The sequence below is a fragment of the Terasakiella sp. SH-1 genome (genome assembly GCF_004564135.1).
GTDB lineage: Bacteria > Pseudomonadota > Alphaproteobacteria > Rhodospirillales > Terasakiellaceae > Terasakiella.
Window position 1 is genome coordinate 2,706,919 of sequence record NZ_CP038255.1, and the last position, 229,632, is coordinate 2,936,550.

At 48.9% G+C, this 229,632-nt stretch carries 233 protein-coding genes, 2 tRNA genes, 1 other RNA gene and 1 pseudogene (2 of these 237 cut by a window edge); 125 read left to right on the forward strand and 112 right to left on the reverse strand.

Going from position 1 to position 229,632, the window contains the following annotated elements; all coding sequences use genetic code 11:
- Positions 1–2,213: the 3' portion of a DUF6371 domain-containing protein gene (locus tag E4K71_RS12655; RefSeq protein ID WP_135080109.1), read on the forward strand. Its footprint begins 19 nt before the window's first position; 2,213 of the gene's 2,232 nt are visible here — the last part of the coding sequence; the start codon falls outside the window, past its left edge; it ends in the stop codon at positions 2,211–2,213.
- Between the two features lie 259 nt (positions 2,214–2,472).
- The gene (locus E4K71_RS12660) at positions 2,473–3,066 is read left to right on the forward strand and encodes a hypothetical protein (protein ID WP_135080111.1); all 594 of its coding nucleotides are present in this window, start codon (positions 2,473–2,475) and stop codon (positions 3,064–3,066) included.
- Positions 3,067–3,406: 340 nt separating this feature from the next.
- Here E4K71_RS12660 and E4K71_RS12665 read toward each other — a convergent pair.
- Positions 3,407–3,483 (reverse strand) — tRNA-Arg (locus E4K71_RS12665).
- Between the two features lie 315 nt (positions 3,484–3,798).
- Between E4K71_RS12665 and E4K71_RS12670 the strand changes: the two genes are divergently transcribed.
- The 3 genes from E4K71_RS12670 to E4K71_RS12680 all read left to right on the forward strand — a co-directional run bounded on the left by E4K71_RS12670 (position 3,799) and on the right by E4K71_RS12680 (position 6,699).
- On the forward strand, positions 3,799–4,965 hold the full coding sequence (locus E4K71_RS12670) for a hypothetical protein (protein ID WP_135080113.1): 1,167 nt from the start codon (positions 3,799–3,801) through the stop codon (positions 4,963–4,965).
- 123 nt (positions 4,966–5,088) lie between these two features.
- Positions 5,089–5,586 carry a xanthine phosphoribosyltransferase gene (gene gpt / locus E4K71_RS12675; protein ID WP_135080114.1) on the forward strand — a complete coding sequence of 166 codons (498 nt, stop codon included), beginning with the start codon at positions 5,089–5,091 and terminating at the stop codon, positions 5,584–5,586.
- A 48-nt stretch (positions 5,587–5,634) separates the two neighbouring features.
- Entirely contained in the window at positions 5,635–6,699 is a 1,065-nt protein-coding gene (locus E4K71_RS12680) for a PQQ-dependent sugar dehydrogenase (protein ID WP_167730522.1), read from the forward strand.
- Here E4K71_RS12680 and E4K71_RS12685 read toward each other — a convergent pair.
- Entirely contained in the window at positions 6,687–7,331 is a 645-nt protein-coding gene (locus E4K71_RS12685; protein ID WP_135080119.1) for an NnrU family protein, read from the reverse strand. The two genes, E4K71_RS12680 and E4K71_RS12685, sit on opposite strands and share 13 nt — an antisense overlap.
- Before the next feature lie 65 nt (positions 7,332–7,396).
- Here E4K71_RS12685 and E4K71_RS12690 point away from each other — a divergent pair, with 65 nt between their 5' ends.
- Positions 7,397–7,603 carry a hypothetical protein gene (locus E4K71_RS12690; RefSeq protein WP_135080121.1) on the forward strand — a complete coding sequence of 69 codons (207 nt, stop codon included), beginning with the start codon at positions 7,397–7,399 and terminating at the stop codon, positions 7,601–7,603.
- A gap of 3 nt (positions 7,604–7,606) precedes the next feature.
- Here the strand turns inward: E4K71_RS12690 and E4K71_RS12695 are convergent, their stop codons facing one another.
- From E4K71_RS12695 to E4K71_RS12740, 10 genes are all read right to left on the reverse strand, one after another.
- A complete protein-coding gene (locus E4K71_RS12695; RefSeq protein ID WP_135080123.1) occupies positions 7,607–8,083 on the reverse strand; it encodes an RNA pyrophosphohydrolase in 477 nt (158 codons plus the stop codon).
- Positions 8,084–8,089: 6 nt separating this feature from the next.
- The gene (locus E4K71_RS12700) at positions 8,090–9,535 is read right to left on the reverse strand and encodes a divergent polysaccharide deacetylase family protein (RefSeq protein ID WP_135080125.1); all 1,446 of its coding nucleotides are present in this window, start codon (positions 9,533–9,535) and stop codon (positions 8,090–8,092) included.
- A gap of 18 nt (positions 9,536–9,553) precedes the next feature.
- A complete protein-coding gene (locus E4K71_RS12705) occupies positions 9,554–10,870 on the reverse strand; it encodes a S41 family peptidase (RefSeq protein WP_135080127.1) in 1,317 nt (438 codons plus the stop codon).
- Positions 10,867–12,090, reverse strand: a complete 1,224-nt coding sequence (locus tag E4K71_RS12710; RefSeq protein WP_135080129.1) for a peptidoglycan DD-metalloendopeptidase family protein — start codon at positions 12,088–12,090, stop codon at positions 10,867–10,869. Before E4K71_RS12710 ends, E4K71_RS12705 begins: the two co-directional genes overlap by 4 nt.
- Positions 12,077–13,639: a 2,3-bisphosphoglycerate-independent phosphoglycerate mutase gene (gene gpmI / locus E4K71_RS12715; RefSeq protein ID WP_135080131.1), complete on the reverse strand. Its 1,563-nt coding sequence runs from the start codon at positions 13,637–13,639 to the stop codon at positions 12,077–12,079. The genes E4K71_RS12710 and gpmI overlap by 14 nt, the downstream gene beginning before the upstream one ends.
- A gap of 131 nt (positions 13,640–13,770) precedes the next feature.
- Positions 13,771–14,445, reverse strand: coding sequence for a chemotaxis protein (locus E4K71_RS12720; protein WP_135080133.1), 675 nt, complete (start codon positions 14,443–14,445; stop codon positions 13,771–13,773).
- A gap of 149 nt (positions 14,446–14,594) precedes the next feature.
- Positions 14,595–15,053 (reverse strand): 23S rRNA (pseudouridine(1915)-N(3))-methyltransferase RlmH, encoded by a 459-nt coding sequence (gene rlmH, locus E4K71_RS12725; protein WP_135082069.1) that lies wholly within the window; start codon positions 15,051–15,053, stop codon positions 14,595–14,597.
- Positions 15,054–15,064: 11 nt separating this feature from the next.
- A complete protein-coding gene (gene rsfS, locus E4K71_RS12730) occupies positions 15,065–15,415 on the reverse strand; it encodes a ribosome silencing factor (RefSeq protein WP_346504500.1) in 351 nt (116 codons plus the stop codon).
- Between the two features lie 46 nt (positions 15,416–15,461).
- Positions 15,462–16,061 carry a nicotinate-nucleotide adenylyltransferase gene (locus tag E4K71_RS12735; protein ID WP_135080137.1) on the reverse strand — a complete coding sequence of 200 codons (600 nt, stop codon included), beginning with the start codon at positions 16,059–16,061 and terminating at the stop codon, positions 15,462–15,464.
- 95 nt (positions 16,062–16,156) lie between these two features.
- Complete coding sequence (locus E4K71_RS12740; protein ID WP_135080139.1) at positions 16,157–17,437, reverse strand: glutamate-5-semialdehyde dehydrogenase; 1,281 nt, start codon at positions 17,435–17,437, stop codon at positions 16,157–16,159.
- 62 nt (positions 17,438–17,499) lie between these two features.
- On the opposite strand from E4K71_RS12740, the gene E4K71_RS12745 reads away from it, so the two are divergent.
- The gene (locus tag E4K71_RS12745; protein ID WP_135080141.1) at positions 17,500–18,711 is read left to right on the forward strand and encodes an MFS transporter; all 1,212 of its coding nucleotides are present in this window, start codon (positions 17,500–17,502) and stop codon (positions 18,709–18,711) included.
- A gap of 54 nt (positions 18,712–18,765) precedes the next feature.
- Positions 18,766–19,497 (forward strand): transporter substrate-binding domain-containing protein, encoded by a 732-nt coding sequence (locus E4K71_RS12750; protein WP_135080143.1) that lies wholly within the window; start codon positions 18,766–18,768, stop codon positions 19,495–19,497.
- A 3-nt stretch (positions 19,498–19,500) separates the two neighbouring features.
- Here E4K71_RS12750 and E4K71_RS12755 read toward each other — a convergent pair whose 3' ends face one another.
- The 5 genes from E4K71_RS12755 to rplU all read right to left on the reverse strand — a co-directional run bounded on the left by E4K71_RS12755 (position 19,501) and on the right by rplU (position 23,545).
- The gene (locus E4K71_RS12755; protein ID WP_135080145.1) at positions 19,501–20,424 is read right to left on the reverse strand and encodes a glycosyltransferase; all 924 of its coding nucleotides are present in this window, start codon (positions 20,422–20,424) and stop codon (positions 19,501–19,503) included.
- Positions 20,421–21,560 (reverse strand): glutamate 5-kinase, encoded by a 1,140-nt coding sequence (gene proB / locus E4K71_RS12760; protein WP_135080147.1) that lies wholly within the window; start codon positions 21,558–21,560, stop codon positions 20,421–20,423. The genes E4K71_RS12755 and proB overlap by 4 nt, the downstream gene beginning before the upstream one ends.
- A 119-nt stretch (positions 21,561–21,679) precedes the next feature.
- The gene (obgE, locus tag E4K71_RS12765; RefSeq protein ID WP_135080149.1) at positions 21,680–22,804 is read right to left on the reverse strand and encodes a GTPase ObgE; all 1,125 of its coding nucleotides are present in this window, start codon (positions 22,802–22,804) and stop codon (positions 21,680–21,682) included.
- A gap of 146 nt (positions 22,805–22,950) precedes the next feature.
- A complete protein-coding gene (gene rpmA / locus E4K71_RS12770; RefSeq protein WP_135080151.1) occupies positions 22,951–23,208 on the reverse strand; it encodes a 50S ribosomal protein L27 in 258 nt (85 codons plus the stop codon).
- A 25-nt stretch (positions 23,209–23,233) separates the two neighbouring features.
- Positions 23,234–23,545, reverse strand: coding sequence for a 50S ribosomal protein L21 (rplU, locus tag E4K71_RS12775; protein WP_135080153.1), 312 nt, complete (start codon positions 23,543–23,545; stop codon positions 23,234–23,236).
- A gap of 290 nt (positions 23,546–23,835) precedes the next feature.
- Between rplU and E4K71_RS12780 the strand changes: the two genes are divergently transcribed.
- Both E4K71_RS12780 and E4K71_RS12785 read left to right on the forward strand, forming a co-directional pair.
- Complete coding sequence (locus tag E4K71_RS12780; protein ID WP_135080155.1) at positions 23,836–24,363, forward strand: PAS domain-containing protein; 528 nt, start codon at positions 23,836–23,838, stop codon at positions 24,361–24,363.
- Positions 24,341–25,627: a methyl-accepting chemotaxis protein gene (locus E4K71_RS12785; protein WP_167730525.1), complete on the forward strand. Its 1,287-nt coding sequence runs from the start codon at positions 24,341–24,343 to the stop codon at positions 25,625–25,627. Before E4K71_RS12780 ends, E4K71_RS12785 begins: the two co-directional genes overlap by 23 nt.
- Positions 25,628–25,689: 62 nt before the next feature.
- On the opposite strand, the gene E4K71_RS12790 is transcribed toward E4K71_RS12785, so the two are convergent.
- On the reverse strand, positions 25,690–25,950 hold the full coding sequence (locus tag E4K71_RS12790) for a hypothetical protein (RefSeq protein ID WP_135080158.1): 261 nt from the start codon (positions 25,948–25,950) through the stop codon (positions 25,690–25,692).
- A 126-nt stretch (positions 25,951–26,076) separates the two neighbouring features.
- On the opposite strand from E4K71_RS12790, the gene E4K71_RS12795 reads away from it, so the two are divergent.
- On the forward strand, positions 26,077–26,640 hold the full coding sequence (locus E4K71_RS12795) for a TetR/AcrR family transcriptional regulator (RefSeq protein WP_135080160.1): 564 nt from the start codon (positions 26,077–26,079) through the stop codon (positions 26,638–26,640).
- Positions 26,637–27,878 carry a radical SAM protein gene (locus E4K71_RS12800; protein ID WP_135080162.1) on the forward strand — a complete coding sequence of 414 codons (1,242 nt, stop codon included), beginning with the start codon at positions 26,637–26,639 and terminating at the stop codon, positions 27,876–27,878. Before E4K71_RS12795 ends, E4K71_RS12800 begins: the two co-directional genes overlap by 4 nt.
- Here the strand turns inward: E4K71_RS12800 and greB are convergent.
- Positions 27,869–28,345, reverse strand: a complete 477-nt coding sequence (gene greB, locus E4K71_RS12805; protein WP_135080163.1) for a transcription elongation factor GreB — start codon at positions 28,343–28,345, stop codon at positions 27,869–27,871. The genes E4K71_RS12800 and greB overlap by 10 nt on opposite strands.
- A 77-nt stretch (positions 28,346–28,422) precedes the next feature.
- Here greB and E4K71_RS12810 point away from each other — a divergent pair, with 77 nt between their 5' ends.
- From E4K71_RS12810 to E4K71_RS12820, 3 genes are all read left to right on the forward strand, one after another.
- Positions 28,423–28,980, forward strand: a complete 558-nt coding sequence (locus tag E4K71_RS12810; protein WP_135080165.1) for a DUF1190 domain-containing protein — start codon at positions 28,423–28,425, stop codon at positions 28,978–28,980.
- Between the two features lie 81 nt (positions 28,981–29,061).
- A complete protein-coding gene (locus tag E4K71_RS12815; protein ID WP_135080167.1) occupies positions 29,062–30,222 on the forward strand; it encodes a glutathionylspermidine synthase family protein in 1,161 nt (386 codons plus the stop codon).
- A gap of 121 nt (positions 30,223–30,343) precedes the next feature.
- Entirely contained in the window at positions 30,344–31,420 is a 1,077-nt protein-coding gene (locus E4K71_RS12820; RefSeq protein ID WP_135080169.1) for a DUF2336 domain-containing protein, read from the forward strand.
- A 12-nt stretch (positions 31,421–31,432) separates the two neighbouring features.
- Here the strand turns inward: E4K71_RS12820 and E4K71_RS12825 are convergent, their stop codons facing one another.
- Complete coding sequence (locus E4K71_RS12825; RefSeq protein ID WP_135080171.1) at positions 31,433–32,227, reverse strand: protein phosphatase CheZ; 795 nt, start codon at positions 32,225–32,227, stop codon at positions 31,433–31,435.
- A 161-nt stretch (positions 32,228–32,388) separates the two neighbouring features.
- Between E4K71_RS12825 and E4K71_RS12830 the strand changes: the two genes are divergently transcribed.
- Positions 32,389–32,970: a hypothetical protein gene (locus tag E4K71_RS12830; RefSeq protein WP_135080173.1), complete on the forward strand. Its 582-nt coding sequence runs from the start codon at positions 32,389–32,391 to the stop codon at positions 32,968–32,970.
- A 12-nt stretch (positions 32,971–32,982) separates the two neighbouring features.
- Positions 32,983–33,946, forward strand: a pseudogene (locus E4K71_RS12835) (IS481 family transposase).
- A gap of 147 nt (positions 33,947–34,093) precedes the next feature.
- On the opposite strand, the gene E4K71_RS12840 reads toward E4K71_RS12835, so the two are convergent.
- The 3 genes from E4K71_RS12840 to E4K71_RS12850 all read right to left on the reverse strand — a co-directional run bounded on the left by E4K71_RS12840 (position 34,094) and on the right by E4K71_RS12850 (position 35,459).
- Positions 34,094–34,651 (reverse strand): site-specific integrase, encoded by a 558-nt coding sequence (locus E4K71_RS12840; protein ID WP_167730527.1) that lies wholly within the window; start codon positions 34,649–34,651, stop codon positions 34,094–34,096.
- Between the two features lie 22 nt (positions 34,652–34,673).
- Complete coding sequence (locus E4K71_RS12845) at positions 34,674–35,249, reverse strand: phage integrase SAM-like domain-containing protein (RefSeq protein WP_167730530.1); 576 nt, start codon at positions 35,247–35,249, stop codon at positions 34,674–34,676.
- A 123-nt stretch (positions 35,250–35,372) separates the two neighbouring features.
- Positions 35,373–35,459: transfer RNA gene (locus E4K71_RS12850), tRNA-Leu, on the reverse strand.
- Between the two features lie 362 nt (positions 35,460–35,821).
- Between E4K71_RS12850 and E4K71_RS12855 the strand changes: the two genes are divergently transcribed.
- From E4K71_RS12855 to E4K71_RS12870, 4 genes are all read left to right on the forward strand, one after another.
- Positions 35,822–36,403: a YqaA family protein gene (locus E4K71_RS12855; RefSeq protein ID WP_135080178.1), complete on the forward strand. Its 582-nt coding sequence runs from the start codon at positions 35,822–35,824 to the stop codon at positions 36,401–36,403.
- Between the two features lie 2 nt (positions 36,404–36,405).
- Positions 36,406–36,930: a disulfide bond formation protein B gene (locus E4K71_RS12860; RefSeq protein ID WP_167730532.1), complete on the forward strand. Its 525-nt coding sequence runs from the start codon at positions 36,406–36,408 to the stop codon at positions 36,928–36,930.
- 12 nt (positions 36,931–36,942) lie between these two features.
- The gene (locus E4K71_RS12865; protein WP_135080182.1) at positions 36,943–37,491 is read left to right on the forward strand and encodes a demethoxyubiquinone hydroxylase family protein; all 549 of its coding nucleotides are present in this window, start codon (positions 36,943–36,945) and stop codon (positions 37,489–37,491) included.
- Between the two features lie 103 nt (positions 37,492–37,594).
- Positions 37,595–40,474, forward strand: a complete 2,880-nt coding sequence (locus E4K71_RS12870; protein WP_135080184.1) for an MHYT domain-containing protein — start codon at positions 37,595–37,597, stop codon at positions 40,472–40,474.
- Between the two features lie 113 nt (positions 40,475–40,587).
- Here E4K71_RS12870 and E4K71_RS12875 read toward each other — a convergent pair whose 3' ends face one another.
- A complete protein-coding gene (locus tag E4K71_RS12875; protein WP_135080186.1) occupies positions 40,588–40,776 on the reverse strand; it encodes a hypothetical protein in 189 nt (62 codons plus the stop codon).
- 126 nt (positions 40,777–40,902) lie between these two features.
- On the opposite strand from E4K71_RS12875, the gene E4K71_RS12880 reads away from it, so the two are divergent.
- Entirely contained in the window at positions 40,903–41,817 is a 915-nt protein-coding gene (locus E4K71_RS12880) for a LysR family transcriptional regulator (protein WP_135080188.1), read from the forward strand.
- 7 nt (positions 41,818–41,824) lie between these two features.
- Here the strand turns inward: E4K71_RS12880 and E4K71_RS12885 are convergent, their stop codons facing one another.
- Genes E4K71_RS12885 through E4K71_RS12895 form a run of 3 tightly spaced genes read right to left on the reverse strand, consistent with a single transcriptional unit; the run spans position 41,825 to position 43,166 of the window.
- On the reverse strand, positions 41,825–42,145 hold the full coding sequence (locus E4K71_RS12885; RefSeq protein ID WP_135080190.1) for a hypothetical protein: 321 nt from the start codon (positions 42,143–42,145) through the stop codon (positions 41,825–41,827).
- 9 nt (positions 42,146–42,154) lie between these two features.
- Positions 42,155–42,895 carry a hypothetical protein gene (locus E4K71_RS12890; protein WP_135080192.1) on the reverse strand — a complete coding sequence of 247 codons (741 nt, stop codon included), beginning with the start codon at positions 42,893–42,895 and terminating at the stop codon, positions 42,155–42,157.
- Positions 42,896–42,911: 16 nt separating this feature from the next.
- Positions 42,912–43,166, reverse strand: coding sequence for a hypothetical protein (locus E4K71_RS12895; protein ID WP_135080194.1), 255 nt, complete (start codon positions 43,164–43,166; stop codon positions 42,912–42,914).
- 334 nt (positions 43,167–43,500) lie between these two features.
- Between E4K71_RS12895 and E4K71_RS12900 the strand changes: the two genes are divergently transcribed.
- The 3 genes from E4K71_RS12900 (at position 43,501) to E4K71_RS12910 (ending at position 45,637) form a co-directional block, all read left to right on the forward strand.
- Complete coding sequence (locus E4K71_RS12900; RefSeq protein WP_346504501.1) at positions 43,501–44,019, forward strand: N-acetylmuramoyl-L-alanine amidase; 519 nt, start codon at positions 43,501–43,503, stop codon at positions 44,017–44,019.
- A 33-nt stretch (positions 44,020–44,052) separates the two neighbouring features.
- Positions 44,053–44,441, forward strand: an RNA gene (gene rnpB, locus E4K71_RS12905) — RNase P RNA component class A.
- 371 nt (positions 44,442–44,812) lie between these two features.
- Entirely contained in the window at positions 44,813–45,637 is an 825-nt protein-coding gene (locus E4K71_RS12910; protein WP_135080196.1) for an alpha/beta hydrolase, read from the forward strand.
- 18 nt (positions 45,638–45,655) lie between these two features.
- Here E4K71_RS12910 and E4K71_RS12915 read toward each other — a convergent pair whose 3' ends face one another.
- The gene (locus tag E4K71_RS12915) at positions 45,656–46,438 is read right to left on the reverse strand and encodes a 3-hydroxybutyrate dehydrogenase (protein ID WP_135080198.1); all 783 of its coding nucleotides are present in this window, start codon (positions 46,436–46,438) and stop codon (positions 45,656–45,658) included.
- A 450-nt stretch (positions 46,439–46,888) separates the two neighbouring features.
- On the opposite strand from E4K71_RS12915, the gene E4K71_RS12920 reads away from it, so the two are divergent.
- From E4K71_RS12920 to E4K71_RS13020, 21 genes are all read left to right on the forward strand, one after another.
- A complete protein-coding gene (locus tag E4K71_RS12920) occupies positions 46,889–47,356 on the forward strand; it encodes a division/cell wall cluster transcriptional repressor MraZ (protein WP_135080200.1) in 468 nt (155 codons plus the stop codon).
- Complete coding sequence (gene rsmH / locus E4K71_RS12925) at positions 47,353–48,294, forward strand: 16S rRNA (cytosine(1402)-N(4))-methyltransferase RsmH (RefSeq protein WP_135080202.1); 942 nt, start codon at positions 47,353–47,355, stop codon at positions 48,292–48,294. Before E4K71_RS12920 ends, rsmH begins: the two co-directional genes overlap by 4 nt.
- Complete coding sequence (locus E4K71_RS12930) at positions 48,291–48,611, forward strand: cell division protein FtsL (protein WP_167730534.1); 321 nt, start codon at positions 48,291–48,293, stop codon at positions 48,609–48,611. The genes rsmH and E4K71_RS12930 overlap by 4 nt, the downstream gene beginning before the upstream one ends.
- Positions 48,612–48,615: 4 nt before the next feature.
- Positions 48,616–50,304 (forward strand): penicillin-binding protein 2, encoded by a 1,689-nt coding sequence (locus E4K71_RS12935; protein WP_135080206.1) that lies wholly within the window; start codon positions 48,616–48,618, stop codon positions 50,302–50,304.
- Positions 50,305–50,308: 4 nt separating this feature from the next.
- Positions 50,309–51,730 carry a UDP-N-acetylmuramoyl-L-alanyl-D-glutamate--2,6-diaminopimelate ligase gene (locus E4K71_RS12940; protein WP_135080208.1) on the forward strand — a complete coding sequence of 474 codons (1,422 nt, stop codon included), beginning with the start codon at positions 50,309–50,311 and terminating at the stop codon, positions 51,728–51,730.
- Positions 51,723–53,114: a UDP-N-acetylmuramoyl-tripeptide--D-alanyl-D-alanine ligase gene (gene murF, locus E4K71_RS12945; RefSeq protein WP_135080210.1), complete on the forward strand. Its 1,392-nt coding sequence runs from the start codon at positions 51,723–51,725 to the stop codon at positions 53,112–53,114. The genes E4K71_RS12940 and murF overlap by 8 nt, the downstream gene beginning before the upstream one ends.
- Before the next feature lie 18 nt (positions 53,115–53,132).
- Positions 53,133–54,218, forward strand: a complete 1,086-nt coding sequence (gene mraY, locus E4K71_RS12950) for a phospho-N-acetylmuramoyl-pentapeptide-transferase (RefSeq protein ID WP_135080212.1) — start codon at positions 53,133–53,135, stop codon at positions 54,216–54,218.
- 13 nt (positions 54,219–54,231) lie between these two features.
- Positions 54,232–55,590, forward strand: a complete 1,359-nt coding sequence (gene murD / locus E4K71_RS12955) for a UDP-N-acetylmuramoyl-L-alanine--D-glutamate ligase (protein ID WP_135080213.1) — start codon at positions 54,232–54,234, stop codon at positions 55,588–55,590.
- Positions 55,590–56,708 (forward strand): putative lipid II flippase FtsW, encoded by a 1,119-nt coding sequence (gene ftsW, locus E4K71_RS12960; protein ID WP_135080215.1) that lies wholly within the window; start codon positions 55,590–55,592, stop codon positions 56,706–56,708. The genes murD and ftsW overlap by 1 nt, the downstream gene beginning before the upstream one ends.
- On the forward strand, positions 56,705–57,808 hold the full coding sequence (gene murG, locus E4K71_RS12965) for an undecaprenyldiphospho-muramoylpentapeptide beta-N-acetylglucosaminyltransferase (RefSeq protein WP_135080217.1): 1,104 nt from the start codon (positions 56,705–56,707) through the stop codon (positions 57,806–57,808). The genes ftsW and murG overlap by 4 nt, the downstream gene beginning before the upstream one ends.
- A gap of 11 nt (positions 57,809–57,819) precedes the next feature.
- Positions 57,820–59,229, forward strand: a complete 1,410-nt coding sequence (gene murC / locus E4K71_RS12970; protein WP_135080219.1) for a UDP-N-acetylmuramate--L-alanine ligase — start codon at positions 57,820–57,822, stop codon at positions 59,227–59,229.
- Between the two features lie 5 nt (positions 59,230–59,234).
- Entirely contained in the window at positions 59,235–60,167 is a 933-nt protein-coding gene (gene murB / locus E4K71_RS12975; RefSeq protein WP_135080221.1) for a UDP-N-acetylmuramate dehydrogenase, read from the forward strand.
- The gene (locus E4K71_RS12980; protein ID WP_135080223.1) at positions 60,164–61,075 is read left to right on the forward strand and encodes a D-alanine--D-alanine ligase; all 912 of its coding nucleotides are present in this window, start codon (positions 60,164–60,166) and stop codon (positions 61,073–61,075) included. Before murB ends, E4K71_RS12980 begins: the two co-directional genes overlap by 4 nt.
- Positions 61,063–61,884, forward strand: coding sequence for a cell division protein FtsQ/DivIB (locus E4K71_RS12985; RefSeq protein ID WP_135080225.1), 822 nt, complete (start codon positions 61,063–61,065; stop codon positions 61,882–61,884). The genes E4K71_RS12980 and E4K71_RS12985 overlap by 13 nt, the downstream gene beginning before the upstream one ends.
- Positions 61,885–61,933: 49 nt before the next feature.
- Positions 61,934–63,184 (forward strand): cell division protein FtsA, encoded by a 1,251-nt coding sequence (gene ftsA / locus E4K71_RS12990; RefSeq protein WP_240796806.1) that lies wholly within the window; start codon positions 61,934–61,936, stop codon positions 63,182–63,184.
- Between the two features lie 129 nt (positions 63,185–63,313).
- Positions 63,314–64,945 carry a cell division protein FtsZ gene (ftsZ, locus tag E4K71_RS12995; protein WP_135080229.1) on the forward strand — a complete coding sequence of 544 codons (1,632 nt, stop codon included), beginning with the start codon at positions 63,314–63,316 and terminating at the stop codon, positions 64,943–64,945.
- A 255-nt stretch (positions 64,946–65,200) separates the two neighbouring features.
- Positions 65,201–66,151 carry a UDP-3-O-acyl-N-acetylglucosamine deacetylase gene (gene lpxC, locus E4K71_RS13000; RefSeq protein ID WP_135080231.1) on the forward strand — a complete coding sequence of 317 codons (951 nt, stop codon included), beginning with the start codon at positions 65,201–65,203 and terminating at the stop codon, positions 66,149–66,151.
- Positions 66,152–66,294: 143 nt separating this feature from the next.
- Positions 66,295–67,233 carry an outer membrane protein assembly factor BamD gene (locus E4K71_RS13005; protein ID WP_135080233.1) on the forward strand — a complete coding sequence of 313 codons (939 nt, stop codon included), beginning with the start codon at positions 66,295–66,297 and terminating at the stop codon, positions 67,231–67,233.
- A 12-nt stretch (positions 67,234–67,245) separates the two neighbouring features.
- Entirely contained in the window at positions 67,246–68,910 is a 1,665-nt protein-coding gene (recN, locus tag E4K71_RS13010) for a DNA repair protein RecN (RefSeq protein WP_135080235.1), read from the forward strand.
- An 89-nt stretch (positions 68,911–68,999) separates the two neighbouring features.
- Positions 69,000–71,090 carry an NAD-dependent DNA ligase LigA gene (ligA, locus tag E4K71_RS13015; RefSeq protein ID WP_206201908.1) on the forward strand — a complete coding sequence of 697 codons (2,091 nt, stop codon included), beginning with the start codon at positions 69,000–69,002 and terminating at the stop codon, positions 71,088–71,090.
- A gap of 90 nt (positions 71,091–71,180) precedes the next feature.
- Entirely contained in the window at positions 71,181–71,411 is a 231-nt protein-coding gene (locus E4K71_RS13020) for a hypothetical protein (RefSeq protein WP_135080239.1), read from the forward strand.
- Here E4K71_RS13020 and E4K71_RS13025 read toward each other — a convergent pair whose 3' ends face one another.
- The 14 genes from E4K71_RS13025 to E4K71_RS13090 form a co-directional block, all read right to left on the reverse strand.
- Positions 71,412–72,008 carry a DNA-3-methyladenine glycosylase I gene (locus E4K71_RS13025; RefSeq protein WP_135080241.1) on the reverse strand — a complete coding sequence of 199 codons (597 nt, stop codon included), beginning with the start codon at positions 72,006–72,008 and terminating at the stop codon, positions 71,412–71,414.
- A gap of 20 nt (positions 72,009–72,028) precedes the next feature.
- Entirely contained in the window at positions 72,029–72,991 is a 963-nt protein-coding gene (locus tag E4K71_RS13030) for an SLAC1 anion channel family protein (protein WP_240796807.1), read from the reverse strand.
- Between the two features lie 168 nt (positions 72,992–73,159).
- Positions 73,160–73,693, reverse strand: a complete 534-nt coding sequence (locus E4K71_RS13035; RefSeq protein ID WP_135080243.1) for a F0F1 ATP synthase subunit B — start codon at positions 73,691–73,693, stop codon at positions 73,160–73,162.
- Complete coding sequence (locus E4K71_RS13040; RefSeq protein WP_135080245.1) at positions 73,693–74,181, reverse strand: F0F1 ATP synthase subunit B'; 489 nt, start codon at positions 74,179–74,181, stop codon at positions 73,693–73,695. Before E4K71_RS13040 ends, E4K71_RS13035 begins: the two co-directional genes overlap by 1 nt.
- A gap of 73 nt (positions 74,182–74,254) precedes the next feature.
- Positions 74,255–74,479 carry an ATP synthase subunit C family protein gene (locus E4K71_RS13045; protein WP_069189405.1) on the reverse strand — a complete coding sequence of 75 codons (225 nt, stop codon included), beginning with the start codon at positions 74,477–74,479 and terminating at the stop codon, positions 74,255–74,257.
- Positions 74,480–74,597: 118 nt separating this feature from the next.
- Positions 74,598–75,326: a F0F1 ATP synthase subunit A gene (locus tag E4K71_RS13050; RefSeq protein ID WP_135080247.1), complete on the reverse strand. Its 729-nt coding sequence runs from the start codon at positions 75,324–75,326 to the stop codon at positions 74,598–74,600.
- Positions 75,327–75,354: 28 nt separating this feature from the next.
- Entirely contained in the window at positions 75,355–75,720 is a 366-nt protein-coding gene (locus E4K71_RS13055) for an AtpZ/AtpI family protein (RefSeq protein ID WP_135080249.1), read from the reverse strand.
- Between the two features lie 287 nt (positions 75,721–76,007).
- On the reverse strand, positions 76,008–76,367 hold the full coding sequence (locus E4K71_RS13060) for a DUF3887 domain-containing protein (protein ID WP_135080251.1): 360 nt from the start codon (positions 76,365–76,367) through the stop codon (positions 76,008–76,010).
- A gap of 64 nt (positions 76,368–76,431) precedes the next feature.
- Complete coding sequence (gene radC / locus E4K71_RS13065) at positions 76,432–77,112, reverse strand: DNA repair protein RadC (RefSeq protein WP_346504502.1); 681 nt, start codon at positions 77,110–77,112, stop codon at positions 76,432–76,434.
- 53 nt (positions 77,113–77,165) lie between these two features.
- Positions 77,166–77,864, reverse strand: coding sequence for a hypothetical protein (locus tag E4K71_RS13070; protein ID WP_135080255.1), 699 nt, complete (start codon positions 77,862–77,864; stop codon positions 77,166–77,168).
- Positions 77,865–77,967: 103 nt separating this feature from the next.
- The gene (locus tag E4K71_RS13075; protein WP_167730537.1) at positions 77,968–79,461 is read right to left on the reverse strand and encodes a methyl-accepting chemotaxis protein; all 1,494 of its coding nucleotides are present in this window, start codon (positions 79,459–79,461) and stop codon (positions 77,968–77,970) included.
- Positions 79,462–79,557: 96 nt separating this feature from the next.
- Positions 79,558–80,352, reverse strand: a complete 795-nt coding sequence (gene map, locus E4K71_RS13080; RefSeq protein WP_135080259.1) for a type I methionyl aminopeptidase — start codon at positions 80,350–80,352, stop codon at positions 79,558–79,560.
- Between the two features lie 84 nt (positions 80,353–80,436).
- The gene (gene sfsA / locus E4K71_RS13085; protein ID WP_135080261.1) at positions 80,437–81,138 is read right to left on the reverse strand and encodes a DNA/RNA nuclease SfsA; all 702 of its coding nucleotides are present in this window, start codon (positions 81,136–81,138) and stop codon (positions 80,437–80,439) included.
- Position 81,139: 1 nt separating this feature from the next.
- The gene (locus E4K71_RS13090; RefSeq protein ID WP_135080263.1) at positions 81,140–82,069 is read right to left on the reverse strand and encodes a methyltransferase domain-containing protein; all 930 of its coding nucleotides are present in this window, start codon (positions 82,067–82,069) and stop codon (positions 81,140–81,142) included.
- 132 nt (positions 82,070–82,201) lie between these two features.
- On the opposite strand from E4K71_RS13090, the gene E4K71_RS13095 reads away from it, so the two are divergent.
- From E4K71_RS13095 to E4K71_RS13105, 3 genes are all read left to right on the forward strand, one after another.
- Entirely contained in the window at positions 82,202–82,846 is a 645-nt protein-coding gene (locus tag E4K71_RS13095) for a ComF family protein (RefSeq protein ID WP_240796808.1), read from the forward strand.
- A 66-nt stretch (positions 82,847–82,912) separates the two neighbouring features.
- Entirely contained in the window at positions 82,913–83,167 is a 255-nt protein-coding gene (gene grxC / locus E4K71_RS13100) for a glutaredoxin 3 (protein ID WP_135080265.1), read from the forward strand.
- Positions 83,168–83,171: 4 nt separating this feature from the next.
- Complete coding sequence (locus E4K71_RS13105) at positions 83,172–83,984, forward strand: carbon-nitrogen hydrolase family protein (protein ID WP_135080268.1); 813 nt, start codon at positions 83,172–83,174, stop codon at positions 83,982–83,984.
- A gap of 78 nt (positions 83,985–84,062) precedes the next feature.
- On the opposite strand, the gene smc is transcribed toward E4K71_RS13105, so the two are convergent.
- The 3 genes from smc to E4K71_RS13120 form a co-directional block, all read right to left on the reverse strand.
- A complete protein-coding gene (smc, locus tag E4K71_RS13110) occupies positions 84,063–87,524 on the reverse strand; it encodes a chromosome segregation protein SMC (protein ID WP_135080270.1) in 3,462 nt (1,153 codons plus the stop codon).
- 82 nt (positions 87,525–87,606) lie between these two features.
- Positions 87,607–88,197, reverse strand: coding sequence for a DsbA family protein (locus E4K71_RS13115; protein ID WP_167730539.1), 591 nt, complete (start codon positions 88,195–88,197; stop codon positions 87,607–87,609).
- A 175-nt stretch (positions 88,198–88,372) separates the two neighbouring features.
- Complete coding sequence (locus E4K71_RS13120; RefSeq protein ID WP_135080274.1) at positions 88,373–89,302, reverse strand: DciA family protein; 930 nt, start codon at positions 89,300–89,302, stop codon at positions 88,373–88,375.
- A gap of 68 nt (positions 89,303–89,370) precedes the next feature.
- Between E4K71_RS13120 and mutY the strand changes: the two genes are divergently transcribed.
- From mutY to E4K71_RS13150, 6 genes are all read left to right on the forward strand, one after another.
- Complete coding sequence (gene mutY, locus E4K71_RS13125; RefSeq protein ID WP_135080276.1) at positions 89,371–90,414, forward strand: A/G-specific adenine glycosylase; 1,044 nt, start codon at positions 89,371–89,373, stop codon at positions 90,412–90,414.
- 74 nt (positions 90,415–90,488) lie between these two features.
- A complete protein-coding gene (locus E4K71_RS13130; protein WP_135080278.1) occupies positions 90,489–91,292 on the forward strand; it encodes a hypothetical protein in 804 nt (267 codons plus the stop codon).
- Complete coding sequence (locus E4K71_RS13135; protein WP_135080280.1) at positions 91,289–92,302, forward strand: caspase family protein; 1,014 nt, start codon at positions 91,289–91,291, stop codon at positions 92,300–92,302. The genes E4K71_RS13130 and E4K71_RS13135 overlap by 4 nt, the downstream gene beginning before the upstream one ends.
- Before the next feature lie 29 nt (positions 92,303–92,331).
- The gene (msrB, locus tag E4K71_RS13140) at positions 92,332–92,730 is read left to right on the forward strand and encodes a peptide-methionine (R)-S-oxide reductase MsrB (protein WP_135080282.1); all 399 of its coding nucleotides are present in this window, start codon (positions 92,332–92,334) and stop codon (positions 92,728–92,730) included.
- Between the two features lie 5 nt (positions 92,731–92,735).
- The gene (locus tag E4K71_RS13145) at positions 92,736–94,031 is read left to right on the forward strand and encodes an MATE family efflux transporter (RefSeq protein ID WP_135080284.1); all 1,296 of its coding nucleotides are present in this window, start codon (positions 92,736–92,738) and stop codon (positions 94,029–94,031) included.
- Entirely contained in the window at positions 94,028–95,188 is a 1,161-nt protein-coding gene (locus E4K71_RS13150) for a murein transglycosylase domain-containing protein (RefSeq protein ID WP_135080286.1), read from the forward strand. Before E4K71_RS13145 ends, E4K71_RS13150 begins: the two co-directional genes overlap by 4 nt.
- Here E4K71_RS13150 and E4K71_RS13155 read toward each other — a convergent pair.
- From E4K71_RS13155 to E4K71_RS13165, 3 genes are all read right to left on the reverse strand, one after another.
- Positions 95,185–96,858 carry a methyl-accepting chemotaxis protein gene (locus tag E4K71_RS13155; protein ID WP_135080288.1) on the reverse strand — a complete coding sequence of 558 codons (1,674 nt, stop codon included), beginning with the start codon at positions 96,856–96,858 and terminating at the stop codon, positions 95,185–95,187. The two genes, E4K71_RS13150 and E4K71_RS13155, sit on opposite strands and share 4 nt — an antisense overlap.
- A gap of 269 nt (positions 96,859–97,127) precedes the next feature.
- Positions 97,128–99,728, reverse strand: coding sequence for an aminopeptidase N (pepN, locus tag E4K71_RS13160; protein ID WP_135080290.1), 2,601 nt, complete (start codon positions 99,726–99,728; stop codon positions 97,128–97,130).
- 22 nt (positions 99,729–99,750) lie between these two features.
- A complete protein-coding gene (locus E4K71_RS13165; protein ID WP_135080292.1) occupies positions 99,751–100,515 on the reverse strand; it encodes an acyl-ACP thioesterase domain-containing protein in 765 nt (254 codons plus the stop codon).
- Positions 100,516–100,583: 68 nt separating this feature from the next.
- Here E4K71_RS13165 and E4K71_RS13170 point away from each other — a divergent pair, with 68 nt between their 5' ends.
- Complete coding sequence (locus E4K71_RS13170) at positions 100,584–101,000, forward strand: OsmC family protein (protein WP_135080294.1); 417 nt, start codon at positions 100,584–100,586, stop codon at positions 100,998–101,000.
- Here the strand turns inward: E4K71_RS13170 and cobM are convergent.
- From cobM to E4K71_RS13205, 7 genes are all read right to left on the reverse strand, one after another.
- Positions 100,997–101,758: a precorrin-4 C(11)-methyltransferase gene (gene cobM / locus E4K71_RS13175; protein ID WP_135080296.1), complete on the reverse strand. Its 762-nt coding sequence runs from the start codon at positions 101,756–101,758 to the stop codon at positions 100,997–100,999. The genes E4K71_RS13170 and cobM overlap by 4 nt on opposite strands.
- On the reverse strand, positions 101,755–103,569 hold the full coding sequence (gene cobJ, locus E4K71_RS13180; RefSeq protein WP_135080298.1) for a precorrin-3B C(17)-methyltransferase: 1,815 nt from the start codon (positions 103,567–103,569) through the stop codon (positions 101,755–101,757). The genes cobM and cobJ overlap by 4 nt, the downstream gene beginning before the upstream one ends.
- Positions 103,566–104,270, reverse strand: a complete 705-nt coding sequence (gene cobI / locus E4K71_RS13185; protein ID WP_135080300.1) for a precorrin-2 C(20)-methyltransferase — start codon at positions 104,268–104,270, stop codon at positions 103,566–103,568. Before cobI ends, cobJ begins: the two co-directional genes overlap by 4 nt.
- 6 nt (positions 104,271–104,276) lie before the next feature.
- Positions 104,277–105,467, reverse strand: coding sequence for a precorrin-6y C5,15-methyltransferase (decarboxylating) subunit CbiE (gene cbiE, locus E4K71_RS13190; RefSeq protein ID WP_135080302.1), 1,191 nt, complete (start codon positions 105,465–105,467; stop codon positions 104,277–104,279).
- Positions 105,464–107,014: a precorrin-8X methylmutase gene (locus E4K71_RS18465; RefSeq protein ID WP_240796809.1), complete on the reverse strand. Its 1,551-nt coding sequence runs from the start codon at positions 107,012–107,014 to the stop codon at positions 105,464–105,466. The genes cbiE and E4K71_RS18465 overlap by 4 nt, the downstream gene beginning before the upstream one ends.
- Before the next feature lie 89 nt (positions 107,015–107,103).
- Positions 107,104–108,060 (reverse strand): sirohydrochlorin chelatase, encoded by a 957-nt coding sequence (locus E4K71_RS13200; RefSeq protein ID WP_135080331.1) that lies wholly within the window; start codon positions 108,058–108,060, stop codon positions 107,104–107,106.
- Positions 108,061–108,286: 226 nt separating this feature from the next.
- Positions 108,287–110,692, reverse strand: coding sequence for an ATP-binding protein (locus E4K71_RS13205; RefSeq protein ID WP_135080333.1), 2,406 nt, complete (start codon positions 110,690–110,692; stop codon positions 108,287–108,289).
- A gap of 118 nt (positions 110,693–110,810) precedes the next feature.
- On the opposite strand from E4K71_RS13205, the gene E4K71_RS13210 reads away from it, so the two are divergent.
- Complete coding sequence (locus E4K71_RS13210; RefSeq protein ID WP_135080335.1) at positions 110,811–111,071, forward strand: 4a-hydroxytetrahydrobiopterin dehydratase; 261 nt, start codon at positions 110,811–110,813, stop codon at positions 111,069–111,071.
- Here the strand turns inward: E4K71_RS13210 and E4K71_RS13215 are convergent.
- The gene (locus E4K71_RS13215) at positions 111,068–111,361 is read right to left on the reverse strand and encodes a hypothetical protein (protein WP_135080337.1); all 294 of its coding nucleotides are present in this window, start codon (positions 111,359–111,361) and stop codon (positions 111,068–111,070) included. The genes E4K71_RS13210 and E4K71_RS13215 overlap by 4 nt on opposite strands.
- Positions 111,361–111,912 (reverse strand): EndoU domain-containing protein, encoded by a 552-nt coding sequence (locus E4K71_RS13220; protein ID WP_167730541.1) that lies wholly within the window; start codon positions 111,910–111,912, stop codon positions 111,361–111,363. Before E4K71_RS13220 ends, E4K71_RS13215 begins: the two co-directional genes overlap by 1 nt.
- On the opposite strand from E4K71_RS13220, the gene E4K71_RS13225 reads away from it, so the two are divergent.
- Positions 111,911–112,072, forward strand: a complete 162-nt coding sequence (locus E4K71_RS13225; RefSeq protein ID WP_135080341.1) for a YqaE/Pmp3 family membrane protein — start codon at positions 111,911–111,913, stop codon at positions 112,070–112,072. The two genes, E4K71_RS13220 and E4K71_RS13225, sit on opposite strands and share 2 nt — an antisense overlap.
- A gap of 119 nt (positions 112,073–112,191) precedes the next feature.
- On the opposite strand, the gene folD is transcribed toward E4K71_RS13225, so the two are convergent.
- The 4 genes from folD to E4K71_RS13245 form a co-directional block, all read right to left on the reverse strand.
- Positions 112,192–113,088: a bifunctional methylenetetrahydrofolate dehydrogenase/methenyltetrahydrofolate cyclohydrolase FolD gene (gene folD, locus E4K71_RS13230; protein WP_135080343.1), complete on the reverse strand. Its 897-nt coding sequence runs from the start codon at positions 113,086–113,088 to the stop codon at positions 112,192–112,194.
- A complete protein-coding gene (locus tag E4K71_RS13235; RefSeq protein WP_135080344.1) occupies positions 113,081–113,407 on the reverse strand; it encodes a DUF167 family protein in 327 nt (108 codons plus the stop codon). Before E4K71_RS13235 ends, folD begins: the two co-directional genes overlap by 8 nt.
- A complete protein-coding gene (locus E4K71_RS13240) occupies positions 113,404–113,706 on the reverse strand; it encodes a YggT family protein (RefSeq protein WP_167730543.1) in 303 nt (100 codons plus the stop codon). Before E4K71_RS13240 ends, E4K71_RS13235 begins: the two co-directional genes overlap by 4 nt.
- A gap of 101 nt (positions 113,707–113,807) precedes the next feature.
- The gene (locus E4K71_RS13245; protein ID WP_135080346.1) at positions 113,808–114,320 is read right to left on the reverse strand and encodes a hypothetical protein; all 513 of its coding nucleotides are present in this window, start codon (positions 114,318–114,320) and stop codon (positions 113,808–113,810) included.
- A gap of 369 nt (positions 114,321–114,689) precedes the next feature.
- Here E4K71_RS13245 and E4K71_RS13250 point away from each other — a divergent pair, with 369 nt between their 5' ends.
- The 4 genes from E4K71_RS13250 (at position 114,690) to meaB (ending at position 121,045) form a co-directional block, all read left to right on the forward strand.
- A complete protein-coding gene (locus E4K71_RS13250; RefSeq protein WP_135080348.1) occupies positions 114,690–115,457 on the forward strand; it encodes a PhoH family protein in 768 nt (255 codons plus the stop codon).
- A gap of 274 nt (positions 115,458–115,731) precedes the next feature.
- On the forward strand, positions 115,732–117,702 hold the full coding sequence (locus E4K71_RS13255; protein ID WP_135080350.1) for a methylmalonyl-CoA mutase family protein: 1,971 nt from the start codon (positions 115,732–115,734) through the stop codon (positions 117,700–117,702).
- 5 nt (positions 117,703–117,707) lie between these two features.
- A complete protein-coding gene (gene scpA, locus E4K71_RS13260) occupies positions 117,708–119,900 on the forward strand; it encodes a methylmalonyl-CoA mutase (protein WP_135080352.1) in 2,193 nt (730 codons plus the stop codon).
- Between the two features lie 104 nt (positions 119,901–120,004).
- Positions 120,005–121,045, forward strand: a complete 1,041-nt coding sequence (meaB, locus tag E4K71_RS13265) for a methylmalonyl Co-A mutase-associated GTPase MeaB (protein ID WP_135080354.1) — start codon at positions 120,005–120,007, stop codon at positions 121,043–121,045.
- Here meaB and E4K71_RS13270 read toward each other — a convergent pair whose 3' ends face one another.
- Positions 121,046–121,444 (reverse strand): helix-turn-helix domain-containing protein, encoded by a 399-nt coding sequence (locus E4K71_RS13270; RefSeq protein ID WP_135080356.1) that lies wholly within the window; start codon positions 121,442–121,444, stop codon positions 121,046–121,048.
- 96 nt (positions 121,445–121,540) lie between these two features.
- On the opposite strand from E4K71_RS13270, the gene tmpT reads away from it, so the two are divergent.
- Together tmpT and E4K71_RS13280 are read left to right on the forward strand one after the other, a co-directional pair.
- Positions 121,541–122,179, forward strand: a complete 639-nt coding sequence (gene tmpT / locus E4K71_RS13275; protein WP_135080358.1) for a thiopurine S-methyltransferase — start codon at positions 121,541–121,543, stop codon at positions 122,177–122,179.
- 76 nt (positions 122,180–122,255) lie between these two features.
- On the forward strand, positions 122,256–123,509 hold the full coding sequence (locus E4K71_RS13280) for a diguanylate cyclase (RefSeq protein ID WP_135080360.1): 1,254 nt from the start codon (positions 122,256–122,258) through the stop codon (positions 123,507–123,509).
- A gap of 57 nt (positions 123,510–123,566) precedes the next feature.
- On the opposite strand, the gene E4K71_RS13285 is transcribed toward E4K71_RS13280, so the two are convergent.
- On the reverse strand, positions 123,567–124,859 hold the full coding sequence (locus E4K71_RS13285) for a DUF3422 domain-containing protein (RefSeq protein ID WP_135080362.1): 1,293 nt from the start codon (positions 124,857–124,859) through the stop codon (positions 123,567–123,569).
- A gap of 236 nt (positions 124,860–125,095) precedes the next feature.
- Here E4K71_RS13285 and E4K71_RS13290 point away from each other — a divergent pair, with 236 nt between their 5' ends.
- The 6 genes from E4K71_RS13290 to E4K71_RS13315 all read left to right on the forward strand — a co-directional run bounded on the left by E4K71_RS13290 (position 125,096) and on the right by E4K71_RS13315 (position 133,323).
- Positions 125,096–126,442, forward strand: a complete 1,347-nt coding sequence (locus E4K71_RS13290) for an RsmB/NOP family class I SAM-dependent RNA methyltransferase (RefSeq protein ID WP_135080364.1) — start codon at positions 125,096–125,098, stop codon at positions 126,440–126,442.
- A 63-nt stretch (positions 126,443–126,505) separates the two neighbouring features.
- A complete protein-coding gene (locus E4K71_RS13295; RefSeq protein WP_135080365.1) occupies positions 126,506–127,279 on the forward strand; it encodes a hypothetical protein in 774 nt (257 codons plus the stop codon).
- Positions 127,276–129,786 carry an ATP-dependent helicase HrpB gene (gene hrpB / locus E4K71_RS13300; RefSeq protein WP_135080367.1) on the forward strand — a complete coding sequence of 837 codons (2,511 nt, stop codon included), beginning with the start codon at positions 127,276–127,278 and terminating at the stop codon, positions 129,784–129,786. The genes E4K71_RS13295 and hrpB overlap by 4 nt, the downstream gene beginning before the upstream one ends.
- 204 nt (positions 129,787–129,990) lie before the next feature.
- Positions 129,991–130,752, forward strand: a complete 762-nt coding sequence (locus E4K71_RS13305; RefSeq protein ID WP_135080369.1) for a MotA/TolQ/ExbB proton channel family protein — start codon at positions 129,991–129,993, stop codon at positions 130,750–130,752.
- 10 nt (positions 130,753–130,762) lie between these two features.
- Positions 130,763–131,647: an OmpA family protein gene (locus tag E4K71_RS13310; RefSeq protein ID WP_135080371.1), complete on the forward strand. Its 885-nt coding sequence runs from the start codon at positions 130,763–130,765 to the stop codon at positions 131,645–131,647.
- An 86-nt stretch (positions 131,648–131,733) separates the two neighbouring features.
- Positions 131,734–133,323: a pentapeptide repeat-containing protein gene (locus E4K71_RS13315; protein WP_135080373.1), complete on the forward strand. Its 1,590-nt coding sequence runs from the start codon at positions 131,734–131,736 to the stop codon at positions 133,321–133,323.
- On the opposite strand, the gene E4K71_RS13320 is transcribed toward E4K71_RS13315, so the two are convergent.
- The gene (locus E4K71_RS13320; protein ID WP_167730545.1) at positions 133,300–134,397 is read right to left on the reverse strand and encodes an iron-containing alcohol dehydrogenase; all 1,098 of its coding nucleotides are present in this window, start codon (positions 134,395–134,397) and stop codon (positions 133,300–133,302) included. The two genes, E4K71_RS13315 and E4K71_RS13320, sit on opposite strands and share 24 nt — an antisense overlap.
- Positions 134,398–134,488: 91 nt before the next feature.
- Here E4K71_RS13320 and E4K71_RS13325 point away from each other — a divergent pair, with 91 nt between their 5' ends.
- A complete protein-coding gene (locus E4K71_RS13325) occupies positions 134,489–135,673 on the forward strand; it encodes an NAD(P)/FAD-dependent oxidoreductase (protein WP_135080377.1) in 1,185 nt (394 codons plus the stop codon).
- 93 nt (positions 135,674–135,766) lie between these two features.
- Positions 135,767–136,969 carry an outer membrane beta-barrel protein gene (locus E4K71_RS13330; RefSeq protein ID WP_135080379.1) on the forward strand — a complete coding sequence of 401 codons (1,203 nt, stop codon included), beginning with the start codon at positions 135,767–135,769 and terminating at the stop codon, positions 136,967–136,969.
- A gap of 85 nt (positions 136,970–137,054) precedes the next feature.
- Here the strand turns inward: E4K71_RS13330 and ald are convergent, their stop codons facing one another.
- Complete coding sequence (gene ald, locus E4K71_RS13335) at positions 137,055–138,167, reverse strand: alanine dehydrogenase (RefSeq protein WP_135080381.1); 1,113 nt, start codon at positions 138,165–138,167, stop codon at positions 137,055–137,057.
- A gap of 159 nt (positions 138,168–138,326) precedes the next feature.
- Here ald and E4K71_RS13340 point away from each other — a divergent pair, with 159 nt between their 5' ends.
- Genes E4K71_RS13340 through fdhF form a run of 3 tightly spaced genes read left to right on the forward strand, consistent with a single transcriptional unit; the run spans position 138,327 to position 142,965 of the window.
- Positions 138,327–138,794 (forward strand): Lrp/AsnC family transcriptional regulator, encoded by a 468-nt coding sequence (locus E4K71_RS13340; RefSeq protein WP_135080383.1) that lies wholly within the window; start codon positions 138,327–138,329, stop codon positions 138,792–138,794.
- Between the two features lies 1 nt (position 138,795).
- The gene (locus tag E4K71_RS13345; protein ID WP_206201909.1) at positions 138,796–140,259 is read left to right on the forward strand and encodes an NADH-ubiquinone oxidoreductase-F iron-sulfur binding region domain-containing protein; all 1,464 of its coding nucleotides are present in this window, start codon (positions 138,796–138,798) and stop codon (positions 140,257–140,259) included.
- Positions 140,260–142,965 carry a formate dehydrogenase subunit alpha gene (gene fdhF, locus E4K71_RS13350; protein ID WP_135080385.1) on the forward strand — a complete coding sequence of 902 codons (2,706 nt, stop codon included), beginning with the start codon at positions 140,260–140,262 and terminating at the stop codon, positions 142,963–142,965.
- Here the strand turns inward: fdhF and E4K71_RS13355 are convergent.
- The 3 genes from E4K71_RS13355 to E4K71_RS13365 are packed head-to-tail and all read right to left on the reverse strand — an operon-like array spanning position 142,955 to position 145,813.
- On the reverse strand, positions 142,955–143,449 hold the full coding sequence (locus E4K71_RS13355) for an N-acetyltransferase (protein WP_135080387.1): 495 nt from the start codon (positions 143,447–143,449) through the stop codon (positions 142,955–142,957). The two genes, fdhF and E4K71_RS13355, sit on opposite strands and share 11 nt — an antisense overlap.
- Before the next feature lie 4 nt (positions 143,450–143,453).
- The gene (locus tag E4K71_RS13360) at positions 143,454–144,635 is read right to left on the reverse strand and encodes a CaiB/BaiF CoA-transferase family protein (RefSeq protein WP_135080389.1); all 1,182 of its coding nucleotides are present in this window, start codon (positions 144,633–144,635) and stop codon (positions 143,454–143,456) included.
- Positions 144,635–145,813 carry an acyl-CoA dehydrogenase gene (locus E4K71_RS13365; RefSeq protein WP_135080391.1) on the reverse strand — a complete coding sequence of 393 codons (1,179 nt, stop codon included), beginning with the start codon at positions 145,811–145,813 and terminating at the stop codon, positions 144,635–144,637. Before E4K71_RS13365 ends, E4K71_RS13360 begins: the two co-directional genes overlap by 1 nt.
- Before the next feature lie 110 nt (positions 145,814–145,923).
- Between E4K71_RS13365 and E4K71_RS13370 the strand changes: the two genes are divergently transcribed.
- Positions 145,924–146,811, forward strand: a complete 888-nt coding sequence (locus E4K71_RS13370; protein WP_135080393.1) for a LysR substrate-binding domain-containing protein — start codon at positions 145,924–145,926, stop codon at positions 146,809–146,811.
- Positions 146,812–146,926: 115 nt separating this feature from the next.
- Here E4K71_RS13370 and E4K71_RS13375 read toward each other — a convergent pair whose 3' ends face one another.
- Positions 146,927–147,829, reverse strand: coding sequence for a branched-chain amino acid aminotransferase (locus E4K71_RS13375; RefSeq protein ID WP_135080395.1), 903 nt, complete (start codon positions 147,827–147,829; stop codon positions 146,927–146,929).
- Positions 147,830–147,955: 126 nt separating this feature from the next.
- On the opposite strand from E4K71_RS13375, the gene E4K71_RS13380 reads away from it, so the two are divergent.
- Genes E4K71_RS13380 through E4K71_RS13390 form a run of 3 tightly spaced genes read left to right on the forward strand, consistent with a single transcriptional unit; the run spans position 147,956 to position 150,505 of the window.
- Positions 147,956–148,465: a MarR family transcriptional regulator gene (locus E4K71_RS13380; protein ID WP_135080397.1), complete on the forward strand. Its 510-nt coding sequence runs from the start codon at positions 147,956–147,958 to the stop codon at positions 148,463–148,465.
- Between the two features lie 30 nt (positions 148,466–148,495).
- Positions 148,496–149,185, forward strand: a complete 690-nt coding sequence (locus E4K71_RS13385) for a response regulator (protein ID WP_135080399.1) — start codon at positions 148,496–148,498, stop codon at positions 149,183–149,185.
- A 3-nt stretch (positions 149,186–149,188) separates the two neighbouring features.
- Positions 149,189–150,505 carry an ATP-binding protein gene (locus E4K71_RS13390; RefSeq protein ID WP_135080401.1) on the forward strand — a complete coding sequence of 439 codons (1,317 nt, stop codon included), beginning with the start codon at positions 149,189–149,191 and terminating at the stop codon, positions 150,503–150,505.
- A gap of 7 nt (positions 150,506–150,512) precedes the next feature.
- On the opposite strand, the gene E4K71_RS13395 is transcribed toward E4K71_RS13390, so the two are convergent.
- The 3 genes from E4K71_RS13395 to E4K71_RS13405 form a co-directional block, all read right to left on the reverse strand.
- Positions 150,513–150,755 carry a DUF1127 domain-containing protein gene (locus E4K71_RS13395; RefSeq protein WP_135080403.1) on the reverse strand — a complete coding sequence of 81 codons (243 nt, stop codon included), beginning with the start codon at positions 150,753–150,755 and terminating at the stop codon, positions 150,513–150,515.
- A 140-nt stretch (positions 150,756–150,895) separates the two neighbouring features.
- Positions 150,896–151,654 (reverse strand): cobalt-precorrin-6A reductase, encoded by a 759-nt coding sequence (locus E4K71_RS13400; protein ID WP_135080405.1) that lies wholly within the window; start codon positions 151,652–151,654, stop codon positions 150,896–150,898.
- Entirely contained in the window at positions 151,644–152,732 is a 1,089-nt protein-coding gene (locus tag E4K71_RS13405; protein WP_240796810.1) for a cobalt-precorrin-5B (C(1))-methyltransferase, read from the reverse strand. The genes E4K71_RS13400 and E4K71_RS13405 overlap by 11 nt, the downstream gene beginning before the upstream one ends.
- A 36-nt stretch (positions 152,733–152,768) precedes the next feature.
- Between E4K71_RS13405 and cobA the strand changes: the two genes are divergently transcribed.
- The 5 genes from cobA to E4K71_RS13430 all read left to right on the forward strand — a co-directional run bounded on the left by cobA (position 152,769) and on the right by E4K71_RS13430 (position 158,897).
- Positions 152,769–153,548, forward strand: a complete 780-nt coding sequence (cobA, locus tag E4K71_RS13410) for a uroporphyrinogen-III C-methyltransferase (protein WP_135080407.1) — start codon at positions 152,769–152,771, stop codon at positions 153,546–153,548.
- Complete coding sequence (locus E4K71_RS13415; protein ID WP_135080409.1) at positions 153,549–154,337, forward strand: sulfite exporter TauE/SafE family protein; 789 nt, start codon at positions 153,549–153,551, stop codon at positions 154,335–154,337.
- Positions 154,338–154,353: 16 nt separating this feature from the next.
- Complete coding sequence (locus E4K71_RS13420; RefSeq protein WP_135080411.1) at positions 154,354–154,965, forward strand: SCO family protein; 612 nt, start codon at positions 154,354–154,356, stop codon at positions 154,963–154,965.
- Positions 154,962–156,299: a cobyrinate a,c-diamide synthase gene (locus tag E4K71_RS13425; RefSeq protein WP_135080413.1), complete on the forward strand. Its 1,338-nt coding sequence runs from the start codon at positions 154,962–154,964 to the stop codon at positions 156,297–156,299. Before E4K71_RS13420 ends, E4K71_RS13425 begins: the two co-directional genes overlap by 4 nt.
- Before the next feature lie 99 nt (positions 156,300–156,398).
- Complete coding sequence (locus E4K71_RS13430) at positions 156,399–158,897, forward strand: nitrate- and nitrite sensing domain-containing protein (RefSeq protein ID WP_135080415.1); 2,499 nt, start codon at positions 156,399–156,401, stop codon at positions 158,895–158,897.
- A gap of 20 nt (positions 158,898–158,917) precedes the next feature.
- Here the strand turns inward: E4K71_RS13430 and E4K71_RS13435 are convergent, their stop codons facing one another.
- The 5 genes from E4K71_RS13435 to E4K71_RS18595 are packed head-to-tail and all read right to left on the reverse strand — an operon-like array spanning position 158,918 to position 161,574.
- Positions 158,918–160,183 carry a CCA tRNA nucleotidyltransferase gene (locus E4K71_RS13435; protein WP_167730547.1) on the reverse strand — a complete coding sequence of 422 codons (1,266 nt, stop codon included), beginning with the start codon at positions 160,181–160,183 and terminating at the stop codon, positions 158,918–158,920.
- Positions 160,164–160,439: a DUF6111 family protein gene (locus tag E4K71_RS13440; protein WP_135080419.1), complete on the reverse strand. Its 276-nt coding sequence runs from the start codon at positions 160,437–160,439 to the stop codon at positions 160,164–160,166. Before E4K71_RS13440 ends, E4K71_RS13435 begins: the two co-directional genes overlap by 20 nt.
- A gap of 3 nt (positions 160,440–160,442) precedes the next feature.
- On the reverse strand, positions 160,443–161,090 hold the full coding sequence (locus E4K71_RS13445) for a CoA pyrophosphatase (RefSeq protein WP_135080421.1): 648 nt from the start codon (positions 161,088–161,090) through the stop codon (positions 160,443–160,445).
- A complete protein-coding gene (locus E4K71_RS18590) occupies positions 161,042–161,293 on the reverse strand; it encodes a hypothetical protein (protein WP_346504503.1) in 252 nt (83 codons plus the stop codon). Before E4K71_RS18590 ends, E4K71_RS13445 begins: the two co-directional genes overlap by 49 nt.
- On the reverse strand, positions 161,248–161,574 hold the full coding sequence (locus tag E4K71_RS18595; RefSeq protein WP_346504504.1) for a DUF1285 domain-containing protein: 327 nt from the start codon (positions 161,572–161,574) through the stop codon (positions 161,248–161,250). The genes E4K71_RS18590 and E4K71_RS18595 overlap by 46 nt, the downstream gene beginning before the upstream one ends.
- Before the next feature lie 236 nt (positions 161,575–161,810).
- On the opposite strand from E4K71_RS18595, the gene E4K71_RS13455 reads away from it, so the two are divergent.
- Genes E4K71_RS13455 through E4K71_RS13470 form a run of 4 tightly spaced genes read left to right on the forward strand, consistent with a single transcriptional unit; the run spans position 161,811 to position 168,369 of the window.
- Positions 161,811–162,752, forward strand: coding sequence for a MoxR family ATPase (locus tag E4K71_RS13455; protein WP_135082077.1), 942 nt, complete (start codon positions 161,811–161,813; stop codon positions 162,750–162,752).
- Between the two features lie 9 nt (positions 162,753–162,761).
- Positions 162,762–163,661, forward strand: coding sequence for a DUF58 domain-containing protein (locus E4K71_RS13460; protein WP_135080423.1), 900 nt, complete (start codon positions 162,762–162,764; stop codon positions 163,659–163,661).
- The gene (locus E4K71_RS13465; protein ID WP_135080425.1) at positions 163,655–166,327 is read left to right on the forward strand and encodes a DUF4159 domain-containing protein; all 2,673 of its coding nucleotides are present in this window, start codon (positions 163,655–163,657) and stop codon (positions 166,325–166,327) included. Before E4K71_RS13460 ends, E4K71_RS13465 begins: the two co-directional genes overlap by 7 nt.
- The gene (locus E4K71_RS13470) at positions 166,324–168,369 is read left to right on the forward strand and encodes a hypothetical protein (RefSeq protein WP_135080427.1); all 2,046 of its coding nucleotides are present in this window, start codon (positions 166,324–166,326) and stop codon (positions 168,367–168,369) included. The genes E4K71_RS13465 and E4K71_RS13470 overlap by 4 nt, the downstream gene beginning before the upstream one ends.
- On the opposite strand, the gene E4K71_RS13475 is transcribed toward E4K71_RS13470, so the two are convergent.
- Positions 168,366–169,274, reverse strand: a complete 909-nt coding sequence (locus E4K71_RS13475) for a LysR family transcriptional regulator (RefSeq protein ID WP_135080429.1) — start codon at positions 169,272–169,274, stop codon at positions 168,366–168,368. The genes E4K71_RS13470 and E4K71_RS13475 overlap by 4 nt on opposite strands.
- 104 nt (positions 169,275–169,378) lie before the next feature.
- Here E4K71_RS13475 and E4K71_RS13480 point away from each other — a divergent pair, with 104 nt between their 5' ends.
- Positions 169,379–170,293, forward strand: coding sequence for a glutathione S-transferase family protein (locus E4K71_RS13480; RefSeq protein WP_135080432.1), 915 nt, complete (start codon positions 169,379–169,381; stop codon positions 170,291–170,293).
- Between the two features lie 3 nt (positions 170,294–170,296).
- Here E4K71_RS13480 and yaaA read toward each other — a convergent pair whose 3' ends face one another.
- From yaaA to ahcY, 3 genes are all read right to left on the reverse strand, one after another.
- Entirely contained in the window at positions 170,297–171,061 is a 765-nt protein-coding gene (yaaA, locus tag E4K71_RS13485) for a peroxide stress protein YaaA (RefSeq protein ID WP_135080434.1), read from the reverse strand.
- Between the two features lie 60 nt (positions 171,062–171,121).
- Positions 171,122–172,120: a nuclear transport factor 2 family protein gene (locus tag E4K71_RS13490; protein ID WP_135080436.1), complete on the reverse strand. Its 999-nt coding sequence runs from the start codon at positions 172,118–172,120 to the stop codon at positions 171,122–171,124.
- Between the two features lie 203 nt (positions 172,121–172,323).
- Positions 172,324–173,730 (reverse strand): adenosylhomocysteinase, encoded by a 1,407-nt coding sequence (gene ahcY / locus E4K71_RS13495; RefSeq protein WP_135080438.1) that lies wholly within the window; start codon positions 173,728–173,730, stop codon positions 172,324–172,326.
- 200 nt (positions 173,731–173,930) lie between these two features.
- On the opposite strand from ahcY, the gene E4K71_RS18275 reads away from it, so the two are divergent.
- Positions 173,931–174,104 (forward strand): hypothetical protein, encoded by a 174-nt coding sequence (locus tag E4K71_RS18275; RefSeq protein ID WP_167730549.1) that lies wholly within the window; start codon positions 173,931–173,933, stop codon positions 174,102–174,104.
- A gap of 35 nt (positions 174,105–174,139) precedes the next feature.
- On the opposite strand, the gene E4K71_RS13500 is transcribed toward E4K71_RS18275, so the two are convergent.
- Positions 174,140–174,796 carry an alpha/beta hydrolase gene (locus E4K71_RS13500; RefSeq protein WP_240796811.1) on the reverse strand — a complete coding sequence of 219 codons (657 nt, stop codon included), beginning with the start codon at positions 174,794–174,796 and terminating at the stop codon, positions 174,140–174,142.
- A 168-nt stretch (positions 174,797–174,964) separates the two neighbouring features.
- On the opposite strand from E4K71_RS13500, the gene E4K71_RS13505 reads away from it, so the two are divergent.
- Together E4K71_RS13505 and E4K71_RS13510 are read left to right on the forward strand one after the other, a co-directional pair.
- The gene (locus E4K71_RS13505; protein ID WP_135080442.1) at positions 174,965–176,152 is read left to right on the forward strand and encodes a glycosyltransferase family 4 protein; all 1,188 of its coding nucleotides are present in this window, start codon (positions 174,965–174,967) and stop codon (positions 176,150–176,152) included.
- Positions 176,152–177,090, forward strand: a complete 939-nt coding sequence (locus E4K71_RS13510; protein ID WP_135080444.1) for a glycosyltransferase family 9 protein — start codon at positions 176,152–176,154, stop codon at positions 177,088–177,090. The genes E4K71_RS13505 and E4K71_RS13510 overlap by 1 nt, the downstream gene beginning before the upstream one ends.
- Here E4K71_RS13510 and ptsP read toward each other — a convergent pair.
- From ptsP to E4K71_RS13545, 8 genes are all read right to left on the reverse strand, one after another.
- Positions 177,087–178,838 carry a phosphoenolpyruvate--protein phosphotransferase gene (ptsP, locus tag E4K71_RS13515; protein WP_135080446.1) on the reverse strand — a complete coding sequence of 584 codons (1,752 nt, stop codon included), beginning with the start codon at positions 178,836–178,838 and terminating at the stop codon, positions 177,087–177,089. The genes E4K71_RS13510 and ptsP overlap by 4 nt on opposite strands.
- 8 nt (positions 178,839–178,846) lie before the next feature.
- A complete protein-coding gene (locus E4K71_RS13520; RefSeq protein WP_135080448.1) occupies positions 178,847–179,119 on the reverse strand; it encodes an HPr family phosphocarrier protein in 273 nt (90 codons plus the stop codon).
- A gap of 15 nt (positions 179,120–179,134) precedes the next feature.
- A complete protein-coding gene (locus E4K71_RS13525; protein ID WP_135080450.1) occupies positions 179,135–179,536 on the reverse strand; it encodes a PTS sugar transporter subunit IIA in 402 nt (133 codons plus the stop codon).
- Between the two features lie 53 nt (positions 179,537–179,589).
- Entirely contained in the window at positions 179,590–179,901 is a 312-nt protein-coding gene (locus tag E4K71_RS18470; RefSeq protein WP_346504505.1) for an RNase adapter RapZ, read from the reverse strand.
- The gene (locus E4K71_RS18475; RefSeq protein ID WP_240796813.1) at positions 179,837–180,445 is read right to left on the reverse strand and encodes an RNase adapter RapZ; all 609 of its coding nucleotides are present in this window, start codon (positions 180,443–180,445) and stop codon (positions 179,837–179,839) included. The genes E4K71_RS18470 and E4K71_RS18475 overlap by 65 nt, the downstream gene beginning before the upstream one ends.
- Positions 180,446–180,880 (reverse strand): HPr kinase/phosphatase C-terminal domain-containing protein, encoded by a 435-nt coding sequence (locus E4K71_RS13535; protein ID WP_135080452.1) that lies wholly within the window; start codon positions 180,878–180,880, stop codon positions 180,446–180,448.
- Positions 180,877–182,475, reverse strand: coding sequence for a stimulus-sensing domain-containing protein (locus E4K71_RS13540; protein ID WP_135080454.1), 1,599 nt, complete (start codon positions 182,473–182,475; stop codon positions 180,877–180,879). Before E4K71_RS13540 ends, E4K71_RS13535 begins: the two co-directional genes overlap by 4 nt.
- Positions 182,476–182,570: 95 nt before the next feature.
- On the reverse strand, positions 182,571–183,287 hold the full coding sequence (locus E4K71_RS13545; RefSeq protein ID WP_135080456.1) for a response regulator transcription factor: 717 nt from the start codon (positions 183,285–183,287) through the stop codon (positions 182,571–182,573).
- Positions 183,288–183,342: 55 nt separating this feature from the next.
- Here E4K71_RS13545 and E4K71_RS13550 point away from each other — a divergent pair, with 55 nt between their 5' ends.
- Together E4K71_RS13550 and pckA are read left to right on the forward strand one after the other, a co-directional pair.
- On the forward strand, positions 183,343–184,071 hold the full coding sequence (locus tag E4K71_RS13550; RefSeq protein ID WP_135080458.1) for a pyridoxamine 5'-phosphate oxidase family protein: 729 nt from the start codon (positions 183,343–183,345) through the stop codon (positions 184,069–184,071).
- A gap of 184 nt (positions 184,072–184,255) precedes the next feature.
- Positions 184,256–185,866, forward strand: coding sequence for a phosphoenolpyruvate carboxykinase (ATP) (gene pckA, locus E4K71_RS13555; protein ID WP_135080460.1), 1,611 nt, complete (start codon positions 184,256–184,258; stop codon positions 185,864–185,866).
- A 32-nt stretch (positions 185,867–185,898) separates the two neighbouring features.
- Here the strand turns inward: pckA and E4K71_RS13560 are convergent, their stop codons facing one another.
- Positions 185,899–187,050: a GGDEF domain-containing protein gene (locus E4K71_RS13560; RefSeq protein ID WP_135080462.1), complete on the reverse strand. Its 1,152-nt coding sequence runs from the start codon at positions 187,048–187,050 to the stop codon at positions 185,899–185,901.
- Between the two features lie 154 nt (positions 187,051–187,204).
- On the opposite strand from E4K71_RS13560, the gene E4K71_RS13565 reads away from it, so the two are divergent.
- Genes E4K71_RS13565 through E4K71_RS13580 form a run of 4 tightly spaced genes read left to right on the forward strand, consistent with a single transcriptional unit; the run spans position 187,205 to position 190,723 of the window.
- Positions 187,205–189,490: an ATP-binding protein gene (locus E4K71_RS13565; RefSeq protein WP_135080464.1), complete on the forward strand. Its 2,286-nt coding sequence runs from the start codon at positions 187,205–187,207 to the stop codon at positions 189,488–189,490.
- A 13-nt stretch (positions 189,491–189,503) separates the two neighbouring features.
- Positions 189,504–189,905 (forward strand): hypothetical protein, encoded by a 402-nt coding sequence (locus tag E4K71_RS13570; protein WP_135080466.1) that lies wholly within the window; start codon positions 189,504–189,506, stop codon positions 189,903–189,905.
- Entirely contained in the window at positions 189,886–190,323 is a 438-nt protein-coding gene (locus tag E4K71_RS13575) for a hypothetical protein (RefSeq protein ID WP_135080468.1), read from the forward strand. Before E4K71_RS13570 ends, E4K71_RS13575 begins: the two co-directional genes overlap by 20 nt.
- Positions 190,324–190,372: 49 nt before the next feature.
- Complete coding sequence (locus tag E4K71_RS13580; protein WP_135080470.1) at positions 190,373–190,723, forward strand: Hpt domain-containing protein; 351 nt, start codon at positions 190,373–190,375, stop codon at positions 190,721–190,723.
- A gap of 117 nt (positions 190,724–190,840) precedes the next feature.
- Here E4K71_RS13580 and E4K71_RS13585 read toward each other — a convergent pair whose 3' ends face one another.
- The 3 genes from E4K71_RS13585 to E4K71_RS13595 are packed head-to-tail and all read right to left on the reverse strand — an operon-like array spanning position 190,841 to position 193,990.
- Positions 190,841–191,539 (reverse strand): aspartate/glutamate racemase family protein, encoded by a 699-nt coding sequence (locus tag E4K71_RS13585; RefSeq protein ID WP_135080472.1) that lies wholly within the window; start codon positions 191,537–191,539, stop codon positions 190,841–190,843.
- 3 nt (positions 191,540–191,542) lie between these two features.
- Entirely contained in the window at positions 191,543–192,901 is a 1,359-nt protein-coding gene (locus E4K71_RS13590; RefSeq protein WP_135080474.1) for an aspartate aminotransferase family protein, read from the reverse strand.
- 3 nt (positions 192,902–192,904) lie between these two features.
- Positions 192,905–193,990 carry a DUF2125 domain-containing protein gene (locus E4K71_RS13595; protein WP_167730551.1) on the reverse strand — a complete coding sequence of 362 codons (1,086 nt, stop codon included), beginning with the start codon at positions 193,988–193,990 and terminating at the stop codon, positions 192,905–192,907.
- Positions 193,991–194,098: 108 nt separating this feature from the next.
- On the opposite strand from E4K71_RS13595, the gene uvrC reads away from it, so the two are divergent.
- Positions 194,099–196,000: an excinuclease ABC subunit UvrC gene (gene uvrC / locus E4K71_RS13600; RefSeq protein ID WP_135080478.1), complete on the forward strand. Its 1,902-nt coding sequence runs from the start codon at positions 194,099–194,101 to the stop codon at positions 195,998–196,000.
- 12 nt (positions 196,001–196,012) lie between these two features.
- Here uvrC and E4K71_RS13605 read toward each other — a convergent pair whose 3' ends face one another.
- Complete coding sequence (locus E4K71_RS13605) at positions 196,013–196,765, reverse strand: transporter substrate-binding domain-containing protein (RefSeq protein WP_167730553.1); 753 nt, start codon at positions 196,763–196,765, stop codon at positions 196,013–196,015.
- A 203-nt stretch (positions 196,766–196,968) separates the two neighbouring features.
- On the opposite strand from E4K71_RS13605, the gene pgsA reads away from it, so the two are divergent.
- From pgsA to E4K71_RS13630, 5 genes are read left to right on the forward strand one after another with little or no spacing between them, the layout of a single operon-like run.
- Complete coding sequence (gene pgsA, locus E4K71_RS13610) at positions 196,969–197,529, forward strand: CDP-diacylglycerol--glycerol-3-phosphate 3-phosphatidyltransferase (protein WP_135080482.1); 561 nt, start codon at positions 196,969–196,971, stop codon at positions 197,527–197,529.
- Positions 197,530–198,036 carry a molybdopterin-guanine dinucleotide biosynthesis protein B gene (gene mobB / locus E4K71_RS13615; RefSeq protein WP_135080484.1) on the forward strand — a complete coding sequence of 169 codons (507 nt, stop codon included), beginning with the start codon at positions 197,530–197,532 and terminating at the stop codon, positions 198,034–198,036.
- Positions 198,036–199,295 carry a gephyrin-like molybdotransferase Glp gene (gene glp, locus E4K71_RS13620; RefSeq protein ID WP_135080486.1) on the forward strand — a complete coding sequence of 420 codons (1,260 nt, stop codon included), beginning with the start codon at positions 198,036–198,038 and terminating at the stop codon, positions 199,293–199,295. The genes mobB and glp overlap by 1 nt, the downstream gene beginning before the upstream one ends.
- On the forward strand, positions 199,295–199,546 hold the full coding sequence (gene moaD / locus E4K71_RS13625; protein ID WP_135080488.1) for a molybdopterin converting factor subunit 1: 252 nt from the start codon (positions 199,295–199,297) through the stop codon (positions 199,544–199,546). Before glp ends, moaD begins: the two co-directional genes overlap by 1 nt.
- A gap of 3 nt (positions 199,547–199,549) precedes the next feature.
- Positions 199,550–200,041 (forward strand): molybdenum cofactor biosynthesis protein MoaE, encoded by a 492-nt coding sequence (locus tag E4K71_RS13630; protein ID WP_135080490.1) that lies wholly within the window; start codon positions 199,550–199,552, stop codon positions 200,039–200,041.
- Here the strand turns inward: E4K71_RS13630 and E4K71_RS13635 are convergent.
- Positions 200,038–200,691, reverse strand: a complete 654-nt coding sequence (locus tag E4K71_RS13635) for an IS1595 family transposase (protein WP_135082029.1) — start codon at positions 200,689–200,691, stop codon at positions 200,038–200,040. The two genes, E4K71_RS13630 and E4K71_RS13635, sit on opposite strands and share 4 nt — an antisense overlap.
- A gap of 384 nt (positions 200,692–201,075) precedes the next feature.
- Between E4K71_RS13635 and E4K71_RS13640 the strand changes: the two genes are divergently transcribed.
- The gene (locus tag E4K71_RS13640; RefSeq protein ID WP_135080492.1) at positions 201,076–201,903 is read left to right on the forward strand and encodes a TIGR00730 family Rossman fold protein; all 828 of its coding nucleotides are present in this window, start codon (positions 201,076–201,078) and stop codon (positions 201,901–201,903) included.
- Between the two features lie 21 nt (positions 201,904–201,924).
- Here the strand turns inward: E4K71_RS13640 and E4K71_RS13645 are convergent, their stop codons facing one another.
- Both E4K71_RS13645 and E4K71_RS13650 read right to left on the reverse strand, forming a co-directional pair.
- Positions 201,925–202,506, reverse strand: a complete 582-nt coding sequence (locus E4K71_RS13645) for a TMEM165/GDT1 family protein (RefSeq protein ID WP_206201910.1) — start codon at positions 202,504–202,506, stop codon at positions 201,925–201,927.
- 104 nt (positions 202,507–202,610) lie between these two features.
- Entirely contained in the window at positions 202,611–203,129 is a 519-nt protein-coding gene (locus E4K71_RS13650) for a hemerythrin family protein (RefSeq protein ID WP_135080496.1), read from the reverse strand.
- A gap of 247 nt (positions 203,130–203,376) precedes the next feature.
- On the opposite strand from E4K71_RS13650, the gene E4K71_RS13655 reads away from it, so the two are divergent.
- Positions 203,377–203,703 (forward strand): hypothetical protein, encoded by a 327-nt coding sequence (locus E4K71_RS13655; RefSeq protein ID WP_135080498.1) that lies wholly within the window; start codon positions 203,377–203,379, stop codon positions 203,701–203,703.
- A 71-nt stretch (positions 203,704–203,774) separates the two neighbouring features.
- A complete protein-coding gene (locus tag E4K71_RS13660; protein WP_135080500.1) occupies positions 203,775–204,101 on the forward strand; it encodes a hypothetical protein in 327 nt (108 codons plus the stop codon).
- A 56-nt stretch (positions 204,102–204,157) separates the two neighbouring features.
- Here the strand turns inward: E4K71_RS13660 and E4K71_RS13665 are convergent, their stop codons facing one another.
- Entirely contained in the window at positions 204,158–205,384 is a 1,227-nt protein-coding gene (locus tag E4K71_RS13665) for an HD domain-containing phosphohydrolase (RefSeq protein ID WP_135080502.1), read from the reverse strand.
- A 141-nt stretch (positions 205,385–205,525) separates the two neighbouring features.
- On the opposite strand from E4K71_RS13665, the gene E4K71_RS13670 reads away from it, so the two are divergent.
- Complete coding sequence (locus tag E4K71_RS13670) at positions 205,526–207,598, forward strand: YgiQ family radical SAM protein (RefSeq protein WP_135080504.1); 2,073 nt, start codon at positions 205,526–205,528, stop codon at positions 207,596–207,598.
- A gap of 11 nt (positions 207,599–207,609) precedes the next feature.
- Here E4K71_RS13670 and E4K71_RS13675 read toward each other — a convergent pair whose 3' ends face one another.
- Positions 207,610–208,272, reverse strand: coding sequence for a phosphoglycolate phosphatase (locus E4K71_RS13675; protein WP_135080506.1), 663 nt, complete (start codon positions 208,270–208,272; stop codon positions 207,610–207,612).
- Positions 208,273–208,380: 108 nt separating this feature from the next.
- Here E4K71_RS13675 and ercA point away from each other — a divergent pair, with 108 nt between their 5' ends.
- The 6 genes from ercA (at position 208,381) to E4K71_RS13705 (ending at position 215,608) form a co-directional block, all read left to right on the forward strand.
- A complete protein-coding gene (ercA, locus tag E4K71_RS13680; protein WP_135080508.1) occupies positions 208,381–209,541 on the forward strand; it encodes an alcohol dehydrogenase-like regulatory protein ErcA in 1,161 nt (386 codons plus the stop codon).
- Positions 209,525–211,267 (forward strand): ATP-binding protein, encoded by a 1,743-nt coding sequence (locus E4K71_RS13685; protein ID WP_135080510.1) that lies wholly within the window; start codon positions 209,525–209,527, stop codon positions 211,265–211,267. Before ercA ends, E4K71_RS13685 begins: the two co-directional genes overlap by 17 nt.
- A gap of 102 nt (positions 211,268–211,369) precedes the next feature.
- Positions 211,370–212,716, forward strand: coding sequence for a bifunctional UDP-N-acetylglucosamine diphosphorylase/glucosamine-1-phosphate N-acetyltransferase GlmU (gene glmU, locus E4K71_RS13690; protein ID WP_135080516.1), 1,347 nt, complete (start codon positions 211,370–211,372; stop codon positions 212,714–212,716).
- Positions 212,717–212,728: 12 nt separating this feature from the next.
- Positions 212,729–214,552 carry a glutamine--fructose-6-phosphate transaminase (isomerizing) gene (gene glmS, locus E4K71_RS13695; RefSeq protein ID WP_135080518.1) on the forward strand — a complete coding sequence of 608 codons (1,824 nt, stop codon included), beginning with the start codon at positions 212,729–212,731 and terminating at the stop codon, positions 214,550–214,552.
- A 179-nt stretch (positions 214,553–214,731) separates the two neighbouring features.
- Positions 214,732–215,277 (forward strand): recombinase family protein, encoded by a 546-nt coding sequence (locus E4K71_RS13700; RefSeq protein WP_135080520.1) that lies wholly within the window; start codon positions 214,732–214,734, stop codon positions 215,275–215,277.
- 55 nt (positions 215,278–215,332) lie between these two features.
- A complete protein-coding gene (locus tag E4K71_RS13705) occupies positions 215,333–215,608 on the forward strand; it encodes an HU family DNA-binding protein (protein WP_135080522.1) in 276 nt (91 codons plus the stop codon).
- A gap of 30 nt (positions 215,609–215,638) precedes the next feature.
- On the opposite strand, the gene E4K71_RS13710 is transcribed toward E4K71_RS13705, so the two are convergent.
- From E4K71_RS13710 to E4K71_RS13720, 3 genes are all read right to left on the reverse strand, one after another.
- On the reverse strand, positions 215,639–216,067 hold the full coding sequence (locus tag E4K71_RS13710) for a DUF6641 family protein (protein ID WP_135080524.1): 429 nt from the start codon (positions 216,065–216,067) through the stop codon (positions 215,639–215,641).
- A gap of 73 nt (positions 216,068–216,140) precedes the next feature.
- On the reverse strand, positions 216,141–216,731 hold the full coding sequence (locus E4K71_RS13715) for a recombinase family protein (protein WP_135080526.1): 591 nt from the start codon (positions 216,729–216,731) through the stop codon (positions 216,141–216,143).
- A gap of 388 nt (positions 216,732–217,119) precedes the next feature.
- The gene (locus E4K71_RS13720) at positions 217,120–217,695 is read right to left on the reverse strand and encodes a hypothetical protein (protein WP_135080528.1); all 576 of its coding nucleotides are present in this window, start codon (positions 217,693–217,695) and stop codon (positions 217,120–217,122) included.
- A 319-nt stretch (positions 217,696–218,014) separates the two neighbouring features.
- Between E4K71_RS13720 and E4K71_RS13725 the strand changes: the two genes are divergently transcribed.
- Both E4K71_RS13725 and E4K71_RS13730 read left to right on the forward strand, forming a co-directional pair.
- Positions 218,015–218,821, forward strand: a complete 807-nt coding sequence (locus E4K71_RS13725) for a peptidoglycan-binding domain-containing protein (RefSeq protein ID WP_135080530.1) — start codon at positions 218,015–218,017, stop codon at positions 218,819–218,821.
- Positions 218,818–219,297 (forward strand): DUF4145 domain-containing protein, encoded by a 480-nt coding sequence (locus tag E4K71_RS13730; RefSeq protein WP_135080532.1) that lies wholly within the window; start codon positions 218,818–218,820, stop codon positions 219,295–219,297. The genes E4K71_RS13725 and E4K71_RS13730 overlap by 4 nt, the downstream gene beginning before the upstream one ends.
- 242 nt (positions 219,298–219,539) lie before the next feature.
- Here E4K71_RS13730 and E4K71_RS13735 read toward each other — a convergent pair whose 3' ends face one another.
- Positions 219,540–219,851, reverse strand: coding sequence for a hypothetical protein (locus E4K71_RS13735; protein ID WP_135080534.1), 312 nt, complete (start codon positions 219,849–219,851; stop codon positions 219,540–219,542).
- A 578-nt stretch (positions 219,852–220,429) separates the two neighbouring features.
- Positions 220,430–221,577 (reverse strand): IS3 family transposase gene (locus E4K71_RS13740; protein ID WP_135082078.1). Its coding sequence is split into 2 segments (ribosomal slippage): positions 220,430–221,268 and positions 221,268–221,577, totalling 1,149 coding nucleotides; the frame shifts between segments, so codons are not numbered across the junction.
- 210 nt (positions 221,578–221,787) lie between these two features.
- On the opposite strand from E4K71_RS13740, the gene E4K71_RS13745 reads away from it, so the two are divergent.
- Together E4K71_RS13745 and E4K71_RS13750 are read left to right on the forward strand one after the other, a co-directional pair.
- A complete protein-coding gene (locus E4K71_RS13745; RefSeq protein WP_135080536.1) occupies positions 221,788–221,982 on the forward strand; it encodes a hypothetical protein in 195 nt (64 codons plus the stop codon).
- Positions 221,975–222,367, forward strand: coding sequence for a hypothetical protein (locus E4K71_RS13750; protein WP_135080538.1), 393 nt, complete (start codon positions 221,975–221,977; stop codon positions 222,365–222,367). The genes E4K71_RS13745 and E4K71_RS13750 overlap by 8 nt, the downstream gene beginning before the upstream one ends.
- Here E4K71_RS13750 and E4K71_RS13755 read toward each other — a convergent pair whose 3' ends face one another.
- Both E4K71_RS13755 and E4K71_RS13760 read right to left on the reverse strand, forming a co-directional pair.
- Positions 222,368–222,676, reverse strand: a complete 309-nt coding sequence (locus E4K71_RS13755; protein WP_135080540.1) for a HigA family addiction module antitoxin — start codon at positions 222,674–222,676, stop codon at positions 222,368–222,370. It abuts the gene before it with no gap.
- Positions 222,677–222,684: 8 nt separating this feature from the next.
- On the reverse strand, positions 222,685–222,966 hold the full coding sequence (locus E4K71_RS13760) for a type II toxin-antitoxin system RelE/ParE family toxin (protein ID WP_135080542.1): 282 nt from the start codon (positions 222,964–222,966) through the stop codon (positions 222,685–222,687).
- A gap of 178 nt (positions 222,967–223,144) precedes the next feature.
- On the opposite strand from E4K71_RS13760, the gene E4K71_RS13765 reads away from it, so the two are divergent.
- Positions 223,145–224,293: an IS3 family transposase gene (locus tag E4K71_RS13765; RefSeq protein WP_135081968.1), complete on the forward strand. Its 1,149-nt coding sequence runs from the start codon at positions 223,145–223,147 to the stop codon at positions 224,291–224,293.
- 538 nt (positions 224,294–224,831) lie between these two features.
- Here E4K71_RS13765 and E4K71_RS13775 read toward each other — a convergent pair.
- Positions 224,832–225,095 (reverse strand): hypothetical protein, encoded by a 264-nt coding sequence (locus E4K71_RS13775; RefSeq protein WP_135080546.1) that lies wholly within the window; start codon positions 225,093–225,095, stop codon positions 224,832–224,834.
- Positions 225,096–225,189: 94 nt separating this feature from the next.
- Between E4K71_RS13775 and E4K71_RS13780 the strand changes: the two genes are divergently transcribed.
- The 3 genes from E4K71_RS13780 to E4K71_RS13790 are packed head-to-tail and all read left to right on the forward strand — an operon-like array spanning position 225,190 to position 226,278.
- Positions 225,190–225,468, forward strand: a complete 279-nt coding sequence (locus E4K71_RS13780; RefSeq protein WP_240796814.1) for a type II toxin-antitoxin system ParD family antitoxin — start codon at positions 225,190–225,192, stop codon at positions 225,466–225,468.
- Complete coding sequence (locus E4K71_RS13785; RefSeq protein ID WP_135080548.1) at positions 225,461–225,751, forward strand: type II toxin-antitoxin system RelE/ParE family toxin; 291 nt, start codon at positions 225,461–225,463, stop codon at positions 225,749–225,751. The genes E4K71_RS13780 and E4K71_RS13785 overlap by 8 nt, the downstream gene beginning before the upstream one ends.
- The gene (locus E4K71_RS13790; protein ID WP_135080549.1) at positions 225,751–226,278 is read left to right on the forward strand and encodes a hypothetical protein; all 528 of its coding nucleotides are present in this window, start codon (positions 225,751–225,753) and stop codon (positions 226,276–226,278) included. The genes E4K71_RS13785 and E4K71_RS13790 overlap by 1 nt, the downstream gene beginning before the upstream one ends.
- Before the next feature lie 5 nt (positions 226,279–226,283).
- Here the strand turns inward: E4K71_RS13790 and E4K71_RS13795 are convergent, their stop codons facing one another.
- Positions 226,284–226,985, reverse strand: a complete 702-nt coding sequence (locus tag E4K71_RS13795; protein WP_135080551.1) for a hypothetical protein — start codon at positions 226,983–226,985, stop codon at positions 226,284–226,286.
- Positions 226,986–227,115: 130 nt separating this feature from the next.
- On the opposite strand from E4K71_RS13795, the gene E4K71_RS13800 reads away from it, so the two are divergent.
- The 3 genes from E4K71_RS13800 (at position 227,116) to E4K71_RS13810 (ending at position 228,251) form a co-directional block, all read left to right on the forward strand.
- Positions 227,116–227,313 carry a hypothetical protein gene (locus tag E4K71_RS13800; RefSeq protein WP_135080553.1) on the forward strand — a complete coding sequence of 66 codons (198 nt, stop codon included), beginning with the start codon at positions 227,116–227,118 and terminating at the stop codon, positions 227,311–227,313.
- 41 nt (positions 227,314–227,354) lie between these two features.
- Positions 227,355–227,615 carry a hypothetical protein gene (locus E4K71_RS13805; RefSeq protein ID WP_135080555.1) on the forward strand — a complete coding sequence of 87 codons (261 nt, stop codon included), beginning with the start codon at positions 227,355–227,357 and terminating at the stop codon, positions 227,613–227,615.
- Positions 227,616–227,810: 195 nt separating this feature from the next.
- Positions 227,811–228,251 carry a hypothetical protein gene (locus tag E4K71_RS13810; protein ID WP_135080557.1) on the forward strand — a complete coding sequence of 147 codons (441 nt, stop codon included), beginning with the start codon at positions 227,811–227,813 and terminating at the stop codon, positions 228,249–228,251.
- A gap of 23 nt (positions 228,252–228,274) precedes the next feature.
- On the opposite strand, the gene E4K71_RS13815 is transcribed toward E4K71_RS13810, so the two are convergent.
- The 3 genes in view from E4K71_RS13815 to E4K71_RS13825 are tightly spaced (at most 32 nt apart) and all read right to left on the reverse strand, a layout consistent with a single transcriptional unit that may run on beyond the window.
- Positions 228,275–228,613 (reverse strand): hypothetical protein, encoded by a 339-nt coding sequence (locus tag E4K71_RS13815; protein WP_135080559.1) that lies wholly within the window; start codon positions 228,611–228,613, stop codon positions 228,275–228,277.
- The gene (locus tag E4K71_RS13820) at positions 228,606–228,893 is read right to left on the reverse strand and encodes a DUF6516 family protein (protein WP_135080561.1); all 288 of its coding nucleotides are present in this window, start codon (positions 228,891–228,893) and stop codon (positions 228,606–228,608) included. The genes E4K71_RS13815 and E4K71_RS13820 overlap by 8 nt, the downstream gene beginning before the upstream one ends.
- A 32-nt stretch (positions 228,894–228,925) precedes the next feature.
- Positions 228,926–229,632 carry the 3' portion of a hypothetical protein gene (locus E4K71_RS13825; RefSeq protein ID WP_135080563.1) on the reverse strand. 262 nt of this gene lie beyond the right edge of the window, so the window shows 707 of its 969 coding nt (coding positions 263–969); its start codon lies beyond the right edge, outside the window; its stop codon occupies positions 228,926–228,928.

Below are 229,632 nucleotides of genomic sequence, written 5' to 3' on the forward strand. Positions count from 1 at the left end.
AAATCTTCCGGCCACTTGGTGAAAATGAAAAGAAACCCGCCCAGCGCCCTCGTTCAAACAACAAGGGCGATTGGGAGCCCTTGCTTCTTGTGCCTGCTCATGCCGGTGAGCCGCGACCACATTATAAACATGGTGACGCGGATACTAAATATTACTATCGCAGCGTGACAGGGGAGCTGATCTGTATCGTCCATCGCTTCGATCTACCCGGTGGTGGCAAAGAAGTAATCCCGGCCAGCTATTGCACGAACTCAAAACTTGGCAAGACACAATGGCGCTGGATGGCTCCACTTGAGCCTCGTCCTATCTATAATGCTCACCTTTTGGCACAATTCCCCGATGCGCCGGTTATCTTATGTGAAGGCGAGAAAGCAGCCGATGCCTGTGCGCGGCTAATGCCAAAAGCTATTGCAGTGACCACATTGGGTGGATCGAACGCAGCCAAACATGCCAATTGGGGCACTCTCGCTAAGCGTCGCGTTGTCATCTGGCCTGACGCCGATGCTCCGGGCATGAAATATGCCGGATATGCTGCAAAGGCGCTGGCCGAGGTTTCTGCACAGGTTTCCATATGCCGACCACCTGACAATGTTTATGAAGGCTGGGATGCTGCGGACGCCGAGTTAGATGGCTGGGACGAGGATAAAACCCTTACTTTCTTGCGGGAAGCTAAACCGGCAGATGAGATATTAAACTCAAAAGAGGGGCACACAGAGACAGGCAAGGACAAGACGGGCCGAACAGGGAAGAAAAAGGGGGCGGCTTCATCTGATACAGAAGAAAGCAGCGGTCGTATTCCTCAGCGTGATTTACTTATTTCCATCATAGATGAGATTGAGCTTTGGCATGACGATGACCGTAATGCCTATGCGTCTATTCACATAAACGGACATTGGGAAAACTGGCCGATCCGCTCTAGGGATTTCAGGATATGGCTATCCGGTCGCTATTATAAAGAATTTGGAGGAGCGATAGGAAGTCAGGCGCTGGAAGATGGTCTTAAGGTTATGGAATCTGAGGCAATCCACGAAAGCCCTCAACGCCAAGTATGTCGCCGTATCGGTGGCCTAAATGGCAATGTCTATTTGGATTTATGTGACAAAGCTTGGAAGGCCGTAGAAGTAACGGCGCACGGTTGGTGTGTGATAGACCGTGCGCCAGTTAAGTTCTTACGCTCCAATTCCATGCAGCCTTTGCCGGAACCGGAAGAAGGCGTAACTATAGAACGAATGCGCGACTTCATCAATACAGGCACAGAAGATGATTTCAGGCTTATTGTCGCCTGGCTGGTCGGTGCTTTAAGGCCCGATGGCCCATACCCCATACTCTTAATCAATGGGCAACAGGGCTCATCTAAATCTACTGTATCACGTTTCTTGCGCGACTTGATCGACCCAAATCGGTCCTCTATCCGTTCTCAGCCCCGTGATGAACGCGACTTGATGGTCTCTGCCGTAAACAACAGGGTATTGGTTTATGACAATGTTTCAGGTGTTTCCCCATGGCTATCAGACGCGCTGTGTCGCTTAGCCACTGGTGGCGGCTATGCCACACGGGAATTACACAGTGATCAGGGTGAGACTGTTCTGGAAGCCCAGCGCCCCATGTTGATGAACGGTATCCCCGGCCTTGCTTCCCGGCCAGATTTAGGAGATCGATCAATTGTTATCGAACTCCCGACAATTCCAGAAAACCAGCGCCGCACTATGAAAGAAGTAAAGAAGACATTTGAAGAGGCCCGACCTGGTGTGCTTGGGGCCTTACTGGATGCTGTATCCGCTGCAATACGCAATATTGAAACCGTTCAAATGAAAGAAGCGCCCCGCATGGCTGACTTCGCTGAATGGATCACAGCCGCTGAACAGGGACTTGGCTGGATTGAAAATTCCTTTGTGCCGGTCTTTAAAGAAAACAGAGAGAATGCCATTCGCCTGAGTGTAGAAGATGATCCGCTGATACAGGCTATCATTCAGATCGTCGATGAAGGTACACGTTATAAAGGAACGGCCAGCGCCTTACTTGAACGCATTAACGGCTATGTACCTGATACAACCCGGCGTGCAGGTCATTGGCCCAAGACACCATCTGGCATGGGAACAGCGATGAAACGTATTGCGCCGAGCTTACGTACCATCGGCATTCATACCGAGCGTGCTAAAAGCGGGGATCGTTTCTGGCTTATTGAGAGAATCTCAGAACCATCCGATCCGTAAGTTATTCAATGACCTATTATCCCACCCCCTCTTTCTCTCTATAGCCGCAAGCCCTTAATACATGTCCGTTTAAACCACCCTGTGGCTCATCTGGATAATTTCATCCCCACCCTCAGCACATAGTCCCATGGGTCCCTCTGACCCTTTATTCCACGAGCGGGTCAGCGGAGGCGCGGCCTTTCTCTGGTTTTTAATTTTATTTTATCTATTGATTTTTGTTTTGGTTTTTATTTTAATTTCAATACTTTAGGAGAATACAATGAGTGATAAAAACTTATTTGGCGTTCAAGATGCAGCTAGTGCTGTGTCCGTTTCTGAAACAACCTTTCGCAGATGGCTAAAAGACATACGTCAAAAATGGCCTGAAGGTGGTAGCGACTGCCCTGTAAAAGAATGGGGTGGACATGGTAAGTCGTATCAGATTGACCTAGATCTACTAAATACCTGGCGACAATCCGTAGAAAAGGAAGCTATAGAAGAAGCTCGAAAAAAAGATGAAGAATTGATACGCCACCAATCCAGCCTCGATCTGGAAGGTGGTGAAGATAAAGGGGTCTCCCTATTACCACTGGAAGTTCGTAAGAAAGCAGCTGAAACGGTAATAGCTGAACATAAAGCTGGACTGCAACGCGGTGAACTCATCAAAAAAGATGATGTAGTTTCCACTATGGAAAAATTGCTCAGCTATCTGTCAACAAACCTTAGGGATTTGGGGAACCGTCTTGAACGAAAATGCAATCTGGATGCCGTTACCGTTACGATGATCGAAGATGAAACAATGAATTGGCAAGCAGAAATGGCGCGTGACCTTCAATCACATGGCTGGTTGGATAACAAAACTGAGGCACCATAGAAAAAATAAAAGATAATTTCCCTTTACCTAAACCGGCTGCAGCAACAGCCAGTTTTAATTTTGTCAAATCTGGACACCTTATGGACAGGTTAAAATGCAAGGTGTCCAAAATAAACATCTGTTTTCATTGCGGATTGGACACTTGGACAGGTTGGACAGGTGGATTCTTTTAGATTCTTAAAAAGAATATATAAGGAGGAGAGCAGAAGGCAGATATGCGCTGGGGGATGAAACAGCACGAAACCATACCGAGTGCGTCCAAATTGCGTCCAAATGATTTTTGAGAATATACCCTAAAAGGAAAACACCCAGCTAAGTGTTTGACTTAGCTGGGTGAAAGTGGCGCGCCCAGAAGGAGTCGAACCTCCAACCGCCTGATTCGTAGTCAGGTACTCTATCCAGTTGAGCTATGGGCGCTTACCCTTACCCTCGTTCCGATAAGTTCTGTGTGGAACCCCTCGGTGGGTGGCGCGGAAAGTAGCGACATGGCCTTCATTGGTCAAGAGGAAAAATGAACTTTTTTTCAAAAAAATGATATTCGCTAAAAAATATCCCCTTAAGAGTGGAAAAAACGTAAATACGCCCTTGTCCCAAGGACTTGCTTTAGGGTAAGATTTGCTCGCATTTATCTGGGGGAACCTAGGCTTATACCTCTGGGGAAATCACAAATCATAAAATTTGGCCCTTCGTATAGGCCAAGTTCGAGACTTAAAACAAAGGTAGCCGTACACTATGGTTCTTAAGTGGTCAAAGGCAGGGGTTGTACTTTCCGCACTCGCGTTATCTGCGTGCTCTTTTACAGAAGAAGCATTGTGGCCTTCCCTGACAGGGGAAGACCCGGCAGAAAACACTGCTACGTCAGAACAAACTGCAGCACAGCAAGCTGCGGTAAACTCAACAATCGCCAGTGCGGGTCAACCCGTTCTTGGTACAACGAATTTCGAACCTGCACCAATTACGCAAGGTGAAGCAACAGGAACGTTCGTTGGGAAAAAAGTGGTCACCATGCGTGGCGAACTGTCCCAATTGATCGAACAAATCCGTATCCATAATACGGAACTGCAGAACCTGCGCGCCAAAACAATTCAGGATTCGCAGCGTTACCACGGAACCGTCGCTGCCATTAATGCGCGTCTGCAAGTGGGCACCACACCGGGCAACCCGATTTTGGTACAACAGTTTAACAGCTCTCTTTCCGATCTGGATCGCATCAGCAGTGACATTGCGCAAATGAGTTCGCTGACACAAAAAGTCGCCGAAGTTTCTGCCATGTCCGCTTATATGCTGGAATCTGTTCAGTCCACATTCGGGCTGAGCGGTGCGGTTGATGAAGACCACCGTCAACTGGCCATCCTGCAAGATGAAGTCAACCAGACGGTTGTTTTGATTGAACGCCTGCTCAAAGAGGTCACAGAAGATGTTCGTCGCCAGACAAATTATGTTGCGGCTGAACGTGCAAACCTGAACGCTTTGGCTGCTGGTGTGAAGGCGGGTGAAATTTACGGGGCGTCGCTTTCCAACCGGATGGTTGTTGCCAACACAGGCATCACATCCAATGCGACACGCCCAAGCTTCCAACGCACGGCCTTGTCACCAAACCGCCGTCCATTGGTCGTCATTCGCTTTGATCGCAACAAAGTCAATTACCAACAGGCCCTGTACACAACAGTAAGCCAGGTTCTAGACCGCCGTCCGAATGCGATGTTTGATCTGGTCGCTGTGTCCCCGGAACGTGTATCCACAGGTCAACAGTCCCTTGGCAAAACCCAGTCTCGCCGTCAGGCCGAACAGGTTCTGCGCAACTTAACTGAAATGGGTCTGCCACCAAGTCGTGTTGCTTTGGGGGCAAGCACCAGTCCTACAGCGACAGCCAACGAAGTTCACCTCTATCTTCGTTAAGCAAAAAGCCATAGTTAAAAAAAACCGATTCATAGAAATATGGATCGGTTTTTTTATCCCCTTTGACTTGACCAGCTGTTCAAGTTATTAAAAAGGCCAATCGCACCAATGAAAGGGAAAGTCATGGCCTCTTTAGAAGATGATATTGTATCTGAAGTCGTATCCTGGGCTGAAATCCATAAAGATACCCGTGTTCTTGCACGTCAACTTTCCAAGCGCGCCCCTTTCAAAGGCATTATTGCGATCACCCGTGGTGGTTTAATCCCCGCAGCCATTATGGCCCGTGAACTGGGGATCAAGCTGATTGAGACCGTTTGTGTTGAAGCCTACCGTGACGATGCTGCAGAGCTAAGCGGTTCTGTTAACGTGATGAAAGAAGCAACACAAGCTCGCGACGGTGAAGGCTGGCTGATGATTGATGACCTTGTTGATACCGGGACCACAGCCAAGGCCGTTCGTGAAATGATGCCCAAGGCTTATTTCGTAACCCTTTATGCCAAACCCGAAGGCAAACCACTGGTCGACAGCTTCGTCAAAGAGGTCGAACAGGAAACATGGGTCTTCTTTCCATGGGATACCCAGCTGCAATATAGCAAGCCGATTGCCGCAAAATCTGACTGATCGGACTTCCTCAGAAAAATATGCTATGCTTTGGGAATGATGCGATATTTGCTCATTCTTTTCATTCTTCTGTCTAGCTCACCAAGCTGGGCGGATCTTCGCTTGCCTGTGGGGTTTAGCCTTAGCGAATTTGCCCATATTCCCGGTGCACGCAGCCTTGCACCCGCCCCGGAAATAGGCGCTGTTTTTGTGGGCTCGCGTGGTTCTGCGATCCATATGATTGTGGATCATAATCATGATGGCAAAGCCGACAATGTAATCCGTCTGATTAACAGCCTAAAAGTCCCCAATGGGATTGCCTGGAAAGACGGCTATCTTTATGTGGCTGAACAGCACCGTCTGATTCGTTTCCATATTGGTGATCAGCGCCCTAAAAAACTACGCTCTCCAGAAGTTCTCTTTGATAAGTTCCCTGATCGACGCTGGCATGGCTGGCGATATGCCAAATTCGGACCAGATGGGGGGCTATATATCAGTATTGGCGCCCCTTGCAATATCTGTAGTTTACGCGGGCAGGAAGGTACAATTCTCAGGTTTGATCCAACAAGTTGGGTCCCCTCAATTTTTGCTAAAGGGGTGCGCAATTCCGTCGGTTTTGATTTTGACCCGATAACACAGGATTTGATTTTTAGTGATAATGGCGCAGATCATATGGGGGACGACCTGCCCCCGGATGAATTAAACCGCGCCCCTCTTGGCGGATTGCATTTTGGCTACCCCTATTTTGGTGGTGGTGATACTCGCACCACAGAATTTCTGCGCCACCAGCTTCCAGAAAATCGTCTGCCCATTCACAAATTTCAGGCCCATGTCGCCCCCTTAGGGGTTCATTTTTATCAAGGGAAACGCTTTCCTGAATATTACCGTCAAGGCGTCTTTGTCGCCCAACATGGTTCCTGGAACCGCAGTATTCCTGTCGGCTATCAAATCTCTTTTCTAGCTTTTGACCATTATGGCAAAGTTTTAAAAGAAGAAGCCTTTATCTCCGGCTGGCTCAATGCTGAGCATGATGTGTCAGGGCGTCCGGTTGATCTGACCACATGGGCTGATGGGCGCTTACTGATTTCAGATGATAGCGAAGACAAAGTCTATATTGTTGATTACCATAAATAAGGCATCACCCCGATCACAGGTTCATGCGCAAAAAAGAGCAGGAGATATAAGAGAAAAGCAGCAAGAAACCGTTGTGCCCCAATATGTGGCCAGCCAGTCACCACGCGCGCCTTTAGCTCTTGCCAGTCCCTTTCTCCCATTTTTGCCTTGCGTTTATCATCCAGTGATTTTGGCCCATATAGACTTAAGGCCCCCATCAAAGCGAAAAATAAAAGAGAAGCCACATCCCCATTGGGCAGCATATGGACAAAAGACCAAAGGGCAAAAGCGATAAAGGCCGGATGACGCGTCAGCCCCACAATACCGGGATTGGCCGGATCAAATCCCTTTCCCCCTTTGCCCAATGAAAAAGGGTTGGGCTGACTGAAGGTACAAATCAGCAAAACACAAACGGTATACATCACGATAAGCACAACAAATCGCATCCAGTCCTGTGTTGCCCATAATCCCATATAAGGTGCTTTTAGGTAACTATGGAGCAACCATGCAAATAAAAACAAACTGATGATGCCATAAACAGACATAAATATTTTTTCACCCATACGCTCAACCAGACGTGCTCGTAATGGTCGATAGGATGGAATGATATGTGCGAGTAAAAAGACACTCATTGCGATGATCAAATCAGACATAAGCTGTTGCCTTTTCCATTAAGCTGTTTAGGTTAGAGGCAGAAACCAGATAAAAAGGAAAAATCATGGCTACCAATGCTGAACTGGCTGCAAAACTCCTGCGCGCGGCGTCTAATTTCTTTCGTGCCGTAGGTCAACAGAATCCAGAACTTCATGATCAAATGAACACCAATGCTGATGCCTGCGACATGATTGCCGATCGTGTTGAAGTCGATCCTCTTGGTAGCCCGGCAGAAGATGAAGCCGATGTCAGCCCGGAACTGTTAAATTAAGTTTCAAGCAAACCGTTTAAACTGATTGACAATTTCCACATAAATATCGCGTTTGAACGGCACAATTAAATCAACGGTTTCAGCCAGTTCCACCCATTGCCATTTTGAAAATTCCGGGTGCTTGGTATTAATGTCAATATTTTGATCACGACCTTTAAAGCGAAAGGCAAACCAGATTTGCTTCTGGCCGCGATATTTCCCTTTCCATACCTTGCCAATCAGGTGGTCTGGCAAATCATAATGGAGCCAGTCATCTGTTTTCGCCAAAAAATCAGCATTATCCGTACCGATTTCTTCCTTCAGCTCGCGAAAGGCAGCATCATAAGGGTCTTCGCCTTTATCAATCCCCCCTTGTGGAAATTGCCAAGCCCCCGGCGTATCCAGACGTTCGGCAACAAAGACTTTCCCATCCTGATGAAACAGACAAATCCCGACACAGGGCCGATAAGGTAAACTCTTTTTACTTTTTTCTTTTGCCATTGCCAATCAGGTCCCCTGACGCCCGGCCAAACTGGTCATCGGTGCAATTTTCACCCCTTGCAGGCCCGCAGCCCATTCCCGAATTGTTTTCAGGCTATTGGGGGTGATCCGAATCACCGCCGCACTTGCCCCCCGATTTTTCGCCACCGTTGCAGCAGTATCGAGTTGGGCGCGAATACGTTTCACACTGGCATTGCTGTTGATGTTGGTGTCAGAAATCGCCCGTGCCATTTGCATCTCATCGGCCATTTCCAAGGCAACACTGCCATCGGTGCTGCGTGGGTCCATGAAAAAGAGTCCACGGGTTTTCAACTCTCCCATAATCGGAGACATGGCCTTTTGGCTGCGCATGAATTTAGAACCATACTGCCCGATGAAACCAACATAGCCCTGTGCCGTTGCCATCATCAGGTTGAGAAGTTTCAAATTTTCTCCGGCTGTTTTGGATGTCATCATCGCAAGGGGGCCAGGGTCATCAGCCGGGAAACTACCGGATTCCATGGGAAGTTCCAACAAAACCTCATGCCCCATGGCACGAGCTTTTTCCACCCATTTTTTAATCCCACGCCCATAGGCACTAAAGGCCAGCGTCACATCATGGGGGAGATGGTCAATTGCAGCTTCAGTCAAAGAATCACTTAAGCCCAGTCCTGTAACAACAAGCCCGACCATAGGTTCACTTGCGTTGCCCTGAAACGGGCGGGCATAAGATTTCCAAGGTTCACGCCCGTCTTTCGCCACCGCAGGAACCAACCCGTCCTTGGTGACTTCCATCAGGTTTTTATCTACCGCCTGTGCAGGGGGCTGGGCCTGTTTCGGTGCCCCAAAACCAGAAACCGACGACGGTAACACCGCCGGAATATTAATCCCAACATCACCAACGGCGGCTGTGGACAGGGGATTGGCCGTATTTTTAGGGTCATAGCCCCCCATACCGCCGCCAACCTGACTGGCAACCATAGCTGCACCACCAGCGCTTAACCTGGTCCCGCCGCCTGCGGTTAACTTCGCACCACCGTCAGCGGTGAGTTTAGCACCGCCTGTTGCGCCACCTGCTGTTAATTTGGATTGCGGTGTCAAGCCGGACGTGGCTGTTGTTTGCAAAGCCAGACCAACTGCACCGCCAATCCCGCCAGATGTTTTTGCACCACCAGTTGCCTCTGCCGTTTCCTCAGCTCCCTCGTCACCTGACATCAACCAATAGGTTCCGCCACCGATGGCCGCCAATAACACCACTGCCGCCCCGCCAAAAATGGCAAGTTTCTTCTTATCAGCAAGCAATGCCTTGAAATCAAATTTCTTTTTGCCGCCTTCGTCATCATAGTCGAAGTCATCGTCAAAATCGAAATCGTCATCATCCGGAAAATCCGTTGGGGAAGGAACCCCGCTTGCCCCACTGGGCGTATCATCCAGATCTACATCATCAAGCGTATCGTCAAGATCGTCAGCCATCTCTTGTCTTACCTTTGATTATTCCTCGGTATTGCGGGGCATTTCAGAATAAAGGGAAATCCCTTCAATCAAGTCCAGTGCACGGCTGAGCTGATAATCCACCAGCTCTTCCTTCTCTTTTTTATCGCCATTGCGCTCTTTATCCGCCTTGTCCTGACGTTCTTCGGCATTGTCATCTGTGTTTCTCAATGAGCCGCGAAGATCTGCTTCCCGCGTTCCCCCGCCAGCATTGATTTTTTCGATTTTAGCGAGCTCAACCTTGATATCCGGCTCAATTCCTACAGCCTGAATGGAACGCCCACTTGGCGTATAATAACGCGCTGTGGTCAAACGCATCGCCCCATGAACACCCAAGGGCAAAATGGTTTGAACAGACCCTTTACCAAAGGAACGCGTTCCCAAAATCAAGGCACGAGCATGGTCTTGCAAGGCACCTGCTACAATCTCAGAAGCTGATGCAGACCCGCCATTGATCAGGACAACAATCGGCAACCCATCGGCAATATCGCCGGGGCGTGCGTTGAAACGCTGGATGTCTTCAGCACGGCGCGAACGGGTGGAGACAATTTCACCACGCCCCAGGAATGCATCAGAAACTGCAATGGCCTGATCCAGCAAACCACCGGGATTGTTACGAAGGTCAAGCACGATCCCTTTCAAGCGGTCGCCTTTTTCCTTATTAAACTTGTCAATGGCCCGCTTCAAACCGGCTTCGGTCTGTTCAGTAAAGCTGGTGATACGGATATATCCCACATCGCCTTCCAAACGATTGCGCACACTTGGCACCTTGATCACAGCACGTGTGATGGTCACATCAAAAGGCTTTTCCCCGTTGCGGCGCACCGTCATGGTAATGTCAGACCCCACCGGACCACGCATCTTATCGACAGCCTGATTTAGGGTCAGACCGGAAACGGCTTCACCATCCAGATGGCTGATCAAGTCCCCGGCCTTGATCCCTGCCTTATAGGCCGGTGTATCATCAATTGGAGAAATGACTTTAACCAAACCGCTGGGGTCCATAGAGACCTGAATGCCCAAACCACCAAACTGGCCCTTTGTCTGAACCTGCATATCCTTAAAATGATCGGCATTTAAGAAACTGGAATGAGGATCAAGCGAAGAGAGCATGCCTTGGATGGCCGCTTCGATAATTTCCTGATCGGTCTTTTCTTCCACATAATCAGTGCGAACTTTTTCAAAAACCTCGCTAAACAGATTGAGTAGCTGATAGGTCTTTGCCGGATCTTCCTGTTTCGCCTCTTGTGCAAAAGAAGGGGTGATCAACAGAAACGTGGCGAGAAAAGTAATCGCCGTGGAAAATCGAATGGTCATCCTTGCGCCCTTGCGTTTTGTCGCCTCATCCAAGGCGACGGATTAATTGGTGCGCCGTTTTTGCGCAGTTCAAAATAGAGATTCGCCTTCTTGGATCTGCTGGACGACATCACCCCAACCGGCTCACCGCTTAAAAGCCATTGTCCCACAGATACATCAATACGATCCATCCCTGTCAGTAGTGTATGATATCCACCGCCATGATCAATGATTAAGAGTTGTTTATACCCTCTAAATGGTCCTGCAAAGGCAATTTGTCCATCATAGGTCGCCACAACCTGTGCACCACGCCGGGTTTTGATGCTGATGCCTTTATGTTTTCCACCCAGTTTTTCCTTTTGACCAAAATTCATGACAATCGGCCCGGTCACTGGACGAGACAATTGCCCTCTGGCCTTGTCAATCGGTTTTCCACTAGGCGGCTTGCCCAATACAATTTCATCCCCATGTTCAATTGTCGGTCGTGGTTCTTGGCGTTGGCGTTTGGCCTCAGCAGCTTGTTCTTTTTTGAGTTTTTCCAAAAGGCTACGCAGGGATTTTGCCTTTTTACTCAAGCTCACCACCCGTTGTTGGGACTGACGGCTTTTGGTGAGAAAACGTTTACTGAGCGCTTTCTTTTCTGCAATTAACACATTCAGGCGCGTGCGCTCATCTTCCAAATTCACGCTCGCCCGCTTTAACGTTTTCTGCTGGCTGATCAGTTGGGCCCGCTTTTTTTTGTAAAGTTCAACCTCACGGCGCAACACTATTGCCTGTTCCTGAATTTGGGGCACGATAGAGCGCAACAAAATCGCACTGCGCACCATATCAGCGGGCGGCTGGGGCAAGGCAATAATCGCTTCCGGCGGGTTTAACGCCAGACGTTGCAAGGCCATTAAGGTTTCCACCGATTGTCCGTGACGTTCTTCCAAGGCCAGACGTGCCTGCTTTTCTTCCTGTGCCAAGGTGGTCAGCGAATCTTCCAAACGCGTGACTGTGGCTTCGCGTTTTTGCACGGACTGAGACAAGGCAATCAGTTCAGCACGTAAGGCAGACACTTCTTCCTTGAGGTTTTCTGAGCGGGATTTCAGTTGGTTGCTTTTATCTTTTTCAGCCTGAATATCTTTTTCAACTTGTTTGAGTTCATCCTGCTGGCTTTGTGCAAACACAGGTTCTGGCGCACCCCAGATCAGAAGTGCGCCAAACAGAAGAACATGATGAAAAAGCTTATTGCGCCGCACTGACACCGATATCCTTAATCAAGGTTTGACCACTCATTTCCGCAGGTTGCCCCAGTCCCATCAACTGCAAGATTGTCGGGGCCACATCGGCCAATGTGCCATGATTCAAAGTCGCCACCTCAGCAGGAGCATTGACCAAAATTACAGGAACCGGATTCAAGGTATGGGCGGTATGGGCCTGACCTGTGGTTTCATCCTTCATCATTTCCGCATTGCCATGATCAGCCGTGATCAACATGGTGCCACCCGTCTTTTTCAAGGCGCTTTCCACACGAGCCAGACAATCATCCACGGTTTGCGCAGCCTGAACAGCTGCATCAAGAACCCCCGTATGCCCCACCATATCGCCATTGGCATAATTTACTACAATCAGGTCATATTTGTCTGCTTCAATCGCGGCCACCAGCTTGTCAGTCAGTTCCGGTGCCGACATTTCTGGTTGCAGGTCATAGGTGGCGACTTTGGGCGATGGGATCAAAATACGGTCTTCGCCTTCAAACACCTGTTCTTCCCCGCCATTAAGGAAAAACGTCACATGGGCGTATTTTTCCGTTTCGGCAATACGCAACTGTTTCAGGCCAGCCTCAGCAATCACTTGCCCCAAAATGTTATTGAGCTTTTGCGCAGGGAAAAGCGCCTTCATAAAGGTGTTATGGTGTGAAGAATATTCCACCATCCCTGTTTTTTCCGCAAAAGACACCACCTTGGAACGTTCAAACCCATCAAATGCCGGGTCGGCCAAGGCCGCAAGAAGTTCCCGTGCCCGATCTGCGCGGAAATTTGCCATCAAAATCGCATCGCCATCCTGCATCCCGGCATAACCAGCAACGGCAGTGGGCAAAACAAATTCGTCCGTTTCACCTTTTTCATAAGATTGAACGATCGCTTGTAGCGCACTGTCAGCCTGCAACCCATCGGCGGAAGTCATGACATCATATGCCTTGGAAACACGATCCCAGCGTTCATCCCGGTCCATCGCATAAAAACGTCCCGAAACCGTTGCGATACTCACATGCGCAAGGGCAGTGATATCTTCTTCAAATTTGCTCACAAATTCTTTGGCACTGCTTGGCGGGGTATCACGCCCATCCAGAAAAGCATGGATATGAACGTTCACCCCTTGCTCATCCAGTGTTTTTGCCAAGGCAACCATATGATCCTGAGAAGAATGCACACCTCCCGGTGACAGCAATCCCATCAGATGACAGGTCCCGCCATTGGCTTTCAATGTGGAAATCACATCTTGAACAGCCTGTGTGTCCCCCAAGGCATTATCCGCCACAGCCTTATCAATGCGCGGCAGGTTTTGCATGACGACACGGCCTGCGCCCAAATTCATATGGCCGACTTCGGAATTTCCCATTTGGCCCCTTGGCAAGCCCACTTTTTCAGCAGATGCATCAAGGCGTGTTGTCGGACAGTCCTGGTACAGGCGATCCCATGTCGGTGTATTGGCAATCGCAATGGCATTGTCGTTCTGATCTGAACGTTCCCCCCAACCATCAAGGATACAAAGAACGGTAGGGCGCGGTGTAAGGGATGTTGTCATGATGGAGTCTGGCCTCTCAAGTTCAAAACAGTTGTAATATATATGGGTCGCAACCCGCCCAAATGCCACAAATAGCAGCAGTTCAGCAGGAAACGACCCACGATTTACCCTGATTAAGAAATTGCAGTCGCTTAACGACCGGATGCCTCAATTTCCTTCAAGCTTTTTTCTGCACGAAACGCTTTTTCAATCGAATCTTGCGCACGTGTCACCATATTTTTCAAGGTGTCCACAAACCCGCGCATATCGTTTGCTACGTTCGTGAAGGTTTCTTCATACTGGCCCGCAGTTGCCGCTTCAATCGCCATGTTTGTCGCGATGGAGTTCGACTGGGAAACAACCTCGGCAATACGTTTTGCCTGTTCGTTGAGGTATTTCACGCCGCCATTGTCATTGGCAAATTTCTGCAAGGCAGATGCAATATCATCAATTGTTGTTTCTTCTTCAACAGCAGCAACGGCTTCTGCGTTTTCTTCAATAGCGCTTTCAACCTGTTCAGCAGCATCGGAGGCTTCTTCCCCAGCGCCAAAAGATTCGACTTTTTGCATTTCCAGGTTGATCTGTTCCAAACGGTTCACAAGCTCACGCGTATATTGTGTCAAGGCACGGATGGAAACACCATACGTCCCTGCACGCCCTGCTGCCAATTCCGCATTCAGTGACAAGATTCGCATATCTTCTGCAACATCGCCCAGCCCTTGAAAGGCTTCAAAAGTATTGCGGCACTGACCGAAGAGTTCCTGTTGGTATTGCGCTGCCTGTTGGCCTGCGGCCTCCATTGCATATGAGCTGACAGTATCTTGCATTTTTATCGCTTCGCCCCTTATTGGTAAAATTCGTCACTCAGAGTTATACGGATTATGCCCGCTTTCGTCAAAAGCGCAAACGTCTTTATTGGAAAATAAAGTATAATTCACCGATTTTTTTGAGTAATTTGCCCTGCCACGCCTAAAAATCAATCGCGATGATAGGGGTGGCCCGACAGAATCGCCGATGCACGGAACAATTGTTCGGCCAACATGGGACGCACCAGCATGTGCGGCCAGGTCATGGCACCAAAACTGATCAATAAATCAGCACGGCTGCGTACCGATTCATCCAGACCATCGGCCCCACCGATAATAAAGACGATATCTCCGCGTCCCTGATCCTGCCAGTTTTCGATTTTTGTGGCAAACTCACGACTGCTCAGTGTTTTGCCTCGCTCATCCAGTGCAACAATAACTGCCCCTGTAGGAACAGCGTTTAAAAGCAGTTCAGCCTCGGCCTGTTTCAGTTCCTGACCCGATAATTTTTTGCGTAATTCCAGCTCTTTCAAGCTCGGTGCAGGACGCATGCGGGCACCATAAGTCTCAAACAGGCTTTTCTCCGGCCCTTTTTTCCATTTGCCCATGGCAATGATATGGGTACGGATATGCACGAGACTTAGCCGATATGTTCAGAATTTTCAGCCGTTGCGCCACTTTCTGGCAATTGTGCGTTCCACATTTTTTCAAGATTGTAGAAATCGCGTACTTCCGGGCGGAAAAGATGAATGATCACATCAAAAGCATCAATTACCACCCAGTCACCTTGTTCCTTACCTTCGGCAAACAGGCCCTTGAGCCCTTGGGCTTTCAGCTTTTCCATCAAATGGTCAGCCATGGCGACCACTTGGCGCTGTGAAGTACCGGACGCAATCACCAGATGATCCGCAATGCTTGATTTTCCAGCCAGATCAATCGTGATAATATCTTTGGCCTTATCGTCGTCAAGTGAAGTGACAGCCAGATCCAAAATTTCCTTGGAGGTGATTTGGCCGTTTTTTTTGCGTGCGATGGTCCTAGTCCTTCATTTGGTTTCGTATCTCAGTTGCCGAAATCGCCATTCCGCGAATGGGTAGAAACACCCAGGCTGGCGGTTTTTTATATTTTAACACAGATGCCTGTCTTTGGGGCAGTCTATGTTGTGAAAACCGTTGTGCCGTTTTCGACGTCAACGCATTCAAGGCATAGGTCGGGCGATGAAACACCACAATTCGACAGCTGGCAAAAATCGCCTCCCAGTCTTTCCAGCGATGAAATGTCGCCAGATTGTCCGCCCCCATGATCCAGACAAAACGGATGTTGGGGTAGCGTCGCTGCAATGCCTTGAGCGTGTCGGCGGTATAACGGGTGTTGAGCTTGGTTTCAAGTGTTGTGATCTGAATCTTTGGATTGCGCACCACTTTTTTCGCCGACGCCACCCTTTGGCCCAGTGGTGCCATACCTTTGGTTGGTTTCAGCGGGTTTTGCGGACTGACCAGCCACCAGACCTGATCCAGCCCCATTTTTTTCAAGGCAACTTCTGAAATATAGACATGGCCTGCATGGGCGGGATTAAACGACCCACCCAACAGACCAACTGTCATTTTCGTATGATGTCCAAAAGAAGGAAGGCGCATGGCACTTTCTTATTTAAGCGTCATTCCCAACTTGATTGGGAATCCAGCAGATCACAGCGATGACTGGATCCCCGCTTTCGCGAGGATGACAGATTTTACGGACGGCAGTGACCATCACCGCGCACTTTATATTTAAAGCTGGTGAGTTGTTCTACACCCACAGGGCCACGGGCGTGCATCTTACCTGTGGAAATACCGATCTCAGCCCCCATGCCAAATTCACCGCCATCGGCAAACTGGGTCGAGGCATTCAAAACGCAAATTGCACTATCCACCTGATTGAGGAAATCCTCAGCTGCTGTACTGTCTTCAGTGATAATACAATCGGTATGGTGTGACCCGTATGTATTGATATGACCTACAGCCTCACTAAGGCTATCGACGACTTTAACAGAGACGATGGCATCCAGATATTCCATGCCCCAATCTTCTTGCGTAGCGCGAACCACACGATCATCAAGGGCTTGAATAGCCTCATCACCACGCACTTCACAGCCCGCATCCATCAAATCAGTAATGATTGTAGATGCTTGTGTTTCCAGCACAGCACGGTTGATCAAAACGGTTTCTGTTGCCCCGCAAATTCCGGTGCGGCGCATTTTACCATTCACAATTACCTTGCGCGCTTTTTCCACATCAGAAGTCGCATCTACATAAATATGGCAAATGCCATCCAAGTGCTTAAAGAGCGGAATTTTTGATTCCCGCGTAATACGCTCAATCAAACCTTTGCCACCGCGCGGCACAATCACATCAATGGTGTCAGACATGGTTAGCATTTCACCAACAGCAGCCCGGTCCGTGGTCGGAATCATCTGAATACAGGTTTTGGGCAGGCCAGCTTGTTCCAACGCTTCGGTTAGGCAATCCATAATCGCATGGCTGGAATGGAAGCTTTCAGAACCGCCGCGCAAAATCGCTACATTACCGGATTTCAGGCTCAAAGCCCCGGCATCTGCCGTTACATTGGGGCGCGATTCGTAAATAATGCCGATAACACCAAGGGGGACACGCACACGTGAAATATTCAAACCGTTAGGGCGATCCCATTGCGACATGACCTCACCAACAGGGTCAGTCAGCTCAGCAATATCTTCCAAGCCTTTCGCCATAGACTCGATACGCGCATCATCCAACATCAAACGATCCAGCATGGAAGCCGCCAGACCTTTTTCTTCGCCTGCGGCCATATCCTTGGCATTGGCTTCTTTGATTTTTGGGGCATTGGCGCGCAGCAAAGCAGCTCCTTTTAAAAGGACATCATTTTTTTGCGTCGTTGGGGCGATGGACAATTCCAACGCAGCGGCCTTTGCCTGCGTCCCGAGTTCTGCCATCATCGCTGTAATATCTTGCGCGCTCATTGCACTAATCCTCATTTTTCAAACGTGGACGTAAAATAAGCATTTCATTTCGGGCTGGCAACCTGTATCAACTCCATATGAGCAAGAACGAATATACATATCACTGGGCAAAAGACCGCAACCAGGTCTTTTTGCTATCGGCAACCCAGGCCCTGATCATGAGTGCCAATGGGCTGATCATGACCATGACGGCCTTAACAGGCACCTATCTCGCCCCGGAACCCGCCATGGGCACCTTACCACTGGCCATTCAGTTTTTAGGGATGATGGCAGCGACAATTCCCGCCTCTTTACTGATGGGCAAGATCGGGCGCAAAGCCGGCTTCACCATTGGGCTCGTGATCGGTATTCTTTCCTCAGCCCTGACCACTTATGCCATTTTCCAAGGTAACTTCTGGCTGTTTGCAGTAGGCAGTTTTGGTTTAGGCATCATCAATGCCTTTGGGCAATATTTACGTTTTGCCGCAACCGAATTGGTTGAACCCCAACACCGTCCACAAGCCATTTCCTATGTCATGGCGGGCGGTATTATTGCCGCTTTTCTTGGCCCTTGGCTGGCAACCCAAACCAAAGACTATTTTGAACCCGTGCTTTTTGCCGGTGGTTTTGCCACCCTGTCCCTGCTCTATATCGCAGCGATTGCTGTGGTTTTGGTTGTTCGTTTCAGAAAAGACATTCCCCATGAAGACCAGCATGGTCCAGCACGCCCGTTAAAAGAGATTGCCAAGCAACCAACCTTTATCACCGCTGTCTTATCTGGTGCGATCGGCTATGGTGTCATGAGTTTTGTGATGACAGCCACCCCACTGGCGATTGTGGGATGCGGATTTGAATTCAAGGATGCTGCCTTTGTCATTCAGTGGCATGTGGTGGGCATGTATCTACCAAGTTTCTTTACCGGAAAATTGATTAAGCGATTCGGCGTTTTACCGATTATCCTGATCGGCACCTTGCTCAATATCCTGTGTATGGCCTTTGCCCTGAATGGGATTGAATTGATGAATTTCTGGCTGGCCCTTGTCGCCTTGGGTGTAGGGTGGAATTTTATGTTCATCGGTGGCTCCAGCCTTCTGACCCAATGCTACCGGGAAACAGAGCGTTCAAAAATTCAAGCTGTGAATGATTTCACTGTTTTTGGCACCGTTGCACTGGGCAGTTTTTCCAGTGGTGCCATTCAAAATGCGCTGGGCTGGGAATGGGTGAATATGGTCATCGGTGCCCCCCTTATCATCGCCTTAGGGGTAATTATCTGGATGCATTTCATACAAAAGGACCAAAAAACAGTTTAAATGCGCCCCAAAGTCTATACATGTTAAAGACAGGTTTCTGTGGAGGCACATATCATGAAGCAATCAACCCTCACCCTCTTTATTGCGATCTTGGCCTTTTCCCCTTTTGTAGGGAAAGCGTTATATGGGGCAGAAAATGAACCGGAAATTTCTTATTGCGAGTTCCATATCACCCATCAATTCGCTGTTGAAGTTGTCAAAGAAGCCTACCAGCGCATTGGCCTGAAACCTTCTTTTACAGCCCGCCCCTGTCGTCGTTCTATCATTGAAGCCAATGCCGGAACCTACAGTGGTGAGGTCGCTCGCATTCAAGGAACCAACAAAAAATACGAGAACCTGATTGCGCTGGATTATCCCGCCATTGATATTCAAGGGATTGTCATTACAAAAAACATCAAACGCAACATTCAAACATGGGATGACTTAAAGGGGCTGGAAATTTCAATTGTACGAGGTGAACTTTATGCTGAAAAAGGCACGGCGGCCTATCAGGTTCATGTGGCCAATTCCTATGACCAGCTTTTAAAGCTTGTGTTAAATGAGCGCGTGGATGTGGGCATTGTGATTAGGCGTGATTGGGAGTTGGCTATGCAATCTCCCTTTTTTAAAGGCGCCTCGATCCATATGATTGGTCAGCCACTCTTTAAAGCCCAGCTGTATCACCATCTTCATAAAGACTATACCCATGTCCGGGCATCCTTAAATCACACCTTCAAGGAAATGATTGCAACAGGTGCCCTTGAAAAAATCCACCAACGCACGATGGACAGCCTCACCAGAAAATAAAAATCACCCCCGTTTGGGCGGATGGCGGATTTCTTCTTTATCCCATGTATGAAGGGTTTCCTTGATCCAGGGGGCTGTCTGGGACCAAATGGGGAGTTGCGCCATGAGATAAAGATAAAAATCTTTCGACAAAACCCCCTTGCCCTGTTCACGCTTTGCCCATTTCCATGCGCGGCCCGCACATCGCTTAAAGGCAAGACGCTGCAAGTCCACTGACACATCCGGATGATCGCGCAAGAAATGATACATATTGGCACTCATGGTATAGACCATAGTGGGGTGCGCCCCCATCATGCGACCATCCACATCGCGTGGCCCAATCACGGCCAATAGATCTGTTGAGGCCATTTTGCCCCGTGCAGCCACACGCAGGGGAATGGAAACATCCTGAACAAAGACTTCCGGGTCCGCCCCGCCCATTTCCTTAAAGGTTGAGGTGCGCACCATAGTGGATGTTGAGCCCGCCATACCGCGTTTAATAAACTCACGCAACGGATCAGTAATGATCGTGACATGACCGCTGTCATCATCCTGTTTTAACGCGTCCGCTTCTACATCATCACTCAACACCCATTTGGCAGAAAGATGATCCAGCTCATGTTCACGCATCATCTCCAGCATACGGCGGCTGGCATAATGGGTCAGTACATCATCGGCATCGACGATTTTAATGAACTCCCCTTGGGCCGCAAAACCACCTGTGTTGGTTGCGACACTAATGCCGCCATTTTCCTGCTGGATAATACGTACATTCTCCCAGCCTTTGGTGCGTTCGCGGATCAAATCGACGGAATTATCTGTAGACCCATCATCGACGAAAATATATTCGCGTGAAAAATCCCCGCTTTGGCGCTCCAGCCCATTCAGCATCGGCTCCATATAAGCCGCTTTGTTATAAACGGTAATGACGTAGGAGATATCAATCATAGCTCTACCACCAGATGGTCACGATGGATCATTTCATCTCGGCCCATATAGCCGAGTTTCTCTTTAATTTCACTGGATTTAAGGCCAACGATTTTGCGGGCATCTTCTGACCCATAAGCAATCAGGCCACGGCCAATTTCTTCGCCTTCTGGTCCTTTTACTATGACCGCTTCCCCGCGCATAAAGTCACCAATGACCTCTTTGACGCCAATGGGTAGAAGACTGCTTTTTTCAGTCTTAAGTGCTGTGATGGCACCGGCATCGACAATCACTTCCCCCATCGGTTTCAAGCTACCGGAAATCCATTGCTTGCGCGCTTTTTTCGGCGTTGCATCGGGCAGGAACCACGTACATTTCGCCCCATCTTCCAAAGCTTTCAAGGGGTGTAAAGGGTTCCCCTTTGTGATGACCATCCGACATCCGGCATTTAAGGCAATCTTGGCAGCCGCAATCTTGGTCATCATCCCGCCTGAGCCAAAATCACTGGCCGACCCGCCCGCCATTGCTTCAATGGACGGAGAAATAAAAGCTTCCACCACATCAATAAATTCAGCATTTTTATCTTTTGAAGGATCAGCGGTATAAAGCCCATCAATATCTGAAAAAAGAACAAGCGTATCAGCACTGATCATCGCTGCAACCCGCGCAGCCAGCCGATCATTATCGCCAAAACGGATTTCATCCGTTGCGATGGAATCATTTTCATTGATCAGCGGCACAGCCCCCACCTTAAGCAGAGTCTCAATAGTATTGCGTGCATTGATGTAGCGACGGCGATTTTCACTGTCTTCCAGTGTTACCAGAATTTGCGCAACCGACATCTGGTGATGACCAAGCACTTCCTGATAGGCATGGGCCAGACGGATATTGCCGCAAGCCGCTGCGGCCTGTTTTTCATCAAGGCGCAAACTGCCTTTGGGCAAATCCAGATGGCGACGCCCCACCGCAATTGCCCCGGACGTCACAATCACCACTTCCTGACCACGGGCTTTGGCTGTTGCGATATCTTTGGCTAAAGTTTCCAGCCATTTACGGTGGACGGTGCCGTGCTTTTCATCCACCAAAAGAGCAGAGCCAATTTTGATGACAATGCGCTTGGCATCCGTAACTTTTGTACTTTTAAAAAGATCGCCCATTGATCCTGCCTTGAAGTCTTCTTATGGTTTTATAGGGGATTTATTTTTTGATGTCACCTCGCGAACGCGGGGAACTTTCAAATGAAGGAACGAGGTCCCCGCCTACGCGAGGACGACGTTTAAGCCAGCGGATCAAACGGCTTGGGCTCGTCTTCCCATTCTTCTTCGGGCCCTTCTTCTTCCGGCTGATCTTCAATCGGTCCCTGATTCCACGGGCCTGCGGTAAATTCCTTTATTCCGCCAACTTCACCACTGATAATTTTTTGCATTTCCAGCAAAAGCTCCGGCACGCCTGTACGTGCGACACCCGAGATCGTATGGATTTTGCCATCGTAAACTTTTGCCAGCAGCTCTTTTTGTTCTTCCACCTGCTCATCAAGCAAGGAATCACATTTGTTCAATGCAACCACTTCCGGCTTGGCGGCCAAATCCGGGCTATAGGCTTCCAGCTCATGGCGAATGGTTTTATAAGCCACATCCACATCATCCTGTGTGACATCAATCAGATGTAACAACACCGCACAGCGTTCCACATGGCCCAAGAAGCGATCTCCCAGCCCCTGACCTTCGTGTGCGCCTTCGATCAAACCGGGGATATCGGCAATTACAAATTCGCGACCATCTTTCTTATCGCCAGACAGAACCACCCCCAAGTTTGGATGCAAGGTGGTAAAGGGATAATCGGCAATCTTCGGCTTGGCCCGAGAAACCGCAGACAGGAATGTGGATTTCCCTGCATTGGGCAAGCCAACAAGTCCAGCATCTGCAATCAGTTTCAAACGCAGCCAGACCCAGCGTTCCACACCGGGCCAACCGGGTTCATTTTTTCGCGGTGCCTGGTTGGTTGAGGTTTTGAACTGGGCATTGCCCCGCCCGCCATCGCCACCGCGCATCAACACACGGCTGACACCGGGTTCAAGAAAATCTGCCAGAACGGTTTCTTTATCTTCATCCAGAATTTGTGTCCCCACAGGCACTTTCAGCACCACGTCAGCACCCTTTTTACCGGACATATTGCGTCCCATACCGCCATCACCACGCTTGGCTTTAAAATGTTGCTGATAGCGGTAATCAATCAGGGTGTTCAGGTTATCGACACATTCGATGATGACATCGCCACCGCGACCACCATCACCACCATCCGGTCCACCAAATTCGATATATTTCTCGCGACGGAAAGACACACAGCCGTTACCACCATCACCACTTTTGAGAAAGATTTTTGCCTGATCTAAAAATTTCATGACACGTCGTCCTCGCGAAAACGGGGACCTCCGTAATTTCTGGATAAAGGTCCCCGCCTGTGCGAGGACGACATATTGATAAATGAAAAAAGAGGAATGGTTAACCCACCCCTCTCTTCTCTAACGTCCAATAAGCTTAAAACAGCTTATTCAGCAGCTTCTACGTTCACGTAGGTGCGGCCTTTGGCTTTGGTGCGGAAGTTCACTTTACCTTCTGCTTTTGCAAACAGAGTGTGATCTTTACCGATACCTACGTTTTCGCCCGGGTAGAATTTGGTGCCACGTTGGCGAACCAGAATGTTACCAGCGAGAACGACTTCGCCACCGTATTTTTTAACGCCAAGGCGTTTGCTTTCTGAATCGCGACCGTTACGGGACGAGCCACCAGCTTTCTTATGAGCCATAACTTAATCTCCTAATTAAACGGCCTTAGCCTTTGATAGACTTGATGCGCAAAACAGTCTGCTCTTGGCGATGACCTTTTGTGCGGCGATAGTTTTGACGACGCTTTTTCTTAAAGATAACCACTTTGTCACCTTTGCCTTGTTCCAGAACTTCTGCTGTGACAGAAGCACCTTTAACAAGCGGCGTACCAACTGTGGTTTTGCCTTCAGCGCCAACCAGAAGAACGTCTTCCAGTTTAATCTCAGAACCGGCTTCGCCAGCCAGCTTTTCAACAACGATTACATCGTTTTCAGCGACAGTATATTGCTTGCCGCCAGTTTTCACGATTGCGAACATGGTTCACATATCCTCATATTTACGCGCCTTACGGTGTCTGCATCACACAGAACTTTAATTTTCAACCTCAAGCAGCATGCTGAAAAAATGAAGTAAAGAGAAAACTCTTACTCCAGAGTCGGCGCAATATACGGACTTTTGAACAAGAGTCAATCTTTTGCTGTCCGAGAGGTTTCGATACTATCCATTCGTATATACAACTTAATTTTATAATAAATTTAGTGTACAAATATTTTTTGTTTAATACACTGTCGAGTGAAATGAAAAAAAACACAAAGGTTTCCAAAACTATGGCGAACTCGAATATTATCTTAACAGGGGAAGAACGAACGTTCGGTGAAAACGAAATCATCGTAAGTAAAACCGACCTGAAAGGCAAAATCACCTATGCCAACAAGGTTTTTCTGGAAGTTGCCGGCTACACTTTGCCCGAAGTAATGGGCAAACCCCACAATATGATCCGTCACCCAGATATGCCACGCTGCGTTTTCAAGCTCTTATGGGACACCATGACCCAGAAAAAAGAGCTTTTTGCGTATGTTATGAATCGGTGCAAAAACGGTGATCATTACTGGGTTTTGGCCCATGTGACCCCCAGCTTCGATGCAGATGGCAATGTAATTGGGTATCATTCCAACCGTCGCGTCCCTAAACGTGCAACCTTGGATAACATCATCATCCCCCTTTATGCCCAGCTCTTGCAAATTGAGCAATCTCACCCAAGCAAAAAGGAAGGGATGGAAGCTTCCACCCAATACCTCCTGAACGTTCTTAATGAAAAAGGTGTCGCCTACGATGAGTTCATTCTCTCAATATAGAACTACATTTCTTTTAATCATCGCATTTGGCGCTCTTATCGGGCTTTTTATTCAAACAGTTGTCACCAGTGGGTTTAGTTTTCTTCCGATCTTGTTGATTTCGCTAAGTGCTCTTTGCCTGTTTCTCCTGCAAGGACATACAGCGGGTGCCCCCAATTGTGGGGGAATGGAAGAAGTCACCCGTGTCTGTCGCGAAATTGAAAATGGCAATTTTGAAGCACGTATTACCGCTGTGAGCGAAGGAAAAATGCAAAACCTGTTTGATGCCGTCAATGCCGCGATTGACCGCACTGATGCCTTTGTTCGCGAATCCGCCGCTGCCATGGAATATGTCGCTGAAAAGAAATATTTCCGCCCCATTCTAGAAGCAGGCATGACCGGTGCCTTTTTGAAAGCATCTCGCGATATCAACGGGTCTATCGAGAACCTGTCCAACATGCAACATTCATCCATTGAGCTGCAACAGACTGTGAATAATGTGGTGGCAGAAGTTGTGACAAACTCTGGGGCGATCGTAAAAGAAGCCCAAGAAATGGGAGGCAAGATCGACAAAAGCTCTTCTGGCACAATTGAAGTGGCCGATTCTGCGATTCAGACATCTGAAAGCATCACACTTGTTGCCGCGGCGACCGAAGAATTGACCTCCTCTGTTTCTGAAATCTCACGACAGGTCACATACGCCAATGAAACCTCCCAAACAGCGATGAGTAATGTGGGAAGAATTCAAGAAGACATCACAACCCTTTCAGATGAAGCGCAGAATATTGGCGAAGTTATCCAGTTAATCTCAGACATTGCCGCCCAAACCAACCTGCTGGCACTTAACGCAACAATTGAGGCATCACGCGCAGGCGAAGCTGGCAAAGGTTTTGCTGTGGTGGCGGCTGAAGTTAAAAGTCTCGCTGACCAAACCAGCAAAGCTACGGAAAAGATTTCTGAGCAAATCGGCAATATTCAAAATGCTACTCACGGGGTTGTTTCCAAATCTCGTGAAATTGAAACAACCATCACAGAAATCAATGAGGTTTCTGCAATTATTGCAGCCGCTGTTGAAGAACAGGGGGCAGCAACAAGTGATATTGCGGCCAAAGTCAGCACGGTTGCAGATCAGTCCAACATGGTCTCTGATCGTATTGGCGATATTGCACAGGCATCGGCCAGTTCTTATGCCGGGGCCATCAATGTGATCTGGGCTGCGTCAGATCAGATTAAGCCTGTGGAAGAACTTGATGAAGATTTAAAAACGTTCTTCAAGATGCTTTAATCTTCACAGCGCATATATAAAGAAAAACCGTCAGCTAAAAAGCTGGCGGTTTTTCTTTATGTTCAGTCAGGAACAAATCTGACAAGCAAATCATACCAAATCAAATAAGCCGCCAGTACAATCCATGTTATCTGGATAAGCCAGAATAAAACAGGGTTTTCGGATCGTTTCACGGTTTCCAGAAAATGGGTCACACCGCTTCGCAAATCCGGGATCACCCAAAGAAGGAACAACACACCCCAGAGCCAGTATAGGTTAAAGGCGGTCGCGATAAAGACAATTACCAAGCCCAATACAGCGCGCCATTTTGTTGCTTTCAGCATCAGAGTTTTCCTTCTTTCAATTTCGTTCTTTCCTTCTCCTACGCTTTTCTTCTTGCACCGTCAATAAAAATGAGACATAAAAGTCTCATAAATAACTTGTGACTCCAGTTTTAAGGGAGGCGGTTAATGCCTGTATCAAAGGCGGAACGCACCCGCTTACTTATTATACAAACGGCCATTCAGCTTTTATCCCAAAAGCCCCATGCCACGTTGAACGATATTGCCAAAGCTGCACAAATCGGGCGTGCGACCCTGCATCGTCATTTTAAAAACAGGGAAGACCTTATTTTATGCATCACGCTGGACGCCTTGCATCAAACAGAAAAAGCCTGCGCCCCTGTTATGGCAAATGCCGCCACAGCAAAAGATGCTTTATGGGAACTTTTTAAAGCCATGATTCCCATTGGGGATCACTATGGGTTTCTCGCCCAAGAATTTGATGTCATGGATCAGCCTGAAGTGGCGTCTCTTTATCAACAACAAATCATGGCTCTTCGTGACCTCATTGAAGGTTTAAAAAAAGAAGGTCATATCGCTGCTGACATTCCAACAGCCTGGGCTGCTTCTCTGGTCGATACGCTTATCTATTCAACCTGGAGCGCCATACATAAAGGCGACCTTGCCCCCAATGAGGCCCCTTCATTGGCCCTGCGCACAATTTTGAACGGACTGGGAGAACACAAACAATGAAAATCCAACTGGTCAAAGTCTCCACCCCCGGTGATTTCAAGTCTTATAAAGCCTATGTCGGTAGACCACCGCAAAATATTTTTTCCATTGCTGCTGCAACTCCAACCCAGCATCAACTGGAATTGATTGATGAAACCGCCAATCAAAAATTCAAACCCAAACGTACAACCGACCTTGTTGCCCTGTTTGCTGCAACACCCGATATTACCCGCACTTATGAGCTGGCAAACAAATTGCGCAAGAAAAATATCCCGATTGTGATCGGTGGCCTGCATGCAAGCTTTTTGCCCGATGAAGCTCTACAATATTGTGATGCCGTTCTGGTTGGTGAAGCCGAACAGAGCTGGAATCAATTGCTCAATGACTTTGAAGCAGGCCAGCTGGAAAATATCTATCGTGCCACAGGCGATATCGACATGAATGGTTTATCGCCCTATCCGCTGGATAACCTGCCTGTCTATGAACATAATGGCAGCTGGTCGGTACTGGCAGCACGGGGGTGTAAATTCAAATGTGAATATTGCACTGTTCATAAATTTTTCCCAAACTATCGCCATCGCCCTGTTGAACAGGTCATTGACGAGATCAGACAGAGCAAAGTGGACTATCTTGAAATTCACGCCGATAACCTGATCTCAGATCGCCAATATGCTCTGGAACTTTTCCATGCCTTAAAAGACCTGAATATTGCTTGGACAGGTGAAGCCACCCTGAACATCGCTGAATATGATGATATTCTGGAAGTTGCTGCCCAAAGCGGGCTTAATTATCTTGTCGTTGGCTTGGAGAGCTGTTCAAAAGCAGCCCTGAAAAATGCTGGTAAAGGTTTCATCAAACTGGATAAGGCCAAGGAATATGTCCGCAAGCTTCATGACTATCACATTGCGGTGGATAGCTGCATGCTCTTTGGGTTTGATGAACATGACCCAACGATTTTTGAAGAAACCCTAAACTGGGTTGAAGAAATTGAGCTGGATGTTGTCCACCCCAATATCATGACCCCGTTTCCCGGCACCGACCTGTTTGCCCGCATGGAAAAAGAAGGGCGCATCTTAACCTATGACTGGTCAAAATATGATTGTTCCCATGCTGTCTTTCGCCCCAAGCAAATGAGCCCAGATGAACTGGAAGCCGGGGTACAATGGTTTTACGACAAACACACCAGCTGGAAACGTACCCTTAAGCGCAAGGCCAATCATGTTAAAAACCTTGGCTGGGAAGGGGCCTCTTACTTATAAGAGATTTCCAGTACTTCAAGTTCCTCTTCACCCTTGGGGGTCCTGACAGTAACAAGGTCCCCCACACGCGCTTTATTCAAGGCGCGGGCAACAGGGGAAACCCAGCTGATCAGCCCTTGGGTGGAATCCACCTCGTCTTCTCCGACAATGCGCACGCAAACTTTCTCTTCGCGTTCATTTTCATAGACCACAGTGGCCCCAAAAAATATCTGATCCCGATTGGTTTGTTCTTCCGGCTTCACCACGACCGCTGCCTCAATACGTTTGGTCAAAAAACGCACCCGGCGATCAATTTCGCGCAGGCGCTTCTTACCATACTGGTAATCCGCATTTTCTGAACGATCACCATTACCCGCCGCCCAGGACACAACTTTGACGACCCTGGGCCGTTCCACAGACCAAAGTTCGTGTTTTTCGTCTTTTAAAACCTGCAAGCCTGCCGGGGTGATATAGTTGGGGCGATCCATCTTTGGTCAAAACTTTCACTTGTCTGAAATCACATTCTGATTACATTGTTTTGCAGACAGTTCAAAAGGTAATCAAGATGAAACGCTCAAAAACATTGAAATTGGCCCTGATGGGCGCCACGGTTCTGACCATGACGGCATGCGACAACCCCGATGAAGTTGCCGCAATTTTTGAGTCCGTAGATGAATGTGCCAAATATGAAGGCCAGCAACTCGATGAATGTCGCACAGGCTGGGAAAAGGCCGCCGAAGAACATGTGCGCACAGCCCCCAAATATACTTCCGTCGAAGAATGTCAGGCTGATTTTGGCGAAGAACAATGTGAACAGGCCCCGCAACAAACCACATCCGGTGGATCAATTTTCATGCCGATGATGATGGGCTATATGATGGGCTCCATGCTTTCAGGTGGTGGACGTTCCAATGTGGCAACGCAGCCGCTTTATCGTTCTAAGGATGATCCGAAAAACTTCCGTACAGGCGATAACCAGAAAGTTTCCGGCAAAACAGGGGTTCAAAAAGTCCCGGCGAATGTCACCAAACGCCCTTCGACAAAAACCTCAACCGTGCGTCGCGGCGGCTTTGGTTCCACTGCCATGCGCAAAACAAGTGGCTTTAAAAGCTCTGGTGGCTAAGCCCATAAGCATCACCCTCGTGTAAATGGGGGCCAAGTTAACAGGTCCCCATCTTGTGGGAGGCCATAAGAAGTCTTGCTCATGTACCGTATTGATATTGAAGAACGCCCCAACTGGAAAGAAATGGCCAAGGAAGTTGGCTTTCAATTCCATACCATCAATGGTGATAAATATTGGGACGAGTCGGCCTGTTACCGTTTCACGCTGGAACAGATTGAAAACCACATTGAAGACCCGACGGCTGAATTGGAACAAATGTGCTTTGAGGCCGTCGAGCGTGTGGTTCATGATGAAACCCTGCTGCAAAAACTCGCTATCCCTCCTTATTACTGGGATTATGTGCGCCAAAGCTGGCTTTCGCGTGAAAAGAACCTCTATGGCCGCATGGATTTTTCCTATGACGGGACAGGTCCAGCCAAGCTGTTGGAATATAACGCTGATACACCGACATCACTTTATGAAACAGCAGCCTTTCAGTGGGTCTGGCTGGAGCAAGCCATGGAACAGGGGCTGATCCCCCCTGATTGTGACCAGTTCAACTCCATTCACGAGGCTATGATTACAGCCTTTCATAATATGGCCATTGATGGCACCCTTCATCTTGCGGCTTGCCAGGGCAGTCTGGAAGATGAAGGCACCGTTCTTTATATCGAAGAATGCGCCAATCAGGCCCAGGTCGAAACCCATTTCATTCACATGGAAGAAATTGGTATTGATGACCAGGGGCGTCTGACAGACCTGCACGATACGGTCATTACCAATCTGTTTAAACTTTATCCGTGGGAATGGATGATGCAGGACGAGTTTGGCGAATCCTTACCTGCCAGCCAAACCACCTTTATTGAACCAGCCTGGAAAAGCATTCTGTCTAACAAGGGGATCTTGCCGCTGCTCTGGGAAATGTATGAAGGCCATCCCAACCTGTTGCCTTCTTATTTTGCAGACGATCCACGCGCAAATGATCTTTCAGGGGGTTATGTCAAAAAACCGATTTTCTCACGTGAAGGGGCCAATGTCACCATCCACCGTGAAGGCGGTGAAAATGACTCTGTAAACGGCCCTTACGGTGAAGAAGGTCATGTCATTCAAGCCCTGCATCCCTTGCCTGAATTTAATGGCAATCACACGGTCATTGGCAGCTGGTTGGTGGCAAGCCAACCCTGCGGGATCGGGATTCGTGAGGATCTATCAGCAATCACAAAAGATACCTCTCGCTTCATCCCACACGTGATACGAGACTAAAGCACATAAAAACAACGCATTATGTGCGCGCCGTCACAGCCATAACTCCCATTTTATTCTACTCTAGGGACAGTCAGCTTTTTTTGCTATACTGGGTTAACTGAGAAATGGGATAAGCGTCATGGCTGAGATCACCCAAGACGACGTCAAATTGTTATACAGTGATGCAACACCGGAACGCCGTGCTGTTCTGGCCCAAAAGGTTGCCCATCATATCACCTATAAATCCCTTTCTCCGACCGAGCTGGATTTGGCGATTGCCATTTGCACCAAATTGGCTGAAGACGTTGACGTTGTTGTGCGTCAAAGCCTGTCAGAAGCCATCAAGACCTCCACCGACATCCCTAAAGAACTGGCTTACAAACTTGCCCGTGACGTTCTGGACGTCAGCCTGCCCTTACTTGAATTCAACGAACTGCTTGATGATGAAGCCCTCATCCCCATTATTAAGCAGGGAAATGCACAACAACAACTCGCCATTGCCAAAAGACCCCGCTTGAGCCCGGAACTGACCTATAGCCTTTGTCAAAAAGGCAATGAACAGGTTGTAGAAACAGCATTAAAAAATGAAGGGGCAGAGTTTAAGGACCAGACTTATGATCTTGTGCTCAACCGTTTTAATCAAAGCCCACTGATACATTCCAGCCTCGCAAACCGCAGCCAACTGCCGCCTTATATCATTGAGCGCATGATTGATCTGGTCGGTGATCACATCAAGGCACAGTTGGTTCAACGTCACCCTCTTTCCGCAGTGGCGATGGAACGTCTGATTTTAGAATCAAAAGAAGATGCCAAACAGCGCCTTTTACAGGACCCTTTTTCAAAACGTGAAGCTGACTACCTTGTTCAGGCCCTTGCCCGTCAAGACAAGCTGAGTAACGAGCTGATTATTCGTGCGCTGGAAATTGGGGATCGCCCTTTCTTTGAATATGCTTTAGCCTACCGTGTTGCAATCCCTGTCGAAAATGCCCGCACCCTGATCAAAGATAAAGGAGACAAAGGGTTCAGGGCACTTTATCAACAGGCCCGCCTGCCTGAAGAAGAGTATCAGGCGATCAATTATATGGTCGAAATTGAATATCACAACGCCCGCAATCGGGCAATCACATCCCAAAGCGAACGCCCAACACGCAGGCGTGAACCGGAAAGCTGGCTGACAAAAACCGAAAAGCCAAAAAAGAAATGGCGTCTCTTCTAGGGTCAGGACCTATTAGCCAAACAGCTTATCAATATCATCTTGGGAAACCTGTTTTCCCGCAGGCGGTGTCGCCTCTTCCTTTTTCTCAACAGGCTTTTCAGCCGGTTTTGCTGGCGTATCAAACATCGCATCAACTTCGGCCTGTGATGCCGCAGCAGGTTTAGGTGCAGGTGCTGCAGGCTTGGCGGGCTCATCAAATAAATTGTCGATGGCATCCTGTGACACTTCCTGACCTTGAGCCGGGGCATTGCCACCGCCTCCAAACAGGGCATCAATATCGTCCTGCGATACTTCCTGACCGACGATTTGCGGACCATGCATGGCGATATCACCATCATGCATGCCAATCACATCTTCGATGGTTTCGCTTTCATCCACAGGCATTTCTTCCAGGCCCTTGCGCCCGACGATTTCCACCAAACTGTCCAGCGTGCCTTCCAGCTTGTTCATGATACGCACAATTTTGGAAATACGTTGCCCGGTCAAATCATGAAAAGAACAGGATTCAAAAATCTTGTTGGTACTATCCTGAATGGCATTAAAAGAATTCTGGGCTTCGGTATATTTGATATTGGCGCTGAGATCATCAACAGCCGTCAACACCTCTTCGGCGGATTCCATAATGGTATTGGTCGCTTCTTCGGTTGTTTCACAGATCGTATTGAGCTGCTCAGAAACAGTATTGAAGTGATCGACACGTGATTTTGGATGTTTAATAGAAGCAAGCTCAGACTTAATTTTGGTGATATAATCCACCAAATGCAAAATCTGTTGAGCCAGCACTTCCATTTGAACCTGTTCGCTCATCCAAAACTCCTAAAAAAACAAGCTTGCAAAACCCTCCCGCACAAGAGCTAAGGGTTTCTACAGGTATCATAACCCCAAGTCAAAGGTGATGCCAAGTCTTGGCATAACTTTTTTTCACTTCATCAACCAATAAGAGTTCTTCAATCATTGTTAAAGCCTGCATGCTCGCCATGGACTTGGTATCCGACGTCAACGCCTATGTTGAAGCCTGCGATCTTGATCCTGATGCTGCTGAAAAGGCTCACAAGCGTGGCGTGGCGAAAGCCCAGCGTATCAAACGCTGCATCACTGCTATCGTCGGCTTGATCGACGACGATGATTTTGCCTTGAAAGCGGATTTTCAAACGATCTTTGAATTCATCAAAGGCACCGAGCATGGAATCGAAGGCGTTATCTCTCTCGGCAAACAATGCGGTGCATTGAAACGCCAGAAGCAGAACCGTAACCCCACCGGCAAAGACCAAACAACTGAACAAACTGCACCGGGTGCGGTGTTTGGCCGCACCCATTTTGCACTTTCGCAAATGGAGTTAAACATGAGCGATCAAAATAAAAAACCGGCTGACATGCCGTTTCCGCTTCTTAATCCGGCCTCCACCGGGACAAGCAAAGACGTTGACCATGAAGTTATTGAAACGATGAACACGATCATAGGCGACAACACTCTCCGCAACTGTATTGAGAATGATGTAAATTTCTTTGATCTTCTCGTATGTGGGGTTAACAGACATCATTTCAATTGATAGTCTGTTTATATGAATGAAAAGCAACGGGCCAGATTTGGCTGGATCACACTTTATGAAGAAGTCAAAGATGCAGGCTTGGTCTGTCGTCGTTGTGGCATTTCCCGTCCAACATTGAGAAAGTGGCTCCAACGTTACCAGGAACACGGTATTGAGGGCCTGTGCGATCAATCTCGCCGCCCTCATTCTTCCCCAAGTCAAAAAGTCTGCAAGGAAAGTGAACTCCTGATTTTGGCGATGAGGAAGAAAAGGCATCTCGGAGCCAAGCGGATCAGCAGTGAATTATTCCGTCTTCATGAGATCAAACTTTCTCCACCAACCGTGCAGAAAGTTCTGAACCGAAACGGACAAGGTCATCTTCCCAATCGTTTAAAACGCCGTAAGCATCCAAAGCGGTATCCCCCCCATTCCCGGCGACAGAGTGCAAATTGATGTCTGTAAAGTCGCTCCCGGAATATACCACTATGCTGCCATAGACGATTGTTCTCGCTACAAAGTTCTTGGAATTTACCCTCGCAGAACTGCGGCAAATACAATCAAATTCCTTGAGCGTGTCGTTGAAGAAATGCCGTTCCCGATACAGCGTATTCAAACAGACAGAGGACGCGAGTTCTTTGCCTATAAGGTTCAGGAATGGATGCAGCAATATTGTATCAAGTTCCGCCTTATCAAACCCTATTCACCTCATCTGAACGGCAAGGTCGAACGAGGTCATAAAACCGATTTACAGGAGTTCTATGCCACTGCTGATCTGGAAGCACCGGACTTGGAAGACGAACTGGGTTACGGGCAGCATTTTTATAACTAGCACCGCCCGCACTCTTCACTTGGAGGCAAAACACCAGTTGATCGCTGTCACGAATTAAGCAGTAAGACACCGTTCTGGGACGAGGTTGAAGCCAACTATTTTCCAGAGAACGAACCAATACGGGAACAGCATTACAAACTTGGTCAGGTCATCAGGAAATTGAAATGATGTCTGTTAACCCCACACAATTGCCCTTTTTTAATCTGGAATAGTTCCGATCCGATCTGACAGCCGACGTTGAAAAAGGGCGGGTTACCCGTTTTGATGAAGGTGCGAACCTTTAATCATCAAAACTCAAAGAAGTAACCCTATGCTTCAAAGTAACGAAAGAATCATTAAACATAAAGTCGGACTTCTCAATTTGGCCCGTTCGATTTCATCCAAACCAAAATGGATATAGTACTCGTTCAACATTTGAACGCTGGTACCCATGGCTTTGGCTAAGTTCTCAAGCGCCTGCCCCTTGCGGCGTTGTTCCGTAGCATAGGTGTGCCGGAGACTGTACAGCGTGCGATTACGGTTCTTATAACGAGGATTCTTACGAAGTTTCTTGTGGATCAAGTAATCACGAAACACTGCTTCCATATCTGTCAGCGGCTCGCCCTGCATATCACAGAATACCAAATCGCTCTTTTTTGCCTTATATTCAGGCATGAACACCCGTTTCATATCGTTTAGCTTGTCCAGTGTATCCATGTAGTGGTGCCCCTCCATATAGATCGCACGCCCCTCTTCTGTGTCGATTTTGGAACGTTCAAGGTTCACCGACGTCACTTCCTTGCCCAGATGATTATGGGTTGCAATAAAGTCACCGTAGCGAAGCTGTACGGTCTCTTCACCGGGCCGTACACCAGTCCGATAAATAAAATTCATATAAAAGAACAAAATGGATCGTTTATACTGAGATAGCTTCTTCTGTGATCCAGTCTTCATCTTTGATCAGCAGTTTGTTGATTTCACCATGCTCAAACGGTGGCCTCTTCTTCGGTTTCAGACCTTTGCCTTTTGTACTCAGTGAAGGAATTTGATGTGTGGAGAACTGAACCGATTTGTCCTTGGCCGCTTTCGCGAACACCTTCTTCAAAGAAATATTGTGTTTCAACAATGTTGATTTTGAATATTCCTTACCGTGTTCGCGTTTACAGTAATCATCGAAATCTTCCAGCACATCGCCATCAACTTCGGCTACCGGAATCTCAAATAGCGGGTTATCAACAACAAGCTGCTTGAGGATATTACCGTACTTACGATCATCCGATTGTGCTGCTGCGGTTGCGGATCGCTGAATCAGCTTGTCACTGACATCTTCGGCCAGTTCCGCAAAAGTCTTCTCCCTTTTGCGTACAAACGAACTCTGACCATGCTTTCGAAGCACCTGTTCTTCGGTGAAACGGTCCATAGCGACTGTATATGCTTCTTCGGGGTCTGCCTTTTTGGTGGTGAAAGCCTTCCATTGCTTACCGATTTTCACCCGTGCATACAGTTTTTTTACATTGTCACGTTCATATACAGTGACGTTCCCGCATGGTGAAGTTTTGATAACTCGGTTTGGCATAGGCAATAAAAAAACCGAGCTTAACAAAGGACTTGAGAGTGGTAGCGGTGGCCGGAGTCGAACCGGCACGTCCGTAAGGACAAGGGATTTTGAATCCCTCACGTCTACCAATTCCATCACACCGCCTCGGTGCCCTTCATTAGCTCGGTTATCCCCTTGTAATTCCTCAGGTCACGGTTCGCAAGGTGTTTTTTGCGACCTTGAAACTGTATAGAGAATTCAAGGAGTATATATCCCCTAAAATCAAAGACTTAGAGAATTTAAAACTTAGTTGCGAGGGATATTCCCCTGCGTCTACCAATTCCGCCACGCGGGCTTCGTATTCATAAAGAATTGGTGAGCAGTCGTTTAGCACACACAAAATTACGATGTAAAGTATCTTTGACACATTTTTTTCATCTTTGTCGTCCATAAGTCGTTGTAGCGGCCCCAAGGCACTGTTAAACAGCCTTTCTTTTTGACCTCATTTCAACAGGATTAAATGTTCCGTGCTACAAAGACTTTATGACTGGACTATGGATTTGGCGGCACACCGTCATGCCCTGATACTTTTGGCCCTGATCTCTTTTGCGGAAAGTTCCTTTTTCCCTATTCCGCCAGATATTCTGCTCATCCCGATGGTGTTAGCCGCACGTGAACAAGCCTGGAAAATTGCCTTTGTTTGTACCATTGCTTCGGTTCTAGGGGGGATTGGCGGCTATGGAATCGGTTATGGTTTCTTTGAAATGCTGGGAAAACCCGTTTTAGAATTCTATCATGCCGTTGAAAAGTTCGAAGCCGTCAAGGAACTCTATAACGAACATGGGGTTTTAATTGTCTTTTCCGCCGGTTTCTCCCCGATCCCTTACAAACTTTTCACCATTGCCAGTGGCGTCACCCACATGGATGTGACCTCTTTCACCCTGACATCCCTTGTCGGGCGAGGCTTGCGCTTTTTCCTTGTCGCCGCTCTTTTATGGAAATTCGGCGAACCGATCCGCGAATTTATTGAAAAACATCTGGGTAAGCTGACACTTGGCTTTGTCGCCTTAGTGGCGGGTGGTTTTATCCTGATCAAACTATGGCATTAAGCATGAATTTATTGATACAGCATATTTCCCAAAACCCGAAACTGCCCGGTCTTGCGATTTTCCTGATCTGCATCATTGCGCTGAGTATTGCGTTTTTCGTCGAATATGTTGTCGGAATTGAGCCGTGTATTCTCTGCCTTTATCAGCGAATCCCATATGTTGCGGCAGGCATTTTTGCCCTTTTTGCCATTATCGCCCCCGCTGGCGGCTTTACCCAGCAAGCGGCTTTGGCAGGGTGTGCTGTCGCCTTTATGGCGGGTTCGGGCACTGCATTTTATCATTTTGGTGTAGAAGAACAGTGGTGGGCTGCCAGTTGTAGCGGTGCCCAAGACCTGAACATGAGTCTACAAGACCTTAAAGCCTCCATCATGTCAGAACCGCTCAAACCCTGCGATCAGAAAGACTGGGTTATGTTGGGCTTGTCGATCACCGTCTACAACACCATCGGCAGTTTGTTTTTAGCAATTGGCAGCTTTACGAGCCTGCATATCATCCGTAAACTAAAAGAACATTCCCTTAACCAATAAAGAGAAGATGTGATGACCAGCCCTAAAGGACGCATGCCCGGCGATCTCAACCATGACCAAATGGTGGACCGCATGATCCGTGTTGATCAGGCCGGAGAATACGGTGCCGTGCGGATTTATAAAGGTCAACTTGCCGTTCTGGGTAAAGGGGATAAAAAAGAACTGCTGGACCATATGCTGGATCAGGAAGAAGTGCATCTGGATACCTTCAATAAAATGGCCCGTCAGCGCCGGGTGCGCCCCACCATCTTGACGCCTATCTGGCATGCCGCAGGGTTTGCACTGGGCGCAGGAACGGCCCTGATGGGTGAAAAAGCGGCTATGGCCTGCACTGTTGCCGTAGAAGAAACCATTGACCAACATTATGCCGACCAAATTGAAGAGCTGGGCGATTCTGAACCTGAACTCAAAGAAACCTTTGCCAAATTCCGCGAAGAAGAGCTGGAACACCGGGATATCGGATATGAACATGGTGCAGAACAGGCACCCGGCTATGGCCTGTTAACCAAAGCCATCAAGTCTGGTTCAAAAGTCGCTATTTGGATTTCAGAAAGATTTTAAATTGCATCAAATTCAATAATATTCAACCATTATTGTATTTAACCATGCTAAATCGGAAAAATATGGTATATTTCGGAAACTAAAAACCAAATACCATATTGCCGTGATCGACACATTTATCAAATTTGAAAGTCGTAATGTCCTGACAGAACCTCTGCTCAGCGGCAGTTATGACTATAAGCTCGTCCTTGCTTCCATCTCTCTGGCGATTCTAGCTTCTTACGCCACCTTTGGAATTTCCAAACGCATTCAGGGAACCGACTACGCCAAAAGCAAAACTGTCTGGTATTTGGCGGGCGCTGTCGTGATGGGGGGCGGCATCTGGGCCATGCATTTTGTCGGCATGCTGGCCTTTCATCTGGAAGTTCCGGTGGCCTACGACATTACCTTGACCATTATTTCCATCCTTCCGGCGATTTTGGCAAGTTTTGTCACCCTGCGTACCCTCAGTACAAAAACGTTTAAACCTGCCAAGCTCTTTTATAGCGGGCTGATGATGGGGGCAGGCATTGGTCTAATGCATTATATGGGCATGGCTGCCATGCTGATGGATGCAGCAATTTATTATGACCCGAAACTTTTCACAGCTTCAATCTTCGTTGCGGTTATCTTGGCTATTCTGGCCTTATCTTCCCACCATTTCCTTGAACAGGCAAGTTTTTGCAACCTTGCCAAAAGACGTACGATTGTCAGCGCAATCTTTATGGGGCTTGCCATTTCGGGCATGCATTATACGGCCATGTCTGCAGCTCATTTTTACCCGGACAAATGCGATGTCCCTATTGAAGAGGCCATGGATGCCACCTTACTTGGGGTTATCGTCTCACTTGGTTCCCTCATGCTGACCTCCATGGCAATTTCATCCACATTGGCGGGCTATTATTTCCAGTCCATGACACGGCTGAATAAGGAAAAAAACCGCCTCAAGGAAATGCGCATCCAACAGATCAAGCTGTCACAGGCGATGGAACAAAGCCCCTATTCCGTTATGATTACCGGCCTGGATGGCCTTATTGAATATGTCAATCCCAGCTTTCTGGAACTCACCGGATACACAGAGGAAGAAGTCATCGGACGCACGCCCAAATTTCTTCAAACCGGTTATACCCAGCCAACCGATTATCAGGAACTGTGGCAACGCCTGACCAATGGGTATGACTGGTATGGGGAATTTTTAAATAAGAAAAAAGATGGCAGCTTGTACTGGGAAAGCGCTTTCATCAGCCCAGTAAAAGATGATGATGGCAAGACGATCAATTATATCGCCATTAAAGAAAACATCACCGATAAGAAACAAACCGAAGAAGAACTGAAAGAAGCCACAGCTCAAGCCAAAAAGACAGCACAAGAAGAACGCCTTCTTGAACAACTCTTGCGCTTAACCGTGACAGACCTGCCCATGGCCGCATACCTGAAAGCCTCTGTTGACCTGTTGCTTAAGGAAATGCCCCTGTTTCGTGTTCAGCAAAAAGGCGTCATCTTTTTGGCTGACCCAACAACAGAGACCCTGCACCTCACCTACGCCAAAGGTGTGAATGAAGACCTCAAAACCATTTGCCAGCAAGTTGCTTACGGCCATTGCCTGTGTGGAAAGGTTGCCCAATCCAAAAAAGAAATGGTTTGCCTGCATGTGGATGAACGCCACGATAACCATCCCAAAGGCATGGTGGAACACGGCCATTTCACCCTACCCCTGATGGATAATGATGTCCTGTTGGGGGTGCTCACCATGTATCTGCACCCCGATACTGACGTCAATCTGCACGAACATAATTTCCTCATGCGTATCGGTGATGTCCTCAGCATCGGGATTGAACGGCGCCACGCCCAAAATGAATTGATTGAAGCCAAGGAAGCTGCAGAAAAAGCAGCAGAAGCCAAATCCCAGTTTCTGGCGACCATGAGCCACGAAATCCGTACACCGTTAAACGGCATTATCGGCATGACCGCCCTGTTGATGGACACCGGATTAAATGATGAACAAAACAGCATCACCCATACCATTCACGAATCCGGTGATATTTTGCTCAACGTCATTAACGATGTACTGGATTTTTCCAAGCTGGATGCCGGACAAATGGATATCGAAAAGATTCCCTTTAACCTGACAGACCTCTGTAACAGCGTATGCAGAATGCTGGAATTCAAAGCCAGTGAAGCCCAGATCGTTCTTGAAAGAGATTATGAAAAATCCCCACAGAATTATCTGGGGGACAGCGGGCGTATTTCACAAATTCTGTTAAATTTAATGGGCAATGCCCTGAAATTCACCCAAGAAGGTCATGTCCGCTTAAAAGTCTATCAAACTGGTGAAAAAGATCTGATGCGCTTTGAAATCCATGATGATGGGATTGGTATCCCCCATCACAAACAAGACGGATTGTTTGACAGCTTCACGCAGGTTGATGCCTCCACCTCACGCAAATATGGTGGCACCGGGCTTGGCTTGGCTATTTGTAAAAAACTCACCCAAGCCTTAAACGGAACAATCGGTGTCATCAGTGAAGAGGGTAAAGGGAGCCTGTTCTGGTTTGAAATCCCCCTACCCATACATACTAAACCAGAAAAAAAAGAAACTAAGGCACCTCAGGATAAGGTCACACAGCCTCTGCATGCCTTACATATTTTGGTGGCTGAAGATAATCTGATCAATCAGAAGGTTGCCAAAGGCTATCTGGAAAAGCTCGGACACCGGGTTGAACTGGCCCATAACGGAAAAGAAGCCGTCGACAAATACCGGAGCTGTGAATATGAGCTGATTTTCATGGACATGCAGATGCCGGAAATGGACGGGATCGAAGCCACTCGTCATATCCGTGAGCTAAACCTCTATGAAAAAGAAACGCCAATTATCGCCCTGACCGCCAACGCCAGCCGTCAGGATGAAGAAGCTTGCCTGAAAGCTGGCATGAACGATTTCCTAACCAAACCGATGACAGTGGATAAATTACAACAAATCCTGTCCTCCCATTTTAGGGCCTAAACTCATAAAATAAAAACGCCCCTTCGCAGATGGGAGGTTTGCGAAGGGGCGTTTTCGGCCGGGACATCCTCAAGAAAGAGAATGTCAACCTTGGGAGGCTATCTACAGCTTTTTTAAGACGAATGTGCCAGCTTGGAATGATCAGAAACATTCAAGTGCAATTGTTTAAAGACCCAGGCACCCATGCTACCAAAAAAGCTCCAAGCTGCTTCAGAACGCAAACGGTGAGCGCGCTGCATGGCAACCTTAATATCGCGTTGTGTGATGGGAGCTGCTTCTAAAATCATATATTCTTTGTTCATGGATCTTCTCCTACATTATTTCTGTTTCGGCTTTGCTTACCGTGTTGAGAAGAATGTATTTCTTTTCCCATTAAATGATAATATGGTATTTTGTCACACCACTTATGAATTTTAGGAATAAATAAAATGAGCAAAGAAAGCCAAATGCATATTTTTGCTCAGGCCGTGAAAGAGGGCAGCTTTTCATCTGCAGCCCGCCATCTTCACCTGACCCCCTCAGCTGTCAGCAAACAGATCAGCGCCCTTGAAGATCGTTTGGGCGTGCGTTTACTTAACCGCACCACTCGCAAGCTTAACCTGACAGAAGCCGGGGCACGTTACCTTGAACATTGTCAGCGTATTCTCAATGATATTGAAAATGCGGAAAGTGAAGTGGGCGGCATGCGCGATGCCCCGCGTGGCATTTTGCGCGTCAACGCCCCTGTGGTCATGGGTGCACGCCGCATTGCGCCTTTGCTGGTGGAATTTCAGGAACGCTACCCCGAAGTTGAGGTCGAAATGAACTTGACCGATACCCGCGTTGACTTGCTCGATACCAATGATGATGTCGCCTTGCGTATTGGTGAAGAACTTTACGATTCTTCCATGATTGCGCGTAAAATCTGTAAATTACGCCGCATTGTTTATGCCTCTCCCCTGTATCTGGAAAAGTTTGGGGAGCCCCAAAAACCGGAAGAACTCTTAAACCATAACTGTATCACATATAACGAACCCGATTACCTAAATGACTGGCCCTTTATTAATTGTCCGGGACAAAAGCTCTTGCGCATAAAAGGCAGCTTCATCAGCAATAATGGTGAGGCACACCATTATGCCGCCCTACAAGGTCTTGGCATCGCCCGCCTTGCGACTCTGCTGGCCGGTGAGAAAATCAAAAATGGAGAATTGGTCGAAATTTTACGTGATTTTGAACCACCTTCCCGACTTTATTTCTGGGCCATGTATCCGCAAAACCGCTACGTCGCCCCTAAACTTCGTGTTTTTATTGATTACCTGTTGGAAAAACTCAGCCCCATCCCCCCATGGGACCAGTATGAATGAAGGCAACTTAAGAGGCACAGTTAAACCAGGCGTCATGCACCACAACCGCCTGGCGTTGCTTTGGCTGCGCAGCCAGAAAACTGTAAATAGCCGTGACTCTCGGTAGGGCGGGTATGCGTCCAGAGCGTGGTTTTTCTTCAGGAAAAGACATAGCCAAAACAGCACCTGTGCCATAGTGGTTATATAACTTTTTAGATTCCCTTCCCTGGCTTGCATCACGTTCAAGCCTCTTGATCAAGACATCAAAAGACATCTCCACATCCTCAGGGCCATATCCCCGTATCTTTTCCCTTACCTCAGAAGGGACATGCACATCATAGCCACCCATCCGATACGATCACTCATTTTCTGTTTTCGTAGCGGATAAAATTTCATTTATGAGTTCATCCGGTAAGACTGTTTCCGTATCTAGGTCTTCAAAACCATAACACATTTCCAGAATGCGCTGATGATAGACCTTGTTTAAGACGCGTGAGACATAACGCTCTGGTATTCTGAAAAGTTGCGCAATGACATCATCGGGAATTTCTGTCCCGGCCCCGCGATAACAGACAAAGGCATGGCGATAATAGAGAGGGAACAACACTTCAACAGCGGCCATCTCCGCCAGTTCTTCATTGTTCAACGCACGATGAAGGTCCTCATCAAAAATCAAACGGGAAAATTCCGCACTTAACCCCAAGGCAAGGCTGGTCAATTCTTTCGCATCAGTGATCCGACTTTGCGCATCATCCAGCAGAATATGCATCAACTCCTTACACGCCGTAAAACGTCGCCAACAAATATTCTGATTTGCATTAATGTGAATTTTCGCAATCGTTTTTTGCGTTTCCCCGCGCAAGACACGTTCATACATGCCGCGCACCCCTTTCACCTGATGGGGGGGAACTGGGGAATTTTCAGAAACCTCGTGGTGATTAGCCAAAGCAGGGGTGATAATGATCTCGATATCATCAATGGCACAATGTTTGCGCACCGCCTGCAAAACGCGATTGATCCCAATCGGCTCACGTATAAAGGGTACACCTAAAGAATCGTGTACATCCTGAAGCAATATTTCAAGTTGATCAAAAAGCACGTCTGACCTTGGCTAATTATTTGTCTTCACGGACATAGGGCTTCAATTTCTCAATCCAGTCGCCTAAATCAACGGGATCAATATCATTGGGAAATTCCTTCAAAATGGGAACATCGCCATTTCGCGCAGCTTCAGATGCAGCAATTACCTTATCAAGGATAACACCAGGCGCTATTGTTTTATCATCACCCAGAAAAAGTTTGATATCCTGAACAGTCTCTTTTTCTGAATTAAACAGCTCTTCAAGTTTACCCATTTGGTTCTTTGCCATCAGTTCTTCCAATTCGTTCGGACATCCACTTAAGTCAGAGACAACTCAAGGTCAAGGAATTTATCAATACGCGACCCAAAATAGAATCATTTCGTTGATTCTATTTTCCGCCGTTTTTGAGATAGAGTCAACTTTTTAATTCTATTTTAAGGCGCATTCAGCTAGGAAAGATCAGCACTTTCCCACTCTCTAAGCCATTTATATGAACCTTACACACGCAATGATTAAAAAAAGTTTACCCACTTCCCTCAAAATGATCGACACCCCCTCCCCTAACTTTGACAAACGCCCGATAGACCTTCCTGTTGATATACTGATTCTTCATTACACTGGTATGAAAACAGGCCGCGAAGCACTGGAACGTATGCGCGACCCTGGCGCAGAAGTCAGCGCCCATTATATGATTGAAGAAGACGGGCGTATTTTCCAACTGGTTAAGGAAGCAGATCGCGCCTGGCATGCCGGTGTCGCCTTCTGGCGTGGGCACAGCAACATCAATGCTCGCTCCATCGGTATTGAGATCGTTAACCCCGGCCATGAATGGGGCTATCGCGCTTTCCCGGAAGCCCAACTCACAAGCGTAATTAACTTATGCCAGGACATTTTAAGCCGCCATCCTATCGAAGCACGCAACATCATTGGACATAGCGACATTGCCCCCACGCGCAAAACAGACCCCGGCGAACTTTTCCCCTGGCAACGACTAGCAGAAAACGGCATTGGCCTTTGGCCCTTTGAAGGTGACGTCACACCAGCAAGCTTAAGCCAGTTTGGTTATGATACCTCAAACTGGGAGGCGGCTTTAAGCGCATTTAATCGCCATTTTCGTCCGGAAACCTTTCAAACATCTTGACCCTTAAGCCAATCAGGCTTAAGCAAACCTCTATCAGGTGGCCGGATGATCGCTCTTTTGTATGGTAACGTCTTAAGGGAGGAAAGTCCGGGCTTCATGGATATACGGTGCCGGATAACGTCCGGCGAGGGTGACCTTAGGGAAAGTGCCACAGAAAGAAAACCGCCATGATCCGTCATGGCAAGGGTGAAAGGGTGCGGTAAGAGCGCACCGCTGGCTTAGCAATAAGCCGGGCATGGTAAACCCCACCGGAAGCAAGACCAAATAGGGATGGACGGCGGATTAAACGGGCCGCAAATGCATATTCACATTACTATCCGGGTGTGTCGCGCGAGGCATTTGGCAACAAATGTCCCAGACGAATGATCATCTATCCTGCACATGCAGGGGGACAGAACCCGGCTTACAGGCCACCTGACCTTCCTTTTCCATGATAATTTTTTGAGAATTATTGATGCAATTGTATTAAAATAAGTATTTAATATAAAACTAGGGTCAGGACCTATTAGTTTACTGAGTTTGGCGGAGCTAGAAATAAAGGTGGATTAGGCATAAAACTCGCCGCAGTGCCTTCCACTGCAAGAGTTTTATAACACGAGCCACCTTTATTTCTAGCCCGTCCCTTCGGGATTTGTAGAAAATGACGCAAAGGCCACGTCAATGACTTTTGAAAGAGAATACTCTTCCTGCAAGTCATTTCCTTGCCTTGCGACATTTTTTACAAACCAAACACAATAAATTAATAGGTCCTGACCCTAACAATTCCAATTAATTACAAGAGCAGATCACCGCCATGTTCCCCACCAATATCGGCAACCAGCTGTTCCTCAACATCCAAGGGCAAGGTCCTGCCTTGATTTTACTGCACAGTTGGTGTGGCTCCCATCTGGAATGGGCAAAGCTTATGCCTGAACTGACCAAGCATTTCACAGTTTATGCCTGGGATGCGCGTGGACATGGCCGCTCTCAATTGACATCAAAGCCGCCTTACACGCTGGAACATATGGCCGATGACCTGCACGATCTCATCACCGAACAAAATATCAAAAAGCCGATGATTTTGGGTCATTCCATGGGATGTTTCGTTCTATGGAAATATATTGAGAAATACGGCTCAGATAACATTGCCAAAATCGGCTTGCTTGACCAATCCCCAAAACTTGTCACAGATGATACGTGGGAACTGGGGATTTACGGCCGTTTTAACGAACGCGACAACAAAATCTTCATCTATTCCATGACCGAAGATTTCAGCGAATGCGTCCTTAAGCTGGCTGCGTTTGGAAATAACCTGACAACCCGCAAAAAATATGCAGAAAACACAAAAGGGATCAAAGCCACACGCAACTTGCTAAAAGCGTATGACCCCAAACCACTGATCGAAATCTGGAAAGAACTGACCGCACAGGATTTTCGCGGATTGCTCAGTCAGCTAACCATGCCTGCTCTGTTGATCTATGGGGGGAAAAGCAACTATTATGGCCGTTCAACAGCCCAATATGTTGCCGACGAAATCCCCAACAGCACCCTTCATATCTATGAGGATGCGGACCATTCTCCGCACCTCAAACAGCCAGACCGTTTTATTGACGATCTCCTGACATTCTATAAAGCATAAAAAGGGAGAAAGACTGCCCTACTGTGCCGTCCAGCCCCCGTCCAGCGTTAATGTCGTTCCCGTCATCTGACTGGCTGCATCAGAACAAAGATAGACAGCCGTTTCGCCCAGCTGCTGGGGCGTCACGAACTCTTTTGACGGCTGTTTTTCAGAAAGAAGGTCGCGTGCTTCTTCTTCGATGGTTCGCCCAGATTTTTCTGCCCGCATGACAATCTGGTCTTCCACCAACGGCGTTCGCACCCACCCCGGACAGATTGTATTGGCTGTAATACCTGTTTCAGCCGTTTCCAGCGCACATACTTTTGTCAAACCGATCAGGCCATGCTTACTGGCAACATAGGCAGATTTATTAATCGAAGCCACCTGACCATGGACCGAAGACACATTAATCACCCGCCCCCAATTGCGCACCTTCATATCCGGCAAGGCTAAACGCATCACATGGAAAGCAGCCGTTAGGTTCAACGATAAAAGCAAGTTCCATTTTACCGGATCAAAATCTTCAATCGGGGAGACATGCTGCATCCCGGCATTATTCACAACAATATCAACCGGGCCAATCTTTGCTTTGGTCTCAGCCATCATATGTTCGATTTCGTCCTGTTTGGATAAATCTGCGGCTTGAAAAAGAACCTGACCAGAGCCCAGTTTATCCAAAATGGCACAAATTTCGTCACTCTTTTCATTCTGCTTGCGGCCATTCACAACCACATTACAGTTTTGTTCCGCCAATGAGGTTGCGATCCCCAAACCAATACCGCTGGTTGAACCCGTTACAACTGCTGTTTTCCCTGAAAGCATCCGCCTGTCTCCCTGAATGAATTTTGTTTGATAATCGAACAATTACTTTTCAAGGTCAAGCCTGATGAAATTCATTTTTGACTTTTTGACAATTTTTTTCAAAAACAAAGGAAGTTATTGATCTCATTTGCTTTTCAATAAGAAACCCAAACTATTCTAAAGCATCAAACCCTATATTTTGAGTTAAGATAACCATCACACCCTATATATTGATCAGCCCATATACCGCAAGCCCTTATGCCCTGCGACTTTCCCATGATTATCCATTGACCTCCCATTAAATCCCATGGTATCCCATACTATCCCATTGAATAGTAGGGACGCCCCATTTATCAGCAACGGCCATTGCTGAGAACAGGCATCCATCACTTGGCAAAGTCATAGCGACAGGTGAACTATTGTTCAATGAGATGGTTAGGAACGTTTCACACATTTAAGGCATAAGCCACCATGGCACTGTTTGTCGGAAGGCATCTAAATAAAATAGATAAAAAGGGACGCACCTCCGTTCCCAAGCCTTTTCGCGCGTCTTTTGAGACACAATCCTTTCGCGGGATGTATGCCTATCCTTCCTTTAAATTCCCCGCGATTGCAGCATGTGATGAAACTTTTATGACCCAACTGTGCGACAGCCTGAGTGCAGAAACCGACTTTTTCTCTGACGATCAGGATGATCTTGCCACTGTTATTCTGGAAAATGCCAACCAGCTTAGTTTCGATACCGAAGGACGCGTCATTATTCCCCAAGATCTTTTGGATCATGCCGGGATTACTGACCAGGCCCTGTTTGTCGGACGCGGCCGGGAGATTTTTATCTGGGAACCGACAGCCTACGAAACCCATGCCAAAGAAGCCTTTAACCGGGCAAAAGCGGCAAAACGGACCTTAAAACTACATGTGAAGGGAGACGGCTCATGAGTGGTCACATCCCTGTTTTATTAAATGAAATCGTTGAGGTGATTAACCCAAAAGACGGTGATGTCATTATCGACGGCACATTCGGAGGCGGCGGTTACACCAAAGCCATCCTTGATGCAGCAGACTGTCGGGTTTTGGGCATTGACCGGGACCCCGATGCCATAGACAGGGGCAATAGCTTGTCGCAGACGCTCGATAATCGGCTGCAAATGTTTGAGGGCTGCTATGGCGACATGGCGGCCCTTGTGAATCAAAAGGTGAACGCCGTCGTTCTGGATATAGGTGTCTCTTCCTTTCAGATTGATCAGGCTGATCGTGGTTTTTCTTTCCGCGAAGACGGCCCACTGGATATGCGCATGGCCCAAAGTGGGGAAAGTGCCGCAGATGTGGTCAATACCTACGATGAAAAAGAACTGGCCAATATCATTTATAAATATGGTGAAGAGCGCCATTCGCGCCGTGTTGCCAAAGCGATTATTGAAGCACGCCGCGAAGAAAAAATCACCACAACAGGCCAGCTTGCCAAGATTGTGCGATCTGTTGTGCGCCAAGCCAAAGATAAGATTGATCCAGCCACCCGTACCTTTCAGGGCCTGCGCATCTATGTAAATGATGAATTGGGTGAACTGGAGCGTGGCTTGGCCGCAGCAGAAGAATTGTTGCTCCCCGGTGGGCGCCTTGTGGTCGTCACTTTCCATTCACTGGAAGACCGCATTGTGAAGCAATTCTTCAAGCAACGCAGTGGCGGCAATGCACGCACCAACCGTTACATGCCCGATGGCGGTGATCAAGGCCCACAGGCGACTTTTAAGATTATCAACCGCAAACCCATTGCGCCCAGTGATGAGGAATGCCGTGAAAACCCGCGTGCACGTTCTTCCAAGCTACGTGCAGGCTTGCGCACCGATGTTGAAAAATGGACAGGAGAAGCCAAATGACACGCCTGACCATTGGCCTGACCGTTTTCCTCGCCATCGTTTTAGCCATCGGTGTATTCCGCATCACCTATCAGGTGGATGCACTGGAAAAAGAACTCAAGGCCCTGAACAAAGAAATCCTGCAAGAACAGGAAACCATCCATATCCTGAAAGCGGAATGGAGCTATCTCAACGATCCGAACCGTTTGGAAGATTTGGCAAAACGCTACCTCGGCCTGGAAGAAATGCGCGGCGAACAGCTGATCAACATGGATATGTTTGACAAGCAGCTTTTGCCGACAAACCCCAATGTGCAACCAACAAAGGCAGGGCAATAGGGGCATGGAACTTCGAGGGGCAAGAGAAAAACAACTGCGCAATCGCCGTGCAATTGAAACCGGGCACAACCGCACCTTGGTGGCCGGGGCGATTTTTGCTGTTCTGTTTCTTGTTCTGGCTGGGCGCGTTGTGGACCTTTCCCTGCTGCATGGTTCGCGCGAGCCCAAACTGGTTCACAGCCCAGACAGTGAAAATGTCGATGCGGTCCGGGCCAATATTGTGGATCGCAATGGGGCCTTGCTCGCGACATCCCTGCCCACAGACTCTTTGATTGTTGACTCAAAAGCCTTTCTGGCCGCAGGCGAAGACCCGACCCAGGCCGCCCTGAAGCTGGCCCGCATCCTGCCGGAACTCAGCATTGGCAAGACGGTTAAGAAACTGGCTTCAGGCAAACGGTTTGACTATCTGGTCCGCACGCTGACGCCGAACCAGAAACATCAGGTCAACCAGTTGGGCATTCCGGGGCTGGATTATCAACGTGAAGAACGCCGCACCTACCCTCACGGCCCGTTGCTGGCCCATGTGCTTGGATATACGGACGTGGATGGCCGGGGCATTGCCGGGATAGAAAAAAGCTTCAATCACCAGCTTCTCAGCCCCGGTGGGAATATTGAGCTGTCTTTGGATGTGCGCGTTCAGTCTGTTATGCGCACAGCCTTGCAAGATGCCATTGATGAATTCAAGGCCATTGGCGGGGCCGGTGTGGTGATGGATATTCACACAGGCGAACTGCTATCCATGGTGTCCTTACCGGATTTTGACCCAAACAAAACCAATACATTAAAGGATAACACCAGCTTCAACCGTGCCTCCAAGGGCGTATATGAAATGGGGTCGATTTTCAAACTCTTTAACACAGCCATGGCCCTTGATAGCGGAGTTGTCAATCTGAACGACAGCTTTGATGCGACCAAACCATTAAAAGTCGGGCGTTTCCAAATTCGTGATTTCCATGCCAAGAAGCGCCGCTTAAGTGTACCGGAAATTCTTGTCTTTTCCTCCAATATTGGTTCTGCCCAAATTGCACTGGAAGCCGGAACCTCCATGCAACGTGATTATCTGGGACGTTTCGGCTTGCTCAATGCCTCGTCCCTTGAAATCCCCGAAGTCGGTGCCCCGCTTTATCCTGCCACATGGCGCAAGGCCAACACCATGACCATTGCTTATGGGCACGGCATCGCCATTACCCCACTGCAACTGACCAGTGCCGTGGCATCTGTTGCCAATGGCGGTCTGTTGCACCAGCCAACCTTGCTTAAAGTGAAAAACGATTATGTCCCTCAGGGCCAGCGCGTCATTTCACAGGCAACGTCTGATCACATGCGCAAATTGATGCGTCTGGTGGTTTTGCAAGGCTCCGGCAAAAAAGCGAATTCCAAATTCTATCGTGTAGGCGGTAAAACCGGAACGGCCGACAAACAGCAAAACGGTACCTATAACCGCCGATCACGCATTTCTTCCTTTGCTGGCGTCTTCCCCATGGAAAACCCACGCTATGCGGTCTTGGCCATGGTTGATGAACCGGTTGGCAACAAAAAGACTTTTGGTTACGCCACCGCAGGCTGGGTTGCAGCCCCGGTGATTAAAAAAGTGGTGGACCGCATCGGCCCCATGCTGGGCCTGCAGCCGTCTTCTGTTGAAGAGGATCAATACAAACCAGGGGACCCCCTGTTTATTCGGGTGAAAGGATAAGACCATGACACTGTTACAAGACCTTATCCCCGAGCTGGAAGAAAATATGGAAATCACCGGCATTACGGTTGATTCCCGTAAAGTCGAACCCGGCTATCTGTTTGCCGCCCTGCCCGGCACGCAGGTTGATGGGCGCAAATTCATCCCCCAAGCTATTGAAAAAGGCGCACGGGTGATTTTGGTGGAACGCGACGCAGGCGAGATGGAACCTGTTGAGGGTGTTTTGTTTGTCTATGATAAAAACCCCCGTATGCGCTTTGCCGATATCGCGGCGAATTTCTATGACAAACAACCAAAAATGACGGCTGCTGTCACCGGGACAAATGGCAAAAGCTCTGTCGTGACCTTTGTGCGCCAGTTGTGGACCCTGCTGGGGCACAAGGCTGCAAGTGTTGGTACATTGGGGGTAAGCGCACCGGGGCTGGATATCTCCGGTGGGTTAACAACACCAGACCCGGCGGGCCTGCATGAACGCCTCAATGAAATTACAGAACTCGGTGTAACCCACCTTGCTATGGAAGCTTCCAGCCACGGGCTGGATCAGCACCGTATGGACGGGGTGAATATTCGTATTGCCGCCTTTACTAATCTCAGCCGGGATCATCTGGATTATCATGCCGATATGGCAGAATATCTTGCCGCGAAAAAACGCTTGTTTGAAGAACTGCTGCGCCCCGGTGGCAAGGCCGTGTTAAATGCAGACGCCCCTGAATATGACGAACTCGTTGATAGCTTGGACGGATACAGCCAAAAAGTCATTTCTTATGGCAAAGCCGGTGACACCATTACCCTGAAACAGGCTGAACCTTGCCTTGAAGGCCAAAAGATCACGCTTTTGATTGACGAAACGAACTATAATCTAACCTTGCCATTGGCAGGCTATTTTCAGGTGGAAAATGCCCTGTGTGCGCTTGGTGTTGTTCTGGCCTCCGGTCACAGCGCAGACGCAACGGTTCCCTTGCTTGAAAAGCTGGAAGGGGTACCGGGTCGTATGGAACATATGGGTCGTGGCGTTTATGTGGATTATGCCCATACACCGGATGCGTTAGAAACCGTGCTCAAGGCCCTGCGCCCCCATACAAATGGTAAACTGGCTGTTCTGTTTGGCTGCGGTGGGGATCGTGATCGGGGCAAACGCCCTGAAATGGGCCGGATTGCGGCTGAACAAGCTGATGTCCTCTATGTCACAGATGATAACCCACGCAGTGAAGACCCAACTGACATTCGCCGTGAAATCATGACGGCGTGTCCCACTGCTAATGAAATTGGGGATCGTCAAGAGGCGATTGACACGGCCATCAATGCCCTGTCTGACGGGGATGTTCTGCTCATTGCTGGCAAGGGGCATGAAACAGGTCAAATTGTTGGCGATCAGGTTTTACCCTTTGATGATCGAGCCCAGGCACAGGAGGTTCTCAATGGCTGATATCCTCTGGAGCGCAGCAGAAGCCGCCAAGGCGACAGACGGCACACCGTTTGGTGATTGGGAATGTCGCGGCATTTCCATTGACAGCCGTAACATTGAAAAAGGCGATCTATTCATTGCTATCAAAGGTCCGAGCTTTGACGGTCATAAGTTTGTGCGCACAGCCCTGAAAGCTGGCGCCAGTGCAGCCATTGTGTCGCAAATCCCGCAAGACTGCCGGGAAGATGAAAATCTGTTGCTGGTCAAAGACACCACCAAAGCCCTGGAAGATCTGGGTCACGCATCCCGGGCACGTACCAAGGCCAAAATCGTTGCCGTCACAGGCAGTGTTGGCAAAACCGGGGTGAAAGAAGCCCTTGCCAGCACGCTTTCCAATCAAGGCAAGACCCATGCGACCATTGGCAATTTAAACAATCATTTCGGCCTGCCCCTGACACTGGCGCGCATGCCCCGTGACTGTGAGTTTGCCGTTTTGGAACTGGGCATGAACCACGCAGGCGAGCTGACTGAACTGTCAAACATGGCAAAACCGCATGTGGCCGTGATTACCACCATTGCCCCGGCCCATCTGGAACATTTCAACAGTGTTGGCGATATTGCCGACGCCAAATGCGAAATTTTCGCCGGACTGGAAGTTGCCGGTACAGCCATCTTGAATGCCGATAATGAATTTTACGCCCGCATGAAAAACAGCGCGGTGACACAAGGGGTGAAAAACATCACCACCTTTGGTCAGGAAAATGGCGACTTCACCGCCCTGTCCTCAACACCAAACGAAAATGGACGCGGGACTGAGATTGAAGCTGATCTTAAGGGCCAAAAACTGGCCTACCGTATTGCCCATAACGGATCACACTGGATCACCAACAGTTTAGCTATTCTGGCCTGCATTGATGCCATCGGGGGCGATCTAGAACAAGCCGGGCGTGATCTGGGCGAACTCGGCCAGCTTAAAGGGCGCGGGGCAGAACATTGTGTTGATCTTTCTACTGGGTCCATCCGCGTGATTGATGAAAGCTATAACGCCAATGATGCCTCCATGCGTGCTGCCCTTGAGGTTTTGAGCCATCAAAAAGGGCGCAAAATCGCTGTTCTTGGCGATATGCTGGAACTTGGCCCTGATGAGGTCATGACACACCGTCATTTGCAGGACGCCGTTGACGAAATTGATCTGGTTTTTACCTGCGGCCCCTTAATGAAAAACCTGCATGATGCCCTGCCTGCCCCAAAGCGCGGTGCCCATGCCTCAAATGCCGAAGAGCTTGCCCCACTGGTGGTTCAAACTGTCCAAGCCGGTGATGTCATCAGCATTAAAAGTTCACGGGGATCACGCACCGATCTGGTGCTGGATGCCCTTTTAGCCTTGCAACCGAATGGAACGTGAGAAAAAAGAGTAAAAAACATGTTATATCACCTCCTCTTTCCATTGGCCGATCAAATCCCGGTCTTCAACCTGTTTCGCTATCTGACCTTCAGAACAGGCGGCGCAGTCATGACGGCCATGGTCATCGCCTTTATTATCGGCCCCTCCATGATCCGCTGGTTGCGTCAATGGCAAGGCCAAGGCCAGCCGATCCGCGATGATGGCCCGGAAAGCCATTTGAAAAAGCAAGGCACCCCGACCATGGGCGGGATCATGATCTTATCCTCCATGTCGGTTTCTGTTCTGTTATGGGCGGATCTGTCCAATCCTTACATCTGGGCGGTAATGTTGGTGACACTGGGCTATGGCGCCATTGGTTTTCTGGATGACTATCTAAAAGTTTCCAAGAAAAACACCAAGGGGCTTTCGGGAAAGCTGAAACTCTTGGGTCAACTAGGCTTTGCCGGGGTTGCGGCCTTTATCATTGCCAGTGTGCAGCCTGAAAGCCTGAACACCCACCTCGCCCTACCGTTTTTTAAAGATACGCTGATCAATCTGGGCTGGTTTTTCCCGGTCTTTGGCATTTTGGTCATGATCGGGTCTTCCAATGCGGTCAACCTGACCGATGGTCTGGACGGTCTGGCCACGGTTCCGGTGATTATTGCATCAGGTGTCTTTGCCATTATCGCTTATCTTGTCGGTCACTTTGTCTTTGCTGAATATCTGCAAATCCACCACGTACCGGGGGCCGGGGAACTGGCGGTTATTTTGGCCGCAGTCATCGGGGGCTGTATTGGTTTTCTCTGGTTTAATGCCCCGCCAGCCATGGTGTTTATGGGCGATACGGGTTCTTTGGCCTTGGGCGGGACATTGGGGTCCATCGCCGTTGTGGTTAAACACGAACTGGTTCTCGCCATCGTTGGTGGCCTGTTTGTGTTGGAAACCGTATCTGTGATTGTGCAGGTGGCGTCTTTCAAGCTGACAGGCAAGCGTGTCTTTAAGATGGCCCCGCTGCATCACCATTATGAGAAAAAAGGCTGGGCGGAACCCACCATTGTTATTCGTTTCTGGATCATTGCCTTGATTTTGGCCCTGATCGGTCTGGCAACCTTAAAGCTGCGTTAAGGGGAACAGAGACGTGATCACACCATCCACATATAAAGGCAAAACAGTCGCCGTTCTGGGCTTGGGTAAATCCGGCCTTTCCGCCATGCGTGCCCTTAAGGACGCAGGGGCAAATGTGTTGGCATGGGATGATCAGGCTGAACGTGATGACCTTACAGACCTCAGTGAAGCAGACTGGAGCACCATTGATCTGCTGGTGATGAGCCCCGGTATCCCACACACCTTCCCCAAGGCACATCCTGTTGCTGATCTGGCCTGTGCCCATGATGTGCCGATTGTCTGTGATGTGGAACTGCTGGTTCAATCCTGCCCCAATGCAAAATATATTGCCATTACCGGCACCAATGGTAAATCCACCACCACCACCCTGATCGCCCATATTCTGGAAGTTGCCGGTTTTGATGTGGAAGTCGGTGGTAATCTCGGCACGCCTGCGCTTGATCTGGAAAAACTGGATGAAGATGGCGTTTATGTGCTGGAACTATCCTCTTATCAGTTAGAGCGCACCCCCTCACTTTGCGCCGATGTGGCTGTGTGGCTGAATATTAGCCCCGACCACCTTGATCGCCACGGCGGTCTAGACGGCTATATCGCAGCGAAGAAAAATATTTTCGCCCACCAAACAGAGGATCATTTTGCCCTGATCGGTGTGGATGATGAACATAGCAAGGCTGTGTTTGAAACAACCAACCTGACAAACGCCAAACGCATTGCGATATCGGCCAAAGCCCCTGTTGAAGACGGGATTTTCACCGATGAAGACGTGCTGATCGACGAAGCCTTCAGTCTTGAGGGTGAACAGGTCATGGATTTGTCCGGGGTTAAGACCTTACAAGGCAAACATAACCAACAAAATGCCGCCATGGCCTATGGCGCAGCCCTTGCCATTGGCGCAGCCCCTGAATGGATTGTTCGTGGCATTGCCAGCTTCCCAGGACTGGAACACCGCCAGGAAATCGTTGGCAATGTTGGCGAGGTGTTATTTATCAATGACAGTAAAGCCACCAATGCAGATGCCACCCAAAAAGCTCTAGGCGCTTATGACAATATCTATTGGATTGCGGGCGGTCAGGCTAAAGAAGGCGGTATTGACCAACTGCTGGACCAATTGCAAACCGTTACAAAAGCCTACCTTATCGGAGCGGCAGAAGATGACTTTGCCCAAAGCCTGAACGATACCAAGGAATTTATGCGCTGTGGCGATCTGGAAACAGCAACCAAAGCCGCCTTTATGGATGCCAAACAAACAGGCGGTGTTGTCCTGTTGTCACCGGCCTGTGCCTCCTGGGATCAATTTAAAAGTTTCGAAGCACGCGGCGATGCCTTTAAGGCCATTGTCCATCAGCTTCAAGATGAAGAGGAGGCTACCTGATGCTGACCTTTTCACGTGTTGATACCAGCCTGATGGCAAGATGGTGGTGGACAATTGATCGCTGGCTTCTAACCTCAGTTCTGTTAATCATTGCCTGCGGGGCCATCCTGACTTTGGCTGCCAGCCCCCCTGTGGCTGCACGCCTTGATCTGGGTACCTATCATTTTGCCATTCGCCAATTTGCCTATCTACCCTTGGCGATCATAACCATGATCGGGGTTTCCTTAATGGACCCGGTGATGGTACGCCGCTTTGCGACCTTAACCTTTGCCGTCTTTTTGGTCCTTACCCTTAGTACTCATTTCATCGGTACAGAGATCAAAGGTGCATCTCGCTGGATTTCTCTGGGTGTTTTCACCTTGCAACCCTCAGAATTCCTGAAGCCCACCTTTGCCGTGGTTGCCGCCTGGATGTTTTCTGAATGGCGCAAGGACATTAAATTCCCTGGTCATTTCATCTGTACGGGCCTGTTTGTTTTGGTCGCCGGCCTGCTGGTCACTCAACCAGACTTCGGCATGACAGCGGTGGTTTCCGCCGTGTGGGGCATGCAATTCTTCCTGGCGGGACTACCCGTTGTCTTCGTCGTACTGGTGGCTGTGATCTTTATGGCCGGGTCGATCATCGCCTATTTCACCGTTGATCATGTCACCAGCCGGGTGGACCGTTTTCTTGATCCGGCCAATGGTGATAATTATCAGATCAACCGTTCGCTGGAAGCTTTTCAAAACGGAGGGCTCTTTGGCCAAGGACCGGGCGAAGGCGATGTCAAACATGTACTGCCGGATGCCCATACCGATTTTATCTTTGCCGTTGCCGGGGAAGAATTCGGCCTGATTGCCTGCCTATTCATTATCGGCCTGTTCGCCACAGTGGTTTTGCGTGGCTTTTCCCGCATGTTTAAAGAGGATAACCTGTTTGTCCTGTTAGCCGTTGGCGGGCTGGTCACACAATTTGGCCTGCAGGCCGTGATTAACATGGCATCCACTACACATCTGATGCCGACCAAGGGCATGACCCTGCCGTTTATCTCTTATGGCGGTTCATCCCTGCTGTCCTTGGCTTTAGCAATGGGCATGCTGCTGTCCCTAACCCGTCGTCGCGCCGGAGGAGATTTATGAGCGAGATGAAACCCTTAATCATTCTGGCCGCAGGCGGCACAGGCGGGCATGTCTTCCCCGCAGAAAGTCTGGCAAGTGAATTGCTCAGCCGTGGCTATCGCCTTGCCCTTTTTACCGATAAACGCGGCGGGACCTACAGTGGTGTCTTGGGCGAGCTGGAAACCCTGCGCATTTCTGCAGGCGGTGTCGCGGGTCGCGGGTTCTTTGGCAAGGTTCGTTCCGCTCTTTCCCTTGGTCTTGGAACATTCCAAGCCAAACGCCTGCTTGGGAAAATGGGGCCAAGTGTAGTGGTTGGTTTTGGCGGCTATGCCTCTGTCCCCACCATGATTGCAGCTTCCCTTGGGGGGTATGCCTCCATGATCCATGAACAAAACGCCGTTCTGGGTCGGGCCAACCGTTTGCTCGCACCCAAGGTGAAGCGCATCTGCACATCCTTTGAACAAGTCGACCATATCGGTGAAGTTGATGCAAAGAAAATTGTCTTCACCGGCATGCCCGTGCGCCAAAATATCATTGAAATGCGTCCTACCCCCTACACCCCGTTAACCGATAACGATCCAATTGAAATACTGGTCCTAGGGGGATCTCAAGGTGCACAGGTCTTTAGTGATGTGCTGCCCGAAGCCTTTGCCAAACTCCCCCCTGCACTTCGCGCACGCCTGCATATCACCCAGCAGTGTCGCCCCGAAGTTTTGGAAGATACACGCGAAGCCTACAAACGTAATGGTATGAATGCCACACTGGACAGTTTCTTCAACGATGTGCCCCAGCGTCTGGCGAAAGCCCATTTACTGATCGCACGTTCAGGGGCATCGACCTGTGCCGAAGTAACAACCATCGGCCGCCCGTCCATCTTGGTGCCTTACCCTTATGCCATTGATGACCATCAGTCACGCAATGCACATGCCATTGATGAAGCAGGGGCGGGCTGGCTCATGCCACAAGAAGCCTTTACAGCAGACATTCTGGCTGAACGTCTGGAAGCCCTGTTTACTGAACCCCAAACCCTAAACAACACAGCTGGCGCCAGCCTGAATGCCGGGCGCCCTGATGCCGCGTCCCGTCTGGCTGATGCGGTTGAAGAATTAATCGAGGTTTAAGAGAGTATCCCATGAAGTCTTTACCCCTTTCCATTGGCACCCTTCATTTCGTCGGTATCGGCGGGATCGGTATGAGTGGTATTGCCGAAATTCTCCATAACCTTGGCTATTCTGTTCAAGGTAGTGATCTGAATGACAATGCCAATGTGCAGCGTTTGCGCGATCTTGGCATCAAGGTCTTTGTGGGTCATGCCGAAGAAAACGCCACCGATGCGCAGGTCGTCGTAATTTCTTCTGCGGTCAAGCCCGATAACCCCGAAGTGATCTTTGCGCGTCATAATCATATTCCGGTGGTACGCCGTGCGGAAATGCTGGCAGAACTCATGCGCCTGAAAGCCTCTATCGCTGTGGGTGGGACACATGGAAAAACAACAACCACAACCATCATCGCCACCTTGTTAGACGCCGCTGAAATGGACCCAACGGTCATTAACGGTGGGATCATCAATGCATACGGGACAAACGCAAGGTTAGGCGATGGCGACTGGCTGGTGGCCGAAGCTGATGAGTCTGACGGGACTTTCATCAAACTGCCAGCGGCCTGTGCCGTTGTGACCAATATCGACCCGGAACACCTTGATCACTATGGTGATTTTGACACGCTACGTGCCGCTTTCGATACCTTTGTGCAGAACATTCCCTTTTATGGTTTTGCCGCCCTGTGCATTGATCATGCTGAAGTTCAAGCCATGATCCCACGTGTCTCTGATCGCCGCATCGTGACTTATGGCTATTCTCCACAGGCCGAAGTACGTGCCCAAAATGTGGATATGGGTGCCGACGGGGCGCGTTTTGATATTGTGATTAACCGCCGTGGTGAAGAGGAACGTGTCATCGAAGGTCTGCACTTCCCCATGCTGGGTGAACATAATGTGAAAAACTCACTGGCGGCCATTTGTGTTGGTTTGGAACTGGGCATGAGTGATGCCACCATCCGCAAAGGTCTTTCTGCCTTTGGTGGGGTGAAACGTCGCTTTACAAAAACTGGCGAAGTTGATGGCATCACTATCATTGATGATTATGCCCACCACCCGGTTGAAATTTCCTCTGTTCTGTCTGCTGCACGTGGCGCAGGCCGAGGCAAGGTTCACGCCGTGGTTCAGCCACATCGCTATACCCGCCTGCGTGACTTGTTTGAAGAATTCTCCACCTGTTTTAACGATGCCGATACCGTGATCGTTGCCGATGTGTTTGAAGCAGGTGAACAGCCCATTGAAGGCATTGATAAGGATAATCTAGCTGAAAGCCTGATTTCCCACGGGCATCGCCATGTCATCGCCCTTGAAAATCAAGATGCCTTAGCTGGTGTGATCAACGACATCGCCAGCCCCGGTGATTATGTGGTCTGCTGTGGGGCAGGCAGTATTTCAGCCTGGGCTTACGCCCTGCCCGATCAACTGAGCAAAGTTAAAGAAGGATAAGTGACGTGAATACAGGGATCACATTCAAAGAAGGATTATTGGACAAGCTGCCCGCCGTGCGTGGCCGCATAAGCGCCAATGCGCCTTTGGATAAGATTACCTGGTTCCGCGTCGGCGGTCCGGCCGAAGTCATGTTTCGCCCCGAAGATGCCCATGACCTTGCTTATTTCATTACCAATAAGCCTGCCGATGTGCCGCTAACCTTTATCGGGGTTGGGTCCAACCTGCTGGTGCGCGATGGCGGCATCCCCGGTGTGGTGGTGCGTCTGGGGCGCAATTTTGCAGAAATTACCGTTCAAGGTGACATGGTGATTGCCGGGGCGGGGGCCCTGGATGGCAATGTCGCCAAAGTCGCCCATGATAATTCTTTGGGCGGTTTAGAATTTCTTAGTGGTATTCCCGGCACAATAGGCGGTGCATTACGCATGAACGCAGGTGCTTATGGTCGGGAGATGAAAGACGTGCTGATTGACACAACCGTCATTTCACCAGAGGGCGAAGTTCAAACCCTCACACTGGATGAGTTGGGATATGGCTATCGTCATTGTGATTTGGGCAGTGACTGGACCTTCCTGTCTGCCCGCCTGAAAGGTACCCCGGTGGATCAAGAGACCATCGCCACTGAAATGCAGAAAATTCAAAACGCACGCGGCGATAGCCAACCGATCCGTTCCCGAACAGGCGGGTCGACCTTTGCCAACCCCGAAGGGCACAAGGCATGGCAACTCATTGATGCCGCGGGATGTCGCGGGCTGAAACGTGGCGGGGCACAGGTTTCTGAACAACATTGTAATTTCCTGCTCAACACAGGGGACGCCACAGCGGCGGACCTGGAAGGCTTGGGCGAAGAAGTACGCCAACGAGTAAAAGAGACCAGCGGTGTTGAACTGCGATGGGAAATTAAACGGATTGGACTGGAAAAAGGAGAAGACGCATGACCACACATGTTGCTGTCCTCATGGGCGGATGGTCCTCTGAGCGCGAAGTATCACTGGTGAGTGGGGCCGCTTGCGCCAAAGGTTTGCAAGAAGCAGGCTACAGCGTGACCACGGTTGATATCCAGCGTGATATGGGCACCTTGCTCACCCGTCTTTATCCCAAACCGGATGTCATCTTTAATGCGCTGCACGGCCCTTATGGCGAAGATGGCTGCATTCAGGGTTTCCTCAATATCATCAATATCCCCTACACCCATTCCGGTGTCATGGCATCTGCCATGGCAATGGACAAACCCATGGCCAAGCGCCTGTTTGAACAAGTCGGCATTCCATGTGCGAAACATATTATGGCAAAGCGCGATGATGTGCTCGCAGGTGATGTGATGGAACGCCCCTATGTCATCAAGCCCTCCAATGAAGGCTCCAGCGTTGGTGTGAAAGTGGTCTTTGAAGGTGACGAGCCACCCTTTTCCCATGATGATTGGCCTTATGGCGAAGAAGTCATGGTTGAACAATTTATCGCCGGGCGTGAACTGACTGTCGCCGTCATGGGCGATAAGGGTGCCTTGGGTGTTACAGAAATCGGCACGGACCATAAATTTTATGATTATGACGCCAAATATGCCGATGGCGGGTCCTGGCATGAAGTCCCTGCCAAAATTCCGGCAGATATTGAAAAGCGCGTCAAAGAACTCTCAGAACTGGCCCATAACACATTGGGCTGTCGCGGTGTCTCGCGTGCAGATTTCCGTTATGACGAGGAAAAGGGTGAACTTTATATTCTGGAAGTCAACACCCAACCAGGTATGACCCCAACCTCATTGGTACCTGAACAGGCCGCAGCGGCTGGGATTTCCTTCCCGAAACTGGTTGCCTGGATGGTGGAGGAAGCCCAATGCGACAGTTAAGCGTCAAACGCAAACCATTCTGGAAAAAACCACTCTTTCGCCCCATGGCCTTTGCCACTGCCATGGGGGTCACAGCGATCTTAATGATCTATGCTGTCAAGACAGGTATGGCTGACTTCGCCACCCTGCGCATGGAAACCGCCGCTGTCACAGCCAGCGCCGACAGCGGCTTTATCCTGAAAGACGTTTTGGTCGAGGGCCGTGAAAACACCCCGGCAGAAGATTTGCGTGCCGTAGTCAATCTCAACATTGACCAGCCCATCCTGAAAGTCGACCCCGTGATCTTGCGCCAACGCGTCGAGGCCCTGCCCTGGGTGGCAACCGCTTCGGTTGAACGCCAGCTGCCTGATGTGATCCATATCAAACTGAATGAGCACCGCCCTACAGCCATGTGGCAACATGATGGGACCTTCTCTCTTATCAACAAAGACGGGGAAGTGATCCTGACAGGCGGCGATGACATCAAGGTCTTTTCTCACCTGCCGCTGGTGGTTGGCAAAGGGGCACCCCCCCATGCCCAGCAGGTCCTCGCCATCCTGCGTTCAGAACCGGAATTAAACAAAAAGGTCAAAGCTGCCGTGCGTGTTTCTGAGCGTCGCTGGGACATTGCCATGGAAAACGGCATTTTTATCCGCCTGCCGGAAGATCACCCGGAAAAAGCCTGGTCTCGTCTGGCGATTTACAATAAACAACACGAAATTTTTGCCAAGAATCTGCAAAGCGTCGATATGAGACTGCCCGATCGAATTTTAGTGAAAATTGAAGGTTTGGAAACGATTCGTAAACCACTTATGGGGCAAGATACATAAAGGCTGCTGTCAAAATTCAGCCCCATGTTTTGAAATTGGAATGAAAACCGTGACGAAGAAAACCAGAAATGGCCTGATTGCCGCCCTGGATATTGGCACCACCAAGGTGTCCTGCTTCGTTGCGCGTGCCCAAAAAGATCAAAACATCGAAATCGTCGGCCTGTCCCACCAAATCGCCAACGGCCTGCGCCGTGGTGTCATTGTAGATATGGAAGCGGCTGAAAAATCCATTCGCTCTGCCGTTCATGTCGCCGAAGAAATGGCCGATGATACCATTGACAGTGTGATTGTTTCCCTATCCGGTGGTCATCCTGCTGCCACACTGCATGACGTGGAAACCAACGTTCATACCCAAAAGATCGAAGGTTTGGACATCATGCGCCTGTTTTCACAGGCACGTAGCCAAGGCCAGCTGCCAAAAGACCATGTGTTGCTGCACACCCTGCCAACAGAATTCAGCATCAATGGTGAAAGCGGTGTGCGCGACCCGCGTGGCATGGCCGGGGATCGTTTAAGTGTACGCATGAATTTGGTTTCAGCTAATTCCTCCACCGTTCAAAACCTCAAAACCTGTCTGGAACGCTGTCACTTAAGTGTGGAAGAAGAAGTGGTATCTTCTTATGCCACAGGTCTGGGCTGTCTGGTGGAAGATGAAATGAATTTGGGCTGCTGCGTTGTGGATATGGGCGGCGGCACCACAGACCTGGCAGTCTTTATTGACGGGTCCTTGGTCTATGTGGACAGTATCGCTGTGGGTGGATCCCAAGTCACTAACGATATTTCACGCGGGCTAAACACCCCTGTGGCCCATGCTGAACGCATGAAAACAAAATTCGGCAGCTGCCTGCCTGCGCCCAGTGATGATCATGAAATTTTGCGTGTCCCTGTTCTTGGGGAAGAAGATGATGCCGAAGGAACAACGGAATCCCGTTCCACACTCGTCAGTATCATCCAGCCGCGCCTTGAAGAAACATTTGAGCTGGTGCGCGAACGTCTGGAACATTCCGGTTTTGACAAGGCTATTGGCCGTCAGGTTGTCCTAACAGGCGGGGCTTCGCAATTGCGTGGTGTACCGGAACTGGCGTCACGCGTGCTCAGTAAACGTATTCGTCTGGCCCGCCCCCACCATTTACAGGGCTTGGCAGACGCAACAAGCGGACCGGAGTTTTCCACCTGCGTCGGTCTCTTAAAATATGCATTTGAGAAACAAGGGGTATGGCCGACAGGCTCCCCCCAATCCGGGCCAGACCCAAATAGTCTTTTTGGAAAATTTGGGCATTGGTTTAAACAAAATTTTTAAGTTTAGAATTTGTTTAGGATTTTAAGAGTAAACTACAATAACGGCTATTAACCGACATGAATAAGACGGAAATAGTCAGAACGATAACAAGGCAAGTCACACGTTGTTAAGTCGAAAGGGCAGATAGATATGGCTATCAACTTCCAAGCGCCGGAAAATCATCCGGCCCCGGTCCAGACAGGACCGCGCATTTCCGTCATCGGTGTCGGCGGTGCAGGCGGTAACGCTGTCAACAACATGATCCAATCCGCACTTGAAGGGGTTGAATTCGTTGTTGCCAACACAGATGCACAAGCACTGACCCAATCCAAATCCGATCATCGCATCCAGTTGGGTGCACAGCTGACATCCGGTCTGGGTGCAGGCTCTAAACCTGATGTTGGTCGCGATGCTGCACTTGAATCTATTGATGACATCATGCAGCAGATTGCAGGCTCCAACATGGTCTTCATCACCGCTGGCATGGGCGGCGGTACAGGCACAGGCGCAGCCCCTGTGATTGCACACGCCGCACGTGAAGCTGGCATCCTGACGGTAGGTGTTGTCACAAAACCCTTCCAGTTTGAAGGTGTGCACCGCATGCGTTTGGCCGAAGCCGGCATTTCGGAAATGCAAAAATATGTGGATACACTGATCGTGATCCCGAACCAGAATTTGTTCCGTATCGCAACGGAAAACACAACATTTGCAGAAGCCTTCCAAATGGCTGATGAAGTGCTGCATTCCGGTGTTCGCGGTGTGACTGACCTGATGGTTCGCCCCGGCATGATCAACCTTGACTTTTCTGACATCAAAACCGTGATGATGGAAATGGGCAAGGCCATGATGGGTACAGGCGAAGCCGAAGGCGAGCGTCGTGCAACCGAAGCTGCCGAAGCTGCCATTTCCAACCCGCTTCTGGATGATAGCTCCATGAAAGGGGCCAAAGGCGTTCTCATCAACATCACAGGCGGCATGGATATCTCGCTCTTTGAAGTTGACGAAGCAGCCAACCGTATCCGTGAAGAAGTTGACTCTGATGCCAACATCATCTTCGGGACAACATTGGATGAAACCCTGTCAGGTAAAATGCGTGTGTCCGTTGTGGCAACTGGCATTGATGTGATCGAAGCTGAAAACCCGCAGCCGCGTGTTCTTGATGTGGCTTCTGACATGGTAAAACCGCAAATGGCCCCAAAACCGGCACCCGCACCGGCACCGGCACCTATGGGACAAGCGGAAACAGCAGCAACAAACGTGGCCTCACGCGTTCTGTCCATGCAGTCTGTTGCACAGCCTGTAAACCAGCCCCAAGCCGTTGCCCAGCCTGTTGAACAACCTGTTGCCCAGCAACCGAACCCGGCAACAATGGCAGAACAGGTCAGCCGACGTATCCAGAATACATTGCGCGAACCGCAAGCCGCTGAAATGCCCCAGCAAGAAGCACGTACACCTTATATCCCGCCAGCAGCCGTCCAAGCACCTGCGGCTGACGAGCCTATGATTGCTACAAGCCCTTTTGCCAAAAAGGTTGAAGAAGCTGTTGAACACAATCTAGCGGAACAACCGATTGAAGAAGAAAAGCCTGCCGGGGGCCTGTTTGGCCGCATTACAGGTTTCTCCCGTGCCCCGAAACCCAAGGAAGCACCAAGTGCTGAAATTCATGAAATGTCGCAGCCAAGTCTGGACATTTCCCCGGCAGACCGCCCGGTGACATCTCAGCATGCCGGTGAAGATGATTTGCTTGACATTCCGGCGTTCTTGCGTCGCCAAGCAAACTAAGGTCTGAATCTGCCTTTTCAGACCTGAACGGGTCACACCGTTCAAACAACGTGACTTGAAAGCCGATTTCTTGGTGAAACACATTTTTGTGCGATCCATGAAATCGGCTTTTTTATTAATAACTTACATACTATTACGCTTGTAACAAAACGTAACAAAGGTTGATTTGAGTTCTGTCTATGAAGCGCGTAATAATGCATCCTAGAAAATTAGAGATAAGGGTTTTCCCTTAAACAAACAGGTGACAGAGACGTTATGACAAATATTAAAAACCAGAACGCAACAACGGCCCTTCGTCAAAAAACCCTCAAGACAGCGATTAACTGTTCCGGCATTGCCCTGCATTCTGGTGAAAAAGTCTCCATTACCCTGAAACCTGCCCAAGCCGATAGCGGGGTGGTATTCAAACGTGTTGATATTGCTGGTAAAGGCGCTGAGATCAAAGCGACTTACGACAATGTGATTGAAACCACGCTTTGTACAAAAATTGGCAACGCTGATGGTATCAGTGTTGCGACTATTGAACATCTGATGGCTGCACTGGCAGGCTGCGGCATTGACAATCTGCTGGTTGAAATCAATGGCCCGGAAATGCCTGTCATGGATGGTAGTTCGGCCCCGTTTGTGTTCCTGATTGAATGTGCCGGCGTGAAAGAACTGGATGCGCCGCGCAAAGCCATTCGTATTGAAAAACCTGTCAGCGTTGAAGACAAAGGCCGTTTTGCCGGCTTCCAGCCTTGTGAAGGCAGCATCTTTGATTTCACAATTGATTTTGATGACCCGACCATCGCCCAGCAACAACAGACCGTTCACATGGGCCGTGGCATTTTTAAAGAAGAACTTTCCCGTGCACGCACTTTCTGCCGCCTGCAGGAAGTTGAATATATGCGGGCCAATGGTCTGGCCCGTGGCGGTTCACTTGACAATGCGGTTGTGGTGAGTGCAGATGGGGTCATGAACGAAGGTGGCCTTCGTTTTGACAATGAATTTGTCCGTCACAAAATTCTGGATGCCGTCGGTGACATCTCTCTGGCTGGTCTGCCGATCATTGGCCGCTACACAGGCATTTGTTCCGGCCACTACCTGAACAACCAGCTGCTTCACGCCCTGATGGCAAATCAGGATGCCTGGTCCATCGTGCCAATGACAGCTGATGATTTGAACGCCGCTTACAGCGAACAGCGCAAAGTCGCAAAATCGGCCTAATCCATAAAGTCGTAGCCCCGCATTCATTTTGCGGGGTTATTTTTGTTTATGCCTTAAATTTTATTAGATTTGCATAGAGACAAAAGCCAAAAAATTGATATAGTCAGCCCTAACACGTTCATATTGAGACTGACAGAACTTCAATGAAACTGATTAAGAAAAAATCCGTCCTTCATCTGGCTGCCCCCCTATTGGTGGCTGCTGTTCTTAGCGCCTGTTCCAGCCCCCAGAAAGAACAGGACGAATATACAGAAAGCCCGGTCGAACAGCTTTATAACGATGCCCACAACAAAATGCTGGCTGGTGAATTTGAAGAGGCTGCAAAAAAGTTTGATGAAGTTGAACGTCAGCACCCCTATTCCATCTGGGCAACCAAATCCCAGTTGATGGCAGCTTATTCCCATTATGAAAATGAGAAATACGACGAAGCCGTCATCGCCCTTGACCGCTTCATCCAATTGCACCCCTCCAACAAAGATGTGCCTTATGCCACTTATCTGAAGGGCCTGTCCTATTATGAACAGATTTCAGATGTAGGCCGTGACCAAATGATGACGGACTTGGCGCAAAAGTCTTTCCGCGAGCTGATCAAACGCTATCCCACCAGCAAATATGCCCGTGATGCGCGCCTGAAACTTGATCTGACTTTTGATCATCTGGCAGGCAAGGAAATGGAGATTGGGCGCTATTATACATCGCGTAACCAATGTATTGCCGCCCTTGCCCGTTTCAAAACCGTGGTACAGAAATACGATACGACGACACATGTGCCAGAAGCCCTGCATCGCATGATTGAATGTTACCTGCAACTGGGTCTGGATGATGAAGCCCGACGTACGGCTGCCGTACTTGGCCATAACTTCCCCGGTTCTGAATGGTATGTGGACACCTATCAGATTGTAGAGCGCAAACGCATCAAGGATAAGGAAGAGCCGAGCTGGTACTGGCCCTTTGAAAAGAAAGATGCACTGGAAGTTCTGGAAGAACAGGACGGACAAAAGGCTGAAGACTTGCGCCCGGCTGATGAACAAGGCGAACAGCCCGTCAAAGAAGAGAAACCTTGGTATAACTTCTGGGATTAATGGGCATTACCGATGCTTCACCGTCTTAGCATTCGCGACATCGTTCTCATCGACAAACTGAATGTGGATTTCAAAAACGGCCTGTGTGTCCTGACCGGGGAAACAGGGGCCGGTAAATCCATCTTGCTTGACAGTCTCGGCCTTGCCTTGGGTGCACGGGCCGACAGTGGTCTTGTCCGTCATGGCAGTGAGAAGGGCAGTGTCAGTGCCGAATTTGACCTTCCCCATAATCACCCGTTCTGGACCTTGCTGGAAGAACAAGACATTGAACCCGAAGATACCTTGGTGCTGCGCCGTGTGGTCAATGCCGATGGGCGCTCACGGGCCTATATCAATGATCAGCCTGTCAGTGTCTCCCTGCTCAAACAGGCCGGTCGGGCGCTTGTGGAAATTCATGGTCAATTTGATACACAGGGCTTGCTGAACCCTGTCACACACCGTGGTCTTCTGGATGCCTTTGGCAACTTGACAACGCTGGCAGCGCAGACGAAATCCGCCTTTCGGACTTGGCAAAAACTGGAAAAAGAACGTCTTGAGGCCGAAGCCGCCCTTGAAAAAGCGCGCGCAGATGAAGAATACCTGCGCCATATGGTCGAAGAACTGTCCGCCCTTGCTCCACAAGAAGGCGAAGAAGAGGATTTAGCCGCCCAGCGTCAAATGATGATGCATGGTGAAAAGCTGCTGGAAGGTCTGAAACAAGCCCATGGCGACCTGACCGCCAATAAAGGTGTGGAGACCATGATGCGCAATGCGCTTCGTCATCTGGAACGCATTTCTGAAAAGGCGGAAGGAAAACTGGACGAAGTGATCGAAGTTCTGGACAAAGCGTCAGAATATACCTCCATGGGGATTCAGGCCCTGGAACGCGCCAGCAATGACGTCGATCTTGACCCCCGCCATCTGGAAGCTGTGGAAGAACGCCTGTTTGCCTTGCGCGCCGCAGCCCGTAAACATGATGTACCTGTTACGGAACTCCCCAGCTTAAAAGATAAATTCGAAGCTCAACTCAATGCGGTGGAAGCAGGCGACAGCGCACTACGTGAGTTGCGTGAAAAAGAACAACAGGCCCGCAACAATTTCACTGACATTGCCACCAAACTGGGTGATCAACGTCGCGCTGTTGCCCAAAAACTGGACGGGGCAGTGAATGGAGAACTTTCCCCGCTTAAACTGGGCGGGGCCACTTTCGGTACAACCATTGAAAAACTGGACCAGGCCGACTGGAATGAAACAGGCTGTGACAAGATCGCCTTTGAAATTTCCACGAACCCCGGCGCCCCCCTTGGCCCTATTGCCAAGGTCGCTTCCGGCGGGGAACTATCGCGTTTCATGCTCGCCTTAAAAGTAGTTCTGGCCGCAGCCGATCCCATCCCGACCCTTGTGTTTGACGAGGTTGATGCCGGCATTGGCGGGGCAACAGCTGCTGCGGTGGGGGAACGTCTGGGCAAGCTGGCTCAGGATGTTCAAGTCCTCGTCGTCACCCACTCCCCACAAGTCGGGGCACGGGGCAATCATCACTTGCGCGTTTCCAAAGCCGAACATGGCGGCCGGGTCACATCGACCATTCGCCCACTGGATGATGAAGAACGCACCGAAGAAATCGCCCGCATGATTTCCGGTGAACAAATCACCCTTGAGGCCCGCGCCGCAGCCGATACGCTGCTGAATGCAGTATAGACCAACATATCGTCCTCGCAGATGCGGGGACCTTCCGAACCATACAAGAGATCCCCGCATCTGCGAGGATGACGATTAAGGCAAAACCCATGGCGATCCAATCTTTACGCACCCTTCCTGTTGAAGACCTGACCGAATTTGATGCTTATACCGAGCTTAAGGCTCTGGCTCAGGAAATTGCGGCCCATGATAAAGCCTATTATCAGGAAGATACGCCTAAAATCAGTGATGCGGACTATGACGCCTTGCGCCAACGCAATATGGCAATCGAAGAAAAGTTTCCGCACCTGAAACGCAAAGACAGCCCAACAGATAAGGTCGGTACCCCTGTGCAGTCCGCCTTTTCCAAGATCACCCATGCGGTGCCTATGTTATCGCTTGGCAATGCCTTTAACCAGGATGATGTGCAGGATTTTATCGACCGCGTGCGCCGTTTTCTTGGTCTGGGCGAGGGTGAGCAGGTTGACATTGTGGCCGAACCGAAAATCGACGGGCTCTCTATTTCGCTACGCTATGAAAAGGGGCGCTTCAAACATGCTGTCACCCGTGGCGATGGCGCCGTTGGCGAAGATGTCACTCAAAATGTCCTGACCATGAAAGAAATCCCACTCAACCTGCCCGATGATGCACCGGATATCGTCGAAATCCGGGGGGAAATTTATATGGCGAAAGATGAGTTCGAAGAATTAAATCGCCAGCAAGAAGCAGCTGGAGCCAAAGTCTTTGCCAACCCGCGCAATGCGGCCGCAGGCTCGCTTCGTCAACTGGATACGTCCATTACCGCCAAGCGCCCGTTGCGCATCTTCGCCTATGCCTGGGGAGAACTCAGTGTTCCCGTAGCAGATAGCCAGATGAGTGTGATTGAAAAGTTCAAAGACTGGGGCTTTCCGGTCAACCCGCTGACCAAGACCTGTGCCAGTCTGGATGAGATCATGGCACTTTATAACCAGATCAATGAAGACCGCCCTGAACTATCTTACGATATCGACGGGGTGGTGTATAAGGTCAACCGTTTGGACTGGCAGGAACGTCTGGGGATGGTGACGCGCAGCCCACGTTGGGCCATTGCCCATAAATTCCCGGCTGAGAAAGCCCAGACCCTGCTGGAGGCCATTGACGTACAGGTAGGTCGAACAGGCAAGCTGACCCCCGTGGCCCGCCTGAAACCCGTCACTGTGGGCGGTGTGGTTGTTTCCAACGCCACACTGCATAATGCTGATGAGATTGAACGCCTTGACGTGCGTGTGGGCGACACCGTCATGATCCAGCGGGCCGGTGACGTCATCCCACAAGTGGTGGAAGTGGTCAAAAGCAAACGCCCGGATGAGAGCACCCCTTACATATTCGAAGAAAAATGCCCCATTTGTGACAGCCATGCCACCCGCGAAGAAGGCGAAGTGGATTATCGCTGTACAGGCGGATTGGTCTGCGGGGCACAGGCTGTAGAGCGGCTGAAACATTTTGTCTCGCGCAATGCCTTTGATATGGATGGCGTTGGGGCCAAGAATATTGAAAAATTCTGGGAAAAAGGACTTGTCAAAACCCCTGCTGACATTTTCCGCCTTAGCGATCATGAAGACACCATCGCCAAATGGGAAGGCTGGAAAGAAAAATCCATTGCAAACCTCAAAACCTCCATTGAAGAACGCCGTACCATTGGGCTGGACCGCTTCATCTATGCTTTAGGCATCCGTCAGGTTGGACAAGCCACAGCCAAAACGCTGGCGAAAAACTATCTCAGCTTTACCACATGGCAAGATGCCATGATTGCTGCACAGGATAAAGAAAGCACGGCCTATCAGGACCTGATCGCCATTGACGGTATTGGAGAGGCCATGGCTCAGGATTTGATTGATTTCTTTGAAGAAGACCATAACCGTGAGGTCATGACAGACCTTCATGAACAGCTGAACATCGAAGATTTCGTCGCCCCCCAAACTGATGATAGTCCAGTCGCGGGAAAAACCGTGGTCTTTACCGGAACCCTGGTAACGATGACCCGTTCAGAAGCAAAAGCAAAAGCTGAAAGTCTGGGGGCAAAAGTTTCAGGATCCGTCTCTAAAAAAACGGATTATGTGGTCGCCGGCGAGAGTGCTGGCTCAAAGCTGAAAAAAGCACAAGACCTGGGCGTAAGCGTATTAAGCGAAGAAGATTGGCATAATTTAACATCAAACTTGTAACCTCTCACCCAAATGGGTGAGGATTCGCGACTCTTTTACACATATCTTTTCCTATAAGGCGCTTATACAAAAGAAATATAGGATAAAAGAATGTGTGCATCGCGGCTAACATTCTCAGAAGATCTGGACCTGGATGACCCCTGTGTCATTGCCACCCAACTTTATGAAAGACAGGGCTATCTGAGGGCCCTTGATACGGTTGCCAGCTATATCCATGCTGCTGGTAATGAAACCGAGCGCAGGGAATGGCTCCTCATCGCCACTGAAATCAAGAAAATGGGCAAAACGGATATCCAGCAGGTCCAAACTGGCTTGCGTTGACTATTTGCCTTTATGCCTGATCACATCAGCCTGTAAACAGGCTGTTTTTGCGTGTTGCGGACAATCAACAACATGATCATTCACCATCCCAATGGCTTGTAAATAGGCATATACAGTTGTTGTCCCTACAAATTTAAAGCCCCGTTTTTTTAAGTCTTTGGCAATCTTGTCGGAAAGCTCCGTCTTTGAGGGAACCTCTTTCAAGCTGTTCCGTACATGACCAAGGGGAACATAATCAACAAAAGACCAGATATAGTGACTGAACGAACCAAACTCTTTTTGAATGGCGATAATCGCATGGGCATTGTTAAGCGTCGCGGCAATTTTTTGGCGATGGCGTACAATTCCTTCAAACTGTAAAAGTCGTTCAATATCATCCTCCCCCATTTGAGATACTTTGGCGATATCAAAATGATGAAAAGCCTCACGATACCCTTCACGTTTAGCCAACACCGTGCTCCAGCTTAGGCCGGATTGCGCACTTTCCAGTGTAATCATTTCAAAATGCTGGGCATCTTCAAAAACAGGTACGCCCCATTCCTTATCATGATACGCTTGATCACGCGGTGTTTTTTGCGCCCATGTACAACCCGACATCACATCTCCCTTCTTTTCCCCTAATCGGCAACGCAGACTTCACATCTAATTAAAGCGATCACCGTGCGCACCGTTAAAGCTGCAATCACAGCAAAAGTAATTGCATACAGGGTTGCCGCCCCGTGCAGGAAAAACACCTGCCCGGTAAGCTCCCCCATCAAGTTAGTCGCAGCTGTAAAGGCAGCCAAGGGGAAAGTATAGGCCCACCACGACATGGCAAATTTAATACGCAGCATGCGGCGCACCTGAAAGGTCAGCAATAGAAAGAAAAAGGCAGCCCAGTAATAAATCAGACGGCCAAACACATCCAATTCCCCGACAAGCTGAATATAGGCAACAAAACCAATGCTGGGGGGAGCCAGTAAAATAAAGAGCGTGGGCAACAGCTTTTCTGGCATTGGGTTATGGAATACCAAACGGTTCATAATCAAAATCAGCAAAATGCCCCAGAACATCAGCCCCCAGGAAAAGAAAAACCAGGAGATTTCTGCCGGAGCATGCTGTACCCCAACAACTGGGACAATGATATTGCCCACTGCCGGGATAAACCACGCAGGTGTACTATGAACGATTTCATAACGGGTATGGGTGATCCAGCTGTTGATGATAGCCATGGAGAGGAAGAACTGGAAAAAACACCCGGTGCCCCAGAGAAAGAAAGACAAGCGCTCATTGATGGGGAAAAAGGCAGTGCCTAATAAAAGCAGGCTGATACTGGCCGCTGGGAAAAAACTGATTTTAATCGGGTGGTTCCAATCTGCCAACACAGCAGCCGGATACTTCAACGATTTCAGCGTATAGGTCGCCAGAATCGCAATATAAATTGCCAAAGACAAATACGCCAACACCGTGAAGACAAGCCCCGTTCCATTCCAAAGCCAATCCATCTTATGGGTAATCAGCGTCAGCCCCGACAGCCCCATTGTGGTGGCAAACATCGGGATGGGGAAATATTGCAGTTTACTGTGTTGTTCTTCAGACATGATATGCAACTCTGAGCTTATTATATATAAATCAAACCTTATCCTGAGAACCAGAATTATGCAATCAAACAGCACAGTGCATTGCGTTTTATCAATGTTAATGACATAAAAAAAGAGCCCCCAAAATGGAGACTCTTTTTAAGATGCGATTGTCGAGATGACGATTGCTTAGTTGCTCAGTTGACCTGAGAGTTGGGCAATGGCATCGTCGATCATAGCATTGGCTTGTGTCGCATTGATGCTTTCTGACAAAAGTTGTTCAGAAGCAGCAATCGCAACATTTGTTGCCAGTGCCTGCACTTCAGCGATTGCCGTTGCTTCAGCCTGTGCAATACGGGCTTGGGCAGCAGCTTCACGGCGCTTCAGAGCATTTTCAAGATCAGTTTTCGACTTAGCTTCCAGGCGAGCTGCTTCTTCTTTCGCACGCTGCAGGATTTTCGCGGCTTCTTCTTCCGCTTCCTGCTGCTTGCGTTTGTAAGAAGCCAGGAGTTCCTGAGCTTCTTCGCGAAGTTTTTCAGCTTCGTCCAGCTGCGCTTTAATCGTATCGGCGCGATCATCCAGTGCAGTCCCCAGCATACGACCTACTGGTTTTGCAACGAGGACCATCAAGGTGATGAATGCCAAAGCGACCCAGAAAGTCGGATCGTGGAACATACCGCCTTCAGCGCCTGCGCCAGATGCGGCGTGTGCGACAGAAATCATCAGTTTGTCTCCATTGCTTTAGCAACAGCGGCAGAAACCGCTGCATCGTCTACAGAAACACCAGAGAGTTTCTCAACAGTTGCTTTCGCAACGTCGCCAGAAACCTCAGAAATGTTTGCGAGCGCCTTGTCTTTTGCTTCCGCGATGCGGGCTTCTGCTTCAGAAAGCTTGGCATCCAGCTTGGCAGCCAGCTCGTCTTGAGCTTTCGCCTGAGCCGCGTTCGCCTGATCAATAACTGCTTTCACAGCATCTTGAGCGTTTGAACGAGCTTCAGCCAGAGACTTTTCATAAGCTTCTGCAGCTTCTTCCGCTTCTTTCTTCAAAGCGGCAGCCTTTTCCAGGTTTTCGTCGATGCGTGTTTGACGCTCTTCAAGAACCTCGGCAATGCGCGGCAAAGCCACTTTAGCCATGAGGAAATACATAGCTAAAAAGGTGATAACAAGCCAAACAATTTGCGGGGCAAAAAGGCTTATATCTAACTGTGGCATAATGCGCTCCTTCCAAAAAAGTTCGAAAGGTTACTGAATGAACAGCAACCTATGAAACTTAACTCTCGACTTCTTATGTGAAGAGGATCAGGAAGGAGATGAGCAGTGCGTACAGAGCAACCGCTTCCACGAGTGCGAAGCCAAGCATAGCCAGGCCGAATACTTGTGAACGAGCAGCAGGGTTGCGAGCAACAGAGCCGATCAGAGAAGAGAAGATGTTACCAATACCAGCACCAACGCCAGACAGGCCGATTACAGCCAGACCAGCACCGATCATTTTAGCAGCAGCGAGTTCCATAGATCTAAATCCTATAAGAAAAGTAAAAAATGAAAGACTGAGGGTCTCGAGCTTCGTCATCACCTGAAGTCAACGAAACCCACCGTCTTGCGAGAAACCTATACTAAGTTGCTTAGGCTTAGTGCAGGTGAATGGAGTCGTTCAGATAGATACAAGTCAGTACGGCAAATACGTACGCTTGCAAGAACGCCACCAAGAATTCGAAGCCTGTCAGCGCCACATCAATGGCAAACGGTGCCCAACCGCCGATGAAACCAAGCGGAATAATGAAGCCAGCAAATACTTTCATCATTGTGTGACCAGCTGTCATGTTCGCAAACAAACGAATAGACAGGGATACCGGGCGAGACAGGTAAGAGATAATTTCAATCGGTACCAGCAGCGGAAGCATAACTTTCGGAACGCCACCGGGAACGAAGAATGTAAAGAAGTGCATGCCGTGGCGCGCAATACCGATCAGCGTCACACCGATAAACACAGCCATCGCCAGTGTGAATGTCACAGCGATGTGGGATGTGAAGGTGAAGCTGTAAGGCAGCAGGCCAAGGAAGTTCCCGAACAGAATGAACATGAACAATGTGAAGATGATCGGGAAGTACTTGGCGCCTTCTTTCCCGACGTTGTCACGGACCATGTCGGCAACGAAGCTGTAGCAAAGCTCAGCCATGGACTGCCAGCGACCCGGAACCAGTGAGCGTTTGCCCATGCCCATGATCAGGAAGATAGAAACCACGGCGACGGTCGCAACCATCATGAAGCCAGAGTTTGTGAAAGACGCATCGATACCAGCGATGTTGATCTCAGGACCGATATTCTTAATGTCAAATTGCGCGAGTGGAGATGCCACGGTGCCCTCATCTTTGCCCAATTATGGGCTAATCCTTTAAAGTGTCGTCTTTTTCACGCGGTTCAAAGTTATCTTTATAGCCAGCGGCCATCCCTAGACCCTGAACAGTGCGAAAAACGTTCATAATTCCGGCTGCTGCGCCCAAGAAGAAGAACAGAACCATCAGCCACGGTTTCGTGTCGAACACATAATGGTCCAACGCGTAGCCAATTGCCACCCCTACAGCCAGACCTGAAATAAGGTCCGCGCCGCAACGCAAGGCAAGTCCTAACCCTTTCGGCGGTTCGTTGGTCGGTGCCTTCAAACCACGAGGCGCAATAGAATGATCCTGCGCCTGCTTCAGACGGGTGTCGAACTCGTCCAGTTCAGAGGGTTTCTTATCGTCATTACTCATTAATTTTATCCCCAAAAGCCGGGGTCAAATTGAGCAAGAGATTGATGATCCCCCCACTTCTCGACTCATAAGCCGAAGTGCGTCGCAACATATATAGGGAGCCCCCCCATGTCAAGGCTGGAAAACCCGCCTATAACCCATTGTAAACAAAAGTGAAAAAGTGGAATTACCAGTTATATTTCCGTGGTAGAAGGCAGGAATCGCGATCTTCTCTCAATTTCGCAAAAAAGATTCCCTTGAATTTTCAAATATTCGTAAACCAAAAGGAACTTTGAAATTAAATGACTTTAACTAATCCAAATGCCACTGGCTTTGGGTTTTTCTTCATCATTGAAGGTGATGGTAATGATGAAGTCATTTTTGCTTTTGGTGAAACGTGCCTTATAGATGAAACCGATACGGCCATCGCGATGGATTGTGGTCAGGAAGTGTTTTTCCGCCAAGGTGCCCATGGTTTTGCCGATATTTTTCTGATTGCGCAGAAAATCATCTTTGGTGATATTATCTTTCAGCGTCGCCTCAAAGCTGGCACAAAAGCCGTCATAATCCCCTTCATCCTGAGCTTTTAGGATGGAGTCGACAATCGGGCTGACACGAGTGAGGGCTTCTTTTTCATTGTTACCGAGTTTGCCAAAATACGTTTCCATGGGTTTTCCTTTCTTAAGTTGCCTATGGCTATGATGGGTTTTCGCTCAAAATTCAACCCTTTCCTTACAGCAAACTATGACTTTTAAAGCTGTAATACCCCTTTCGACTGACGATCACATGATCATGGAGTTCAAGGCTTAAAGGTCGCGCAATGTCACGAATGCGTTTGGTCATGTCGATATCCGCCCGCGAAGGCGTTGTATCGCCACTAGGGTGGTTATGCACCATGATCAGCGCTGATGCTTCCAGTTCAAGGGCACGTTTGATCACTTCACGTGGATAAACCGGTGTATGATCAATCGTGCCGCGTTGCTGAAGTTCATCGGCAATCAGAACATTTTTGCGATTAAGATAGAGAACACGAAACTGTTCCACCCCGTGATAGGCCATGGAGGCACGGCAATAATCCAACAACGTTTGCCAGGAAGATAAAACAGGCTTGTTCAACACCTGCTCCTGTGCCAAACGTATCGCCCCGGCCTGACTGGCTTTTAGGGAACAAACGGCTGCTTCCCCCAAACCATCTTCCAGTAATAATGTTCTGGGGTCTGCGGAAATGACATCGGCAAAACTGCCAAAGCTTTTGATCAAGCGCTTGGCAAGTGGCTTGACATCCCCACGCGGAATTGCCCCAAACAATAACAGTTCCAACAATTCATAATCATGGAGAGCCTCGCCACCTGATTTTAAAAACCGTTCACGCAAACGTTTTCGATGACCGACATAATGGGGGATTTCACTCACAACAACCTCATTTCTCTTCATGTTAATGAGGCTATGAAAGGAACAGGGCGTTTTTAAATCGCCTTGATCATGGTGCTGGCTTTTTCAACCAGTTTATTCAGCGCCAAGACGACAACCTTGGTGCTATAGCCAAAGATAAAGGCCAACAGTTCCGGAGCCGCAAAATGCTTTCCATTTCCTCCTGCCGCTGCGGCTCCCTCGTTAAAGAAGAGAGAAATCACCACGAAGGAAACGATGATTGCCAACAGGAAATGAATGCAAAAACTTATTACATGAAAAAGTCCGTTCTTTTCTTTTTTCAGGACACTTTCATACGTTCTTGTCAGCAACAAAGCAAAGGCACCAAAGACACTGAAAACCACCATCTTCACCTTTTCCTGATCCTTCAGACCAAAGATGCTGTTATCCGCTTTCACAAAAGTATAGGCAAAATACCCAACGATCACGAGCAACACAATCCCGATAATGGCTTGTAACCATTTGCTCAACGGCCGGGTCAAAGAACGTTCCAGATCAAGAAAACGATCATAGATATCCCAGAATTTTACATCGTCTTCCTCAAGAGGGGTCAGCTCTTTTTTTAATTCCAGACACTTGCTTTGCAAGTCACGGATTTTTGTCCGCGAGAACGTCGATTCTGATTTACATCGGGAAAACTGGATAAGCTTGTCGATTTCCACCATCAAGTCGTCTTTTGTGTCAATCGCCTGCACCGATTGCCCCGTATTCGCAGCAGCTTTTGTATCTGACATCCCAAGAGTTCCCTTCTTTAACAAAGGTGTGTTTTGCATCATAAAACAACCTTGAAAAAAAGGTAACGGACTCTCAATTAAAAATCAAGATCGTGACGTGTTTCTAAAAAATCTCGAACCCTTGCTGACCATTCTGATCCGGTGAAAGATGTTCGGGGAAATCATTGGCATTATTGATGATCAAATCTTCGATGAAATATTTAAAATCACCCGAACTCAATTCTTCCTGATCAAACTGTAAATGCACACCGTTACCTGACTGTTGAATGACCGTTGCATTGACATTAACGTCAAAATCACCCGGCGAGATCACCACATGCTGGCGGTCTTCAAATTGGGGCATCTCATCGCTTTTAATAAAGCAGCCCCCCAGAGAAATATTTTCAATTGTCGTCTGGATTTTACGGTCGCCCAAATGCACAAGTGCATGGGAATCAATGGTGAAACGTTCATGAGCCCGCAGGTTATTTTGCGCCGATAGCGTCAAATCATTAATGATGATTTTCATGCGGCGTGTCATATGATGAACAACCTGATTCGCCAAACCTGACGTCTCAACAATTTTCTCACTCAGATGGGTTTCATTGGCGACTTCATTGGCAACTTCTTCATTCTTAATGCGCAAACTATCCATCGCCTGATCCACATGGGTAATGGTCGTGGCAATTTCAGAGGTTGCTGCACTTTGTTCAAGGGCTGCCTGGGCAACTTGCTGTGTGATCTTTTCAATTTCACCGACAACAGCCTCAATTTCATGCATGGCCCCCAGGGTCGATTCCGTCTCTCCCTGAATATCCTGAATATGGTTGCCAATTTCCGTCGTCGCCTTGGCCGTTTCAGTTGCGAGTTTTTTCACCTCACTGGCCACAACGCTAAAGCCTTTGCCCGCTTCACCTGCACGTGCAGCTTCAATCGTGGCATTCATTGCCAACATATTGGTCTGATCTGCAATTTCAGCGATAATGCGCACAAAATTACGGATTTGGTTTACAGAGGAGGAAAGCCCTTCCACGGTATTCAAGGCAGTCCGTGTTGTCTCAACCGACTTATGAGACGTCTGTTGCAAATCCTTGCTTAACCCATCAACCTGCGTATTGCTTTGAGATAAGCGGTCTGTATGTTCAACGACCGTATTAATGCCCTGATTGGCATTCTCAGATAATGTCACCAGATCATGGGTCAATGACGCAATTGATTTGGATGACTGGCTGATTTCCCTGGTGACATATTCCATCACGGAAACATTCTGACCGATATCGGCTGTGGATTGCTTAAAGCGCATATCCAACATTTCAGCAATGTTGAGGAAACGTTCACGCAAGAGATCTTCAAGAAACAGTTCTTTATTTACAAAAACTTCCTCTTTATCCGTGTCATTGCCACCTGTGGAAACGGATGCTTCTTCAACGACAGTCGGTGCACTGGGGACCTTTTGACTTTGGGTAGACAAACGCACCGAGGTCCCAATAAAGGCCAAGAAACAAACTGCCAGCACAGCTGCACTGACATATGAATTTTCAGAACTAATAATAAAAACAGCAGCCAAAAGCCACAGCGCTGCATTCAGCCAGATATACTGTCTTATCGCGTAAACCATTGTATCCCTATAGATCCCCATCTATTGATGTTTTGTATAAAGGAAAATGGGCAATTTGTAATGATGTTTCTAACCTGTCAAAATCCTTAAGGGGAATTACTGGTAAGGCGGCTTGTCCCAGCCTTTATCAGAAAGCGTGAAAATTTCACATCCTTCAGCCGTCACACCAATGGAATGTTCAAACTGGGCAGAAAGGGAACGGTCCCGCGTCACTGCTGTCCAACCATCAGACAGGATTTTAATATCGTATTTGCCTGCATTGATCATTGGTTCAATCGTAAAGAACATGCCTTCTTGCAAAATAGGCCCCTCATCAGGGTTGCCATCAGCGTAATGAAGAACATTAGGCGCATCATGGAAAACCTTACCCAAACCATGACCACAGAAATCTCGCACGATAGAATAGCGAAAAGATTCCGCATAAGTTTGAATCGCATGACCAATACGGTTTAAGGGAACGCCCGGCTTTACCTGCCCAATTCCCAACATCAGGGCTTCATAGGTGACATCCACCAGCTTGTTGGCTTTGACCTTGGTTTTTCCCACAGGGAACATGCGCGATGTATCCCCATACCAGCCATCTAAAATAGTGGTGACATCAATATTAACGATATCGCCTTCCACCAGTTTTTTATCACCGGGAATGCCGTGACAGACCACATGGTTGATAGAAGTACAAATGGATTTCGGAAAACCGCGATAATTCAACGGTGCACAAATCGCCCCATGATCGGTAATAAAATCATGACACAGCTTGTCCAATTCCCCTGTTGTCACACCGGGTTTGACATAAGGGGTGATAAAATCCAGTGTTTGGGCAGCCAGCTTGCCAGATTTGCGCATGCCTTCAAAATCTTCGGGCTTGTGAATTTTAATCGGTCCGCGGGCCATGTGTTTTCCTTATGCTTTCACCATCACCCTTCTAAAGAAGGAAGGGCTATGTCTTCTATGATGCAGTTGTTGTTAGACCAATTCCTATAAAAATGCAACCGGAACGGGGGTTGTGATACTGATCTCTTCCGGGGTGACATCACATTGATAACAAATCACCTCGACCCCGCGCTTTAACGCATTTTTCAGTTCTTCATCATAGGCCGGGTCAATATCGCGTGCAATGTCCATCACCGTGCAATCTGGGCGCTGTACCAGATAAAACATTACCGAACGATGACCTTCTTCCACCATATCGCCAAGTTCGCGCAAATGTTTTGCCCCGCGCGATGTCACCGCATCGGGAAAATCCGCGTTATCGCCTCGACGAAGCGTCACGTTTTTAACCTCCACATAACATTTCGGCTTATCGTCATCTTCCAACAACACATCAATACGGGAATTCTGGCCGTATTTCACTTCACGGCGCAGGTTGGCATATCCCGTCAATTCCTTGATCTGACCTGCTAAAATAGCCTCTTCAACAATCTTGTTGGGATGGCCTGTGTTGATGCCCACATTATGACCGTCAACCTCAACAATTTCCCAGGTGAACTTCAATTTGCGTTTTGGGTTATTGCTGGGGGACAGCCAAACAGTGGCCCCAGCCTCTTTAACCGACAACATGGAGCCTGAATTGGCACAATGGGCGGTGACAACCTCACCATTTTCCAGTTCCACATCGGCCAAAAAACGTTTGTAACGCTTAATCAGTTTGCCTTTGATCAGTTCGGTTTCAAATTTCATCTTATTGCTCTTTTCCTGTCAAAATATGTTCGGCTACACCTAAGGCATCCGCAAGTTTTTGAGTATCTGCACTGCTGCCTGCACCGGGTTTAAGCGGTTTTTGCTGGCTGGGATCATCTTTCCAGGCGGTCATGAACATCACCTGAAATGTCGCAGGCACACGCCCGTCATCACCTGTAAATTCTTCCATATATTTTTGCATGGCGCTAAAGATCAACGCACGCTTGGTAAAGTTTTTGCGCCGTTCCAGCACCTTGTTATTTTCGCCCATGCCCTTTAGGTCTTTGAGCAACTTCATCGGATTTTCATAACGCACATCAAGGGCATCTGCATCCACCACAGGCAGGGTAAAGCCTGCACGTTGTAACAACATACCTGCATCGCGCACATCGGCAAAAGGCGAGATACGCGGGCTCATGCCCCCATCCACATCCATCTCAGCCTGCCCAAGGCATTGGCGCAATTCGCGCAAGGTCTCAATGCCGAACATCGTGCCAATAAACAATCCATCGGGTTTCAGGCAACGATTAATTTGTAACAAGGCACCGGGGAGATCATTGGTCCAATGCAAACTGAGATTGGACACAATCAGATCAAAGCTATTGGGCGCAAACGGCAAAAACTCTTCATCTGCAACAAGGCTTAGGGCCTGATGCTCCCCTGCCCGTTTGATCATTTTCTCAGACAAGTCACACTGGATGACCTGTTTCACCTTGGGGTAGTTTTCCAGCACATGGGCGACTTCACCACCATGACACCCAATATCGAGGGCCAAGGGGAAATCACGGATCACATCATCCAGGCGGTCACACAGACGCAACGCAACTTCTTTATGCAAGAAATCGAAATCCGGCCAGTTTTGGGCTGCACGCTCGCGATGTTCACGCACCAGCTTGCGATCAAACACAGTCATGATTTCAAGATCGGACATAAAAACGGCCTCAACCATCCATAGGGAATGAAAAGACATAAGCAGCAAACAGTCAGACGTCAAATCCAAATGGGCATAATCACCAAAGTTTTAGATCTTCTCCTCCCCCCGCGTTGTATGCGCTGCCAGAAAATGGTGGGTGAACATAAGACCCTGTGTCAGGACTGTTGGGAAGAAGCCTGTTTCATCACCGCCCCTTTTTGTAAATCCTGTGGCCTGCCCTTTGAATATGATGTGCCTGACGGGGCCTTGTGCCTGAATTGCGCCCGCCTACGCCCACCTTTTGTCGCCGCACGGGCTGTTTTTCCCTATGACGATCTTTCACGGGATTTAATTCTGGCTTTTAAACATGGTGATCGGTGCGATCTGGCCCCAACCTTTGCTGGATGGATGGTGCGCAGTGCCCAGGACCTGCTTGAAAAAAGTGACCTCATCACCCCAGTGCCACTTCATTGGCGCAGGCTTTCAAAACGCCGCTATAATCAAGCTGCGTTGCTGGCATATGAAATGGCAAACATCACAGGCTTGCCTTATCACCCTCAACTTTTAAAACGCACCCGCCACACGCCAAGTCAAGGGACACTTTCTAAAACGGCGAGACAGAAAAACCTGCAAGGTGCCATTAAGGTTACGGAAGAAATCAAGGGACAAACCATTTTACTGGTCGATGATGTGCTGACCACAGGGGCCACCATATTGGCCTGCACCCAGCAACTGTTGCGCGCTGGGGCCAAAGAGGTTCGCGTCATCACCATTGCACGGGTCATTCAGACATGACTGGCAAATTCACCCAGTCATGCTATATGTGTTGTAACATTTGATCACGAGATTTGAGAAAACAACATGGCGAAAATTGAAATTTACACCACCCGTATCTGTCCCTATTGCCTGCGTGCCAAGGCGTTACTGGCCGATAAAGGGGTCGGTTTTAAGGAAATTGACGTGAATTCAGGCCCTGATCTGCGCCAACAAATGATGCAGCGTGCCAATGGCGGTTATACCGTGCCGCAGATTTTTATCAATGACGAACATATCGGGGGCTGTGATGACCTTTATGCATTAGAGCGCACCGGACAATTAGACGCAAAACTAGGGTGATCCCATGCTGAAAGCCGCCATTGTACAAGTCAACGCTTCTGCCGACATGGATGAAAATATCACAACAGCCTGTGAGATGGTACGCGATGCAGCCCATCAAGAGGCCAAATTCATCGCTATGCCGGAAAATGTCTCCATGATGGAATTTGGCGGTAAAAATGTGATTGCCAAATCTTTTGCCCAAGATGAACACCCCGCCCTTCACGCCTTTCGTGATCTGGCCATTGAAACCAAAACATGGTTACTCATTGGTTCTCTTGCCATTCGTCTGGACAATGGCAAAGTTGCCAACAGATCTTTCCTGATTAATGAAGAAGGAAGCATCACAGGCCGATACGATAAAATCCACCTGTTTGATGTGGATCTTCCCGGTGGCGAAAGCTATCGCGAATCCAATACGTTTGATGGTGGGGACCAAGCTGTTCTGGCAGAAACCCCTTGGGGCAAAATCGGCATGTCAATCTGTTATGACGTACGCTTTCCCCATCTTTATCGCGCTTATGCGCAGGCAGGTGCCAAGATCATGACCGTACCAGCAGCCTTTACCAAACAAACCGGTGAAGCCCACTGGAAAGTCCTGCTGCGTGCACGCGCCATTGAAAACGGATGTTTTATTATTGCACCGGGCCAATGTGGCAGCCATAAAGGTGAGCGGGAGACCTATGGTCATTCGCTGATCATTGACCCATGGGGGAGCGTACTCGCCGAAGGCGGTAATGAACCTTGTGTCTTAACGGCAGAGCTTAATCTGGACGACGTTGAAGCCACACGCGGGAAGATTCCGTCGCTGCAACATGATCAAGCGTATCAGTTTTAAAAAACGTCGCCCTCGCACAGGCGAGGGCCTTTATCCGCAATAAGAAAATCCCCGCATTCGCGGGGATGACGGCTATTGCTAACTATCCACCAGCTCTTCGGCTTTTTGCAGGTCAACAGACACCAGTTGTGAGACACCACGTTCGGTCATGGTCACACCAAACAGGCGCTGCATGCGGGCCATGGTCATACGGTGGTGGGTGATAATCAGGAAACGCGTTTGACCACTGCGTGACATTTCTTCCAACATGGTACAGAAACGGTCCACGTTGGCATCATCGAGCGGGGCATCGACCTCATCGAGTACACAGATCGGGGCCGGATTGGTCAAAAACACCCCAAACAACAAGGCCAACGCCGTCAAAGCCTGCTCGCCACCAGAAAGCAGAGACAAAATCTGCATGCGTTTCCCCGGTGGCGAGGCCATAATCTCAAGACCAGCTTGCAACGGGTCTTCATCTTCAATCAATTCCAGATGGGCCTGACCACCACCAAACAAACGGGTAAACAAGTCCTGAAAATGCACATTGACTTCATTGAAAGACGTCAGCAAACGATCACGTCCTTCACGGTTAAGTTCGTTAATCCCTTGGCGCAGTTTTTCAATGGCTTTGAGCAGGTCGTCACGTTCTGAATTCATGGTCTGGACTTGCTCGTTCAGCTCTTCCAGCTCCGTTTCTGCGCGCAAATTGACAGGCCCCATGGTATCGCGTTCACGGTGCAGGCGATCAACGCGTTTTTCCGCTGTTTCCAAATCCGGCAGTTCAGAACCTTCATCAATTTCAGCGATCCCGACCAGTTCTTCTGCCTTACAATCAAGGCGCTCACGAATACGTTCAGCCAGTGACATGCACAGCTGTTTGCCCTGATCCACATGAGCCTCAAAGCGCACCCGTTCTTCACGGCATTTGGACAGCTCCATTTCCGCCTGACGGGCATGAGAATCCACATCACGCAAGTGGGTTTCAGCCTCAGCCAGTTTGTCACCGCACAATTTGCGCTTTTCTTCGGACCGTTCAATGGCTTCAAACAAGGACTGGCGTTTTTCTTCAATTTCCTGTGGGCGTTCCGCCAAAGCTTCCAGCTCTTCAATCAGGGTTTCTTTGCGCAGTTTTAAATCTTCGATATGACGTATGGCCCGTTCAGAACGGTTTTTCCACGACTGGATTTCCTCGCCAATTTCTTCCATGCGGCGTTTGCGGTTTTCTGCATCACGGGCCACCCGTTCATAAGCACTTTGGTGATCAAGCAAGAGGTTACGTTTTTCGCCCAGTTCTTCACGCAATAAAGCCAGCTGTTCCCGCCCCTCATCACCGACGGGTAACTCTTCAAGCTGTTCCTGTGTTTCCACATGGCTGGCCTGCACCTCTTCCAATTCCTCAAGACAGCGTTGTAAACTGTCATTGAGTGTTTCCAGCTTGGCTTCAAAACCCGCCAGTTTATTTTTCAGGGTACTGAGCTGATTTTGAGCGTCTTTCACCTGTGAATTGGTATGGCGTAAATCTTCACGCAAAGATTTTTCCGCCTCGTCACTTTGGGCCTCGTGTTCCTTAGCAAGCTCAAGGCGTTCCTGAGCTTCATCACCTTTGGCCCGCGCCTCTTCCCATTGACTGCGAATTTCAGCAAGACGATTTTTCTGTTTCAGGCGGATCGCAGCAGCACTCGGCGCACCGGGCAAAGTCACAAAACCATCCCAACGCCACATCCCACCTTCACGTGTGACCAGACGTTGTCCCTGTTGCAAGCGAGCTTGCAAGTTTTGGGCTTCCTCCATCGTATCCACAACCCCGATTTGGGATAAACGACGTTTAAGTTCCGCTGGCCCCTTGGCAAATTCAGCCAAAAATTTCACCCCATTGGGCAACAAAATGGGCGTTTGCAAGGCCGGTAGTTCTTCCCAATGAAGGGTCGCTGCTTTATCGCGCGAGGCCGATAAATCATCACCTAATGCAGAACCAAGGGCGGCTTCATAGCCCGGTTCCACACTGACCTCATCCAACACAGGCTTCCCGCCGTCCACTTCCTTTGGGTCCAGCAATTCAGCCAGGGCGTCTTCTTCGGCTTCCAGTTTGGCAATAACAGCTTCACATTCGCGCAAATGTTCAAGAGCAGCCTGTACAGCAGCGCGGGCCTCAATACGTTTTTGTTCGGCCTGCTCAATCGCCTCTTCCTGCATGGCTTGTTGTTCAAGGGCGGCTTCGACACGTGCCTCCCCTTCCATGATTTCATCATCGGAAATACGCGTGGCGTTCAGCTCTTCTTTTTGACGTTGCAGGTCATCCTGGCGATTTTTCAGCTTATCGAGCTGGCTGGTCAATTCATTGAGACGGTTTTTCAGGCTGTTGCGTTTGGCCTCTGATTGTGCGACCTCTTCGGTTAATTCATTGATGCGTTCTTCGCGCATCTGAACTTCTTCCTTGATAACTTCAAGGCGTTCCAATGCCTCTTCGCGTAACATGTCATCATCTTCACCTTGAAGCAGAATATTTTCCCGTTCATTTTCAAGGCGAGTATGGGCAGCTTGCGCATCTTTGGAAAATTCACCTTCACGTTCCAAATCCTGCTCGGCCTGATGAAGACGGCGTTGTAGCTCCAGCTTGACTTCTGATAAGCGTTTTTCATCGCCATCAAGCTGTTCACGCGCAATCGAGAGACGATGAAGTTCCGCAGCCGCAGCAGCCTCAGCCTCACGCAAGGCGGGCAAATGGGTCGAGGCTTCGGCCTGTACTTTTGATGCCTCAGCCGCACGCGAGGTCAGTTCATTCACCCGCGCATCAGCCTCTTTAAAAGAGTTGCGCGCCTTATCCATTTCATCCAGCGCATTGCCCCAACGCATGTGGAACAACAAAGCTTCAGCCTTGCGGATACGATCAGAAATGGTGCGATAGCGACTGGCTTGACGGGCCTGTTTCTGTAAATTTTTATGCTGGGTTTCCAGCGTGATCAACACATCATCCAGACGCGACATGTTGGTTTCCGCCCCGCGCAGACGTAATTCCGCCTCATGTCGGCGCGAATGAAGCCCCGTGATCCCGGCAGCCTCTTCCAAAATGGTGCGGCGCTGTTGCGGCTTGGCACTAATGATCGTGCCGATCTTACCCTGGCTCACCATGGCGGTGGAACGAGCACCCGTGGCCGCATCGGCAAAAAGTAGCTGCACATCACGCGCACGCACATCATTGCCGTTCACCTTGTAATTTGACCCTTTGGATCGTTCAATGCGCCGGGTAACTTGCAGTTCAGCATCATTATTAAACAGCGCCGGGGCCGTGCGATCAGAGTTATCCAGCACAAGGCCGACTTCGGCCACATTTCGCGCCGGACGGTTCGCACTGCCGGCAAAAATCACATCGTCCATCTCGCCACCACGCATTTGTTTGGCCGAAGTTTCCCCCATGACCCAGCGCAATGCCTCAACCAGATTGGATTTGCCACAGCCGTTCGGCCCGACCACCCCGGTTAACCCGGTACTGATCAGGAGTTCTGTATGATCAACAAAAGATTTAAACCCCGTCAGACGGAGCTTCTTAAATTGGATCAAGGCTGTAACTACCCCATAAAAAAGACGACCCGCTTATATAAGGGGTCGCCTGATTTTACGCAATTTTAAACTGCGAGATGGCTTATTTCAGTTTGCCTTCAATAATATCTTTAAAACGGCTGTATTCACCGCCGCCCACGACTTTTTCCCCATTGATCAAGAAGCTGGGTGTGGAATTAAACCCATGCGTATCCATGGCTTCCTTGCGGATCATGATGATTTTATCGAGCAGTTTTTCATTAGCCAAACACGAATCGATTTTTTCTTGGGACATGCCTGCCAGTTTTGCCAGCGTAAACAAACTGCCAATCGGATTTTTAGAGCCTGCCCATTGTTCCTGCTGCTTCATCAGCAAGTCATTAAAACCGACATAACGTTTTTCATCCACACAACGCGACAACAACGCCGCTGTGGCCCCCACACGTTCAAACGGGAAATCACGGAAGATGACCTTCACCTTGCCTGTTTCCACATAATCTTTCTTGATTTGCGGCAGGACATTTTTGTGAAAATCTGCACAGTGAGAACAAGTGTAAGAAGCATATTCAATCAAGGTCACAGGTGCATTGGGATCACCCATCACACGTTCTTCATATTGAGTTTCAGCCTGCGCTGTCAAACTGGCACCAACAAGCACGAGAGTTGCAGCAATAAAACGGGCAATTTTTTTCACGGGAATGCTCCACATTCTAAAAGGGTCTGGTTGAGTTATGCAGAGGCTAGAGACCGATTGTGGCAAAAAAAGGATAATTATGTAACAAACTTAAGAACGTCGTCCTCGCATATACGGGGGGCTCCTTGCTTATACAGATTCCCGATCACGTCGGGAATGACGGTGTTTCATAAACCTACCCGTTGCGAGCTTTAATCACCTTGCCTAATTCTTCAAAGGCTTTTTTAAACTCCGGGTCTTTAATCCCATCCACCATAGCCGCCACATTGGGGGCCAGTTCTTTGGCGGGCTGGACACGTTTGGAAATCACAGTTCGGGCAATCTGTTGCCCAGTGGTTTCAGCCTCATCAAAATAGCGTTTGGATATACGAATCTCAGATACAGCCTTAAAGCCAAAATGACTGTTAATGCGAAACAGGATTTCCTGACTATTGTGCTGGATAATCGTATTAAACCCTTGGCGGGCCTTAATAAACAAGGTCCCATTGGTGCGCCCTTTTGGGGGAAAGCTAATGCGCTCAGGTCGCGTATTTTCAGCCAACGCCGTGCCTACAATCTTGGCCCAGTTGCGCAAAATATTGGCCCCGACCAGACCGATTTGGTTGAGCCCCGGTTCAATCACATCAAAGCTGAGTTCTTCCACATCCTTGGGAAAGCCAAAACGTACTGGGCGAATACGGGTTTTTGACCCATCCATATAATCTAGCGGTAAAAGATGGGGGTTGGCACGGGCAAAAGCTTTTTCCGCATCCAGACGGGCAAGGGCGCGGGCCTCTTCTGTTTCAGCCCCTATGATTTGGTTTTGATACGGTGCCCCCTTATCCGTTGTCAGCCAATCTTCAAACAATTTTTGAAACTGTTTGAGAGATTTTTTGCGTTTATTATCCTGTTTTCGATAGGCATCATCCGCCTTATAAGCCTCTTCTGCCTTGCGCAAAATTTGGACCGCACGGTCTTCGCCGCCGGGTTTAGACAGGGTGCGTTCCAGTTTTTGCACATGAGCTTGCGCCTGATCAGAAGCCAACCACGTGCGAAAACGCTTGGACAGGCTGCGGTTTCGCCGTCTTTCTTCGCGATTTAGGAAATCTTCAATCAGGTTAAACATGAAAGGCTCTTGTCATTTGTGTGTGCAGAGAATACTCCTATCTGTTCAAAAAGCACAGTGGGATATTTATGAGCATTCAGGCACAACCGCTTTTAGACTGGTATGATCGCGAACGCCGCGACCTGCCTTGGCGCATGGCACCGGGGAAAACAGCTGATCCTTACAAGGTGTGGATGAGCGAGATTATGTTGCAACAAACCACTGTAGCAACCGTGAAATCCTATTATAAAAAATTTCTGGAAAATTGGCCCACCGTACAGGATTTGGCAGGCGCTGATCTGGATGAGGTGCTCCACGCCTGGCAGGGGCTGGGTTATTATGCCCGTGCGCGTAACCTGCATAAATGTGCTTGTGTGGTAACGCGTGACTTTAATGGTCGCTTCCCGGAAGATGAAAAACGCTTGCTGGACCTTCCCGGTATTGGGCCTTATACGGCAGCAGCCATTACCTCCATTGCCTTTGGACAAAAAGCAACCCCGGTGGATGGCAATGTGGAACGGGTGGTTTCACGCCTGTTTAAGGTCGAAGAAAAAATGCCCAAGGCCAAAAAGAAACTGGCGGAACTGGCCGCGACCCTGACACCGGATCAACGCGCAGGCGATTTTGCCCAGGCGATGATGGATTTAGGCGCAACTGTCTGTAGCCCCAAAAAAGCAGCGTGCGCCATTTGCCCCTGGATGGGTGGCTGTGAAGCCCGGCTCAAGGCAGAACCAACCGATTACCCCAAGAAAGAACCCAAAAAGCCAAAGCCCACACGCCAAGCCTATATCTTTTGGATCACCCGTAAAGATGGGGCCGTACTCTTGCGCAAACGCCCAGAAAAAGGCTTGCTCGGCGGGTTGATGGAATTTCCCTCCACCGACTGGGTGGAACGCGCCATTGATAAACAGGAAGCCCAGCGCCAAAGCCCGGCCCCTGCTTTGTTAAAGGAACTGAGCGGGTGCGTGCGCCATACCTTCACCCATTTTCATTTGGAACTCACCGTTTTAAAAGGGCAAGTCAGCGCCAACCCGCCCATTAACGGCGTCTGGGTAAAGCCTGAGCAGTTTAAAGACTACGCCCTGCCCACAGCCATGAAAAAAGTCGCAAAACACGTTTCACAATGCATTTGATCTATTGCAGGTAGCAAATCTATATTGACTTCTATAAGGTTGAACACAAGATTTACCTATTCAAGGAGGGACCTGTGCGTTTTACGTTTCTTTGCTGTTTGGTGTTACTGGTTGCAGGATGTCAGACCGTCCAGATGGGACATTTCTCTGCCCCTGCCCTCATTGCCTTTGACCCACAACAAGCACGTCAACTTGCCAAACGAGCAGAAGGCTATGGCTATGTAAAAGGGCGCCCTTTCAACCTACAAAACTATCCCTTTTTCACACAAAACAGTTTTGGACAAAACTGGCTGAAACAAAGCAGCCATAAAGTCATTACCATCGGCTACCCCAAAGAATGTGCGACCTATAATGCACGCTGGCGCCATCGCAATTTATTTGATGCAATTGAACGGACCATGACAACTTGCCTGTCACGGGTAAAAGAATTTTCCAAACATACGGGCAAAAAATGCGGCTGCCGTATTGCCGCAATCAATAACAATGTGTTCCTCACCCCTGAAGAACTCCCCTTTAGGAGAAATCTACCAGCAATTGCTCTGGTAAAAGACACACGCGGGCGTAAGGAGATTTTGGGCTATGCCTCAACAACCGGACGGACAGGGCAGAACCAGCCGATGGATTTCTTCACCCAAAGTGGTGAAAAAGTCTGTACAGGTCGTTATAATTTAGGTTCCTTGTCTTTTAAAGGCGATGCCCAGCTCAATTGTTTTGGCGGACGCATCAAAGGCCCTGCCGTCTTCAAGGTTGCAGGTTACCGTGAAGGCCAAGCCTATGGCACCGCCCTTGTCAACGCCGGAGAAAACCAGTTGATTTTGGTCTATGGTTTACCCACCGATGAATTTAGAAAACGCCGTGCGGAGTTACTAGAAGAATGAGAAGTCTACTTTTGCTCATCGCATCTTTTTTCTTGGCTTTGACAACAACAGCCCAAGCCCAAACATCCTTCATGGACCTGTGGTGTGAATATGGTGGGAAGGGCTGCGTTGAACAACCTCAAAAAGCCAAACCCGCCCCTGTTGCACAACCTGTACCAAAGCCAAAACCCGTTCAAGCCAAACCGAAACCACAACCAAAGCCCCTTAAACAGGTCAGCACCCCGTTAATCACACGCAATGCCTCTTTGGCCCAATCCAAAGGGGTCACATTTGGACGTTATTATGCTCTGGTCATTGGCAATAACAAGTATCCGAATTTAGATAACCTGAAAACAGCCATTCATGATGCCAAACAGGTCGGCCAGTTGTTGAAGAAATCTTATGGCTTTTCTGTCACCCAACTGATCAATGCCAGCCGGGATCAGATTATTGCGGCTTTAGACGAATATCGTAAAATTCTGAGAGAAGAAGATAATCTGCTGATTTATTATGCCGGACATGGCTGGCTGGATAAGGAAAGCGAGCGTGGCTACTGGTTACCGGTAGATGCCGCCAAGGACACACGGGCACGCTGGGTCTCCAATGCCGATATTACAGATACGTTAAAAGCCCTTAAAGCCCGCCATGTCATGGTGGTCGCTGATAGCTGTTATGCCGGTACCCTGACCCGATCAGCAGAAGCAGGACTTGAAGGGACACGCGGGCTCAAGCTGGTGGAACGTCCCTCTGGCTATCTGGAAACTCTTGTTGGGCGAAAATCACGCACGGTCTTAGCCTCTGGGGCGTTGGAACCTGTCAGTGATCAAGGCGGGGGCAAACATTCCGTTTTTGCCTATGCCTTTCTTAAAAGCCTTCAAGAAAATAAGGCGATGATGGATGGCACCCAATTATTTGGCAATGTGCGCAAACAAGTACTGCTCAATGCCCGCCAGACACCACAATATTCAAACATTCGTTTTGCGGGTCATGATATCGGTGGGGATTTCGTTTTCTTGCGCCGGGATAAATAAATGCTTACCTTTAGGGTCAGGAGAAAAACATGACAGATAAAATCACCAAAACAGAAGACGAGTGGCGAAGCCAGCTTAGCGCTGAGGAATATAGCGTCTGTCGCCAAAATGGGACCGAACGGGCCTTTAGCGGGCGCTATTGGGATAGCAAAATCAAGGGCATGTACCATTGTATCGGCTGTGGCGAAGCCTTGTTTGATTCTGAGACCAAATATGATTCCGGCAGTGGCTGGCCAAGTTTTTATCAACCTGTCACGAACCAATGCGTGGAAGAAACCCGTGATACCTCCCACGGGATGGTACGTGTTGAAGTCCATTGTGCCAAGTGTGAAAGCCACCTTGGTCATGTATTTGAAGATGGACCACAGCCCACGGGTTTGCGCTATTGCATCAATTCGCTTTCACTTAACCTGAAAGAAAAAGAGTAGGCCCCTTGCACGCCATTTGGGTCCTCGCCTTCCCCATTATCCTGTCCAACATCACCATCCCGTTGCTTGGCGCTGTCGATGCGGCTGTCATGGGACATATGGACAGTGCGGCCTATTTGGGGGCCGTGGCTGTCGGCGGGTTGATTTTTGATTATATATACTGGGGTTTTGGCTTCCTGCGTTTAAGCACCACCGGACTAACCGCTCAGGCCATCGGGGCAAACAACGGGGAAGAAGCCCGCGCTATCTTTGGCCGTGCGGCCCTGATCGCCCTGGGTGGTGCCCTGTTATTATGGGCCTCTCAGCCCCTTATTTTTTATGGTGCAGCCCTGGTTATTGACGCAAGCTACGAGGTTGAACAACTTGCCCGCACCTATTTTACAATCCGCATCTGGTCAGCCCCTGCTGCTTTGCTGAATTATGCGCTGATCGGCTGGATACTGGCCCATCGCAATACAAAAGGGGTGCTTATTCAACAAGTGATCACCAATCTCACCAATGTTATTCTGGATCTGTGGTTTGTCATGGGGTTGGGATATGGGGTTGAAGGGGTCGCCTGGGCAACCGTGATTGCCCAATATACAGGTCTGATGGTCGGTCTGACCCTCTTGCAACGTAACCTGTCCCAACTGGAGGGGCACTGGCGGCTTCCCTCCATTTTTAATCTTGCCAAGATCAAACGGCTGATGTCGATGAATTTTGACCTGTTCATTCGCACGGTTTGTCTGCTCAGTGCCTTTGCCTGGTTTACTGCCCAAGGGGCCAAACTGGGTGATCTGGTACTTGCAGCCAATGCGATTTTATTACAGTTTCAGCAGTTTACCTCTTATGCACTGGATGGGTTTGCCCATGCTGTTGAAGTGTTAAGCGGACATAGCGCAGGGCGAAAAAACAAGGCACAGTTTAAACGCGATGTCAAAAGCTCCACCCAGCTTGCCTTTCTTTTTGCCTGTGGCTTTTCACTTATCTATTTCACCTTCGCAGGGTCACTGATCAATCTGTTTAGTGATATTGAACCAGTCCTTGCGCTGGCAAAAGACTATACCTTGTGGATGGCACTGCTGCCTTTAGTTTCAATTTGGGGCTTCCAGCTGGACGGTATTTATTTTGGCCTAACGGAAACACGGACCTTGCGCAATATGATGATACTCAGTCTCGCCCTTTATCTACCACTGAGCATCATTTTACGGGATCATTTTGAAAATCACGGTTTATGGGCTGCGTTTACCATATTTTTTCTATTTAGGGGTATAACGCTGGGCATGAGATTTCCATCAGTTGAAAAACGAGCTTTTCCATGATTACCCGCCGTGCCTTTCTTGCAGGTTGCCTGCCCGCAGCTCTGACTGCCTGTTCCACAACAGAAATTGTCCGCACCTTTGAAGCTGCCGCTCGGGGCGGGTCCCTGAAAGGGGCGGTGCGCTCCGTTGCGACCTCCAAGGCACAAAGCTGGGCACGCAACCCAACCACCTTTATCAGCGACATTCGCCGTTTTGACAGTCTTGCCCAGGAATTCGTACGCGATGTGGTGAATGTCTGGGGCCAAGATAATGCCAAAGCCCCTTCCGAACAGGTCTATGTCAAATACAGTGATGATTATAACAGTCGCGGGATCATTGATTTTCAACGTTCCATCGTGCGTGTTGAAACCCTGATCCCCAACCATCTCAAACAAGCAATCGTCACCACCCTTCTCTCCCCCAGCGATCCACGCGGGGTTGATCTATTTTCCGCCAAACCGGTAAAATTGGGGGGAGAACCTTTTCTCTATAAACAAGTGGTCGACCATGAAGGTAAAGAAATTCGCTGGGAATGGCGTGCCAACCGCTATGCCGATTACCTTCTGGCCCATAAACGCCAGACCCGTTCAGTTACCTTGAATAATGGCACATCAAAACAGGAAACTTTCGTGGAATTCCCACTGGTGCGCAATCACACGGCACAACGTTCCGGGCGCTATGACGCTTTGGTCCAGAAATATGCCGCCCACTATGGTCTGGAACGTGCCTTGGTCTATGCCATCATTCAAACAGAAAGTAACTTTAACCCCTATGCCGTCAGCTGGGTCCCGGCCTATGGGTTGATGCAAATCGTCCCGACCACAGCTGGGCGCGATGCCTATGAAGTCATCCATGGTCGCCCCGGCACGCCGAGCCGAGACTACCTATTTAACGTAGAAAATAACATCCGCATGGGCTGTGCCTACCTCCACATCCTGCAAACCCGCTATCTGGTTAAAGTCAAAAACCCAACCACACGGGAATATTGCATGATTGCGGCCTATAACGGCGGGGCAGGCAATGTGTTACGCTCGTTCCATTCCAACCGCGACACAGCCTTTACCCTGATTAACCGCTCTTCACCAAGCACTGTCTATAGCCGCCTGCGCAGCAAAATGCCGACGGAAAGTCAGCATTACTTGCAAAAAGTCACAACGGCGAAAAAGAAGTATGCCTAAGCGCTTTTCACCTTAGTGATAAATTGTTCAACTTCATTTTTCAGGTTATCAGAATGAACACCCAATGTACGCGCTGCCTGAAGCACTTCTTGTGAAGCATTCCCGGTTTCATTGGCCGCACTGCTGACATCGGAAATATTGTTTGTCACTGCTTCCGTTCCCTGAGATGCCTCATCAATATTGCGGGCGATTTCCTGGGTTGCACTGCTTTGTTCTTCCACAGCAGAGGCAATGGTTGCTGAAATTTGTTGAATTTCACGAATGATCCCAATCACCCCATCCATTGATGTAGCAGCCTGATGTGTCGCCGTCTGGACATCTCTGATCTGCATGCCGATTTCTTCCGTGGCTTTCGCTGTCTGGTTTGCAAGGTTCTTCACTTCGCTGGCAACAACCGCAAACCCTTTGCCAGCCTCACCTGCGCGTGCAGCCTCAATCGTCGCATTCAAAGCAAGCAGGTTGGTTTGGTCTGCAATATCATTAATCAGCTTGATCACTTCACCAATACGTTGGGAGCTTTGTGTCAAACGATCAATTTCAGTTGCGGCCTCATCGGCTTCTTCCACAGCCTTATTGGCAACATCGGTAGAAAGGGAAACCTGAGATGCAATCTCGTTAATGGACCCTGTCAATTCTTCAGAAGCTGCGGCAACCGTCTGCACATTGGCAGACGCTTGAACAGCTGCTGTATTAACTGTTTCAGCACGTTCACTTGTACGGTTGGCAATGGAATTCATTCCTTGGGCATTGCTATCCATTTGAACGGCCGCTGACCCAACAGATTCCAGAATTTGTTTCATGGACAAGTCAAATTCACCGGCCATTTCCTCAATCGCCTGCGCCCGTTTTTGCTGTTCTTCCTGACGTTTGACATCTTCTGCTGCCATAGCGTCGGCTTCCACAAGGCTTTTTCTAAAGTCTTCAACGTTATGAGCCATATCCCCGATTTCGTCTTTACGTTCAAGACCAGGAATAGGGCTTTCTTTCTCCCCTTCTTTCAGGGAGAGCATCCGTTGACCAAGGGCGGCAATCGGCTTTTTGATACTGGCTGTGATCAACCAGGCAATCAGGATCCCAATCGCAATTGAGGCAACAATAAGAATAATAGCTTCAATTTTAATAAAATCACGGGTCTCACCTGCTTTTTTCATAAAGCCATCAGCCTTGTTAAAGGCAAAATTTGTCAGGTAATCAATACTGTCATTGATCTTTTTAACAACCTTTGCCCCTTTGCCTTTCGTGATTTCAGCGGCCTCAAGACGTTTGCCCTGACGCATCAAGGCAATGACTTCATCGCGTACCGTCTTCCAATTGATAACGGCTTGTTTCAGTTCGTTGACCTTTGCCTTATCACCTAAAAAGCGTTCATTAATAATGTCAAAATAACCAAGGACCTCTTTTTCAAGAACATCAACTTTTTTGGCCGCAGCCGTGATCCCTTCATCATTTTTAGCCAGGGCAACATCTTTCATCCCCCGGTGCATGGCAATGATCCCCGCCTTTACCTGCAAGACTTTTGTACTGACGGCAAAGGGGTGTTTGTAAAGTTTTTCAGTCAGTCCACTGAGTGTGTTCAGACTGCTTACCGATACGACGCCCAAAATAAGAGTCAGCACAAGAATAATCGCAAAGCCCGAAAACAAACGGACCCCAATTTTCACATTTGACATGATATATCCCGCCTAGATTTGTCATTTTGACATTGGCTTCTGCGACATTTGCGCCTGCTAGAAACCAAATCTGAAAATTTAAAAGTTTGGGATTCTCTATCGCGAGGAATGGGGTGTCTGCAAGATCCTTATACGAAAGAACAGAAAATAAAGTGTATTTTGCCATGCATATGGCGGACTATTCCTGTTGTACTCAATTCTTAATTGATTTTTATTGATATATTAGATTTTAATTTCATAAAATTGAACGAATCTAATACGCAACCACATTAGCCTAACGATTTACTCGCCATTTCAAAGGTATCTTTGGACAATCCATCCGTGTCGATAATCCGTTGCAATTGCGCCTTCATCAAGACTTGGCGGGCTTCCTCAAAACGACGCCAGCGCCCCAGCGGAGCCACCATGCGCGCTGCAATTTGCGGATTGATTTTATCCAGTTCCAAAATCCGGTCTGTATGAAAAGCATACCCTGAACCGTCTGCTGCATGATAATGAAGCTGGTTGGCATGGGCAAAAACAGCGATAAGGGAGCGTACCTTGTTCGGGTTTTTAATGGAAAAGGCTTCATGACCTAGCAGGGATTTCACCTTATCCAGAGTGGATGGCAACGACGACATGGCCTGAACCGCCAACCATTTATCCACCACCAGCGGGTCATCCTGATAGCGGTTATAGAAATCTTTCAACGCCTCTTCACGGGCATCAATATCCATATTGGACAGGATACCCAACGCCGCCATGCGGTCTGTCATATTATCGCCATTGTGATATTGCGATGTCAGCAAGCCCAAACAGGCCGGATCATCCAGTTCTGACAGATAGGCCAGACAGATATTTTTCAGGGATCGCTGACCTGCCGATTTCGCATCGGGTGAATAAGGTGCATCACTGCGCAAAACACGTAATCTGTCGAGCAGGTCCTCTTGCAAATCATGGGCAATAAACCCACGCAAGGCTTCGCGTGCCCCATGAATGGCATCCACATCAATCACGTCCATCTGTTCAGCCAAATAGCTTTCTGTGGGTAATTGTAAACAAAGGGCGATAAATTCAGCATCCAGTTGCTCGTTCAATAATGTTTGGCGCAATGCTTCAATGAAACTTGCATCTTTTTCAAACGCTTTGCCCTGTTGATGGGCCGCAATCATATCCAGCAACAACTGTGTGCCGTAAGCCTGGGCCGCTTCCCAACGGGCAAAGTCATCCCTGTCATTTGCCATCAAAAAGGCAAGCTCATCTGCCGGGTAATCAGCCTTCAGCTTAATCGGGGCGGAAAAATCACGGTTCAGTGAGACAACAGGCTGTTCTTTAATATTTTCAAAAGTAAACGTTTGTTCAGCCTCTTTCAGCGAAAGGACCTCTGCAACCAAATCTTGCCCATCGGCCCCGACAAGCCCGATGGAAATCGGCATATGCATCACCTCTTTCGTCTCTTGCCCCGGTGTGGCCTCCATATGCTGGGCCAGTGTCAGGCTAAATTTCTGCGCAGCCTCATCATACGTCCAGTTGGCCGTAATTTCCGGTGTACCTGCCTGAGAATACCATAACTTAAACTGGCTCAGATCAATACCAGAAGCATCACTCATCGCAGCGGCAAAATCATCACAGGTCACGGCCTGACCATCATGGCGTTCAAAATACAGCTTCATCCCTTTTTGGAAATTCTCTTCTCCCAGCAAGGTATGCATCATGCGGATGACTTCTGATCCTTTGTTATAGACAGTCGCCGTATAGAAGTTATCAATGGCCATATAGCTATCCGGGCGCACCGGATGGGCCAAGGGGCCAGCATCTTCGGGGAATTGCCCCGCGCGTAAGATTTTCACGTTGGAGATACGTTCACAAGCCCGTGAACGCATATCAGAAGAAAATTCCTGATCGCGAAAAACCGTCAGCCCTTCTTTCAAGGAAAGCTGGAACCAGTCACGGCATGTCACCCGGTTGCCCGTCCAGTTATGGAAATATTCATGGGCGATCACTGCTTCAATCCCAGCATAGTCCGTATCGGTCGCCGTATCAGATTTTGCCAGCACATATTTGGTGTTAAAGACATTAAGCGATTTATTTTCCATCGCCCCCATATTGAAATCAGAAACAGCCACAATGTTATAAAGGTCCAGATCATATTCCAGACCAAAGCGCTCTTCGTCCCATTTCATTGACGCCTTCAGGCTTTCCATCGCCCAGCCACAGCGGTCTTCATTGCCATGTTCCACAAAGATACGCAGATCAACTGAACGACCGGAAAGGGTGGTAAATGTATCTTTCACACAGGCCAGATCCCCCGCAACCAAAGCAAACAGGTAGCTTGGCTTCGCAAACGGGTCTTCCCACACAGCGGCATGCTGGCCGTCTTCCAGTTCTGTCTCGCTGATCAAATTGCCGTTGGACAACATCACCGGGCAGGTTTCTTTATCCGCAACAATTGTCACCGTATAAGGTGCCATGACATCGGGGCGGTCCTGAAAATAGGTGATCCGGCGAAAACCTTGTGCCTCACACTGGGTGCAATAATTGCCACTGGACTGATAAAGGCCACTAAGCTGCGTGTTGCCTTTGGGGTCAATCTCGGTTTCCACCACCAGCTCAAAACGTTCTGGCACATTCGGGATGATCATTTGGTTATCGGCAATTTCATAATCACCGTCTTCCAAAGTGCGACCATCCAGGGCAATATTTAACAAGGTGAGGTCTTCCCCATCCAAAACCAGCGCTGCCCCCACCTCATTATTGGCGTAATAAGTGGTGGCACACAGCACGCGTGTGCTTTCAGCTTCCAGATCAAAGACAAGCTCGACATTTTCCACCAGATAATCAGGCGCAGCATAATCTTCCAAACGAATGGTCTTCGGTTGATCGGTTTTCATAAGGGCTATTCTTTCTTAAGAGTTATCTGGTGATATGGGCACGGATCAATTCCTTGGCCCCGTGGGACGACAGCAAGACACAACTGTCATGTTCGCTAAGCTGTTCAACCTCGGCCTGAACACTGTCGTTTAATGTACATTCATTGCGAAACACAATATCCAGCGCACTGGGCTGAAAAGGATGGCGTACCTTTTCAGAAGCTGCGCTTAAGGCCCATTCAATCAGTTTGGTGTTATTGACATGGTTATATAAATCCAGATCACCCAAACGCGGTTTGAATGGTTCTTGCGGGATGCCCAGTAATGGCTTTTCAATGGTGCGACGTTGAAAGTCAATCGGCTTTGGCCCGGCATCAGGCATGCGAGCCTGTACAAATTCCGGCCATTCAGCAATGGCACGTTCCTTCAAATCAAACAGGGCAAAGGTAGAAAGGGCACAGGCAATCACCATGTTATTTTCATCACGAAAACGATAAAACCGATGACCAAATTTACCTTGCACGCCTGCATACCAGGTCTCAACCGCAACCGCGTCGCCTTTATGGGGATAATGGCGTACAAAAATCGCAAGGCGGGCTAGAACCCAGGCCAGCTCTGTCCCCTTTAGCGCCTCCATTCCCAAATTCAACAAAGAGGAATTGCGAAAGGCACTTTCCTGTAAATATTCAGCCATCGAACAAATGGAAAAAAGCCCGTTGGGGCAAATTTCAGAGACACGGACATGATAAATTTCCTGCCCCAGTGTGGGCGGGGCAACAGCGCTGTCTACTTTGGCCCAATCAATCATACGTCTTTCCTTTTTTTTCTTTTATGATATGTAGGGATTAGATGAAGTTCAAGTCAAGGATTGAAGCAATGACAACTCGGGTAAAATGGGTGAAAGATCGTGTGTTCGAAGGCACAAGCAGCAGCGGCCATAGCGTCGTGATGGAAGCCAAAGGCCCCGGTGAAGGCAGCGTTGGCCCCAGCCCGATGGAAATGCTCTTGCTTGGTATGGGCGGCTGTACGACCTTTGATGTGGTTCATATTTTAGGCCGTATGCGCGAAGATGTAGCCGACTGCGAAGTCGAAATTGACGGCACACGCGCAGATGAAGACCCGAAGGTCTACACCAAGATTCATGCGCATTTTAAAGTCTCAGGCCGTGCCTTAAAGGAAAAAAAAGTCAAGCAAGCCGTGGAAATGTCAGCGGAAAAATACTGTTCTGCCTCCATCATGCTAGGCGCAACTGCCGAAATCACCCACGACTTTGAAGTGATTGAACTGGATTAAGCCTTTTTCTCACGCAACACGTGGGTATGATCCACATCATAAAGTTTGCTGTCGGTGAAATCTTCTGCCCCTAACACATGGCCGACAAGGATCAAGGCCGTACGGGTAATGCCGCTATCTTTCACCTTGGCACGAATATCAGAAAGCGTGCCATGGATGAAGGCTTCATCGGGCCAAGAGACACGATAGGCCACCACAACTGGGCAATCCTCGCCATAATGGGGCACCAAGGTATCGACCACATGTTTCAGGTTATTCACTGAGAGGTGGATCGCCAGTGTCGCCCCAGTTTGGCCGAACATTTCCAATGTTTCATTATTCGGCATCTTGCTTGATCGCACGGCTGTGCGGGTCAACACGATGGACTGGGACACATCCGGCAAGGTCAATTCTGTTTTCAACGCCGCAGAAGCCGCGGCATAAGCCGACACACCCGGCACCACTTCATAATCAATATCCAGCTTATCCAAACGGCGCATCTGTTCAGCAATCGCCCCATAAAGACACGGGTCCCCACTATGCACACGGGCCACATCATGGCCGTCTTTATGGGCGGCTTCGATCTCGGCAATGATTTCATCCAGATGCATCGGGGCGGTATCTTTGACCACAGAAGCCTTATCAGCCTGGGCGACAATGCCTTCGGGCACCAAAGAGCCTGCAAACAAAACAACCGGCGCTTCTTTAATGATGTTGAGGCCACGAACTGTGATCAGGTCCGGGGCACCCGGCCCTGCGCCAATGAAATAAACCGTCATGATGCCACCTTCATTTTCTTTTCATAGCCACGCGGCGTATAAACCCACTTGTTCACACCACGTTCAATCACCCGGCTTTGGCTTGAACCGACCAAAACCATGGTCAGCATATCAGCGTGATCAGAGGTCAACTCACCCAAGGTAATCACTTCTAAGCTTTCCGTTGCCCGACCAAGGTTACGCCCCAACACAACAGGGGTTTGTGGCGGACGACCTGTCAGCAAAATATCGCGTGCACGTTCAATCTGTGTAACCCGGCGTTTGGAACGCGGGTTATAAAAGGCCACAACGAAATCGCCATCTGCTGCGGCCTTGAGGCGACGTTGAATATCCTCCCACGGTGTCAGCAAGTCAGACAAGGAAATGGTACAGAAATCATGGTTGATCGGTGCGCCAATGCGTGCAGCACAAGCTTGCAGGGCCGAAATTCCCGGGGCCACATCCACCTGCAAACGGTTCCATTCCGGCTTGTTTTCCTTATCCAGCAGTTCAAAGGCCAATGTGGCCAGGGCATAAATCCCGGCGTCCCCGGAACAAACCAGACAGACACGCTTGCCTTGAGCCGCCAGATCCAGCGCGATACGGGCACGTTTTTCTTCATTGGCAAGGCCACTTTCATGGCGATCTTTGCCCACGATCAAATCTTCAACCAGATCAAGATAAAGCCCATAGCCCACCACATCAGTGGCATCACGCAAAGCTTGCGTGGCTTGAGGCGAGCGCCATTCATCACTGCCCGGACCAATCCCGATGATAGACAGATAGCCCTGCGCACGTCCCAGTGCACCGGGCTGTAGATCAACAGGTGAACGGGCAATGGCGCAGGTGGCTTTATCAGTCTTTTGTTTTTCAACGACCAGCTCACCCAAACCGCCAACTGCGGCCAGTGCGGCACCTTCGGCCACACCGTGACAGCCGACTTCGTTATAAACCACATCAGATGGGTTTTTCAGGCGCGGTTGTTGGGCATCCAGTTCTTGCGGGGTAAAGAAACGTGCAGGCACGCCCAATTCCTCAGCCAGTGCATGAACGGCCACTTCATCAGCTTTCACATCCACCGACACAACACAGCCGACAGACTGTTTGGTCAAGCCAGCGCCTTCCAATGTCTTCATCACATGATCAATAAGATGTTGTGGCGGGCAGTTACGCTCACAGCCAACACCCAAGGCCAAAACAGGCGGGTGATAGAGCAGCTCATTGCCATCAGGTTCCACATCGCGATCAGAAATACGAATGCGCGGGAAACCTTCTTCTTCGAAGCTGAGGCCCTTTTCCTGAAGCCAGCTGCTTTCGCCTGCTTCTTGTTCCAAGGCAACCGGGTCGTTGTTCAACAAGGCAGCCGCAATATCCTTGGCCTGATCCGGGTTGGAAATGCGCCAGCCTTGCGGCGGTTCATCCAGTGCTAGACCGAAGTTCAGCTCACCTGCTGTCGTAATCGCCGCAGCACCATCCAGAATATCAGCAATCCAGCGCGCCAGCTCGTTTGCACCATGATGCCCACCTAAAAGCGGCACGGCACAAGAGGCATCTTCGGCCACAGCAACCACGGGCGGTTCAACCCATTTATCGGCCAGAAGCGGGGCTAATGCGCGGATCAAAATACCACTGGCGCAAATCCCGATAATCGGGCGACCTTGACGAAATAAGGACTTCACATGCTCAATGGTATTGTCAAACGTTATGGCACAATCCGGTAAGCGTTTTTTCAGGCCGTGGATTTCCACATCACCCATGGTTTGGGCCAGCTCGTCAGCCAGTTGATATCCGCCAACTGACAGGCAGAGAATTACAGGGGTCTTTTTAGTCATGTCCACGCCTCGCCGCGTTTATGTACGATAATCATTGAAAAATAAGGGGCTTTGTCAAAATCAGCCTCATCTAAGGGCATCATTTTCTGGTTATCCATAGTCGCATGCTCGATATAATAAGCATTCTCGCTGATCCCGAGGGTGGAGAGCACATCACGCACCTTGGTAAAATGGCGACCGACTTTCATAATGATGGCCGCATCACAGTGTTGTAAACGCACCATTAAATCTTCGGCTGGCAAGGGGGCTGGCAAAACGGTCAGCACATCATAGCGCGACGTGATCGGCACCCCCAATTGCGCGCAACTTGCCATGGCCGAAGACACACCGGGGACCACCACGGTTTCAAAACGATCTGCCAGACGGCCATAAAGATACATGAAGGATCCAAAGAAAAACGGGTCCCCCTCACACAGCACGGCCACATCATGTCCGGCTTCTAATTCCTTGGCAATTTCCACACTGTATTTGTCATAGACATCATTGGCGGGAAACTTGCCCGGAATCATCGGGGTTTCAATCACGATCTCTTTTTGATTGCCCGGCAAGTGGCTTTCTACAATAGCGCGCGCCAGTGACGGTTTACCTTCGGGGGCCGGATAAGCCAGCACGGGGGCGGCTTGCATAATCTTTAGCGCCTTCAGCGTAATCAAATCCGGGTCGCCCGGACCGATGCCCAGACCATAGAGTGTCCCACTCATCTTGCTTTATTCCTTAATCGCAGACAATTGCAACACCGGGGCCATGGGCTTGAGTGCAGTCAATCGTCCGACATGTTCTTCACGGGAAATGGCAATGCGTATCAATTGCCCCCCGATTTTCTCGGCAAAATGCAACATTTCACGCTCTGCCTCAAGTGTTACTGTGTTCGCCACCAATCGCCCCCCGATAGGCAAGGCATTCCAGCAGGCTTCCAACACCCCTTTTTTCGAAATCCCACCCCCGATGAAAATGGCATCTGGTGTAGGCAACCCCCCCAAGGCTTCGGGGGCGCGACCATCAACAATTTCCAATGTGGGCACCCCAAGACTGGCGCCATTATGGGCAATCATGGAACGACGATGATCATTTTGTTCAATGGCAAGGGCCTGACAGGTGGGATGAGCCCGCATCCATTCAATGGCGATGGAGCCACAGCCTGCACCCACATCCCACAGCAATTCACCGGGTTGCGGGGCCAATGTGGATAAGGTAACAGCGCGCACTTCGCGTTTGGTCAATTGCCCATCATGTTCAAACAGATCATCACCCAGACCCGAGGTCAGGGGCAAACAACGCGCGCCTGTTCCGGCCTTACAGTCAATGGCAATGGTGTTGAGATCAGCAGTCTGTGCGGTCCAGCCTGTGGCTGTGCCTTCCAGACGTTTTTCATCCTCCCCCCCCATATGTTCAAAAACCGTAAGGTGCGAGTCGCCATAGCCATATTTCGCCAGCAGGTCGGCAACCTCAATCGGGGATTTACCATCCCGGCTCAAGACCAGAATTTTCACCCCATCGGCGATATAACGGTTCAGACTTTCAAGCGCGCGACCATGGATGGTCATACAGACACAATCCTGCACCGCCCAGCCCATGCGCGCGGCCGTCAGTGAAAAAGACCCATTGGCCGGATGGATCATCAGCTCAGTGGCCTCAAAATGTTTCAGCAAAGTTGCGCCAATGCCAAACCACAGCGGTTCGCCACTGGCCAGCACCACAATGCGCTTATCCTGATTGGCCTTGATCTCGTCAATGCCTTTACCCAGCCCAACACCCCAGGAAATTTTACGTGCCTCGCTGTCCACCATTTCCAGATGGCGCACACCACCGACCAGAATTTCAGCCGTTTCAATCAATTGGCGTGCCGTTGGCTTGACACCCTCAAGGCCGTCTTCCCCAATTCCAATCACATGGATCATTGCGTAATCCCTTTCTTTGCCAAGGCATTCAGGGCAGAGGCCGCAATAGCACTGCCACCACGTTTGCCGCGCAAGGTAATATAGGGCACATCGATATCTTCGGCCAAGGCAATCAGGGTTTCTTTTGACTCCATCGCGCCGACAAATCCGACAGGACACGCCACGATCAAGGCAGGCTTGGCAAAGCGCCCATCCAGAATACCCTGGATCAAATGGAACAGAGCTGTCGGTGCATTACCGATGACGACAACAGAGCCTTCCAGCCAGTCCCCCCAAAATTCCACGGCTGCGGCAGAACGGGTTGTGCCCAGTTCTTCGGCCTTGGCAGGGGTGCGCGCATCATTGAGGGTACAAACCACCGGATTATGATGGGCCAGACGTTTGCGAATAATGCCGTGAGACACCATTTCCACATCCACCAAAATGGGACAGCCACTTTCCAGTGCCTCACGCCCCTTGGTCGCCGCCTCTTCACTGTAAGAAATATCCACGCCTACATCCACATCACCGCACGCATGGATCATGCGAATGGCGACTTCGCGCATTTCTTCTTCGAAACCGGAAACGTCGATATCCTGTTCAATCAACTGCTGGGATTTGCGATAGATATCATTGGGCAAGCGGATATAGCTATTGAGCCATTCCAGCGCCTGATCCTTTTCGCTTTTACCCACACCGAGAACCCAGCCTTCTTCACCGATTACAGTGACGCGTTCTTCTTCTGTGAGATTTTCATCCCCGCTAAAGAGCGCGGCCAGTTCCCCGATTTGATCCAGCTCACCATAATGACGCGCCATGGTACGCACCTGAACCGCATCCTTGGGCAATTCGGCCATAGACTGAACCTTGATTTGTGACGGGTAAATTTCAGCGAGGGTAACTTCGCCTAAATTATCCGCGGACAAGCCTGTTTCAAACGGCCAGACCTTAACGTAACCGTCTAACCACGGATGGTGGCGAAGGCGTTGCAAATGGGCAATCCCCATCATGGTTTGCGACCCAACACAGCCTGTACCCAACAACTGCCACACAGGTTTCACCCCGGAAATGCGCTGTTCACACAACCGCATCTCATTGGTCAGCGGGTTCATATAAGGTTTCTTGCTTTCCAGAAACTGGGTTTGCTGCGCCTTGGGACATCCCCAAAACGGGCCTGTCGTGCCGGAAATTTGCTTATTCAAATCAGCGGCCACAGCAAAGCGGTTGTTGTGATTATCCGCCCCATCCTTGATGCGTGCGGCCAGTTCTTTCCACACCCCGGCCCAGCTTTGATCTTTCAGACCCAAACTTGCGGCAAAATCTTTCGGATAACCAAAGGCGAAATCACAGCCGACCAACACTTTTAGACCACGCGCCACCTGATCATTGAGCAGGTCCGCCAATTCCGTCATAGCGGCCTCGCGGGTCGATGGATTTTTCAGTGCCACTTCCGTCAGCTTGGAGCCACGGCGTTCAATCAGACAATACCAGATACTGTCCGCCCCCATCTTCGGTGTGGAAGCAGCCGACCAGTCAACCATGATGTAGCTGTCAAAAAGGTGTGTCATAACCTAAACTGTCATCCTCGCGAATGCGGGGATCTTTTATATACGGATAAAGATCCCCGATCACGTCGGGGATGACGCCCTAATTGGGGTTACTTCTCATCCCCATGATGGTGATGATGGTGGTGACCATGATCATGACCGTGGTGGTGGTGATGGCCGTGTTCCCCATCGGTACCAATGCCCATCACATGATGGTGGTGACCAACCTGAGCCGTGCCCACTTCACCTTCATAGCCGATGATCTGTTCACGATATTTACAGAGCTGACAGTTCATGTCGTTGCCACCGTTGAGCATCTCTTCCACACGATCCACAAAGGTATCAATCACCAGCGGGTGATCTTTCAGATAACCTGCTTTGACAAATTCAATATCAGAATGGTTCGCCGCCACTTCATCAGTTTGTGTGTAAATGCGATCCACCAGAATGCCTGTAAACAGGAAGTAAGGGATCACAAGGATACGTTTGTATCCCAACTTGGCGGCATGCTCCAAACCTTCGGGCACACGCGGGAATGCCACGCCGGAATAACAAACTTCGCCCCAGCCAAAGCCCATACCTTCCCACAACATGCGCATCACCTTGGACACGTTGGAATTGGCATCACTATCATTGGTGCCACGACCGACAACCATCAACAAGGTATCTTTGCGTTCCACCTTATCCACGCAAGCGGCTTCAGCTTCTTCAATACGTTGCTTACAGACTTCAAGAAGGCGGCGATCAATAGCAAGTTCGCGGCCAAAACGCACATCGATTTCTTCATTTTCTGCGGCAAAGTTATTTACTTCGCTCGGCAAATCATTTTTCACATGACCTGCGGCAAACAACATGCCCGGTACACACAGAATTTGTTTTGCGCCACGTTCTTTCAGCTTGTCCAGCCCGGTGCGAATGATCGGTGTGGCAAATTCCAGAAAGCCGCTTTCCACATCGCGATCAGGGAAACGTTCGCGCAGGTTTTTGGCCAGCAGATTAAATTCTTCAACAGCATTGTCATCACGGCTACCGTGACCACAGATCATAATTGCAGGTGTATCGGACATGGACATAAATCTCTTACTCAGTGGGTGTTTTGCCTTACAGCATCAAACGAAAGGCCCTGCCTGAAAGCATCGGGCCGCCTGTTCCCTGTCATGTAGCCGTTTGCCAGACAAAGAGCAAGGAGATTGTTGGTCAGGAGAACAAATGTCCCCACTGTCGTCCTCGCACATACGGGGACCTTTATCACATGGATAGAGATTCCCAATCGAGTTGGGAATGACTTGTTTTTTAACGATCCGCCGCATGGGCCATTTCAAACCAGCGCCGGGTAAAAGCCATCAGGCGTACCGCCGCCAGGCGATTAATCGTTCCAATGGGATATTGCCTTTTTTCATCCAGCTCCCCGGCAGGTACTCCTGTGAGGATTTCAATCCCCTGATCAATGGTTTCCACCGGATAGATATGAAAATCGCCGCGCTCACACGCATCCACCACATCAGCGCGCAACATCAGATGTTTGACATTATCTTTCGGGATCAAGACGCCTTGTTCCCCATTAAGCCCACGGGCCATACAAACATCAAAGAACCCTTCGATCTTTTCATTCACCCCGCCAATGGCTTGCACGTGACCATATTGATCCACCGATCCGGTCACCGCCAGCGATTGCTTGATCGGCACATCAGCCAAGGCTGACAGCAAGCTGTAAAGCTCAGTTGATGAGGCACTATCGCCATCAATGTTGGAATAAGACTGTTCAAACACGATATTGGCGGTCAAAGACAGTGGGCGGTCTTTGGCAAACCGATGGGCCAAAAAGGAGGTCAGGATCAACACCCCCTTGGAATGAAGCGGACCGCTTAGGGCAACTTCGCGTTCAATATTAACAATCTCGCCACGGCCCATGCGCACCGTACAGGAAATACGTGACGGACGGCCAAACATGAAATGATCAAGCTGTAAAACCGCCAACCCGTTGATCTGGCCGACAACCTCACCTTCTGTGTCAATATGAATGGTGCCACGATGAATTTCATCCAGAATGCGTTCGCGGATACGGTCAGAGCGATAGATTTTCGCATCAATGGCCTGCTCCACATGGGCTTTGGCAATAACTTTTTGCCCATCTTCGCGGGCCCAATAATCCGCCTCGCGCACCAGATCAACGATGGAGGCCATATGGGTGGTGAGCCGTTCCACATCTTCACACAAGCGTGAACCATGTTCGACCACACGCGCCACCCCGGATGGATCAAGCGGGCTTAACCCTTCCTGCTGCACCAAGGTCCCAATCAGGCGGGCATAAGTCTGTATTGTCTCATCACTACGTTCCATCTGATCATCAAAATCTGCCGCGACCTTAAACAGCTCATGAAAATCCGGGTCCAAGTGATTGAGCATATAATACAGGTAGGCATCGCCCAAAAGCACCACCTTGATATCCAGGGGAATGGGTTCTGGTTCCAACATCATGGTAGAACCTAATCCATAACTTTCCGCAGCCGATTCAATGCGGATGGATTGGGCATTTAAAATCCGTTTCAAAGCTTCCCAGGCAAAAGGCTGCATCAACAGCTTATGCACATCCAGCACCAAATACCCCCCATTGGCCTGATGCAAGGCCCCGGATTTAATCAGGGTAAAGTCTGTCACCTGCGTACCGTATGTGGCAATACTTTCAATACGCCCCACCACATTGGGTAAGGTGGGATGATCTTCTTCTACAATCGGTGCACCACAGCCATCAGCGCAATTATCAACAATCACATTAACCGAAAAGCGTCTGAAATCTTTTGGCTTTGCCCCTAAGATTGCCAAGCCCGCAGCCTCTTGCCCCTGTTCTTGCGGCAAAAAGTCATCAGCGGTTTCAATAACATCTTCTTCCACATCATCGAGATAAGCCTGCACCAGCTGATGATCTTCATAAGTCTTGCGCAGCTCGTTAATCTGATGTTCTACCGCAAACTGGGTCACTTCGCGGTTTAACTCACGTACGCTCAGGCGATATTCCTTTTCCATGCGTGGCAAGTCTTCAACAATCTGTGCCAGCTCACCTTCTAATTCATCAATGGCGCTCTTGCGGGCCTCCTGATCTTCTTCACTCAGTGCCTGAAATTCTTCCGGCTTTAAAATCGCCCCATCTTTTAACGGCACAAGGGCAAAGCCTGTCGGGGTGCGCAATAAACCGACATTTTTCTTTTCCCCACGTTCGCGAAAATCACCGAACGCTTTTTCCTGAATTTCTTTATATTTTTGTTCCAGACTATCGCGACGTTGGCGATATTCTTCTTGCTCAAACGCCTGGGGGATAGTCGCCTTAAGATCATCAACCAGCTGATCCATGGCATTGGCAAAACCACGCGCTTGGCCCGGGGGAAAGGAAATGGCCTTGGGCTTGTGGGGCAAGGTGAAATTATTGACATAAACCCAATCATTGGGCACGGCGCGATCGTGCGCTTTTTCTTTGAGCAAGCGCAAGACAAGGGAGCTTTTGCCTGTACCACGCGGACCAAAGGCAAACAGGTTATAGCCCAGACCTTTCATGCCAATAGCAAATTTAGCCGCGGCCAATGCACGATCTTGACCGACAAATTTATCCAGTTCTTTCAAGTCAGCCGTGGTCTTGAAATCAAACTGTTTTGGATCACAAACTCGATAGAGGTCTTTACGTTTTAACGCCTTAACAACACTCATCGCCCCCTCCTTTGAATTCAGGTTGTCCAGACACAAAGGTTTGTTTTTATAGGGATATTGTACTCTCTTTTTGGAAAAACTCAAAGCTTCCCTATATTAAGGATAAGGAGGCCCCATCATGATCGACATTTCACAACTTCCCCACTGGCAGGCTGTTGAAGGCCGCGATGCCATCACCCGTACCTTTACCTTTAAAAACTTTATGGAAGCCTTTGCCTTTATGACCCAGGTCGCCCTAAAGGCTGAAAAAATGAATCATCACCCGGAATGGTTCAATGTATATAACCGTGTCGAGGTCACACTGACCACCCATGATAGTGGCGGGGTCAGTGAAAAAGATATTAAACTGGCACAATTTATGGACGGGATTTCGCCCTAATCCCCAATAAAGACAATCCAGGCTTCAACCGCCTGAAAGAAAATATTGCGGCTGATTTGTTGGCTTTGGTCTCCCCCTTCCAGCGCGGTGATCGTCACAAACTTATCGTCAAAACTGACCGTATAGGCATTGGCGGTCCGTTCACCATGCTTGCGTTCCAGAAACTGCAACAACTCGACAGCAGCTTCTTTATCATCCTGCACATCACTTTCAAGAAAGTCAGCTAAAATCGCCAGCTCCTCACCAGCTGATGCACGAGGGTCATTATTTTCATCACGATAGAGTTTCATTATCTGTCTTTCCTATAAATCGGATAAGCGGTGTTAATCGCCCCATCCGGGCATGTTGCCGTCCCGCCTTTGGGACACAACCAACCTTCAATGGTGAAACCGATGGTACTGCGCCCGCGCCATTTGCCGCGTTTATCAATCCTGGACCCTTTATAGGCAAATAAAATCTGATCAACCACCTGCTTTTTGCTCAGTTGATCCGGAAAAAATGAAGAAAAAGCCTTACTGCGCCACACATCACGTTTTGCATCATAAATTTCCACCCGTGCGGTATAAACCCCTACCCGGTTCGGCCCGGATATGATCCCATCAACCTCGGCATGTTCCGGGTCACGACCAAAGGGACGGGCATGATAGCCCACAGGGCGTCCCTTTTTATTGATTTCCCCTTCAAAAATATGGGTGATGTTAATGGAAGGTTCAGTATCACTCCAATCAGCAGCCCAAGCAATTGGGGAAAAACAACATAAGAGAAAAGCAGCTTGCCAACCAAGCCGTGCTGCGCGTATGGTTTTATGAGGAAATAATAAAAGATTTAAAGGCGTACTCATGGATATCATCCGCATCATCATTGCTATTTTCATTCCCCCATTGGCGGCCTTTTTGACCGTGGGGATCGGTTTGCACTTCTGGCTCAACCTGATCCTGACGATCTTCTTCTTCGTCCCTGGTATGATCCATGCTTTATGGCTGGTGGTCAAAAATAAATAATAAAAAAAGCGGCCCTTTCCTAAAAAGAGGCCGCTTTTTTTAATCCATTCTCGTCATTCCCGACTTGATCGGGAATCCAGCTAGATCATCGGATCAAGCCCGATGATGACAGTTGAAGCTTAATCAATTTTCGGTTCTTCAACCTTATGCTGGCGACACGCCGCTGTCACCGTATTTGCCAGCAAACAGGCAATGGTCATCGGACCAACCCCACCCGGCACTGGCGTGATGGCACCGGCGACTTCTTTCACTTCTTCGAAATCTACATCACCCACCAACTTGGTCTTGCCGTCTTCTTTTTCAATGCGGTTAATCCCCACATCAATGACCACAGCCCCCGGCTTGATCCAGTCTTTCTTGATCATTTGTGCACGGCCAACCGCAGCCACCAAAATATCGGCACGACGGCATTCTTCTTCAATATCTTGCGTGCGTGAATGAACTGTTGTCACCGTACAGCTTTCATTGAGCAATAAAGCGCCCATAGGCTTACCAACAATATTGGAACGCCCCACAACAACGGCGCGTTTACCAGACAGACCATCTTCAAAATGATCTTGCAACATCATCAAACAGCCCAGCGGCGTGCAAGGCACCATGGCTTCATCAGCCCCTGTTGCCAGCAAACCTGTGTTGATCACATGGAAGCCATCCACATCTTTTTCAGGAGCGATGGCCGCAATGACTTTATCTTCGGCAATATGATCCGGCAGGGGCAGTTGCACGAGAATACCGTGAACTTCCGGGTTTTCATTGAGCCCATGAACCAACGTCAGCAGTTCCTGTTCAGAAATGTCAGGATCACGACGATATTCCAATGATTTCATACCGCATTCTTCGGTTTGCTTGACCTTATTGCGTACATAAACCTGGCTTGCCGGGTCTTCCCCCACCAAAACAACAGCCAACCCCGGTGTGAGGTTTTCATAGTCCTTGAGATACTGAACCTGTTTTGCAACACGGCTACGCACATTTTGTGCAAACAGTTTACCGTCAATGATTTTAGCGTCAGACATTGTTCTGCTTCATCCATTCTGTTAGTCGTTGTGTCAGGGCAGTTACATCGCCCCTTAACAACAGGGTTTTGTTCCGGCTGGTTTCACCAGCACGAATTTCGATATCAGACTTGGCTAATTTCCACTCTTTTGACAAAAGCTTGATCAGCGCAGCATTGGCCTTGCCTTTTTCAGGAACAGCCGTAACGGAAACCTTGAAGACCCCAGTGCCTTCGGCCTCTTCTTTCCATTCATTGATTGCATTCTTTTTTCCCTTGGGCGTCAGGCGCACACAAACACGTACACCGCCTTCCATAGGAACAAAGAGTTTTTCAATCATCCCACAAATTTAAACATCAACTGATGGATGACGTTTTGCAGGAAGAAAACAAGCAACAGCAAAATAATCGGTGAAAGATCAATCCCGCCCATGTTCGGAATAAACCCACGAATTTTGGACAAGACAGGCTCGGTCAATTTAGAACAGAGATCCCAAATAATACGCACAAACTGATTGCTGTAATTGATCACATTGAAATGGAACAGCCAGGACATCACCACAGCGATCACCACGACCAGTTCATAGATATTCAAGATCGCCAGCAAAACCTGGAACAAAGGTACGATAACGACGTCCATGGGAACCCCTTTTTCACCACGTCTTTTTATTACACTTAAGTTGGTCGCCAACCTATACCGGGAGTGACGGGAGTGCAAGTGATGTGTTGAAGGGCGCAGCTTTACTTGAACAGGTCGCGCGTCACCACCCCGACAAATTTGGTAAAGGCTTCAGAATCTGCGCGCACATCCTGATGAACCCAGCCGGAAATATCGCGATACACATCATCACCTACGCAGAACACAATGGAAAATGTCGGTTTATCCTGAGGGGTAGAGTCGGGCATCTCCCCTTTACACAAGCGATTGTTATTAAAATTTTTCGGTGGTGCAATCAGCCAGAACACCCGATAAGCAGGTGAATCTGCTTCTTCAATGCGGGTCGTTGCCTTAAACGGACGCCTTGCCATGCCCCGCTCCATCCCCTTAAGGATTACATCTGTGACGGCCTCAGCCTCAAAACCGGGGTAATTTCCCCGTACATCCACCAGTAAGGGGCCGCGCGATGTGGCGGTAAAGAAGTAATCATAGGTACTTTCACGCGCAGAATACATTTCCACATGACCATATGGCGCATCCTGTCCACAGGCTGCAACCCCCACCAAAGACGCCAATCCCGCCAAAAGTTTTTTCATCACGCAAAATCCTTTTTAAATCTCAATTTCTTGCCAGCTTACCCCAATCCAACAAGAAAGGCTAATACGAAAGAATATAGCGTTCTATATATGATTATTTTTTGACTAATTAAAAAAACACTGGAAACATGCGGAGTCGCACGGTAGAATCTTTTCATTAGAGTACGGATGTAAAGGAGATGCACATGCACCTTCTCAGCTCGCATGGTCTTGCCTATGCTGAAACTGCACCGCCCCCAACGCGGCGCCTTTCAGCCATCACCGTCTCTACCCTTTGTTTCATTCACACAAATATGTTGAAGATGTGCCTGCCTCCACCGCCTTTGTGGGGGCTTTTTTTATGGCATATCCTATTTTCAGGAGAGACCCATGGGTAAGCGCGCACGTAAAAACACCAAAGTTGATGCCGATGTCAGAGCCTTGTTTTTTGACGAACACCAACGTGAAGAAGAAATGAATAAAAAAGCATGGGACCCGATCAACGGGCACCGCACAGACTCTCCGAGGGATCAAAAATACGTCAAGAATGTCCGCCCCAGAAGCGACAATCAGGCCCAACTCATGCAAGCCATTGATGAACGCCATATGGTTGTTGCCCTTGGCCCGGCAGGCACCGGCAAAACCTACATCGCAGTTGCCAAGGCCGTGGAAGCCCTGGAAAATGGCAAGATCGAACGTATTGTCCTGTCACGCCCTGCTGTGGAAGCTGGGGAAAGCATCGGTTATCTACCCGGTGATATGGAAGAAAAACTCGCCCCTTACCTGCGCCCTCTTTACGACGCGCTCACTGATCGCTTAGGCAATCGCCGTCTCAAACAACTGATGACAAACGGCACCATTGAACTCGCCCCGGTTGGCTATATGCGCGGGCGCACGCTTAATAACGCCTTTGTGGTAATTGATGAAGCACAGAACTGCACCTACGGCCAGCTTAAAATGCTGATCACCCGTCTGGGCTGGAACGCCACCATGGTCTTAACAGGTGATCCGGACCAAAGCGACTTACTACCGGGCATTTCCGGACTGAAAGACATCGCAGATAAACTGGAACCCCTGGAAGACATCGCCACCATCCGCCTAAAAGACCGCGACATCGTACGCCACCCACTGGTTGCCAGTATTCTAACAGTTGTTTAACATAAGGTCTCTCTAACAAGTGCCCCCTCAGCGTCATTCTCAACTTGATTGAGAAACCAGCTAGACCCTTATATCAAGTACGAGGGCGACAAAGGCAGGAGTAACAAAATTACAAACTATTCTCCCCTTGCGAAACTTTTGCCATTTTCTTATAAGTCAGGTTACGAAAAATACTGGGATTATGACTATTCCCCTATAGCCAACGCGGGAATAATGTGGTAAATCGGTATTGTAATGCGTATTTATTTTTCGAAGTGTCTCGCAAAGGATTATCATGAGCGATGAACGTTTAGCCCTCGCGGCTGAATTTCCGGCGACTTCCGTAGAAGCCTGGAAAGAGTCTTTGGAGAAAGTTCTCAAAGGTGCCCCGTTTGAAAAGAAGATGGTTGTCAAAACCTATGATGGAATCGACATCCAGCCTCTTTATACACAAGCCGACTGGGATGCAGCTGGCAACCCGTCTGGTTTCCCGGGCAATGCCCCGTTTACCCGTGGTAATTCTGCACAAGGGCGCAGCGTTGATGGCTGGGATATCCGCCAGGTTCACGCCAATGCCGATAAAGCTGCCGCCAATGAACAAATCCTTGATGATCTGGAACGCGGTGTCACTTCCCTGATCCTGCAATTTGACGAAGCCGCGCGTGCGGGTAAGTCTGGTGCAGATGCAGGCGAGCTTGCCGGTCGCGGCGGGATCATGATCTATTCCAAAGAAGACCTCGCCGATGTGCTGGATGGTGTTCTCCTTGATCTGGCTTCCGTTTCTGTTGAAGCAGGTGCCCAAGCCAAGGCCGCAGCAGAAATGCTCAAAGGTCTGTGGGCTGATAAAAACATTGATGCCAAACAAGCCATGGGCGCGTTTAACGCTGACCCGCTGGGTAACCTCGCTGCAAATGGTGAATTACCACAGTCTGTGGAAGAAGCCCTGGCTGATCTTGGCGCACTGGCAAAAGAAACCTCTGAAACATACCCGCATGTCACTGCGGTAAAAGTTGATACCTCTGCCTATTACGGTGCAGGGGCAACGGAAACACAAGACCTCGCCATTGCACTGGCAACAGGTGTGGCGTACTTGCGTGCCATGACGGATGCGGGCCTAAGCGTTGATGATGCAGCCAAGCAAATCGTCTTTAGCTTCGCCAATGGCGCAGACGTATTCCCGAACATCGCGAAACTCCGTGCCGCCCGTTTCTTGTGGGCACAGGTTGTAAAAGCGTCTGGTGGTTCTGATGAGGCATGTGCCATGAACCTTCACGCGGCCACAGCAGCGCGTGCGCTTTCCAAGCGTGACCCATGGGTGAACATGCTGCGTGTGACAGCGACCTGTTTTGCTGGTGCCGTTGGTGGTGCAGATGCAATCACAGTTCTGCCGTTTGACCACCACTGCGGTGTCGCAGATGATTTTGCCCGACGCATTGCACGTAACACGCAAATCGTTCTGCAAGAAGAAAGTTCCCTGAACAAAGTGATCGACCCGGCGGGTGGGTCCTGGTTCATTGAAACCCTGACGGAACAATATGCTGAAAAAGCATGGAATATTTTCCAGAAGATCGAAGAAAAAGGCGGCATGGCTGCAATTATTCTTTCCGGTCACGTACAGGAAGCCATCGCAGACATCTGGGATGCCCGTGTGAAAAACATCGCCAAGCGTAAAGACCCGGTGACAGGCGTTTCTGAATTCCCGAATATTGCCGAAGAAGCCGTTGAGCGTAGCGAACCTGATTACGCCACCTTGATTGGTAAAATTGCCAATGCAGATCAGTCCATTGCTGATCTGGCTGTGTCCGGTGCAGGCGTGACAGCCCAAGCCCTTCCGGCACACCATCTGGCTGAAGATTATGAAAAACTGCGCGATGCAGCAGATGAGTATGCAGCGAAGAACGGTTCCTTGCCGAAAATCTTCTCTGCCAATATCGGCGCGATTGCCAAACACACAGCGCGTGCCACATTTGCCAAAAACTTCTTTGAAGCGGGCGGCATTCAGGCTGTAACCAACAACGGTTTTGCCACAGCAGAAGAAGCGGTTGCCGCCTTTAAAGAAAGCGGTGCAGAAGTCGCGGTTCTTTGTGGGTCCGATGACCAGTATGAAGAACTGGCCGCAGGTTTTGCTGGCAGCCTTAAGGCAGCGGGTGCCAAGAAAGTTTACTTGGCAGGTCGCGGTGAATTTGACGGTGTTGACGCAAGCGTCGGCATGGGTAGCGATGTACTTGCAACATTGCGCGATCTCCACACTGTTTTGGGAGTGTAAGATAAATGAGCACGATTCCTAATTTTGCAAATGTTGCACTGGATACATCCGGTCTGAACAAAGAACAAGTTGCCGACTGGAAAGGTCGCATCGAAGGCGAAACAGGTCAAAAGCTTGATGACCTGACATGGAACACACCGGAAGGCATCGGGGTTAAGCCGCTTTATACGCAAGAAGACCTCAAAGGTCTGGATAACCTTGAATCTGTACCGGGTTTTGCGCCCTTTAAACGCGGCCCCTATAACTCCATGTACACAACGCGTCCATGGACAATCCGCCAGTATGCGGGTTTCTCAACAGCTGAAGAATCCAACGCCTTTTACCGCCGCAACCTGGCTGCGGGTCAAAAAGGTCTCTCAGTTGCCTTCGACCTTGCCACACACCGTGGCTATGACTCCGATCACCCGCGTGTAACAGGTGACGTTGGTATGGCCGGTGTGGCCATTGACTCCATCTATGATACACGTACGCTGTTTGATGGTATTCCGCTGGATCAAATGTCTGTCTCCATGACCATGAATGGTGCGGTTCTTCCGGTTCTCGCCCTTTATGTTCTGGCGGCTGAAGAACAAGGTGTCAGCCCGGATAAACTGTCCGGTACCATTCAGAATGATATTCTGAAAGAATTTATGGTGCGTAACACCTATATCTATCCGCCGACCCCGTCCATGAAGATCATTTCCGATATCTTTGGCTTCACATCACGTGAAATGCCGAAATATAACTCGATCTCCATTTCCGGCTATCACATGCAGGAAGCGGGTGCGACAGCTGATCTGGAACTGGCGTACACACTGGCTGATGGTGTGGAATATATCCGTTCCGGTATTGAGGCTGGCCTGGATGTGGATGCCTTTGCACCACGCTTGTCCTTCTTCTGGGCAATCGGTACAAACTTCTTTATGGAAGTTGCCAAAATGCGTGCGGGCCGTATGTTGTGGTCTCGTCTGGTTAACCAGTTTAACCCGAAAAACACAAAATCACTGGCGCTTCGCACCCACTCCCAGACATCTGGTTGGTCACTGACAGCACAAGACGTGTTCAACAACGTAACGCGTACTTGTATTGAAGCCATGGCATCAAGCCAAGGTCACACACAGTCGCTGCATACAAACGCGTTGGACGAAGCCTTGGCCCTTCCGACAGACTTCTCTGCGCGTATTGCACGGAACACGCAAATCTTCCTGCAACAAGAAACTGGCACTTGTGATGTGATCGACCCATGGGGTGGTTCTTACTATGTTGAGAAACTGACCCAAGACCTGGCTGAAAAAGCCTGGGCACACATTCAGGAAGTGGAAGAACAAGGCGGTATGGCAAAAGCCATTGAAGCCGGCATTCCGAAGATGCGCATTGAAGAAGCTGCGGCACGTACACAAGCGCGCATCGACAGTGGTCGCCAGACCGTTGTGGGCGTGAACAAGTACCAGCTTGAAAACGAAGAAGCGATCGACGTTCTGAAGGTAGAAAACACCGAAGTACGTAAGTCCCAAATCGACAAGCTGAACCGCCTGCGTGCAGAGCGTAACGAAGATGCATGTCAAGCCTCTTTGGATGCCCTGACTGAATGTGCCAAGAGTGAAAACGGCAACCTGCTTGATCTGGCGATTAAAGCGGGCCGTGAGAAGGCAACTGTTGGTGAAATCTCCGATGCACTGGAAAAAGTCTATGGTCGCCATCAGGCAACCATCCGTACAATTTCCGGCGTTTACAAAAACGAGGTTGGTGAAATGAACGAGAAAGTCGAAGACGTAACAGCTCTCGTTAAGAAGTTCGAAGACTCAGAAGGTCGTCGTCCGCGTATCCTGATTGCCAAAATGGGCCAGGATGGTCACGACCGTGGTCAGAAAGTGATCGCGACAGCCTTTGCTGATCTCGGCTTTGACGTGGATATCGGTCCGCTGTTCCAGACACCGGAAGAAACAGCGCGTCAAGCGGTTGAAAACGATGTGGATATCGTGGGTGCTTCTTCACTGGCAGCTGGTCACTTGACCCTTGTCCCGCAACTGCGCGGCGAGCTGGAAAAGCTGGAACGTGATGACATCCTGATCGTTTGTGGTGGTGTTATTCCGCCGCAAGATTTCGATGCCCTTTATGAAGGTGGTGCAGAAGCAATCTTCCCACCGGGTACCGTCATTTCCGAAGCGGCCATCGATCTGATGAAAAAGCTGAACGAAGTTGTCGGTATTGAGGACTAAGTCCTAAGCCATTATTATGTCGTCCTCGCGAATGCGGGGGCCTTTATCCCTGTTGATGGAGGTCCCCACGTACGTGAGGACGACGTGTTTTTAAGAGGTAAACCATGAACGACATTGTGAATCATTCCGTAAAAAGAGGACCTGTTCGCCGCCGCAAGCAATTGAGCGTGGATGAATATGTACAGGGTGTTCTGGATGGTGATCGCACAATGATCGGACGCACCATTTCCTTGGTGGAAAGCACCTCGCCTAAATACCGTAAAATGGCGCAAGAGGTGTTGCTCAAACTCCTGCCTCACAGTGGCAAGGCCCATCGTGTCGGGATTACAGGCGTGCCCGGCGTGGGGAAATCCACCACCATTGAAGCCCTGGGCTGTAACCTGTGTGAAGCAGGCCATCGCGTGGCCGTGCTTGCTGTGGACCCGACCAGTTCAGTTTCCGGCGGCTCCATTCTGGGTGATAAGACCCGCATGAATAACCTTGCTATTCAGGAAAATGCCTTTATCCGCCCAAGCCCGTCGTCTTGTACGCTGGGCGGTGTGACAAAAATGACCCGTGAAACCATGATCGTCTGTGAAGCTGCTGGCTATGACGTGATCTTGGTAGAAACCGTTGGGGTCGGCCAGTCTGAAACCGTGGTGGCCGATATGGTCGATTTCTTCCTTGTTCTCATGCTGCCCGGTGCAGGTGATGAGCTGCAAGGCATCAAAAAAGGCGTACTTGAACTGGCCGATATGATTGCGGTCAATAAATCAGATGCCCCCAACGAAAAGCGTGCCAAGATGGCGGCGCGTGAATATAAAAATGCCCTTCACATCATGAAACCACAAAGCCCGAACTGGAACCCGCCTGTGGTGTGTATTTCCGGCCTGTCCAACATGAATTTGGATGAAATGTGGACCAATGTGGAAGAGCATCGCAGCAAACTGAGTGAGACGGGTGAGCTGAAAGAAAAGCGCACCGAACAGCAGTTCCGCTGGATGTGGGCCATGGTCGAAGACCGCCTGATGGAAGCCCTGAAAACCCATCCGGATGTGGTCGGGCAACTCGATACCATCCATGATGCCATCACCCATGACAAACTAACAGCAACCGTGGGTGCCCAGCGTATCCTTGATGCCTTTGGCCTGACCGATACGTTATAATCAGCGGCGTTTTCTTTTTTGCCCTTTCATAGCCAGTTCAACTTGGCGAAGAAAGTTTGGGCATTGAAAATGTGAGCTTTCCGGGCAGGCGGCAGCATGGCGCAAGCCATCACGCATGGCCGTCATTTGTTTGATATTGCGATCCAGCTCATCCGCTTTATCCAACAATTGCTGGCGATCAATTTGCGGGCCATCTTCGGTGAACATGGCGTCAATTTCATCCAGTGAAAAGCCTGCACTGCGCCCCAAGGCGATTAAGGCCAAACGATCCAACACGGATTTGTCAAACACCCGGCGCAACCCATTGCGTCCCACCGATTTGATCAGCCCCTTTTCCTCATAATAGCGCAGGGTTGAGGCTGGCAAACCGGATGCTTTTGAAACCTCCCCTATATCCATTTTAACTTTCCTGCATTTTTCCTATTGACCTCAAGTAAGCTTGAAGTTGTATGCTAACGCCAATTCAACAAAGACGCAAATTTGAAAGGTCAAAACATGGAAGCAGACTTTTGGCATGAATGCTGGGAAAAGAACCAAATCGGTTTTCACGAAAAAGAATTCAATTCCACACTGGTACACTATTTTGAAGAACTCCCTATTGGACAAGACGCACGTATCTTTGTCCCCTTATGTGGGAAAACACGTGATATTCACTGGCTTCTGTCACGCGGGTTTCATGTCTTTGGAGCGGAATTAAGCGAGATTGCGATCATTGATCTTTTCAAAGACCTCAACATCACTCCAAAAATCATAGAAAGCGGGGCGATGAAACAGTATCAAGGCGATCATATTGATATTTTTGTCGGGGACTTTTTTAAACTTGAACCCCAACAAATTGGCAAAATAGATGCTGTCTATGACCGGGGCGCTTTTGTTGCCCTGCCCGATGATATGCGCCAAAACTATTCGACCCATTTAATGGCGATCACACAAAAGGCCCCCCAGCTGCTTTTGGCTTTGGAATATGACATCAGCCTTTATCAAGGCCCGCCGTTTCATATTTCGCAAGAAGAAATCGAACACCATTACGGGAAAAACTATAACCTTGCTCTAAAAAATACCGTGCATCTTCCCGATGCCTTGCGCATTCCTGTTGATGAAAAAGGCTGGTTTCTCATGCCAAAAACATCCTGATGCACGGACAATAAAACATATAGGTTGATGCAAATGATTTTCTCTTTTAGTCTGATCACAGCAAAAAGAGGAAAAGATGAAAAAGCTTCTGCTGGTCGAAGATGTTAAATTCTTCAACGCCCTGGTTGAAAAACACGTCAAACGCAACCTTGATGTCGAGGTTGTGTCCTGCACCAGTTATCAGGAAGCTGTGACAGCCCTGAAAGGCGGGGGGAGTGAATATTTCCTCGCCATTTTGGACTTAAACCTTCCCGATGCCCCAGATGGGGAAATTGTTGATCTGGTGATTGGCTACGATGTCCCTGCTGTTGTTTTCTCTGCCCATTTTAGCGAAGACCTGCGCGATCAGATCCTGTCCAAGAACGTTATTGATTATGTGGTCAAACAAAACCCGTCCAGTCTGGACTATCTGGTCTCCCTGATTTCACGGCTTTATTACAATCGCAATTACAAAGTCCTGATTGTGGATGATTCCACAACCGCACGCAAATATGTCTGTGACCTGATGACACGCTATCAATTTCAGGTTCTTGAAGCAAAAGACGGCTATGAAGCGTTAAAGGAACTGGAACAGCATCCTGATATCAAGCTTGTTATTACAGATTACAATATGCCGGAAATGGATGGGTTTGAACTCACCCGTGAAATCAGGCGGCAATATCCCAAACATAAAATCGGCATTATCGGACTATCCACCGTAGGCAGTAATGTGCTGTCCGCCAAGTTCATCAAGAACGGGGCAAATGATTTTCTAAACAAACCGTTTTTGCGCGAAGAGTTTTTCTGCCGGGTCTGTCAAAATGTCGAACTGATCGAATATATGGATAACCTGAAATCTGCGGCCACCCATGATTTCCTGACCGGCTTGCACAATCGTCGTTTCTTGCAAGATATCGGGAATAATCATATTGCACGCGCCCAACGCGATGGTATCCCCATCAGTGTCGCCCTACTAGACGTGGACCATTTTAAAAATGTCAATGACACTTACGGCCACAGCGCAGGTGATGAAGTCTTGATCCAGTTAGGCGAATTACTCAATGAACGCTGTCGTCGCTCAGACGTTCTGGCCCGCTATGGCGGGGAAGAAATCTGCATCATTGCCAATAACCTGCCGGAAGAACACAGTTTCCGCCTGTTTGACGACCTGCGCCAGCTGATTGAAGATCATAATTTCAATATTGGCGACAAACAAATCAAGATCACCGCCAGTATTGGCTTTTGCACAATCCTTGAAAGCCGCTTTGAAGCCATGATTGATCATGCCGACAAGGCCCTTTATGTCGCCAAACATGCCGGGCGCAACCGGGTTTCCCAATATCAACCCTAGGGCGTAAACTTATAAAATACATCTCTGCCAAACAAGTCTATTTTATGAGTTTACGCCCTAATCCTCATACGATTTGAGCAATACTTTCTTGGCCTTGCGCAACCCTGTCCATAACAGGAAGGCCACAACAGGCACAGCAACCCCTGTCGCCAAATCAGGATTGATCGGCACACCTAACGCCTTGATGCCCTTAAGCCCATAGCCCAACAAGCCAATCAGGTAATAACTGATTGCCACTACTGACAAACCTTCCACAGTTTCCTGTAAGCGCAATTGCAGGCCAGCACGCTTGTTCATGGTTTCCAGCACTTCCTGATTTTGCTTTTCCAGTTCCACTTCCACACGTGCACGCAACAAGCTGGCGACACGGGTGACACGGCGCGACAAAAAATCCTGACGGGTGGCAGTATAATCACAGGTTTTCATCGCCGGAGCCATGCGCCGTTCCAGTGTCTCAGATAAGGTGGGCAAGCCTTCCATACGTTCTTCACGCAGGTCATGCAGCCGTTGCTGAACAAGGGCATAATAGGCTTTTGTCGCGCCAAAACGATAACTGTTCTTTGCAGAAATCTCTTCAATTTGTGCAGCCAGCATGGAGAGTTCTTCCAACAAGTCCCCATCTTTATATTCCCCACTTTTATGGGCCATGCGAGAAGCAATTTTGGCAACATCTTCGTCAATGCGGCGAACATGCGGGCTGGCTTCACGGGCCAACGGCAACCCCAACAAGGCCATAAAGCGATAGGTCGATATTTCCAACACCCGCTGAACCGTACGTCCGGCCTGACGGTCCGTCATGGAAATATCTCGCATGAGAATGCGGCTAAAACGGTCCTCATGCACACGCAGATCTGTCCACATTTGTGCTGCCCCACCTGCGACCTCGCAACCGATGTAGCTGTTGCCCGCAAAATAACGCGATATTTCAGCGGGTTTCCTGCCCGGCGCATTCTTGTGTTCAAGCTCCAGATGCACCGCATTAATCACCTGACCGGGCATTTTCTTCAACCAGTCTTGGGAAACCAGTTCAATAACCGGATGCAAGAAAGGCTCTTCACATTCTTCTTCACGAAAAAAGCTGTAAGTGGAAAATTCCGTATGACGCTCCCAACGAATGCGAAACGGGCCAAGATCACCAATAAAATGGGTCGCCTTTTGCGGTGGGGGTGGCACATCATATTTCTCACATAACAAGGCCAAATGGGCACGTTCACGCTCAACCCCGTTTTCCCCACTCATCACCGCAATATGGGAAATCCGTTCAGGCACATTTAACGGAATATATGGACGTGCGTGAATTTCACGGACCAACATGTCACGTAATGGATGTTCCTGCCCCAGGTGCGTCATTATTCCTTGCCCTTCATATCTTGAGATAAAAATGGTATTACCACTATAATTAACCTTCTGACAAGAAGTAATCATCATTTTCTTTCATTGGCCTGTCTAGGGCGTAAACTCATAAAATAGACTTGTTTGGCGGAGATGTATTTTATGAGTTTACGCCCTAATCGCCTTTTGCGTGGCATTTGAACAGAAACATGTTATGAAACCGCCACTCACTCACCAGATAAGGATTCAAAATCATGAGCGACGAACAACAAAAGTCCGCCTACGGCCTTGGCCGTGCGGCCCGATTGAATTTGGCTCATGAAATCTTGAATGAACTGGCTGAAACAGGTCGTCCCTTAGACCGCATTTTATCAGGGCGTTTTCGCCATCTTCAAGATCAGCTTGAACGCCGGGATCGCCGGGACCTGGAAACCCGTGTCAGGTCCGTGCTTCTTCATTATCGCCGTTTATTGTGGTGGTTAAAACAGGTCAAACTGGCCCCTAATATGCGCACCATGCTTTTGGCCGATATGATCCTTAATGCCAAAGCCGATATTGATCAGCTGCAAAAGCTCTGCACCGGGGCACATAACCGTATGGATATGATGCGCAAAGAAGAAATTGCCGCCCTAAAAGGCTTGATTGGCAAGGAAATCAACGCCCCGGATATGAGTGAGGCCATCCAGTGTGAATGCCCGGACTGGGCCGAAGCTGGTTTCAAACAAGCCTTTGGCGATAAGTTTGGTGACGAAATGACTGCTCTCAACAGCAAAGCCACCAGTGATTTTCGCATCAACACCCTGCACGGCGATGTGCAAACCGTACAAGACAGCTTGGCGGCACAAGGGTTTAAGACAGAACCCTGCGCCCTGTCCCCCATTGGCCTGCGCCAAACAGAAAGCGGCGGACCGATCCTCTCAGAAACCGAAGCCTTTCGCCAAGGCTGGATTGAAGTTCAGGACGAAGGCTCCCAACTTGTGGCCTTGATGGTTGGGGCCAAGAAAGGCATGCAAGTGGCTGATTTCTGTGCCGGGGCAGGTGGAAAAACACTGGCCTTGGCCGCAGATATGGAAAATGGCGGCCATCTGGTTGCCTGTGATGTGCACAGTAAGCGTCTACAACGTGCCAAAACCCGCCTGAAACGTGCTGGCATCGTCAATGCCCAGCGCATTGTGCTGGAAAACACTTATGATAAATGGGTGAAAAAAAGCAAAGGTAAGTTTGACCGGGTGCTTATTGATGCACCGTGCAGTGGCACGGGAACATGGCGTCGTAACCCGGATTCCAAATGGTCCAAAGATGAAAATGACCTCAAGGAACTGATTGCCCTGCAAGCTGATATTTTAAAAAGTGCGAACCGTCTGGTGAAAAGCGGTGGTCGGCTGGTTTATGCCACCTGTTCCTTGCTTCCTGAAGAAAATGAACAGCAGATTGACGCTTTCTTAAAAGAGTACCCTCACTTCAAGCGCCTAAATGCCAAAACGGTCTGGGAAGAACGCATCCCTGCCCCTTACCCCGGCCAAAGCGAGGACTTCCTGCGCCTGACCCCGCATCAGCACGGCTGTGACGGCTTTTTTGCCTGTATGTTAGAACGGGACTAGCTTGCTATTTTTAAACGGGCACTTTAGTCTACGCCTAAAGGTCGCAAGATAAGGATCTAGATCATGAGTGACGAAACTGAACACCATCCAGATGTCCCCTGCCGACGTACGTTTAACACAGCGGTCGAGCTGTTTTTAACCTTGGCAAAACAGCAGGAATATAACGGTCAGGTCAGTCTTGAAGCACTGGAAGCCGTTTCCGAAGCCTTGCACCATGATCCAGCTGTTCATGAAAAATATTGCGACAAACTGTTTGAACGCTGTTCAGAACAAATTCGTCGTTCCATGCAGAAAACGCCACGGGTAAATGTCTATGGACGCATTGTTGCCCAACCGTTTGAAACGCTTCTCAACCGTGATCCTGTTGTAATTGCCACCGCGCAACTCAACAATTTTTTCCACGCCATTGAGGTCATTTTGGGCCGGGCAAAATACGAACATCTGATGGAAGATTCCTTACGCCTGATGGAACGTATTTCACGTGATCGCGGCAGTAAATTTACCTATTACGACCTTTATATTTCTGATGAATGCTGGGAAATCCGTTGGGATAGTTTCATGGCACTGGCCGGGTTTTTTACCAAGTTCAACATTCGCAAAGACTGGTTCATCCGCATGATGCAAAGCGACACCCATAACCCCGGACATGGGATCGGCGCTTATCCTTTTACCGATTATCAGTTCAAGGAAATGATGATGTGCATTTTCCGCGAATTCACCAACCTGTCTGATGAACAGCGTGTTATTTTTGAAAAACGCTATAATCAGAAAGAGCGCGACGATCTGTCCAAATTCCTTGCCAATATTGCCGCGCTTGAACTTGAAGACGAGATATGAGCCCCGCGCTTCCTTCTTTAGGCTATCCGGTTGAAGAAACCTTTTGCGCCCTTAAGGACGCCTTAAGCCAAAACAATTGTGCCATTTTAGAAGCCCCCCCTGGTGCAGGGAAAACCACGCTGGTTCCACTGACCCTCAAAGATGAGTCCTGGCTGAAAGGCCAAAAAATCATCATGCTGGAACCCCGGCGACTGGCCGCACGCATGGCCGCCCAACGTATGGCAAGCCTGCTGGGTGAAAAGCTTGGAGAAACAGTTGGCTACCGCATTCGTCAGGAAAAAAAGGTTGGCCCCCAAACCCGCATCGAAGTGGTCACAGAAGGTATTCTTACCCGCATGATCCAGCAAGACCCGGAACTGGATGGGGTCGGGCTGGTCATTTTTGATGAATTTCATGAACGTAACCTGCAAGGCGATCTTGGCCTTGCCTTTTGCCTGGAAACGCTGGATGCCTTACGCGATGACTTACGCTTGCTCATCATGTCCGCCACTCTGGACGGGGCTGCTCTTTCCGAATTTTTAGATCAGGCCCCCTGCATCAGTTCCAAAGGGCGCAGCTTTGATGTTGAAAGCCGCTATCTTAATCGCCCCGATAAATTCAACCTGCCCCATGATGTCACACACGCCATCTCACAGGCATTACGTGAAGAAACAGGCAACATTCTGGTCTTTCTGCCCGGTGAAGGTGAAATTCGCAAAACCCAACAGCTCTTATCTGAACGATATGGAACAGATGGAACCATCCTGATCGTCCCACTTTATGGGGCCTTGCCTGCCACCCAACAAGACTGCGCCCTGTCCCCTACACAAAAAGGTCAACGCAAAATCGTGCTTGCCACCACTATTGCTGAAACCAGCCTGACGATTGAAGGCATCCGGGTGGTGATTGATTGCGGCCTGAAACGGGTGTCGCGCTTTGATCCCGCCAAAGGCATGTCCAAACTGGAAACCGTACGTGTTTCCAAAGCCTCCGCAGAACAACGAAAGGGCCGGGCCGGACGACTGGAAAACGGGGTCTGTTACCACCTGTGGCCCAAGGCAGAAACACAGGCATTGGCCCAACGCGATCAGCCTGAAATTCTGGACAGCGACCTGGCCCCCTTTGCACTGGAGCTGGCCCATTGGGGTGTCAAACATCCCGGTGAGCTTCGGCTTATGGACCTGCCTAGTGACAGCCTGTTTAAAAACGCCCAGGATTTATTGGTAAAGCTTGGCGCACTGGATGATAAATGCAATCTGACAGATCATGGCAAACAGATGCAGAAACTGGCGCTTCATCCCCGCCTTGCCCATATGGTTTTAAAAGCCAAAACCCGCTCTCAAGAAGACGGCTTGCTGGCTTGTCATATCGCTGCTGTTTTACATGACGGTCCCCTGTTTAAAGGTTGGCGGGACTGTGATATCCGCCACGGGGTTGCCTGTCTGAGTGAAAAGATCAAAGACAATCAACTCAACAAAGCCGCCTATCACCGGGCCAAAGAGACCTCCCAAAAACTGAAACGCCAACTCAAGCTTTCAGCAGATCGCACGACCAGCAGCAGTGAAAGCGGGCGGATTTTGGCTGCAGCCTATCCTGAACGCATTGCCAAACTGCGCAATAAAGGCAGTGGCGATTACCATATGAGCGGCGGAGCGGGGGCACAATTGGGCGAAAATGATCCTCTTTTTGGAGAAGACTATCTAGTCATTGCCGAACTTGGGGGCCATCAGGCACAGGGGCGGATTTTTACAGCAGCTCCTCTGAGCTTGGCCGATGTTGAAAACGAATTTCACGGCCAGATTGTGGAAAGTGAAACAATCGGCTGGGATAAGAAAACCCAATCTGCCAAAGCTGAAAAACGACGTACATTGGGCAGCTTGCGCTTAAAATCAAGCCCCCTTCACACAATCGCGCCTGACCAATTGGCAACAGCCTTGTGTGTCGGAATTAAGCAGCTTGGCCTCCATATCCTACCTTGGGACAAAGACAGCGAAACCTTATGCCAACGCATTGAATTTTTGCGCCAAACAGATGAAAACTGGCCCGACATGAGTGAGGCGGGCCTGCTGGACACACTGGAAGACTGGCTGGCCCCTTTCCTCAACGGAATTAACAAGGTTGATCAACTCAAGAAACTGGATCTACAAACTGCCTTGCTTTCAAAACTGGATTGGGCAAAACAACAAGAACTCGATACACGCGCCCCCACCCATTACCGCGTCCCCAGCGGGTCCAACATTCGACTGGATTACAGCACAATTGAAAAACCTGTTCTCTCCGTCAAGTTGCAGGAAATGTTTGGAGAACCGCAGTCCCCGACCATTAATAACGGGCGTTGTCCCTTGCAAATACATCTGCTTTCCCCAGCCGGACGGCCCTTGCAAGTGACTGAAGATTTGGCAAGTTTCTGGCAAAACGGATACGATTCGGTTAAAAAAGAAATGAAAGGGCGCTATCCCAAACACCCTTGGCCCGATAATCCTATAGAGGCAATTGCTACAGGAAAAACAAAACGTAACATGGGATAAACATTAGGTATATTTACTTAATGTCACAAAATTATCCATAAAATGAGTGCATTTTTAATCAGTTGACTGTTGCCCCACTAGATAAACGTAATGTAAAACTTATGTTTCATGACGGTAATTTTTGCTTTGTGTTAAAAACTTGGTAAGGACTCGTCAATAATATGAAGACATTCGCTAGCTGAATAACAAGAACGGCAAAGTTTAATGGATCTCGCAACGCTAATTGGTATCGCATTGGGGCTCGTGCTCATCGTGGCGTCCATCATGATGGGTGGTGATATCGGTTCCTTCATCAACATTCCCTCTATCGTGGTTGTGTTTGGTGGGGTGACAGCGGCAACACTTGTAAAATTCCCTCTTTCAGAATGTATTGCGGCCCTGAAAATCGGCGGCAAGATTGCCTTTAAAAATACAGCTGATGATCCGCGCAGCGTATACGACATTGCCATTGAACTGGCTGGTATCGTTCGTCAAAAGGGCCTGCTGGGCCTTGAAAGCGTACAGGTTGATAACGAACTGATGGCCCGTGGCATCCGTATGTGTGTGGATGGAATGGCCGCCGAAGTTATTAAAGAAAGTATCAGCAAAGAAGTCGACATGGCCCTGAAAGCGGAGATGCAGGGTGAAAGTTTCTGGCGTGGTTTGGGCGACATGGCCCCGGCCTTCGGGATGATCGGGACCCTGATCGGTCTGGTACAGATGCTGGCGAACCTGTCTGACCCGGCTGCGATTGGTCCGGCGATGGCGGTTGCGATGTTGACAACCTTCTATGGGGCGGTACTCGCAAACCTGATTGCTATTCCACTAGCTGACAAGCTGGAAATTAAAATCAATAATACAAAGAACACACGTGCCTTGATCGTTGAAAGCGTCATGCAAATTCATGCCTCTCAAAACCCGATGGTTCTGCAAGAGCTTCTGGGTGTATACCTGCCAGGTGGTAAGCCGGCTGAGGAAGAAGAGTAAGATTTAGCCCATGGCTGAAGAAGAAGAAGAAAAGAAATGCCCCCCGGCGGGCTCTCCAGCGTGGATGGCAACCTTTGCCGATCTCATGTCCCTGCTGCTGGTTCTTTTCGTGCTGCTTTTGACCTTCTCAGAAATGAATGTGATTAAATACAAGCAGATGGCGGGTGCCATGCGCAACGCCTTTGGTATTTCCAAACAGGACCGTCTGGCCGGTGTAATCGAAATTGACGGGCAGATGCAGCGCAAGGTGGCGCGCAACGTCTCACCAACAGACGTTCAGGTCCCGAAAATCTCCATGGATATCCCGGATACGACGGACGAAGAAGAATTCGATATTGATCCCTCTGAGTCACCGGAAGAACAAGCCAGCGACGTTGAAAATGAAGTCGCCAAGATCGTGGCCGAAGAAGCTGCTGATAAAGGCGTAGAAGTCGAACGCACAGGCAACGAGGTGAAAATCCGTTTCCCCAGCGAAATTGCCTTTGGTTCCGGTTCAGCCAACATCGGCGCAGATTTTGCCCAACTTCTGGATAAACTGACCGATGTGATTAAAAAGTCCCAAGGCCAGGTACAAGTTGGCGGTCATACAGATAACGTGCCCTTAGGCGGTGGTGGGCAATACCGATCCAACTGGGACCTGTCAGCAGCCCGTGCCACATCTGTGGTCCATCATTTTTTGAATCATTCTGATATTGAACCTAATAAAATGACAGTTCAGGGCTTTGGGGATAGTCGCCCCTTGGTAGAAAACGATTCTGCTGAAAACCGGGCACGCAATCGCCGGGTAGAGCTGACCCTGGTACTGGGTGAAAAAGAAGAAGCCCAGGCCAATTCCGTTCAGCAACAACTAGAAAGCGTCTTTGGCCCCCGCCCTGATGCGGGTCTAAAAAAATAACATTTCTGCCTATCTTGCTGTTGAACCTATTCTAGATCAGGTTATGATACGTTTGTAGAAACGATTAACTCAAGCAAGCAATAAAAATGCCGGAACTCGACTTCAGTTCATATCGAATTATGCTGTGTGATAATGATCCAGAAAGCATAGATATCGCCAGAACCACTTATATGGATCATGAGATTGATGATTTTGTGGCGACCCCTTCCCCGGAAGAAGCCCTGTCTCATATCCCTGTGATGAAGCCGGACCTGATCCTTGTCGGGATTGATTTCCCTGATATATCCGGCATTGAAGTCATCCGCAAAATCCGCAATCTCAATGACGGGGAATTCTTCAAAACCCCGATCCTGTTATTGATGGAAAAAGTGTCTCAGAAAACATTGAAAGAAGCCTGTAATGTCGGGATCGAAGGGGCGCTGAAAAAACCGTTGGAAGCCGATAAAATCCTGCGTTTTAGTCGCACAGCGATTCAAACACCGCGCCGTTTTGTCTGTAAAAACTCCTATTTTGGCCCGGAAAGAGGGGCCAAAGACTCAGAAAGTCTGAATAGTCCCCGTGCGGGTAAAGCCATCCGCCCCCCGGCCCAACCCGGACGTAGCGCCTTAGATAGCGCCCCTCTCATGAGTGGTGGTGGCATTGATCTGTTTGACCCGCCCCCCAAAGCAGAAGCCCCGAAAAAGGCAGAAGTTCTTCCCCAGACTCCAAAAGAAAAAGCAGAAGAACAAGTCGTTCATCAAGAAAAACTGGTGGGCACAAAGCAGGCAGGTCAGTCAGAAGCCCCTGTGATGAATTTAAGCGATATCAAAGCACGCCGCAATCCGGCCTCAGGTGAAACGCTTACCCACCCCCAAAGGCAAAAGAAAGAGTCTTATGCCCTAAGCGAGGTGCCAGAAGAAAAGAAAAAACGCCAAGATTACGCCCTGACTGACGAAGAAGGTGCACAGAAAAAATCCCGCGATTATGACCTTGCCCCAGAAGAAGAAGGTCCAGACGCCGGGAAAAAGAAAAAGGTAAAAGCACAAAGCGAAGCTGAAACCACCCCCCAGAAGAAAGCACAGCCCCCTGTCGAACCTGCCGTAGAAACCACGCCTGAGAAAAAGAGCAAAAAGAAAGAAGGGCTTGAAGCTAAGGAAACAGAGGCTGGCCCCAAAGATGATGATTTTGAAGAAATCGTCGATCTTGATGAATGTCTGGAACAACACAAGCTCTGGATCGACAGTGGTGGGCGATCAGGCCAGCAGGCCAAACGTCCTCATTCTGATTTTCGTGGTAAGGAAATTGCCGAGGCTGATTTTACCCAAGCCCAGTTGCCCCAATCCTGCTTTGAGGGGCTCAACTGCACCAGCACCGTTTTTCGAAAGGCCGACCTGAGCGGATCAACCTTTAAAGAAGCCCTGCTGTCCAGTGCAGATATGCGCGTTGCCCGCCTTGCCAAAGCTGATATGCGAAATGCCCGCCTTGATCGCGCTGATCTGTTAGGGGCCGACCTATCAGGGGCCGATTTGGAAGGTGCCAGCCTGCGTCGGGTGAACTTGAGCGGGGCCAACCTGCACCTGACCAACCTGCGCGGGGTGAACCTGACAACAGTTCAAGGCTTGATTGCCGAACAAGTCAGACGGGCGATTACAGACAAAACAACACGCCTGCCATCAAGCCTGCGTATTACGCCGTAACACAACCTCAATTACATCATCATGTGTGAGGCGAACAGGCAAAACCTGTTCGTCCCAATTTTGAATAATGAGGGCGCACATCTCTTCGATACGCCCTTCTTCCAGGGAGAATCTGGGCAGTTCCAAACGCGCAATCCAGCGCCGCAATGTCCCGATTAGGGAGGCATAGGCTTCTTCCCGATTTTCAAAGGGGCGTTCGGCTAACAGCTCTCCAACCATGGCATATTTATCCATGGCTTCACTATCGGGTAACAACTCCCCCAGCATCTCCAGCTGAATATTGCTGACTTCGGCACACAAGCTGCCACAGGACTGGGCATAGGTCAGGCCCGTTTCCTGTTCCACAGCTGCACCAAGGCGATGGGTCAAACCAAAACCTGCCTGCCCAGCCCCAACCCCGGCCATCAAGGATGCATAAAAGACCTCATCTCGCCCATCTGCCTCACCTTCCACACCGCGAACAAAGCCGCGCACAAAAGCTTCCAGCCCCGACCAGACCAGCGCATCAGACAAAACAGATGCCTTGGGCGACACATAGGCTTCCACCAACAACATCAACACAGCCAGTGAGCGTGCAGCAAAATCATCCCGGTCCATCTCATCCAGAAAACCCGGATCACCCAAAACCACACGGGGGAGCAAGGCATCACCATATGTAGCCACAGCCCCGCCCAGACCGCCAAAGATCACACCATTCATCGGCGCTCCGGTCCCTGCCGTTGTGGGCACACAGACATGCGGACACTGACGAGCCACCAGCTTGCCCGTATCAACTGCACGCCCCCCGCCAATAGAGACCACACAGTCAATTTTATCCAAATCCACCTTTTGGGCAATTTCATTACAGGCATCAAACGTTTGCTTGGCCAGCGCCAGAACATGTTCAACCTGCAAGCCCTGAACCAAAAGCTTGTCCGTGACTTCTTTCATCAAGCTGGGATGGTCTTTCATATAGGCATCGCCCACAACAAGGATATGCCTGCCCAAAGGGGCCACATGTTGGCTGAGTTGTTCAAACACACCACGGCCAAAAACCAGTTCAGGAACACCGCTTGCTGTAAATTGCCTATTCATTGTGACGAAATCCCATTTTTCTTTTTGCCAATTTCTCACATCCCTGTACAAAATCCAAATCAGAATTTTATGACAATCAAGACAGGCTTTCATGAGCATAATAAAAACGGATGTTCTCATCATCGGTGCGGGTGCTGCTGGCATGATGTGCGCTGCCCAATCCGCCCAACGCGGTCGTCACACACAGGTGATTGACCATAGTAAAAAACTTGCCGAAAAAATCCGTATTTCCGGGGGCGGGCGCTGTAATTTCACCAATATGGATATCCAGCCCAAAAACTACCTGTCTGAAAATCCACATTTTTGTAAGTCCGCGCTGAAACGCTACACAAATTGGGATTTCATCAGCCTGATCAGTGACTATAACATCACCTATCACGAGCGCGACCACGGCCAGTTGTTCTGTGATGACAGCGCCCAGCAGATCATCGACATGTTGCAAACCGAATGTCACAAGGCAGGTGCCGAAATCCGTCTGAATACAAAAGTCGAAGGGGTGAGCAAGACCGAAGACGGATTTCTGGTCATGACCGATTCTGATGAAATCGAATGTGCCCATTTGGTCATTGCCACAGGGGGCCTGTCCATCCCCAAGATCGGGGCAACAAACTTTGGCCTGAAGCTCGCTGAAACAATGGGGCTGAATGTCATTCACCCCCGCCCAGCCCTTGTCCCCTTCACCTTTGATCAGGAAACCCGCGATAAGCTTTCCGGATTCCAAGGAATTGCCCTGGAGGCGACGGTCAAAGTCGGCAAAACCGAATTTCGCGAAGCCCTGCTCTTTACCCATAAAGGGATCAGCGGGCCCTCTGTTTTACAAATATCCTCTTATTGGACACCGGGGCAAATGGTTGAGATCAATCTTGCCCCAGATACAGATGTGTTTACCCTGCTCAAACAAACAAAGCTCGAGCAGCCCAAACAAGGGGCACAAAAGGTCCTCTCACAAATTTTGCCCAAACGTCTGGCTCAACGCCTTGTCGAACAATCAGCCTGCGCAGGTAATTTGGCTGATTTATCCGATAAAAAACTGCAAACACTCGCGACTTCTATCAACGCCTGGCAACTGCTGCCTAGTGGGACGGAAGGCTACCGCACTGCCGAGGTCATGCGCGGCGGGGTGGATACGAACGAACTATCGTCTAAAACCTTTGAAAGCAAGAAAGTCCCCGGCCTCTACTTCATTGGTGAAGTTGTTGACGTGACCGGACATTTAGGGGGTTATAACTTCCAATGGGCCTGGGCGTCAGGCTGGTGTGCCGGGCAATTTGTTTAAAAAAAACGGTACTGTTAACACCCTGTTAACATAGGGGGGGATTTTTTATGCTATGAACGCCTGAGTTTCATAAGTTTTTATTTCGGGGTAATAATGAAAACAATAACAAAAGGGCTCGGTCTGGCCCTATCTGCTTCTCTCTTGGCATCAACAGCCTATGCAGAAGGCGCTGCCTTAAAAGACGGACCTTACGTGGGGGCGTCTATCGGCCTGTCAAACTCGACCAGTGATTACAAATACTTTCCCTATCGGGGCGCTGGCTTTGGTCATGGTCCAGAAGCCAGCCTGATGGTCGGTTACACGGGCTTTTATGATCGCTTTGTCTGGGGTGGCGAAATTGAACATGCTATCAGTAAAGATCGCGCGAGTGGAGATAAGGAATATGTCCCTTCTCTCCACGAAATTGAAATAAAAAGACGCACTGCCCTGACCGGGAAATTTGGCTACCTGCTTGATGAATCGGTTTCTGTCTACGGAGAAGCTGGTCTCGCCATTGGCCGCTTTTTCTTCAATGAACGAAGCATAAATCAGACTGAACACAAAACACGCTATGGCGTCACCTGGGGGCTGGGAACCGATGTCGCCCTGAGCGATAATTTAAGCCTGAATTTGGAATATAATCGAACAAATTTTCAAAATTATACTTTTCATGCAAGAACCTTTGAAAGCATCGAAAATAACCTCTTTAAAGTGGGTGTAAAATACGCTTTTGGGGGAGATGCAGCTTCTGTCAAACAAGATCCTGTCATCGGAAAATTTGATGGTTTTTATGCCGGGGCCTCCCTTGGCTATGGCGGTACAGACTATGATGCAAAAACCAACGAAGCCAATAATCCCGAAAACATGCTTGGCGGTGTCAGCACTGAATATGGCTTAAAAGGCGGCTATGGCTTAACCCTGAACGATTTCTATCTTGGTGGTGAACTGGCCTATGCCTATACCCCAAAAGATGATTTCCAATATCTCAGTGCAAATACTGTGAGCATGGTGCGCCGGAATGAATATTCTGCTCTGGCTCGCTTAGGATATAAACTTTCCGATAGAACCTTGCCTTATATTTTGGCTGGCGTCAGCCGTGCTGAATTCGACCAAGGCAAAGGGTCCAATTCAGAAATGCACCGCTGGCTCAACGGTGTGACCTTTGGTCTCGGTCTTGAATATTTCCTCACCGAAAATGTAAGTGCACGTATCGAAACAAAACATACCAAGTTTGAAGATTTCGAATATACCATCAGCGAAGACACATTTGCACCAACGACGATGACATCCAACATCGCCTTGACGTACCACTTCTAAAGAATAACCGTCGTCCTTATGAGCGTGGGGACCTTTTTCCACAGAGAGAGAGGTCCCCGCATGCGCGAGGACGACGTTTCTTTATTTAAAGCAGGCTTGTCGGGTCCTGATAGTCATAGCCGAGATCATCAGCGACTGCCTTATAGGTCACACGCCCCTGATGGACATTTAACCCATTAAGCAGATGCGCATCATCGGCGCACGCTTTCGCCCAGCCCTTGTCCGCCAAGGCCAAGGCAAAAGGCAAGGTGGCGTGGTTCAGGGCAAAGGTTGATGTGCGCGCGACAGCACCGGGCATATTCGCCACACAATAATGCACCACATCATCCACAATATAAGTCGGATCTTGGTGAGTAGTGGCTTTGGACGTTTCAAAACAGCCGCCTTGATCAATCGCCACATCTACAATCACTGAACCGCGTTTCATGGAAGACAGTTGATCTTTGCGGATCAATTTTGGCGCGGCGGCACCGGGGACCAACACAGCCCCCACAACCAAATCAGCCCCGTAAACCAGCTCTTCTGTCGCATCCACACTGGCATATTGGGTTTTCAGGCGCGGGCCATAGACATCATCCAGATAGGCCAACCGTTTGATGGAACGATCCAAAACCGTCACATCCGCACCTAGTCCCATGGCCATGCGCGCTGCGTTCGTTCCCACAACACCGCCGCCAATCACCACGACTTTGCCCGGTTGCACCCCCGGTACCCCACCAAGAAGAACACCGCGCCCACCATTGGCCTTTTGAAGGGCAGCGGCCCCAACCTGAATAGACATGCGCCCGGCAACTTCTGACATGGGAGCCAGCAAAGGCAAACCACCTTGCGCATCGGTAATGGTTTCATAGGCAATGCAGGTTGCCCCAGATTTGACCAGCCCAGCCGTTTGGTCTGGGTCCGGGGCAAGATGAAGATAGGTAAAGAGAAGCTGATCTTCACTCAGTTGTTCATATTCAACCTTTTGTGGTTCCTTCACCTTGATAATCATTTCAGCGCGATCAAAGATTTCAGCAGCGGTTCCAACGATCTTGGCCCCGGCCTTTTCATAATCGGCGTCATGACAGCCGATGCCAACACCTGCATTGGTTTCCACCAGAACTTCATGTCCGTGATGGGTCATTTCACGCACGGAACTCGGCGTCAGGCCAACACGATATTCATGATTTTTAATCTCTTTTGGAACACCAATCAGCATTGCATTTCTCCTAACCAAAACAAGGGCTTCCTATTCATATATTTGTTATGAACAAGCCTATATCAAGGTGAGTCGAATTTGCTGTTAAAATCATCTGAAAAATGACAATATATTCGAATTATATTTAGTTAATCATATAATTTATCGAATTTTATTCATATGGAACAGCTTGATACGATAGATCGTAAGATCATGACCCACCTGCAACGCGATGGCCGTATGAGCAATGCGGACTTGGCCGAAGCGGTGAACCTGTCGCCATCAGCCTGCCTGCGCCGGGTGAAACGATTGGAAGATGATGGATTTATCGAAGGTTACGCCATGTTGGTCAATCAGGCTGCGGTGGGCAAGCCAACCAATGTGTTTGCCGAAATCACACTGGCAAACCTAAGCGAAGAAACCGTTGATGCTTTTGAACGCGCCGTCATTGATTGCCCGGATGTGCGCGGTTGTTATCTCATGTCTGGGGATGCAGATTATCTCTTGCGCATTGCGTGTGCCGGACCAGAAGGTTATGAACATATCCATCGCCATTATCTTTCCCGCCTGCCCGGTGTTGCACGCATCCGTTCCAGCTTTGCCTTGCGCACCGTCTGTAAGAAAACAGGGGTTAAACTGGATATTTGACATGAAAAAACGTTTCTTCCCCAAAGGCCGTCAGGTTGACCAAGACTTAAGTGATCAGATTGCAGATCTGCTGGGTAATGATATCAAACGGCGTGATTTGCTGATTGAAAACCTGCATCGCGTACAGGATCATTTTGGCTGTTTAAGCAAAGACCACATCGCTGCCCTTGCCGACGTGATGAAACTGACGCAGGCCCAAGTCTATGAAGTTGCCAGTTTCTATGCTCATTTTTATATTGAGGGAGCACCGCCTGCTGACAAACACTGCACCGGCCTGACCTGTTCCCTATTTGGGAAAGGAACAGGAAGTGGCGTCCCCTGTGTTGGGCGTTGTGATCAGGCCCCGGTCCACATGACCAAAGGTGCCACCTTACCCGATTACATTCCTTATGAGAAATATTGTTACGCAACCTTGCTCGCTTATAAAGATCAAGGGGAGGAGATTCTGAAACAACTGGATCAGGCCAACTTACGCGGCCTTGGCGGGGCGGGCTTTCGCGTGGCTGATAAGTGGCGTTTTTTACTTAATGCTGAAACCACACCTGTGTTGGTCATCAATGCAGATGAGGGGGAACCCGGCACCTTCAAGGACCGTCATTGCCTGGAAACAAACCCACATAAGGTCATAGAGGGGGCCTTGATTGCCGCCCATGTCATTGGGGCCAGTGATATCTATCTTTACTTGCGTGATGAATATGGCCCCATTCGTCAGATGCTACAAGCCGAACTGCCAAAGATCACAGAAGCAGGCGACATTAACATTCACCTGCGCCGGGGGGCCGGGGCCTATATTTGCGGGGAAGAAACTGCCCTTTTGGAAAGTCTGGAAGGCAAACGCGGCCTGCCGCGCATCAAGCCCCCCTACCCCGCCCAAGCTGGCCTGTTTGGTCGCCCAACTTTGGTCAATAATGTGGAAACCCTGTGGCGAGTCCAAGATATTCTGCAAAACGGGCCTGAGGCCGGATCAAAACGGTTTTATTCCTTATCTGGCCGAATCAATAAACCCGGCGTTTATGAAGCCCCGATTGATATTACCGCACAAGAACTGATTGAAATTTTTGGCGGTGGGATGCTGGCAGGCCATCACTTTAAAGCCTACCTGCCCGGCGGGGCATCAGGTGGCATCCTTCCAGCCCATAAGGCCAATTTGCCCCTGAGTTTTGGCGCATTGGAAAAACACGGCTGTTTTATTGGGTCTGCTGCCGTCATTGTCCTGTCCGATCACGATAATATAAAATCGGTTGTGCAAAACCTGATGGATTTCTTTAATCATGAAAGCTGTGGGCAATGTACCCCTTGTCGGGTTGGCTGTGAAAAGCTCAGTCATATGTTACACAGCGACCTGGATCAAGAGCTTGCAAAAGAAGTATGTGAAGTCATGCAAGACAGTTCGATCTGCGGCCTTGGGCAAGCAGCGCCTAACCCCTTGCTCACAGCCCTGACCTATTTTACGGAGGATTTTTAAATGACCTCCTTTATCCTGAACGACAAACAAATCACCGTCCGTGATGATGAAAGCCTGTTTGATATTGCCAAACGTGAAGGCACGCCCTTGCCTCACCTCTGTTCCGGCTATCACCAATATAACAAAGCCGATGGCAACTGCCGCCTGTGTGTGGTGGAAGTGGAAGGAGAACGCACACTCACTGCGGCCTGCATGCGAAAACCAACCGAGGGCATGGTGGTTCATACCCATTCTGAACGGGTGATGAAATCACGCAAAATGGTGATGGAACTGCTGCTTGCTGATATGCCTGCACGCGGGGAATGCCCGGACCCTGCCTCTCATTTCTGGAAAATGGCCGATGATGTCGGCGTCGCCAGCTCACGCTTTGGAAAAACAAAAACAGCAACAACAGATATCTCCCACCCCGCCATTGCCGTTAATCTGGAAGCCTGTATTCATTGCACCAACTGTGTGCGTGCCTGTCAGGACCTGCAAAGCAATGATGTCTTGGGCATGGCAAAACGGGGCAGTCACAGCACCATCAATTTTGATCAACAAGACCCTGTCTTTGACAGCAGTTGTGTCGCTTGCGGTGAATGTGTGCAATCCTGCCCGACAGGGGCGCTCCTGCCCCGTGATCCACAAACAGGAAAAACCATTCTGAGCGGGGATGAAGACCGTAGCGTTAACTCCCTGTGTCCTTTCTGTGGGGTCGGCTGTCAGTTGACCTATTATATCAAGGAAGATCGCCTGATCCGGGTTGAAGGGCGCAACGGCCCTGCCAATGAAAACAAACTCTGTGTCAAAGGGCGTTTCGGCTTTGACTATATCCATCATCCCCAGCGTCTAACCCGTCCTTTGATACGTAAAGAAGATGCCCTCAAAGAAGAAATTGATCCGGCCAACCCGTTAACCCATTTCAGGGAAGCGAGCTGGGAAGAAGCTTTGGCAAAAACCGCAGAAGGTTTTCAACGTTTTCAGCCCAATGAGCTTGCCGGATTTGGGTCTGCCAAAGGGTCTAATGAAGAAGCATATCTCTTCCAAAAGCTGATCCGCACAGGTTTTGGCACCAATAATGTAGATCACTGTACACGGCTGTGTCATGCCTCATCGGTTGCCGCACTCATGGAAGGGATCGGCTCTGCTGCCGTAAGTGCCCCTTTTATGGATGTGCTTAAGGCAAATATGATAATTATCATAGGATCAAGACCCGCACAAAACCACCCGGTTGCCGCCACTTACATCAAAGAAGCCGTCAAGCAAGGAGCCAAGCTGGTGGTGATGGACCCACGCGGCCAGGGCATGACCCGTTTTGCCGACCATATGGTTCAATTCAAGTCCGGTTGTGATGTTCCCTTGCTCAATGCCATGATCCACACGATTATCAAGGAGGACCTTGTTAATCCTGAATATGTTAATCAGCATACAGAAGACTTTGATAAACTGTGCAATAAAATCAAAGACTTCTCTCCTGAGGAGATGTCCCCAATCTGTGGTATCGAAGCCGAAGAGATCAAGGAAATTGCGCGTGCTTATGCCACAGCAGAACGTTCTATCATTTTCTGGGGCATGGGGGTCACACAACATGTGCATGGCACGGATAATGCCCGTTGCCTTATCACTCTTGCCCTGATCACAGGCCAGATTGGACGGGAAGGAACAGGGCTGCATCCCTTACGTGGACAAAATAACGTACAAGGGGCTTCTGACAGTGGCTTGATCCCCATGGTTTATCCGAACTATCAGCCCGTCAATGATCCAAAAACCCATCAATACTTTGAAGACTTCTGGGAAACAGACCTTGATCCAGAACCGGGGCTGACGGTCATTGAAATCATGCATGCCATTCAGGCAGGGAAAATCAAATCCATGTATATCATGGGAGAAAACCCGGCCATGTCTGACCCGGATGCCAATAAAACGCGCAAAGCTTTAGCAATGCTGGACCATTTGGTGGTTCAGGATATTTTCCTGACCGAAACAGCCATGTATGCAGACATCATCCTGCCTGCCAGTGCTTTCCCTGAAAAAACGGGGACCTTTACCAATACCAACCGTCAGGTCCAGTTGGGCCGACAAGCCGTCCCAACGCCCGGTGACGCCCGACAAGACCTGTGGATTATTTGTGAAATTGCCAAACGTCTTGGCCTCAACTGGTCCTATCAAGGGGCAAAAGAGGTTTATGCGGAAATGCTTCACCTCATGCCTTCCCTTGCCGGTATTACATGGGAACGTCTGGAAAATGAAAACAGCATCACCTATCCCAACGGCCAGTCCGTCTTGTTTGGTGATGGTTTCCCGACAGAAAGTGGCAAGGGCCGCATCGTGCCCACCGATCTTGTTGCCCCGGACGAAGTGCCTGATGGGGACTATCCTTTTGTTTTAACAACAGGGCGGATGCTGGAACATTGGCACACCGGGGCAATGACCCGACGCGCAGGCGTTCTGGATAAAATTGAATCAACCCCTGTTGCCAGCCTGCACCCCAAAGATATGGGCAATATGAAAATTGAGGCTGGCGACCTGATCACCGTGACAACACGGCGTGGCAAGCTTGACATTCATGCCCGTGCAGACCGGGACATCCCCCCCGGCATGGTGTTTATTCCTTTTTGCTTTAAAGAAGCTGCTGCCAACCTTTTAACCAACCCACAACTTGACCCTTTTGGGAAAATTCCAGAAGTCAAAACCTGTGCAGCCAAGGTTGTGAAAGCTAACGGGTAATCACACCTTCATAGCCGCTGAGATACCCAGCTTTAAGCTCATAGCCCAACAAGCGGTTTTGGTCATAACGACCCGGCATGCGCAAATGCCAGGTCGGCTTGGCGCTAAAGCCCACCCGTTCATAATAAGGTGCATCTCCGACCAGCACAATCCCCCCATGTCCCGCCGCTGTTGCCAGATCAATCACACAGTGCAACATGGCTTTGCCCAGCCCCAGTCCATGCAAGGTTGGGTCAACGGCTAGAGGGCCAAGCAACAAGGCATCCCCAGCCTCACCAGCCTGAATGGGCCAAAGACGCACCGTCCCGACCAATTTATCCTCTAAAAAAGCGACAAGAGACAGATCAAGAAGGGGATCGCGCCCCAGACGGAGCTGATGGGATGATTTCGTGGTCCAGTTTTCCCCCAATGCGCGCGTAACCAGCCCCAAGATTAAATCTTCAGGTAGGGGGCAGTCAGCTTCTGTCTTTATGGTCCATTGCATAAACTCAAATACCAATAACGCCCTTATCCGCCAAGCGTTTTAATTCATCGGACGTCATTTTTAACAAATCCTGCAAGACCGCTGGACCATCTTGCCCCAATTGAGGGGGTGGTTTTTCATAAACAATCGGGCTTTCACTATAATGGATGGGATTGGCGACCCCTGGTGTCCCCTCAAGATCCAACTCAAGTCCGCGATGTTGGACTTGCGGATCATCAAACACACGTTCCATCGTATTGATGGGGCCACAGGGAACCCCTGCTTCTTCCAATTTTTCCAGCCACCAATCCAGTGAATGCTGTTTCATCACTCCACTGATAAATGTCACCAGGTCCGTGCGATGTTTCACCCGATCTTCATTACGTATAAAGCGTTCATCTTCCAACAAACCTTTTAACCCCGCAACACGGCAAAAGCTTTGGAACTGCTTATCATTGCCAACAGCTAAAATGATATGCCCATCAGATGTGGCAAACGCCTGATAAGGTACAATATTGGGATGCGCATTGCCCAAAAGCCCCGGTGCCACCCCACTGGCAAGATAATTCAGCGCCTGATTGGCCATCGTGGCAACCTGCACATCAAGCAAGGATAGGTCAATATGCTGCCCAATCCCGCTGTGGTCTCGATGAATTAACGCCCCTTGAATGGCAATGCTCGCATAAAGCCCGGTCATAATATCAGCCAAGGCGACACCCACTTTCATCGGGCCGCTTTGGGGTGATCCCGTCACCGACATGAGCCCAGCCATCCCTTGGATCAGAAAATCATATCCTGCACGATGAGCATAAGGTCCGGTTTGACCAAAGCCCGTGATGGAACAATAGATCAAATCGGGTTTGATTTTTTTCAAGCTGGCATAATCCAGCCCATATTTTTGCAAACCCCCGACTTTAAAGTTTTCAATCACCACATCACATTGGGCCACCAGATCACGAATAATCTGTGCGCCTTCTTCTGTTGTGAAATCAAGGGCGAGTGATTTCTTATTGCGATTACAGGAAAGAAAGTAAGCGGCCGTATCCCCCACAAAGGGTGGCCCCCAATGGCGGGTATCATCGCCAACACCGGGGCGTTCCACCTTAATCACATCAGCGCCCATATCCCCTAATGTCTGACTTGCCCATGGCCCGGCCAGAACGCGTGAGAGGTCAAGGACCCGGATATGTGAAAGCGCCCCTGTCATTAGAAAAACGCCTGCAATCCAGTCTGTGCCCGACCCAAAATCAAGGCATGAATATCATGGGTGCCTTCATAAGTATTGACCGTTTCCAAATTCACCATATGACGAATAACATGAAATTCATCTGAAATACCGTTCCCGCCGTGCATATCACGGGCCATTCGGGCAATATCCAGTGCCTTGCCCACATTATTGCGCTTGATCATGGAGATATTTTCAACCGCGCAGTTATCTTCATCCATCAAACGCCCCACCCGTAAGGCTGCTTGCAGGCCAAATGATATGTCAGTTATCATATCTGCGAGTTTTCGTTGGAACAGCTGGGTTTGCGCCAAGGGTTTATCAAACTGTTTTCGATCCAGCCCATATTGACGCGCCGCATGCCAGCAAAATTCCGCAGCCCCTAACGCCCCCCAGGCAATGCCATAACGCGCCTTGTTTAAACAGCCAAAGGGACCGGCCAGTCCCTTCACATTGGGCATCAGGTTTTCTTCGGGCACGAAAGCATTATCCAGCACAATCTCGCCAGTGATAGAAGCACGCAAGGACATTTTACCCTCAATCTTCGGGGTTGAGAAACCTTCGGTGTCACGCTCCACAATAAAGCCACGGATTTCACCAGCCAGCTTAGCCCAGACAATGGCAAGGTCCGCAATGGGAGAATTGGTAATCCACATTTTATTGCCTGTTAAACGGTACCCCCCGTCCACGGCTTCTGCCCGTGTTTTCATACTGGCCGGATCAGACCCATGGTCCGGTTCGGTTAAACCAAAACAACCGATCAATTCACCCGTTGCCAGTTTCGGCAGATATTTCATACGCTGTTCTTCTGTACCATAGGCATAGATCGGATGCATGACCAAGGAAGACTGCACCGACATGGCAGATCGATAACCGGAATCCACCCGTTCCACCTCACGGGCCACCAGCCCGTAACACACATGGTTTACCCCCGCACAGCCATATTTTTCCGGCAAGGTTGCCCCCAACAACCCCAGTGCGCCAAATTCGCGCATAATTGCAGGGTCAAAACGTTCATGACGGTTCGCCTCTAAAATGCGCGGCATAAGTTTTTCCTGACAAAACTCATGGGCACTATCGCGGATTAGACGTTCTTCTTCGCTAAGCTGTTGGTCCAACAAAAACGGGTCATCCCATTGAAAAGCTGTTGTGCTCGCCATTCATCTGTCCTTTGATTCAAATTATCATCTATCATTCATTTTAAGGATGAAAACCCACCTATAAAGCGATATATTTTCATTAGTTCATTCATTTTTTGAATGGTTATATTATGAGACGCCATCTTCCGACTTATACCTCCCTGCTTTGTTTTGAGGCTTCTGCCCGCCACCTGAACTTCACCCGTGCGGCTGAAGAACTCAACCTGACCCAAAGTGCAGTCAGTCGTCAGGTGCGCAATCTGGAAGACTTTGTTCAAACAACGCTGTTTCTCCGTATCAAAAAACGCCTAAGTCTCACCGAAGAGGGAGCGAAATATGCCAGAGCGATCACCGCACAACTTAATGAGCTGGAACAGGAAACCCTCAAGCTCCTGACCAAGGATCAAAATGACACGCGCCTGAATGTGGGAACGTTTCCCACCTTTGGCTCACGCAGGCTTATTCCCCACCTCAATGACTTCACTCAAAAGAACCCGGAAATCCAGTTCAACCTGATGACCGGGCTGGAGCCCTTCGATTTTAAAGTCCAGGATATTGATGTGGCGATTCAACATGGCGATGGCAACTGGCCTGATGTGGAAACTGAGAAATTAGTAGATGAAAAAGTCGTTGCTGTCTGTGCGCCAAGCCTGATTGCACGATGCAATACAATCACGGCCTCATCTGTTTTAGACTATACCTTACTGAGCCTTCAGACCCGCCAATATGCTTGGGCCGAATGGCTAAAAGCCCAAAACGTGCAGCCTAAATCCAGTATCACGGGGCCAAATTTTGAAACATTTTCCATGATGATCCGCGCGACCCTATCCGGTCTTGGCATCGCCATCATCCCTAATATGTATATCAAGGAAGAGCTTCAAACTGGGAAGCTGATCTCCCCCTTTGGTCCCTCAATCCAAAGTCAGCGTGGCTATTATCTTGTCACCACGGCCAGAAAAAAGAAGATGCAAAAAGTCAGCGCTTTTATCGACTGGATCAAACAAATCCCCACCATATAGCAAATCCCGAGTAATTTTGATTAATAGGTCCTGACCCTAGTTTAGCTATATAAAAAAGCCCCTGTCCCATGACAGGACAGAGGCTTGAAAAACGAAGTCTTTTATATCGGTGGCTTTAAGCTGCGCTTGTTGCTTCCAGCTCTTGACCACGAACTGTGCGGTCATAATCTTCCACCAACTGGCGAGACATCTCACCCGGTGTGAAGGTATATTCACCGATTTCAGCAACAGGTGTGACTTCCGCCGCTGTACCAGTCAGGAAGCATTCTTCAAAGTCACCCATTTCTTCGGGCATGATGCGACGCTCGATCACTTCATAGCCACGCGCTTTCGCCAGATCAATCACCGTGCGGCGCGTGATCCCGTCCAGGAAACAATCCGCGATCGGGGTGTGGATTTGGCCTTCCTTATTGATAAAGAAGACGTTTGCACCTGTAGCTTCTGCCACACGGCCTTGCCAATCGAGCATCAAGGCATCGTGATAGCCTTTTCCTTCTGCCGCATGTTTGGACAGGGTACAGATCATATACAGGCCAGCAGCCTTGGATTTGCTGGGCGCGGTCATCGGGTCTGGACGGCGATATTCAGCACGGTCCAGACGAATGCCTTTCATGCGGGCTTCTGGATCAAAATAAGACGGCCATTCCCACGCCGCAATTGCCAGGTGAATGGTATTTTGCTGGGCTGACACACCCATCATTTCAGAACCACGCCAAGCCACCGGGCGGATATAACCGTCCACGATGTTATTTTCTTTGACGACCTTTTCTGTTGCCGCGTCGATTTCTTCCACAGTGTAAGGGATTTCGAAACCGAGGATTTTTGCAGATTCAATCAGGCGCTCGTTATGTTCTCTCAGTTTGAAGATGTTACCACCGTAAACACGGATACCTTCAAAAACAGAGGAGCCATAGTGCAGAGCATGGGAAAGAACGTGAACTTTGGAGTCACGCCACTGAATCATTTCACCGTCGTGCCAGATCGTACCGTCACGATCGTCAAAAGAAAGGTTAGACATGGTTTTTCTCTTCTTTTGTAATAAAATTACGTTTATACAGCGATCATCATAAATGATGTTGCCTCTTGTACGCGTTTCTGGCATATATGTCAACAATGCTGACGTAATTTAAAAAATGGTTTGACCATGTCTGATATCAAAAGACGCGCCAACCCTTTGTTTTTGCGCGAAGAAGAACTCCGCCAAGCGATGGAGCTTCTTTTCTTTGCCTATCGCGATTTCACCTGCGAAGCCGATGAAATCCTCGAATCCTATAATTTTGGACGCGCCCATCACCGGGTCATCTATTTTGTGGGCCGTGAACCGGGCATGTCCGTCAAAGACTTGCTGCATATCTTGTCCATTACCAAACAAAGCCTGTCACGCGTGCTCAGTCAACTGGTGGAGGAAGGTTTTATCGAACAACGCACAGGGGTGAATGACCGCCGTCAACGCTTGCTTTATTTAACCACCAAGGGCCAAAAGCTGGAACAGGAACTTTCCCACAGCCAAAGCCGCCGTATTGCCGAAGCCTATCGCCTGGCAGGTGCTGATGCGGTTGAAGGCTTTCGTAAAGTCTTGATGGGGATCACCGATGAGAAAGAGCGTTTTGCCCACCTTAAGGAAAGCGAGCAGGATATAGACAAATTGGGTTGATCCATCCCCGGACAATGGCATACTGCCACAATGATTGATGAACAGCCCCATATCCTTGTTGTCGATGATGACGAACGCTTGCGCCGTTTGCTGAAAAAGTTTCTCAGTGAAAATGGCTTTAATGTTTCTATCGCTGAAGATGCCCTTGATGCACGCAAAAAACTCAGCCTGCTGGAATTTGACCTGATTGTGCTGGACCTGATGATGCCGGGTGAAAGCGGACTTGAATTTGCACAGGACTTTAAGCAAACAAACGACACCCCGATTCTTATGCTCACCGCCATGAGCGAAAGCGAAGACCGGATCAATGGCTTGGAATGCGGGGCCGAAGATTACCTCACTAAACCATTTGAGCCCCGCGAACTGGTGTTGCGCATCAACAATGTCCTGAAACGGGTGATCCGCAGTAGCCCGAAAGAAGAAGCTGAAACCATTAAATTAGGCGAGTTACAGTTTGATCCCCAGCGCCATACCTTAATGCGTGCTGATGAACAAATTCACCTGACCTCTTCAGAAGCCAGCCTGCTCGTCATTCTCGTTGAACAATCCGGTACAATTTTAAGCCGGGAAAAACTGGCGGAACTTTCCGGTATTGATGGCAATGATCGCACCATTGATGTGCAGGTCACACGCCTGCGCCGTAAAATCGAAGACGACCCGAAACTGCCGCGCTTCCTGCAAACCGTGCGCGGTCAGGGTTATGTCCTCAGGCCCGGTTAAGTTATGGAAAAACTGATCAAACGCATCCTGCCCCGCAGCCTGTTGGGCCGATCCTTGATGATCCTTGTGGTACCAATGGTATTGCTGCAAGTGATTTCCGCCTTTATTTTTTATGAAGCCCATTGGGATAAAGTCTCAAAATATCTGGCCCGTGGACTGGCCGGTGATGTGGGGGTCATGGTTGATCTGGTACGCGATAACCCCACCGCAGAAGGACACAAGCGGGCCTTTGAAATTTCCAGAAACCGCTTCAATATGGAGACGGAAGTGCGCCCCGGAGAAATCTTGTCCAATTCAAAAGAGATTATCCAAGGTAGTATCCCCGATCCTTTTTTCCTGTTGGCCCTTGAAGAACGTGTCGGCCTTCCCTTTCACATTATTGCTCCACCAGATAGCAAACACCTGACGATTGAGGTCCAGCTCAGCGATGGAATTCTTGCCGTCACCGCCCTGCGCAAACGTTTGTTTAGCTCCACCACCTATGTCTTTGTGCTGTGGATGCTGGGCAGTTCGCTTTTGCTCTTTGGTGTAGCGATTATTTTTATGCGCAATCAGGTGCGCCCTATTCGCAGACTGGCACGCGCAGCCGATGCCTTTGGTAAACGCCAAAATGTGGAACGGTTTAAACCCGAAGGGGCACGTGAGGTGCGCCAAGCTGCCACCGCCTTTTTGATGATGAAAGGGCGGATTGAACGCCAAATTGAACAACGCACCCATATGCTGGCTGGTGTTTCCCATGACCTGCGCACCCCACTGACCCGTATGAAGCTGCAACTGGCCATGATGGGGGATCATGACGACATCAAAGACCTGAGTGACGATATCCACGAAATGGAACATATGCTGGAAGGCTATCTTGCCTTTGCCCGTGGAGAAGGCGGGGAAAAAACCATCGAAACCAATCTCTCTGGCCTGATCCACACCATTGTGACACGCGCCAAACGTAAAGGTGGGGCTGTTGATTATCACAGTGAAGGACTGATTTATCTTCAAGTGCGCCCCAATGCCTTTGAACGCTGTGTAACCAATCTGGTGGAAAATGCCACACGATATGGTGATCATGTTTCAGTTCGTTTAGGTCAACGCAACGACATGATCGAAGTCACCATTGATGATGATGGCCCCGGCATTCCTGAAGAACAATATGAAGAGGTTTTCAAGCCGTTTTTCCGACTTGATAAATCACGCAACATCCAAACCGGTGGCGTTGGGCTTGGACTTTCCATTGTCCGTGACGTGGTGCGCACCCATGGGGGAGATATTCAATTATCAACCTCCCCACAAGGCGGCTTAAGAGCGCGCTTGCGCTTCCCAATTTAAGTGCCGATTAACGACGCTGATCTTGTTCAGCATTGTAAGTGCCGTCAACGATCAACGCGATATCGGTGCGTTGCAGGCCAAGGTCAGCCAGTTCACGGTCAGACATAATGTCCAACTCATAACGCACACGGCTTTTTTCTTTCAGCTTGGCAAATTTCGCAATGATGAAATCTTCAAAACGTGTCAGCAAACCGCCAGTCAGTTCAACATGGTGGCTACCGTAAGAAGTGATGGGATAACGCAAAAGCATGATAAATCCTGATCCAAATATATTGGTAAAATCTTTGAACCAGACTTAGTCAAAGCAATAATTTTTCACAATTGGATTTTTTGCAGCGCAGCAATGCGCCTCACGCATAGCTGGCAAATTCTACTTTTAGTTTCAGCCCCTTACAAACCGTGAACTGTCAGCCATTCCAGCATTTCATCGGGTTCACTGATATAATCCAGTGGCTCCAGCGGCGGGCGTTTGATCATAATTACACCAATACCTTCTGCCCGTGCCGCTTCAATTTTGGCATAGGTCGCTGCCCCGCCACTATTTTTACTGACCATCACCTGAATATGATAATCGCGAATCAGTTGGCGTTCTTTTTCCACATCATAAGGCGGACGTGAAATCACCATCTCATAATTGTTCAACGCAAGATCCTCTTTTGGCTCGTTCACCAACCGGACCACAAGGGAAATATCCTCATCAAGCTCAGCAAAAGCAGATACGTCCTTGATACCTGTGGTGATCAGTGTTTTTCGACCAAACTGTTCCACCGCCCTGACGGCAGCGTCCATATCATCCACATCCAGCCATCGGTCTTTCAAATCAGCGCGCCATTCTTCACGCCACAAGACGGCCAGCGGGGTTTCGGTTTCAAACGCTGCCCCATAGGCATGATGTGATATTTTTTCCGCATAAGGATGGGTGGCATCAACCATATGAGTAATGGATTCGGCCTTGATATAATCAATCAGCCCCCCCATGCCACCAAAGCCACCGACGCGCACCGCACAGGGCAAGTCCGGTTGATGGCCTGTGATGCCAGAATAGGAAATGATAATTTCAACACGATCACCATAATGGGCATGGGCACGACGGGCAAAAGCCGCCCCATCGCCCGTTCCCCCCAATATCAGGAGTTTTTTAGCCGACATGTCCAACAACCTCCCCTTTTCGGTTCACGGCAATCACTTCAATTTCACAATGACCAGAGACAATTGCCTGCGCAACCTCTTTTGCCCGGTGCACTACTAAATCTGCCAAGCCAATCTCATGGGCGATTGACAGTTCCAGCACTTCCAAGGCTGTATTCGCCTCTCTGGCTTTTTCTTGTAAATCATGATCAGCCCCAGCTTCTTTCATCCATTGGGCCAATTGTTCAAAATCAACGCGTGAGCGTGAGGAATGCAGGTCCATTTCCCCTTGGGCCAGCTTACAAAATTTGGCAAATCCACCACATAAGGTGAGTTTTTCAACCGGATTTTGACGCACATATTTCAAGACACCACCTGCAAAATCCCCCATATCAATCAAAGCGGAAAGATCAAAATCATAAAGTTGACAAGCGGTTTTCTCAGAGGTTGATCCCGTCGTTGCTGCAATATGGGTGATGCCACTGGCCTTTGCCACATCAATGCCGCGATGAATGGAATGGATCCAGGCCGAACAGGAATAAGGTACCACCACCCCGGTTGTCCCTAATACCGACAGCCCCCCCATAATGCCCAAACGCGGGTTCATGGTCTTTTCAGCCAGCTTTTCCCCATGAGTAATGGACACGGTGACAATCACATCCGGGTTTGATTTCACCGCATTAAGGTTTTCAACAATCATCTGGCGCGGCATAGGATTAATGGCAGGTTCCCCGATCTCCAGTGGCAAACCCGGTTTTGTCACAAGGCCAACCCCCTCCCCATTTTTAAAAACAATACCAGAGCTTTGCGCTCCCCATTCAACACGCACACAGATTTCAGCCCCATGGGTAATATCCGGGTCATCCCCGGCATCCTTGATAACAGAGGCCCAGGCATATTGCGCCCCCAACTCCTGACGGTTCAGGCAAAAAGATGGCGTCTGTCCTTTTGGTAAAACAATCTCCACCGGGTCAGGAAACGCCCCACGGCACAAGGCGCTAAAGGCTGCACGTGCCGCTGCGGTGGCACAAGCCCCGGTGGTCCATCCTTTTCTGAGTTCTTTCTTTTCCATAAAACCAAAATAAGCATTTTGAATCATTTGTCATGAATTGCTTTTCGGGCTATCACTTGGCCCATGGAAAATTTCGCAGATATCACCTTCCCTGAATTTGCCCCGGCCACAGTCTGGCTGGTGGGGGCCGGACCTGGTGATCCCAAGCTTTTGACCCTTTTTGCCTATCACGCGCTGCAACAGGCCAATGTGATTGTGCATGATGCTCTGGTCGATCCAGCCATTCTTGCCCTTGCCGCCCCCCATGCAAAACTGGAAGCCATGGGCAAACGTGGTGGGCAGGCCACATCTGCAAAACAAAAAGACATCACCCTGCGCCTGATCGAGCTGGCGCGTGCCGGCCATAAGGTTTTACGCCTCAAAGGCGGGGACCCCTTCGTCTTTGGGCGCGGTGCTGAAGAAGCTCTGCCGATTCTAAATGCAAATATTGAGGTGCGTATTATACCGGGCATCAGTGCCGGTATTGCGGGAAGTGCCTATGCCGGTATTCCGGTCAGTGACGGGCAATCCAATCAGGTCATCAGCTTTGTCACCGGCCATGATACCTCCGGTCAGGTTCCTGCTGTGGACTGGCAAGCATTGGCCAAAAGCTCCCCGGTGATTGTTTTTTACATGCCCATGAAACATGTGGATAAAATTCAGGCTGAACTGCTCAAGGCCGGGCGACAAGCTGATGAGCCTGTCTGTGTTGTGTCCAAAGCCACCACACCTGAGCAGCAAACCTGTGACACCACACTGGGCAGCTGCGTCAAAGATTTAAGCAAAACCAACATCAAGGCCCCCGCCCTGTTTATCATTGGCCCAACCGTGGCCCTGAGGCAACAATTGACGGAGTGTTTCTAGATGGAATCAGAACTCCTGTTGATGACCATGGTGCAAGCTGGCTTGGCTCATTGTACGGTTGTGGTCGAAGATAATGGCGGCTTGCTGTTGACCCTTTTTACAGCTGGGCTGGTGGGCAGTGCCACCCACTGTATCAGCATGTGCGCGCCCTTTGTGCTGTCGCAAGTCACCGCCCGCCTGGAAACCATCAGCCTGTCTGAAATGTCAGAATTTAAACGGCTCAGTGGTGCAGCCCTTCTCCCTTATCATTTTGGGCGCATGACAACCTATATCATCTTGGGCCTGTGTGTCGGACTATTGGCCCAAGGGGCTATTCAATTTAGCGGGATGAAATGGATTTCTGCTGCCCTCCTCGCCTTTGCCGCCCTGTTCTTTTTAGGCTACGCCTTGAAACGGTTGGGTGTCAGTTTTCCCGGCTTGGCTTTATTTGGCAGTAAGTCCACATCACCGGAAAGTGCCCTCTCCCTTGGTCTTGGGCGCATTTTAAAGCCATTTTTTGCCCGCCCGGTAGGACTGAATGGCTATTTTCTAGGAATTGGCCTTGGCTTTTTGCCCTGCGGCCTCCTATATGGTGCTTTGGCTGCTGCCGGGGCGACAGGTGATTTTCTTGCCGGAGCTTTTGGCATGGCTGCCTTTGCCCTTGGGACCGTGCCCAGCCTGATGGTGGTGGGGTTTGTCGGTCATATGGCCGGGCAAAAATGGCAAAAGGTTGTGACAGACCTTGCGCCGATGCTGTTAATCATTAATGCTGGCGTTCTGGCCTATCTGGCCTGGACATTGGTTCAATAATTTAAAAGGTGATCTGATGGGGTCTCGTTCAAGAATTTTGCTTTACTTTGCCTGTGCAGCGATTTTTCTGGTTGTCGGCATTACATTGCGCCTGCCACAACTGCTGGAAGACCCGGTTGCCCAAACCACAGGCGAAGTTGCCATTGGTGGGGAATTCGAACTGGTTGACCCAAAGGGCAATACCATCACCAATAAAGACATGCTGGGCACCTATAGCCTGATTTATTTTGGCTATACCTTCTGCCCTGATGTTTGTCCCACGGGTTTGCAAACCATGGCCACCGCCCTTGAGCTGATCCCCATGCGTAAATCCAACAAGGTCGTGTCCTATTTCTTCACCGTAGACCCGGAACGCGACACCCCGGAAATCATGGGGGAATATGTCAAACACTTCCATGAAAGCCTTGTAGGTCTGAGCGGAACCAAAGAACAAACAGATAAAGCAGCCAAAGCTTATAAGGTCTATTACAAAAAAGTTGTTGAAGAAGGCAAACCAGCTGATGAATATCTGATGGACCATTCCGCCTTTCAATATCTGATGGGGCCGGATGGGAAATATGTCACCCATTTCCCCCATGGCATTACACCGGAAGAAATGGCTGAAAAACTGAAAGCCTATATCCGTTGAGTACCACAGGTCTGATTATTGCCGCCCCCAATTCCAACAGCGGTAAAACCTTCATCACATTGGGAAGCTTGCGTGCCTTGCAACGCCGGGGAGTTTCTGTCAGTTCCGCCAAGGTTGGCCCGGATTATATCGACCCGGCCTTTCATGGTGCCGCAACCAAACGACTGTGCCCTAATCTTGATGGCTGGGCCATGCGTGAAGATACCTTGTTTCACACTCTGCACAATCTATCAGACCAGTCTGATTTGATTATCTGCGAGGGAGTCATGGGCCTGTTTGACGGGGCAACCCTGCCAGCAGATAGCCCGTCTAACAAAGATGGCTCCCCTGCTGATATTGCACGCAGAACCGGCTGGCCTGTTGTCTTGGTGATTGATGCCAATGCCCAAGCCACATCAGCAGCAGCCCTCATTCACGGATTTGCCACCTTTGACCCCGACGTTCATGTCAAAGGGGTGATTTTTAATAAGGTCGGGGGACCGAGCCATATTCAATTGCTGAAAAATGCGTGTGAGCGCCACATCCCCCATATCGACGTCTTAGGTTTTGTCCCACGCCAAAATGATCTCGCCCTGCCAGAACGCCACTTAGGGCTGGTATTGGCCGAAGAGCACCCTGAGCTGGAAAGCTTCCTTAATCAGTCAGCTGATTTCCTTGAAAACTATATTGATCTGGACAAGCTGGTCAGCCTTGCTCAAACCAAGCCCCTGCCCAGCCCCTCAGCCAATAACGCATTCTTCCCCCCCCTGGGCCAAAATATTGCCATTGCCAAGGATAAAGCTTTTGCCTTTGCCTATCCTGCCCTATTGCACCATTGGCAAGAACAGGGGGCAAGCTTCAGCTTTTTTTCCCCCTTAAGCAATGAAGCCCCAGATCCTGACTGTGATGCAATCTATCTTCCCGGTGGATACCCTGAACTTCATTGTGAACAGCTTGCTCAAAACAGCTATTTTCTAGAAGCTTTGCGCACCCGTCATCAAAACAACACCACAATTTTTGGGGAATGCGGGGGCTATATGGTCTTGGGTAAAACCATTACGGACAAAGAAGGCCGAGCCCACCAGATGGCCGGCATTCTGGACCTGAATACATCATTTGCCAAACGCAAACTTCACCTTGGGTATCGTGATGTCACCTGTCTGGTTGACACCCCCTTTGCCAAAAAGGGGGAGCGCCTGCGCGGCCATGAATTCCATTATGCGACCATTTTACACGAAGATGGCACCGCTGTTTTTGACTGTCGCAATGCCTCTGGACACGTATTAGGCGCAGCGGGACTGCAAAAGAACAACTGTACAGCCTCTTTCATACATTTAATTGACAAAAAATGTTAGTGGATTGTCCTTAAGTACCATCTCCCTATTTATTTTATTGATACGTACGCGTATACTGCCGCCCAAAATTGTAAATAAGTAAATTAGAGGGGGCCGAAAATGACGACCGAGACTGAAGTACTCATCAACTGGAACCATGCATTTGACCTAGGCATTGATCAACTGGACGAAGATCATAAACTTCTGGTTGGGCGCATCAATGACATGAATGAACGTGTCAAACGCAATGCATCAAACGATGAGATCCACAGCCTCCTGCTTCAAACCGGCTCTGACCTCAAAGCCCACTTTGAACGGGAAAATGAATATATTCGCAAATCCCAAAGTGGCGAGGAATCAGAACAGCACCTCAAATTCCACAAGATCACACTTGAATATCTCTATAAAGTCATTGAAAAATTCAAACATGATCCCGAATCTGTCACTGCCAAAGATATCCTGCATTATCTGCATGGCTGGATCATTGATCATATTGTCAATCAAGACCACAAAATGCGCGATGACCTGGAACGCGCCGGACTGGTGGCTTCTGAAATCACCAATGAATCTGCCATTGCACGTTTTCTGGACCATTTCAAACTGCGTGACCGGATCGCAGCCCTGGCTATCATTCCCCTGATTGCCCTGCTCTTTTTCGCCGGGGACGCTGTTTTTGAAAAACGCGCAACCATGAACGATATGGAAAAAATCGAACAGCTATCCGTGATGGCTGGAACTTTCTCCAACCTTGTTCACGAACTGCAAAAAGAACGCGGAACCTCTGCGGGCTTCCTTGCCTCAAAAGGAAAATCTTTTGGCGATAAAGTCATTGCCCAGCGCAAAAACACCGACCAAAAAAATGCCCCTCTTCCCAATGCCTTAAACCTTGGTGATAGCCTTGGGCTGAAAAAAGAAATGTCTGCGATCCGCAACTTGCTTGACCAGCTTCCCGCCATGCGCAAAAAAGTCAGCGCACAGGAACTCACCGTTGCACAAGAGGTTGCCTATTATTCAAAACTGAATTCTTCTCTTTTGAACGCCATTGCAACCATGTCAAAAATTTCACGTGATCCAGCCCTGTCCAACCGGATTTCAACCTTCGTGAACTTCTTGCAAAGTAAAGAACGTGCAGGCATTGAACGCGCCAAAGGGTCCGCCGGATTTGGCACGGGGAAATTCCCCCCGGCTTTGCTCAAAGATTTTGTCAGCCTGATTGCCATTCAAAATACCTATATGAATGTGGCGCGTTCTTTTGCAACGGATGATACCCTTGCCTTTATGAATCAAACCATTACCGGCGCAGCGGTTGATCAGGTTGAAGAAATGCGCCGAATTGCCATTTCCAGCCCGACAACCAATGACCTGAAAGGGATCAGTGGTCCACAGTGGTTTGATACCATCACCAAGAAAATCAATCTGTTAAAACAAACAGAAAATTTCATGGCAAAAACCCTGTCTGAAACAGCAGCGAAGGTGCGCAGTCAGGCACAAACAACCTTTACCACCCTGCTGGTGATTAGTTTGATCCTGACCGTCTTTATCATTACCTTTGCCGTTATCCTGATCAACAGTGTGGTCAAACCATTGCGTTCGCTACGTTCTTCTATTGAACGTCTGGAGCAGGGCCATACCGAAACCATGATTGCCGGGCGCCATAAATCCGATGAGCTGGGTGAAATGGCCCGTGCGATTCAAAGTTTCAAGGAAACCATTATTCGTCAGAATATGGAACAGGCCAAACAGGGCATTGAACAAAGTGTGCGTGAACGCACCAGCGTTCGCCGTCTTGAACTTACCGACATTTTCAGAAATGAAGTGGCAGCCTCCATCCAAACCATGGCCAGTGCCGCCAAAGGGTTGGAAGACCATGCTGAATCCATGTCTGCAGCGACTGAAACATCACGCACGCAATCCACCATGGTGGCTTCTGCCGCAACACAAGCCACATCAAACGTAGAAACTGTTGCCGCCGCTGCAGAAGAGCTTTCCAGCTCCATTCAGGAAATCTCCCGTCAGGTTGAACATTCCGCCACCATTGCCAATGCCGCAACCAGCAACGCTGACAGTGCCCAACATACAATTGAAGGGCTTGCTGATGGGGCCAACAAAATTGGCGAAGTTGTCCAGATCATTACGGATATCGCAGAACAAACCAACCTGCTGGCCCTGAATGCCACCATTGAAGCTGCCCGTGCTGGTGAAGCAGGGAAAGGCTTTGCTGTTGTGGCCTCTGAAGTGAAAAACCTTGCCAACCAAACGGCCAAGGCGACAGAAGACATTACCGCCCAGATCAATACCATTCAGGGCGATACAGAACGCGCTGTAGAAGCCATTGCCAGTGTCACCCATACTATTGGCGAAATGAATGATGTCACAAATAATGTGGCACAGGCTATTGATCAACAAGGTAGCGCAACACAGGAAATCAGCGCCAATGTCAATGAAGCCGCCACCGGCACACGCGATGTTTCCAACAATATCGAAGGCGTGGCCCAAGCCAATGAAGAAACCGGACGTATGTCAAACGAGGTCTTTAATTCTGCTAAACAGGTTTCAAATAACGCCGATGATTTGAACCAGACCATTCATAACTATCTGGAAAATATGAAGAACGCCTAAAACTGCCATGCGCCCCAACATTATGCTTGGGGCGCATGTTGCAAACCCCGAGTATTTTTCAGCATCGCTAAACAGTCTGCCTTATCCCCCCGACAGCCCTGTGCACACCACCAGTTTTCAACCTGTTTCAGCAAACGCCCTATCTCAGGCCCTGGCGTGACCCCTAGCTCGATCAGATCTTTACCTTGCAATGGAAAGCTCACGGGTGCTTCCTGCCATGCAGTGACCATATTCAATATGCCCTGTTCCTTTGGCCCCAATCCCCAAAAACCTTTTTCAGCCCAATAGATAAACAACTGGTCACGCACCGCAACGGGGCCATAATGATAGAGCTGGGCACGAATATGGTTTTCCCCTTGTTGTGGGTCGATCACCTGCTGTGGGCATCTGGCCGCTGTAATACGTTTGGCTTGCACCTTGGAAAAACGCAGTCTCTGACACAGGTCCTGCACCGTTTTTGGATCAACAGGCAATAAAATCGCCAATCTGCGCAAGGCATCTGGCTGATCTTCAAAGGCACACATCATTTCCAAATGGTGCAGATCATTCATTTGCGGCATGATTTTCTGCAAAATGCTATGCTTCACCATCAAATTTAACCACCTGACCGCACGTGGCGCTTCTAACAGGCGGAGGAGTTCTTGTGCAATACGTTCCCCAGACAGGGTTTCCAGCCCATCAACAAGGTCACAACACGCCGCCAGACCGTCAGCCTCTGGTACAGCCTTGCCATAAAAGGCAGAAAACCGAAAAAACCGCAACAAGCGCAGATAATCTTCACGAATACGTTGGTGGGCATCCCCGATAAAGATCACCCGTCCCGCTTCTAAATCTTCAATGCCGTTAAAAGGGTCAGAAAACTGTCCATGGCGATCCAGACTCATAGCGTTAAAGGTAAAATCACGCCGCTTGGCATCTTCCAGCCAATCTTGGCTAAAAGCCACTGTTGCCCGCCGACCATCGGTGCTGACATCTGCACGCAAAGTCGTAATTTCAAAAGATTGCCCCTCATGCACAACCGTGACTGTGCCATGATCAATTCCAGTGGGAATTGCTTTGATGCCAGCACCTTCAAAGAGTGAGAGAACCGTTTGGGGCAATTCAGGGGTGGCGATATCAATATCCAGCACCGCATCATTCCCCAGCAAGGCATCACGCACACAGCCGCCGATAAAACGGGCTTCCTGGCCATTTTGGGCAAGCACATCCATCACACGTTGACTTGACGGGGCTGTAAACCAGTCCTGCGCCATGATCGCTGTAATCTTATTCTTTATGGATAACATGGCCGGGAACGATCTTACCGTCTTGATATACAGGGGGCTGATACACACCACCCGGTTTTTCCCCATCAAACTGGCGCAATGTCACCAGACCGATCAACACCAGAACCAGACCAGCGGCCAACAGTTTCAACCATGGGCCTTTGGAAAGATCAATATGCTGTTCTTCAGGTTTGGTTTTCTTGTGATAAAGCGCCCAGATCAGATAAAGCGAGGCCGGAAATAACAAGGGTAAGATATATTGGAAAAATATCCGCATGGTTCATTCTCCCTTTTCTTCCAAAACGTCATAAAGATTTTTCAGCATCCCAGCTGTTGCCCCCCAGATAAAATAATCCTCATAAGGCATCGCCCAGAAATAACGCTTCACCCCCATAAAGATGCGTGAACATTTTTGATGGTTTGCCTTATCCATTAAAAAGGATAAAGGCACCTCAAAAACCTCAGCAACCTCGTGTTCATCGGGATCGGTTGGATAGGGTGCCTCCACCAGTCCAATCACAGGGGTGACACGAAACCCCGTGCGAGTCACATAATCATTTAAACGCCCAATCACCTGAATATAGTCATGGGGCAGGCCGACTTCCTCTTCTGTTTCGCGAAGGGCGGCATGTTCAGCACTTTCGTCTTCTTCTTCGGTATGTCCACCGGGAAAACTGATCTGGCCAGGATGGTTTTTAAGATGATCGGTCCGTTTGGTAAACAGAACACTCAAGCCGTCTTTGCGCTTTACAATGGGGATCAAAACAGCGGCTTCACGGTTATCCGGTTTGGGGCGAAAACCATTGAGATCATGATCCCCGCGAATATCACCGGGTCTGGGGTCATAAGCGGCGAAGACATCAATCAAATGATCGACTGTTAATCCTCGTCCAGTTGCCCCAGTGGGAAGAATTCGTTGTTGCTCCATACGCCGAAATACACTTCATCATCTATGTTTTTTTCTTCACCACGATTAACCAGTTCATAAAACACAGAACGGTTGATCTTGGCTTCAATCGGGAACAGGCCCTCCCCATTGCGCAATGTCACATACGGGGATGGCTCGCCAGTTACTGGATCATGTTCTACTCGGACCGGATTGTCCAGCCCAATAGAAACAACTTCATCCACATTTGTGCGCACGGACAGCTTCTGTTCAACCCCACAATCGTTTGTAAAACAACAAAAGGCGCATCTTCCACCTGAATACGCGCCTTTTCAACAGGGGTTTCCAGCCAGTAATCACCAAACTCATCACGTTTAAGGACACTGGCAAACAAACAGACCAGTTCCTTTCGCCCAATGGGGCCACCTTCATGAAACCATGTGCCATCCCTGGCAATGCGAATGTCAATATCTCCACACATCGGACCGGAAAATGCCACTTCTTTTTGTGCAAGTGATGCCGTCATTTCTTATACCCTCCCCCCGGTTCGCACTGTTTAAAATATTTTGACGCCTGATCAAATATATTTGTTTGGTTTTATGACCTTTCGGTCATATCTTTGTCGTACAACCCGGTTTTAATTGCATTTATTTTCCCGCAACCATACCCTTCACATAAGGGCTGCATGTTGGCAAAACAAGGATATTTGTTGTGAAAGATCATCCAAAAGCTGTGAAAGCGCTTGAAGACCTAAGCCAGCAAATGGCGAAAATCCATGAAGAAGTCAACAGCATTATCTTTGGTCAGGACCGGGTGATTGAAGAAACACTGGTCACGATCTTATCCGGTGGGCATGTCCTTCTTATCGGCCTGCCCGGTCTTGGTAAAACCCGCCTTGTTGAAACATTAGGCACCGTGCTGGGGCTGGATGAACGCCGGGTGCAATTTACCCCGGACCTGATGCCCAGTGATATTATCGGGTCTGAAATTCTGGATGAAGATGAACAAGGCAAGCGCCATTTCCGCTTTGTCCAAGGCCCGACCTTCTGTCAGCTTCTCATGGCTGATGAGATCAACCGCGCCAGCCCGCGCACCCAATCCGCCCTGCTTCAAGCCATGCAGGAAAAACGTGTCTCTGTGGCCGGGCATTACCACGACCTGCCACAGCCCTTTCACGTCCTCGCCACCCAAAACCCGCTGGAACAGGAAGGGACCTATCCCTTGCCAGAAGCCCAGCTGGACCGTTTTTTCATGGAAATCAGCGTACAATATCCTGATCGCGATGCTGAGCGCGACATCCTGCTGTCCACAACGGGCAGTGAAGTCAAAACACCCAAACGCATTATTACAGCGACAGATTTGCTGGAAGCCCAGGAACTGGTCCGTGAAATCCCGGTGGGGGAAAGCGTGCTGGAAGCCATCCTCACCTTGGTCAGACAGGGACGCCCGGAAACATCTGATATGAAAGACGTGCAAAAGGATGTCGCCTGGGGGCCGGGGCCACGTGCCAGTCAGGCACTGATGTCGGGGGTGCGTGCACGTTGCGTTCTTCATAACCGCCTTGCCCCTTCTATTGATGATGTGGTTGCCCTTGCCGCCCCGATCCTGCGCCATCGCATGGCCTTGAATTTTGCTGCCCGTGCCGAAGGGGTCTCGCTCAGCAAGATCATTGATGAACTGATCGACCAAATCGCCAGCTCTTAAGGACCTCATATGCCCAATTCTCCCATCATCCCCCAAGCAGAAGAGGCAGCATCCAGCCTTCCGCCCCTGCTGGTGGAAGCCGAACGGGTCGCCAACACGGTGGCTCAGGGGGTGCATGGGCGACGCAAAAAAGGTCAGGGCGACAGTTTTTGGCAGTTTCGCCCCTATGAACAAGGGGAATCCACACGTACCATTGACTGGCGCCAATCAGCCAAAACAGAACATCACTTTGTCCGCGAACATGAATGGGAAGCCGCCCAGACCGTCTGGCTATGGTGCGATCCTTCTGCCTCCATGAAATATAGTGCAGCCCCCACCCGGCCAGATAAATTACATCGGGCAGAAATCCTTATGCTGGCCCTTGCCTCTCTTTTAGTGCGCGGCGGCGAACAAATTGGCCTTTTGGGATATGAGGCCCCACCGGGGAGAGGACGCCCAGCCCTTCACCGTCTTGCCAATGTGCTGGAAAAAAAGAAAAAAAAGAAAGCCGAAAAGGAAGAGAAACTACAAAGCCTGCCGTCTCATGCCCATTTGCCACGCCATGGTGAATTGGTCCTGATTGGGGATTTCCTTTCCCCCATGGATGAGATTGAAGAAGCCTTAAAACGCTATAGCCGTCGCCATGTACGCGGCCATCTTTTACAGGTGCTTGACCCCGCAGAAGAAAGCTTGCCTTTTGAAGGACGCGTTCAGTTTAAAGGACTGGAAAAAGAAGGCAGCATCTATTTTGGCAATGTGGCCGCTGTGCGCGAAGACTACCAAGAACGCCTAAGTGCACGGCGCGCAGCCTTAAATGAACTGGCCCATTCACTGGGATGGGGATTTCATCGTCACACCACAGACCAATCCCCCGAAGCCGCCTTGCTTGCCCTTTTTATGTCAATTACACAAGGGGGTAAACAGTGCTGAATATCGGCATGATTTCATTGACCAGCCCCTGGGCCTTAAGCGCCCTGCTCCTGTTGCCCCTGTTGTGGCAATTGCTCAAAGTCACGCCCCCAAAGCCCACAGTCATTAAATTTCCTGCTGTGCGGATTTTACAGGAACTTTCGACCAGTCAGACACTGGCAACCAATACCCCATGGTGGATTCTTCTTTTGCGCAGCCTGATTGCCATCAGCCTGATTATCGCCATGACCGGCCCCCGCCTCAATCAAACAGAAAGTACTCTGTCCAGTGATCGCCCTCATATTATCCTGATTGATAATGACTGGTCAGTCATGGAACGTTGGGCAAACCGCAAGCAGGAACTGGAAAAATTGGTTGCCTACAGTCAACATGCAGGTCAGCCGACCCTTGTCATCACAACAGCGTCAAAGCAGAAAATTCATTATCTTGAAAACCAGGAAGTCTGGGAAAAGCATTTCCAAAGCCTGACGCCCAAACCCTGGCCTGTTAACCGCCAGCCCTTAATTGAACAAATCGAGGAAATTGTATCCACCTTTGATCAAGTCGCCAAGATCAGCTGGATTTCCAATGGGCTGGTCGATGAAAATGCACAAGACTTTCTGGCAAACCTTCATCAACTGGGTGATGTGGATTACATTCATGACGGGGATGACAACCTGCCTATTATCCTTCAGCAGGTCAAACGTAATCAAAACGGTTTAATCGTCACCCTAAAGCATGCCCCTGTCCAAACAAGACAAGAAAAGACCCTGCATGTTTTAGATGAAAACGGGGCGATCCTGTTTCAACATAAGGCGACCTTAAAGACAGAGACGACAGAACAGCGCGTTCAGCTGTCCATTCCCAATGAACTTAAAAGCCGTGCTGACAAAGTTCGCCTGCAAGGGGCGATCAATCCGGCCAGCCAATATCTGCTGGATGAAAAATGGCGTGATCGTTCCGTTGGGATTATCCGTACCCATACCAAGGATCAGGTCCTGCTGGCCCCTGCCTATTATGTCAAAAAAAGCCTACGCCCCCATACCAGCATCCGCGAAGCCCCCCTTGATGAGCTTTTGCAACGCCAAACAGCCGTGATTTTCGATGTGGCCTCAACTAATTTTACCACACAACATGTCAAAGCACTTCAAAACTGGCTTTCTCAGGGCGGCATTCTTGTCCGTTTTGCAAACAAGCACCTCACGACCCAAAACAGTCAAAAATTTGATCCTCTTCTTCCCGTCCAGCTCATGCCCGCACAACGCACCTTTGGGGGGACACTGAGTTGGAAACAGGCAACCCACCTGGCCCCATTCCCTGAACACAGCCCCTTTCAGACCATTCCCATTGGCGATGACATCATCATCAAACAACAGGTCCTCGCCCGCCCCGAAGCCAGCCTGCATCAAAAAACATGGGCACAGTTAAAAGACGGCACCCCCCTGATCACCGCCCAACAGATGGACAAAGGCTGGAGTGTGCTCTTCCATGTTAATGCCATCCCCAGCTGGTCCAACCTGCCGCTATCTGGCACATTTGAATTGATGATGAAACAGTTGCTAACCCTGTCAACAGGCCACAACGCAGCGACTCAAAACGGGGAACTGGTCCCTTATCGGGTGTTTGATCATCTTGGTCAGCTTGTGGCCCCAAGTGCAAGTAACCACCCCATCAAAAATCAGAACCTGAAAGCTCTTAAAATCGGCCCAGCGCACCCCCCCGGTCTTTATGGCAACAAGAATAAGCTGAAGGCCCTGAACCTTGGCCCGCAAATTACCCATTTCACCCCGATCCATGATATGCCCCTGGGGGTAAATGAACGTGGTTTCCAGCCTCATGAGCAAACAGATTTAGCCCCCTGGGCTTTATTGTTTGCCCTGTGTCTTGCCTTAATCGACTGGCTGCTTGCCAATAGCTGGCTTCAATCGGTCCAACGCCTTACAGCCCTGTTCTGCCTGTGCGTCCTTGCTTCCCCCTCTTTCGCCAAAGAACCCAACTGGGAAAAAGCCTTGGCGGCAGCAAACCATATGCGCCTTGCCTATATGGAAACCGGCAACCCGCAGCTGGATAAAACCTTGCGACAGGGACTGGATGGTCTTGCCATGGTTATGCGACGACGTACAGCTGTTGAAATGGCCCCCACCATGGCTTTTGACCCGGAAAAAGATGACCCGTCCCTTTTTCCCATGATCTATTGGGCCATTGAAGGCACCCAGCCAGAACTCAGCGAACAGGCAGCGCACAAGCTCAATGTTTTTTTACAAACAGGCGGCTTTATCCTGTTTGATACCATGGGGCAAGCCCAGCCACAGCAACTGGCCCGCATGACAGAAAAGCTCAACATCGCCCCGTTGCAAACCATACCGGACAACCATGTCTTAACCCGGTCTTTTTATCTCATGCGCCATTTCCCCGGACGTTTTAACCATCCTGATGTCTGGGTCGAAGCCAGTGAAAACACCAAGAACGACCGGGTTTCCTCCGTTCTGATTGGCAGCAATTCATGGGTACAAGCCTGGGCACGCGATGAGCACATGCGCCCGCTTTATGCCGTCGTCCCAGATGGTGAAATTCAACGTGAACAAGCCTTTCGCTTTGGCATCAATCTGGTGATGTATATTCTCAGCGGTAATTATAAAGGAGATCAGGTCCATATCCCTGCTATTTTACAAAGGTTGGGCCTATGAGCGATTTGATACTCGACCCGATTTTACCAATCCCGTTTTTATTGCTTCTGGGCATTGTGATCGGTGGACTTGGACTGTGGTCAATCCTGCATTCTTCACGGGCAGTCTGGTTTCGCCTGAGTGCCAGCTTGCTGATACTGATTGCTCTGTTTAATCCCCAAGTGATGCGCAAAGATACCCGTGCACTCACAGATATTGCCCTTGTCCTGATTGACCAGTCCCCCAGCCAAAATCTCCAGACACGTCAGGAACAAAGCCAAAAGGCATTGGCCTATCTGAAAAAAGAAGGAAAACAGCATAAAGACCTGGAGCTGCGCTTTATTGACATTCCCACCGACGGCAAGGAAGACAAGCTGGGGACCCGTGCCATTTCTCTTTTGCGTCAAAACATTGCCGGTATTGATCCGCAACGTTTTGCCGGGACCATTTTGATCAGTGATGGACAAATTCATGATATCAGTCATTTCGACACACTTCCCGGCCCCTTTCACCTGCTCCTGACAGGGCAAAAGAAAGATCAGGACCGCCGCATTGAGATAATGGATGCCCCGCGCTACGGTCTGGTTGGCAAACCCTTACAAATTCGCATCAAAGTCTATGACAACGGCAAACTGAACCCAACCGCCCCGCTTCACCTGATTAAGGAAGACGGTACAAAGCAACCCTTTAGCCCCATAGAAGAAAAAGGCGTTCAAGAGGCCACCTATATTCCCCGCCATGCAGGTCAATCGGTTTTGGTTATCGAAGCCCCGGCCCTTGAAAATGAAATCAGCCTGTCCAACAATCAACTTGCACTCAGTATCAATGGCGTGCGAGATCGCCTGCGCGTCCTGTTGGTTTCTGGCCTGCCCCATCAGGGGCAACGGACATGGCGCAATATTTTACGTTCAGACCCGGCGGTGGACCTTGTTCACTTCACAATCTTGCGCCCCTCAGAAAAAGAAGATTTCACCCCCTTAAACGAACTTTCCCTCATCGCCTTTCCTGTGCGTGAACTGTTTGAAGAAAAACTGGATGACTTTGATCTGGTGATTTTTGATCGTTACTATAAACATAATGTGCTGAGCGAAGGCTATTTCGACAATATCGTAAACTATGTCCGTGAGGGCGGGGCCTTGCTGGTTTCTGCCGGGCCTGACTTTTCCGGCCCACGCAGCCTGGCTAAAACCCGGCTCAATAAAATCTTGCCGATTACACCATCCGGCCATGTACAGGATTATCGCCCTTTTCGCCTGCAGCGTTCCCAAATGGGAAAACGCCACCCCATCACCACCCGCCTCAGTCAGCCAGAAAAAGACTGGGGGCGCTGGATGCGTCTTGTGGAAAGCCAAGACCATCACGGCCAGGTCATCTTGGAAAATGAGAAAAAAAATCCGGTGCTTATTGTAGAACGGATTGAAAAAGGGCGCCTTGCCATGCTGCTCAGTGATCATATCTGGCTGTGGGCACGCGGCTTTGATGGCGGTGGCCCCCACAGTGAACTGGTGCGTAACCTCATCCATTGGTTAATGAAAGAACCTGATTTGGAAGAAGAACGTCTGACCATGGCCCAACTTGATAATCAACATATTGAGATTACACGCCAAAGCCTGAATAAACCGGCGACGCCCCTTACCTTGACGCACCCGGATGGGGAAGAAGAAAAAATCACCCTCCCTCCACAAGGCCAAGGGCGTTACAGCATGCGTTTGAAGGCAATAAAATCCGGGATTTATCGCGCCCATGACGGAACGCACAGTGCGGTTCTGACCAAAGGTAGCCTCAATGCCAAAGAATTTATTGACCCACGCGCCAGCGAAGAACCTTTAGCCCCGCTTATCAACACACTTGGGGGCACAACCCATTGGCTGTCAGAAGGCATGCCCTTGCTTAAACGGGTCAAAGCCAAAGGTAATGTTGGTGGCCGTGGCTGGATTGGCCTGCACCGCAATCAAGCCGAAGCCGTTACAGGTATTGAGAAATCCCCCCTTCTCCCTGCTTGGGTCTTGTTTATCCTTGCCTCCGCCCTTTTATGTCTGGGGTGGTGGCGTGAAAGCCGTTAACGGATATCTTCCCACGACGGACAAGCACCAAACCAGTCTTTCAGGAAATCCACAAACAAGCGCACCTTTGCAGATAAATGGCGGTTATGGGGATAGACCGCATAGATATTGATGGGCTCAACCTCATAATCTTCCAACACACAAACCAAACGCCCTTTCGCAAGGTCTGGACCAACAATGAAAGCCGGAGAGATACAAACCCCTGCCCCAGCAATCGCCATTTCGCTGATGACATTACCGTTATTGGCGGTGAAATTCCCACTGAGCTTCACCGTCTCAGTTTGTCCATTTTCCGTATAGGTCCAGTTTTCGCTGTTACGTGCCAGTGTATAGATCAAACAGTTATGACCCACTAAATCCTTAGGGTGTTGGGGGTTACCATGTTTTTCCCAATAATCCGGCGCAGCACAGGCAACCAAACGGCTGGAACCCACCTTTTTCGCAATCAGGGAGGAATCAGGCAAACGCCCGATACGGATTGCCAGATCAAACCCTTCATCCACAATATCGACAAACCGGTCATTGAGCTGTACATCCATCGACAAATCTGGATATTTCGTTCCAAAAACGGCCAGCGGCTTGCCCAAATGCTGCACCCCGAAACTGACAGGAGCACTGATTTTAAGCTGCCCGCGTGGTTCATCTTGCAAACGGGTAATGGCAAGTTCAGCCTCTTCGGCCTCACTCATGATCCGTTCACAACGTTCATAAAAAACCTGCCCGACTTCTGTCAGGCTGAGTTTACGGGTTGTCCGATTCAACAGGCGCACACCCAAACGGTCTTCCAGATACGAAACCTTCTTGCTGACCGAGGATTTAGACATGCCTAAATCCTCTGCAGCCTTGGAAAAGCTGCCCGATTGAATCACTTGTGCAAAAATCATCATCCCGGTGAGATTATTCATCGTTCTCCTACAGAAACAAATAAATTCCAAAAAACAACATTATCACCATATAGAAAACAGTCCATCATAAATCATCAAAAGCTTCAACAGACAAAGGGAATGACATGGGACTGCTTATTAACGGGATCTGGCATGATCAGTGGTATGATACAAAAACGACAAACGGCACATTTAAACGCCAGGAAAGTGCTTTTCGCCACGGGCTAAGTGCCGATGGCTCCACAGGTTTTAAAGCCGAGGCCGGACGCTATCGTCTTTATGTTTCCTTAGCCTGCCCCTGGGCGCATCGCACCTTGATCTTTCGCAATCTCAAAAGCTTGCAAGATACCATTGATGTGATCGTTGTTCATCCCTTGATGGCAGAACAGGGCTGGGTCTTACCCGATGGTCAGCCCCTCCATACCATCTATACGCAATCCAAACCGGATTATACCGGACGTGTCACCGTCCCTGTTTTATGGGACAAACACACAGAACAGATCGTCAGCAATGAATCCTCTGAAATCATTCGCATGATGAACAGCGAATTTGGCACAGATACCCCGGATTATTATCCAGATCATCTACGTGATCAAATCAATGAGATAAATGACTTCATTTATCCCAGCATTAATAATGGGGTTTACAAATGCGGCTTTGCCACCCGTCAGGATGCCTATGAAAAAGCCTATATCACCTTGTTTGATGCTCTTGATAAGATCGAAGACATCCTGTCAGATAACAGATATCTGTTGGGTGATCTGTTAACAGAGGCCGACTGGCGTCTGTTCACCACATTGGTGCGTTTTGATGCGGTTTATGTCGGCCACTTCAAATGCAACAAAAAACGCATTGCCGATTATCCGAACATCTGGGGCTATGTGCGTGAGCTTTATCAAATGGATGGCATTGCTGAAACAGTCGATATGGATCATATCAAAACCCACTATTACGCCAGCCATACCATGATTAATCCAACAGGAATTGTCCCTTTGGGGCCAAAAATTGATTTCAAGGCCCCACATGGGCGGGGGAAATAATCCTTATTCGCGTTCTGCCGTAAAAACCCAATCATTCCCTTTGGACAGGTCTTCACGATAGATGTAACCATTTTCACTAAACTCTTTAATGGCTTCGGCCTCTTCAAGGCGGTTTTGGATGATATAGCGTGCCATCATACCTCGCGCTCGTTTAGCCATCAGTCCGATGGTTTTGGCGACACCGGATTTGATTTCCTTAAAGACCGGGGTAATCACCGTGCCTTGCAGGGCCTTTTTGTTCACGGCTTTGAAATATTCATTAGAGGCACAGTTGATCAAAACGCCATCGCCATTAATCTCGTTAATCCGTTCAGCAATCTGTGTTCCCCAAAAATCATAAAGGTTATTCCCCCGTGGATTTTCAAGGCGAGTCCCCATTTCCAGACGATAGGGCTGGATCAGATCAAGCGGGCGCAACAGGCCATAAAGCCCGGACAAAATACCAAAATGGGTTTGGCCAAAATCAAAATCTTTTTCAGATAAAGAGGCCGCATCCAAACCAACGTATGTGTCACCGCTAAAGGCCAGCGCCGCCTGTTTGGAATTGTCTTCTGTAAACGGCAGGGCAAAGCCTTGAAAACGGGCATAGTTCAAATCCGCCAGTGCCTCGCTGATTTTCATCAGCCGCGACAGATCTGCCCGACTTAAATCCTTACAGGTCACTGACAGTTCTTCAATGTCATCCTGAAAAACAGGCTGGCTGTGACCAAGCCCTGTGACAGGCGTGTCAAAATCCAGTTTTTTGGCAGGGGAAACAACACAGAACATTCAGGCCACCTTTTTTCTAAATTCAGAATATCTCTAAACTTAGACGAAGACAGCTTAGAATCAAGAGAGTTTCTTTTTCAGATACTCAATCTTTTCAAGCTGCATTTCCACCCGCATTTTCTTGGTGATCAAATGCGGCAGGTTTCCTTGTTTTTTCATCGCCATTTTGATTTTTTTCAAACGATTATACAGCCATTCTTCACGTTCCAGGACCTGTTGCAATTCCAGACTTTTTTCTGGCGGCTTTGGAATTTCTTCCGTTGCCCGTGCCTTTGCCACCACCTCCTGATCCATAATCATGTCGATTTTGCGAATGACCCCATCATTTCTTAAGCGCAAGATACCAACAGAAACCGGGACACCATCAAGGACCCCCAAGGTGCAAGGGCGTGCTTTCTGGTCATCCAGATCAATAATCGCATTTACAACGGCCAAATGCTGACCATGTTTATCAATTCGGCGATACAGGTCGCGAATACGATCCAGAATATTGTTTTTACCAATAATAGCTTGTTGATCTGATCGGTGGAAAACGGTTTCACGCTCGTCCAATAAATAACTGAGGCCCGCCAGGTCACGCTGATTAAAGGAGCCGATATAAGACTTGGTCACATCAATCCATAATTTACGCCGTTGCGGGTCAACCTCATCCTGTGTATCTTCCACACTGGGCATTGGTTCTGTTGCCCGTGCACTGGCAACGATATCCCCCGTCAATAAAACCGCGACTGCCGTGATCATCCCGTTGGCCTTACAAGACAACACACACAATGCCACCGGAAGACCATTGCGCAAACAAATCAAACAGGGCCGTGCCTTGCTTTGGCCCAAATCAACAATGGCATTAATCAATTGCAAAGATTGATTTTGTTCATCTAAGCGCCAAAATAAATTACGAATACGACGCAATACGTTTTCTTTACCGACAATCGAGTTTTGTTCCTGTCGGCTAAAAATAACGTCATTATCTAATAAACTGGCAACAGTCGCCACATCTCCGGCATTCATGGCCTGAGCATATTCTTTCGTGGCATCGGCGGTTTTAACTCTGTTTAACATCGCGCCCTCTCGGACATACCTTCCCTATATAAATTTAGGCACCACCTCATAAAGTTTCAATCGCGCGTTCGTATTAAGGGAAACCCCGTAACCTTTAGGTAGTCCTGAATTTAGAGTAATCCGGCGAACTTAAAGAAGGGTAAACAAAAGAAGCCCTGCGACATATCTATCGCAGGGCTTCCTTGTCATCAAAGCTCGTTGTCTTAGTAACGATATGCGTCCGGCTTGAACGGACCGTTCACTGGAACGCCGATGTAATCAGCTTGTTCTTGTGACAGTTTGGTCAGTTTCACGCCCAGCTTTTCAAGGTGGAGTGCCGCCACTTTTTCATCCAGATGTTTCGGCAAGACATAAACGTCTTTCTTGTATTGGCCGTCTTTATTATTGGCATAGAGTTCGATCTGCGCCAGAACCTGGTTGGTGAAAGAAGCAGACATCACGAAAGACGGATGACCAGTTGCACAGCCCAAGTTTACCAGACGGCCTTCGGCCAACATGATGATTTTGTGACCATCGGGGAATTCGATTTGGTCAACTTGTGGCTTGATATTGGTCCATTTGTAGTTTTTCAGGGCTGCAATCTGGATTTCATTATCGAAGTGGCCAATGTTACAAACAATCGCGCCGTCCTTCATGCCTTCCATATGCTCTTTACGGATGATGTCGAAGTTACCTGTTGTTGTAACGTAAATGTCGCCTTCTGGCAGGGCATCTTCAACGGTTACAACTTCAAAACCTTCCATGGCGGCTTGCAGGGCACAGATCGGGTCGATTTCAGTGACCAGAACACGACAACCACAAGAACGCAGGGATTCAGCAGAGCCTTTACCCACATCACCGTAACCACAAACAACAGCCACTTTACCAGCCATCATCACATCTGTTGCACGACGGATACCGTCAACGAGGGATTCACGACAGCCGTATTTGTTGTCGAATTTGGATTTTGTGACAGAATCATTCACGTTGATCGCCGGGAATAGCAAAGTTTCTTTGCGTGCCATTTCGATCAGGCGGTGAACACCAGTTGTTGTTTCTTCTGTCACACCCATAATGTCAGCAGCGGCTTTTGTGTACCACTGCGGATCAATGCCGATGTGCTTTTTGATGGCGGCAAACAGAACGGTTTCTTCTTCAGAACCCGGATTATCCAGAACAGACAGGTCTTTTTCAGCGTCTTGGCCCAGGTGCAGCAGCAATGTGGCATCGCCACCGTCATCAAGGATCATGTTCGGCGCAGAACCGTCATGCCATGTGAACAGGCGGTGTGTGAAATCCCAATATTCTTCCAGTGTTTCCCCTTTATGAGCGAAAACCGGAATGTTGGCAGCCGCAATTGCAGCCGCAGCGTGATCTTGTGTAGAGAAGATGTTACAGGAAACCCAGCGAACTTCGGCACCCAACTCAACCAGTGTTTCGATCAAAACAGCTGTCTGGATGGTCATGTGCAAGGAACCAGCGATCTTTGCGCCTTTCAGCGGCTTGGATGCACCATATTCTTCGCGCAGTGCCATCAGGCCCGGCATTTCGGCTTCGGCCAGGTCCAGTTCTTTACGGCCCCAGTCTGCAAGGCTGATGTCAGCAACCTGATAATCTGTAAATTCACCCATGTTGAGTATCTCCTAACAAGATGTCAATGAAAGTACCGCTGCCTTTAAAGGAGAGGGCAGCGGCAAAATAACTTAAGGGCAATATAAAGAAATCTTTATATGTTTATCAAGAAGTATTTTAGAGGCAGAACTGGCATGGAGTCTGCTTAATAAAATGGTAAGACCACTTTAGTACAATCATCTCTTAAAGGAGATTAGCCATGACACATATAATGACACGCACCTATAAAAATCGGGATTACCAAGCAGATTTCGCCCAACGCCTTGTAAAAGCTGTGGGTTTTGAAAATGCCATTCGGGAATGTTATGAAAACCAATGGCTGGGCACACTGGTCCATATTCAACACTTACAAAGAAGCTTTCAGGCACATTAGGCAAAAAATGCCACACAAATTGCGAAAAGAATGCGCTATTCAATTTGCTGTAATAAAGCCTCTAACGCCCGGGTCAGGCGATCAAGGTCATGATCTTCACTAAGACGGTGGTCCCCGTTTTTGACGAACTGGATTTCCACATCAGTTGAGGTCATCATTTCCTGAATGCGCAAGGCTGTTTGCCACGGCACATCCGCATCTTTCATGCCATGGATTAAGCGTACGGGAACATCCAATTCTATGGGACGGCGCAACAGCAGATTTTCACGGCCATCATCCAAAAGTGCCTTTGAAATGACATAAGGGTCATCACCGTAATCACTGGGAATTTCAACATAGCCCTGCTCGTTGATGATGTGATGCTGCTCTGGTGTCAGGTCATTCATCATCAAGTCTTCAGTAAAATCAGGAGCAGCCGCAATACCGAGCAAGGCGGCAATGCGCTCAGGACGCTTCAAGGCCGTCAGCAACATATTCCAACCGCCCATGCTGGAACCGACCAGAATTTGTGGACCATCGCTCAGTTGATCCAGCACATCCACCGCATCATCGGACCAGCGGCTTAAATGCCCATCTTTAAATAATCCATCTGAATGCCCGTGCCCCTGACAATCAAAACGCAAAAAAGCATTGCCGCGTTTTTTGCAATATTCTTCCAGATGCAGCGCCTTGCCACCATCCATATCCGACATTAATCCATGCAGAAAAATTACACCGGGAGTCTTTCCTGGGCTATAGTGGTAGGCGATGCGCTCACCATTTTCTTGTGTTAGGAAGGAGGGTGCGCTATTTCCTGTAGGAACTTCGGTTGTCATGACTTATAACACTCAAATAAGAACTAAAATTCAAGAACGAAACGCATGATAGATAGCATCAATTCCCAAGCGGGGCAAACCCCTGAAAGTTCAAGCCGTTTGGCAACTGTTGTCCAGGTCTTGCCGGCAATGGTCACTGGTGGTGTGGAACGTGGTACTGTTGAAATGGCCGAAGCCATCGTCAATGCAGGCGGACGGGCCATTGTGGTTTCCGCAGGTGGCCCAATGGTGCACGAGCTGACCCGCGTGGGCGCAGAACATATTGAAATGCCCGTTGATTCCAAAAACTTCTTTATGATGCGCAAAAACGCCACACGTCTGGCAAAATTGATCCAGCAAGAAGGTGTCGATTTAATCCATGCCCGATCTCGTGCGCCCGCCTGGAGTTCTTATTGGGCATCAAAATGGACCAACACACCATTTGTCACCACCTTCCACGGAACCTATGGTCATGGCAATCCGCTGAAACGCTGGTATAATTCAGTTATGACCCGTGGAGAACGTGTGATTGCGATTTCCAGTTTCATTGCCGGACATATGCGCAAAATCTACGGTGTGCGTCGTGAATTGATCCGCGTAATCCACCGTGGCGTAGACCTGTTTCGTTTTGACCCGGAAAAAGTCACGGCTGAACGTTTGGTCAAACTGTCCACCCAATGGAATATCCCCGATGGGGTCCCTGTTGTGGCCCTCCCCGGTCGCTTGACCCGCTGGAAAGGCCAACTGGTCTTTATTGATGCCATCGCCAAATTGGGCCGTCGCGATATTTGTTGTTTGCTTATTGGATCTGATCAAGGGCGCACCGATTATCGCAAGGAACTGGTTAAACGCATTAAAAAACATAATCTTGAAGGCGTGATCACCATTGTTGATGAATGTAACGACATGCCCACGGCTTATATGCTCAGCGATATTGTTGTTTCTGCCTCCACCGATCCAGAAGCCTTTGGTCGTGTGGTCTGTGAAGCCCAGGCCATGGGGCGCCCGGTTGTCGCAACCGATCATGGCGGGGCACGCGAAACCGTGATCGAAGATGAAACCGGATGGCTGTGTAAGCCCGGTGATGTAGAGTCAATGGCAACGGCGATTGGCAAAGGCTTGGACTTAAGCGCTGAAAAACGTGAAAAAATGGCCCAACAAGCCATTTCACATATTCGCGAAGGATTCTCAAAAGATGCCATGTGTTCCAAAACCCTTGAAGTTTATAACGAAGTATTGAGCCTCGGGAACTGATGCCTCACTCTGCCGACAAGCAAGAACGTATTTTAGTAATCAAGCTGAGTGCGCTGGGTGACTTTATTCAGGCGCTTGGTCCCATGAAGGCCATTCGCGATACCCACAAGGATGCCCACATCACCCTGCTGACCACCAAACCCTATGTCCCACTGGGCAAAGAATGTGGTTATTTCGATGCGGTTTGGGTTGATGAACGCCCCAAAGCTTGGCAGGTCCGCCGTACCTTGAAATTACGTCAGCAGCTTAAAGGGGGGAATTTCGACCGGGTGTATGACCTCCAAACCTCGGATCGTTCTTCAAGCTATTTCAAGCTGATGGGGTCCAAGGTGAAATGGTCGGGTATTGCCAAGGGCTGTTCACACCCCCATGCCAACCCACAACGCGATTTCATGCATACGTTGGACCGTCAGGCTGAACAGCTGGAAATGGCTGGAATTTATAAAACGCCCATGCCCGATTTATCCTGGGCCAAGGCTGATCTGGCGCGCTTTGATCTGGACACCTATGTCGCCTTGTTGGTCCCCGGTGGGGCACCGCATCGTCCAGATAAACGCTGGCCTGCAAAAAAATATGCGGAACTCGCCCATGCCTTGCTGGAACGTAATATCCAACCTGTCATGCTTGGCACTGCCAAAGAAGGCGAAGTTCTGGATGAAATTCTTGATCTCTGCCCCGATGTCAAAGATCTATCCAGCCAGACCGATTTTCTCGAAATCGCCACGCTGGCACGTTATGCCCATGTGGCAATCGGCAATGATACCGGGCCGATGCATTTAATCTCGTTGGCAGGCTGTAAGTCCATCGTGCTTTATTCTCAAGCTTCTGACCCGCAACTGTGTGGACAACGTGGCTCTGATGTGACGATTTTGCGTGAAAACAGTCTAAACGACGTCAGCGTTGAACGTGTAATTAGCGCTGTTGAGAGCACGGATTAAACATTTCCCCGATCACTGAAATCATCCAGTAACATGGCAATGCGGGTGCTATCAGTTTGTTCCATGATAATGTCAGCACGTTTGGTGGCCGCCGCACATTCCATTTCCAACAGGCGTTCTTTGACCTTAGGGATGTTTGATGCACTCATGGAAAAATCACGGATGCCCAGCCCCAGCAACAGGGCGCTATAGCGTGGGTTCGCGGCAATTTCCCCACAAAGACTGATCGGAATGCGGTTTCTTAAGGCAGCTTGGGTAGTAAACTGGATTAAACGTAAAACAGCTGGATGCAGCGGATCATAGAGATGGGCCACCTGTTCATCGGCGCGATCAGTTGCCAGCGTATACATAGTCAGGTCGTTTGACCCGATGGCAAAAAACTCACAAACCTGGGCCAGCGCATCAGCCGCCAAAGCCGCACCGGGGACCTCAATCATCGCCCCAAGAGGGGGGAGATAATCGGCAAGCTCATAGCCCTCGTCGCGCAACTGGCTTGCAACGCTATGAAGAATACGTCGAGCCTGACGTACATCGTTCACCGTCGTCACCATAGGCAACAAGATTTGTAAGGGGCCATGAACCGCTGCACGCAACAAAGCGCGATATTGGGTTTCTAAAATATCGGGGCGATTAAGCGACAGGCGAATACCGCGCATACCAAGGGGCGAACAGATGGAATCGCCAAAATCATCAATCAGAGACTTAGCCGTTTTATCCCCGCCAATGTCCAGTGTGCGCACCGTCAGGGGCTTGCCCTCAAGGCGTTCAATCAAGTGTTTAAAAACATCATACTGATCGTCTTCACTGGGCAGGGTGTCGCGGTTCATATACATGAATTCACTGCGCAAAAGGCCAACCCCTTCTGCCCCGTTATCCAGTACATTATCAATTTCAACAGGCAGTTCAATATTGGCTTTCAACGTGACCTGAACCCCATCACAGGTGATGGCGGGCCTGTCCTTGAGAACGGCCAGTTGCGTGATCCGTTCCAGATATTCCTGCGCCCGTTTGAGATAGTGATGCTTGGTGGCTTCTGTCGGGTTAACCACAATACGGCCCGCATCCCCATCAATAATGATATGGTCGCCGGTATTAATCGAGCCTACAAGATTTGTCGCCCCTAAGACCGCTGGCAGGTTAAGCGCCCGTCCCATAATGGCCGTATGACTTTCCGGCCCACCCAAAACAGCCGCAAAACCGGACACTTTTTTAGGGTCCATCAAGGCGGTATCAGCCGGGGTCAGTTCTTCAGCAATGATAATGGAATTTTCCGCCAGTTCACTAAACGGTGCTTGGTCATCTTCACACAAGTTGCGAATAATACGAGCTGCGACCTGATGAACATCACTTTCACGCGATGCAATATAGGCATCATCCAGCTGCTTGAAACTTTCGCTGATCTCATTGAGAACATGTTGAACGGCAGCTTCGGCATTAATGCCATTTTCACTGATTTCACGCTCAATGCCACGGACAAGGCGTGACCCTTTCAACATATGGAGATGGGCATCCAGCAAAAAGCCCAACTCTTCGGCTGCTGCCTCAGGCAAGTCCTTGGATTTTTGGCGTAACTTGGCAATCTGGTCACGGGATGCCTCAAGGGCTTTATCCAGGCGCACCAGTTCATCCCCAATATGTTGTTTGGGAATGCAATATTCCGTGATTTCACACGAACCACTTTCACGGATATGGGCAATCCCAAATCCGATGCCGCTGGAAACACCAAGACCTTCGAAAATCTGTTCCATGAGAGGGGTCAGTCTTCGCCGAATTTATCGTTGACCAGCTCGGCAATGGCGCTCAGGGCTTCTTCTTCTTTGGGGCCTTCGGTTGTGACTTCGATAGAAGTGCCAATACTGGCGGCCAACATCAAAAGCCCCATGATCGAATTACCACAGACTTCCTGCCCACCTTTGGCAACACGAATGGCTGTGCCCTCATATTCAGCCACGGTTTTGACGAATTTGGCAGCCGCACGGGCATGCAGGCCCCGCTGGTTTTGAATTTCAAGTGTTTGGGAAAGGCTCATAAATTTCGTACTAACTTAGTCTTGCCCCAGCAGGCTGGAAGCGATGTTGATATATTTGCGCCCGGCATCCTGACCTTGAGACGCCGTTTCTGCCAAGTCTTCATTCTTGCGCACACTGGCAAGCTTGACCAGCATGGGCAGGTTCACCCCGGCAATCACTTCCACATTGGCCTTATCCATGGTGGAAATTGCAAGGTTGGACGGGGTACCGCCAAACATGTCCGTCAGCAAGATCACACCTTCGCCGCTGTCACAATTTGAAACCTGTTCCAAGATATCTGCGCGACGTTGTTCCATATCATCATCCGGTCCGATACAGACGGAAGAAACATTTTCCTGCGGGCCGACCACATGTTCAAGGGCCGCAATCAGTTCGTCTGCCAGACGACCATGGGTTACCAACACCATACCGATCATTCGATCATATCCCTCTTCAAGGCTAATTTGTTTTTCAAGCTGGCTATCTTGGTTCAGTGTGCGCGGTTCGTCAACTCACGATGTTGCAATTGTGCATTTTCTCCGGCCTCATTGAGCCAGTCATTCAATTTGCGCGCAATGTAAACCGAGCGATGCTGCCCACCTGTACAGCCAATCGCAATGGTCAAATAGCTTTTCCCTTCTGCACTATAACGCGGCAAAAGCGGGGCGATCAGATTTTGGAGGTTATCCATAAACCCCTTAAAACCATCATCTTTTTCAATATATGCACCAACTGCATCATCTTGCCCCGTAAGTTGGGCGCAAGGAAATATCATAATAGGGATTGCGCAAAAAACGCACATCAAAGACAAGATCGGCTTCGCGTGGAATACCTTTTTTAAAGGAAAAAGACGTCACAAAAATGCTCAGATTTTTTTGGTCATCCAAGGCAAAATTACCCTGCAAAATGCGCTTACAGTCCTTAATTGCCATAGCCGTGGTATCAATCACCAGATCAGCGCGTTCTCGAAGGGGGGCCAGAAGTTGGCGTTCATGGCGAATACCGTCTGAAACCGGACGGTCATCGGCAAGCGGATGACGGTGGCGGGTTTCTACATAGCGACGCTCAATAATCTCGTCATCACAATCCATAAAGACCAGAGAAATATCCAGTTCTGTACGGGTTTTAAGCTGATCCAGTTCTTCCAACAAAGGTTCCACACCAAAACCACGGGTACGGATATCCACCCCAATGGCAAGGGGGGCGGGCTTGCCCATCAACTGGCTAATCAGCGAAAGCGGCACACCATCAATCGTTTCATAGCCCATGTCTTCAAGAATTTTCAGGCTTGTGGTAATGCCGGCCCCAGACAGGCCCGTCACGATGAGGATTTTCTGTGAAGCCATTTATTTCATCCGTTCGATATGTCCAAGTGAGAGCGCCAAAGCCAAAGAAACCTTGGCTGGCGCACTGGTTTCAAAGGGGTTGAGGCGAACCAAAGGAAGGTTTATTCCTTCAATCGTGATATGGTGATCTTCAGGCATACGTTCCAGTTCTTCTGGTGGAACCAGATCAACCACCATTTTAATAGGTGTCGCTCCCAGGTTTTGCATTTTAATAACACCGAGATGGCGCACTTCAAGCAAACCTTCAATACCTGCCGGGGCATAAGCGATCAGGTCGCTCCCCTTTACCAGGACCTCGACACGATCATCACTGATCAATTGTGCCCCCTGTTCCATCAGGCGCAGGGCAAGGTCGGATTTCCCGGCCCCGCTGGGGCCGCGCAGTAAAATTCCTTGTTCATCAATAGCGATAGCTGTGGCGTGGAGTTGGCTCATGATGGGATCAAATTCACGATAAATCGTGCTCCTGTAATGTGACCGTTAGAATCAAGTTTGTTTTCTGCCCGGATCATGCCGCCATGGGCTTCGACAATCTGTTTGGAAATGGCAAGACCAAGGCCGGAATGATTGCCAAATTCATCAACGTCAGGGCGTTCTGTATAAAAGCGTTTAAAGATTTTTTCTTCATTACCAGGGGGAATGCCGGGGCCTTCATCTTCAACAGAAATTGTAATCATGCCCTCTTGAAGGCGTGCCTTCAGCGTAATCACAGCCTTGTCCGGAGAAAATGTCACCGCATTGCCGATCAAGTTACGAAACACCTGCACCAGACGATTTTCCATCCCCATGATTATAAAAGATGTTCTATCTGGCGCATCAAGAATAAGCGTGGGACCCATGTGATCCTGATCAGCCTCCAGCGGGGCCTGATGGATATCAACAAGGGTGGCCAGCATGGCGCGAAGATCGACTTTTTCAGTTTTAGCCCGTGACATTTCTGCATCCACACGCGAGGCTTCGGAAATATCACTAATCAAACGGTCCAGCCTTGAAACATCATGCTGGATAATGTCCATCAGGCGCTTTTGTGCAGCCGGATTATCCACCCGTGTTGCTGTTTCCACCGCACTGCGCAAAGAAGTCAGAGGGTTTTTCAGTTCGTGGGAAACATCAGCAGCAAAACTTTCAATCGCATCCATACGTTGCCACAGACTTTGTGTCATCTGACGCAAAGCTTCGGACAAATCCCCGATTTCATCACGTCGGTTTGACAGGTCAGGGATTTCATCGCGTTGATCCATGCCTTTGCGCAAGGTATGGGCCGCAATCGACAGCTTGCGCAATGGACGCGCAATGGTGCCTGCAAAATAGAGTGAAAGCAGAATCGTCACGCCAAAAGAAATCAGGAAGACCTTAAAGATATGAAGCCGCACATCAAACAAAGCACTTTCGATATCTTCGGAACCTTTGGATAACAACAACGCACCCAACACATGATTGTCACGCGTGACCGGAACGGCCACAGAAATCATAATCCCGCCGTCCACGGTTTCACGAATCATCCCGCCATATTCCCCATTTAAAGCCATGGCTGCTTCTGGAAAATGGGATGCATTTTGGATTGAAGGTTCGATATAAAGGGGCAGGTCCTGTTCCCCAAAAATAACACGGGAACTAAATTCCTGGGCAAGACGCAGGCTTTTTTCAATCAGGCTTTCATTTTGAACGGTAATCGGCTGACGAGCTAGTTCACCACTATCGGCCATCACAGACCCATTGAGAGCAAAAAGCCGGGCACGGGTGCCTTTTTGCACCAGACGGCTCACCATTTGGCGTGCAACACTAAACACCAGTGTTTTATTTTCATCAACCTGCTTGATCGAAGCCCCTTCACCAAGGGCGGCAGCAAACATTTCCCCCTGAGTTTCCAGACCGGAAACTTCCGATAAAATCAGGCCACGGCGGTATTCCCCCAGATAGAGGATCCCCACCACCAAAATGCCAAGCGCCAGCATATTCACGGCCAGAATACGCAAGGTGATCGGTGAAAACATCCGGGTTTTGCGGTTTTTGGGGAAGGAAGGTGTCATCAATTTTCTAAGTGTCGTCCCCGCGAAGGCGGGGACCTTTTTCCTATGTGATTAACAGATCCCCGCATACGCGAGGATGACGTTTTTTGAAAGGGTCAGCTTTCAACCGTTTCTCGATAACGATAGCCGACACCGTAAAGAGTTTCGATCTGGTTGAATTCCTTATCAACCAGTTTGAATTTCTTGCGCACCCGCTTGATATGACTATCAATGGTGCGATCATCCACATAAATATGTTCGCCATAAGCCGCATCAATCAACTGGTCCCGGCTTTTGACATGGCCGGGATGGCGGGCCAGCGATTCAACGATCAGAAATTCCGTCACTGTTAAATTGACATGTTCCTTTTTCCAGGCACACAGATGACGTCCGGCATCGAGCAACAGTGGCCCGCGCTTCATCACATCATCGCTTTCACTGGAACCCCCGGCTGCTTGCTGGCGCATGGCATCCTGGCGACGCAGCAGCACACGGATACGTTCCAACAACAAACGCTGAGAAAAGGGCTTGCGGATAAAGTCATCGGCCCCCATGCGCAACCCCAAAAGCTCATCAATTTCATCATCTTTGGAGGTGAGGAAAATCACCGGCACCTGACTGTCCTTGCGCAATTGGCCGAGCATTTCCATCCCGTCCATACGCGGCATTTTAATATCGAGAACTACCAAATCAGGGGGATTGTTCATAATGCCGTTTAAACCTTCTTCGCCATCGCGATAGGTACGCACGGTATAACCTTCGGCTTCCAGAAGGATGGAAACAGATGTAATGATATTGCGGTCATCATCCACAAGGGCGATTGTATGGGCCACGGTTTTTATGCTTTCGTCAAAATCTTGAACTACTTAAATGACTATATGAGGCTGCATGAGCCGTGGTCAATTAAAGAAAAAGGGAAAAAATATGGCAACCGGATTTGAAGCCCGCAAAATTGCCCGTCACTGTCGCAGTGGTTCACTGGCCACACTGGAACGCAAAGACCAAACACCTTACGTGTCATTTTGCGCCTGTGCCTTTGATGACAGGGGCCAGCCGATCTTCCTCTTTTCAGACCTGGCTGACCACACACAGAATATTGCCCAAAATCCCAAGGTCTCTTTTTTATGTGAACAAGCTTCTACCTTCTCTAACCCACAGGCCGGACCCCGCGTGAGCCTTGTTGGGGAAATGGAAAAAATCGACGACAGCAATTTATGCTCATTTTTTTTGCAACTCCATCCATCGGCTAAAATGTATGCAACTTTTGGCGACTTTAACTTCTACCGCCTAAAGGTCAAAAAGGCCCATTTTGTCGGCGGTTTTGGCCGTGCTGTCTGGTTTGACGCTGCCCAATATTTGGGCGACTCGGCAGCATCCTTAGTTTTTAGTGAATCTCAAAATGACATAATTACGCATCTCAATACCACTTTCCCGGATTTTGCCCGGATTTGCGCAACAAAATTACTCAATAACCGGGGGAAGAATTGGCAAGTGTTGCGTATTGATACAGATGGGGTAGACCTGAAACTTGCCTCCAAAATCGTGCGCTATCCTTTTGAAAATGAAGTAAAAACCATTGACCAACTATGGGAAATTACAGGGCGTATAAGCCAATGAGTCCATTGTTGCAAAAAAAACGAAATAAAAATGCAATGAGCCTGTTGTCTCAAGGCCGGACAACTGTTATTTTCCGCCCCAAATTTGGCAGGGGGTTCTGTAAATCTGGCTTCTTGTCCCTTTGAGTTTAGTCAAGCACCACAAAACGGCTTTATAGCCCAGCAACAATGCACCGGAGTTGTAAATGAGCGCGTCTCAAACCACTATCGACCTCTCTAAATACGGTATCGAAAACGTCGAAGAAATTGTCCATAATCCTTCTTATGACGTTCTGTTTGCAGAAGAAACCAAAGACGGCCTTGAAGGCTATGAAAAAGGTATCGTGACCGAGCTGGGCGCCGTATCTGTGGATACAGGCATCTTTACAGGCCGTTCTCCGAAAGACAAATACATCGTTAAAGACGATACGACCAAAGATACAATTTGGTGGTCTGATCAAGGTAAAAACGACAACAAAGCGATCTCTACAGAAGTGTGGGGCGACCTGAAAGGTCTGGTGACAACACAACTGTCTGGCAAGCGTCTGTTTGTTGTGGATACATATTGCGGTGCAAACGAAGACACACGCCTGAAAGTACGCTTCATTACAGAAGTGGCTTGGCAGGCTCACTTCGTCACAAACATGTTTATCCGCCCGTCTGCTGACGAACTGGCCGATTACGAGCCGGATTTCGTTGTGATGAACGGTGCAAAAACAACCAACCCGAAATGGGAAGAGCACGGCCTGAACTCTGAAAACTTTGTTGCCTTTAACCTGACTGAGCGTATGCAGCTTATCGGTGGTACATGGTACGGTGGCGAGATGAAAAAAGGTATGTTCTCTATGATGAACTACCTGTTGCCGCTTAAGGGCATTGCCTCCATGCACTGTTCTGCCAACGTGGGCAAAGAAGGCGATGTTGCTGTTTTCTTCGGTCTGTCCGGTACAGGTAAAACAACATTGTCTGCTGATCCCAAGCGCGAGCTGATCGGTGATGACGAGCACGGTTGGGACGACAACGGTGTCTTCAACTATGAAGGTGGCTGTTATGCGAAAACAATCAACCTGTCCAAAGAAGCTGAGCCAGATATCTACAATGCGATCCGCCGCGATGCTCTGTTGGAGAACGTAACTGTTGCTGAAGATGGTAAAATCGACTTTGACGATAATTCCAAAACAGAAAACACACGCGTTTCTTACCCGATCTATCACATCGACAACATCGTTAAGCCGGTTTCCAAAGCAGGCCACGCCAAGAAAGTGATCTTTCTGACGGCTGATGCGTTTGGTGTTCTGCCTCCGGTTTCCAAACTGACGCCTGAGCAAACTCAATATTACTTCTTGTCTGGTTTCACAGCGAAACTGGCCGGTACTGAGCGTGGTATCACAGAACCGACACCGACATTCTCTTCTTGCTTCGGTGCTGCTTTCTTGTCTCTGCACCCGACTACTTATGCCAAGGTCCTGGTTGAGCGCATGAATGCTTCTGGTGCAGAAGCTTATCTGGTGAACACGGGCTGGAACGGTACAGGCAAGCGTGTTTCCATTAAAGATACCCGTGCGATCATCGACGGTATTCTCGATGGTTCTATCGAAGATGCAGAATTCAAGTCCCTGCCATTCTTCAACCTGGCTGTTCCGCAGTCTCTGAACGGTTGTGACAGCGGTATCCTGAACCCACAAGACACATATGCAGATGTGGCTGAATGGGAAGGCAAGGCCAAGAAACTGGCTGGCATGTTCGTTGAGAACTTCGGTCGTTTCACAGACAACGAAGAAGGCAAGGCACTGGTTGCAGCTGGTCCAGCTCTCTAAGTTTTCTGACAAACTAAAAAAAAGCCTCGCCTTTATTTGGCGGGGCTTTCTTCATTTTCATCACGATCCTCATAATGGCGAAGCTGGTGCCCGCCTTTTAAGTGAGCAGCCCCTTTGGCACGATACATGGCGCTATCAGCCTGTGTGACCAGCTCTTCCATTCCAATGAAGTTTTCAGGACCGGTTTCACTCACTCCCATGCTGAAACTCACCCCGTAGGTTTCTCCCTGATCGAATGTCTCTTGCAGGCGGCTACAAAAATTCTGTGTCGCTTCCCAATCGGAATTGGGCAGAATCACACAAAATTCATCCCCGCCATACCGACAACAAATATCAGATGTGCGTGCCGTTTCCAGCATGACCTGACCAATATAGGATAACAGCTCATCCCCGGCACGATGACCTTGGCGGTCATTCAAGCTTTTGAATTTATTAAGGTCAAAATAAACAAGGGAGAGTTGATTTTTATTACGTTCTGCCACAGCCAGTTCATGACGCAAACGTTCGTAGAAAGAACGCTGATTATGCAATTGGGTGAGACTGTCAGAACGTGAAATCTCTTCAAGTTGGCGGGTACGTTCAGCAACCGTTTGCTCCAGTGTCTCAGCATAATGTTCCACTTCTTCCTTGGCTGTTTCCACTTCAGAAATCATGGAATTAATATAGGTGTCAAACACCAGCTGAATATCCAGCATCAACAGTTTGCGCAAGGCCGTTGAACAACGAAACGCTTTTTCCTCATCCCCATCACTGGCATCCGTCAAATAACGATACAGGATTGTTTCAAGGCGCGATAAAGACGAAATATAAAGTTTAGGCGATACACCAATACTGTTATGCACCTTACCAATCCGTAAACGGCGGTTCACATAGGTCGTATCATAATAGCCTTCAAACAATTCCAGCACATATCGCTTCATGGAACTGTGCAGACGTCGAAACGTCTCCGCATCCCCAATCAAAAGCTGAATTTCACGAATCGAGCGTTGATAGTTATAAAATTCATCAACAATCTGCTCTATATGTTCCTGAACATAGAGCTTACATTCTGTCAGGGCCTTTTCATCATCCTGAAAAAAACCAATCAATTCCTTACGCTGGGCAATATCACGTTCCGTGATTTTTAACTGTTCTGCCAACGTCATCGCTGTCAGGCCACCCTCGTGGCTTGAAAAATCTTCCACCGGAGCTATCTCCCTTTCATCAAGGCTATCTTATGGTGATCTCTTTTCCATCTATTTTCAATAGGTTATTTTAGTATATGATGAGCGCAACAGTTGTGCATTTACCCTAAACTTCGTAGAATCATCTAAGATTTTTATTTAAGGCTATCTTCACATGGATTCATTGGGCGCACTTTTTTTAGGCATGATTGCCATCGTGGTACTGTTCGTACCTGCGCTCATCTGGCTGTGGCGTAAAAATAAAATAAGCCTGGCAGAACGTGAAACACTCGGCCAGCAAATTGTCCAACTCCAAGAAGTTCTGGTCGGCATTCCTGATGGGCTCTATCGCTGGAATGTGGTCAACGGGGTTGAAAACTGCTCAGCACGCATGGCGGTTTTGCTAGACCTGCCTAAAGGCACCCAGTCCCGTTACGGCGATATTCTGAACTGCTTTGATGACGAAGCGGCACGCACTCTGGATGCAGCGGTTTCCACCCTCCATGGCGAAGGCATGAGCTTTGATATCATTCTCCCCTTACAAGGCGGGGATGACCGGGTGATCCAGGCTGTGGGGCAACGTGTTCTAAGCGAAGATGGTGCCCCCTTGGTCGATTTGCTTTTCATGCGTCTGGCCAATGGGGCAATCGTCGCTAATGGTCCCATGGCGCGTTCCCTCAAGACCATGACCAATGAACGCAACCGCCTTATTTCGGTTTTGGAAAGTATTCCCCTGCCCATCTGGATGCGTGATGCAGCCGGCCATATTGTGTATCACAACCCCGCAGCCCCTGATACAGACCACACCCAACATATTGCCCAACGTGCCATGGAAGCGGGTCGCGAAGTGCGCGAACGTATGAGCCTGCCCTTTGGTCACGATGCCCGCCTGTTTGAAGTGGCCGAAATCCCCTTACCGGCTGGCGAAGGCTTTATTGGTCTGGCCGAAGATATGACCACAGCAGAAAATATGGTCGAAACCGCCCAACGAGGTGAAAGCCTGCTGCGTGCCGCCCTTGAAAACCTTGTCACAGGCATTGCCATTTTCAGCGGGGATACAAGACTGGACTTTTACAATACGGCCTATGCCAACTTGTGGGGGCTGGATACAGACTGGCTGGATGACCGCCCCTCTTACGGTGAGATCTTGGATCGTTTACGCGACACTAGAAAACTGCCCGAATATGCCAATTTCAAAGCCTTCCGTCAGGAACAGGTTGCCAAATTTGTTGAACTGCAAGCCAGCGAAGAAACCAGCCTGCACCTGCCTGATAATTCCACCATCCGGGCCATTATCAGCCCCCACCCGGTCAGTGGTCTGGTGATGACCTTTGAAGATGTCAGCGATACCGTGGCCCTTGAAAGTTCGAACAAGGCTCTCTCCGCCGTACAACGCGAAACACTGGATAACTTGTTTGAAGGCGTCGTCGTGTTTGCCCCCAATGGCAAGGTTCGCCTGTTTAACCCGGCCTTTGCCCAAATCTGGCACCTGCCTGAAGAGTTCCTGTCAGCGACCCCCCATATCACCGAAGTCCTAGAACAGTGCAAAGGTTTCTATGAAGGGGTGGAAAACTGGCCGTCTTTTCGCGAACAGCTGGTCGCACGCATCATGATGCGTGAACCCAATAACCAACGTATGGTTCGCAGTGATGGCTCTATTTTGGAATATGCCTCCGTGCCACTGCCCGATGGTGGCTCGCTGCTGTCCTATCTTGATGTCACCGACAGTGCAACTGTGGAACAGGCCCTGCGTGAACGATCCGATGCCCAACACGAAGCCGACCGCCTGAAATCCGAATTCATCGCCAATGTATCTTATGAGATCAGAACCCCATTGACCACACTGGTTGGTTTTGCTGAACTTCTCTGTGAACAATATTTCGGCGCACTCAACAAACGCCAAATGGAATATGCCAAAGGTATTCACACCAGTGCAGAACTGCTCAGCACACTGGTCTCAGACATTCTGGACCTCGCCAATATTGAAGCTGGGCAAACCACCCTTGAACTGGATACTGTCGATATCCAGCCCATGCTGGTCAGCGTTCTTGGGTTGGTCAAGGAAACCGCCCGCAGCCGCCGTGTGGTACTGGAATATGATTGTGCTCAGGATATTGGCTGGATCACCGCTGATGAAAAACGCCTTAAGCAAGTGATCTTTAACCTATTGACCAACGCCATTCGCTACACCCCGCCCGGTGGCAGCGTCACTCTGGCTGCCAAACGCAACCCCTATCATATGGTCTTTAGTGTCTCTGATACCGGTAGTGGCATTCCACAGGCCGATCAAAATCGTATCTTTGGCAGTTTTGAACGCGGTGAAACCCAGGAGGCAGGCCATGGCGGAGCCGGTTTGGGCCTGACATTGGTGAAACGTTTCATCGAATTACACGATGGAAGCGTGACACTGGACTCTGTTCCTGATAAAGGAACGGTTGTGACCTGCAGACTGCCCTTATAGGAATGGAACGGATATGAGTACAGCTGACATGCAAGCCATTGCCGAACGCCTTGCCGCTATTCGCGATATTATTATTGATCGCGAAGGTGAAGAAGTTGCTGACCAGTTTGAAGTTGATAACTATATCCTCATCATCAATATCGACGGCAGCGGCTATAGCGAAGATGAAGAGGTTTTCACCCTGATCCAGCTGGAAAAAGGTCCCGCAGGTATGGAAAGCCTGATTGCCTGTGCCGTTGAAAATCAAGAGGGTGACAGTTTCATCATTGCCGGGGAAGATGAAAACATACTGGACCAACTGGATGAGGCTTGCGATAAGGTCTATCGCCATTGGCACTGGCTGGATCTCCCCAATGCCCTGCCCGGTTCTGAAATAGAAGACGAAGACGATTTCGATGACGAAGAAAATTTCTGAAGATTATAAATTTTATGCCAATTTCCTGCGTTTTGTCGCGGCCAAAACCGACAAAGCAGACGTCAATGTCAACGCCATGATGGCCGAACTTAATCAGGCGGCTGATCAGATTGAAAAAGGATCGCGTTTTACCCTACTGGCCAGTCGCGCCCAAGCAGCCTCGCGTGCCTTTGCCGGTGTTGCCCAGTTTCTGCAACATCGCATCCTACCAGAAGCACAGGCCCATGGCGATAAAACAGCCCTTGCCCAGCTGGAATGGGCGATTGCCGCCTCCTTACAAGTTGGTCGTGCGGTGATTTTACACCTTGATGACATTGAACCGGATAAAGTCGCCACCGAATTTATTGAAATCAAAATGCCCGGATTGGAACGCACACCAGGGGTTCACGAACAAAGCGATAAACCGACGTTGCATTAAATTCTTAATTAGTCCATTATGGGCCAAATTATAAAAGATAGGCAAGAAAATGAGCGATATGCTGTGTGAAGACACCCTCAACGAATTGGTTGAACAAGTTGGTGCTGAACTGGTTGAAACCCTGCTGGTCGATTTGACTCAGGATGCAGGTGATCGTGTGCAAAATATGCAAAAACTATTGGCCGATGGCGCCATGGATGATCTGCGCAAAGAAGCTCATACACTTAAATCTTCTGCCGGTACACTCGGCCTGAAAATCGTTTCTGAAAAAGCAGCCATTATTGAACGCAAGCTGGTCACAGGTGAAGGCCCCGATGTGGCCCCTATCGTGCCGGAATTGCCCCAATTGCTGGAAGACGGCCTTGCTGCGGCCAATGCCTGGATTGCCACCAAGCTGTAAAATTCAACTACTCTCAAAAAACGTCATCCCCAACTTGATTGGGGATCCAAAATTTTTTGATTCTCAATAGGTTAGTGGATTCTCAGTCGAGCTGAGAATGACAAGCGATGTTTGTATCTACTTCGGCCCAATCGCCAATTTAACAGCGGCCTCACAATGAATTTGCGTCGTATCGAACAAGGGTACCTCTGTGTCCGCCTGTGACACCAATAGTGCGATTTCTGTACAGCCGAGAATCACCGCTTCTGCGCCTTCTTCATGCATATCTTCGATAATGGCGAGGAAGAGATCGCGGGAATCTTCTTTGATCTCACCGCGACACAGCTCGTTATAAATGATCTCATGCACCCAGCTTTGTTGGGCTTCATCCGGGGTTTGCACCTCAATGGCATGCTGGCTGCTCAGTCGCCCCTTATAGAAATCCTGTTGCATGGTGAACTGGGTGCCCAACAGCCCCACACGCTCCACCCCTTTTTCCTGTAAAGCCATGGCCGTGGCATCGGCAATATGTAGTAAGGGAATATCAATGGCTTCTTCGACCTGATCGGCAACCTTATGCATGGTGTTGGTGCCAATCAGCAGGAAATCTGCCCCACCAGCCTGCACACCTTTCGCCGCAGCACTCAAAATCTCGGCTGTTTGATCCCAGTCACCGTCATGTTGCAGCTTCTCAATCTCGGCAAAATTCACACTGTTCATCACAATCTTGGCAGAATGAAGTCCACCAAGCTGTTCTTTCACCCCCCGGTTCAACGCCTGATAATAGCTCACCGTTGATTCCCAGCTCATGCCGCCAAGCAGTCCAATGGTTTTCATCACTTATATCTCCGCCAAGGCTTGATCAAACCGTTTAAAGAGTTCTTCCAAATCTGCCTGTTCACTGATTAGTGGTGGACAAAACGCAATGCAGTCCCCAGGCATCGCACGCAGGATCAACCCATGATTTTCACAAGATTTCACCAAAGCGGCCCCTTTCCCCAAGGCTGGATCAAACGGTGTTTTTGTCGTTTTATCCGCACTTAGCTCAATGGCCCCGATCAACCCGGTTGTGCGCACTTCACCGACCAAGGGATGGTCCCCATAAGACAGCAAACGATCCTGAAAATAAGGGCTGATGGCATTGACTTGGCCCAGAATATCGCGTTCTTCATAAATTTTGAGCACTTCCAAGGCCACCGCACAAGGCACCGGATGACCGCCATAGGTCAACCCATGACCAAAGACACCCAATTCATGACTGCGTTCTTTCACCACCTGATAGAGATGATCTGACACCATCAAGGCAGAAATAGGCAAATAGCCCGATGACATTTGCTTGGCCAAAGTCATCATGTCCGGCTTGATGTTAAATGTCTCAGATCCAAACATCTGACCTGTGCGGCCAAAGCCACAGATCACTTCATCAGCAATCAACAAGACATCATATTTGTTCAGGACCGCCTGAATTTTCTCAAAATAGCCTTTCGGGGGAATAATGACCCCGCCAGCACCCTGGATCGGTTCAGCAAACATCGCCCCCACCGTTTCCGGGCCTTCAGCCACAATCAGCTTTTCCAGTTCATCAGCCATGCGGGTGGCAAAATCTTCTTCGCTTTCACCTTCGAGCCCATAACGGTAATAATGCGGGCAATCTGTTTGCAAAATACGCTCACTGGCTGGCAAGTCAAACCCGTTTTGAGCATAGGCTAAGCCCGTCATGGAGCCAGCCGCAATCGTTACCCCATGATAGGCTTTGTTACGCGCAATGATCTTCTTTTTTTCCGGCTTACCACGGGCATTATTATAATACCAAACCAGCTTGATCGCCGTATCATTGGCTTCAGAGCCTGAATTACAGAACAAAGCACGGTCCAGCCCCTGTGGCGTCACCTGCACCAGTTTTTCTGCCAGTTCTGCTGTGACATCCGGTACCTTGCCGGTGAAACTGTGATAAAAGGGCAAGGTTTCCATCTGTGCCTGCGCTGCCTTGACCAGACGGGGCTCATTAAACCCAAGCGAGACACACCACAGGCCGGACAAGCCTTCAATATAATCTTTGCCATCCTCGCCAAACACACGCACCCCTTCACCACGGGTAATGACCAACGGCCCCTGTTCTTCATGGGTTTTCAAATTGGTATAAGGATGCAAGTGAAAGCTTGTGTCTTTGGCTGAAATAGAATTTGGGGTCTTCGTCATGGCTCACCAATCAATTTGTGGCAGATGGATCAAACGGACAGGTCCGGCAAACAAGGCACGCTCCTGTATGGTTAAAGGCAGACTGATGGTAGCTGGACCACCGTTCTTAGGCTGCTTCGCCAACATGCCCAACACAACCTTGGCCATGCTGGCATCGGGGCCACGGATCACGCCTGCACGCCGCAGTGCGCTTACCGTCTGGAAAAAACCTTGGATACGTGCGCTAAAGGCCCCAACAGGCTGTAACGCCCCATCAAGGGCCAGCGTCCCATTGCCTTGCAAGGTTAAGGGGGGGTAAGAGAGTTGCATGCGTTCAACCTCCAGCGTGCCCCCGGCATCACGCCAGCGGCCCAATGCTGTTTGCTTCAGGCCATCTATGCCAAAGTTTTTCGTCATTTTGGCATGAAGGGTCACATCTGAAATCCGGCGTCCCAAACCTGTGATAGCCAAGGGTAAATCAATGGCTTCCCCACGTAGCGCCAAACCGTAGTCACCTTTCTCCTGTCGTTGTGTCGACAGAGCCAGCTTGCGCACATTCAAACCAAGCCCCCCACCTTGAAGCTGCCATTTATCAATCATCAAGCTCGTGTTATCGGGGATGCCCTCTGAGAGCCAGTTCACCGCAAGTTGGAACTTTTCCGCCTGCCCTGCCAACAGACTGTTGCCGACTTTCAATGTCTGGTCCGCACTCAGATCAACAGTCACCATACTGATTTCCCAAGGCACGGGGATCATGGAAAAGCCCACCCTCTTTGCCGACCAAACCCAGTTGCGTTTTTTCCCCTTAACCGCAGGCGGGGCAAATTTCATGTCATTAAGTGTGGCTTCTACACGCAAAGGGAAACCGCCGATATCCGCCTTTTTCCCGGCATAAGTGATCAAATAGCCTTCTGCCCGTTTGGCTTCCACCCAATCTTGAATGCCAGAGCGCAAACTCATGGAAGTAATCAACCAAGCCACCACATAAAGCAAGGCCAAAACCAACAAGATACTGCCCCCCAGCAGCATCCAGCGCCCCATACGCACAGACATGGGTTCCTTATAGGTCAGCGCCGCATGGGGCTTTATCGGGTGGGGGACACGGGTCATTTTCATACTCAAACGATCAAAATCTTAATCGTTGTTATAACCGACAAAATACATGTGCGACAATCACATTGGTTGACGAATTGCCCACAATGTTCCATCTGTCTTTCTATGAACGAAGTGAGACATGAAGAAAAAAGCGGACTGGAAGTCCCGGCCCAAACCACCAAAGGCTCCCTAAGTCGGGGGATGGAGGTCATTAAAGGCTATCTCAAAACACTGGAGGCTCGCCCCGGTGTCTATCGCATGTTCAATGAAAAAGGCGATGTGCTGTATGTGGGCAAGGCCAAGTCCTTAAAAAAACGCGTGGCCAATTATACCACGCCGCAGCGCCTCACCATTCGTATTCAACGCATGGTCTCAGAAACCCATGCCATGGAATTCATCACCACCCATACCGAAGCCGAAGCTCTGCTGCTTGAATCCAACCTGATCAAGAAACTCAAGCCGCGCTATAATATCCTGCTACGTGATGATAAATCTTTTCCAATGATTTTGGTCACAGGCGATCATGATTTCCCCCAAGTGGTGAAACATCGCGGCGCCAAAAACCGTCGTGGCACCTATTTCGGCCCCTTTGCCTCAGCCTGGGCGGTGAATGAAACACTGAATACCCTGCAACGTGCCTTCTTACTGCGTCCCTGTTCAGACAATATTTTTGCTGCACGCACCCGCCCCTGCCTGCAATATCAGATCAAGCGCTGCTCCGCCCCTTGTGTAGAACGCATCAGCAAAGATGACTATGCCAAACTAGTGGGCGAAGCCGAACGGTTCTTGCGCGGCGACAGCAAAGCCTTACAGGCGGAACTGGCCGAACGTATGGCCGCAGCCAGTGAAGAGCTGGAATTTGAAGAAGCCGCAATCTATCGCGATCGTATTTCGGCCATGACGCGTATTCAGCAAAAACAGGACATTAACATTCCAGGACTGGAAGAAGCCGATGTGATTGCAGGTTTTCAAGATGGCGGGCAAACCTGCATTCAGGTCTTTTTCTTTCGTGCAGGTGCCAACTATGGCAACCGGGCCTATTACCCCAGCCATGGATCAAAAGACGAGTTGCCCGATATTATCGAAGCTTTCATGGGGCAGTTTTACGCCGATAAATTCCCGCCCAAACAAATCATCGCCAGCCATGACCTCCCCGGTCAGGCCATTTTGGAAGAAGCCCTGTCTGTGCGTGCGGAACGTAAAGTCACTATCCAATGCCCCAAAAGGGGGGATAAGACCAAGCTGATCGCCCATGCCATGAATAATGCACGTGAAGCCTTGGGACGGCGTATGGCGCAAAGTGCCTCGCAACGTAAACTGTTGATCGAAACCCAGCGCATCATGCAGATGGAGGCCATGCCCGAACGTATTGAAGTTTATGACAACTCCCACACCCAAGGGACCAATTCAGTTGGCGCCATGATTGCAGCGGGGCCAGAGGGCTTTATCAAAAATGCCTATCGCAAATTCAACATCAAACAGGCCCAGGGCGATGATGATTACGCCATGATGCGCGAAGTCCTCACCCGACGATTTTCGCGTGCCCTTAAAGAAGATCCGGACCGAGAAAAAGGCCAATGGCCCGATTTGGTCATTATTGATGGCGGTAAGGGCCAGCTTAATATCGCTGTTGAAGTCTTCGAAGAACTCGGCATTGATGATGTGACACTGGCAGGTATTTCAAAGGGGCCGGATCGCAATGCTGGCTATGATAAAATCGTCATTCCAGACAAGGAGCCGTTTCAGTTGGGCCACACCGACCCGGTTAACCATTTCATCCAGCGCTTGCGTGATGAAGCGCATCGTTTTGCCATTGGCACCCATCGCGCCAAACGCAATAAGGCCACGGTTCAATCGGTATTGGATGAGATTGACGGCATCGGGGCCAAACGTAAAAAAGCCCTGTTGCATCATTTTGGTTCTGCCAAGGCTGTGGCGCAAGCGGGGCTAAGTGACCTGGGAAAAGTGGATGGCATCAGCACATCCATCGCCAAAACCATCTATGACCATTTTCATGAAAACTAGGGTCAGGACCTATTAATTTTTGGCCTTTTGTTGATATTTCTCATACAAATTGACCGTTCCCATATTGGAAATGGATAAGGCTGGCAATTTTTTGATCGTACGTACAAGGTTGAAGTCCTGTTTGGATTCCCAAGACCAATAAAGCCATAAGCCTCGTGGTTCGACCTCTAAAGGGCGGGCAATTTCATCATAAGATAATCCAAACTTTTCAATCGCATCCAGAACCCGAAAATCAGCTGTTAACAAGGCATCAATACGGCCAACTTTTAACAAACGCACCCCATCTTCATGATTATTGAAATAGTGATATTTCAGATTTGGAACCGCTGTCAGGCTTTTAACGTCTGTGCCTCCACGAATACGCCCAAGCACCTTACCGTCAAGTTCTGTTAAATTTGTAATCGGCTTATCTTTTAAACTGACCACAACAAAAATTGCATCGCCTAATTTCACAATTGGCATGGCCATTTTGTTACGTTTTGGGCTTTCCATAAAAACGCCAAAATCAGATTCACCTTCTTTGGTCATCACCACTGCACGTTTGAACGGTACAAAGCGCAGTTGAAAGTGAACACCTGCTTGTTGTTCCACAGACTTCAGTACATCAATTAACGGACCGGACCACTGTCTGGAACTTTCATCTTTTTTCACAAGCTGCGCAATAATCGGAACGGCTACAACCGGGCCATTACTGTTTGCTTGCGACGAAAAAGACAACGCCAAAAACATCAAGGTGAGAAGAAGGAAAGAAAAAGAACGTGTCATGGGATTCATGCATACTGGAATTATTAAAGCGGATCATAGTCTGATACGTCACCTTATTCAATACGCTAAGAACGGGACTTTAGCATGAACCCAAAAGAAGTAGTGATTTTTATACGATTCAGAAAAAGAAGCCTATAGCCTATTTTAATTTTCCAGCCTAATATGCCTCTTGCCTAATCCATTTAGAATAAAGATGACCTGACATGCTCTGGAACCTACCCAACATACTAACAGCCTCTCGTATCATGATCATTCCGATCCTGGTGGGCCTGTATATGGTGGGCGAACCTGCGGGTAACTGGATGGCCTTTTCGCTGTATGTTTATGCCTGTGTTACCGATTTCTTCGATGGCTGGCTGGCACGTAAAATGAACCAGCAATCTGCCTTGGGCCGCTTTATGGACCCGATTGCCGACAAGCTTTTGATTTCCACCCTGATTGTCATGCTTATTGGCTTTGGCCCGATTGACGGCATTCATGTACTCGCTGCCGGAATTATTCTGGTGCGTGAAGTCCTGGTCTCGGGCCTGCGCGAATTTTTGGCACAAACCAAAGTCAGTGTGCCTGTTACCTTGTTGGCAAAATGGAAAACCACCATTCAAATGCTGGCCCTTGGCTTTTTGATTGTCGGCAACGCCGGGCCATATCTGTGGATTGCGGAAACAGTCACCGTTGGTTACGTCGGTTTATGGCTGGCTGCACTTTTGACATTGATTACAGGCTATGACTATCTGCGTACTGGCCTGAAACATATGGTCGATTAAATGAAAGTTTTCGGCATTGTCGGCAAAAGTGGCAGTGGCAAAACCACGCTGTTGGAAAAATTGATCCCCGCGATTAAACAGCAGGGAATTTCCGTTTCCACCATCAAACATACCCATCATCAGTTTGACATGGATAAACCCGGCAAGGATTCATATCGCCAACGCGAAGCAGGGGCTTCTGAAGTCTTGCTAGCCTCAAGCAGCCGCTGGGCCTTACTGCACGAATTGCGCAATGAAAAAGAGCCTGAAGTCGAAGAACTCCTGCCCCATATGACTAAAGTCGATCTTGTTCTGGTGGAAGGTTTCAAGTTTCATGACCACCCCAAACTTGAGGTCCATCGCCCCGCCCACGGACGTGAGCCCCTCTGGCCCGGTGACGAGGGTATTCTCGCCATTGCCAGTGATGAAAAGCTGGCCTGTGACGGGCGGGTATTGATTGACCTCAATGACGCAGAGGCGATTGCTGATTTTATTATCGAACACTTGCAACTTCGGACAGAAAAATAATGACGAGCGTTTTTGACAGCTGTTTTGCCACCCCCGGTGCGATGATGCCCTTAGATGAGGCACGCCAATGTATGGCTGAAAAAATTAAACCAATGGCCGATACAACCACCCTGCCCTTGCGCCAATGCGTCGGCAAAATTTTAGCTGAAAATGTAGTGGCCCAACAAAATGTCCCCCCTCACAATAATTCCGCCATGGATGGCTATGCGGTTAAATTTGAGGACCTCAATCCTGATGGCGAGACAAAATTGCCCGTCACAGCCCGTATTGCCGCAGGTCATCCCTTGGGCCGCGATGCCCAATCCGGCGAAGCCTTGCGCATCTTCACAGGTGCCCCAATCCCGAACGAGGCAGATACCATCGTCATGCAGGAAAATGCGACAGAAGCCGATGGTTTTGTTACTTTCCCCAAAGGAGCAGCCCCCAAGAAAGGGGCCAATTTCAGAAAGCTGGGCGAAGATATCAAGATCGGGGATACCATCCTTGAAAAAGGGCGCAAATTACGTGCCGCCGACATCGGTGTGTGTGCCTCCGTCGGGCTGACGGAAATTCAGGTCTATAAACCACTAAAAATCGCCGTCTTTTCCACAGGCGATGAAATTACAGATGCAGGCGAGCCCTTGGGCGAAGGCTGTGTTTATGACATCAACCGCTATACCGTCCTGTCCATGCTGGAATCTATGGGCTGCGAAGTGACTGATCTTGGCATTCTGCCCGATGATTTGGACCTCATCACCTCCTCCTTAAAAGAAGCTGCCGCTGATCATGACGTCCTCTTTACCTCCGGCGGGGTCTCCCTTGGTGAAGAAGATCATGTCAAAACAGCCGTCAGCCAGCTGGGACAGATTAATTTTTGGCGCATAGCCATCAAACCGGGTCGTCCTATTGCCTTGGGAGAAGTGGGCGACACACCCTTTATCGGTCTGCCCGGCAACCCGGTGGCAACCCTTGTGACCTTCATGATGATCGCACGCCCCATGATCGCAGGTTTTAGCGGACGCCGTGATATTGCCACGCGCAGCTATAAAATCCCGGCGGCCTTTGACATGAAACATAAGGGCGGGCGGTATGAATGGCAGCGTGCCTATCTGAAAGAAACCCCTTACGGCCCGGTTGTTGAATTGTTCCATACCACAGGTTCCGGCATTTTGACCTCTATGGTGAAAACAGACGGGCTGGTGGAAATTCCAGATCATGCCCATGAGATTGAAGCCGGGGATCTGGTTGATTTCATCCCCTATAGCGAGGTGAGCCAATAATGAAAGTTCTGTATTTTGCTTGGTTGCGCACCAAAATTGGTTGTGCAGAAGAAGAAATTGACCTGCCCAAAGACGTCAATACAGTCGCTGGTGTGCTGGATCATTTACGCAGCCGAGGCGATGCTTATGCCGAGGCTCTCAGTGCCGATAAAGTCATTCGCGTGGCCGTCAATCAGGATTATGCTCAGGAAGTCGATATAGTGCGCAACGAAGATGAATTTGCCATTTTCCCCCCTGTGACCGGAGGCTGATCCATGATCCGGGTACAGGCAGAAAATTTCGATGTGGGTGCAGAAATCAACGCGCTAAGCAAAGGCAACACAGCCATTGGCGGGATTTGTTCCTTCGTGGGACTGGTACGCGATTTCCAACATACCAAAGAAGATGAAGTACGTGTTTCCGCCATGACGCTGGAACATTATCCGGGCATGACGGAAAAGAAGCTGGAAGAGATTGAAGCCATTGCGCAAGACCGCTGGCCCTTGGAAGATGTCTTGATCATTCACCGTTATGGCCGCATGGAACCAGGAGAAAACATTGTCTTGGTCGTCACCGCATCAGCCCACCGCAAGGCGGCGTTTGAAGCCGCTGAATTCCTAATGGATTTCCTGAAAACAAAGGCCCCCTTCTGGAAATTGGAAGAAGACCAGGACGGGGCGGGCAGCTGGGTTGATGCCCGCGAAGCTGATGACGCCGCAGCAAATCGCTGGGAAATAAAAAATGGGGCTGAAGTAGCTAAGGGTTAATGTTTAGCCTGTTTATACCATATTTTCAGCTGCTTTAGGAGGTCTGCGTGGTTGCCTCCATTGAAACGCCATTCACACTCCTTGAGAAACCAGTAGAAATGGTCAGGTTTGATACCATTGAATCTTCGCATATGCCGCTTTGCCTGATTCCAGAAATTCTCAATGCCATTGATGTGATTTTGTTTGTCTGCAAAGAGTTTGGAATGGTTGATGCGACGGTGATGGAAGTCTGAAACATCCAGTGCGTTGTAGGCACCGAACGTATCGGTATAGACGATACTGTCAGGCTCGACCTTCTCCTGAATAATCGGTAACAGCGTCTCTGTCTTTGCATTGGGAATGATTGCCGTATAGACCTTGCCACCCCGCTTTAAAAGGCCAAACACAGCCACTTTGCCGCCAGCACCACGACCTCGTTTTCCTTTACGGACACCGCCAAAATAACTTTCATCAGCTTCAATCTCGCCTTGCAAACGATAGCTCGGCAACTTGCTGGCAATCAATTGGCGAAGCCGCATGAAGAAGCGGATCGCCATGTTCGCCTGCACGCCAACAATCTCAGCAGTCGCTCGGGCAGTGCTGCCTGCGACAAAATGCTCAATAAGCTTGCTTTGCTGACGTGATGTCAGGCGACTTTTTCGAGTGTACATCGTAGCCATTATAGAACCTCTTTCAGTTCTTAGCTACTTCAGCCCCTAAAAAATTAAGTTGCTAATTCCTTAGGGTCAGAACCTATGAATTTACTGAGTTTGGCGGCGCTAAAAATAAAGGTGGATTAGGCATGAAACTTGCCGCAGTGCCTTCCACTGCAAGAGTTTTATAACGCGAGCCAGCTTTATTTTTAGCCCGTCCCTTCGGGATTTGTAGAAAATGACGCAAAGACCACGTCAATGACTTTTGAAAGAGAATACTCTTCCTGCAAGTCATTTCCTTGCCTTGCGACATTTTTTACAAACCAAACGCAATAAATTCATAGGTTCTGACCCTAACAATCCCAATATATTATGGAATGAAGAATAAAAAAGAGGTTTCCCATGGTCGACTCCCCCTATCCCCCGGTTCAAGCTTACCTGAACACCCATTTCATTGAAGGGCGTGAAGGGCGTGCCTTACGCATCCTGTCTGAATATATCGAACCGGATGCCCGTTTTGAGGCCAACAACGTTGAAGATACCATCATCTTTTTCGGCTCCGCCCGCACTCTTCCCCGCGATGTGGCAGAAGAACAACTCGCAGAAGCCAAGAAAAGCAATGGCGATGTAGCACGTGCTGAAATGGACCTTCATATGTCGCGCTATTATGAAGATGCTCGCGAACTGGGACGACGTTTGACCGAATGGTCCAAGGCACTGGAAGGCAGCAAAAAACGCTTTGTGCTTTGTACGGGTGGCGGACCGGGCATTATGGAAGCCGGAAACCGTGGTGCCTCAGAAGCCAAGGGGCTGAATATGGGCTTTAACATCACCCTACCCTTTGAACAAGGTCAAAACCCTTATATTACCCGCCAGCTTGCCTTTGAATTTCGCTATTTCTTCATGCGTAAATTCTGGTTCATGTATCTGGCAAAAGCCATGGTCGCTTTCCCCGGTGGTTTTGGTACCATGGATGAATTGTTTGAAGCCCTGACCTTGATTCAAACTGATAAAGTCAGCAAAAAACTACCCATTGTCCTTTATGGAAAAGAATTCTGGGATGACGTGGTTAATCTGGATGCTCTAGTCAAATACGGCACCATCAGCGCGGAAGATTTGGAGCTTATCCGTTTCTGCGATGATGTGGATGAGGCTTATGACTATCTCACCCGTTTTCTGGAAGAACACGCCATTGCCGAAATGGCCCGCAGCCATTCAAAAGCACCTTGAAAATAAGCTTAGACCCGCTTTCTAAGACAAGTATCCAAACAATGACCAGGCTGAAAATGCAGACATTGTGAGGAAGAGAACACCTGCACAGCGATGAAGCCAGATCAAGGGCAAATATCGTAGAACCTTTTTACCCGCAATCACACCTAGAACAGAGGTCAAAGCAAGCGCAACGGTTGCCCCCAACCAGACAAACAGGATCGGATAAAGCCCGGCCAGACCCGCAACTGCGATTTGCGTTTTATCCCCAAGTTCAGCCAGAAAAATCATCAAGAAAGTGGTGACAAAAAGACTATGAGCCTTTGTTTCCACAGTGTCTTCTTCCTCTTCATCAGCTGAAGCAAACAAGGAATGTAAGCCAAAGCCCGCAAAGAGTACGGTGACAACACCTAAAATCCATTCCTGTGGTAACCAATCTGCCAAGGCCCCGCCAAAGACCACCGCCAAGGCATTCAAGATGGCAAACGCGCTGATTGCACCGAATAAAACCGGCCTGACCCGCCCATGTTTTGCGGCCAGCGCCATGCAAACCAATTGGCTTTTATCACCAATTTCGGCCAAACCAATAATGGCAAGGGTTGTTCCAGCTGTTTGCCACCACATATGCATCCTCATTTAAGGCGTAAAATCACAAAATAGGCGAATACCCATATATGATTTCACACGAGGCGGCAAGCTTTCAAAACATACGATTGCAACCGTTGTCGCTATTTTGATATTTTGTCGATGATGGACCTGTAAATTGCATGTTCAACAGACGTATGCGGACTGAACGCACTTTCTTCCTGAGACCCAATGTTACAATTTTGATCCAACGTGACTTTTTCACCCGCCTGAATGCACCCACGACATTTCATCTCTTCAATCAGGATTTGCTTGCTCCACCAGTAAGACAAGAATTCCATTAATTCCAGCGCAAACTCGCTTTCCTGCTTTTCAATTCGAGAAGCCAGACTGGATAATTCTTCCAAATAGCGCCAATGAAGCTTGGAATGGTTCATCAGTGCAATACATCCGATATCTTTCAACAAGTTTTCCTTGTAAGAGAGATAATCGGCTGAATATTCCATCAATTCACCAATCACATTGGCCCGATAATCCGCATCTTCCAGAAGTTCTGGATTATGAAGACAGAGATTAATAATATCGGCGACACGCTGATTCTGCCGATTTAAAGCATCATCACCAATGTCATATTTTTTTCCGTTCCACACGATCTTTTTCACGGTCCGCGCCCTTCCTACTCACACGTACCCAACGTATTTTTCGTGTAAATTAAGAGGAAACAGGCCATACGTATATCCCCATATGGGGACTACTCTAGGCAAATCGCCAAAAGCTTTATTCAACTATACCATTCCATCACGATTGTGTTGACTCTCTTTTCTGTGAAATAGACAAAGCTTATTGGTTTAAGATATGATTACGAACAAAGACTTATGTAACTCTGATAACAACAGACAGAGGTGCGATATGAAAAAGTTCGTTTTATATCTGGTGGCCATCACATTCAGCTTTCCTGCCTTTGGCAAAGGAGAAACACTGGAAGGATGCATTGCCGCTCATGACCGCTGCATTCAAGACTGTCGTAACCTGGAAAGTACGCCAGCCAAGGCAACTTGCATTGCCCAATGTGCAGGTGGTGAAGCCCAATGCGTTGGCCGGGTTGGCATTGGAGAAAGTAAACCCTATATCCGCAAAAAAGCCGACCAGCTGGAAAAGTTACTGGATGACTTTTTTGGTGATATCCTTCCTTTACCCAAAGAAGAAATACCAAAAGATAGCCCTACAGATACATAAGAACGCCCCCTCACCCATTTGAGTGATGCCTGCACACGTCATAATTTATTACTGTTCTAAAAAATAAACTTATGATTCGAATTACGGCTAAGATGTACCAATCTCAGGAATATCTGGAAATTGCAGGCAAGCTTATTATCTGCCCTTATCAGGAAGACCAAAGCCTGTATGGCGTCAACCTGCACGATCTTGTCTGTCAGCTTCATTCCAGCGGTGCCAGCACAATCGACGAATTTCAATCTGTTATTCTGGGGGCCATTGGAAGTTCCAGTCAATTAACAGATATGGACAAGGCGGTTGATATCTTCAAACAAGTCATGATGGACCTCAATAAACTTGGCGTATTACCTGTGCACTCCATTGGTTTACCATCTGCTACTTTTGCCAGCAGGTCTTGATAACGTAGAAAACACCCGAATTTGTTCCAGCCCCAAAGACTTTCCAAGCATAGGCATTAACGCGCAATTTCATAAAACTCATCCAGATGAGTGCGCAAGATATCCATCAACTCCGGGTCAAAAGCTCCTTTGGCGGTGTCCTGATTCATAATTTCCATGACTTTGGCCGGGGGGAGGCTGTCACGATAAGGGCGGCATTGCACCAGAGCCTGAAATTCATCACAAAGCGCCAAAATTTGTGCCTCGCGGTCCAGTTGGTCCTTTTTCAAACTGTAAGGATAACCGGACCCATCCCAGCGTTCATGGTGCATGGCAACCCAATTGGTAATCCGGCTGTTTGGAATCAAATTATGTAACACCATGGCTGAATCAAAACTGTGTCGACGGATAACGGCGCGTTCCTGTGCATTCAAGGGGCCGGGCTTATCCAGAATTTCATCGGGTACGCGCAATTTGCCTGCATCATGTAATAATCCAGCAATTTCAAGGTCGGCCAAATCGGCTTCACTTAAACCACATATGCTGCCCATCCGTCGTGACAAACGGGCAACCTTGACAGAATGGTCTTGAGTGAAGGCACTTTTGGCATCAATAATCCGCCCAACCAGACGGGCAAAGCTCCGGACCTCATCACCACTGACTTCCATTTCATCATCCACATGGTCAAAGTCATCCAACAGATTTTGCATCACCTCCGGGCTACAGGAAAACCAGAAGGCATCGGTTTGTCCCACATCCAGAAACAGCTCAACCAACTCCGGATCAAACAACGTCCCACTGAACTTTTTAATCTGGTTAAAGATACCTGACTTTAACAGGATCAACGGATTGTGCAGCGGGTCCCGGCGACGTTCCTGCGCAGCCAATACATCAATGCGATCTGCCATAAAGATCAGATTGGCCAAACGTTTATCACGATCAGAAATATCCACATCCTGCAATTCTTCCCAACGATCATGATGATACAGCACAGGAACTGCAAATTGTTCCAGCAAGCTTGACTGACCAAGGTATTCAGCGCCGCGCGCACAATGTTCCTTGGCTCGCGACCATTCCATTTCCATGGTCAGGTTGCCATGTTCCTGTGAAGATGACACACCGCAATCATGCAACATGCCCAAATGTGCGGCACCAAGACATTCAAGGTCTGACCAACCCAGTTTTTTGACAAGCTGCATCGCCATGGCCCCAACACGGTGCCCATGATAGAGGTCATCCACCCCCACATAATCCAAGGCATCAGCCAGTGCGCAAATGGCTTTATTCTTATTGAGTTTCAGCATCTCATACCCCCCATGTAGAAACGCGCCCTCTTTTTTTACTCTTCTGGACTTGAAAACCGACAAGATCAGTCGGATTTAACTGGTAATCAGCCTTTAATCTCGTTAGAAGACAACACTGACTATATACAGCTATGTAAGATCATGCAGTCCCCATATAAGAACACAGCCAAAGAGCTGACAAGTTATCGTAAATATTGGGCCCACCGCTTTGGTGTGGCACCGTTTCTGCCCATGTCACGTGCGGAAATGGATGAATTGGGCTGGGACAGCTGCGATATTATTTTGGTCACAGGCGATGCCTATGTAGATCATCCCAGCTTTGGCATGGCCGTGATTGGCCGCACGCTAGAGGCACAAGGTTTTCGCGTCGGCATCATTGCCCAGCCGGACTGGCAAACCACCGACCCATTTAAGGTACTGGGCAAGCCAAATCTGTTTTTCGGCGTCACCTCCGGCAATATGGACAGTATGGTCAATCGCTATACAGCAGATCGTCGCATTCGTTCCAATGACAGCTACACCCCGGATGATGAGGGGGGCAAACGCCCGGACCGTGCCGTTGTGGTCTATTCCCAGCGCTGTCGTGAAGCTTATAAGAATGTGCCTATTATCATTGGCGGGATTGAAGCCTCCTTGCGGCGTATCGCCCATTTTGATTATTGGTCCGATAAGGTACGTCGGTCCATCTTGATGGATAGTAAGGCAGACCTCTTGCTTTATGGCAATGCTGAACGTGCCCTGATTGACGTTGCCCATCGCATTGCCAAGGATGAAGATCCGAAAACATTTTTCGATCTTCGCGGCTGCGCCTTGATGCGTGATGCTTCACAGGATGACTGGACAGAAATGGACCAATCTTCCATTGATGAAGCCCTTGTGCGCGATACACATAACAATGAAAAAATTGTCGTGCGCATTCCCTCTTATGAAACCGTGCGCGATGATAAAGAGCTTTATGCCCAAGCCTCGCGTGTCTTGCATTTAGAAAGCAATCCCGGCAACGCACGACCCATCATACAAGCCCATGGCAAGCGCGATGTTTGGATCACCCCACCGCCCCTGCCACTGTCGACAAAAGAAATGGATTGGGTCTTTGGGCATCCTTATGCACGCAAACCCCACCCCTCTTATGGCGAAGCCCGCATTCCAGCCTGGGATATGATTAAATTTTCCATCAATATTATGCGCGGCTGTTTTGGTGGCTGTTCATTCTGTTCCATCACAGAACATGAAGGACGCATCATCCAAAACCGCAGCCATGAGTCAGTCTTGCATGAAATTGAAGACATGCGTGACAAGGTTGATGGGTTTAAGGGGCAAATTTCTGATCTGGGTGGCCCGACAGCCAATATGTATCGTCTGGCCTGTAAAGATGAGAAAATCCAGAATACCTGTCGTCGCCTGTCTTGTGTCTTTCCCTCAATCTGCAAGAACCTGAATACCAGTCATGAAAGCCTGATTGAACTTTATCGAAAAGCGCGGGCTGTACCCGGTGTCAAAAAAATCTCCATTGGCTCCGGTCTTCGTTATGATTTGGCAGTGAAAAGCCCGACCTATATCAAAGAACTCGTCACCCATCATGTGGGCGGCTATCTAAAAATTGCCCCGGAACATACCGAGGATGCACCGCTTTCAAAAATGATGAAACCGGGCATTGGCTCTTATGATAAATTCAAACAGATGTTTGATGCAGCCGCGAAAAAAGCGGGCAAGGAATATTACCTCATCCCCTATTTTATTGCGGCCCATCCCGGCTGTTCAGATGAAGACATGATGAATTTGGCGCTTTGGCTGAAACGTCATAATTATCGTGCAGATCAGGTGCAAGCCTTTACGCCGACCCCCATGTCCATCGCCACGGCCATGTATTATTCTGAACGCAACCCGATCAAGCCCGTGCGCCGTCGCGGATCTGAGTTTGTTTCGACAGCCAAAGGACTGAAACAACGCCGCCTACATAAAGCGTTCTTGCGCTATCATGATGCCGAAAACTGGCCGCTTTTACGTGAGGCCCTGAAAAAAATGGGCCGTGCAGACCTAATTGGTAACAGTAAAAAGCATCTTGTCCCCAGCTGGCAACCAAAAGGGACCGGCGGCAAAGGGGGGGAAGGTTCACGCACTGGTCGCAAACATAAAAAACAGGAATTCCTCACCACCCATGCCGGAAAAGGCCGACGCAATTTTAAAGGCAAAAAAGGGGCCCAAAAACGCTAGGCTTACAGGACCTATTGTGCCTCAATAATCGCAACAATATCGCTGATGTGGTCCACGACATGGTCCGCGCCCAAGTCTTCAACCGGGACTTTGCGATAGCCATAAGACACGGCGATATTGCGCATGTTGGCGTTTTTCGCCGCTTCAATATCATTGGAGCTGTCACCAATCATGATCGCGTCTCCTGCCTCAAGCCCCATTTCGTTTAAAACAAAATGGATCATTTGCGGATCAGGTTTCTTGCGTTCCAGCTCATCACCACCAACGACCAGTTCGAAATGATCCGCAATCTTTAGATCACCCAGCAAGTTCAACGTCGGCTGTTTGGGCTTATTGGTACATAACGCCAGTCGATACCCTTTATTTTGCAAGCTTGCCAGCGTCTCTTCGCCGCCCTCATAAAGGCAGGTCTCGTCAGCCTCATGACCATCGTAAAACTGCAAAAATTCCTGTGTCAGCTTTGGAATATCTTCCGATGTTGCTTCTGTACCTGTGGCACGAAAAGCCCGTTCAATCAGTTTAGGGGCCCCATTGCCAACAAACGTCATGGTTTCATCAATCGAAATCAAACGACGCCCATATTGGGTCAACAGTTTATTACAGGCTGTGCGCAAGTCCGGGGCACTATCAATCAATGTCCCGTCCAAATCAAAAATAATGGCTTTGGGCTTCATGGTATCCTATCGTTTCAGCTCATATACAAATCGTTCAAAATCGCGTAGAATTCACAATATATTCAAATAATAAGAACAATACATACAAAAACTCTAGGGAGGTGCGCTATGGGGAATATCCAAGAGCTGCGCAAATTTGTTGCCCCTGAATTTATTGTCGGTATTGGCGCGCGAAAACTGGCCCCGCGCTATGTCCATAATTTTGCAGGCACCAAAGCACTGGTTGTAACCGACCCCGGCGTTATTGAAGCCGGATGGGTTGGCGATGTGGTCAATGAATTGATTGCTGAAAATATCGACCATATTGTTTTTGATCAAGTCACCCCAAATCCACGTAACACAGAAGTCATGGCAGGCGCACAGGTGTATCAACAACATGGCTGTGACGTGATTATCGCCATTGGCGGGGGCAGTCCCATGGATTGTGCCAAGGGGATTGGCATTGCTGTCACCAATGAAACCCATGTGGATACATTCGAAGGGGTTGATCAGGTTAATATTCCCGGTCCACCCCTAATCTGTATTCCAACCACCAGCGGCACAGCAGCCGATGTCTCGCAATTTTCCATCATCACCAATATGGCAGAATATCGTAAATACGCGATCATCAGTAAAACCGTGGTCCCCGATGTTTCTTTGATTGATCCGGAAACCAGCCTGACCATGGATGCGCATCTGACAGCCTGCACCGGGATGGATTCACTGGTCCATGCCATTGAAGCGTATTTTTCCCGCGCCAATTCCTCTATGACGGACATGCATGCCTTACAAGGGATGGACTTCTTGCTGGATGCGTTACCCAAAGTCATGGAAAACCCCAATGATCTTGAAGCCCGCTCCAGCGTAACCATGGGCTGCTTGCATGCCGGACTGGCCTTTTCCAACGCAAGCCTGGGTGCTGTTCATGCCATGGCCCATAGTCTGGGCGGTTTGCTTGACCTTCCCCATGGGGAATGTAATGCGATTTTATTGCGCCACGTGGTAGAATTTAATGCCCGCGAGGTCCCGGAACGCCTTGACATTGTGGGGCACAAGTTCGGCCTGCAACTTGATGGTATGCTGACCGGGCAAAAGACCAAACGGGTCTTGCAGGCAATTGAAGATTTATCAAGCCTTGTTGGGATTAAAGACAAGCTTGCAGCAAAAGGAGTCAAAATTTCAGATATTCCTGACCTGGCTGAAAATGCGCTGATTGACCCCTGTATGATTACCAATCCGCGCACCCCGAACAGACGTGATATTGAGTGTGTTTATGAAGAGGCACTCTGATCATTCCCGCCCTCTCCAAAATGATCAGCTCGCCCAAATTGTTGGTCTGGGCGAACGTTCTGCACGCAAAAACTATTACCCCCAACTGCGTGCCCATGTCAGTGAGCTTGAACGTTTTCAAAAGATCATTGATTTGGCCTCCAATGCCTTCCTCATTCTGGATGGGCAAACTTATGAAATTGTTGATTCAAATCAAAAAGCCAAAGAGCTGTTTTCCCTTAACCACGAAGACACGCGCAAACTGGAAGATGGCAACAGCCACCTTGCCCCGCAAATCTGGCAAAATATCGAAAATTGCGCAGATGAATCCCGCCTGTTTGAAGCCTTTGATTATGAGAGCGAAAACTATTACCTCATCGACTTTAAGTGGGTAGAAATCGAACATATTCGCTATGGCATTTTGGAGGCACGCGATATTTCTGAGCGCAAGCGCGCTGAAAAAGCCCTAAAAGAAGCCCGTGACCATTTAGAAGAACGGGTTCAAGAACGCACCGTTAATTTGGAACGCGAAATCGAAGAACGCCGCCAGGTCGAAAACGCCTTGCGCAAAAGTGAAAAAAAGCTCAAACACGCCAAAGAAGAAGCCGAAATGGCCAATCAAGCCAAATCCGATTTCCTTTCCCATATGAGCCATGAATTACGCACCCCTCTAAACGGGATTTTGGGATTTGCCCAGCTCTTTAGCTTTCCTTCTGACCCGCCTCTTAATGCCAATCAAAAAGATTACATCAGCCAGATTATCAAAAGCGGTAAGCACCTCCTGGAACTGATCAATGATATTTTGGATTTGGCAAAAATTGAGGCTGGGAAAGTCAGCCTGCAACTTGAAGATTTCCGCATTGGGCCTGTGGTCGATGATACAATGAGTCTGATCAGCCCTGTCATGAACAGTTATGGCATTCATTTTGATGTCCCCCACAATATCATGGAACGGCGACAAACAGTCCATGCTGACCCGGTCCGCCTGAAACAGGTTCTGGTCAATCTACTTTCCAATGCCGCCAAATATAATAAAAAGGACGGACGTGCCTTTCTGGAAATGAGCACACAGGGACGCTATATGCGTTTTGATATCAAAGATACCGGCAAAGGCATTTCTCCGGAAGGTTTGCGCTGTCTGTACAAACCATTCAGCCGACTGAAAGAAGAAAATAGCGAAATTGAAGGCACTGGCATCGGTCTAACCATTACGAAAAACCTTGTGGAACTCATGCATGGGAAAATTGAAGTTGAAAGCCGTCTGGGAGAAGGCAGTTGTTTCAGTGTCTTCATCCCGTTGGCAGAAAGGTTAATCAATCAGGATGAACTGCCCCCCCTTGAAGAAGTCAATGCATCTCCCCCGATTATGGAAAATGAAAAGCGTTCACGCATTCTCTATATCGAGGACAACGCGGCTAATCGCCTTGTTTTACAAGAACTGGTCAAACAAATCCCCCATGTTGAAATGACCTGTGCACCAAACGGGGAAGAAGGCATTGCCATTGCTCAGAATGTGAAGTTTGACCTCATCCTGATTGATATCAACCTGCCCGGCATTAACGGCTATGGTGTGTTTGAGAAATTAAAAAACACACAACCCTGCCCCAAATTTGCCTTAAGCGCCAACGCTATGGAAAGTGACTTTGCACGCGGAAAAGCTGCTGGCTTTGATGAATATCTCACCAAGCCGCTGGACCTTCCCCTCACCCTTGAAAAAATTACAAATGCCCTGTTTGACAGGAAATAACACCCCTGTTGCAAATCGTAACAATCTTTGAATTTGCGCTTTGGTCATTTTCAGCTTAAAAAGACAGTCAATTTACTGCAATCAACTAAGTTTTTTCATTCGATGACCTCTTCTAAATCAGCTGCGATTGTTCTTGCTGCGGGCCTTGGCACCCGTATGAAATCCACCAAGCCCAAAGTGATGCACCCTCTGGCAGGGCGTCCCATGGTCAACCATGTGATTGCCAACTTGCAAACGGCAGGCGTGGAAGAAATTATTGCGGTTATTGGCCCAGACATGCCCGCCCTTGAACGCGCGGTTGCCCCGCATAAAACAGCCGTGCAAGTTGACCGTTTGGGCACAGGCCATGCCGTACTGGCGGCTAAAGAGGTCGTAGCTGGGGATGAAGAGCATGTGTTGATTGCTTTTGGCGATACGCCATTGATCTCCCCGAATACTTTTGCCCGCATGATTGAGGCCCGCACCCATGCTGATGTGGTGGTTTTGGGGTTTCGACCCGCCCCCCCCGGTGCCTATGGTCGCTTGGTCACAGATGAGAGCAATGCCCTGCAAGCCATTGTTGAATTCAAAGATGCCAACGAGGAAGAACGCGCCATCCCCCTGTGTAATTCCGGAGTCATGTGTGTGAATGGGCAAAAGCTCTTTTCTCTGCTGGATCGCATCACCAATGACAATGCAGCCGGTGAATATTACCTGACCGATATTGTCGCCCTGGCACGCGAAGACAATCTCAATTGCGCTGTTGTAGAGGGTAATGAAGATGAGTTGTTAGGCGTTAATTCCCGCGTGGAACTGGCCCGTGCCGAAGCCCTTATCCAAGACCAGCTGCGCCATCAGGCAATGGTCAATGGCGCAACCTTGCTTGATCCGTCCTCGACTCATTTCAGTTTTGATACGAAACTGGGCAAGGATGTGGTGGTTGAACCCAATGTTTTCTTCGGCCCTAATGTGAAGGTTGATGATTTTGTCACCATCAAAGCCTTTTCCCATCTGGAAGACTGCCGGGTTGGACGTGGTGTCACCATGGGACCTTATGCCCGTCTGCGCCCCGGTGCTGATTTAAAAGACGGGGTGAAAGTCGGCAATTTTGTTGAGATTAAAAAAGCCCTGATCGAAGAAGGTGCTAAGGTCAATCATCTAAGCTATATCGGTGATGCCCGTGTGGGGCCTGGTGCCAACATCGGGGCAGGTACGATCACCTGTAACTATGATGGCTATTTCAAATATCACACCGATATCGGGGCTGAGGCTTTCATTGGTTCCAACACTGCCCTTGTCGCCCCTGTTCATATTGGGGATGGGGTCAATATTGGCGCAGGTAGCACCATATCCAAAGATGTGAAGACAGGGGATTTAAGCCTGACGCGTGCGCCGCAAAAGAACTTTGATGGTTGGGCAACAAAGTTTCGCAGCAAACAAGAAGCTGAAAAAGCAAAACAGAAGAAATAAGTGAGATAACTCATGTGTGGCATTGTTGGTTTTATCGGTCAAAAAGAAGCAGCCCCCTTACTGGTGGAAGGGCTGAAACGTCTGGAATATCGCGGTTATGATTCTGCAGGCATCGCCACCTTGCCCAATGGTCATATAGAACGCCGCCGCGCTGAAGGCAAAATCGTCAATCTTGAAAAAGTCCTTGGTGAACAGCCCGTCACAGGTACCATCGGCATTGGCCATACCCGCTGGGCCACCCATGGCATTCCCAATAAAACCAATGCCCACCCCCATGCCACAGGCCGTGTTGCCGTGGTACATAACGGCATTATTGAAAATTTTCAGGAACTGCGTGCCGAGCTGATTGAAAAAGGATTTTCCTTTTATTCAGAAACCGATAGCGAAGTTGTTCCGACCCTAATTACCAGCTACCTCAACGATGGCCTTTCCCCTGTTGAAGCCGTAAAAACCACGCTCAAACGACTGGAAGGTGCGTTTGCCTTGGGGATTATTTTTGCCGGCGAAGATAATCTTTTAATCGGGGCACGTCGCGGTAGCCCCTTGGCTGTTGGCTTTGGCGAAGGTGAAATGTATCTCGGCTCCGATGCCATGGCTCTGGCTCCACTTACCAAGAAAATCGCCTATCTGGATGAGGGCGACTGGGTGGTTCTCGGTCGTGACAACGTAACCTTTTATGATGAAAATGATACCGAAGTCAGCCGCGACATTCGTGAAACCGCCATGTCTGGAGCACTGATTGGCAAGGGTGAACATCGTCATTACATGCTCAAGGAAATTTTCGAGCAGCCTCAGGTCATTGGCGACACACTGGCAGGTTTCTTCAACCCCACCAACCAGACTATTTCCATGCCGGATTTCCCGTTTGAACTGGCCCATATCTCGCGCATTACCATCGTTGCCTGCGGCACGTCCTTTTATGCTGGACTGGTTGCCAAATATTGGATCGAACAATATGCCCGCATCGGGGTAGAAATTGATGTGGCCTCAGAATTTCGTTACCGTGAAGCCCCCATGCCTGAAGGTGGCCTGGCCTTATTTATTTCCCAATCCGGGGAAACCGCCGATACTCTGGCTGCCCTTCGTTATGCCAAATCACAAGACCAACATATTCTTTCCATTGTCAATGTGCCCGAAAGTTCCATGGAACGGGAGTCTCATGCGGTTTTACGCACCCACGCCGGGCCTGAAATCGGCGTGGCCTCAACCAAAGCCTTCACAACACAACTAACCGTATTGGCCTGCCTTGCCATTTCACTGGCCAAGGCCAAGGGTACGCTTCAGGCAGATACAGAAGCCAGCCTGTGTAAAGCCATTGCCGAAGTCCCCGCCCGTGTCACCGAAATTCTCACCCATGACAAAGCCTTGCGCGATATCGCCCAAAATGTCGCAGAAGCTCGCGATGTGCTTTATCTGGGACGTGGCGCAGCCTTTCCTATTGCTATGGAAGGGGCATTGAAACTGAAGGAAATTTCCTATATTCATGCCGAAGGCTATGCCGCAGGAGAAATGAAACACGGCCCGATCGCCCTGATTGACGAAAGCGTCCCCGTGATCGTTTTGGCCCCCAGTGACAGCAATTTTGAAAAAACAGCCTCCAACACCCAAGAAGTTGTTGCCCGTGGGGGACGCGTCATCTTTATGGCCGACCAAACAGGCTGCTCAAAAATGGCCGACCATTCCATGGCCTCAGTCCCCATGCCTGTCGTTCATTCCTTTGTCGCCCCAATCCTCTATTCCATCCCGGTCCAACTCCTAGCCTATCACGTCGCCGTCCACAAAGGCACAGATGTGGATCAACCGAGGAATCTAGCGAAATCGGTGACTGTTGAATGATTTGATCGGTGCCGATAGCGTTCTTCAACCGTAATTCCAAGTTCATCATCGGTGTACAAAGGTACCTTTAACGCAATAGAAACAACGTGTTCCTTGTCTTCGGGAAGGTGCTGAACGTCGATACGTTCAACGACCTGTGACAGCCATTTTTGTTTTTTACGTTTGTTGAAGGCGTTTAAATGGTCAAAATCAACCACCAACACGTTGTTTCTATTGCGTTAAAGGTACCTTTGTACACCGATGATGAACTTGGAATTACGGTTGAAGAACATTATCGGCACCGATCAAATCATTCCACGGTGGAACATGACGCTACATCGGCATCGTTAATGACCCACTTTTCAGATGATGCCACCGTGTCTAAAAACGGCGATTTACACGACAATTTGAATGGCAACATTAATGGTAATTCCAGCATCAAAGTCTGCATTAAGTTCGACCTTATAATTCGTTCAACAGCATTCTGGGTTTCAAACTATAGCGAGTATCAGCAGTTTTTATCCAATAAGATTGCAGAGTTCCGTGACGACGGCAGAACATTCAAATGGATCGCACGTTGGTTCAACGACAACAATCACCTGACACCACGCGGGAAGACATTCTCGGATCGGCACGTCCACGGCATTCTTAAAAAACGACAGATCAGGGATGCCCGTTTCTTACGACCGCCCGTGATTAGTATTTCTAATGTTGATTTATTTTACCAACCATACGAACGTGGTTGATCAATCACGCTGGACCGATTAAGAAGCCCGTCCATTTTATTTGAAGGATATTGATATGAACAAAAACGATCTTGTGGCTGCTGTGGCAACCGCTTCCGACCTTACCAAAGCCGACGCTACGGCTGCGACTGATGCTGTATTCGATGCCATTTCAGGCGCACTTAAAGGCGGCGATACAGTCACATTGGTTGGGTTCGGTTCTTTTGCTGTTTCAGAACGTGCAGCCCGTGAAGGTCGTAACCCGCGCACAGGTGAGACTATCCAGATTGCAGCAGCCAAGCAGCCTAAGTTCAAGGCTGGCAAAGGTCTTAAAGACGCTGTGAATGCGTAATTGATGATGGGGACGGTTATTCGTCCCCATTCACGCCTTCTCGCGACGTTTGGCTTTTTCTTTCAACACGGCGATCTGATCGTCGAGATCACCATTCTCGACCATATCCAACAGATGTTCCAAAACGGTGATCACGTCTTCTTGGCTGTCGCCGCATTCAACTGATGGACAACCCGGTTCGATTTCCAGAACGTATGACGACCCGTATCTGACTTCGACATACCACTTCCCATCGACTTCGAAGAACCATTTACGGGGTGCCGATTTGACGGGACGTTTACGGCGAACGGGTTCACCATCTTCCTGTTCCGTGACGTAGCGATAACGCTCCACTTTATATGACGGATCGCGCAGCAAACCCAATTGATGAATGATGCCGTTGCTGACCACCTGACGCGGCGTGGGTCTTCTTGTAACGACAGCCAGTGGTTTGCGTTTCTTGGAGAGTTTCAGTTCCATACCGTTTCCTTATTGATGTGTTATTCCGTTTTTGTTAATAGTGATATTAGATCAATACATTGGGCAAATTTTTTTAAGCGGCTTCGTCAGCAGCCATCTGCTTCTTGATGCGTGATACCGTTGCGGGAAATACGTTCGCCATCTTTGCCACAGCGCGAACACCATGACCTTCACGTAACTGCTTCTTCACCCGATTAATCTTCCAATCACCCACAGATGGTCTGCCGATCTTCTTATCAGTTCTGGCAAGCCCAGCCTTCACGCGCTCACTGATCATGGATTTTTCAAATTCTGAGAATACTCCAAGCAGTTGAAATAGCATGCGCCCTGCGATGGTGCTGGTATCCAGCCCTTGCTTATGAAGATAGAGGTCAATACCGCGATCATTGATGTCAGAAAGAAAGCTCACGAGGTCATTTAAAGACCGACCGAGGCGGCAGACGCTCCAACTGGCGACGAGATCAAACTTCTTTTGGGCAACACCGATCATCATTTGATCGAAGCCCGGTCGCTCACTGCGCCCTTTAGCACCACTGATGCCTTCATCGGCGTAAACGGCAACCACCTCCCAACCTAACCTGCCAGCGACTTCATCAAGGTCACGGCGTTGGTTCTCGATGGTCTGATCGTCGGTGGATACACGGAGGTATAGGGCGACGCGCATGGTGATCTCCTGTTTCAATATCAGTGCGTTTTGAAACACCCAAAATCAGGGAGGTCGCATTGGCAGATAAATGCGATTTTAATGGACCTCGTGATGATGAGGGTTTTGAAACAGGATCATGGTATGCCGGAAAAAAGACCGGAACAAGCCGGATTCCGGCAGGTTATGGATGAAGAACTTGTCGGGCGGTATGGTCGACTTCGCCTGTCACCCTTCTTGTTCTTCCTTCAAAACAAACACAGAAGAACTAACCAGATCAGAAATCCCCCCTTATCTACCCCCTACTAATATAACCTTAGACCACCCCCGATAGGGGGGATTTTACCCGACACAGTTTTTATCCAACCTCGCCCGATGGAAACGTGGAGGTGTTAGTGGACGAGGGTGTTCATTCATCGAAAAAGAACAGAAATAAAAATGAAACGGCACCTATAATCAAAATTAAACCTTCACCAATTACACCTAAATGCAATGAATTCGATGAAAGCGCGTACTTGTTAATAAGCATTAGCAATATAATTAAGTTTGCAATACCAAAGCCATATGAAGGAAATCTCAGATACTCAGCATTTGCCATATAAATTGAAACAATACCTGTTATGCCGCTAACTGCGAATAGAAAAGCAATTGCCAGAAAACTTTTTAGATTTAACTCTTCACCTATTTGTAAATAGCCCCAACGAAAATAAATAATGAGAGCAAATGCGATATAAACCCCGCCTAATGCGAGAACCGGGAGAGTAGGAGTTTCACCAAAAGCATAAGAAAGGAAAAAAATACCAATGGCATACAGTATCGTTATAAAAAATATTGAAATTATCCAAGAAAACGACCAGAATTCACCTGAAATATTATATGAACTATGTAAAAAGTTATTCTTATCAATAAATTGAAGAATAGTTATAGCGTCAGCAATTAATGCAATGATTCCTATTCCGGTTGCGAATATTTTTTTGTCATTCATTTTTAATTCCTACATATACAAGCATTGAATTGACTACTGAACTGTGTTTGACCACTTCCTTTGTATTGATAATTACACCATCTACGGATAGTGGAAATAAAACAACAATTAACCACATAAGACGGCACCTATTCAACCTATTAAAATAAAAATGTTCTTTTTTTGTTCTTAACTTCTACATCCAGTTAGGCTACATTCTTCATCAGTCAACGGGATAAGTGTGACCGAAAGGTTCCTTGTCCCGTTTTCTATTTTGAGCAAGCCGTTCTCCGCATCTGTGGAGGGCGGCTTTTTTCATTTTTAACAACAGGAGTTTTCCATGAGTGGAAATTCATTTTGGGGCAGCCTGACATCGGGTCTGTCCAATTTCGCTAATGGCGTTGGTGATTTATTCAACGTTGGCAGCACCGTCAGCACATCAAGCAACATCAAACCTGATGACGTTCTCAAAACCAAAACCGCGCTTAATGCCGTGGGAAGTTACGATGTGCCAGACTTCGGCATCACGGAAATTCCCGATACGGGAATGATTGATGGACTAAAGAACTTTCAAGCCAACAATGGATTGAAGGTTGATGGCGTAATGAAGCCGGGCGGTCCCACGGAAAATGCGTTGGGTCAGACTTTGGCAAATCAGGGCATTTCAACCACGGACATACTGGAAAAGGTGAAGACACCGCCCGTCACACCAATGCCAGATATGCCAAAGCCAGTTTCACCGCCCCAAACATCATGGTCGGCATCTGCACCGCTTAGTGAAGTTCCAAAGCCTTCGAGACCAAAACTGCCAAAGAACGACCCGATGACAGGTTTGGAAGACCCGTTGGCATCTGCCCCGAAAGGGAAAATGCCAACGAAAAAACAATGGGACGAAGTCGCAAAAATGCAGCAACAGAAGGCGAAGACAGCGATCATCCCGCAGGGCGACACAGTGGATCAGCGTATTCGTTCGATGATGTCAGACAAACGTTATGGCGACAAACAAGACACTCGCCTTACCAAATTGGTTGGACGGAAGATGGGGAAGAGTATGAAATTGATGACGGTGTTCGTATTGAAATGTATCCGTCTCCCATATACCGCCCTGCTCCCAATTGGATGCACAAGCTCAGTGATGATGTGTTGAAAAACATTCTCTCCGAAACTTACTCCGCCTTAAGCATCAACTCAAATTACTTGGTAGTTTTCGGGGTTCGTACTGCACTGGACAGAACATTCAACCTTATCGTAGGTGATAAGGGAAATTTTAAAGATACATTAAAAGCTATGAAAGATGGCAAACATATCTCCCAACAACATGCGGATATTATTGACCCTTTAATTGAAGCTGGTCACGCTTCTGCTCACAGAGGATGGGTTCCGTCCAATCGGGTCGTGAACAAGATTTTAGATGCGATGGAATACATCATTGAAGACTTGATGCGCACCAACATTAAAGCAGGTAAACGCCGAAGGCTACACAACTATAGATGCATAAACAGCAAAACTCAAAGAAGAGTTGCCATTAGTTGCCAGTTGTCATTTAAAAACTCGGAGAGTTTTCCTAGTTGCCTTATTTCCAATGGCAACTCTTCCTTTCTGTCATGTTTTCCAGTTAGTTAAAGCGGGAAAAGACCAAACGAGTTGCCATAGTTGCTAGAATGATAAGTAAAATGGCTTTTTATATATAAGAATGATCTTTTATATAAAAATTTTTTCCCTGATTATGTGAAAAAAGGCAACTATGGCAACTCTTGAACAGATAAGTCAAAGGTCACAAGGACTTAAGCGATTTGCCTTTCGAGTTGCCATTTTTTTTCACCCATTTCGCATGGCAACTCAATGACAACTAATAATAAGAAAAATTATTCTGCCACTTTTCTAAACAGCCATGACACAAGGAATTGTCTACAAAGTTCATTAAGATAGTCAAGATACCCTCGCTCTCTATGCGAAGCCGGATTTAGACCAAATGAACGTTGAGCAATCTCAGAACCTTTGTGAGAAATTTCACTTCTCAATGAGTACAAGGTGCCTAAGACCTTTGCAAAGTCATTCGTCCAATGCTCTCCAATGACCTCTTGAATGTAGCTTTTGAACTTCTGGTTCACCCCATAGCTATCCTGACCACATGCGTCACAATTTTTAGTCTCTTTTGGTAGAAATACTTCAAGCATAATGATCATCAACAAGAAGCGTTCAGTTGATGATCGTGCTGTTATTGCTTTATTGAACCATTCTCATCCAAGTAAGAACATTTCTTTGTCCTCGGCTGATAATGTCTCGTAAGTGGAGTAACCTTGAGAGAGATCCATTGAGCCTAACCAGTATGGGTCCAACGATTTAGCTGGTAGTTGAGTGAGGCTTGGATTTTCGTATTCGTACCATTTATCTCGGCAAAAATCTGTTTTGAAAAAGTAGCCAATTTGAGAAAACTTACTTTCAAAATCGTTTTCACCTTGAGCTAACGTCCATTCATAGTGACTACTGTTGCCCAATTCGCATTCAATAGATGTCGTACACCATTGTCTAAGCAATGGGATTAGTGGAAGGAAACGTGCTTTAAATAATTGGTTGGTTCGATAAGTATCCAGCCATACAAGTCCGGTGTTAGGATACCGAGGTCATCATCGGTGTACAAAGGTACCTTTAACCCAATAGAAACAACATGCTCCTTGTCTTCGGGAAAGTGCTGAACGTCGATGCGTTCAACGACCTGGACCTGTACGGAAAAAGTGGAGTGCGTCTCACTCACTTAGACAGCCCGTTTTTCAAATTTAATCGGACTGAGGCCATTCAGATATGAATGGCGTCTCTTTGCGTTATAAAATCCATTTATATATTTGAACAACTCCTTTTTAGCATGGTCGCGTGTCTGGAAGGCGATTTTCCAGACCATTTCCGCTTTCAAGGTCTTAAAGAATGTCTCCACAGCGGCATTATCGTAGCAGTTCCCCTTGCCGGACATTGACTGTTCGAACTTGTACTTTGCCAGCAGTTTACGGAATTTATTTGAACAATATTGTGAACCGCGATCTGAATGAAAAATCACACCAGCAGGTGGCTTGCGAAGGGCAATTGCCTTGTTTAGGGCATCCATCACCAAATCCTTTTTCATACGTCGACTTGCAGACCAACCAATCACGCGACGGGAGTAAAGGTCGATGACAACCGCCAAGTAAAGCCAGCCTTCACCCGTCCACAGGTAGGTAATATCACCCGCCCATTTTTGATCCGGTGCTGTCGCGGCAAAGTCACCATCCAACAGATTAGGCGAAATATTATGTTTGTGATCGCTGTCAGTGGTGCGTTTGAATTTCTGACTTCGCACGATCCGCAAATTGTTTTGCTTCATAATACGGGCAACGCGGTGTTCACCGACACAAATTCCCTCTTCCTGCAATTCATCTTTCATACGGCCTCGCCCATAGGATTGGTAATTGGCATAATGGATGGACTTGATATGGGCCAGCAGTACCATATCTTCTCGTTGGCGTTTGCTGGTAGGACGATTACGCCAAGCAAAATAGCCACTCTCAGAAACGCTCATCGCACGACACAGACCAGCAATGCTATGGTTCTCACGTGCAGGTGGACAAACTGGAACTTCACGGCTTTTGGCTCGCAAAGTAACGAGCCGCCTTTTTTAGAATGTGCCGTTCCGTCCGCTTCGCGAGCCCTCTCCTCCCGCAGTTCTCGTACTTCACGGCGAAGACGGGCTAACTCCTTTTGAGCATCATCGTTAGGGGATGAACCTTCTCGTTCACGATATTGGGAAACCCAACGGTTCAAACTGCCGACACTGACACCAAAATCGGCGGCGACCACTTTACGCGGCTGATTACTGCTTAAAGCAACACGGGCGGCTTCTTCTCTAAATTCTGGGGTACGTTTGCGACTCATCATATTCTCCTGTAGTCAGCATAGTTAACTCAGGAGACACACTCCACTTTTTCCGTACAGGTCCAGTCCTATCAACCCGAAGAAACACAGATATGGATTGAGAATTATCCCATCCATGAAACAGGTAGTAATATCATAACCGACTGTTTGGGTGGAAAAGATGGTTACGTTGTTCGATGTGATTGCTTTGGGTTTTACCCGATGGTGATCATGCCGCCAAGAGATTTCAAAACCGTGGAATTAAAATGCCGGGCTTTAGCACCTGAACTGGTGACAGAACGTGACCGCTACAAAATCCCGGGTGCCGAGATCATTCTTGGATCATGTAATGTGGTTGATTTCGATAACCGCTGTTCCATGACATTGATCAGAAGTGCTGATGGAGGCGAGAATGCGAATGTATGAGTTTCTTCCCGAAGTAGCGTCAACATTTATCTATACGATTGAGTATTGCGAAGTCCCCGTGGATTTATCAAATATTGATGATGAAGAATGGCCTGTCGCAAAAGTGAATGGTTCTGAAACCGTCACCATCAGTAAAAAGATTGACCGCAAACAACCTCACGGCTTTATGGTTAGGGTATGCACATTTGGAGATGATGTTTCAGAAATCCAAAAACACATACGTGCATCAGAGGTGCGATGGGGTAATCAGCATTACGATGGATGGCGTTGCAATCCAACCCTTGTTTCAGACGTAATGGAAGTTAAGAGGATGGACCCGCATCGCACGGAAGTCATTTACCATGACCTTCGCAGGATGATGGAAGAGGTTATTGAGCGGATGTAGTTATTGCACCCGTGTTTCACTATCTTGCAAGCATTCCAGCATATGAATATTCTCGAAATTGTTTTGAGAACGCGCCACTGAAAGCTCGTAAGCAGATTGCAAATTCATCCAGAAATCTGGTGAAGTTCCGAACAGCTTACTTAAACGTAATGCTGTATCGGCACTGACACCTTTTTGTTCCCGTGAAATCTTCTCAATCCGGTCACGTGGGACATCAATGGCTTTGGCAATCTTGCCAGCAGTGAGTTCAAGAGGTTCCATGAATTCTTCACGTAGAACCTCACCGGGGTGTGTTTTAATTCGTGACATGATGCCTCCTAATGGTAATCAACGATTTTAACATCGTATGGTCCATCGTTTTTCCACAGAAAAATGATACGCCATTGTTTGTTAATTCGAACACTGTGAAAGCCTGACAAATCACCAGATAGACTTTCTAAACGGTTTGCTGGTGGAACACGCAAGTCCTCCAATACACTTGCAGCATCAATCATGTCCAGTTTACGCATCGCAACCTTTAAGATGGTACTGGGTAGTTTGCGGCTTTTTCCGGTATGGAAGAATGACTCGGTTTCTTTATTGCCAAAGCTCTTAATCATACACCTAACTGTATCCTATATGGATACATACATCAAGTATATTTGTATTCTTTTTAGATACGTCTGTGCATTCCATAAGATCAGTCATATTCAACAAATGATACGTTGGCGTGTGGACCTGTACGGAAAAAGTGGAGTGTGTCTCCTGAGTTAACTATGCTGACTACAGGAGAATATGATGAGTCGCAAACGTACCCCAGAATTTAGAGAAGAAGCCGCCCGTGTTGCTTTAAGCAGTAATCAGCCGCGTAAAGTGGTCGCCGCCGATTTTGGTGTCAGTGTCGGCAGTTTGAACCGTTGGGTTTCCCAATATCGTGAACGAGAAGGTTCATCCCCTAACGATGATGCTCAAAAGGAGTTAGCCCGTCTTCGCCGTGAAGTACGAGAACTGCGGGAGGAGAGGGCTCGCGAAGCGGACGGAACGGCACATTCTAAAAAAGGCGGCTCGTTACTTTGCGAGCCAAAAGCCGTGAAGTTCCAGTTTGTCCACCTGCAACGTGAGAACCATAGCATTGCTGGTCTGTGTCGTGCGATGAGCGTTTCTGAGAGTGGCTATTTTGCTTGGCGTAATCGTCCTACCAGCAAACGCCAACGAGAAGATATGGTACTGCTGGCCCATATCAAGTCCATCCATTATGCCAATTACCAATCCTATGGGCGAGGCCGTATGAAAGATGAATTGCAGGAAGAGGGAATTTGTGTCGGTGAACACCGCGTTGCCCGTATTATGAAGCAAAACAATTTGCGGATCGTGCGAAGTCAGAAATTCAAACGCACCACTGACAGCGATCACAAACATAATATTTCGCCTAATCTGTTGGATGGTGACTTTGCCGCGACAGCACCGGATCAAAAATGGGCGGGTGATATTACCTACCTGTGGACGGGTGAAGGCTGGCTTTACTTGGCGGTTGTCATCGACCTTTACTCCCGTCGCGTGATTGGTTGGTCTGCAAGTCGACGTATGAAAAAGGATTTGGTGATGGATGCCCTAAACAAGGCAATTGCCCTTCGCAAGCCACCTGCTGGTGTGATTTTTCATTCAGATCGCGGTTCACAATATTGTTCAAATAAATTCCGTAAACTGCTGGCAAAGTACAAGTTCGAACAGTCAATGTCCGGCAAGGGGAACTGCTACGATAATGCCGCTGTGGAGACATTCTTTAAGACCTTGAAAGCGGAAATGGTCTGGAAAATCGCCTTCCAGACACGCGACCATGCTAAAAAGGAGTTGTTCAAATATATAAATGGATTTTATAACGCAAAGAGACGCCATTCATATCTGAATGGCCTCAGTCCGATTAAATTTGAAAAACGGGCTGTCTAAGTGAGTGAGACGCACTCCACTTTTTCCGTACAGGTCCACACGATTACGGATTGAACCGGACTTCTGCTCACAGTAAATATCGCGTTCATCACAGCCATACTTCAACAAGGCATCCAGTTGTAAAGACCAATCTTGGCTCGATGAGCTAATTCTTGAATACCCAAACATCCGACTCATAACGCCACCTCATTCCAAAATATGTTTCCAAAAATCAAAATTGCCTCTGACTTTTTGGACTAACTATATGGATATGATTGCTCCAGTTTTAGCTGAAGTCCAGGGGTGTCCAGGAAGTGTTCATTTTTTGGAAGCTGGATTTATCGGTACAAGGGGGCTGTCTCTATAAAAAGATTGTGTTGTTTTAAATGACAGAGTTGGAAAGCTTTTGTCCCATAAAAGGACATCACTAATAGAAGCTCACGCAGATGAATGGGGGCATTGGTATCTGTCAGAACAAAACCGTTACGTTATTCCTTTATTATAGTATTTTCATAACACATTAGACAATCCGAATATATCGACGTGATTTCCTAACCAGCTACGCCTTCATTTCAAGTGATAGCCGATCTAAAGCTTTCATTATCCATAAATGACTTCGATCTGATTGATAGCTATCCCAAATCGCATCACATATCAGTGGGAATGATTCCGCAGTGATTTCCACGGGTGATGTCACCACCTCTCGTTCTTCGCCATATCTGATCACAAGAAGCAACGGACAATCATCAATTGGAATGACCGGGACTTCTGCTGTGATGACCAGATCAAGATATTCTTGGTGGAACTTTACTTGCGGAAACATTTTTCATCCGGTCTCTATTTGAAAGACGTATTTAGGATGATTTTTTTTGAGATCACTGTGGCACGAAAAAAGAACAAATTTGGCAATTTTTGCCATGAGTGATATTATTCAAGAAATGGATTTTATGAAGGATACACTTATGGCAACAATGAACGTGTCATTACCAGATACCATGCGCGAATGGGTCGATGGACAGGTCGAAACTGGTGTTTATGCCAATGCCAGCGAGTATGTCCGTGACCTGATCCGCAAAGACCAACGTCAACGTGAACTTATCAATATTGCCTTGATGGAAGGCGAACAGAGCGGTGTCAGCAAGCGTAAGGTTGGTGATATTGTGAAAGCGGCGAAGGCGCAGTTAAACGGTGCGTGATTATCGCCTTTCTGAAAAGGCTGACCAAGACCTCCACGATATTTACGTTTACACTTATCGTCACTTCGGTGAGAAACAGGCTGACCTTTATCTGTCAGACTTGGAAAACTGTTTCTTACAATTGGTTGAACATCCGAATTTGGGTCGAGATATTGGGTATATCCGTGATGGTTATATTCGGTTTGAACACCAACACCATTCGGTTTTCTATCAGATCGAAAGCGATGGAATTTATATTGCGCGGGCTCTCCACAGCACCCGTGACATTGAGGCTGCTTTATAATGCTCTACATTCACTCCACCGCCAAACTTGCCAAAGCTTTGAAGCTCAAGCTGCCACCAGCCCCTAATGCTGATGAGATTGACTGGTTGGATAATTGGTATGCGAACGTGTTGGATATTGGGCTACCGTTAAAGATATTGCTCTTCACCAACGCAGATACACACTACTGTCTGGTTCATCCATTTGATGCCAGAGATGACCTTGATTACATGGTTGAAATCTTCCGTATGCGCCTTCAAGAACACACGGGCCGTGATTTATCAGAGCAACATGCCCAATATCAATTCTGCAAAACCAATTCACGTAAGGTTCTCGGCTGTATGAACGATCTGGCAATGATGCTGAAACATTGCGCCCGTGACATGTGGGAAAGCGGTGAAGGTGTTGATCTTGAAAAAGTTGAATCGCACCTCAATCGAGGGATCGTGGCTGGAAAGTTTATTCAGGATGAATTTGATAAAATGCTGGGTCGGGAAAAGACGCGCCTTAAACCGACTCATGTTCCGCATTTGAAGGTAGTGGAGTAGGAATGTTATGAGCTTTCCATTGTTTTATATGCCTTTTTCAATTCTTCATCTTTGTGAATTAGGCGTTTAATAGTTTCTCCGTGCCATTTTGAGTTTTTCGAGAATGTAGGAATTACCTGCTCCCTTTTACCATTGGCATTTTCAAGGTTAAATACATCAGCAATTTTTGAATACGATAAATTCCCTTTGGAAATTTCTTGCATTAAGAAAGGCTTAATAAGGTCTCGATGACGCGCTTCCTTATCTGCACGGTCTTGCCGAGCGGCAACTTCTTTTTCTGTTCTTTTGCGACGCAAACCCATTTTCTTTTCAAATGATGAATATAGGCTCCTATGGGCTTTCAAAGCTTCTTGCACCAAAGCATTTGGTTCAATATGACGGTCTTCATCTTTAAATTGGTCAATCGGCACCACTGCAATAGAGTTCTGGATAATCGCTTGTAAAATATGCGTATCACATTTGACATGATCTAACGTGGGAACCACGAAAATACATCCGTTTGGGTTTGAAGCGTTCGGGCGGTACTGTTCAATCAGATCAGTGAAATCATCAAAAGCATAAGCTTCATCAGAAAGAATCACATCTATACCGCGACTGCCAAGACGATAACGGCAGAAATCTTCAAGCATTCTACATTGATGCTTAACATCCCAACTCTCAAACAAGTTTTCAAGCAAAAATCCAACGGCCTTAAAATCGTTCTTCATTGAGCATCACTTCACAGTTGAAGGGTTCTTGCCCGTGTGAAGCTGGTTCAACCCTTTGTTTTAAAACAATATTTCATGTATGCATAATAACAGCACTATGGTTACAGATTGACCTTGTGCTGAAAATATTATGGAGAACGATCATGAAATATGGAAAGCACAATGTCTACACTTTGAACGTGAAAAACTCAAATCTTTTGCAGGTGTGAAGCAAGGCGACACCCGTTCGGTCACACGCATCACCACTTCTCGTCATATTCCCAAAGCAGCTAACGACAACCGTCAACCGACCAAGCAGCCGCCCTGTGCGGTAGCTATGGCTGCCTAATCCCCGAGTTCATTAAACAATTTTTAGAGAGGAATATGATCATGATTAATATTAACGAAATGCTAAACAAAGCCGGGGAACTGGTCGATAACTACATCAACGCTTATAATGCGTCACGCATTGCATTGCGCGAAATCATGGGGGAAGCTGCGCTTATTCTGCACCATGCGCGTCAAGACCCTGATGGCTTCATCAAAGCGTGTGCCGCCCGTGGTGTGACTGTTTCTGACCGCGCATATGACGAACTGGCTTTGCTGGTAATCAAAACCCTGTTTCATCGCCAAGGCGAAGATCAGCGTTAACGTTTTAACATCCGTGCGTTGGTTCTGTCTCCCGCGTTGAAAGAGTACGAAGGCAATCTCGCAACCATCCACTGTGTGAAACAGTTGTGGCCTTGCTTCCTGCTCGAACTCATACACGTTGGTGGGAAAAATATGTTCTGGATCATGCCCGTGTCTTCTTTATCTCCGGAAAGCTGAAGTTTCGGACAGGTATTCATGGAAATTACCAAGAAGCAAAATCGGCATTTCCTGAAGGATTATACAGTACCAAAGTTATTTTCACCAAAGGTCGAGTTGGGCGGTCACAGTATCTTGGTGTCTACGTTGGAAACAGACACCCTGTTTGATGATATCTACCAAATCAAAGTCACCGGACGACTTATAGTTCCCCACGATCTTGATTGCTGCAATATTGAAGAGATTGAAGAAATTAGCAGTGGAAGTTGCTTTGACAACGGCGTTACAGCACAAATTTGGAATGTGAAAACAAAGGTCGATGCTGGTAATATCATCACCATTGACCTTGATGCCCTTCAAAACGCCCTCCATGGCTCACAGGAAAAATCAAAGGATTGCGATTATAGATGCAGGTCCTATTCAGACCTTGATCTGGCTCATCTTGAGAGCTTGGTCCAATTACTTGCGGGAGAAAATTGAGAGGCCCCTTTGGATGAAAAAGGTTAGAGTGCGATTTCCGTGGAAATGGTGTCGCACTCAACACGCAGACCTTCTTGCGAGATCAAACCGGCACCACGTAAAATCTGGACATCTTCATGGACGCGACGGTAATCGCGTTGGATATGTTCGGCCAAGGATTTAATTGATTTTTCCTGATGGGTGCGTAGATACTTCAACATCTCTATACGCTTCGCTGAAAGAACGCTTTGCATGGTTTCCCAGCTTTCGAACGAGTGATGGCGTTCAACGAAATCCTCACCTTTCTCGGCACGTTTCCAAGCATCAATAAAACGCTGACCGAAGTCTTCGACGGTTTCGACATGAAATTGCGTTTTAGTCATTTCTTTGCTCCTCTACATCTGCCAAAAAATCTTGGACCAGCTTTTCTACGCTTTCGAATTGATATGGGTATTCGACTTCGTTGATGTGTTTGTGATCGCCTTTGCCACGCTCGTTATCATAACAAACAATGCGTTGGCCTTTTCGCCCATAAAACAGGCTGTATTTGAAAGAATGCTCTGATGGCGGTACCGGCGTTGGCACTTCCCATATAACAGCCTGCATAAAGGCCCCGTCTTGGAAGTCGTACCTGTTTCGGTAAATTTCTTTCGCTTTTGCCATGGATGGATTATGTCATCAGGTGACATATGTTGTCAATCGACATTGTTCTGCACTAACCGCACCCGGTACCGACTATTCATTTCAATCGATATTCCGATCTCACGCCAGAGACGCTTTGACATGATGGCCTGTGTTGTGATGTTGGGGTTATGGCGAAAGCCCAAGCTACGGCCTGATGTCTGATTAAACTGATCCAGATGAAAGAGCTTCACCATATCCTTGGTGCCGAACACAGCATTCTCAATCAACAACTGTTCATATTGGTTGGGTGACAGCATGTGGTAAATGGCTGTGACGCTCTTGATGCCATCCTGATTGAAGGAATTGGACCCCTTGGCAGTGTCATGGGTTGTAGCATCGTCATCATCAGACATATTGGTGATGATCGCACCATTCGGGTGTTTCTCTTTCATGTCCGCGACCAGTTCATCCGTTTTCTCACGGTTGGCCCGATTATCCAGAATGAGGTTGAGTGTAATTTCATTCCGGTCAAACAGGTCAGGTCTGTCGAAGTTCAAAACCAGAGGTCCGTTGGGCATATTCTCCATGGCCCGGATAATACGATATTCAGTGGTCAGGAAAGTGATCCGGGTCTTTTCTTCCTTCCTCCACCAATCTTGGAACTTCACATAATACTTGTTGCCATTAATTGCCCGGTATGGGCTATCATCGGTGTTGTTGACACCATAGCCTTCACGGGAAGTATCAACTGTTTTGAGATGTTTCTCCGTGAATTTCA

Bases quoted from the DNA above. Each gene is read 5' to 3' on its own strand.
- E4K71_RS13655 (WP_135080498.1), top strand. From the start codon at position 203,377: ATGAAAAAGTTCGTTTTATATCTGGTGGCCATCACATTCAGCTTTCCT.
- E4K71_RS13165 (WP_135080292.1), bottom strand. From the start codon at position 100,515: ATGATTGATTGGGCCAAAGTAGACAGCGCTGTTGCCCCGCCCACACTG.
- E4K71_RS13020 (WP_135080239.1), top strand. From the start codon at position 71,181: ATGTGTGCATCGCGGCTAACATTCTCAGAAGATCTGGACCTGGATGAC.
- E4K71_RS12980 (WP_135080223.1), top strand. From the start codon at position 60,164: ATGACCACACATGTTGCTGTCCTCATGGGCGGATGGTCCTCTGAGCGC.
- uvrC (WP_135080478.1), top strand. From the start codon at position 194,099: ATGAACGAAGTGAGACATGAAGAAAAAAGCGGACTGGAAGTCCCGGCC.
- E4K71_RS13040 (WP_135080245.1), bottom strand. From the start codon at position 74,181: ATGCCACAGTTAGATATAAGCCTTTTTGCCCCGCAAATTGTTTGGCTT.
- ald (WP_135080381.1), bottom strand. From the start codon at position 138,167: ATGCTGATTGGTGTTCCAAAAGAGATTAAAAATCATGAATATCGTGTT.
- cobI (WP_135080300.1), bottom strand. From the start codon at position 104,270: ATGAGTGGGACACTCTATGGTCTGGGCATCGGTCCGGGCGACCCGGAT.
- sfsA (WP_135080261.1), bottom strand. From the start codon at position 81,138: ATGAAATTTGAAACCGAACTGATCAAAGGCAAACTGATTAAGCGTTAC.
- E4K71_RS13225 (WP_135080341.1), top strand. From the start codon at position 111,911: ATGGATATCATCCGCATCATCATTGCTATTTTCATTCCCCCATTGGCG.
- E4K71_RS13790 (WP_135080549.1), top strand. From the start codon at position 225,751: ATGCTCTACATTCACTCCACCGCCAAACTTGCCAAAGCTTTGAAGCTC.
- E4K71_RS13355 (WP_135080387.1), bottom strand. From the start codon at position 143,449: ATGCAATGGACCATAAAGACAGAAGCTGACTGCCCCCTACCTGAAGAT.
- E4K71_RS13150 (WP_135080286.1), top strand. From the start codon at position 94,028: ATGATTACCCGCCGTGCCTTTCTTGCAGGTTGCCTGCCCGCAGCTCTG.
- cbiE (WP_135080302.1), bottom strand. From the start codon at position 105,467: ATGATCCATGTGATTGGAATTGGGGAAGACGGCCTTGAGGGTGTCAAG.
- map (WP_135080259.1), bottom strand. From the start codon at position 80,352: ATGGCCCGCGGACCGATTAAAATTCACAAGCCCGAAGATTTTGAAGGC.
- E4K71_RS13550 (WP_135080458.1), top strand. From the start codon at position 183,343: ATGAGCCGTGGTCAATTAAAGAAAAAGGGAAAAAATATGGCAACCGGA.
- E4K71_RS13715 (WP_135080526.1), bottom strand. From the start codon at position 216,731: ATGCGCGTCGCCCTATACCTCCGTGTATCCACCGACGATCAGACCATC.
- E4K71_RS13005 (WP_135080233.1), top strand. From the start codon at position 66,295: ATGAAACTGATTAAGAAAAAATCCGTCCTTCATCTGGCTGCCCCCCTA.
- E4K71_RS13765 (WP_135081968.1), top strand. From the start codon at position 223,145: ATGAGTCGCAAACGTACCCCAGAATTTAGAGAAGAAGCCGCCCGTGTT.
- E4K71_RS13640 (WP_135080492.1), top strand. From the start codon at position 201,076: ATGGTCGACTCCCCCTATCCCCCGGTTCAAGCTTACCTGAACACCCAT.
- gpmI (WP_135080131.1), bottom strand. From the start codon at position 13,639: ATGACAACATCCCTTACACCGCGCCCTACCGTTCTTTGTATCCTTGAT.
- E4K71_RS12930 (WP_167730534.1), top strand. From the start codon at position 48,291: ATGACACGCCTGACCATTGGCCTGACCGTTTTCCTCGCCATCGTTTTA.
- E4K71_RS12865 (WP_135080182.1), top strand. From the start codon at position 36,943: ATGACCAGCCCTAAAGGACGCATGCCCGGCGATCTCAACCATGACCAA.
- E4K71_RS13595 (WP_167730551.1), bottom strand. From the start codon at position 193,990: ATGACCCGTGTCCCCCACCCGATAAAGCCCCATGCGGCGCTGACCTAT.
- E4K71_RS12985 (WP_135080225.1), top strand. From the start codon at position 61,063: ATGCGACAGTTAAGCGTCAAACGCAAACCATTCTGGAAAAAACCACTC.
- E4K71_RS13665 (WP_135080502.1), bottom strand. From the start codon at position 205,384: ATGCTGAAACTCAATAAGAATAAAGCCATTTGCGCACTGGCTGATGCC.
- E4K71_RS13500 (WP_240796811.1), bottom strand. From the start codon at position 174,796: ATGTCGGATATGGATGGTGGCAAGGCGCTGCATCTGGAAGAATATTGC.
- E4K71_RS12750 (WP_135080143.1), top strand. From the start codon at position 18,766: ATGAAGCAATCAACCCTCACCCTCTTTATTGCGATCTTGGCCTTTTCC.
- E4K71_RS13440 (WP_135080419.1), bottom strand. From the start codon at position 160,439: ATGCGGATATTTTTCCAATATATCTTACCCTTGTTATTTCCGGCCTCG.
- E4K71_RS12735 (WP_135080137.1), bottom strand. From the start codon at position 16,061: ATGCGCCTTCCTTCTTTTGGACATCATACGAAAATGACAGTTGGTCTG.
- E4K71_RS13345 (WP_206201909.1), top strand. From the start codon at position 138,796: ATGAAAAAACGTTTCTTCCCCAAAGGCCGTCAGGTTGACCAAGACTTA.
- scpA (WP_135080352.1), top strand. From the start codon at position 117,708: ATGAGCACGATTCCTAATTTTGCAAATGTTGCACTGGATACATCCGGT.
- E4K71_RS13590 (WP_135080474.1), bottom strand. From the start codon at position 192,901: ATGACGAAGACCCCAAATTCTATTTCAGCCAAAGACACAAGCTTTCAC.
- E4K71_RS12915 (WP_135080198.1), bottom strand. From the start codon at position 46,438: ATGCTTTCAGGGAAAACAGCAGTTGTAACGGGTTCAACCAGCGGTATT.
- ligA (WP_206201908.1), top strand. From the start codon at position 69,000: ATGGCGATCCAATCTTTACGCACCCTTCCTGTTGAAGACCTGACCGAA.
- E4K71_RS13760 (WP_135080542.1), bottom strand. From the start codon at position 222,966: ATGATTAAGAGCTTTGGCAATAAAGAAACCGAGTCATTCTTCCATACC.
- E4K71_RS13320 (WP_167730545.1), bottom strand. From the start codon at position 134,397: ATGAATAGGCAATTTACAGCAAGCGGTGTTCCTGAACTGGTTTTTGGC.
- ftsZ (WP_135080229.1), top strand. From the start codon at position 63,314: ATGGCTATCAACTTCCAAGCGCCGGAAAATCATCCGGCCCCGGTCCAG.
- E4K71_RS13365 (WP_135080391.1), bottom strand. From the start codon at position 145,813: ATGGCGAGCACAACAGCTTTTCAATGGGATGACCCGTTTTTGTTGGAC.
- E4K71_RS13210 (WP_135080335.1), top strand. From the start codon at position 110,811: ATGATCGACATTTCACAACTTCCCCACTGGCAGGCTGTTGAAGGCCGC.
- E4K71_RS13405 (WP_240796810.1), bottom strand. From the start codon at position 152,732: ATGATTCAAAATGCTTATTTTGGTTTTATGGAAAAGAAAGAACTCAGA.
- greB (WP_135080163.1), bottom strand. From the start codon at position 28,345: ATGGATCGCCCCAACTATATCACCCCGGCAGGCTTGCAGGTTTTAAAA.
- rsmH (WP_135080202.1), top strand. From the start codon at position 47,353: ATGAGTGGTCACATCCCTGTTTTATTAAATGAAATCGTTGAGGTGATT.
- murG (WP_135080217.1), top strand. From the start codon at position 56,705: ATGAGCGAGATGAAACCCTTAATCATTCTGGCCGCAGGCGGCACAGGC.
- E4K71_RS12785 (WP_167730525.1), top strand. From the start codon at position 24,341: ATGAGTTCATTCTCTCAATATAGAACTACATTTCTTTTAATCATCGCA.
- pckA (WP_135080460.1), top strand. From the start codon at position 184,256: ATGAGCGCGTCTCAAACCACTATCGACCTCTCTAAATACGGTATCGAA.
- E4K71_RS13685 (WP_135080510.1), top strand. From the start codon at position 209,525: ATGAAGAGGCACTCTGATCATTCCCGCCCTCTCCAAAATGATCAGCTC.
- E4K71_RS12940 (WP_135080208.1), top strand. From the start codon at position 50,309: ATGACACTGTTACAAGACCTTATCCCCGAGCTGGAAGAAAATATGGAA.
- E4K71_RS13325 (WP_135080377.1), top strand. From the start codon at position 134,489: ATGAGCATAATAAAAACGGATGTTCTCATCATCGGTGCGGGTGCTGCT.
- E4K71_RS13170 (WP_135080294.1), top strand. From the start codon at position 100,584: ATGACAACTCGGGTAAAATGGGTGAAAGATCGTGTGTTCGAAGGCACA.
- E4K71_RS12790 (WP_135080158.1), bottom strand. From the start codon at position 25,950: ATGCTGAAAGCAACAAAATGGCGCGCTGTATTGGGCTTGGTAATTGTC.
- E4K71_RS13070 (WP_135080255.1), bottom strand. From the start codon at position 77,864: ATGTCAGATACAAAAGCTGCTGCGAATACGGGGCAATCGGTGCAGGCG.
- E4K71_RS13815 (WP_135080559.1), bottom strand. From the start codon at position 228,613: ATGACTAAAACGCAATTTCATGTCGAAACCGTCGAAGACTTCGGTCAG.
- E4K71_RS13380 (WP_135080397.1), top strand. From the start codon at position 147,956: ATGTCTGATATCAAAAGACGCGCCAACCCTTTGTTTTTGCGCGAAGAA.
- E4K71_RS18470 (WP_346504505.1), bottom strand. From the start codon at position 179,901: ATGTGCGTTTTTTGCGCAATCCCTATTATGATATTTCCTTGCGCCCAA.
- cobA (WP_135080407.1), top strand. From the start codon at position 152,769: ATGGAAAATTTCGCAGATATCACCTTCCCTGAATTTGCCCCGGCCACA.
- E4K71_RS13340 (WP_135080383.1), top strand. From the start codon at position 138,327: ATGGAACAGCTTGATACGATAGATCGTAAGATCATGACCCACCTGCAA.
- pgsA (WP_135080482.1), top strand. From the start codon at position 196,969: ATGCTCTGGAACCTACCCAACATACTAACAGCCTCTCGTATCATGATC.
- E4K71_RS12885 (WP_135080190.1), bottom strand. From the start codon at position 42,145: ATGGGTGGCTATGATGTGCATGTCCCTTCTGAGGTAAGGGAAAAGATA.
- E4K71_RS12800 (WP_135080162.1), top strand. From the start codon at position 26,637: ATGAAAATCCAACTGGTCAAAGTCTCCACCCCCGGTGATTTCAAGTCT.
- ercA (WP_135080508.1), top strand. From the start codon at position 208,381: ATGGGGAATATCCAAGAGCTGCGCAAATTTGTTGCCCCTGAATTTATT.
- E4K71_RS13635 (WP_135082029.1), bottom strand. From the start codon at position 200,691: ATGTACACTCGAAAAAGTCGCCTGACATCACGTCAGCAAAGCAAGCTT.
- ahcY (WP_135080438.1), bottom strand. From the start codon at position 173,730: ATGGGTGAATTTACAGATTATCAGGTTGCTGACATCAGCCTTGCAGAC.
- obgE (WP_135080149.1), bottom strand. From the start codon at position 22,804: ATGAAATTTTTAGATCAGGCAAAAATCTTTCTCAAAAGTGGTGATGGT.
- E4K71_RS13660 (WP_135080500.1), top strand. From the start codon at position 203,775: ATGATTCGAATTACGGCTAAGATGTACCAATCTCAGGAATATCTGGAA.
- E4K71_RS13240 (WP_167730543.1), bottom strand. From the start codon at position 113,706: ATGGACGTCGTTATCGTACCTTTGTTCCAGGTTTTGCTGGCGATCTTG.
- folD (WP_135080343.1), bottom strand. From the start codon at position 113,088: ATGTCTGACGCTAAAATCATTGACGGTAAACTGTTTGCACAAAATGTG.
- E4K71_RS12840 (WP_167730527.1), bottom strand. From the start codon at position 34,651: ATGAATTTTATTTATCGGACTGGTGTACGGCCCGGTGAAGAGACCGTA.
- gpt (WP_135080114.1), top strand. From the start codon at position 5,089: ATGGCCTCTTTAGAAGATGATATTGTATCTGAAGTCGTATCCTGGGCT.
- mutY (WP_135080276.1), top strand. From the start codon at position 89,371: ATGAGCATTCAGGCACAACCGCTTTTAGACTGGTATGATCGCGAACGC.
- E4K71_RS12660 (WP_135080111.1), top strand. From the start codon at position 2,473: ATGAGTGATAAAAACTTATTTGGCGTTCAAGATGCAGCTAGTGCTGTG.
- E4K71_RS13120 (WP_135080274.1), bottom strand. From the start codon at position 89,302: ATGTTTAACCTGATTGAAGATTTCCTAAATCGCGAAGAAAGACGGCGA.
- tmpT (WP_135080358.1), top strand. From the start codon at position 121,541: ATGGAAGCAGACTTTTGGCATGAATGCTGGGAAAAGAACCAAATCGGT.
- E4K71_RS12830 (WP_135080173.1), top strand. From the start codon at position 32,389: ATGCTCGCCATGGACTTGGTATCCGACGTCAACGCCTATGTTGAAGCC.
- E4K71_RS13700 (WP_135080520.1), top strand. From the start codon at position 214,732: ATGGTCAAAATCAACCACCAACACGTTGTTTCTATTGCGTTAAAGGTA.
- E4K71_RS12700 (WP_135080125.1), bottom strand. From the start codon at position 9,535: ATGGCTGACGATCTTGACGATACGCTTGATGATGTAGATCTGGATGAT.
- rplU (WP_135080153.1), bottom strand. From the start codon at position 23,545: ATGTTCGCAATCGTGAAAACTGGCGGCAAGCAATATACTGTCGCTGAA.
- E4K71_RS13205 (WP_135080333.1), bottom strand. From the start codon at position 110,692: ATGAGTGTTGTTAAGGCGTTAAAACGTAAAGACCTCTATCGAGTTTGT.
- E4K71_RS13565 (WP_135080464.1), top strand. From the start codon at position 187,205: ATGGATTCATTGGGCGCACTTTTTTTAGGCATGATTGCCATCGTGGTA.
- E4K71_RS13570 (WP_135080466.1), top strand. From the start codon at position 189,504: ATGAGTACAGCTGACATGCAAGCCATTGCCGAACGCCTTGCCGCTATT.
- E4K71_RS12810 (WP_135080165.1), top strand. From the start codon at position 28,423: ATGAAACGCTCAAAAACATTGAAATTGGCCCTGATGGGCGCCACGGTT.
- E4K71_RS13310 (WP_135080371.1), top strand. From the start codon at position 130,763: ATGGCTGAAGAAGAAGAAGAAAAGAAATGCCCCCCGGCGGGCTCTCCA.
- E4K71_RS13055 (WP_135080249.1), bottom strand. From the start codon at position 75,720: ATGAGTAATGACGATAAGAAACCCTCTGAACTGGACGAGTTCGACACC.
- E4K71_RS13135 (WP_135080280.1), top strand. From the start codon at position 91,289: ATGAGAAGTCTACTTTTGCTCATCGCATCTTTTTTCTTGGCTTTGACA.
- E4K71_RS13280 (WP_135080360.1), top strand. From the start codon at position 122,256: ATGAAAAAGCTTCTGCTGGTCGAAGATGTTAAATTCTTCAACGCCCTG.
- E4K71_RS13585 (WP_135080472.1), bottom strand. From the start codon at position 191,539: ATGAAAACCATTGGACTGCTTGGCGGCATGAGCTGGGAATCAACGGTG.
- E4K71_RS12910 (WP_135080196.1), top strand. From the start codon at position 44,813: ATGTTCCCCACCAATATCGGCAACCAGCTGTTCCTCAACATCCAAGGG.
- E4K71_RS13735 (WP_135080534.1), bottom strand. From the start codon at position 219,851: ATGCTTGAAGTATTTCTACCAAAAGAGACTAAAAATTGTGACGCATGT.
- E4K71_RS13475 (WP_135080429.1), bottom strand. From the start codon at position 169,274: ATGAATAATCTCACCGGGATGATGATTTTTGCACAAGTGATTCAATCG.
- mobB (WP_135080484.1), top strand. From the start codon at position 197,530: ATGAAAGTTTTCGGCATTGTCGGCAAAAGTGGCAGTGGCAAAACCACG.
- E4K71_RS13630 (WP_135080490.1), top strand. From the start codon at position 199,550: ATGATCCGGGTACAGGCAGAAAATTTCGATGTGGGTGCAGAAATCAAC.
- E4K71_RS13705 (WP_135080522.1), top strand. From the start codon at position 215,333: ATGAACAAAAACGATCTTGTGGCTGCTGTGGCAACCGCTTCCGACCTT.
- E4K71_RS18475 (WP_240796813.1), bottom strand. From the start codon at position 180,445: ATGGCTTCACAGAAAATCCTCATCGTGACGGGCCTGTCTGGGGCCGGC.
- E4K71_RS18465 (WP_240796809.1), bottom strand. From the start codon at position 107,014: ATGACACACCTTTTTGACAGCTACATCATGGTTGACTGGTCGGCTGCT.
- E4K71_RS13400 (WP_135080405.1), bottom strand. From the start codon at position 151,654: ATGTCGGCTAAAAAACTCCTGATATTGGGGGGAACGGGCGATGGGGCG.
- E4K71_RS13525 (WP_135080450.1), bottom strand. From the start codon at position 179,536: ATGATCGGTATGGTGTTGGTAACCCATGGTCGTCTGGCAGACGAACTG.
- E4K71_RS13235 (WP_135080344.1), bottom strand. From the start codon at position 113,407: ATGATTGAAAAACTCTTTGTTCCTATGGAAGGCGGTGTACGTGTTTGT.
- E4K71_RS13605 (WP_167730553.1), bottom strand. From the start codon at position 196,765: ATGACACGTTCTTTTTCTTTCCTTCTTCTCACCTTGATGTTTTTGGCG.
- E4K71_RS13255 (WP_135080350.1), top strand. From the start codon at position 115,732: ATGAGCGATGAACGTTTAGCCCTCGCGGCTGAATTTCCGGCGACTTCC.
- glp (WP_135080486.1), top strand. From the start codon at position 198,036: ATGACGAGCGTTTTTGACAGCTGTTTTGCCACCCCCGGTGCGATGATG.
- E4K71_RS13575 (WP_135080468.1), top strand. From the start codon at position 189,886: ATGACGAAGAAAATTTCTGAAGATTATAAATTTTATGCCAATTTCCTG.
- E4K71_RS13780 (WP_240796814.1), top strand. From the start codon at position 225,190: ATGAGTGATATTATTCAAGAAATGGATTTTATGAAGGATACACTTATG.
- ftsW (WP_135080215.1), top strand. From the start codon at position 55,590: ATGCTGACCTTTTCACGTGTTGATACCAGCCTGATGGCAAGATGGTGG.
- glmS (WP_135080518.1), top strand. From the start codon at position 212,729: ATGTGTGGCATTGTTGGTTTTATCGGTCAAAAAGAAGCAGCCCCCTTA.
- E4K71_RS12795 (WP_135080160.1), top strand. From the start codon at position 26,077: ATGCCTGTATCAAAGGCGGAACGCACCCGCTTACTTATTATACAAACG.
- cobM (WP_135080296.1), bottom strand. From the start codon at position 101,758: ATGACGGTTTATTTCATTGGCGCAGGGCCGGGTGCCCCGGACCTGATC.
- E4K71_RS13330 (WP_135080379.1), top strand. From the start codon at position 135,767: ATGAAAACAATAACAAAAGGGCTCGGTCTGGCCCTATCTGCTTCTCTC.
- E4K71_RS13385 (WP_135080399.1), top strand. From the start codon at position 148,496: ATGATTGATGAACAGCCCCATATCCTTGTTGTCGATGATGACGAACGC.
- proB (WP_135080147.1), bottom strand. From the start codon at position 21,560: ATGGGCGATCTTTTTAAAAGTACAAAAGTTACGGATGCCAAGCGCATT.
- E4K71_RS13455 (WP_135082077.1), top strand. From the start codon at position 161,811: ATGGCGAAAATCCATGAAGAAGTCAACAGCATTATCTTTGGTCAGGAC.
- E4K71_RS12745 (WP_135080141.1), top strand. From the start codon at position 17,500: ATGAGCAAGAACGAATATACATATCACTGGGCAAAAGACCGCAACCAG.
- E4K71_RS13675 (WP_135080506.1), bottom strand. From the start codon at position 208,272: ATGAAGCCCAAAGCCATTATTTTTGATTTGGACGGGACATTGATTGAT.
- E4K71_RS13805 (WP_135080555.1), top strand. From the start codon at position 227,355: ATGATTAATATTAACGAAATGCTAAACAAAGCCGGGGAACTGGTCGAT.
- E4K71_RS13820 (WP_135080561.1), bottom strand. From the start codon at position 228,893: ATGGCAAAAGCGAAAGAAATTTACCGAAACAGGTACGACTTCCAAGAC.
- E4K71_RS12895 (WP_135080194.1), bottom strand. From the start codon at position 43,166: ATGGCAAAGAACCAAATGGGTAAACTTGAAGAGCTGTTTAATTCAGAA.
- E4K71_RS13420 (WP_135080411.1), top strand. From the start codon at position 154,354: ATGGGGTCTCGTTCAAGAATTTTGCTTTACTTTGCCTGTGCAGCGATT.
- E4K71_RS12720 (WP_135080133.1), bottom strand. From the start codon at position 14,445: ATGCAAGATACTGTCAGCTCATATGCAATGGAGGCCGCAGGCCAACAG.
- recN (WP_135080235.1), top strand. From the start codon at position 67,246: ATGCTTCACCGTCTTAGCATTCGCGACATCGTTCTCATCGACAAACTG.
- E4K71_RS13215 (WP_135080337.1), bottom strand. From the start codon at position 111,361: ATGAAACTCTATCGTGATGAAAATAATGACCCTCGTGCATCAGCTGGT.
- E4K71_RS13535 (WP_135080452.1), bottom strand. From the start codon at position 180,880: ATGAGCCAACTCCACGCCACAGCTATCGCTATTGATGAACAAGGAATT.
- pepN (WP_135080290.1), bottom strand. From the start codon at position 99,728: ATGAAAACCGATCAACCGAAGACCATTCGTTTGGAAGATTATGCTGCG.
- E4K71_RS13105 (WP_135080268.1), top strand. From the start codon at position 83,172: ATGCTGAAAGCCGCCATTGTACAAGTCAACGCTTCTGCCGACATGGAT.
- E4K71_RS13370 (WP_135080393.1), top strand. From the start codon at position 145,924: ATGAGACGCCATCTTCCGACTTATACCTCCCTGCTTTGTTTTGAGGCT.
- E4K71_RS12860 (WP_167730532.1), top strand. From the start codon at position 36,406: ATGAATTTATTGATACAGCATATTTCCCAAAACCCGAAACTGCCCGGT.
- murF (WP_135080210.1), top strand. From the start codon at position 51,723: ATGGCTGATATCCTCTGGAGCGCAGCAGAAGCCGCCAAGGCGACAGAC.
- E4K71_RS12880 (WP_135080188.1), top strand. From the start codon at position 40,903: ATGAGCAAAGAAAGCCAAATGCATATTTTTGCTCAGGCCGTGAAAGAG.
- E4K71_RS13520 (WP_135080448.1), bottom strand. From the start codon at position 179,119: ATGAGCCTTTCCCAAACACTTGAAATTCAAAACCAGCGGGGCCTGCAT.
- fdhF (WP_135080385.1), top strand. From the start codon at position 140,260: ATGACCTCCTTTATCCTGAACGACAAACAAATCACCGTCCGTGATGAT.
- E4K71_RS12695 (WP_135080123.1), bottom strand. From the start codon at position 8,083: ATGGCAAAAGAAAAAAGTAAAAAGAGTTTACCTTATCGGCCCTGTGTC.
- E4K71_RS13460 (WP_135080423.1), top strand. From the start codon at position 162,762: ATGCCCAATTCTCCCATCATCCCCCAAGCAGAAGAGGCAGCATCCAGC.
- E4K71_RS13800 (WP_135080553.1), top strand. From the start codon at position 227,116: ATGGAGAACGATCATGAAATATGGAAAGCACAATGTCTACACTTTGAA.
- E4K71_RS13090 (WP_135080263.1), bottom strand. From the start codon at position 82,069: ATGTCCGATCTTGAAATCATGACTGTGTTTGATCGCAAGCTGGTGCGT.
- E4K71_RS13720 (WP_135080528.1), bottom strand. From the start codon at position 217,695: ATGAATGACAAAAAAATATTCGCAACCGGAATAGGAATCATTGCATTA.
- E4K71_RS13725 (WP_135080530.1), top strand. From the start codon at position 218,015: ATGAGTGGAAATTCATTTTGGGGCAGCCTGACATCGGGTCTGTCCAAT.
- E4K71_RS13035 (WP_135080243.1), bottom strand. From the start codon at position 73,693: ATGATTTCTGTCGCACACGCCGCATCTGGCGCAGGCGCTGAAGGCGGT.
- E4K71_RS13290 (WP_135080364.1), top strand. From the start codon at position 125,096: ATGAGCGACGAACAACAAAAGTCCGCCTACGGCCTTGGCCGTGCGGCC.
- E4K71_RS13480 (WP_135080432.1), top strand. From the start codon at position 169,379: ATGGGACTGCTTATTAACGGGATCTGGCATGATCAGTGGTATGATACA.
- E4K71_RS13750 (WP_135080538.1), top strand. From the start codon at position 221,975: ATGTATGAGTTTCTTCCCGAAGTAGCGTCAACATTTATCTATACGATT.
- E4K71_RS12755 (WP_135080145.1), bottom strand. From the start codon at position 20,424: ATGATTGATATCTCCTACGTCATTACCGTTTATAACAAAGCGGCTTAT.
- E4K71_RS13315 (WP_135080373.1), top strand. From the start codon at position 131,734: ATGCCGGAACTCGACTTCAGTTCATATCGAATTATGCTGTGTGATAAT.
- E4K71_RS13025 (WP_135080241.1), bottom strand. From the start codon at position 72,008: ATGTCGGGTTGTACATGGGCGCAAAAAACACCGCGTGATCAAGCGTAT.
- E4K71_RS13580 (WP_135080470.1), top strand. From the start codon at position 190,373: ATGAGCGATATGCTGTGTGAAGACACCCTCAACGAATTGGTTGAACAA.
- rpmA (WP_135080151.1), bottom strand. From the start codon at position 23,208: ATGGCTCATAAGAAAGCTGGTGGCTCGTCCCGTAACGGTCGCGATTCA.
- E4K71_RS13775 (WP_135080546.1), bottom strand. From the start codon at position 225,095: ATGTTTCCGCAAGTAAAGTTCCACCAAGAATATCTTGATCTGGTCATC.
- E4K71_RS13510 (WP_135080444.1), top strand. From the start codon at position 176,152: ATGCCTCACTCTGCCGACAAGCAAGAACGTATTTTAGTAATCAAGCTG.
- E4K71_RS13415 (WP_135080409.1), top strand. From the start codon at position 153,549: ATGGAATCAGAACTCCTGTTGATGACCATGGTGCAAGCTGGCTTGGCT.
- E4K71_RS13430 (WP_135080415.1), top strand. From the start codon at position 156,399: ATGACGACCGAGACTGAAGTACTCATCAACTGGAACCATGCATTTGAC.
- E4K71_RS12690 (WP_135080121.1), top strand. From the start codon at position 7,397: ATGGCTACCAATGCTGAACTGGCTGCAAAACTCCTGCGCGCGGCGTCT.
- E4K71_RS12820 (WP_135080169.1), top strand. From the start codon at position 30,344: ATGGCTGAGATCACCCAAGACGACGTCAAATTGTTATACAGTGATGCA.
- msrB (WP_135080282.1), top strand. From the start codon at position 92,332: ATGACAGATAAAATCACCAAAACAGAAGACGAGTGGCGAAGCCAGCTT.
- E4K71_RS12875 (WP_135080186.1), bottom strand. From the start codon at position 40,776: ATGAACAAAGAATATATGATTTTAGAAGCAGCTCCCATCACACAACGC.
- E4K71_RS13540 (WP_135080454.1), bottom strand. From the start codon at position 182,475: ATGACACCTTCCTTCCCCAAAAACCGCAAAACCCGGATGTTTTCACCG.
- E4K71_RS12815 (WP_135080167.1), top strand. From the start codon at position 29,062: ATGTACCGTATTGATATTGAAGAACGCCCCAACTGGAAAGAAATGGCC.
- E4K71_RS13375 (WP_135080395.1), bottom strand. From the start codon at position 147,829: ATGTCTAACCTTTCTTTTGACGATCGTGACGGTACGATCTGGCACGAC.
- E4K71_RS18595 (WP_346504504.1), bottom strand. From the start codon at position 161,574: ATGACGGCATCACTTGCACAAAAAGAAGTGGCATTTTCCGGTCCGATG.
- murC (WP_135080219.1), top strand. From the start codon at position 57,820: ATGAAGTCTTTACCCCTTTCCATTGGCACCCTTCATTTCGTCGGTATC.
- E4K71_RS12740 (WP_135080139.1), bottom strand. From the start codon at position 17,437: ATGAGGATTAGTGCAATGAGCGCGCAAGATATTACAGCGATGATGGCA.
- E4K71_RS13435 (WP_167730547.1), bottom strand. From the start codon at position 160,183: ATGTTATCCATAAAGAATAAGATTACAGCGATCATGGCGCAGGACTGG.
- E4K71_RS12705 (WP_135080127.1), bottom strand. From the start codon at position 10,870: ATGACCATTCGATTTTCCACGGCGATTACTTTTCTCGCCACGTTTCTG.
- E4K71_RS12780 (WP_135080155.1), top strand. From the start codon at position 23,836: ATGGCGAACTCGAATATTATCTTAACAGGGGAAGAACGAACGTTCGGT.
- E4K71_RS13360 (WP_135080389.1), bottom strand. From the start codon at position 144,635: ATGACAGGGGCGCTTTCACATATCCGGGTCCTTGACCTCTCACGCGTT.
- E4K71_RS13030 (WP_240796807.1), bottom strand. From the start codon at position 72,991: ATGTCTGAAGAACAACACAGTAAACTGCAATATTTCCCCATCCCGATG.
- E4K71_RS13795 (WP_135080551.1), bottom strand. From the start codon at position 226,985: ATGAAGAACGATTTTAAGGCCGTTGGATTTTTGCTTGAAAACTTGTTT.
- E4K71_RS13305 (WP_135080369.1), top strand. From the start codon at position 129,991: ATGGATCTCGCAACGCTAATTGGTATCGCATTGGGGCTCGTGCTCATC.
- E4K71_RS12825 (WP_135080171.1), bottom strand. From the start codon at position 32,227: ATGAGCGAACAGGTTCAAATGGAAGTGCTGGCTCAACAGATTTTGCAT.
- E4K71_RS12685 (WP_135080119.1), bottom strand. From the start codon at position 7,331: ATGTCTGATTTGATCATCGCAATGAGTGTCTTTTTACTCGCACATATC.
- E4K71_RS13270 (WP_135080356.1), bottom strand. From the start codon at position 121,444: ATGGATATAGGGGAGGTTTCAAAAGCATCCGGTTTGCCAGCCTCAACC.
- E4K71_RS13285 (WP_135080362.1), bottom strand. From the start codon at position 124,859: ATGACGCACCTGGGGCAGGAACATCCATTACGTGACATGTTGGTCCGT.
- E4K71_RS13060 (WP_135080251.1), bottom strand. From the start codon at position 76,367: ATGGAAACGTATTTTGGCAAACTCGGTAACAATGAAAAAGAAGCCCTC.
- lpxC (WP_135080231.1), top strand. From the start codon at position 65,201: ATGACAAATATTAAAAACCAGAACGCAACAACGGCCCTTCGTCAAAAA.
- E4K71_RS13200 (WP_135080331.1), bottom strand. From the start codon at position 108,060: ATGTCCGATACACCTGCAATTATGATCTGTGGTCACGGTAGCCGTGAT.
- E4K71_RS13490 (WP_135080436.1), bottom strand. From the start codon at position 172,120: ATGTTAAACAGAGTTAAAACCGCCGATGCCACGAAAGAATATGCTCAG.
- E4K71_RS12900 (WP_346504501.1), top strand. From the start codon at position 43,501: ATGAAAACAGGCCGCGAAGCACTGGAACGTATGCGCGACCCTGGCGCA.
- E4K71_RS13395 (WP_135080403.1), bottom strand. From the start codon at position 150,755: ATGCTTTTGCGTTATCCCATCACTTCTTACGGTAGCCACCATGTTGAA.
- E4K71_RS13645 (WP_206201910.1), bottom strand. From the start codon at position 202,506: ATGTGGTGGCAAACAGCTGGAACAACCCTTGCCATTATTGGTTTGGCC.
- E4K71_RS13220 (WP_167730541.1), bottom strand. From the start codon at position 111,912: ATGAGTACGCCTTTAAATCTTTTATTATTTCCTCATAAAACCATACGC.
- E4K71_RS13075 (WP_167730537.1), bottom strand. From the start codon at position 79,461: ATGGTTTACGCGATAAGACAGTATATCTGGCTGAATGCAGCGCTGTGG.
- hrpB (WP_135080367.1), top strand. From the start codon at position 127,276: ATGAGCCCCGCGCTTCCTTCTTTAGGCTATCCGGTTGAAGAAACCTTT.
- cobJ (WP_135080298.1), bottom strand. From the start codon at position 103,569: ATGACTAAAAAGACCCCTGTAATTCTCTGCCTGTCAGTTGGCGGATAT.
- grxC (WP_135080265.1), top strand. From the start codon at position 82,913: ATGGCGAAAATTGAAATTTACACCACCCGTATCTGTCCCTATTGCCTG.
- E4K71_RS13095 (WP_240796808.1), top strand. From the start codon at position 82,202: ATGGTGGGTGAACATAAGACCCTGTGTCAGGACTGTTGGGAAGAAGCC.
- E4K71_RS13670 (WP_135080504.1), top strand. From the start codon at position 205,526: ATGCAGTCCCCATATAAGAACACAGCCAAAGAGCTGACAAGTTATCGT.
- E4K71_RS13245 (WP_135080346.1), bottom strand. From the start codon at position 114,320: ATGAAAAAACTTTTGGCGGGATTGGCGTCTTTGGTGGGGGTTGCAGCC.
- glmU (WP_135080516.1), top strand. From the start codon at position 211,370: ATGACCTCTTCTAAATCAGCTGCGATTGTTCTTGCTGCGGGCCTTGGC.
- meaB (WP_135080354.1), top strand. From the start codon at position 120,005: ATGAACGACATTGTGAATCATTCCGTAAAAAGAGGACCTGTTCGCCGC.
- ptsP (WP_135080446.1), bottom strand. From the start codon at position 178,838: ATGGAACAGATTTTCGAAGGTCTTGGTGTTTCCAGCGGCATCGGATTT.
- E4K71_RS13295 (WP_135080365.1), top strand. From the start codon at position 126,506: ATGAGTGACGAAACTGAACACCATCCAGATGTCCCCTGCCGACGTACG.
- E4K71_RS12935 (WP_135080206.1), top strand. From the start codon at position 48,616: ATGGAACTTCGAGGGGCAAGAGAAAAACAACTGCGCAATCGCCGTGCA.
- mraY (WP_135080212.1), top strand. From the start codon at position 53,133: ATGTTATATCACCTCCTCTTTCCATTGGCCGATCAAATCCCGGTCTTC.
- E4K71_RS13470 (WP_135080427.1), top strand. From the start codon at position 166,324: ATGAGCGATTTGATACTCGACCCGATTTTACCAATCCCGTTTTTATTG.
- E4K71_RS13710 (WP_135080524.1), bottom strand. From the start codon at position 216,067: ATGGAACTGAAACTCTCCAAGAAACGCAAACCACTGGCTGTCGTTACA.
- E4K71_RS13755 (WP_135080540.1), bottom strand. From the start codon at position 222,676: ATGTCACGAATTAAAACACACCCCGGTGAGGTTCTACGTGAAGAATTC.
- E4K71_RS12670 (WP_135080113.1), top strand. From the start codon at position 3,799: ATGGTTCTTAAGTGGTCAAAGGCAGGGGTTGTACTTTCCGCACTCGCG.
- moaD (WP_135080488.1), top strand. From the start codon at position 199,295: ATGAAAGTTCTGTATTTTGCTTGGTTGCGCACCAAAATTGGTTGTGCA.
- E4K71_RS13505 (WP_135080442.1), top strand. From the start codon at position 174,965: ATGATAGATAGCATCAATTCCCAAGCGGGGCAAACCCCTGAAAGTTCA.
- E4K71_RS13745 (WP_135080536.1), top strand. From the start codon at position 221,788: ATGCCGCCAAGAGATTTCAAAACCGTGGAATTAAAATGCCGGGCTTTA.
- E4K71_RS13250 (WP_135080348.1), top strand. From the start codon at position 114,690: ATGGGTAAGCGCGCACGTAAAAACACCAAAGTTGATGCCGATGTCAGA.
- E4K71_RS13045 (WP_069189405.1), bottom strand. From the start codon at position 74,479: ATGGAACTCGCTGCTGCTAAAATGATCGGTGCTGGTCTGGCTGTAATC.
- E4K71_RS18275 (WP_167730549.1), top strand. From the start codon at position 173,931: ATGACACATATAATGACACGCACCTATAAAAATCGGGATTACCAAGCA.
- yaaA (WP_135080434.1), bottom strand. From the start codon at position 171,061: ATGTTCTGTGTTGTTTCCCCTGCCAAAAAACTGGATTTTGACACGCCT.
- E4K71_RS13445 (WP_135080421.1), bottom strand. From the start codon at position 161,090: ATGGAGCAACAACGAATTCTTCCCACTGGGGCAACTGGACGAGGATTA.
- E4K71_RS13155 (WP_135080288.1), bottom strand. From the start codon at position 96,858: ATGTCAAATGTGAAAATTGGGGTCCGTTTGTTTTCGGGCTTTGCGATT.
- E4K71_RS12920 (WP_135080200.1), top strand. From the start codon at position 46,889: ATGGCACTGTTTGTCGGAAGGCATCTAAATAAAATAGATAAAAAGGGA.
- E4K71_RS13810 (WP_135080557.1), top strand. From the start codon at position 227,811: ATGGAAATTACCAAGAAGCAAAATCGGCATTTCCTGAAGGATTATACA.
- E4K71_RS13390 (WP_135080401.1), top strand. From the start codon at position 149,189: ATGGAAAAACTGATCAAACGCATCCTGCCCCGCAGCCTGTTGGGCCGA.